This is a genomic window from Mesorhizobium sp. WSM4312 (assembly GCF_002294875.1).
In the GTDB taxonomy this organism is placed as follows: domain Bacteria; phylum Pseudomonadota; class Alphaproteobacteria; order Rhizobiales; family Rhizobiaceae; genus Mesorhizobium.
This window is the reverse complement of record NZ_NSFU01000006.1, coordinates 126,382-347,921: the sequence shown is the minus strand read 5'-3', so window position 1 is coordinate 347,921 and position 221,540 is coordinate 126,382. Positions and strand designations below refer to the sequence as shown.

Genomic DNA, 221,540 nt, shown 5'->3' with positions numbered 1-221,540 from the left:
GGCCACAGTCCGGCAGGCGACGCTGACCAGTGTGGTGCTGGCTTTCCTGTCGGCGCTGCTTTCGGTGATGCTGTCGCTGGCGCTGACCATGGCGCGGCGGGCACTCGCGTTGAACCGCCGCTCCAGTCCAGGAACACTGCTCGAACATGCCACGGATACCGGCGCCGGTTTTGTGCTGGTCGTGCCGCCGATCGTCATCGGAGCCGGCTGGTTCCTCCTGCTGCGCCATGCCGGCGATGTCTTTGCCATCGCCCCGGTCATGGTCGTCACCGTCAACGCGGTCATGGCTATGCCTTTCGCGCTGCGGGCCGTCCGTCCCGCCTATGACGCGGCGAGCGAGCGCCACGAACGGCTCTGCGCGCAGCTCGGCATTTCCGGCTGGGCGAGGCTGCGGCTGGTCGACTGGCCGTCATTGCGGCGGCCGCTCGCCACTGCCTTCGCCTTCGCCATGGCGCTGTCGCTCGGCGATCTCGGCGTCATCGCACTGTTCGGCAGTGATTCCGTGCAGACCTTGCCTTACCTTCTCCTGGCGCGCATGGGCAGCTACCGCACGCAGGACGCCGCCGGCCTGGCGCTGTTGCTTGGCCTCGTTTGCCTCGCCCTGGTGCTGGCGGCGGACTGGCTGGGAAGAGACAAGGTCTGCAATGTCTGACGGGGCGATGAGAGGGAAGGGTGTTCCGGTGCGGCTGGACAAGGTCTCGTTCAGCTATGGCGAGGTGCCGCTCACCTTCGATGTCGCCTTCGCGGCGGCGGAAATCACCGCCATCATGGGGCCGAGCGGTTCGGGCAAGTCGACCCTGCTCAACCTCGTCGCCGGCTTCGAGACGCCGCGGTCAGGCCGTGTGGTGATCGGCGGTGTCGATGTCGGCGCCGATCCTCCGGCTGCGCGGCCGGTGTCGATGGTGTTTCAGGAAAACAACCTTTTTGCGCATCTCTCCGTCGAGCAGAATGTCGGGCTCGGCCGCTCGCCATCGCTGCGGCTGACCGAAGCCGATCGAACCGCCATTGCCGAGGCATTGGAACGCACAGGCCTTGGCGGCAAGGACAAGCGGCTGCCGCGCGAACTCTCCGGCGGCGAGCGCCAGCGCGTCGCCCTGGCGCGCGTGCTGGTGCGCGATCGCCCGGTGCTGCTGCTCGACGAGCCCTTCGCTTCGCTCGGGCCCGCCTTGCGTGACGATATGCTCGACCTGGTTGCCGGTGTGCATGCGGAGCGCTGCATGACGGTGCTGTTCGTCACGCACCAGCCACAGGACGCCCGCCGCATCGGCCAGAATGTGGTGTTTCTGGACGATGGCGCCGTTGCCGCCACCGGCAGCGCGGACGATTTCTTTGCCGGGGCTGGTCCGGAGGCGTTCCGGCGCTATATCGGTGCAGGTGCCGGCAATGCCGTATCACGAGATATTGCCCGGAAGCGGACATAATTTACGGTCAAACCGGTATCAGGCGAAGGGGCGCTTGCTTGCCTTGGCAGAAGTAGTGTGGCTAGGTCCGCCCTACTGGTCCGGCACAGGCCGTGATTTGCCTACTGCATCCGCCGCGCGCCCCAGGGGACGCGCATCGGGTGCCGTAGAAATTTGTATTTGCGCATGACAGGTTCCGAAGATCGCTCCCGATTTTCTTGGTCATGCGCCGGGACCTGAAAGGAAGCCGCTCTGGCGATCGGCGTCGACAAGCTACGAATGAACCCGCTAGCGCGCTTTCTGGCGCTGGCCGGCTTTGCCGTGGCGCTCGCAAGCTGCCAGATGTTCACGCCTCCGGAAGTCCAGGAATCCGGCTTCCAGCCGTCCGACAAGCCGATCACGGTCGACAATGTCAGTGCCAACAACAAGCTCGCCGAACTGGCCAAGGCGCAGCATCCGCGCATCCTGGCGACCTATGGCGGCGAATATTCCGATCCCAAGCTCGAGCGCATGGTCGCCAAGGTCGTCGGCAATCTGACCGTTGTGTCGGCGAACCCGACCCAGACCTACCGCATCACCATCCTCAATTCGCCCAACGTCAACGCCTTCGCGCTGCCGGGCGGCTATCTCTACATCACGCGCGGTCTGCTGGCGCTGGCCAATGATTCGTCCGAACTCGCCGCCGTCATCGCGCATGAGATGGGCCACGTCACCGCCAATCACGGCCTGCAGCGTCAGCAGCTGGAGGCCGAGGAAGGCCTGGCGACCAAAGTGGTTTCCGATGTGCTCGGCGACAGCCCGACCGCCAAGGCGGCTTTGATCCGCGGCAAGCTCCGGCTGGCGCAGTTCTCGCGCAACCAGGAGCTCGAGGCCGACGCCATCGGCATCAAGTCGATCGGCGAAGCTGGCTACGACCCCTATGCCGCCGGCCGCTTCCTGCAGTCGATGTCGGCCTATACCGATTTCCGCTCGATCAGCGGCGCCACCGACGCCAGCCTCGACTTCCTGGCGACGCACCCCAACACGCCGCAGCGCATCGACCTGGCGCAGCGCCATGCCCGCCAGTTCGGCGCGCCCGGCGTCGGCACCCGCGACCGCGATTCCTTCCTCGCCGGCATAGACGGCCTGCTCTATGGCGACACGCCGGAAGAAGGCTATGTGCGTGGCGAGACCTTCCTGCATCCGGGTCTCGGCGTGTCGTTCACGGTGCCGGACGGTTTCATCATCGACAATTCGGCGGCGGCGGTGACGGCGACCGGGCCGGGCGACATTGCGATCCGCTTCGACGGGGTTTCGATCGACAAGAACCGCGCCCTGACCGACTACATCAGAAGCGGCTGGGTGGCCGGTCTCGATGACAGCAGCGTCAAGCAGGAAACCATCAACGGCAACGAGGCCGCGACCGCGCATGCCAGTGCTGAAGGCTGGCAGTTCGACATCGCGGTGATCCGTGCCGGCGGCCAGGTCTACCGGTTGCTGACCGCGGCGCCCTCGGCCAGCACCTCGCTGGAGGCGGTGGCGCGTTCGGTCAGCGGGTCGTTCCGCATCCTGAGTGCCGCTGAAAAAGCGGCTCTGAAGCCGCTGCACATCCGCGTGCTCACCGTGCAGCCGGGGCAGACCATGGGATCGCTCGCCGCGCAGATGGTCGGCGTCGACCGCAAGCTCGATCTGTTCCGCGTGCTCAACGCGCTGTCGCCGGGGGCCGCGGTTTCGGCCGGCGACAAGGTCAAGATCGTCACCGACAAATAGGATCCCGCTACGCGGAATCAGGCGGCTGTCGCCAGAAATTCCGGGTTCTGCTTCACCAGCGCCACTTTGAGCTTTTCCATGGCGCGGGCCTCGATCTGGCGGACGCGTTCCTTGGAAATACCGAGCGTCTCGCCGAGCGCCTCGAGCGTGGCGCCCTCGTCGTTCAGCCGGCGTTCCTCGATGATCCTTAGTTCACGGGCGTTCAGCGCGTGAAGCGCCTCCCGCAGCCAAAGCGAACGGCGCGCGACATCGATCTTGTCGCCGACGATCTCGTCGGGCAGCGGATCGTCGGAAACCAGGAAGTCCATCCGCTCGGTCGCGCCCGCATCGTCGGCAAGCGGCATGTTGAGTGAGGAGTCGGGCGCCGACAGCCGTGAATCCATCATCGCCACGTCAGCCTCGGAGACGCCAAGCGCAACCGACACTTCGCGGTAGAGCGTCGTGTTGGAAAGCGGCTCGGCGCCGTTCGCCAGCCGGGCGCGCAGGCGGCGCAGGTTGAAGAACAGGGCTTTCTGCGCGGAACTGGTGCCGCCGCGCACGATCGACCAGTTGCGCAGGATGTAGTCCTGCATCGAGGCCCGGATCCACCACGTCGCATAGGTGGAAAACCGCACCTCGCGCTCGGGCTCGAAGCGGGCGGCGGCCTCGAGCAGGCCGACATGGCCTTCCTGGATCAGGTCGCCGAGCGGCAGGCCGTAATGGCGGAATTTCGAGGCCATGGAAATGACCAGCCGCATATGCGCCACGGTGATGCTGTGCAGGGCGTTCTGGTCGTTGTCTTGCTTCCAGAGCAAGGCCAACCGATGTTCCTCGTCGCGTTCGAGATAGGGAGCCTTCATCGCCGCGCGGACCATGATCCGTCCTGCCGTATCTTCCATCATGAGGCGCTCCCTGCTCAGGCGATATACCCGATGTTACGAACTTGGCAGGGCACCGGTTGAAATCGCGGCGTCGCGCCCTAGAACAGCCAAAACTGCCATGCGCGAGAAAGGTTCCGCTGGCGCGGGCGGGCGAGTGATGCTGTCCGGGCGATTTCGACGCGGTCTCCGGGGACGTTCAGTCGCTGCACGGACTCGTATTTGGAGAATTTGGTTTCAGGATTTCTTTGTTTTTGAAATCAGGTTCCTTATTCTTTCGGCTCGCATCTGTCATTTTCCAACCCTCACAGCAGGCCAGACATCAGGCCAAGGACGGGATCACAAAAATATGAAATGGCTCAAATCGCTTATCGTCGCCGGAACACTGCAGGCCCTGGCGGCCACATCAGGCCATGCCGGCGCCAATCTCGATCAGATCAAGCAGGTCGGCGTCATCAAGGTCGGCACGGAAGGCACCTACGCGCCCTTCACCTACCATGACGCGTCCGGCGCGTTGGTTGGCTTCGACGTCGAGATCGCCAAGGCGCTCGCCGACAAGCTCGGCGTCAAGGTCGAGTTCCTCGAGGGCAAATGGGACGGGCTGATCGCCGGTCTCGACGTCAAGCGCTACGACGCCGTCATCAACGAGGTCGGCATCACCGACGCCCGCAAGGCCAAGTATGATTTCTCCGATCCCTACATCGCCTCCAAGGCGGTGCTGATCGTGCGCGGCGACAACCCCAACATCAAGACTTTCGCCGATCTCAAGGGCAAGAAGTCGGCGCAGTCGCTGACTTCGAACTTCGGCAAGCTGGCCGAGGCGAACGGCGCCGAACTGGTCGGCACCGACGGCTTCGACCAGTCTATCCAGCTGCTTTTGACCGGCCGCGCCGACGCCACCATCAATGACAGCCTGTCGTTCCTCGACTTCAAGAAGCACAAGCCCGACGCCAATGTGAAGATCGCCGCGCAAGAGGAAAACGCCGACTATTCCGGCGTCATCGTGCGCAAGGGCGATCCGGAATTGGTTGCCGCCATCAACAAGGCGCTGGCCGATATCAAGGCCGACGGCACCTACAAGAAGATCGCCGACACCTATTTCGGCCAGGACGTCTCGAAGTAATTTCGAGTGAGGGCGAGTTGTCGCCCCTGTAATGCACCAGCGGCGGGCCGTCTTTGACGGCTCGCCGCTTTTGTCTAGATATGGCTGACGCATTCGCGCTTCAATGAAGCCATCTCGACCATTCTGGAGGGTCTTTCGTGCCGCACTGGCTGCAACTGATGCTGGAGTCGCTGCCTTCGCTGCTCTGGGCCGCCCTGATTTTCACCGTGCCGCTGACGCTCTTGTCCTTCGTGCTGGGCCTGACCGTTGGCCTCGGGGCAGCCCTCGGCCGACTGTTCGGGCCGAAGCCGCTGGTCATGCTCGTGCGCTTCTATGTCTGGATCTTCCGCGGCACGCCGCTGCTGGTGCAGCTGTTCCTGATCTTCTACGGCCTGCCGTCGGTCGGCATCCTGCTCGATGCTTTTACCGCAGCGCTGATCGGCTTCACGCTGAATATCGGCGCCTACACGTCGGAAATCATCCGCGCGGCCATCGGCTCCGTGCCGAAGGGCCAGTGGGAAGCCGCCTATTCGATCGGCATGACCTGGAGCCAGGCGATGCGGCGCACCATACTGCCGCAAGCCGGCCGCGTCGCGGTGCCGCCGCTCTCCAACACCTTCATCTCGCTGGTCAAGGACACCTCGCTGGCCGCCGCCATCACCGTGCCCGAGATGTTCCAGGCGGCGCAGCGCATCGTCGCCACCACCTATGAGCCGCTGATCCTCTATGTCGAGGCGGCGATCCTCTATCTGGCGATGAGTTCCGTGCTGTCGGCCCTGCAGACGCGGCTGGAGGAACGGCTCAACCGCTATGGCGGCTTCCTGGAGGCGCGCGCATGATCGGCCTCACCAATATCGAAAAGCGCTTCGGCGACAATCTGGTGCTCAAGGGCGTGACGGTCGCGATCGCCGAAGGCAGTGTCACGGCACTGGTCGGCCCTTCGGGCGGGGGGAAGAGCACGCTGTTGCGCTGCATCAACCTCCTGGAGATCCCGACTTCGGGCACGGTGCGCATCGGCGACGAGACGCTCGAGTTTCGCCCGGGCATCAAGGTGCCGGCCGCCGATATCAGGCGGCTGCGCCTGCAGACCGGCATGGTGTTCCAGAATTTCCAGCTGTTCCCGCACCGCACCGCCATCGAGAACGTCATGGAGGGACTGGTGACCGTGCTGAAATGGTCGCCCGGGGAGGCGCGTGAGCGGGCGTTGGCCTTGCTGGAAAAGGTCGGGATGGCGCACAAGGCCGATGCGTGGCCAGCGACGCTGTCAGGCGGCCAGCAGCAGCGCGTGGCGATCGCCCGCGCCTTGGCGCCGTCGCCGAAGGTGCTGCTGTGCGACGAGCCGACTTCGGCGCTCGATCCGGAACTGGCGCAAGAGGTGGTCGACGTGCTCGGCAAGCTCGCCAGCGAAGGCACGACCATGGTGATGGCGACGCACGACCTGCGGCTTGCCTCCAAGATCGCCCAGGAAGCGGTGTTCCTCGATGCGGGCGTCATCGTCGAGCAGGGACCGTCGGCCACATTGTTCGGCAATCCGGAGCGCGAACGGACCAAGCGCTTCATTGCGACGCTGAAGCAGGAGGCCGAGAAGGAAGGCGGCGGTCAAGTGTAGCCCCGACCCCTGCCTTGTCCGAGAAACAAAAAACCCGGCGCGAGGCCGGGTTTTTCGTGAACTTAAAGGCACAAGATCTCAGGCAGCTTCTTCCTGCTCGGCTTCCTCATTGTCGGCCTTGGCGCCGCGCTTAGGGCCCTTATTGAGGTTGACCTCGATCAGGCGCACGGCTTCGGTTTCCGACATGCGGTTGACGGCCGCGATCTCGCGGGCCATGCGGTCGAGTGCCGCCTCGTAAAGCTGACGCTCGGAATAGGACTGCTCCGGCTGGTTGTCGGCGCGGTAGAGGTCGCGCACGACTTCCGAGATGGAGATCAGGTCGCCGGAATTGATCTTGGCATCATATTCCTGGGCGCGGCGCGACCACATGGTGCGCTTGACGCGGGCGCGGCCCTGCACGACCTTCAACGCGCGCTCGACATAATCCTCTTCCGACAGCTTGCGCATGCCAATGGAGGTCGCCTTGGCGACCGGCACCTTCAGGCGCATCTTGTCCTTTTGGAAGTCGATGACGAACAGTTCCAGCTTATGGCCGGCCACTTCCTGCTCGTCGATCGACACGATCTGGCCAACGCCATGCGCCGGATAGACGATGTACTCGCCGGTCTTGAAACCGTGACGCGCACCAGTGGACTTCTTCTGCGGGGTGATCGTTGCCATTACGCCCTGAACTCCTTGTTATGGGCCGGCGGCGGTGCCGGCTGAACTCGTGCGACCGGAGAACCCGATCGTTAGCCGCACAACAGATGAACCCACCGGAAAGGTCGGGACCGGCAAACCGCACGAACTGCGACCGCCTGACCCCAGATCGCTCTGGTCCGGACTGGGATTTTCACCTTTCAGTGATTTGGGGCGTCTGCGCCATAAATCGACGTTGTGTCACCGGCATGTTTCGCTGATGTAGCACAAAAAGTCGGAAGAATCAAGGTTTTGCTGCGTAAGCGAAGGCCACAACCAATCGCCGCCTGTCAAGGCGGTTAATCCGATCTGCCTGTTACCCTGCGTCATACAAGCCTTTACGGCCGCATTGTCAATCGCCTTCGCCGGGCTCGGCGGAGAAGTATTTCTCGAACTTGCCGGCCTCGCCGTCGAAGGTCTTGGCGTCTGCCGGCGGCTCCTTCTTGGCGGTGATGTTGGGCCATTTCTCGGCATATTCGGTGTTGATCTGCAGCCATTTGTCGAGACCTGGCTCGGTGTCGGGCTTGATCGCGTCGGCCGGGCATTCGGGCTCGCAGACGCCGCAGTCGATGCACTCGTCGGGATGGATGACGAGCATGTTCTCGCCTTCATAGAAACAGTCGACCGGACAGACCTCGATGCAGTCCATATATTTGCACTTGATGCAATTGTCGGTCACGACATAGGTCATCGGTCGGCTCCGGGACGTCCCAGCTTAATGGGCCAGTTTTCTTGGGCTTTTTCCGTGAGGTAACGCCTTTGTCTCTCGCTTGCAAGGGTTGCCATGCGCGGCCGCCCCGGCGTTTGCGGAATGGAATTCCAGGCGGCAGGCGCGGCAAGGGCGGCTGATGTCCCGGGAGCATCTTGTTTGCCGGGTTCCGTTCTGCCCTGCGTCCGCCATTGCCCCGGGATCGCGGCCCGCGATCTGGCCGGCAAGCTTCAATCTTCGCCAAGCAGGCGGTCGGTCTGGCGGCGCTCTCTTTTGGTCGGACGGCCGCTGCCGGCCTCGCGCAGCGCCGGCATGGCGTCGGGAAGCGCCTCGCCCTTCGGTGTCGGCGGCGGCGACATATCCTCATAGAGGGTGCGGGCTTCCTCCGCGGGGCCGCGCCGGACACCAGCGCCAAGCACCTTCCAGACGAAAATGCGCCGGTCGAGCGTGATGGTCAGCACATCGCCCGGCTTGACCAGATCGGAGGCCTGCGCTGCTTTGTCGCGATTGATGCGCACGCGCCCGGCGACGACGAGCTTCGCCGCGAGCGAGCGCGATTTCACCGCGCGCGAGAAGAACAGCCATTTGTCGATGCGCTGGCGGCCTTCGGCAACCATCGGACCCTACCGAGCCTACTTCTTCAACTGGTCGCGCAAGGCGGCGAGCTTGGCGAACGGCGAATCCGGATCGAAGCGCACCGGACGTTCCTCGCGCGGCTTCGGCTGGAAAGCAGGCTTTGCGCCCCCCTTGCCGCGATCGGGACCGCCCTTGCCCTCGGGCCGGCCACCCTTCCAGTCGGGTCGGCCTTCGCGACGCTCGCCCTGCGGGCGGCCGTCACGGCGCTGTTCGCCTTCACCCTGTGGTTTGGGCTTGAACTTCGAACGGTCGAAGCGCGGCTTGCCGGCGCCATCGCGACGCCCCTCATGAGCGGGACGTTCGCCGGGCGCGCCGGTGGTTTGAGCAGCGACGGCCTCGGCCGGCGCATTGCCACGGCCGCGCGCTTGTCCGTTGCGCTGGCGGTTGTTGCGGCCTTCGTGATGGCGGGGGCGCTGTTCGAAACGGCCCTGGCGCCACAGCATGATCGGCTTGGGCACTTCGGCTTCGGCGATGGGCTCGCTGGTCTCACCCTCCCCTTCGTGGGGAGGGTCGGCGCGCGGCGCCGGGGTGGGGGGAGCGGCGGTGCCGTCGGCACTGCCTGAATCGTTGGCTTCATCGCCACCACGTGCATCGTCGGCGCTGTCACCCCCACCCGCGTCGCTTCGCGCCGCGACCCCCCCCATCGAGGGGGAGGTAAGGGCGCTATCGCTTTCGGCGACAGCAACGTCAGCAACGGCTTCCGCCACGAGCGGAACTTCTTGCGCGGCTTCTGCCGGAGCTTCTTCCGCGGCAGGCTCTGCCCTCGTTTCCGCGACGACCTCGGCCGGCGCTTCGACGGCGGCCTCGGCGGCTGCCGGCTCCGAACCCTCGACCGCCGCCTCCGCGTCCGCGTCCGTAGCGGCGGCTTCGGCTGCCTTGGCCTGCTCGGCGCGCGCGGCTTCTTCCGCCGCAAGTTTCGCGGCGGCAGCTTCCCGCGCGGCGGTGTCCTGCGCCTCGAGCCGTGCTTTGACCTCCGCCGCCTGCTTCGGCTCGGCGCGGTAGCCGAGGCCCTTGAGGATCTCTTCCATGTCGTCGGCGGTGGCACCGAGGATCGACATCATCGGCGGCGTCACCATGAAGGAATGGCCGTCATAGGCGCCGTCCGGGCGCTGGCCGAGGCCGGGCTTCCAGTTGGTTGCCGGACGGATGAGGTCCGCCAGCCGCTCCAATATGTCGACGCGCACGGCGCGGCGGCCGAGATTGCGATAGCCGGCCAGCTTGTAGAAAGCCTTGTCGAAGGCAGGATCGATGACCACGGAGGTGCGGCCGGACGCCAGCGCGTGGACGACGTCGCCGAAACCAGGCTTGTCCTTGCCGTCGTTCTTCAGCGCCCACAGCAAGGTCACCAGCCCGGCGGGGGCCGGCTTGATCAGTGCCGGCACGAAGACATGGTAGGCGCCGAAGCGCACACCGAGCCGGCGAAGGGCCGCGCGGCCCTCCTGGTCGAGCGACTTCATCTCCTCGGCGATATCGCGGCGGTTGATGAGGCCGAAATTCTCGACCAGCTGGAAAGCGATGCCTCGGCCGATGCCGGAAATCTGCTCGGCGTTCTTCAGGTCGACCAGTGGCTTCAGCAGCGTTTCGATCTGGAAGTTGACGAAGCGTTCGGCGCGCGCGGCGACCTTGTCGCGTGCGGGGCCGGTCAGCTGTTCGTCGGCCAGCAGCACGAGGCGCGGCTTCAGCGCGTCTTCGCCGGAAACCAGCGTGCCGATCGGCGCGCCGATCCAGCGCAGCGTGCCGTCCGAGCCAAGCGCCAGGTCGCCATTGGCGCAGGCGCCGAAGCGTTCGGCGCGCGCCTCGAACTCGGCGGCCAGCGCCTTTTGCGCGGCCGTGCGCACGGCCTTGGCGTCTTCGCCGCCGGCGGTCTGGTCGGCGGTGAAGCGGAACCCTTGCAACTCGCCGACATGGTGGCCTTCGACAAGGACGGTTCCGGTAGGACTGATTTCGGCTTCAGGCATGGTATTTTCTCTAAGGCGCCGCATGAGGACGGAAGTCCTGCGGTCTACGAAGCGTTTCGTCAACCGCTCATGCAGCGCATCCGACAATCTGTCTTCGATTTCGCGCGTCTTTTCCTGCCAGTGTGCCTGATCGGCCAGCCAGCCGGGCCGGTTCGACACGAATGTCCAGGTGCGGATCTGGGCAATACGGTGCGACAGCGTGTCGATGTCGCCCTCGGTGGTGTCGGCGCGGCGCACCTGCTCGGCCATGTAGTTCTCGTCGACATGGCCATGACGGGCAAGGTCCATGTAGATGGAGGCGATCAGGTCGGCGTGCTGGGCAGGCGCGATCTTCCTGTAGTCGGGCAGTGCGCAGGCTTCCCACAGCAGCGCGACGCGCTTTGCATCGGTGGCGAGCGCGCGGATGTCATCGTCGCGGGAGAGATATTCGAGCGCCTGTGCGTCGACCGCCGGCAGGGCGCGCGTCAAGCCCTCGACCGGGGCGTTGGTCTCGATCGAGCGCTTGAGCGTATCGAGGCTGCCGAAGTCGAAATGCGCGGTGCGCCACTGCAGCACCTTCACCGGATCGAAGTCGTGGCCCTCGATCTTCTTGACCAGTTCTTCGTCGAGCGGGTCGACCTGGCCAGTGACGCCGAACGTGCCGTCGCGCAGATGCCGGCCGGCGCGGCCGGCGATCTGGCCAAGCTCGGCCGCCGTCAAGTTGCGGTACTGGTAGCCGTCGAATTTACGGTTCTGGGCGAAGGCGACATGGTCGAGATCGAGATTGAGACCCATGCCGATGGCGTCGGTGGCGACGAGATAGTCGACATCGCCGGACTGGAACAGCGCCACCTGGGCGTTGCGAGTGCGCGGCGATAGCGCGCCGAGCACGACGGCGGCACCGCCCTGCTGGCGGCGGATCAGCTCGGCGATGGCGTAGACCTCGTCGGCGGAAAAGGCGACGATCGCGGTACGGCGCGGCAAGCGGGTCAGTTTCTTCGAACCGGCATAGGCCAGATGCGACAGCCGCGGCCGCGTCACCACCGAGACGCCCTTCAGCAGGCGCTGCAGGATGCCGTGCATGGTGGCGGCACCCAGCAGCAGCGTCTCCTGGCGGCCGCGCAAATGCAGGATGCGGTCGGTGAAGATGTGGCCGCGCTCGAGGTCGCCGGCGAGCTGCACCTCGTCGATGGCGACGAAGGCGGCGTCTGTCTCGCGCGGCATGGCCTCGACGGTGCAGACCGAATATTTCGCGCCGGGCGGCTGGATCTTCTCCTCGCCGGTGATCAGCGCGACCTTGTGGGCGCCGACCTTTTCGCAGACGCGTGTGTAGACTTCGCGGGCCAGCAGCCTGAGCGGCAGGCCGATGACGCCGGTTTCGTGCGCCACCATGCGCTCGATGGCGAGATGGGTCTTGCCGGTGTTGGTCGGCCCAAGCACGGCGGTCACGTCGCGGCCCGACAGGATCAGCGGCTCAGTGTGTTTCGGCTGGATGTTCATCGACCTGGAAATAAGGCTTTCTGGCCTCTGGTTGTCGGGAGCGTGCCTCAACTGGCGCGTATGACAGGCGACACATAGGGATTTCGGGCGCGAAGCGAAAGCGGAATGTTCCACCGGCGGCTCGAATGCAACTCTGTCTGGCGCTAAATTGGCTGCAGCTTAACTGATGGAACGAGTCTGGAACGAATCGGCGACGAATCGGCGACTCGCTCAGATTCAGCTTTTGTTCACGGCTACATATGGATTTTATGAGCCTGAGTCTCACCACATGCTGAATCATCGAACTGGCCCGTTTTATGCTGGCGGGCCTCGTCCTTAACTTTTGCCGGCAAATGAACGAAGCATCTCGATGGCTGTCGCTCAACATTATGAAATTGTTAATCTTTCTGAATTTGTCGTTAATGAAACACGGCTGAATCCCGGGCATTAACGTTAACTTCCGCCCAAAGCCGGAACGAATCGGCGACAAATCAGCGCCGGCGGCATTTTCCCGTTTTGTTCCGTCAATATCTTGTGTTGTGAACAGCTTATCCACCGAGGATTCACAGGCTTGCCCACAGGGTTCGCACAGGCGGCGCTGCCGCCATTAACCTTTGCGTGCCGGATTGGGGCATTGCGCCGCAGCGGGGCGTCCAGGGCTCCAGGCCTCCATTGAAAACGGACCGGTTTCCCGGTCCGTTCGTCGCGGGATGTGAGCCACCGTCAGACGTCTCAGGCGAAGTACTGGCCGCCATTGGCGGTGATGGTCGAGCCGGTGATGAAGCCGGCATCCTGCGAGGCGAGGAAGACGACGCAGCGCGCGATCTCTTCCGGCTCGCCGAGGCGGCCGACAGGGATCTGCGGCAGGATGCGCTCGTTGAGCACCTTCTCGTCGATGGCCTTGACCATTTCGGTGGCGATGTAGCCGGGGCAGATGACGTTGACGGTGATGCCCGCGCGAGCCCCCTCTTGGGCGAGCGCCTTCGAGAAGCCGATGTCGCCGGCCTTGGCGGCGGAATAATTGACCTGGCCGGCCTGGCCCTTCTGGCCGTTGATCGAGGAGATGGTGATGACGCGGCCGAATTTGCGCTCGCGCATGCCGTTCCACAGCGGATGCGTCATGTTGAAAACACCCGACAGGTTGGTGTCGATGACTTCTTTCCACTGGTCGCGGGTGATCTTGTGGAACATGGCATCGCGGGTGATGCCTGCGTTGTTGACCAGCACCGAGACCGGGCCGAGGTCGGCCTCGACCTGTTTGACGCCGGCGGCGCAAGCGTCATACTCGGCGACCGACCATTTGTAGACCGGAATGCCGGTCTCGGCCTTGAATTTCGCCGCCGCTTCGTCGTTGCCGGCGTAGTTCGCGGCAACCGAATAGCCTGCGGTCTTCAAAGCGATCGAGATCGCCGCGCCGATGCCGCGCGATCCGCCCGTGACGATTGCAACCTTGGTCATGCATTTCCCCTTTTGATATCGCCCTGTTTTCGGGCTTGGCAGGCACTGGATATTGAACGGGCGGCTCGCGCCGCCCGGTCATCGTTTTCTCAGAGCGCTTCAACGCACATGGCGACGCCCATGCCGCCGCCGATGCACAGCGTCGCGAGGCCCTTCTTGGCGCCGCGGCGGCGCATCTCGTGGACCAGCGTGTTGAAGACGCGGGCGCCCGAGGCGCCGATCGGATGGCCGATGGCGATGGCGCCGCCATTGACGTTGACGATCGAGGGATCCCAGCCCATGCCCTTGTTGACGGCGCAGGCCTGCGCGGCAAATGCCTCGTTGGCCTCGACCAGCTCGAGATCGCCGACCGACCAGCCGGCCTTCTCCAAAGCCCTGCGCGAGGCGGGGATCGGGCCGGTTCCCATGATCGCCGGATCGACGCCGGCGGTTGCCCAGGACGCGATGCGCGCCAGCGGGGTGATGCCGCGCCTTGCGGCCTCCACTTCGCTCATCAGCAGCGCGCCGGCCGCTCCGTCATTGATGCCGGAGGCGTTGGCGGCGGTCACCGTGCCGTCCTTGTCGAAGGCCGGCTTCAGCTTGGTCATAGCGTCAAGCGTGGCGCCGTGGCGGATGTATTCGTCCTGATCGACAATGGTGTCGCCCTTCTTGCCCTTGATGGTGAAGGCGACGATTTCGTCCTTGAATTTGCCGGCCTTCTGCGCGGCCTCGGCCTTGTTCTGCGAGGCCAGCGCGAACTGGTCCTGATCGTCCCGGGTGATCTGGAACTGGCGGGCGACGTTTTCGGCGGTGTTGCCCATGTGGTAGCCGTTGAAGGCGTCCCACAGGCCGTCCTTGATCATGGTGTCGATCATCTTGTAGTCGCCCATCTTGACGCCGGCGCGCAGGTGCTCGGCGTGCGGCGACAGCGACATCGATTCCTGTCCGCCGGCAACGATCACCTTGGCGTCACCGGTGGCGATCTGCTGCATGCCGAGCGCGATGGCGCGCAGGCCCGAGCCGCAAACCTGGTTGAGGCCCCAGGCGGTGGTCTCCTTGGGCAGGCCGGCAATGATCGAGGCCTGGCGGGCCGGGTTCTGGCCCTGGGCCGCGGTCAGCACCTGGCCGAGGATGACCTCGTCGACCTCGGCTGCCTCGACGCCCGCGCGCGCCAAAAGCTCCTTGATGACGACAGCGCCGAGTTCATGCGCCGGCGTGGCCGCGAAAGCACCGTTGAAGGAGCCGACGGCCGTGCGCGCGGCACTGGCGACAACGATGGAATTGGCAGAGGACATTTTCTTCTCCAGACTTCGAGCTGTCGTGTTTTCAGGCATTGTTGGCAACTTTTCTTGCCCTTTCCATGACCCAAGTCAAACCGGAAATCGGCATGGCGCCCATGCACGCCAAGCAGGTCGCGCGCCGCCGCGCCGGCGGACTGGCCGCTGCTGCGCAGCATATTTCGCCTGCTATGCAGCATTATATGATCCCGCACTGCACAAACTGCTTGGAATTATGAGGCTTTTGCGCATATCCTCAAAAAGGGCGCAATCGTTACCGGCTGCTTACTCAGGCGTGCCGGTGTCCGGGGAGGATGCAGATGGCCGCAAAAGACGACCCGATCATTATCAAGAAATACGCCAATCGCCGCCTCTATAATACGGGGACGAGCACCTATGTGACGCTCGAGGATCTGGCCGACATGGTCAAGAAGGGCGAGGAGTTCACCGTCCAGGACGCCAAGACAGGCGACGACATCACGCATCCGGTGCTGACCCAGATCATTTTCGAGCTAGAGAACAAGGATGGGCAGAACATGCTGCCGATCCCGTTCCTGCGCCAACTGATCGCCTTCTACGGCGACCAGATGCAGATGATCGTGCCGAGCTTCCTTGAACAGTCGATGATCGCCTTCTCCAAGGAGCAGGAGCGCTTTCGCGAGCAGATGAAGGGCGCCATCGGCAAGTCGCCGCTCGATGTGATGAAGATGGCGACGCCGATCAAGGCGCTGGAAGAGCAGACCCGCCGCAATATGGAAATGTTCCAGAACGCGATGCGGCTGTTCACGCCTTTCCCGCCCGCGGGCTCAGCGCCGGCCGCGGCCCCCGCCGAACCGGCCAGGAAGGACGCGCCGCCGGAGAAATCCGACGATCTGCAGCAGCTGAAGGACCAGATCGCGGCCATGCAGCGCAAGCTCGACACGATGTCGTGAGCCGGCCAGCCGGCAAGGCCAAGTCATGCTTGTAGAACGCCAGGCTCCCTGCTCGAGGCGAAAGGAAGCCCTTCGTCCTGCCAGCCTGAAATGCCGCCGATCATGATCTTGACCGGCAGCCCGAGGCTGGCCAGTTTGAAGGCCGCCCGGTCCGCGCCATTGCAATGCGGCCCGGCGCAATAGACCACGAACAGCGTGCCTGCCGGCCACTCTGCCATCCGCTCGGCCGATATTTCGCGGTGCGGCAGGTGCAGCGCGCCCGGCACATGGCGGCGCTCATAGGCATCGGGCGAACCGACCACGTGCAAAAGCACGAAGTCCGGCTCTCCGCCGCGCATTGCCGCGGCAACGTCCGAACAGTCGGTCTCGACAGAAAGCCGGCGCAGGAAATGGTCGCGCGCGATCTCCGGCGAGGCCGCTGGAACGTCTGTCACATAGCTCATCAAGGATCTCCATCGCCGATGGAGCTGGCCTCCATCGTTTACGGATGGAGCTTGTCTCCATCGCTGATGGAGTTGAGGTAGCGCACCGGGCCTGGCGATTGCAGCTGGCAGCTTTGCCATATATCGTCAAGATCATGCCAAACATGCCTCCTGCCAACCCACTGGTCGTTGCCGTCGCCTATGACGGGCTGTGCACGTTCGAGTTCGGCGTGGCGGCCGAGATGTTCGCCTTGCCCAGACCGGAGATGGGCGCGGATTGGTACCGTTTTGCCGTCGCCGGCATCGATGCGGGCGAAATGCGTGCGATGGGCGGCGTGCGCATCGTCGCCGATGGCGGACCCGATCTGATCGGCGAGGCCGGCACGGTGATCGTGCCGGGATGGCGCGGCGTGGACTGTCCGGTGCCGCCATTGCTGATCGAGGCGCTTCGCAAGGCCAGCGAGCGGGGCGCACGCATCCTGTCCATCTGCTCGGGCGTCTTCGTGCTCGCTGCGGCCGGCCTGCTGTCAGGCAAGAAGGCAACCACGCATTGGCGCTACAGCGACAGGTTGAGGGAGATGTATCCCGACATCACCGTGGTCCCTGACGTTTTGTACATCGATGAGGGAAACGTGCTGACATCGGCCGGCAGTGCTGCGGGCATCGACCTTTGCCTGCATCTGGTGCGGCGCGACTTCGGCACCAAGGCGGCCAATATGGTGGCACGCCGCCTGGTCGTGCCGCCGCATCGCGACGGCGGCCAGGCGCAATATGTCGAAAGTTCGGTTCCCGAGCCGCACGAACGCGGCCGGCTTGGACCGTTGATCGACAGAATGCGCGCGGATATTTCCGCCGACTACCCCGTTGCCACCCTGGCCAGTCTTGCCGGGATGAGCGAGCGGACATTTTTGCGCCGGTTCGCGGCCGCGACCGGTGTCACGCCGGCGCGCTGGCTGCTTTCGGAGCGGCTTTCGCGGGCGCGCACTTTGCTGGAAGACACGAGCATGCCGATCGAGCGGATTGCCGAGACCGCCGGCTTTGGCGCGGCGGCGACGCTGCGGCATCATTTCCGCCGGCAATTCGCCACGACGCCCGCTGCGTACCGGACGCGGTTCGGGACCAACTCCGCTTGACGGCTGACAAAGTTGAGCCCGGGTCGAAACCGCATCAGGCAAAACGCTGTCAGGGCAACAGCCCTTCATAGCGGCCGCGTGGCCTGATGATGCTGCCGCTCATGATCTGTTCGACCATATGGGCTGCCCAGCCGACGCTGCGCCCGAGCGCGAACAGATGGAACGGCGCATCGCGCGGCAGCCCGAGGCCGCGCGTCAGCACGGCCAGGGCAAAATCGATATTCGGCTGGGCGCCGGTCGCTGCGATGGCGGCGATCTCCAGCAACCGCAAGGTCTCATCGGTGTTGCCGATGGCTGCCAGGAGCGCCGTGGCCCGCGGATCGCCCTCGGGATAGAGTTGGTGGCCGAACCCCGGCAGCGGCCGGTCGTGGCCGAGCCAGCGCCGGACCGCGGCGTCGGCGCCGTGCCGCGCCGCATCTTCAGCAAGTTGCATCACCGCTTCGCCGGCACCGCCATGGCGCGGTCCCGAGAGTGTTGCCAGGCCCGCCAGCAGGCAAGCGGCGGGCGAGGCGCCGGTGGAGGCCGCGACGCGGGCCGCGAAGGTCGATGCATTCAGCTCGTGATCGGCGAGCAGCACAAGGGCGCGCCGGATCGCATCGGCGCCACCCTCATCGACCGACCAGCCCCGTGCCAATCGCCGGTGCACCGGATCCGGCCCCGCTTCGGCACCGAGGGCGCCGGCCAGCACGCCGATTGCGCGCGCGGCGTCGGCACATAGCGAGGCGGCGCTGCGTCCAAGCGAAGGCCGAGCCTGGCCGGCCAGCAAGGCAAGTTGCGCGAAGGCCGGGGCGCGGCCGGAGTGGCGTGGCGCATCCGGCAGCGGCGCTTCGAAGCGGACCGGTTCAGGCAGAGCCCAAAGCACAGCGGCGGTTTCTTCCAGCGTGGCATGGTCGGACAGCAGGGCGGCGTCCTGGCCCCGATAGATGAGGCGACCGTGCCAGACGGTCGAAATCGCCGTTGCGATCGACGGCTCGCCCCAGGCAATCGCGCTTTCGGCGATGGCCGAGGGGCTGCGTCCGCGCGCCCGGCGTGTTGCCAGCGCCGCGATGTCGTCGGCGCGATACTGGCTGCGGCGTGGATCGGCACGGTCGGGACGCATGCCGATGCGCCCGCGGCTGACATAGGCATAGAGCGTCTGCGGCCTTACCCGCAGCCTTTCCAACGCCTCTTCCCGGGACAGCCATTCCGACATTTTCGGCTCTGATATTGATTCTATTGATCAAGATTGATGCTTGGGTTGACCAGCCTTATCTCCGATCGGCAAAAGCTTCAAGGAGACAAGGTCATGGCGAATGGGCTCGATGATGTGGTGGCGGCCGAAACCGTGCTGTCCGACGTGGATGGTCTGGGCGGCCGACTGACGATCCGTGGTCATTCGCTGGCGGAACTGGCCGGACGATGGAACTTTCCGCAGGTCGTCCGGCTGTTGCTCGACGGCTTCTTCGAGGATCTGCCTGGCGATACCGAACTGGCGGCGCAACTGGGCGAGGCGCGTGTCGAGGTGTTCGAGCGGACCCTTCCTTCGCTGTCGCTGCTGGCACCACTCGAAATCTATAGTGCCATGCGCGCCGGCATGGCTCTGCTGCCAGACGGCGAAACATTGGCGGACGCGCTGCGGCTGATCGCGGCGCCCGCCGTGGTGACGCCTGCCTTGCTGCGCCTGCAGCGCGGCGAGCAGCCAGTCGCGCCGGATGGCAAGGCCGGCCATGCCGCCGACATGTTGCGCATGCTCCGGGGTTCCGCTCCGTCGCCGGCATTGGCAAAAACGCTCGACACCTATCTGGTGACCGTCTGCGACCACGGCCTCAACGCCTCGACCTTCGCCACGCGCGTCGTTGCTTCGACATTGGCCGGCCTGACCTCGTCGGTGCTGGCCGGGCTCGGCGCGCTCAAGGGGCCGCTGCATGGCGGCGCGCCCGGCCCGGTGATCGAGATGCTCGATGCGATCGAGGCACATGGCGACGCGGCCGGCTGGCTGCGCAACGAGATCGCGCATGGCAGGCGGATCATGGGGTTCGGCCATCGCATCTACCGTGTGCGCGATCCGCGCGCCGATGTGCTGAAAGCGGTCGTGCGACAGCTTGGCGGCGAGGGCGAGACCGGCCGCCGGCTGGCTTTCGCCGAGGAGGTCGAAAAGACGGCGCTCGAGGTGTTGCGGATCGCCAAGCCGCAGCGCTCGCTGCAGACCAATGTCGAATTCTACACCGCGCTGGTGCTCGAAGCGGCGGGTTTCCCGCCACAGGCCTTCAGCAATGTCTTCGCCGCCGGTCGCGTTGCCGGCTGGATCGCGCATGCGCGCGAGCAGCAGACGACCGGACGGCTGATCCGTCCGCAATCGCGTTATGTCGGCCCGGTGCCCGATTTGGTCGCCTAGGCATCCCTGACCTGAGGACACAGCCTCTCCGCTTCAAGCGGAGGGGCCTTTCTCTCATGGCGGAAATTTCATGTGATCACGCGACCGTGTTCGTGTTCTTGCCTTGGTCCGTCCTTATATGCTGCACTGCAACATGGGCCGCCGATAGCTGCTTCCTTCCGTGACGTAGAGGCAGGTTGGCGCATAAGGACGACAGGAACGCCATGACGAAGAACGGCAAGGCGGAGGAAAGCAAGAAGATCAACATCGCGCTTCAGGGTGGCGGCTCGCATGGCGCCTTTTCCTGGGGCGTCCTCGACCGGCTGCTGGAGGACGGCAGGCTGGAGATATCGGCGGTTTCCGGCACCAGCGCCGGCGCCATGAACGCGGTGGCGCTGGCCGATGGATTCGTGCGTGGCGGGGTCGAGGGCGCGCGCAAGAAGCTCGACGATTTCTGGCGTGCGGTGGCGGCAAAGGGCCGGTTCAGCCCGGTGCAGCGCATGCCGTGGGACGTCGCCTGGGGCAATTGGTCGATCGAGAACACGCCGGGCTATGTGTTCTTCGACACCATGTCGCGGGTATTCTCGCCCTATGTCGCCAATCCGCTGGGCCTCAATCCGCTGCGCGACGTGGTGGCGCAGGAGATCGACTTCAAAAATGTCCGCGCCTGCAAGTCGATGGAGCTGTTCATCTCGGCCACCAATGTCGAGACCGGGCAGCTGCGGGTCTTTTCCGATGGCGAGATCGACCTCGACACGGTGATGGCCTCGGCCTGCCTGCCGCAATTGTTCCGCGCCGTCGAGATCAAGGGCGTGCCCTATTGGGATGGCGGCTATGGCGGCAACCCGGCGCTCTATCCGTTCTTCAAGACGGCGGCGACCGAGGATGTGCTGCTGGTGCAGATCAATCCGGTGGTGCGCGAAGGAACGCCCAGAAGCGCCAACGAGATCCAGAACCGCATCGACGAAATCACCTTCAATGCCGGGCTGCTGCGCGAATTCCGCTCGATCGCCTTCGTCAAGGAACTGATCGCCGCCGGCCGGCTGCCGCATGGCGAGTATCGCGACATCCGGATGCACCGCATCGATGCCGACGAGGCGTTCAAGGACCTGTCGGCGTCATCGAAGGTCAATGCCGAATGGGCTTTCCTGACCTATCTGCGCGATCTCGGCCGCACCGCCGCCAGCGACTGGCTGGAAGAAAACTACGATGCCGTCGGCAAGCGGCCGACGCTCGATCTCTCCGGTGAACTCGATGACGGCTTCAAGCCGGTGCGCGGCCCCGCACCCGGTCGGCGGGTCAAGGAATTTCTTGCAGCGCGCAAGAACCCCGAGGCGGAGCGCCGCCGGGCCTGAGCGGAACCCCGACACATCTCGGCTTCATCCGGCTTTCAGCGCCAGGTCGATCACCTTGACCAGGGCGGCGGCCGCCTGCCGCTGCCCCTCAGGATCGCTGATCCGCGCTTTCATGCCTTCCAGCCCATCGAGCAGCATGTCGGCAAGCAGTTGCGTCGACAGGCCCCTGGCCGCCAGATCGACGCCGTTCCTGGCCGCCTCGCCATGAATAGCGGCGGCGATATGTTCGACAAGAGCGCCGCGCCAGCAGCCGACCAGATCGCCGAGGCTCGATTTCATGTCCAGCAATTCGGCGCCATGCGGCGAAGCAACGACGGCGCTCATCATCGAGATGAAAGCTTCGTCGATGGCTCGCATGATGCGCTCGGTGAAAACACCATCGCCGGCCAGAGCCATTTTTGCCGCCGCGACCGAGCGCGACAGCACCATCATGGCGATGGCACGGAAAATGTCGGTCTTGTTCTTGAACTGAAGATAAAGCGCCGGACGCGACATGTCGGCGGCGCGGGCGATGTCGTCCATGGTGGTGCGGGTGAAGCCATAGGCCAAAAACACCTTCATTGCGCCATCCAGGATACGGACGCGTTTGGGGTCGGCGGCGGCGATGTCTTCGTTCTGATTCATGCAGCAACACTATCCTGCAAAATCTCAATTGACAAAATGACGTAATTTGTCAATCTGTTTGAAGGGAAAGCGACCCAAGGCTCTTCGCCCTCGGGCCGTGGACGACAACAAAGGGTATCCCCATGCGCCTCACCGTCGACGGGCAGTCATTCGACATCGACGTCGATCCGGACATGCCGCTGTTGTGGGCACTGCGCGATCTCATCGGCAAGACAGGACCGAAGTTCGGCTGCGGCATTGCCGCATGCGGCGCCTGCACCGTGCATGTCGATGGTCAGCCGGTGCGCTCCTGCTCGCTTCCGGTCGGCCAGGTCGACGGCGCTGTCACCACCATCGAAGGCATCGGCACGGCGGACAGGCCGCATCCTGTGCAGCAGGCATGGCTGGAGGAACAAGTCGTGCAATGCGGCTACTGCCAGGCCGGCCAGATCATGAGCGCGGTGGCGCTGCTTGACGAGGTCGCCGACCCGAGCGACGCCGATATCGACAACGCCATGGGTGGCAATCTCTGCCGCTGCGGCACCTATCCCAAGATCCGCTCAGCCATCCGGAAGGCTGCGGCGCTCAAGACGGCGGGGCTCTGACCATGGCCAGTGTCGGAAAGATTGCCCGCCGCACGTTTCTGATCGGCGCGGCCGCTGTCGCGGGCGGCGTTGCCGTCGGCTACTATTATTATCGCAAACCGTTTGCGAATCCGCTCGAGACCGACCTCGGCAAGGGCGAGGCGACCTTCAACCCCTATGTGAAGATCGCCGCCGACAACACCATCACCATCGTCGCGCCGCGCGCCGAGATGGGGCAAGGCATTTCGACGACGCTCGCCATCATGGTCGCCGAAGAACTCGATGTAGGTCTCGACCAGATCAAGGTCGAGCACGGCCCGGCCTCCTACGCCTATTACAACGCGGCGATCCTCGAAGAGGGTGGTCCGTTCGCCTTCTTCGACGAGAGCATGACCGCGCAGGCGGTGCGCTCAGGTCTCGGTGTGGTCGGCAAACTCCTTGCTCTCCAGGTCACCGGCGGCTCGGCTTCGACGCGCGACGGTTTCGACAAGATGCGCCAGGCGGGCGCCGCAGCCCGGCATCTGCTGATCGCGGCGGCTGCGCAGAAACTCGGCGTTGCCGCCGCCGATCTGGAAACGGCCAATGGTTCGATCCTGCACAAGGCATCGGGCAAGTCGCTGACTTATGGCGCGGTTGCGGCCGCTGCCGCAGCAATCGCGCCGCCGACGGAAGTCAAGCTCAAGGACAGAGCCGACTGGAAACTGCTGGGAAAGCCGCAGAAGCGCATCGACATGCTGGCCAAGGTCACCGGGGCGCCGATCTTCGGCATCGATGTCAGGCTGCCGGACATGCTCTACGGCACGGTCAAGATGAGCCCGCGCTTCTGGGCCAAGCCAGTCAAGGTGGATCTCGCCAAAGCCGAGAAAATGCCGGGCGTGATCAAGATCGTGCCGCTCGAGACGAATTACGGCCACGGCTTCGGCATCATCGCGCAAAATACCTGGGCGGCCTTCAAGGCGGCCGACGCCATCGACGCCCAGTGGGCGGATCCCGAATATCCGCTTAGCAGCGCCGCCATTTTGGACGTGCTGAAGCAGGCGCTCGGCACCAAGGGCTCGGCGATGCGCGACAATGGCGATGTCGATACCGCCTTCGCCGACGCGCCGCGCGAAAAGATAGTCGAGGCGGACTATGCGGTGCCCTATTTGGCGCATGCGACCATGGAGCCGATGAATGCCACGGCGCGCTTCAAGGATGGCGCCCTCGACATCTGGTGCGGCAACCAGGCGCCGACGCTGGTGCGCCAGCTCTGCGCCAATGCGGTCGGTATCGAGCAGGACAAGGTCACTGTCCACACCACCTTCATGGGCGGCGGCTTTGGCCGCCGTACCGAGATGGACTTCTCGCTTTGCGCAGCGTTGATGGCGAAGGAGACGGGCGGGCGCCCAATCAAGGTGACCTGGACGCGCGAAGAGGACATGCGTCACGACGCCTACCGGCCTGCTGCGGTCGGCAAGTTCCAGGCACGGCTTGGCGACGACGGCATGCCGGTCGCCGTCGACATGAGAATCGCCTCGCCATCGGTGATCGCCAGCACCTTGCGCAGGCTGTTTCCCTCGATATCGCCGGTCGGTCCCGACAAGTCCATTGTCGATGGTGCCTATGACCAGCCCTACACCATTGCGAACTATCGGGTGAGCGGCGTCGCGGCGCCCGTCTCGATTCCGGTCGGCTTCTGGCGCTCGGTCGGCAGTTCCATCAATGGCTTCTTCCATGAAGGGTTCATGGACGAGATCGCCACCGCCGGCAAAATCGATCCGGTCGAGCTGCGCAAGAAGCTGATGGCCGCCTATCCCGCAGCGGTGAAGGTGGTGGAGAAGGTCGCGGCGATGGCGAAATGGGGCGAGCCGCTGCCCGCCGGCAAGGCCAAGGGCGTGGCCTTCACGCTGTCTTTCGGCAGCTGGGTCGGCGAGATCGTCCAGGTGGCGGACACGCCGGCCGGCATCCGCATCGAGAAGGTATGGATCGCCGCCGATGTCGGCACCGCCCTCGATCCGGGCATCGTCGAGGCACAGCTGACTTCCGCCGCCATCTACGGCCTGTCGGCGGCAATGGGACAGCAGATCACCTTCGCCGACGGCATGGTCGAACAGTCGAACTTCCACGATTTCGACGCCATGCGGATCTTCCAGTGCCCGGTCTTCGAAGTCGCCATCCTGGAAAACTTCCACAAGATGGGCGGCGTCGGCGAGGTTGGCACACCGCCGGCGGCACCGGCGCTGGCCAATGCCATCTTCGCGCTTACCGGCAAGCGCATCCGCACCCTGCCGCTGTCGACAAGGGTGGCCTTCGCATGAAAAAGCTTCTCATCATGCTGACGCCTGCTGCCATCTTGTTTTCGGCGGCGCCTTCCGCAACCGCGCAGGAGAGCCAGACATCACCGAGCCCGACGGTCGGCATTGCCAAGGGTCTGTCCGAATGGGACAAGATCTATGCGGTGTTCTCACATCCGCGCTGCGCCGATTGTCATGTCGCGGACGACCGGCCGCGCTGGTCGGGTGCGCATTATGGAACCACATTTGTGCACGCCTTCAACGTCCAGCGCGGAACCGACGGATCGGGCTTCGGCAATCCGGGCCTGCGCTGCACAACCTGCCATTTCTCCAGTAATTCCAAGGCATTGCACGGACCACCCGGCGCCGAGGGCTGGCATTTGGCGCCGACCGAGATGGCCTGGTTCGGAAAATCCTCGGCCGAAATCTGCGCCCAGATCAAGGATCCGGCGCGCAATGGCGACCGCAAATTGGCCGATATCGCGCTGCATGTCCGCGACGATAAACTTGTCGCCTGGGGCTGGGCGCCGGGCTCGGATCGAGAGCCGGCTCCGGGCTCGGCCGAAGCGACCTATCAAGCAATCGAAAACTGGATGGCGGCGGGTTCACCTTGCCCGATGCCGTAATGGTCTTGCAACTTTAAGGCTATATTGCAGTGCAACTTTGATGTAGAAGCGCGCTCGCCTATCACGGCAATTTGAACACGGTCAGGCGCGCACCCATATCGGCGACGCGCCCGCGTCATGAAGGCGCGGTGCTGGCTGAACCCGCAGTGGAAAAATGACGATGCCTAGAATCAGGTTTCACAAGCTTGCAGCCATTGTTGTGCTCATCGGTTTCGCGGCGTGGATGGCGACAGGCGAATTCTCATCGGTCGGCAGCGTAGCGGCCAACAAGGCCAAGGCGGCCGAAGTCGAACAGGGCAAGGCGCCGGACGCTGGCAAGCCGAAGACGGCGGAAGCCGAACCGAAGGCGCCGCTGCGCACCGTTGCCGTCGTGACGCCACCACGCAAGACCTACGCGCGCGCCATCCGCATCTCCGGCCTGACCGAGGCCGACAAGCGCGCGGTTCTGGCAACCCGCGTCGCCGGCGTCATCGACAAGCTGCCGGTCAAGCAAGGCGATCATGTCAAGACAGGCGACCTGGTGCTGATGCTGGCGGCGGAAGAAAAAATCTCGAGCGTCGACAACGCCAAGCAGTTGCTGGTGCAGCGAAAGGCCGAGCTCGATGCCGCGGAACGGCTCGCCAGGACCGGCAATCTGCCCAAGCTGCAGCTCGACACCGCCCGCTCCAACCTGACCCAGGCGACATCCCAGCTGGATACAGCGCAGGCCGAGCTCGACCGCAACGAGGTCAAGGCACCGTTCGATGGCGTCATCGACCGGGTACCGGTGGAGCTTGGCAGCTCGGTCATGCAGGGCGGCGAGGTGGCCACCATCCTCAAGCTCGATCCGGTGATCGCCCGCGGCGAGATCAGCGAGCGCGACCTCGGCTATCTCAAGATCGGCGACAAGGCCAGCGTCCGGCTGGTCAGCGGCCAGACCGTCGAAGGCACCGTGCGCTACATCAGCCGCGACGCGTCGTCGGCGACCCGCACCTTCCGCGTCGAGGTCGCCATCCCCAATGCCGATGGCTCGGTGCCGGCCGGCATGACGGCGGAAATCCAGCTCAGCGCGCTGCCGACCGACGCGGTCCTGCTGCCGCGCTCGGTGGTGACGCTCGGCGACAAGGGCGATCTGGGCATCCGCGCCGTCGGCAAGGACAACAAGGTTGCGTTCTTCCCGATCGACCTGGTCGACGACACCCCGACCGGCCTCGTGCTTGGCGGCATCCCGGCCGATGCGCGCATCATCGTCGCCGGCCAGGAACTGGTGAAGGAAGGCGATGAGGTCAAGCCGGTCGAGGCCGACCAGGCGACCATCAACAAGCTGATCGGCGAAGCCACCGCCGGGACGCAGTAGCGCAGCGACGCCGGCGCTGGGCCGTGCCCGGCGACGTCGGTCGTTCGCCACTCCCGAAAGCAACAGGCATAAGTCATGGATATCGTCAGACTCGCAATCAACAATGCCCGCCTGACCATCTCGGTCCTGGTCTTCCTGCTGATTGCAGGCTGGGTCGCCTATCAGTCGACGCCGAAGGAAGCGGAACCCGACGTTCCGATTCCGATGATGTATGTCAGCCTGATCTATCAAGGCATCTCGCCGGAGGATTCCGAGCGCCTTCTGCTGCGGCCGATGGAAAGCAAGCTGAAAAGCCTGAAGGGCCTCAAGGAAATGCGCTCTGCCGCCTTCCAGGGCGGCGGCTATGTGCTGGTCGAGTTCCAGCCGCAGACCAATCTCGCGACGGCGCTGCAGGATACACGCTCCAAGGTGCAGGACGGCAAGGCCGATCTGCCGCAAGCGGCCGAGGAACCTGTCGTCACCGAGGTCAACATTTCCGAATTCCCGGTGCTTGTCGTCACACTGTCGGGCGAATTGCCCGAACGCGTGCTGGCCGCCGCGGCGCGCGAACTGCGTGACCGCATCGAGGAAGTGCCCGGCGTTCTGGAAGGCTCGCTGCAGGGCTCCCGCGACGATCTCGTCGAGGTCGTCATCGATCCGATGAAACTGTCATCCTACGGGCTGCAGCTCGACCAGCTGATCGGCGCCGTCGGCGCTTCCAACAGCCTGGTCGCCGCCGGCAATATCGAAGGCTCGCAAGGCAAATACGCCGTCAAGGTGCCGTCGCTGATCGAGACGCCGGAGGATGTGGCGGCGCTGCCGGTGGTCGCCGGCCCCAATGCCGTGGTGCAGGCCAAGGATATCGCGACAATCCGCTCGACCTTCGCCGATGCCACGACGATCACGCGCCTCAACGGCAAGCCGGCCATCGCCATCGAGGTCAAGAAGCGCATCGGCGCCAATCTGATCGACACGCTCACCAAGGTGAGGGCGGTGTCCGATGCCTTCGTCAAGACCATGCCCGAGGGGATGCACGTCACCTACACGCAGGACAAGTCGGTCTTCGTCAACCAGCTGCTGGGTGACCTGCAGAACCACGTGATGATCGCCGTCATCCTGGTGTTCATCGTCATCCTCTACGCGCTGTCCGGCCGTGCGTCGCTGCTGATTGGCCTCGCCATTCCGTCGTCCTTCCTGATCGGCATCCTGCTCCTGGCGATGATGGGCTACACGATCAACATGATCGTGCTGTTCAGCCTTATCCTGGCGGTCGGCATGCTGGTCGACGACGCCATCATCGTCACCGAATTCGCCGAACGGCGGATGAGCGAAGGCATGCCGAAGCAGGAAGCCTTCGCGCTTGCCGCCAAGCGCATGGCCGGTCCGGTCATCGCGGCGACGATGACGCGCATCGCCGCCTTCTCGCCGCTGCTGTTCTGGCCGGGCATCATCGGCGACTTCATGAAGTACATGCCGATCACGCTGATCGTCACGCTGTCGGCCTCGATGCTGTATGCGCTGGTCTTCGCGCCGACGCTTGGCGCGATCTTCGCCAAGGCGCCGGAGCATCACGCCGACGACAATCGCGACGGCTGGTACATGGCGGTCGTCAAGCAGGCGGTGCGCTTCCCCATCACAGTGCTGGTGCTTACAGTGGTCTTGCTGGCCGGCATCTTCGTTGGCTATTCGAAGTACGGCGCCGGCGTCGAGTTCTTCCCGAGCGTCGAGCCCGACTACGGCCTGCTTTATGTGCATGCCCGCGGCAACCTTTCTCTGGCCGAAATGGACACGGCGACCAAGATCGCCGAAAACCGGCTGCTCGGCTGGCCGGGCCTGAAGTCGGTCTATACCCGCGTCGGCAAGTCCGAAGGCGGCGGCCAGGACGTGCCCGAGGATGTCGTCGGCGTCATTCAGTACGAATTCATCGACTGGCGCGAACGCAAATCGGCGAACCAGATCCTGAACGATTTGCGCGGCGTCATGGCCGGTATTCCCGGCGTCGACGTCGAGGTCCGCGTGCCGGAAGCCGGCCCGCCGACCGGCAAGCCGATCCAGATCAGGCTTTCTGCCATCGACCCAAAGGGGTTGGACGAGAAGGCGCGTTCGGTCGCAGCGCGCATCGCCAAGGTGCCCGGCGTCATCGACGTTTCCGACGGCCTGCCGCCGCCCGGCGTCGACTGGGCACTCGAGGTCGACCGCGCCAAGGCTGCGCAGTATGGCATCAGCCCGACCTCGGTCGGCACGGTGGTGCAACTCGTCACCAACGGCCTGAAGCTCTCGGAATACCGGCCTGCCGGCGCCGACAAGGCTGTCGACATCCGGCTGCGCTTGCCGGAGGACCGGCGCACGCTGTCGACGCTCGACGAGCTCAGGGTGCAGACCTCGCAGGGGTCGGTGCCGATTTCGAACTTCGTCGTCCGCAAGGCCAAGCCAAGCGTCGGCATCCTCAACCGCATCGACGGCGCCCGCACCGTTGTGGTGCAGGCCAACGTCGCCGCCGGCAAGCAGGTCGCCGCCGTGCAGCAGGAGGTTACCCAGGCCGTCGCCGACATGAATCTCGGCAGCGGCATCCGCTGGAAGCTGGCCGGCTCGAACGAGGACAGCGCCGAAGCCAGCGCCTTCCTCAGCAAGGCCTTCGGTGCGGCGATCTTCCTGATCTTCCTGGTGCTTTTGGCGCAGTTCAACAAGTTCACCAGCGTCTGGCTGGTGTTGTCCTGCGTGGTCATGGCGACGATCGGCGTGTTCCTGGGACTGCTGATAACAGGCGAGACGTTCGGCATCGTCATGTCGGGTATCGGCGTCATCGCGCTGGCCGGCGTGGTGGTGAACAACAACATCGTGCTGATCGACACCTACGACCGGCTGCGCGAAGAGGGCTGGGACAAGATGGATGCCGTGTTGCAGACCTGCCGCGAGCGCGCGCGACCGGTGGTGCTGACGGCGGTGTCGGCCATCCTCGGCGTGCTGCCGATCGCCTTCGGCCTTGGGCTGGAGATCTTCCATCACGAGACGACGATCAACGCGCCGTCGACGCAATGGTGGATTTCGCTGTCCTCGGCGATCGTCTTCGGCCTGTCCTTCGCGACGGTGCTGACACTGGTGGTGACGCCGTCGATGCTGATGGTGTTCACCCGCGCCAAGGTCAAGCCTGGTGCACGGCGCGGCTTGATCAGCCGGCTGTTCCGGCAGGGCAAGGGCGAGGTATCGTCAGACGCGCCGACGGTGGACGACGGCGCGGAACCCCCGACCGCCTTTCCAAAAGCCGCAGAGTAGGCAGGCTTCCCAATCTGAACGGCAAAGGCCGCCCGGAACAACCGGGCGGCCTTTTGCATTGTTCCCCTGTGGGGGATGCGAAGACATCGTCCTCGAGTGAACTCAATGCGGGGAATTTCCCATGCCGATCAGCACCCTTGTCATCGTCGTCCTGATCCTTGTCCTGATCGGCGCAGTGCCGGCATGGCCGCATTCACGCTCCTGGGGTTACGGACCCTCTGGCATCGTCGGTGTGGTGTTGGTGGTGGTTCTGCTGCTGCTGCTGATGGGGCGGCTCTGAGCCGCCTTTGTTATCCGTGAGCAGGCTTTCGGTGTGAAGAGGCCCGCCGGCTCAATTCAGGCGGCTTTCGTGGCCTTCACGGTGGCGATGCCGATGTCCTCGAGGGCTTGGGCGACGGCCTGATCGAGCGGCGTGTGCGGGATTTCGCCGATGATGCCCTCCAGCCGCGTCGAGGCCAGACGGTGCGGCTCGAAGCGCAGATAGGACATCGAGACGATCTCGCGCCACATCGCCACGAACGGGCTGCCGGCGCGCAGCACCCACCAGGGCATCGAGGTCATCTTGAGCGGTCGGCCAAGCGCCTTCTCCGCAGCGGCCTTGATCTCAATATCGGTGACGGCATGGCCTGGAAAGTTCAGCGCCTCATAGGAGCCGAGCTTGTCGAGATTCTTGGCCAGTGCGACGAAGCCCACGGCAAAGTCCGGCAGGTAGGCCCATTCATGCACGAGGTCGGCAGGACCGGGCGCGGTGTAGACGCCCTTGCTGATCTTGGCGGCGACGACCAGGTCGAACCAGGAGCCGCTACCGGTGCCGCCGAAGAAGTCGCCGGCGCGCAGCAGAATGGTGCGCACCCGGCCGGCCTCTGCCTCGCGGCGGAACAGCTCCTCCATGGCGCAGCGGATGCGGCCCTTCTCGGTCGTCGGATGGAACGGCGTGTCTTCCGTGATCACCGCCGGCATGGGCGAGCCGTAATTGTAGACGGTGCCGGGGAACAGATGCAGCGCGTTGTTGGCATGGCAGGCGGCCATGACGTTCTCGGCCATCGGCAGGCATTTGCCCCAATCGGTGTAGATCGGGTTGAGGCCGTTGAAGATGATATCGACGCCTTCGGTGGCGCGGATCAGCGATTGACGGTCCAGCGCATCGCCGGCAACCGCCGTGGCGCCTTCGAGTTCGGCCGGCACCTTGCCGGTGCGGGTGACGGCGCGGACGTCGAAGCCGACGTCGATGAAGGCCTTGGCAACCACGCGGCCGAGCCGGCCATTGGCGCCGAGGATGGCGATCTTGGTCATTTTGTCGTCTCCATGCGTTTAGGTCCGCTGACGTGATGCCTGCTCCAGCGATGCGCGGCGGGGCCCATCCCTTGTCTGGCGCAGTGAGTTTCCGGTGCAGGGGTTGGTTCAAGCCACCGCGGTCGGATGGCTGTCATCCAGGTTCAAATCGGCGATCGCCTGGCGGATGGCGTCGACGGGATCGGTGGCAGGCAGCTTGCCGACGGTCCGCTCCAGCCTGTCGCCGTTGAGTGAGTGCGGCGTGCGCCAGAGATAGGACATCTTGACGACTTCCCGCATCAACGGGCTGAACAGGGCGGCAGCACGCAGCGCGATCCATGGCACGCGTTTCGACGCCAGTTTGCGACCGCTGGCAGCTTCCGCCGCCGCTTTCATCTGGTGGCCGGTCAGCGTATGGCCGGCGAAATGGAAACGCTCGAAAGGGCCGAGGCTCTCGCGCTTTTCGGCCAGTGCGACGAAGGCCTTCCCGAGATCCGGCAGATAGGCAAAGGCGTGCGGGATATCCATCGGCCCACCCCACGTAAAGACGTTCTTGCGCAGCTTCGACAGGATGATCAGGTCGAGCCAGCTTTCCGGCCGCGCGCCGCCATAGAAGTCGCCGGCTCTGAGCACGATGGTCTGGACGCCGCGCTCCTGCGCCTTCCTGCGGAACAGATCCTCCATCCCGATACGGATCTCGGCCTTCTCCGTTGATGGGACTTCAGGCGCGGTTTCCGCCATGCCAACACCGAGGCCGTAGCCGAAATTGTAGACGTTTCCGGGCAGCATGTGGGTGGCCCCGCTTGCCTCGGCCGCCGCGATGACGTTCTCAGCCATCGGCAAGACCTTCTCGGCCCATTCCGTGTAAAGCGGGTTCAACGCGTTGAGAATCACCTCGGCGCCCTTGCAGGCTTCAATCAGGGCCGCGCGGTCGGTGGCGTCACCCTGGACGACCTCCACGCCCGGCGCCAGCGATGCCGCCTTGGCGTTGCGTGCCAGCCCCTTCACACGCCATCCGGCGGCGACGAATTCTCGCGCCGCGGCCTCGCCGACCCTGCCTGCCGCACCCAGAACAACAATTGTCCGCATCTGTCTTCTCCTGTTTTCCTGTCTCCGATGAGAGAAAGATGGTCTATTTGAGGTTGAATTTAAATTCGCTAGAATTGGAGAATCGATATTCAATTTTAAATGGATTGCATGTCCGATCTCGACTGGAATCTGATCAAGAGCTTCGTCACCGTGGCGGAAACCGGCAGCCTGTCGGCCGCCGCGCGAAAGCTGGCCGCAAGCCAACCGACGCTTGGCCGCCACATCGGTGAACTGGAACAGGTGCTGGGCGTGACGCTGTTCCGGCGCGGGCGGCGCGGCTACGCGCTGACGGAAGCCGGCGCTACGCTGTTCGAGCGCGGTAAGGCGGTCAGCGAGCAGGCGAGCGCGTTTTCACGCCTGGCGCTGGGTTCGGTCGAGGCAATCGAAGGCACGGTGCGCATCGCCGCCAGCGAAGTGGTGGCGGCCTATGTGCTGCCCGAGATGACCGCACGGCTCGGCATCGAGGAACCCGGCATCGAGGTCGAGATCGTTGCCTCGAACCAGGTCGAGAACCTGCTGCGCCGGGACGCCGACATCGCCATCCGCATGGTCAAGCCGGCGCAGAACGAACTGGTGGCGCGCAAGGTCTGTGACATCCCGCTCTGCGCCTGTGCGGCCATTTCCTATCTCGACCGGCGCGGCCGCCCGCTGGGGCCGGCCGACCTTACCGATCATCCCTTGATCGGCTTCGACCGCAGCGAGGAGATGATCCGGGGCTTTACGCAATTCGGCCTCCCGGTCACCCGAAGCAGTTTCCGCTTCAGGGCCGACAACCAGATGGTCCTGTGGGAGGCGGTGCGGACGGGAAACGGCATTGGCCTCGGTCAGGAGCCGCTGGCCGATCGCGACCCGCTGGTGGAGAAGGTGCTGCCCGGCCTGCCGCTGCCAAGCCTGCCGGTATGGCTGGCCATGCATCGCGATGTGCGCAGCAGCGTGCGCATCCGCCGCGTGGCGGATTTTCTCCACGAGGAGTTGAAGCGCTATTCGGCGGGCGCTGGGGCGAATTCGGCGCGGTGAGCGAGGCCCGCCATCAGCAGGACGACGATCAGCAGCACCGACATGGCGATGAAGATCGGTCCGAAGCTGGAATGCTCGGCGACGAAGCCGATCGCCGACGGCGCCACCAGAATGCCGGAATAGCCCATGGTAGTGACGACGCTCATGCCGGTGCCCGATGACATGCCTTCCTGGTTGCCGCCGGCCGAAAAGATGATCGGCACCATGTTGGCGATGCCGAAGCCGCACAGCGCAAAGGCCGCGATGGCGAGCCAGGGCGAGGGCGACAGGCCGGCGACCAGCATGCCCGCGGCGGCGACGACCGCCGAGCCGCGCAGCGTCGTCACCGCGCCGAAGCGGTTGCGCACGCCATCACCGAAGAAGCGCATGATCGCCATGACGCCGGAAAAGGCGGCATAGGCAAGACCGGCGACGGCAAGGTCGGCGCCGAGTTCTTGTCGCAGATACAGCGCCGCCCAATCGAGCACCGCGCCCTCCGAGATCATCGTCAGCAGAGCCATCAGGCCGATCAGGTAGACCAGCGGGTTTGCCGGCAGCGTGAACTTGTGATGCCCGGCCGCCTGTGGCCTGTCCTCGGCGACGAGATAACCGACCGCCATCGCGATCGCCGCGAAGGCAAGCACGGTCACGGCCGCGGCATGGGCGAGGTGGCCATAGTGCTGGATGGCAAAGCCGCCGAGGCCGCCGCCGGCGAAACCACCGAGGCTCCAGAAGCCGTGCGAGGAGGACATGATGGCGCGGGACATCTTTCGCTCCACCACCACCGCATTGGCGTTCATGGCGACGTCCATGCCGCCGATCGAGCCGCCGAAGATGAACATGGCGATGGCCGCCAGCGGCACGTTGGGCGCCAGCGCCACGACCAGCAGGCCGAGGCTGCCGCAAAGACCGAACCAGCGCAGAACGGTGCGCGAGCCATGTTTCGAGATCAGGTGGCCGCACCAGGTCATGGCGGCGACCGCGCCGGCGCCGAACAAAAGGATCAGCAGGCCAAGCGTGAATTTCGAAATGTCGAGCCGGGTCAGGAACACCGGAATCTGCGGCGCCCAGCTGCCGGTCAGGAAGCCATTGGCAAGGAAAATGGCCGCTACGGCCCATCGCCCGCGAATGGCAGTCTGCATGGCGTTCGACGCATTCATAGGCGAATCCGGTCAGAAAATGGCTTTGCGCGGCAAATTAGATCGATTCAATTTTCAGTCAAGCACCGGGTTGGAGGAAGCGTTTGGACCAAAGGCCGAAATGGAACCGACATCGTTCTTGGCGAACTTCCGTACGTCGGAGATTAGCGAAAAACGCCTCTCCCTTCGCAGATACCTTAGCCGGAGGCCGCTCGCCGTCTTCAGTGATCTTTCGGCCGCCTGGCCTCGAATTCAGCCTTCTTGGCGTCCGATGCTTCGGTCTGGTTGAGAGCCTGCCATTCGGCATAGGGCATGCCGTAGACGATCTCGCGCGACTGATCCTTGGAGAGGTCGACGCCCCCGGCATCGGCCGCCTCGCGATACCAGTTCGACAGGCAGTTGCGACAGAAGCCGGCGAGGTTCATCAGGTCGATGTTCTGGACGTCGCTGCGTTCCCTGAGGTGCTCGACCAGCCGGCGAAAGGCGGCGGCTTCGAAATCACGCTTCTGCTCGTCGCTGAGTTCGGTCATCGGAACCTCCGTCATAACGGCCCGGTGCGCGAGCCGAATATCTTTACCGCATGTATATCGGGACGGCGGTCTATCGCGTCAACGATCGGCGCCAGGCGCTCGGCCCAGGCAAGCGCGCCTTTCTGGTCCGCTATCAGGTCCTGGCGGATTTCGATCAGCGCGTGCGCATAGCCGTTGACGATGGCATGCCTGAACATGGTGTCGCCACGCAGCGCGCCGTCATAGGGCTCATTGTCGCCGACGATCAGGTTCTTGTCCTGCGCCAGCATATCGATCAGCGGCCGCGCCACCCGGTCGTCCCGATCCCATAGGATGCCGACATGCCAGGGCCGTTGCCTGCCCTGCATCACCGGCGTGAAGGAATGCACCGAGAAGATGAAGGGCGCCCGGCCGGAAGCCTGCGCGACCGAGGCGATCACCGCGCCGACGGCGTCGTGGTACGGCCGGTAGAAGCGGTCGAGCCGCCTCTCGCGCTCTTGCGGCGCGATGGGATAGTTTCCCGGCACCACCGTGCCGTCATAGAGCTGGCGGATGAGCGTCGGATCGTCCTCGCCGCGATTGGGATCGATCAAGAGCCGCGAAAAATTGGCGATGACCGCCGGCACGTCGAGCAGGCCGGCGAGCTCGCGCGTCACCGCTTCGACGCCAATGTCATAGGCGATGTGCCGATCGAATTCCGCCGCGGGCAGACCGAGGCTGCCATACTCGTCGGGCAGGTCGCGGCGGGCATGATCGGCCAGAAGCACGATGCCCCGCTTGCGGTCGCCCTCGACAATGTCGACAGGCGCGAAAACTGTGGATCGGGTCATTGGCGGGAAATGGTCTGTTCGCTGGCTTCCGGGGAGGGTGCTATCGTCATTCCACGAAGATGACGCGTGCGCAATGCCGTTGTTTGGCCAAGGTTTATCGGGAAATCTGGCAAAGGGCGACGGATAGTGCGCCGGGAGCCTTCCTAAATCGATTGGAATTGATCAAAACGGCGCGTTGACATGCGCCCGGACTTTTCCGAAAAGGGGCGCAGAGAGATGCTGATGTGGTTCTTGAGGGGTTTTCGGATGGGTTCCGCCGGCAGGCAGCGCATGCGCTCTGCCTGTGCCATGCCGCTCCTGACCGTGGCCGTTGGCTTGTCGGCGATGGTCATGGCCTCGCCGGCGCGCGCCGATTTCCGCGTCTGCAACGCCACGCAGAACCTGGTTGGCGTCGGCATCGGCTATCGTGCCAAGGCCGGCTGGATCACCGAAGGCTGGTGGCACATTGAAGGATCGAGCTGCAAGACGTTGATCGAAGGGCCGCTGTCATCAAGGTTTTACTATCTTTATGCAGAAGACGCCGAGCGCGGTGGACGCTGGGACGGCCCGATCAACATGTGCGTGGCTGAAAAAGAGTTCAAGATCGCCGGCGTAAACGACTGCGTCGCCCGGGGCTTCCAGCGCGCCGGATTCCAGGAATATGACACGGGCGAACAGGCAAGCTGGATGGTCCAGCTGACCGATGAACCCGCAACGGGAGGCGCACCAGCCGCCCCGGGAACCAATAGTCAATGAGACGCAGCCGCAAGGTCAAGATTCTAGCCACAATCGGTCCGGCATCCTCCTCCGAGGAGATGCTGCAGAAATTGTTCGAAGCGGGCGCCGACGTGTTCCGCATCAATATGAGCCATACCGACCACGAACTGATGCGCACGCTGGTCGGCCGCATCCGCGCCGTCGAGGAAAAGGTCGGCCGGCCGATCGGCATCCTCGCCGACCTGCAAGGGCCCAAGCTGCGCGTCGGCAAGTTCGCCAATGGCAAGGAAGTGCTGACGCCAGGCCAGAGCTTCACGCTCGACGACAATCCCGAGCCCGGCACCTCGACCAGGGTCTATCTGCCGCATCCGGAGATCCTGAGCTCGGTCGAGCCCGGTCACCGTCTTTTGATCGACGACGGCAAGCTCGAGCTGAAAGCGGTGAAGAGCGACGGCAAGTCGATCGTCTGCACGGTCGTCGCCGGCACCACGATTTCCGACAAGAAGGGCGTCAGCCTGCCCGATACCGACCTGCCGGTCGGCGCGCTGACCGAGAAGGACCGCAAGGACCTCGACGCGGTGCTCGCCACGGGTGTCGACTGGATCGCGCTGTCCTTCGTGCAGCGGCCCGAGGATCTGGCCGAAGCGCGCAAGATCGCGCGCGGCCGCGCGCTGATCATGGCCAAGATCGAAAAGCCGCAGGCCGTCGCCCGGCTGGCCGAGATCATCGAACTGTCCGACGCGCTGATGGTCGCGCGCGGCGATCTCGGCGTCGAGATGCCGCTGGAAGCCGTTCCCGGCATCCAGAAGCAGATCACGCGCGCCGCGCGCCGCGCCGGCAAGCCGGTGGTGGTCGCCACGCAGATGCTGGAATCGATGATCACCGCACCGGTACCGACCCGCGCCGAAGTCTCCGACGTTTCGACCGCCGTGTTCGAGGGCGCCGACGCCATCATGCTGTCGGCGGAATCGGCGGCGGGTGCCTATCCCGTCGAAGCGGTGGCGATGATGAACCGCATCGCCACCAAGGTCGAAACGGACCCGACCTATGCCGGCATCATCAACGCCCAGCGCTCCGAGCCGGAAGCGACCGGCGCCGACGCCATCTCGCTGGCTGCCCGCGAGATCGCCGAGACGCTGAAACTGTCGGCGATCATCACTTACACGGCATCCGGCACCACCGGGCTGCGCGCCGCGCGCGAACGGCCACAAGTGCCGATCATCGCACTGTCGCCGATCCTCAACACCGCGCGGCGGCTGTCGCTTCTGTGGGGCACGCACTGCGTCGTCTCGCCCGATGCCACCGATCTCGACGACATGGTCAACCGCGCCTGCCGCATTGCGCTGGAAGAAGAGTTCGGCAAGCCGGGCGACCGCGTCATCATCACCGCTGGCGTGCCGCTGAGGACGCCCGGCTCGACCAACATGCTGCGCATCGCCTATGTCGGCTCGGAAGCGCAGGGCGGCCGCGGCAGCTGATTCGTGACTGAAGCGTGTCGCGCGGTTTCGTGCGGCTCGCCGTGGCTGGGATACAGCAAAGGCGCGGGACAATGATCTCCGCCTTCATCTAGCCTCCAGCCGTTGCGATCCCAAGCGCTTTTGCGGCAGCCTCCGCGTGGTCCATGCGCTGGAGAAACCGACGCGCACGGAGACCTGCGTCATACAGATACTGATCCGGGCCCAGCATCTTTCGCCGGTTCAATTCTGTTGTGTCGAGCAGGTCGAAATCGACCTTCTCGATCGTGCAGTGCCAACCGGTCCTGTGGGAGGACCAGCCCCTGCGATGGTGCTCCAGGAGGCGCTCGCGGCTGGAGTAGCCGTGGTAATCGAATGCGATGATGCCGTTCGTCACATAAATATGGTTTCCCGAAAAGCCCTCGGCCGGGATGATCCGCTCGGCATGAAATCCTGCAAGCGGGGGATGCTCGAGGAAAGTGCCTGCAAGAATGTGGCACGCGCCGTAGCCGAAGAAGATGCGATCCGGCAGCGCCCATCGCCTTTCCGGGTTTTTCTTGATGCCGTGCTTGAGGACATACATCTCAGGTCGGTGCGAGTTCGGCCCGGGGCTCCTTGATGTCGGCGCACTTGCCCACACCATAGGCATCGCCGGCAATTCGTGCCTCGACCGTTCTGGCCATCGCTTCCAGATCGATATCCTTGCCGGCTACCTTCTCGATCGCGCCGACGACGAGGTCCGAGGCGATCCAGTCCGGCTTGTGGCCGAGATTGTGCACCCAGACGAGCTCGGCGCCCGGGATATCGCGCGCCAGGCCGACGGAGTGGATATGGGCATAGACGACCTTGTCGCGGTCGCCCGAAATGACCACGGTCGGCGCGCTGATCGCTTTGTAGTGCGGTGCGGCGCCAAGCGTATAGCGATAGAGGCCGGCGACGTCGGTGGCGTTGGCGCGAAAGGCCGACGGCCGCAACACCAGCGGGATCGCGGCCGTGCCGAGATAGTCGTCCGGCACCTTGTTGGGCGAGAATACGCAGGTCGTTGCATCGGCCATCTGAAACGTGCCGGCCGGATAGGTGAGTGTTTCGGAGAAGAGCCGGCCGATCACCGGAACGGTGGTCAGGTCGTAATACCAGGATGTCGCGCCGCCCGGCCAAGGATGGGTCGCCGGCGCCAGGAAGACGAGGCCGAGCGTCCTGTCGGCATGCTCGCGGCCGAAAGCCGCCGTCACCACGCCGCCGAAGGAATGGCCGACGATGATTGCCTTCCTGATGCCAAGGCGGTCCATCAGGGCAGCGAGGGTATTGGCCTGCGCCGACGGATCCTCATTGTTGCCGGGCCCGCGTCCCGACCAGCCGTGACCCGGCCGGTCGAAGAACAGCATTTCGGCGCGTCCCGCCAGCAGCGGCCTGAGCGGCAGCATCTGATCCCCGAGATTGGCGCTGGCGCCATGGATGAAGACGATCGGCGGCAACTCCGCATTGGCGGGGGCGGGAATGTGGACATAGTGGATGCGGGCGCCGCCTATATCAGCGAATTCGCCAATGGCCGGATCACGGCGTTCGATCAGCCATGAGCCGACGCGGGTAACGCCGATCAGGACAAAGACGAGTGCAAAGAAGAAGGCGAACGCGGCGTAGATCAGGTTCATGCGGGGATATACGGGGGTGGGGTGGGATAAGTTTGGGTAGGGAATAGGCAGTAGGCAGTAGGTTGGTGTTTGCCGCTCAATCTTTCTCCCTACTGCCTATTCCCTACTGCCTGAACTAAATTCCTTCGCCGGCAAGCTCTTCCGAAAGCGTGGCGACCTGGTCCTGGGCGCTGCGCATCATCGGATAGATGGCCAGCACCTTCTGCCAGGCTTCGAGCGCCGACTGCTTGTGGCCGGTCAGCGCCATGATCTGCGCCAGGCCCGACAACGCGCCGAAATGGCGCGGCTCGAGTTGCAGCGTGTGATCGATGTCGGACATCGACTTGCCGTAGTTTTTCATCATGAAATGCACCGTGGCGCGCCGGTTCCAGCCTTCGGCATAGGTCGGCTGCAAGGTCACAACCTGATCAAGCAAATCGAGCGCGACGTCGAATTTCTGGTTGTCCATCGCCTTTTGCGACCACAGCATCATCAGGTCGATCGAGGCGCTGCCGGACTGGAACCATTCGCTCCAGATGTTGCCGGCGATGCGTTCAGCGGCCTTCTCGTTGCGTTCGCGCTTGAGGTCGGAAAACAGCTTGTCGAGCCGGGCCTGTTTCGTCATCGGCGCAGCCGGAGCCTCCGGGGCAGCCGGCACTGCCGGCTGATCGTCCGCGGCCCTGGTCGGCAAGCTTGTGGCGCCGGAAACAAGCAGAGCTGTCAAAAATGCAAAAAGAATCCGCATCGCCCGATCCTAGTCCCGGGCGGCGGAACAGCAAAGTGATTTTAGCGTGAGAAGGTCGGCAGGCCGACAAGCATCAAGGGGCGGAGGCGAAAAGCCTCCGGCCGAAAGCTCAGCCCTGGCGCGCCTTGTAGCGCGGGGCGGTCTTGTTGATGATGTAAACGCGGCCCTTGCGGCGAACCAGCTGGTTGTCGCGGTGACGCGCCTTCAGCGCCTTGAGCGAATTCTTGATCTTCATGGTCTTGCCTGTCGGTGTGGACCCGGTTCCGGGTCGAAATTTTAAGGCGCGCCAGAAGACGCGCCTTTTCAACGGTGGGTGGCTCATAAACGAGGAGCCTTGCCCATGTCAACCGCAAGCATGCGCCATACCTCCATATCATCAAATATCCGCCATGTCGGCCTTGCGGCATTGCGCGGGCGTCAGCCGGCGGGGATGATGCGGAGTGTTTCAAGTGATTTGGGGACGATCATGCGCCGAATATTGCTGTCCGCCTGCCTTGTCGTCCTGGCGGGAACGTCGATCGTGCGCGCACAGGAATGCGACCGCTCCGACGACAGCCAGCAGATGATGAACATCTGCGCCGGCGAGGACTACCAGGCCGCCGACGCCAAGCTCAATGCGGCCTATCAGGACCTGATCAGCTCCGATGATGCCAACGGTAAAAGATTGCTGCAGGCGGCGCAACGCGCCTGGATCACCTTCCGCGACGCCGAGTGCGCGCACAGCACGGCCGCCAGCGTGGGCGGTTCCATCCACGCGATGGAGGTTTCGCAGTGCCTGGCCAGGCTGACCAATGACCGCATCAAGCAGCTTGCGGCCTCGGCCAATTGCGAGGAAGGCGATGCGAGCTGCGCCAGCCCCAACGAGGACAGCGACGAGCTGCAATAGGTTCGCTTCCGGCTATTGAACGCGACGGCTGACGTGGGTGAAATGGCCCATCTTGCGGCCGGGCCGCGCCTCGGCCTTGCCATAGAGATGCAGCATCAGATCGGGCTCGGCGAGCAGTTGAGGGACGCGAAGCACGTCGTCGCCGATCAGGTTCTCCATCACGCAATCGGAGTGGCGCTCCGGGCTGCCGAGTGGCAGGCCGGCAACGGCGCGGATATGCTGCTCGAACTGCGAAACGATGCAGGCCGCCTCGGTCCAGTGGCCCGAATTGTGGACGCGTGGCGCAATCTCATTGGCCAGCAGCGAACCGTCGGAAAGCACGAAGAACTCGACGCCGATGACGCCGACATACTCGAGCGCCGACAGGATTTTTGCCGCCGCCGTCCGCGCCGCTTCAGCCGTCTCACGTTTGACGCCGGCTGGCACCGTCGAGGTGTGGAGAATGCCGTTGCGGTGAACATTCTCGGCCGGGTCGTAGGCTGCCACTGCGCCATCCAGGCCACGCGCTGCAATCACCGAGATCTCACGCTCGAAGGGCACGAAGCTTTCCAGGATCAGCGGCACATTGCCCATCGCCTCGCAGGTGCCGGCGAAGCCGCCCGCCTCCATGTTGCGAAAGACACGCTGGCCCTTGCCGTCATAGCCCATGCGCCGCGTCTTCAATATGCCGCTGCCGCCGAATGTCTTCAGCGCCGCCGTCAGGTCCTCGTCGGTGTCGACCGGACGAAAATCGGCGGTGGCAATGCCGATGCCGTTGAGGAATGTCTTTTCGCTCACCCGGTCCTGCGCGACGTCGAGCGCGCGCGCCGGCGGATAGACCGCAACCCTGGCGGCAAGCGCTTCTGCCGCGGCAACGGGAACATTCTCGAACTCGTAGGTGACGACGGCACTTGCCGCCGCCAGCTCGGCAAGGGCGGCCGGGTCGTCATAGGCTGACGTAATCTGCCGGTTGGCGACTTGTGCCGCCGGGCAATCCGGCTGCGGCTCCAGCACGATGGTGCGGTAGCCGAGGCGGGCGGCGGCCATCGCCAGCATGCGGCCAAGCTGGCCGCCGCCGATGATGCCGATGGTCGATCCGGCGGGCAGGCTCACGGCGTGTCCGTAGGTTCGTCGGCAACCTTGGCGGTCTGCGAGGCGCGCCAGGCGTCGAGGCGCTGGGCAAGCTTGTCGTCGTTCAGCGCCAGAACGGCGGCTGCCAACAGGGCCGCATTGGCCGCACCCGCCTTGCCGATGGCCAGTGTCCCGACAGGAATGCCGGCCGGCATCTGGACGATGGAGAGCAGCGAATCCTGCCCCGACAGCGCCTTCGATTCCACCGGCACGCCGAACACCGGCAGCGGCGTCATCGCCGCCGTCATGCCGGGCAAGTGCGCCGCGCCGCCGGCGCCGGCGATGATCACCTTGTAGCCGGCGGCCTTGGCACCCTTGGCGAACTCATAGAGCCGGTCGGGCGTGCGATGCGCCGAGATGATCAGGCGTTTGTGCGGGACGCCCAGCGCCTCCAGCGTTTCGGCCGCCTGGCGCATCGTCGCCCAGTCGGACTGGCTGCCCATGATGATGGCGACGTCGGCGCGTTGGTCGTTCAAGCTTGTTGCTCCCCGGCGACAAAGGCGCGCCTTAGCGGAATTCGGCAGCGACGGCAAGGATATCAGGCCACCGGCAAGGCCGGTGGCCATAATCCAGCCTAAACCGCCGCCTTGCGGAAGCGGGCGACGAAGTCGTCAAGCTCGGGGCGCTCCATGTCGGAGATTGCCCAATAGGAGAAGGCGCCGTCGCTCCAGTGCACCATCGAGAAGCCGCCGGAGGAAAGGTCGCCCGGCTGCGTGGTCTTGCCGCCCTGCTGCGGTTCGGCGACCAGCGTGATCAGATGCTCGCGGTGGCGGTAGACCAGGGCCGGCACCGGCCGTCCGGATATCACCTCGACCCGGCCGCCGATCAGCGCGTAGCCGTCCTGGGCAAGGTCGGGGGCCGGCGGCGAGACGCCGATGCGGGCGTCGAGCCAGGGCTTGACCGTATGGCGGTCGGACGAGACGATGTCGATCGGGCTCGCGGCAAGTAGGCTGCGGCGATGGCCGCTGGCGACCGCGGCGGCAAAGCCATCATCGACGCCGCTCTGCATCACCCATTGCGTCGCCCCGCTGGCCAGCACTGCGCTGATCATGATCGACGCGGCCATGGCGCGCCAGTCGAACGAGCCGAAGCGGCGCGCTCTCGGTGATGGCCGCGCCTGGGAAGGACGTGTCCCGGCTTCCCGTCTCTGGCCGCCGCCAGCGCCGGCAATCAACCCCGGCAGCGTCGATGGCGTACCGTGCTGCGGCTCCGCCTCGACCGGCGCCTGCCGTTCGGCGCCGGCCATGCCGATCGACACGATGCGGGCCCGGAATGCATCGCTGACATCGGGGCGCGGCAAGCGGCTGACGGCGCCTTGCAGGGCGACAATGCGGGCATGCTCGGCGGCAAGCCTGGGGTCGGCGGCGATGCGACGCTCCACTGCAAGAGCGGCCGCCGCATCAAGCTCGCCATCGACAAGGGCATGGATCATCAGTCTGATACCTTCGGGATCGTTGGGCAGTCCGTCGTCGTGCGTCATGACGCTCTCCCCAATTCTGACGCGAGCAGGCCACGGGCGCGGGCCAGCCTGGACATCACCGTGCCGATCGGCACGGCAAGCATGGCAGATATCTCGCGATAGCTCAGGCCGTTGATATCACGCAGCACCAATGTCTCGCGAAATGGCTGCGGCAGAGCCGCTATCGCCGCCTCCAGCGCTGCACTATCGGCCTTGGCGATCAGGCTCGCCTCCGGGCCGTCCTCGTCGGGCATGCTGGTGCCGTGCGCCGCCGCCATGTCATCGAGGTCGCCCAGATCGCCGACGGCCATCATGACACGCGGCCGGTTGCGCGCCATCCAGGTGTAGGAGGTGTTGCGCACGATGGTCAGCAGCCAGGCGCGGGCGTTGCCGCCGGCGTAGCCTGATATGCCGGCATGCGCCTTGATGCAGGCGTCCTGCACCACATCCTCGGCATCGGCGGCATTGCCGGTCAGCCATCGGGCCAGCGCCAGCGCGTCGCCGAGATGCGGCAGCACCACTTCGTTGAAGCGTTCTGCCAGGGCCCTCTCGCTCAAAGCGGCACCATGATCCGATACTCCAGGCCGTGCCGCCTCAAGATGCGACAGCGACCTTGCCCTGCTCGCAGGGGCAAAGCCCCCGGAAGCAGGCAGAGCCGCCTGCCTTGCCGAAACTGAATTCATCCGCGTCACCGCTGTCAAGCGCCACGAAGGAGAGCCTGACGATCATCATGCTTGCCAGCGCATCGCCACGGCCGACGCCGTGTTCGCTGTCCTTGCAATGATGGGGCATGCCGGTCTCCTCAACGCCAGTGGTGGCGTATGCCGAGGAGACTTGTCGCGGCGCCGATTTATTCCCACAGCCTGCGCTCCGGCTGTTCACAGTCGCGTGATCGCTGGTGGTTTTGGGATGGTTGGCCTGGCGCTCAATCCGGCCAGCGCAGTGCGCCCGAAGAATCCTTCCGCGCTGCCTTCATCGCATCGGCGGGACGGTCCTTCGCGGTCAGCACTGCACGCAACCGCTCGGCGACGATCTCGGCCTCGCCGGGATGCAGATTGCAGGGGTCGAGGAAGAAGTGGCCGCGCTCGACTTCGTGGTTGCGCACGATGATCGGCGGCGTGCCGGCCGCCAGCGCCGAGGCGAGGCCGGCGGCGCTGAAGCGGCTCTCCGGCGATACGAAGATCTGCAGCCGGTCGAGCGGATTGGCTGTCGGGTCCGGGATGATCTTGGCAAGGATGCCCGACAGTCCCTGCAACGCGTCCTTCCAGAGATTGAGCGCCGCCTCCTCGCGCCGGCGGATGCCGGCGTGATCGCGCTTCTCCCAGGCTTCCAGTGCCGCCATGGTGCCGGCGATGCTTTCCTTGCCGACCTTCATGGCCCGCGCCACGCCGCGGTTCTGCAGATAGGCTGCCCGCACCAGATCCTTGCGACCGGTGACGATGCCGCTGGTCGGACCTGAGAGGAATTTGTGGCCGCTATAGATGACGACGTCGGCGCCGCGGGCGAGAAAACCGCGCAGATCATATTCGGACGCCGCATCGACGATCACCGGCACGCCCTTGGCGTGGCAGATCTCGCAGAATTCCTCCAGCGACAGCATGCCGTACTGCACCGTGTGGTGGGCGACGACATAGAGGCCGGCCGCCGTGTGCTCGTTGATCGCTTCGCGCACATGGTAGTCCTGGGTGACGCTGACCGTGCCGGCGGGCACCACCCTGGCGCCGGCGACGCGGATCGACTGGTCGATCGGGGCGCCGTAATTGACGATGTGGCCAAGCTGGATGACGACCTCCGATTTGAGGTCGCCGGTGTCATCAGGCAGGCGCTCGATGGCGAGCAGGCTGGTTCCTGTCATTGCACCGGCGATCGCCATGGTGATGCCGCTGGCGCAGCAGGCGGTGATGAAGCCGGCCTCGCCACCGGTGAGGCGCGCCACCACCGTGCTCGCGGCGCGCTGCAGATCATCCATCTCCACCCATTGCGAGGCCATCTCCGCCATGGCGCCGATCGCCTCCGGAACGATGATCGATGCGCCGAGCGCGGTCATGGTGCCGGAGACATTGATGATCGGCCGCAAACCCAGCCGTTCGCGAATGGTGGTGTTGGAGCCGGTGTCGGAATAGGTTTTCATGTGAGCGGATCCCGTGAGTAGCAGGTCAGGCGGCGATCTCGACGACCGCCTCGATTTCGACAGTGATGTTTCCAGGCAGCGAGCCGACGCCGATCGCCGAGCGGGCATGGCCGCCGATCTTGTCGAAGACATCGGCGAACAGGTCCGAGCAGCCATTGACCACTTTCGGATGGTCGCTGAAGGTCGGCGTCGCGTTGACGAAGCCGAGCAGCTTGACCACGCGCACGATGCGGCCGAGATCGCCGGCGGCGGCATGCATGACGGCCAGCAGATTGAGCCCGGTCAGGCGCGCATGCTCATAGGCCTGCTCGACGGTCACGTCCTCGCCGACCTTGCCGGTGCAGAGCGTGCCGTCGGCGCGCAGCGGCCCCTGGCCCGACAGGAAGATCAATCGCCCGCTCTCGGCATGGGTAACGAAGTTGGCGATGGGCGTCGGCGGCTCGGGCAGCGTCAGGCCGAGTTCGGCGAGCCGGATGTAAGGCGTCATGGAAGCAGGCTCCTTGGGACGGCACCGGCCGTCCAATGTCAGAAATGCGAGGCGCGGAAGCGCGCCAGGAAGGCGCGGAGGCGCTCATTGCTGGTTTCCGCTGCCAGGATCTCCTTGGGCGGGCCGACGGCGCTGACGCCGCCATCGGCCATGAAGACGATGCGGCTCGAAGCGTCGCGGGCGAAGGCCATTTCATGCGTCACCATCAGCATGGTCATGCCATCTTCGGCCAGGCTGCGCACCACGGCCAGCACCTCGCCGACCAGTTCCGGGTCGAGCGCCGAGGTGATCTCGTCGAGCAAAAGGATTTTCGGCTCCATCGCCACGGCGCGCGCGATGCCGACGCGCTGCTGCTGGCCGCCGGAGAGCTCGGCCGGCAGGCTGTCGGCCTTGTGTGCGAGGCCGACGCGGCCGAGCCAATGCTCGGCGATCTGGCGCGCCTCGGCCTGGCTCTTTCCCCGCACCTTGGTGAGCCCGAGCATGATGTTGCCGGCCGCGGTGAGATGCGGAAACAGGTTGAAGCTCTGGAACACCATGCCGGTCTCGGCGCGCATCGCAGCCAAGTCGCGTTCGCTGCGGCGCTGGCGCGTTCCGGCCTCGCGATAGCCGACCTCCTTGCCGTCGATGCGGATCGAGCCTGAGTCGTAGCTTTCGAGGAAGTTGACGCAGCGCAGCAACGTGGTCTTGCCGCTGCCCGAGGGGCCGATAACGGTGACCACTTCGCCACGTTTCACCTGAAGGCTGACGGAACGCAGCACCTCGACGGCGCCGAAGGCCTTGGAGACATCGCGCACGTCGAGCAGCGCGGGACTGGCGTTTGTGGCGTCGGACATCGTGCTATTCCCGAATGAAGGCAAAGCGCCGCTCGAGCCGCCGGCTGGCGAGCGAGAGCGCATAGTTGACCGCGAAATAGATGAGCGCGCCGAGGATATAGAGCGGCATCGCCTCGTAGGTACGGCCGATGACCTGGTTGATGGCCTGCATCAGATCGGTGATGCCGAGCAGCGAAACCAGCGCGCTGCCCTTGACCGCATCGGTGACGCCGTTGATCCAGGGCGGCAGGAAGCGCCTGAAGGCCTGCGGGAAGATGATGGAGGTGAGCCGCTCGCGGAAGGTCAGCCCGATCGCCATCGCCGCCTCGGACTGGCCTTTCGGGATCGAGGCGACCGCGCCCCTGAGATATTCGATGACCTGCGCGGTCTTGAACAGGGTGAGCGCCAGCACAGCCGCCCAGAAGGACGGCAGATGCAACCCGACCGCCGGCAGGCCGTAATAGACGAAGAACATCAGCACCAGGATCGGAATGCCGCGAATGGTGTCGGAGAAGATGCGCACCGCCCAGCGCAGCGGGGCGGGGCCATAGACCAGGCCAACGCCAAGCAGGACGCCGGCGACGAGCGACAGGGTGACGACCAGGAGCGACACCCAAAGGGTCAAGGCGAAGCCTTTGGCGAGGAAGGGCAGGGCGTAGAGGATCTGGCTCGCCATGTCAGCGCGCCGCCCTGAACCGGCGCTCGACGAGCCTGAGCCCGAAGAGCAGGATGTAGCCGGTCACCAGATACATCGCCGTCGTCACCAGATAGACCTCGACGATGCGGAAGGTGTTGAAGTTGATCCACTGGGCGCCGAAGGTGAGCTCGGGCACCGAGATGACCGAGGCTATCGAGGTGTCCTTGAACAGCGAGATGAAGGTGTTGGACAGCGCCGGCAGCGTGATGCGCAGCATGGTCGGCAGGCGCACATGGATGAGCCTTTGCCAGGGCGTCAGGCCGATCGCCTTGCCGGCATCGAGCTGGCCGCGCGGGACGGCCTCGAGGCCCGAGCGAAACACCTCGACCAGATAGGCGCCGCTATAGACCGACAGCGTCAGGACGAACGAGGTCGGCGCGCTGTAGGCCAGGTCGACCACGGTCGGCACCCCGTAGAAGACGAGATAGACGAGCAGGATCAGCGGCACGTTGCGGATGAATTCGACATAGGCGGCGATGATGGCCCGTACCACGCGTCCGGCCGAGACGTACCAGACCGCGAGCACCAGGCCGATGACGGTGCCGATGGCGATCGAGATCACCGCAAGCTCGAGGCTGAGCAGCAGACCGCCCCACAGCTTGTCGAAATGCCGCCAGATCAGGTTGAAATTGAGGGCATAGCCCATGCGTGCGCCTCGGTGTGAAGGCCGTCGAATGGATCGCGGAAGGGCTGGAATGCCGCCCTTCCGCGATCCGGGATCAGATGACCGGGAAGCCGGGATGGCGTGCCGGCGGTTCCTGACCGAAATAATCCTTGAAGGCGGCGTCGTAGAGTGCCGATTCATGGCCGAACATGGCGATGGTGAAGGTCTGGTTGACGAAGGTCAGCCAGTCGAGGTCGCCCTGCCGCAAGGCCGCGCCGTAGAGCATCGAATACCAACTCTTGCCGGCGTCGAAATATTTGTCCGGATTGCGCGAGGCGAGCCAGCGCACGGTGGACAGGTCGACGGCTGCCGCGTCGGCGCGCTTGGATTCCAGCGCCTGCAGCACGTTGGCCTGGGTGTCGATCTGCAGCACCTGTGCCTGTGGCAAGGCAAAGTGGACGGAGCTTTCGGCATCGACATTCTGCAGGATGGAGATGCGCGTCGCCGAACCGCCGGCAAGCAGCTTGTCGAAGGTCTTGTTCTCGGCGGTGGGCAGCGTCAGCAAGGCGACGCCTTCGACATAGTACGGCCGGGAGAAGTTGATCAGCTGTGAGCGCTGCGCCGTCATCGTCATGAACTGGATGGTGATGTCGACCTTGTTGGTGGTGACGTTGGGAATGCGCTGCGCAGGATCCTGCATGACGAATTCGACCTTGGTCGGATCGTCGAACAGACCCTTGGCCAGGATGCGTCCCATGGTGATGTCCATGCCGACCAGTTCGCCGGCATCGTTCTCGAAATGCCAGGGCGCGTTGGTGCTGCCGGTGCCGACGATAAGCTTGCCGCGGTCGAGCACGGTGCGCAGCAGGCTGTCTGATGCCGCCTGGGCGGCCGCCTTCTGCGCATCGACGGTTGCCAGCACGCCGGTGGCGGCCAGTCCCGCCATTCCCAATTTCAGAAAATCACGTCTTCCGGATGTGTCGTTCACGGCGACCTCCTTTCGTGTTGTGTTCCCCATGCACAGGCAAAGACACACGTCGATGATTTCAAAGCGATTGTCTCTTACAAGAGACGCATGTATCCTGTACAAGACAGATACTAACACCAGGAATCGACAATGCAAGATGGCAATGCCTTGGCCGTTTCGGCCGACGAAAAGACGACGGCCTCCCGCGAGAAGGGCCTCAACCGGGTGCTCGAGATCCTGGACTTCCTGCACACGACGCAGCGGGCGATCGGCATTGGCGACCTTGCCAAGGGGGTGAACGCACCCCGCTCGACGACCTACACGCTGGTGCGGTCGCTGGTGGACGCCGGCCTGCTGGAGATGGCGGGCGACGGCAACCGCGTCTATTTCGGCAAGAAGCTCTATCTCTATGGAATGGATTATGTGCGCGGCAACGACCTGCTGCGGCGCGGGCGCCAGGAGGTCGACCATCTGTCGCGCGAGACCGGCGAGACCTCGGAACTGTGCATGCTGCAGAGCGGCCGCTACACCATCGTCCACTCCAGCCCGGGCACCAGGCCGTTTCGCATCAGCTCCGCCACCGGCCTGCAGATACCGCTGCCCTGGACCGCGTCTGGCCGGCTGCTTCTGGCGGGGCTGGAGCGGGCCGAGGTCGAAGCCATGGTGTCGGAAGACGATCTCGTGCTGCCCGACGGCCGCAAGCTGCGGCTCGACGATTTCATCGACGACATCGCCAAGGCTGGGGTGACCGGCTACTGCGTCACCTCGGGCCTGGTCGATGCCTATACGAAGTGCCTTGCCGTGCCGGTCTTTTCAGCACCGGGCAAGGTCGAGGCGACGATGTGCCTGGTGGTTCCCATCGATACGTCCGACGAGCGCACCGGCAGTCTCATCGGCCTGCTGCGCGATCGCGCGGCCAGGCTTTCGATCGGCGGATAGGGGAAAGCGTTCAGGCGATGATGTCTGGAATGATCTTGTCTTCCAGCTTCATCAGCCGGTCCTTGAGCGCCAGCTTCTTCTTCTTCATGCGCTGGATTTGCAGCGGGTCGCAATTGGTGGCGATCATCGCGTTGATCGCGGCATCGAAATCGGCGTGTTCCTGCTTCAGCCGGGAAAATTCGAGGCGAATATCGGCCTGTTCCTGATCGGACATTCTCTACCGTCTGCACGTCTGCGGCGCCCAAAAACTGGGCCTGATTGGGCGGGGGTGGCAATTTCTGCCACCGGCGCGCAGGCCATATCACATTTCACCTTGTCGTGGAATGCTACCACGCAGCATTCGACATCGCAGTCGGAAGGTGGCAAAGTGTCATTGTGCCGTCACAGAAGCGACCTGCGGTGGACGCGCCGTGACGGCTGCAATCGAGGAAACCATGAAAGGGAGAACCAATCATGTCTCTTGCATCCCATCTTGATGAGTTGCAGCGGAAACACGGCGACATCGAACGCGAAATCGATGACGCGATGAACCACCCGTCGGTGGACGACCTCGAAATCGTGAATCTCAAGCGACGCAAGCTGGCACTCAAGGATGCGATTGAGAAACTGAAAGCGCAACCGACCACGCATTGATGCCCGACTGACATAGCCGCCACTATGCGGTCTTCCTTGCCGGCGGCACCCGCCGCCGGTACAGGTGGTTTGATTTTCAGCACTATGTCATAAGCCGCGGCTAATATCCTTTCCGATCCCTTTTTTCCCCTGGCCACAGCCGGGTCTTGTTCTGTTTCAGCTCGCCGGCCGGGATCAATTGCTGCCAGTGGCGACCTGTCGCCATTGACAAGCCATCTTTGCTCCTCCACCTCATGCCCGAACCTCAGCGCATCGGCCCTGGGGAGTGTTTGTGCGTCCGAGCGGACGCATGGGGCTCCAGAGACAAAAGGCTGCCGGCATGACCGGATATTTTTCCTTTCCCTTCCCCCGCCGCACCTCGGTCGGCGTCGATGTCGGCGGCGTGGTCGTCGGCGGCGGCGCGCCTGTCGTGGTGCAGTCGATGACCAACACCGACACGGCCGACATCGATCAGACCGTCGCGCAGGTCGCGGCACTGCACCGCGCCGGCTCCGAGATCGTGCGCATAACCGTCGACCGCGACGAGAGCGCCGCCGCCGTTCCGCGCATTCACGAACGGCTCCAGCGCCTCGGCATCAATGCGCCGCTGGTCGGCGACTTCCACTATATCGGCCACAAGCTTCTGGCTGATCATCCGGCCTGCGCCGAGGCACTGGCCAAATACCGCATCAATCCGGGCAATGTCGGCTTCAAGGACAAGAAGGACCGGCAGTTCACCGATATCGTCGAAATGGCGATCAAGCACGACAAGCCGGTGCGCATCGGCGTCAATTGGGGTTCGCTCGACCAGGAGCTTCTGACCCGGCTGATGGACGACAACCAGGGCAAGGGTTTTCCGCTGACGGCGCAGGAAGTGATGCGCGAGGCGATCGTGCAGTCGGCGATCCTGTCGGCCGAAATGGCCGAAGAGATCGGCCTTGGCCGCGACAAGATCATCCTGTCGGCCAAGGTCAGCGGCGTGCAGGACCTGGTTGCCGTCTACACCGAGCTTGCCACCCGCTCCGACCATGCGCTGCATCTCGGCCTCACCGAGGCCGGCATGGGCTCGAAAGGCATCGTCGCCTCGTCCGCCGCCATGGGCATCCTCTTGCAGCAAGGCATTGGCGACACCATTCGCATCTCGCTGACGCCGGAGCCGAATGGCGACCGCACGCGTGAGGTGCAGGTGGCGCAGGAACTGCTGCAGACCATGGGGTTCCGCCAGTTCGTGCCGATCGTCGCGGCTTGCCCCGGCTGCGGCCGCACGACCTCCACCGTGTTCCAGGAGCTTGCCCAGAACATCCAGGCCGACCTGCGCAAGAACATGCCGGTGTGGCGCGAAAAATATCCAGGCGTCGAGAACCTGAAGGTCGCGGTGATGGGCTGCATCGTCAACGGCCCGGGCGAATCCAAGCATGCCGATATCGGCATTTCGCTGCCCGGCACCGGCGAGACGCCGACGGCGCCCGTCTTCGTCGACGGCAAGAAGGCGGCGACGCTGCGCGGACCGTCGATCGCGGCGGATTTCGAGAAAATGGTCGCCGACTATATCGAGCAGAGGTTTGGGCGCGGCGGCAAAGCCGCGGCGGAGTAGACGAAATGCAGCGTTTCCTCAGGGTGACGCTGGTTCTGCTTTGCGCCCTGGGGTGCTCGACATCGGTTCAGGCGGATCCGCCGCAATCGGCCAAGCAACGACTGATCGACAAGGTCTGCAACCTGATCCAGGCCCATGCCGACCAGAACGGCCTGCCGCGGGATTTCTTCGCCAGGCTGATCTGGAAGGAAAGCCGTTTCGACCCCAATGCCGTCAGCCCCGTCGGCGCCGAAGGCATCGCCCAGTTCATGCCGGGCACCGCCAAGATGCGCGGGCTCGAAAACTCCTTCGACATCAACCAGGCGATCCCGGCTTCGGCGAAATATCTTGCCGAAATGAAAAGCAGCTACGGCAATCTTGGCCTGGCGGCGGCCGCCTACAATGCCGGCGAAAGCCGGGTTTCGCGCTGGTTGGGCTCGGGCGGCTTCCTGCCGATGGAGACCGAGAGCTATGTCTTCGACGTCATGGGCGAGCCGGTCGACAAGTTCACCGACCCCGCCTATGCCGGAAAAATCGAGCCGCTCGATGCCAAGACGGATTTTGCCGTCGCTTGCCGCAAGCTGCCTGTCATCATGTCGCGGACCGTGGCGATGGCCTCGATCAACGTCAAGCCATGGGGCGTCCAGGTGGCCGGCAATTTCCGCCGCAGTGCTGCCATCAGCCAGTGGCTGAGGGTCAGGAGCCGGTTTCCGGCCTTGCTCGGGGGGCATGATCCGGTGGTGAGCCGGGTGCGCACGCCGATCGGCCGGCGCGGCATCTACGCCGTCAGGATCGGGATCGACGATCGTGCCGCCGCTAATGTCATCTGCCAGAAATTGCAGAGCGTCGGCGGGGCATGCGTGGTGGTACGCAACCGGTAGTTCGCGGCGGTGGGTCGGCCGGGTTGCCCTGCCTGTGATGAACGACGAGGGCAGCGGGATGTTCGACGCCTACATTATCTGCGGCACGTCGAGAACCGGCAGCACGCTGCTGTGTAAGCTCCTGGCCTCCACCGGGACATCAGGCGATCCGCACTCCTTCTATCGGCGGCAGGACCTGTCGGAATGGCCGACGAGTGGAAACTGCCGGCCCGCGATACGATGCGCGAGCTTGAATTCGACGTTGCCTATCTCGATGCGGCAATCACCGCCGGCAAGGGCGGGACAGGCATCTTCGGCCTGCGCCTGATGCGCGAAAACCTGGATGAACTTTCGGCGATCCTCGACCGGATTTTCCCAGGGCTGGCGTCAGACACGACGCGCTTCGAAAAGGCCTTTGGCCGCATTCTCTACATCCACCTGTCGCGTGAGAACAAGCTTGCGCAGGCGATATCGCTGATCAAGGCGCAGCAGACCGGTCTTTGGCATATTGCGCCGGACGGCACCGAGATCGAAAGGGTCACACCGGCGCAAGAACCCCGATATGATTTCGAGCGGATCAAAGAGGAACTCGCCACGCTCGAAGCCTATGACACGGCGTGGAACATCTGGTTCGCGGCGCAAGGCCTGGCGCCGCTGCGCGTCGGCTACGATCGTCTCTCCGCCGATCCCGCGGCGGCCTTGCTGGGCATCTGCGAGGCCCTCGGCGTTCCGCCGCCGAATGCCGGGGACATCCGGCCGGGCGTCGCAAAGCTCGCCGACGAGACAAGCCTCGACTGGATGCGCCGCTATCGTCTGGATGCGGCCGGCTGAGTATGAAGGCCGAGCAAGGTCGCAACCTAATCGACGACGTAGATTGCGCCTGTCGCGCATGGCAAGCATTTGGGCTATAGGCGGCGGCATGACCGATCCGATCTACAATGATCCCGACTTCGTTCAGTTCTACGACATCGAGAATCAGGATGGCCGCGCCGATTTTGACTATTGCGTCGGTCTTGCCCGGGATGGCGGCTCGGTTCTCGATCTTGGTTGCGGCACCGGTCAACTGGCCGCCGAAATGGCCCAAGGGCGCCACGTCACCGGTGTCGATCCCGCATCGGCCATGCTCGATATCGCGCGACGCAGGACCGGCGGTGACAAGGTCGACTGGGTTGTTGCCGACGCGCGAACGGTGCGGCTCGGAAAACGGTTCGATCTGGTGCTGCTGACCGGTCACGTTTTCCAGGTTTTCCTGACCGAACAGGATCAGCGGGCAGTGCTGTGCACCATCGCCGAACATCTCGGTCCTGGTGGGCGCTTTATCTTCGACACGCGAAATCCCGCCGTGGAGGCGTGGCTGGAATGGACCCCGCAGCGCTCGGAAAGGATTGTGGAGCATCCCAGCCTTGGCGCGGTCAGGGCTTGGTATGATGCCGACTGGAATGCCGCCAGTGCGGTGGTCACCTATTCGACCTTCTATGAAATTCCGGGCGGCAGACCAATTCTGGGCGCTGAATCGAAAATAGCGTTTCCGAAGAAGGAAGATATTGCCGGGATGCTGGATGACGCTGGCCTGCTGGTGGAGCAATGGCTCGGCGACTGGCAGGGCGAACCCTATGCGGACACCTCTCCGGAAATCATCCCGGTCGGTCGGCTGCGCTGATCAGCCAGCCCGGCCGGACGTATCTCACGCCGTCTTGGCCACCACCGTCTCGCTGAGCCAGGTGCCGATTTTCGTCCCCAGCCGGTCGGGCGAAACCGGCTTCGGCAGATAGTCGTCCATGCCGGCCTCGATGCACTTGTCGCGGTCGCCCTTCAGCGCATGCGCGGTGACGCCGATGATCGGGATGTGACCGCCCGACGAGGTCTCGATCGCCCGGATGGCCCGGGTTGCCTCGTAGCCGTTCATCTCGGGCATAGAGACATCCATCAGGATCAGTTTCGGATGCAGCGACCGGTACATCTCGACCGCCGTGCGGCCGTTGCCGGCGATGCGGTAACTCAGACCGAGCCCGTTGAGGATCTGGCCGAACACCAGCTGGTTCACCTCATTGTCCTCGGCGATGAGGATGTCGATCGGGCCGTTCGGCGTGGCGGTCGATTCCGGCACCGCCATGACCGGCATGGCCGGGCCACGGATGACGGTGAAGGCGGGCGGAGCCGCCTGCGGCACCGGCTTCGGCTGAACCGGTTCGCGGATGAACTGCGCCTTGCCGACCTGCGAGCGAGCCTTCTGGATGACCGAGATGACGGTGCCGAGCAGGACCGCCGAACGCGCCGGCTTGGTCAGATGCGCCGATATGCCGAAATCGATGATCATCTTGCCGAAATCGACCTGGTCGACCGAGGTCAGGATGACGATCGGGATGGCCGACAGCCGGCTGTCGGCGGCGATGGCCCGGGCGACATCGGCGCCATTCATGCCGGGCATCTGGTAGTCCAGGATGATGCAGTCGACGCTGGCGCCCAGCTGGCAGGCGCGATCGAGGAAGGCCAGCCCCACCGCGCCGCTTTCGGCGGCGGCGCAGTCGAAGCTCCAGCTTCTGAGCTGCTCGAGCAGGATTTCGCGGTTGACCGGATTGTCGTCGATGACCAGCACGCGCGCGCCGGTGACGTCGACAGGCACGATCGCTTCGCGTGCCTCGGCATGATGCACAGGCAGCGGCACCGCGAACCAGAAGACGGAGCCGCGCCCGATCTCGCTCTCGACGCCGATCTTGCCGGCCATCAGGTCGACGAGGCGGGCGGCGATGGCAAGGCCAAGGCCGGTGCCTTCGTGACGCCGGGTCGAGGAGCCGTCGACCTGCGCGAATTTCTCGAACACGTTCTGCAGTTTCTCGGCCGGGATGCCGATGCCGGTGTCCTCGACCCGCAGCCTGAGCTGGACGACATCGTTGACGGTTTCGCCGCCGACATCGATCAGCACATGGCCCTTCTCGGTGAACTTCACCGCATTGCCGACCAGATTGGTGACGATCTGCCGGAAGCGGCCGGCGTCGCCGATGACATGGGCCGGCAGGCGCGGATCGACGCGCACGATCAGTTCGAGGTTCTTTTCGGCGACGCGCGCCGAGACCAGTGTCGCCACGTCCTCGACCGCTTCGGTGAGACGAAAGGGGGCAGGGTCCAGGGTGAGCTGTCCGGCGTTGATCTTGGAGAAATCGAGGATGTCGTTGATGATGGTGAGCAGCGCATTGCCGGATTTGACGATGACGTCGGTGAAGGTCTTCTGGCGTGGGGTGAGTTCGGTCTTGGCCAAGAGTTCGGCCATGCCGAGCACGCCGTTCATCGGCGTGCGGATCTCGTGGCTCATATTGGCCAGGAATTCCGACTTGGCGCGATCGGCGGCCTCTGCCTTGAACAGGGATTCGGCCGACTGGGCAAAGGCGCGGCGGATCGCCTGCTCCATCGGCCGGAAGATCCAGAAGGCGACGATGGCCAGGACGGCGAACAACAGGCCGCTCGCCCACAGCAGCAACCGGTCGCTCGACGCGTCGGCCAGATGGCGCTCTTCGTCCATGGCGGTGCGGACGCGGACCAGCATCGGCTGGACGAACAGGTCGTTCTGGTTGCGGATTTCCCGATAGCTCCATTCATCGGCCTTCTGCGCCACCGACATCAGATTGAAGTTGCGCACCATGTCATGCGCCGACCAGAACAGGTCGCCGTTGACCGAGGCGGTTTCGAGCTCGTTGAGGGTCTTGGCCGACAGGCGCGAGCGCAGCGCGGCGAACTGGGCGGTCAGCGTGTCGATTTCGTTGGTCAGGCGTTCGGAATGGTCGCGGGCCGAGGCGGTCAGCGCGTCGCGTGTTTCGTTGCGCCAGGCGGAACCGGTCGTCTCGGCGAAGCTGGTCGCGTTGCGCAGGTCGCGGGTGAAGACGACGAGGTTGCTGCTCAGCGCGTCAACCTCATGACGGAAGGAATTGACACGGTTGAGCGCAACCATGATGGCCGTGGAAGCCAGCGCGAAAATCAGCAATCCTGAAAGATAGCGAATCCGGACAAACCGGATGAAGGAAGAATATTCCGGCATGCGCAACCCCAACACATACGCACTATTTTAACGACCGGGATTACGCTTCATTTACATTAAGATTTCGTTCGCGCGACCAGCGCGATTGCTGGTCCGCGCGGCGGGGAAGATCAGAGCGATGCGGTGATGCCGCCGTCGACATAGAGGATATGGCCGTTGACGAAGGACGAGGCGTCGGAGGCCAGGAACACGCAGGCTCCGACCAGTTCCTCCACCTTGCCCCAGCGGCCGGCCGGGGTGCGCTTTTCGAGCCAGCCGGTGAAAGCCGGATCGGCGACGAGGGCTGCATTCAGCGGCGTGTCGAAATAGCCGGGGGCGATGGCGTTGCATTGCAGGCCATGTTTGGCCCAGTCGGTTGCCATGCCCTTGGTGAGGTTGCCGACCGCGCCCTTCGTCGCCGTGTAGGGGGCGATGCCAGGGCGGGCCAGGGCGGTCTGCACGGAAGCGATGTTGATGATCTTGCCACGGCCGCGGCTGATCATGTGGCGCGCAACCGCCTGGCCGACATGGAAGACGCTGGCGACATTGGTCTGCAGCAGGCGCTCGAACGCATCGGCGGGAAAATCCTCGAGCGGCGTGCGGAACTGCATGCCGGCATTGTTGACCAATATGTCGATGGGTCCGCCGGACAGCTCGAAATTGTCGATCGCGGCGCGAACCGCGTCATGGTCGGTCGCGTCGAAGATAAGCGTTTGCGCCCCGGGGATCTGCGCCGCCGCGGCGCCGAACTTGGCCGCGTCACGGCCGTTGAGGATCACGCTTGCGCCGGCTTGCGCCAGGCCCTTGGCCAGAGCGAGCCCGATGCCTTGCGACGAGCCGGTTACGAGCGCCCGGCGCCCGCTGAGATCGAACAGATTGGCCGACATCGAAGCTGATCTCCCATTTGTCTCTGAACCCGCACCGACATCGGTGGGCACTCAGCTGTTGCGCGTCGCGATGAAGGTCGCAGCCTCCTTCAGCAGCGCCGCCTTGTCACCAAAGGGATCGAGCAGCGCGTGGGCCTGCCCGACAAGGCCGTGCAACTGGCTGCGCGCCCAATTCGCACCGTGCAGCGCCACCAGCGTTCCCTTGCCGGCGGCGGCGTCCTTGCCGGTCGCCTTGCCCATCTGGCTGGCGTCGGCGGTCAGGTCGAGCAGGTCGTCGGCAAGCTGGAAGGCAAGGCCGATGGCCGAGCCGAACTCAGCCAGTCTTTCGCGGTCCTCGGCCGCAGCGCCGGCGATGATGGCGCCGGCCTCGCAGGCGAAGCGGATCAGCGCGCCGGTCTTCATTGCCTGCAGCGTTATGATGCCCGCCTCGTCGGGCGGCGTCTGCTCGGCTTCGAGGTCGAGCTTCTGGCCACCGACCATGCCGCCGGCTCCGGCCGCACGGGCAAGCGCCAGCACCAAGGCCGCTCGCCGCTCCGCTGGCAGTACGGTCGCCTCGCCGGCGATGATGTCGAAGGCCAGGGTCAGCAATGCGTCGCCGGCCAGGATCGCGGTTGCCTCGTCGAAGGCCCTGTGCACTGTCGGCTGGCCACGGCGCAGATCATCGTCATCCATCGCCGGCAAATCGTCATGGATCAGCGAATAGCAATGCACGCATTCGAGTGCCGCCGCGACGCGCAGTGCTGCTTCGCCGTCGGCGGAGAAAAGGGCGGCACTTTCCATGGCCAGGAAGGGGCGCAGGCGCTTGCCGCCGTTCAGCACGCCATGGCGCATCGCCGCCATCAGCCGATCGGGCCGCGCGATCTCACCCGAAAGCGGGCGATCGTCGAGCAAGCGCCGCAACAGCACCTCGACGGCCGCTGCTCGCCTGATGAGCGCCATTTCGAACGCCATTTCGTCGTCATTCGTCATGGTCGGGACCGGTAGCCGACACTCAGACGTTGCGCAAGAAGGCAAGCGCCATTATGCCGGAGCGAGGAGAAGCACGGGTTGGGCGGCTTGGCGGAACCGATCGTCGATCATGAAACCGAAAAGCTGGACATGGCGACGAGATCGCGCGGCGTGAACCGTCGCGGTCTCAGGCGCCGGGTCCGGCGCGGCCTTGTCGTGGCCGCCGTACTGGCGTTGATCCCGACCGTGCTGACCTTCCTTTACCTGCCGTCCTTCGTGCACCCGGTGTCGACGCTGATGCTGAAGGATCTGGCGACCTTCTCCGGCTATGACCGGCGCTGGGTGTCGATCGACGATGTCGCGCCGGTGCTGGCTCACTCCGTCATCATGTCGGAGGACGGGCAGTTCTGCTTCCACCGTGGCGTCGATCTCGGCGAACTCAGAGGGGTAGTCGACGATGCGCTGGCCGGCGAGGCGACGCGCGGTGCCTCGACCATCACCATGCAGACGGTGAAGAACCTTTTTCTCTGGTCCCGTCCGCTGGGCTCGGTGCGCAAGGTCGTCGAACTGCCGCTGGCCGTCTATTTCGACGCGGTGATGTCGAAACGCCGTATCATGGAGATCTATCTCAACATCGCCGAATGGGGGCCGGGCATCTACGGCATCGAGGCGGCGGCGCAGCACCATTTCGGCATTCCGGCAAAACAGCTGTCGCGCCGGCAGGCCGCACTTCTCGCCGTCGCCTTGCCCAACCCCATCGCCCGCAATCCGGCCAAACCCGGGCCGGGCTTGAGAAGGTTGGCCAATCTGATCGAACGGCGTGCCGGTCGCTCAGGCGCCTATGTCGGCTGTCTGGAGTAACCGACTCAAAAAAATTCATGGCAGTGCTGGCCAAAACGGTGTCAGGCGTGTATAGGCACCCGACTTTCTCAGATTTAGGCCCCGACATGGCCCTTTCACGAGGGCGGGCGGGGCTTTTGACCATGTAATGGAGCATATCCATGGCCGTTCCGAAACGCAAAACCTCTCCGTCCAAGCGCGGCATGCGCCGCTCGGCTGACGCCCTCAAGGCCCCGACCTATGTCGAGGACAAGAATTCCGGCGAAATGCGCCGCCCGCATCACATCGACCTGAAGACCGGCATGTATCGCGGTCGCCAGGTGCTGACCCCCAAGGAAAGCTGAGACCAGCTTTTTTGAAGGGTTGAGTTGCAAAGGACCGGCCTCAGGCCGGTCTTTTTGCGTTTGGCGAACCTGACGGCCGAGGCCCAGACTGCCATCCCACTGGCGGGTAGCGCGCGCGCCGGCTCGTTCAAGCGCAGAACCTCTGTCCTACGCTTGCTCCTTGTCGGCTGACATGGTTGTTGCATCCGGTCTTCGACCGTGTTTGCGGCTTAGCACGAAAAATCTTGACGGCGTGGCTGTGGCGCATTCTACAGAAGGTGCCCCCATATGGAGACGCCAGATGTTCGGTGCCGTCCCGCTTTTGATCGTGCCTTTCATTCTCTACAATCTTGGCCTGCTCGGAATTTTCGGCGGCGGCGATGACCCGTGGGCGAGCGAGATCTTCTCGTTCCGCATGATGTCGGGCGGGGTGTTCTCGATGACGCTCGGCGACCTGATGATACTGATCGGCCTGATCTTCCTGTTCCTCGAAATGGTGAAGTCGGCGCGCACGACCAGCGCCTCGATCATGGACCATCTCCTGTCGACGCTGGTCTTCGTCGCCTTCCTGGTCGAGTTCCTGCTGGTCAAGGGCGCGGCGCATTCCATCTTCTTCACGCTGATGATCATCGCGCTGTTCGATGTGCTGGCCGGGTTCGCCGTGTCGATGCGGTCGGCGAGCCGGGACATCAACCTCAACTAAGTACTCAGCCCGGATCCGCGGTGAAGCCGGCGGCCTCGATGCCGGCGATGGCCGCGGCCTCGTCATTGTCCGACGTGTCGCCTGAAATGCCGACGGCGCCGATGATAGTGCCGGCCTTGTCGCGGATCAGCACGCCGCCGACGACCGGCAGCACACGTCCACCCGACACGTCGGAGATGCCGGCGACCAGATGCGGGCGCTCCTTGGCGAAGGCCTCGACCTTGCGCGAGCCCATGCCAATGGCCAACGCGCCATAGGCCTTGCCCGCCGACATTTGCGGGCGCAGGAACGAGGCGCCGTCCTGGCGCTCGAAGGCAACCAGATGGCCGCCGGCGTCAAGAACCGAGACGCCGAGCGGCTTGAACTTGAGTTCGGCGCCCTTGGCGAAGGCGGCATCGATGATTTGCCGGGCTTTTTCGAGCGGCAGTGCGGTCATGGCAATCTCCTGTTGGGAAAGGGACAATCATCGACGGCCAGCCGGCCGAAGCAATCCCGGTTTCGGTTGAAATTGCTTCTTGTGAAGCGGCGGGATTGGGGGGCCGCTGTCGCCAGGACCGCGTCGGCGAGCGGCTGAATCGACAGGCGAACGGTGCCGCTGGTCAGGCCGGGTTGCCGACGGCCGTGCGGCTATTTCTTCTTGGCGCGGGCAGGCTTCTTGGCGGGCACCGCCGGCGCGTTGGCGAGGTCCTCGGCTTCCTTGGCCAGCCGCAGAGCCCGTAGCTTGTCGGTCTTGGCCTTGCGGGCGTCGCTCTCGGCGGCATACTCCGCCATCGCCTTCTGGCGGACGGTGGCCGCCTCTTCCTGCTTCTTGAAACGCAGATCGGCGCGCGCGCGGGCGGCATCCCGAGAGTTCTCAACCAAGAGCTTATCCAATCCCGTGAATTGTGGTTTCCGCTTGTTCTAGCAGAGCCGGCCTCGAAACGGGGAAAATAGTTGATTAGGCGGCCGGGCTGGCGCCGAGAGCCTTGCCGGCGACCACGGCTTGATAGGCGGCCTGCAGGGTCGCGCGGACAGAAGGACCGGATGCCGTGTCGAGCGGCATGCCCAGATGCTCATGGCGCAACTCGTCCATGAATTTCTCCCACATCGGCGGTCCGCCCTTTTCCAGCAACTCGGCGCGGATCGAGAGTTCCTCGCTTGTCGGCAGCCAGACGCGGCCCCAGGCGCCGAGATGGGCCAGGATCGGCACCAGCGTGATGGCCATCTCGGTCAGGCTGTAGATCGCCTTCTGCTTGTGACTGGGATCGTCGGCCTTGGTCAGCATGCCCAACTCCATCAGCCGCTTCAGCCGGTCGGCAAGGATGTTGGAGGCAATGCCTTCAATCGATCCGTTGAGCAGTTCGCGGAAATGCCGCCTGCCGCCAAAAATCATGTCGCGAAGGATAATCAGGCTCCAACGGTCGCCGAACACTTCCAGCGAAAGGTTGATCGGGCAGCCGGATCGGCGATCGAGGCTCATTCGATTCTCTCCACAAAACCAGTTGCATTATCGTATCAGTTTTATTATGGTGCAACCGATTGCAAAATGCAATCAGAATAGGAAACTGAGTGATGACGACGATCAATCGTCCCGAGATCAAATCCGAAGCCTTCGGTGATCCTGAAAATCCCGCGCTGCTTTTGATCATGGGCGCGATGGCCTCGATGCTGTGGTGGCCGGAGGCGTTTTGCCGGGAGTTGGCGGATGCCGGCCTGTATGTGATCCGCTACGACAATCGCGATACCGGCCGTTCGACCAAATATCCGCCGGGCAAGCCGCCTTACACATTCGACGACATGGCGGACGATGCCATTGGCGTGCTCGACAGCCATGGCATCGGCAAGGCCCATGTCGCCGGCATGTCGATGGGCGGCATGATCGCGCAAATCGTGGCGCTCAAGCATCCCTCCCGCGTCGCGTCGCTGACGGTGATCAGCAGTTCGCCGGTGGGGATGGACACGTCGCATCTGCCGCAGACAACCGGCGCCTATATCGAGCATTCGGCCGCGGGCGCCGATGTCGACTGGTCGGACCGCGGCCAGGCGATCGATTCCGTGGTCAAGGATGCGCGGGCGATCGCCAGCACCACACATCCGTTCGACGAGGTCCAGATGAGAGCTTTCATCGAAAAGGATTACGACCGATCCGGTGGGTTCTTGAGCGCGACCAATCATTTTTCACTCAAGGGTGGCGATACCTGGAAGGGGCGGCTGCCGCAGATGGCGGCGCCACTGCTGGTCATCCATGGCACATCAGATCCGATCTTTCCGGTCGAACATGGCGAGGCGCTGGCCAAAACGGTCGCCGGCGCGAAACTCCTTCGCATCGCGGGCGGAGGCCATGAGCTGCATCCGCAAGACTGGCCGGCGATATCAGCCGGGATCGTCGCGCATATCCGATCCAATTGAGCCTTCGCGAGTGGTCTTGACGGGCAAGGCACGGCGCAATAGTTAAGTAAATGCTTCAGTGTCGATTTCCCGTTGACCGACGATCCCTGAAACGGAAGGGCAAAGAATGTCCCTGACGCTGCATTTCCATCCGCTGGCCTCTTTCTGCTGGAAGCCGCTGATCGCGCTCTACGAGAACGCCACCGCCTTCAACCCGGTCATCGTCGATCTCGGCGACGAGCACTCGCGCGCGGCGTTCCTGAAGATATCGCCGAGCGGCAAGATGCCGGCGCTGCGCGACGATGCGCGCGGCCGCACGGTGCTGGAATCGACCATCGTCGTGGAATATCTGGCTGCGCACTATCCGGGGCCGGTCGAACTCGTTCCCGCCGACATCGACCTGGCGCTGGCGGTCCGCCAGGCCGACCGCTTCTATGATTTCTATGTGCAGGAGCCGATGCAGAAGATCGTCGGCGACCGTTTGCGGCCGCAGGACAAAACCGATCCGCTCGGCGTCGAGCAGGCGCGCGGCCAGCTGCGCAATTCCTACGCCATCGTCGAACAGGAAATGCAGTCGAGGACCTGGGCGGTGGGCGACGCCTTCAGCCTGGCCGATTGCGCGGCCTCTCCAGCACTTTTCTACGCCAACAAGGTCGAGCCGTTCGGCGACAAATATCCCGCCGTGAAGCGCTATCACGACCGCCTGCTGCAGCGCCCTGCCTTTGCCAGGGTGATCGAGGAGGCGCAGCCCTACTTCAAGTTCTTCCCCTACAATAATGGCTGACAGCGATGCTGCACGATCCCGCCCAGCTCGACCTGATGTTCCAGGCGCTTGCCGATCCGGCGCGGCGGCAGATGGTCGACCGGCTGTCGCGCGGTCCGGCCTCGGTCAGCCAGCTGGCCGAGCCGCTGGCAATGTCGCTGTCGGCTGTCGTCCAGCATCTCAATGTGCTGGAGGCAAGCGGTCTGGTGCGCTCGGAAAAACTGGGGCGCGTGCGTACCTGCCAGATCGAGCCGAAGGCGTTGAGAGCAGCCGGACACTGGATCAACGAGCGGCGCCTCTCCTGGGAGCGCCGGCTGGATCGGCTCGGCGATTTTCTGGCGCAGACCGACGACGAAAACTGAAGGAGACCAACATGACCGAACGATCCGTCGTCCATTCCACCTTCATCATCGAGCGTCTCTATCCGGCGACGCCGTCGAAAGTCTTCTTCGCGCTCAGCAACGCGGACGCCAAGCGGCGCTGGTTCACCGATCCCGACAATCCGATGCCCGGCCGTTTTGAAATGGACTTTCGCGTCGGCGGCAAGGAGCTCAATGCGGGTGGATCGAAAGATGGCCCGATCCACGTCTACACAGCCACCTATCAGGACATCGTGCCGGACCAGCGCATCGTCTACAGCTATGACATGCTGTTTGGCGCAACTCGCATCTCCGTGTCGCTGGCCACGATCGAACTGTTTGCCGAGGGCAAGGGCACGCGGCTGGTGCTGACCGAGCAGGGCGCTTTCCTCGATGGCCATGACACATCGTCGTCGCGCGAGCACGGGACGGGGGTGTTGCTCGATTTGCTCGGCGCATTTCTGAACGAGAAGACCTGAAAGGGCTGATCGGTCGCCGGCCAGAAACGGTCAGGCTTCCCAGAATTGATCGAGCCAGATGTTGAGTCTCAGGAAGCCGGAATTGCTTACCGTGTACACACGCCGCGTGCCTTCAGCCTTGGCGTTGACCAATCCGGCGTCGAGCAACACTTTCAGATGCTGTGATACGGCCGGGCGTGAGACTGGAAGCCCGGCCGCCAACTCGTTGACGGTCTTCGGACCGCGTCGAAGTTCTTCCAGAAGGTGGCGCCGATTGGGGTCGGCGATCGCCATGAAGGCGTCGGAAAACATCATGCCTCATTTGTGAGGCAAAGTTTTTCGAATCTCAACTGTCTGCTTCTGCTTTTCTTCTTGGGTCAAGCCGCAATGCTTCCGGCGTCACCGAGCGGTCGGCCGGCTGCGTCTTGAAGGCGTCGCGATCGCCGATCGGCACCGGAGCGCGGCGGCTGATGCGCAGCAGCGTGTAGCCTGCCAATGACAGATGCGCGAAGGCGGTGGCCAGGAACAGGCCCTCCGGGCGCATCCAGCCCATCAGCGCTGCCGCCAGCAAGGGCCCGATCATGGTGCCGAAGCCGTAAAGCAGCAGCAGTCCGCCCGACACCTTGACGAAGTCCTCGGCACGGGCGTGGTCGTTGGCATGCGCCACGGCTATCGAATACAGCGTATAGGCAAAAGCGCCGTAAGCGGCGGTGAAGACGATGACGAAAATGCCGGAGCGCGGTTGGAACAGGAAGATCAGGAGCGCGAACAGGGCCGCGCCGAAAGCGGCGCCGGCCATCACGAAACGCCGGTCGGTCTTGTCGGAGAGACGCCCGGCCGGTAACTGCATGGCAGCGCCCGCGACGACGACGAGGCTCATCATCAAGGCGATCTCCGCGGTGGGAATGCCGATGCGCGCGCCATAGACCGCACCCAGCGTGCCCCAGGCGCCATTGGCGATGCCGATCAAAACGCAGGCGATCGCCGACACCGGCGAGTTGGCGTAGAGCCCCTTGACGTCGAGTTTGACGTCCTGCAGCGGCTTGGGGTGCGACGCCGTCGAAACCGCGGTCGGGATCAGCGACAGGCAGAACAGGATGCCGGTGATCATGAACAGCGACGCCGATTTCACGTCGCCGCCGGCGACAATCATCTGGCCGCCCATGATCGAGGCGTAGGTGACCATCATATAGAGGCCGAAGACGGTGCCGCGGTTCTCGTTGGTGGCCTTCTCGTTCAGCCAGCTTTCGATGACCATGAAGGCGCCGGCCATGGTGAAACCGGTAAAGGCGCGCAGCAGGATCCAGACATATTCATCGATGATCAGGCCGGTGAGCAGGGCCACGATGGCGCCGGACGCGGCGAAGGCGCCGAAGGCGCGCACATGCCCGGCGCGGCGCACGATGCGTGGGGCAAAGAAGCAGCCGGTGACGAAGCCACCGGCCCAGGCCGTGCCCATCAGGCCAAGCGATGCGGTGGAGAACCCTTCCACCTGGCCGCGCAGGGGAAGCAGCAGCCCATGCAGACCGGATGCCGCCAGCAGGAAGGCAGTGCCGCGAAGCAGGGAGAGGATCGGTCTGTAGGATGCGAGCATTTATTGATCCGGCTGGACTCTGGAGGGACAAGGTCTGAAGACAGTCGCATTCGGGCTTTTCGGCGGCGGGCTGTTGCGCCCGTCTGCCTATCCGCGGCGGAACAGTGCCTCGGCGGCCGATTTGGTGTTGTCCTTGGCCTTGAGCTCAGCCTCCAGCCTTGCGATTTCGTCGCGCAGGATGCCGATGCGCTCCGACAGTTCACCGACGGAAAGCAGCGACAGATCCTGCCCGATCTCGTGCGGCCGTGCCTTCTTCTTGGGTTCGTCGTCGAAGATCGCCATCGTTGCTCCTCCTCCGCCACACCAGATTGGCCATTTGCCTGATTTGGCAATCAGCATACATAGGGCAAGGGCGTCGATGCAAACAGCCGGTAAGAATGCGGCGAGGAAGACGGGAAACTCCATGGCGAGCGGACAGAAAATTCCGGCGAGGATGACGGCAATCGCGATCTCGGAACCGGGTGGCCCACGGGTGCTGAAACCGGAAACGCGCGATGTCCCCTTGCCCGGCCCAGGCGAGATCCTGATCAAGGTGCATGCTGCCGGCGTCAACCGGCCCGACGTGCAGCAGCGCAAGGGCGCCTATCCGCCGCCGCCCGGCGCATCGGACCTGCCCGGCCTCGAAGTGTCGGGCGAAGTGGCTGCCCTTGGCGACGAGATATCGCGCTGGCGCATCGGCGACCGGGTGTGCGCGCTGACCCCCGGCGGCGGCTATGCCGAATATGTCAAGGTTCATGCCGGCAGCGTGCTGCCGCTGCCCGCCGGCTTCACCCACACGGAAGCAGCGGCCGTGCCGGAAAACTATTTCACCGTCTGGCACAATGTGTTCGAACGCGGCGGCCTGAAGAAAGGCGAGACGCTGCTGGTGCATGGCGGCTCGTCCGGCATCGGCACGACGGCGATCCAACTGGCTTCGGCCTTCGGCGCCTATGTCATCACCACCGCCGGATCCAGGGAGAAATGCGACGCCTGCCTGAAGCTCGGCGCCGACCGGGCGATCAATTACCGCGAGGAGGATTTCGTCACGGCGGTCAAGGAGGCGACGGATGGCAAGGGGGCCAATGTCATCCTCGACATGGTAGGCGGCGACTATGTCCAGCGAAACTACGAAGCGGCGGCGGTCGAGGGCCGCATCGTCCAGATCGCCGTGCAGGCTGGTGCCGTCGCCAGCGCCGATTTTTCCAAGATCATGGTCAAGCGGCTGACCCATACGGGGTCGACGCTCAGGCCGCGCACCGTCGAGTTCAAGGCGGCGATCGCGGCGGCTCTGGAGGCACAGGTGTGGCCACTGCTCGGCACGCGCAAGGTCGCACCCGTCATGGACATGATCTATCCGCTGACCGATGCCTGGCGCGCGCATGAGCGGATGGAGGAGGGCGAGCATATCGGCAAGATCGTGCTCGACGTCGGCTAGGACGGCGATATTCAGGCAAGGCCGGCCTGCAAATGATGGCTTCCTGCGCTTCCGGCCTTCGCCGGCCGAAGCACTCATGTGGGCGGTCGTGGCAGCCAAGGCTATGGCCGGCGTAGGCCGGTGCTCGCCTACGAAAAGTACGCTCCGCTCCGGTTCTCGGTATCAACCCAGTTTGGTCGCTTCGCGCCCGTCTTCGACTCCGACTCGGCCTGACCGGAATCTCGACACGTCCTGGGACAGCGCCTTTCGTCCCTGCCTACAAGATGAACAGAGGCTTAATGGTGCAATGCAGCATTTGCATCATTGCTATGCAAAATCGGCCGTTCAAGTCCTCATCGATGATCACTATCTGTGCAGCATCGAAACGAACACCCCATTCAGGAGGACTACCATGAACCCGATCCGCGCTTTCCGTAACTGGCGCATGTACAACGAGACCGTGCGCGAACTGAACCGTCTCAACGCACGTCAGCTCAGCGATCTCGGCATCAACCGCGCCGACATCGAACGGATCGCCCGCCAGGCGATCTGATTGCAAGCATGATCCGGCCGCAGGGCCGGGTTCATGTTGAGAAGTAGAGCCGTCGCAGACGTTCCCGTTTCCGGTTCCGAGCCCGCTGGACCTTGTCCAGCGGGTTTTGTCTTTTTGGGGCCAGTGCAATTGGCGATTCCAGGAGCGCGCGCGGCACTTGTGCGGCCTGCTCAAAAGTAGCTGTCTCCTACGCGCTTGCCGGCTCCCGAACCCATCGGGCGGCCGCGCTTCCAAAAACATTGCGAAACGGCAAGGGAACGGTTATACAGGCCGCGAATTTCCCATTTTGGTGGCTCTAAACCACCGCCCGCGCGGGAACGCGGGCGAACGAGAAGGATTTTTCTAATGGCCAATACGCTGTTGATGCCCAAGGCGACCGCCGTCTGGCTGGTCGACAACACCGCGCTCTCCTTCGAGCAGATCGCCCAGTTCTGCGGGCTGCATCCGCTCGAGGTCAAGGCAATCGCGGACGGCGAATCGGCGCAAGGCATCAAGGGCATGGACCCGATCATGACCGGCCAGCTGACCCGCGACGAGATCGCGCGCGCCGAGAAGGACCCGAACCAGCGCCTGAAGCTTTCCGACCCCAAGGTGCGGGTGCCGGAATCCAAGCGCAAGGGCCCGCGCTACACGCCGCTGTCGAAGCGCCAGGACCGGCCGAACGCCATCCTGTGGCTGGTGCGCAACCATCCCGAACTCAAGGACGCGCAGATTTCGCGTCTCGTCGGCACCACCAAGTCGACGATCGAGCAGATCCGCGAACGCAAGCACTGGAATTCGGCCAACCTGCAGCCGATGGATCCGGTGACGCTGGGTCTCGCCTCGCAGATCGACCTCGACATGGAAGTCAACCGCGCCTCGCGCGGCCGCGAACAGGCGCAGCCAGTCGGCGACACGCTGCTGCCGGCGGCCCTGACCGAGCGGCTGGTGCCGGCCCCCGAAAAGCCGAAGGACGAGGATGCCGAACTCGACGCCAACGCCGTGTTCGCCAAGCTCTCGGCGCTGAAGTCGAAGAACGAAGACGCTGACGACGAGTAAGGTCTGCGACAGTTCATGAAAAAAGCCCGCTTCGAGCGGGCTTTTTTATTCCATATGCTATCTCAGCTTCGCGCCACGCGGTCGGGCGCCATGCCGTAATCCTCGCTGCGCTCCACGGCCCGGTAGAAGTCGGCAAGCTGCTTGCCGCGCTCCGGCTTGAAGATGCGGCCGGCAATCACCACCGAGGCGATGCGGTCGATGCGGAAGGCGCGGAAGTCGTCGCGCATCTCGCACCAGGCGACCAGCGTCCACACCTTGCCCCAGAACCACAGGCCGAGAGGCCTGATGTCGCGCGCGGTGCCGCGCCCGGCCTCGTCGCAATAGTCGATGGTCAGCACCTGGCGCTTTTCGACCGCACGCTCGATCAGGTCGATCGCCTCGCGGGCGGCGTCGCTGACCACCCACATGGGCGTGTGGATCTCGGTACGGGCGATGCGGTCCTTCTCGGCATCGGGCAGCACCGCGCCGATCTTGACCAATGCCTCGTCGGCGGCGCGTGCCATTGCGGCGCCGCCAAAGGCGCGTACCATGCGCGCGCCGGCAACCAGCGCCACGATCTCGTCACGCGTGAACATCAGCGGCGGAAGGTCGAAGCCCTCCCTCATCATGTAGCCGACGCCGGCCTCGCCGTCGATCGGCACCCCGGTCGACTGCAGGTCGGCAATGTCGCGATAGATCGTTCGCTCGGAAACCTCGAGCCACGTGCCGAGCTTCTGGGCGGTGACCAGACGGCCACCCCGCAGATGCTGCACGATCTGAAAGAGCCTGTCGGCGCGGCGCATGTTTGCTTCCCCAGTGTTGTTGCTAGGGCGGCTCCTGGACCGGAGCCGCTCCTGACGACATTCATTACGGTTTCAGTCCTTCGCGCTTGCGCTGCGCGGCGATGAATTCCGCGCCAAAGGACAGTTTCTTCGTTGTCGGCGTCCTCGCATCGAGCACGCGCCAGAAGGGCGCGATGTCGCTCGTAGTCATGCCGCGATCGAGGTCTTCCCTGGCGGCTTCGGCGACCGTGCGCAGATGATAGCCAATGGTCACCGGACATGTCACTTCGGCGCCGTGTTCGATGGCGAGCGCCGTGCGCAGCGCACGGACATCCATCTCGACGCCTTCGGGAATCGACCGGATGAAAGCGTCGACCTGGCGCGCGGTCGGCACCAGCATCGGCTGGCCCTCGACCACGTCACCCACCGTGCGCGGCGTTGGTTTCACGCCGTTGGTGCCAGGCGTGTTCAGCCTGTCGTTCCAGCTTTTCATCGGTCGTTCTCTCGGCCGGCCATGCACATTATCTCATCGTTGCACATCCCTCCTGACAGCATACTGTCAGGAGGCTTCAGCATATTCCCTGGCAAACAGCGTCCGCATCCGCGCGAGATCGGCGCCTCGCTCGGGATAGAGCGTCTTCAGAAAGGCAAGGGCAAAGGTGCCGGGCGCCGAACCCGGAGCGGAGACGATTTTGCCATCGGCGACCGCGTGCGGCACGTCCTGATAGTTGTTGTCGCCGGCATAACCGGCTTCGTGTCCGTTGATCCAGTCGCGGCCATTGCTGGTATGTTTGGCTTGTTCGAACATGCCGGCGCGGGCCAGCGCCAGCGTGCCAGCGCAGATGCCGCCGACGACGCCGCCGCGCGTTGCAACGGCATTGAGCAATTGAGCGACATCCGGAGGTGTTTTGCCCGCCCACTGGTCGGAACCGATGACGGCGACTGCGTCAAGATCGGCATTCTCGTCGATGCCGGCCGAGCGGTCGGGCGTCAGCCGAAAGCCGCTTATCCCGGTCACCGGCTTGCCTCCAGGGGTCAATGACACGGCACGAGCACCGAACCACTCAACCGCCGAGGCGGCCAGCAATCCATATTCCCAGTCGGCAAAACCTTCGATGAAGACGAAGCCGATTGTCTTCTGATCAGGCATAAGCTCGCTCCGTCCCCCAGCGCGCCGCAGCTATATCTGGGCATTGGCGCGCCCATGTCCAATATCGATGTCGAAAAATTCGCCTCAATTGCCGCGAGAACGACGTTCCACATACATATCGGGCCAGCCGATATCCTTGCGGATGTCCGCGGGCAGCGCGTTCATGAAACGCTGCGTGCGAATTTCGTTGCGCATGGTGCGAACCTTGCCGACATAGTGCTGCATGCCGCGCAGGATGGTGAAACCGTTCATGGCTATTCTCCTCTCTCTAACTGGAGGCAGTATCGCACACCCCTCCTGACAGCAGTCTGTCAGGAGGATGGCAGGGCGCACGGCCAATGTTCCGGTTGTTGGAAATTGCCCTCGGTCGTGATCTTCGACGCAGCTTTTTCGGCTGAAGGATTGTTCACTGCAGGACTGCCAATGGAGTCGACACTGTTCAATTCACGGCGACGGACCGTCCGGATAGGCGGCCTTCAGCGAGGTGACCGCAGTTCTGATATGACGGGAGATAATTCTTCCCCAAAACCAGGGAGACGACCATGAGCCTGCAACTGACAGGAATCCACCACCTGACCGCCATCACCGCCCACGCACCGGGCAATCTTCATTTCTATACGAAGGTGCTGGGCTTGCGGCTGGTCAAGAAGACGGTGAACCAGGACGACACGTCAGCCTATCACCTTTTCTATGCCGACGGCGAAGCGACGCCGGGCACCGACCTCACCTTCTTCGACTGGCCGGTTGGCCGCGAGCGGCGCGGCACCCACAGCATCGCGCGGACCAGCCTCAGGGTCGGCAGCCCGGAGAGCCTGGCCTGGTGGAAACAGCACCTGGCCGGCGAAAACATCGCGACAGGAGAGATTGCCGACATCGGCGGCTACCCGTCGTTCGATTTCGAGGATCCCGAAGGCCAGCGTCTGCGGCTCGTCAGCGATGGCGGCAAGGGCGGCAGCCATCCCTGGGCGCAAAGCCCGGTGTCGGCCGAGCATCAGATCCGCGGGCTCGGGCCGATCGTCATCAGCGTCCCCGACATCACCAACACCGAGGCGGTGCTGACCAGGGTGATGAACATGCGCAAGGGCCGCGACTATGCTTCGCCGGACGGCGAAGGCCAGGTCCATGTCTTCGAAATGGGCGCTGGCGGGCCGGCGGCGGAGCTTCATGTCGCCGTGCAGCCCGGGCTGGCTCCCGCAAGGCAAGGCGCCGGTGCGGTTCACCATGTTGCCTTCAGGGCGCCGGACCAGGAGACGCTGCATCAATGGACCGCCCGCCTGGCCGAATTCCGCCTGCCGTCGAGCGGCGAGGTCGAGCGCTATTACTTCCGCTCACTCTATTTCCGTGAGCCCAACGGCATCCTATTCGAGATCGCCACGGACGGGCCGGGCTTCACCGCCGACGAGCCGCTGGAGACGCTGGGCGAAAGCCTGGCCCTGCCGCCGTTCCTCGAACCGAAGCGCGCCTCGATCGAAGCCGGCCTCAAGCCGCTGAAGTAGGTCGTCCTCCCAAAACGGCGGGCGCCGCGGTCCGGTTGGGTAACGCGGCGCCCGTTCCTTCTCGGCTTTGACAGCGGGCCGCGTTGCTGGTCAAAGGCGGCATGACGAAACTCCTCGCCCTTGTCATCGTCGGCTTCATGGTCATCCAGCTGATCAAACCGATCGGCTGGCCAGGGCTCAAGCGCCGCGGCGATTTCTGGAAGCTGGCGCTGCTGGCCATGGCCGCGATCTCGCTGGCGGCCGTGCTCGGGCATTTGACATAGGTCTGCGGGCCGCATCGGCCGTCGGTGTTCAGCTGGCGAGCACTAGACCGACGAGATGCGCGGCCCAGGCGCGGTAGCCCGCCTCCGAGGCGTGGAAGCCGTCCGAGGCGAAACCCTGTTCGGGATTGGTGATCGGCAAGCGCGGGGCCGGCACCGCGCCGCGTTCAAGGCAGAGCCGTTCACCCATCCGGTTCATTGCGGTGGCGCGGATCTCGAGGATCTTGCCGAGCAGCGGCGGCATGGCCGGCGCCCGCGTGAACTCCAGCACCGGCGACCACACCACGCGTGCCTCCGGCCATTTGGCGCGCAGGCCGTAGAGCAAGCCGCCGAACTCCTTCTTGAAGCGCGGCACCGAATGAAAATTCTTGGTGTCGTTGGTGCCGATGGCAAGCACGATATGCGTCCACGGATCGGCCGACAGGTTGGGCAGGACATGGTCGCGGATCTGGCCCGATGTCGCCGAATTGAAGCCGGCGGCGCGCCAGCGCACGGCGCGGCCGGTGCGCTGCGAGATCAGCACGGCGAGCTGCGCGGCAAGCCCGTTCTCGGAATTGCCGATGCCGACCGAGGCGGCCGAGGAGTCGCCCAGCACCAGAAGCGAGATACCGGGCGCCTTGCCGGCGAGTTCGTGCATGACCGGTCCCTGTGCCGGCAGCATGCGCGTTGTGCGGCGGCGCACGCCGAGCCCCTGCCAGACATAGACGGGGAAGGCGAGCCAGGTGAGAGAGGCCGGGAAGCGCATGGCGGAACCGTGGAATGATCTGCGGCAGGCTTAGCGCATGTTTGGGCCGAGGTGAACGGATCCTTGCATCGCCGGCCGGTACCCTAAGGGCATTCATCGCCCCGCAGCGACCTGTTCCCATATTCATCGTGCAGTCGCACCCAGTCCATGAAGGTCCCGTAAGGACCGGTCTCGTCACGACCTTTCGGTGCAATGTCGAGATACTGATAGGCGCCGATGAACTGCTCGCTGCCGCGGGCGCGCGACATGAAGGTCAGGAAAATGTCACCGGTTTCGCCCATGTAGAAGACAGTGGTGCCGGGCAGGTCCTTCGACGTCAGCACCGGTGTTTCGAAATTGTAGACCGCTTCGCCGGATGCGATCTGCTTGTCGGTGAAGGACACCTGCATATCGAAGTTGAAGTCCGACGCATAGGAAGAGACCCAGTCGAACGTCCAGCCCATGCGCTGCTTGTAGGGCAGCAGCTCGGCCAGCGGCGCCCGCGATATGGTGACAAGCGACACGTCATGATGCCTGAGATGCCGGTTGGCGCCGTCCATATGGTCGGCGACGAAGGCACAGCTTTCGCAGTGATGGGTGGAGCCCGGCGCGAACACGAAGTGATAGACGATCAACTGGCTGCGGTCGGCGAAAAGATCGGCCAGTTTCTTCGGCCCTTGCTCCGTCTCGAAGACGTAGTCCTTCCTTACTTTCAGCCACGGCAGTTCCCGCCGCTCGGCCGCGACACGCTCGCGCAACCGCGTCAGTTCCTTCTCACGCGCCAGATGCGCCTTGTGCGCCTGGAACCAGTCTTCGCGTGAAACGACCTTGTTGCGATGCATGAACCTCTCCCTGTCTCTCATCCCAAGGACGTTCGGGACGAGCGCAAACCGACACCGCCGGCAACGCCCAGAGGAAATAGGGATGAGGAGGTCTTCCCCCAAATCGCGGATAGGAAAAACCCGGGCGCGTTGGCCCGGGTCTGAACGGGGATGGAAAAGCTGGGCTCAGGCGGCCTGTTCGAGGCCAGGCTTCCATTTTCCGAGCGCAGCCAGATAGTTCATATGGGCGCGATGGGTGAAGGCGGCCTGGCCGGCGGCGACGTTCGACGCCTTGCCGCTCCATGCCTTCTGCGGGGCAGCCTGCAGCGCACGGCCATAGGAGAAGGTCAGCTTCCACGGATGCGGACCGATGGCATTGATGGCGTTGAGGTTGGCGGTTGCCTCCTCGTCCTCCTGGCCGCCGGAGAGGAAGGCGATGCCCGGGACCGCCGCCGGCACCGTCTCGCGGAACAGTTTTATGGTCATCTCGGCGACCATTTCGGGACTGTCCACCGTGCCCGACTTCTTGCCCGACAGGACCATGTTGGGCTTGAGGATCGTGCCTTCGAGCACGACGCGCGCCGCATGGAGTTCATCATAGAGCTTGATCAGCGTCGCCTTCGAGACCTCGTAGCAGGTGCCGATGTCGTGGGCGCCGTCCATCAGCACTTCCGGCTCGACGATCGGCACGATGCCGGCTTCCTGGCAAAGGGCGGCATAGCGGGCGAGCGCATGGGTGTTCGCGCTGATCGAAGTGGCCGAAGGCACGCTCTTGCCGGTATCGATGTCGATCACCGCGCGCCATTTGGCGAAGCGGGCGCCGAGCTTGTAGTAGTCGGCAAGGCGCTCACGCAGGCCGTCGAGGCCCTCGGTAACGGTGTCGCCGGGAAAGCCGGCGAGCGGCTTGGCGCCGGCATCGACCTTGATGCCGGGGATGGCGCCTGACGCCTTGATGATGTCGACCAGAGGCGTGCCATCGGCGGCCTTCTGGCGGATGGTCTCGTCATAGAGGATAACGCCGGAGATGTACTTGGTCATCGCGTCCTTGGCGCGAAACATCATCTCGCGATAGTCGCGGCGGCTGTCGGCGGTCGATTCGACGCCGATGACATCGAAACGCTTCTTGATGGTGCCGGAACTTTCGTCGGCGGCCAGTAGGCCCTTGCCGTTGGCCACAATCGCGGCGGCTATGTCTTCGAGACGTTCGCTCATCATGCTTCTCCTGAGAGGGGTTCGTTCCGCGCTTAACGGAAGTCTACCGCCAAAGGAATGGCATCGGAAAGCTCGAATCGATTGAAAGTCCCGGGCGTCTCTTTGTGTCGATCGCCTTGCTTGTTCCAGCCGCATGTCTGCACCGCCAGGCGTTTCCGCCTGGCTGCAAAATGCGCTTGAGTCTCGACGCAATTCCCAAGGGAAAGCGCTACGCGCTTTTCCCGGGAAAACCGTCTCACGCTTTTGCTGGAATTGCTTAGCGCTTCAGCACGTCGACGCCTGGCAGCGGCTTGCCTTCCATCCATTCCAGGAAGGCGCCGCCGGCGGTCGAGACATAGGTGAAGTCATCGGCGACGCCGGCGTGGTTGAGCGCCGCCACCGTATCGCCGCCACCGGCGACCGAGACCAGCTTGCCGGCCTTGGTGCGCGCGGCCGAGTGTTTTGCCGCCGCCACCGTGGCGTGATCGAACGGCGCGATCTCGAAAGCGCCGAGCGGGCCGTTCCAGACCAGGGTCGCGGCGCGGTCGATCCATTCGCCGATCGTCTTCACGGTCTTTTCGCCGACATCCAGAATCATGCCGTCGGCCGGCACGTCGGCGATGGCAACAGTCTCGCAAGCGGCGCCGGCCTTGAATTCCTTGGCGACGACGCCGTCGACCGGCAGGATGATGGCGCAGCCGGCCTCGGCCGCCTCGATCATGATCTGCTTGGCGGTGGCGGCAAGGTCATGCTCGCACAGCGACTTGCCGACATCGGTGCCGCGCGCGGCAAGGAAGGTGTTGGCCATGCCGCCGCCGATCACCAGCGCGTCGACCTTCTTCACCAGGTTCATCAACAGGTCGATCTTGGTCGAGACCTTGGCGCCGCCGACGATGGCGACGACCGGGCGGACCGGATTGCCCAGCCCCTTCTCCAGCGCTTCGAGCTCGGCCTGCATGGTGCGGCCGGCAAAGGAAGGCAGCAGATGCGCCAGCCCTTCAGTGGAAGAGTGGGCGCGGTGCGCCGCGGAAAAGGCGTCGTTGACGAAAATGTCGCCATTGGCGGCGAGCCGCTCGCTGAAGGCCGGGTCGTTCTTCTCCTCGGCCTTGTAGAAACGGGTGTTTTCGAAGAGCAGCACGTCGCCCTTGTTCATGGCCGCGACGGCACTTCCCGCTATGTCGCCGACGCAATCCGAGGCAAAGCCGACGGGACGGCCGAGCACCTCGGCGGTTGCCCTGGCGATCGGCTCCAGCGAGAATTCCGGCGACGGTCCATCCTTGGGCCGGCCGAAATGGGCGAGCAGGATGACCTTGGCGCCCTTGCCCGACAGTTCGGCGATGGTCGGCGCGATGCGTTCGATGCGGGTGGCGTCGGTGACCTTGCCGTCGGCGACGGGAACGTTGAGGTCGACGCGCACCAGCACGCGCTTGCCGCTGATGTTGCCGATATCGTCCAGTGTCTTGAAGGCGGCCATGCGGGTTCCTTTCCTCGGAAAAATCGCCGGGACCATACCCCGCATCGGTGACGATGCAAGGCTTTGGCCGCGGCGCGGTGCGAAATTTTGAGGCGGGCGCGAACATAGTCCGTGAAGATCGCCCCATGATGCCGGGGCAAGGCAAACGATCGCTCTTTTCAGCTCCCTGTCGTGGCCTTTTCAACCGGCGGCTCGGGCGGCTCATCTTTTTGTGCTGCCGCCTCCTGCGTCTCGGTCGGCTTGCGCCAGTTGCGGATGAAGGCGCTGAGACGGTCGCCCATTTCGCCGGCACTGAGGAACACCGGCACCCGCGCCACCGGCGCGGTCGGCTCGAAGGAAAGACCGAGACCCGTGATCCTGCCCTTGTCGTCGACATCCCTGACGATCAGCTCGATCGAGCCGATCAGCACCCGATCGGCATATTCGGCATGGCCGCCAAGCCGCGCCGTGGCCAGCGCGCCGACAGTGAGCTTCTGCTCCGCCTCGGTCAGGCCCGGCGCGTAGGCTGCCTCAAGCTCGGCGGCGGAGCGCGCCGGGTCGACGGCGAAGGCGCCGAAGAAATCGGCGTCTTCCGGGTCGACCACCGCGCGGCTGGCGAACAGCTTGTCGAGCAGGCGCGGATAGCGGTCCGGCACGAAGATATAGACCTGGTCGCCGGCGGTGAGCCGGCCCATGTCCTGGAAACGCATCGAGCGGCCGTCGCGCAGCACCAGCGAGGGCCGCGCCCAGCGCGGAATGCGCTCGCCGCGCGCCACCGGGCTGCCATGCGCCACGCGATAGGCAAGGAGCTCGTGGTGGGCGGAGCCGGGGAGTTCGAGTTCGACCTTGTCCAGCGGTCCGAGGCGCGCCGGCACGATGAGGCCGAGGCGACGCGCCAGCGGGCCGACCGTCCAGCCCTGGATGACAAGCGACACCAGCACGATGATGAAGGCGGCGTTGAAGATGGTGCGGCCGTTCTCAAGCCCGCCAAGCAATGGGGTGATGGCGAGCAGGATCGAGACGGCGCCGCGCAGGCCGACCCAGGAGACGAAGGCGACTTCGGGGCGCGGCAGGCGGAACGGGATCAGGCAGAGCCAGACAGCGATCGGGCGGGCGACGAACATCAGGAAAAGGCCAAGCGCTATCGCCGGCACCATGATCGCCGGAAATTGCGAAGGGGTGGCGAACAGGCCAAGGATCAGGAACATGATGATCTGCGCCAGCCATGACATGCCGTCCTGGAAACGCTTGAGGATGGTGACGGCGCGGATGTCGGAATTACCGGCAATGAGGCCGGCGATATAGACCGCCAAGAAACCGGAGCCGCCGACGGCGCCGGCGGCGGCGAAGACCATCAGCGACAGCGTCAGCACGAAGATCGGCAGCAGGCCGTGGTCGAGATTGAGCCGGTCGACGAGACGGACGATGGCAAGACCGCCGAGTGCGCCGATGATGGCGCCAAGGCCCATATTGACGAGGAAGCCGAGGATCAGGCTGGTGACCAGGACATTGGTTTCGGGGTTGGCGTGGGCGGCGATGACCTCGACCAGGGTGATGGTCAGGAAGATGGCGATCGGGTCGTTGGTGCCGGATTCCACTTCGAGCGTCGAGCGGACGCGCTCGCGCAGATTGATCTCGCCGGCGCGCAGCAGGAAGAACACCGCCGCGGCGTCGGTCGAAGCGACGGCGGCGCCGAGCAGGAAGGATTCCAGCCAGCTGAGGTCAAGCAGATAGTAGGCGGCCGCGCCGAACAGGCCGGTGGTGAGAAGCACGCCGAAGGTCGCCAGCGAGAGCGCCGGGCCTGCCGCCTGCCGCAAGGCGTTGAGCGGTGTACCGAAGCCGGAATCGAACAGGATGACCGCCAGCGCCAGTGAGCCGGCAAAATAGGCGATGCGGGCATTGTCGAATTCGATGCCGAGGCCGTCGGTTCCGGTGGCGAGCCCGATGCAGAGAAAGAGCAGCAGGAGGGGGGCGCCGAAGCGGAAGGCGATCAGGCTCGAAAACGCGGCGGCGACAACGAGCGCCGTGCCGACCAGCGTGACGAGATAGATCGCATGCTCCATCCGTGACTTGCCCCTCGAATTCCTCTTTCTATCGATTTACGGGAGAGTGGGGCGAAGGCATGGCCAGTGCAAGGCGCGGGGGTGGTTTTTTACCCTATGCCGCTGATTTTCGACGGTTTTGCGATTGCTGCTTCGGCAAACGAAAAACGCCCGGTCAAAGCCGGGCGTTTCGATGTCGCGAGACGGAGCCCCGCGATCAGGCGATGGTCTTGCCGAAGGCGACGGCGGTGTCGCCCATGCGGTTGGAGAAGCCCCACTCATTGTCGTACCACGACAGCACCGAAACGAAGTTGCCGTCCATCACCTTGGTCTGGTCGAGCGCCATGATCGAGGAGTGCGGATCATGGTTGAAGTCGATCGAGACATTCGGGTGATGGGTGACGCCGAGAATGCCCTTCAGCTTGCCGTTGGAGGCGGCGATGACCGCTTCGTTGATTTCCTGCACCGTGGTGGCGCGCTTGGCGATGAACTTGAAGTCGACGACCGAGACGTTCGGGGTCGGCACGCGGATCGAGATGCCGTCGAGCTTGCCCTTGAGGTCGGGGAGCACGAGGCCGATCGCCTTGGCCGCACCGGTCGAGGTCGGGATCTGCGACAGCGCCGCTGCACGGGCGCGGTAGAGATCCTTGTGCATGGTGTCCAGCGTCGGCTGGTCGCCAGTGTAGGAATGGATGGTCGTCATCATGCCTTTTTCGATGCCGACCGTCTCATGCAGCACGGCCGCCAGCGGCGCCAGGCAGTTGGTGGTGCACGACGCGTTCGAGATGACGATGTGGTCCTTGGTCAGCTTGTCGTGGTTGATGCCGTAGACCACGGTCAGGTCAGCGCCATCGGCAGGTGCGGAGACCAGCACGCGCTTGGCGCCGGCGGTCAGGTGCGCGGCGGCCTTGTCACGGGCGGTGAAGATGCCGGTGCATTCGAGCGCGATGTCGACGCCGAGCTCCTTCCACGGCAGCTGCGTCGGGTCCTTGATGGCGGTGACCTTGAACTTTTCCCTGCCGACGGTGATCTGGTCGCCGGACACCGACACTTCATGCGGGAAGCGGCCATGCACGCTGTCGTAGCGCAGCAGGTGCGCATTGGTCTCGACCGGGCCGAGATCGTTGACGGCGACGACGTCGATGTCCTTGCGGCCGGATTCATGGATGGCTCGCAGGATGTTGCGGCCGATGCGGCCGAATCCGTTGATGGCAACTCTGACGGTCATTTTTCTCTCCCTGGGAGCTGGAAGGCTGACGATGGGTCCGCAGCTTCATAGCGGCGGACGGGCAAAGAATCCAGCCAAAGCGATGTAGATTTAAATCGATTAGGTTGGGCCAGTCCGGCGAAATCGCTTTGCGCGGTTTCGCCGGGGCGTTTTTGTTTGGTGCCTGCCGTCATCCCAAACCGCGACACAGTTTTGGGCGGCCTGCACAGCCTTACTTGGCGTGCAGGCGGGCTTCCACCGCCTTGGCCGCTGCCTCGGCGGTGATGCCGAAATGCGGGTAGAGCTGCTCGATCGTGCCGGAGGCGCCGAAGCCGGTCATGCCGACGAAGATGCCGTCCGAGCCGATGAGATGATCCCAGCCCTGGCGGATGCCGGCCTCGATCGCCATCTTGATCGGCGCGTTGCCGATCGTCTTCTTGCGGTAGTCGTCGCTCTGCTTGTCGAACAGCTCGAAGCAAGGCACCGACACGACGCGGGTCGGGTGACCGTGCTTCTCGAGCAGGTCGCGGGCGCCGAGGGCGATCTCGACCTCGGAGCCGGTGGCGAAGATCGTCACCGCCGCCTCGCCGCTGGCCGCGGCCAGTTCGTAAGCGCCCTGGCTGCTCAGGTTCTTGGCCGAATGCTCGGTGCGCACGGTCGGCAGGTTCTGGCGGGTCAGCGCCAGCGTCGACGGCGTCTTTTCGGATTCGAGCGCGATCTGCCAGCATTCCGCGGTTTCCACGGCGTCGGCCGGACGGAAAACATTGTGGTTGGGAATGGCGCGCAGGGCCGCCAGATGCTCGACCGGCTGGTGGGTCGGGCCGTCTTCGCCCAGACCGATGGAATCATGGGTCATGACGAAGATCGAGCGGATGCCCATCAGCGATGACAGCCGCATCGACGGGCGGGCATAGTCGGAGAAGCACATGAAGGTGCCGCCATAGGCGATGAGGCCGCCATGCAGCGTCAGGCCGTTGATGGCCGCCGCCATGCCATGCTCGCGGATGCCGTAGTGGACATAGCGCTGGCCATAATCGTCCGGCGTAATGTTCTTGGTCTGGCTGGTCTTGGTGTTGTTGGAGCCGGTCAGATCGGCGGAGCCGCCGATGGTTTCCGGCACGGCGCCGTTGATGACCTCAAGCGCCATTTCCGACGATTTGCGGGTGGCGACCTTCGGCTTGTCGACCGAGAGCTTCTTCTTGTAGTCGGCGATGACGGCGTCGAAATTGGACGGCAGCTTGCCGGCGAGGCGGCGCTCGAACTCGGCCTTCAGCTTCGGCTCTGCCTTGGCGAGACGGCCCTCCCAGTCAGCCCGCGGCTTGGCGCCGGCCTTGCCGGCGGCGCGCCAGGCATCGAGGATGTCGGCCGGAATCTCGAAGGGCGGCGAGCCCCAGTTGAAGAATTTGCGCGCGCCGGCGATCTCGTCGGCGCCGAGCGGCGAACCGTGCGCCTTGTTGGTACCGGCCTTGGTCGGGGCGCCGAAGCCGATGGTCGTCTTGCAGGCGATCATCGTCGGCTTGTCGGAATGGCGGGCGGCCTCGATGGCATAGGCGATGGCTTCCGGATCGGTGCCGTCGATATGGCTGGCGTTCCAGCCGGAGGCCTGGAAGCGGGCGACCTGGTCGGTGTTGTCGGCGAGCGAAACCGGGCCGTCGATCGAGATGTTGTTGTTGTCCCAGAAGACGATCAGCTTGTTGAGCTTGAGGTGCCCGGCCAGCGCGATGGCCTCCTGGGAAACGCCTTCCATCAGGCAGCCGTCGCCGGCCAGCACATAGGTGTAGTGGCTGACGAGGTCGTTGCCGAAAGCGGCGTTCATGACGCGCTCGCCGAGCGCGAAGCCGACCGAATTGGCAAGGCCCTGGCCGAGCGGGCCGGTCGTCGTCTCGATGCCGGCGGCGTGGCCGTATTCGGGATGGCCGGCGGTCTTGGAGCCGAGCTGGCGGAAATTCTTGATCTGGTCGAGGGTCATGTCCTCGTAGCCGGTCAGATAGAGCAGCGAGTAGAGCAGCATCGAACCATGGCCGGCCGACAGGATGAAGCGGTCGCGGTCGGCCCAGTGCGGGGCCTTGGCGTCAAATTTCAGGAAGCGGGTGAACAGCACCGTGGCAATGTCGGCGCAGCCCATGGGCAGGCCGGGATGGCCGGAATTGGCCTTCTCGACGGCATCCATGGAGAGAAAGCGGATCGCATTGGCCATCCGGTCATGTTGTTCACGCGACGTCATGGTTCCTCCAAAGGTGGGGGTTTGGGGGCTTGGGAGCGCCCTTGAAAAGGTGCGCGACACATAGCAGGCGCGGGCTTTTAGTCAACAAATCGGGCGCAGATTTGCCGGTCTTGTGATGCTGGCGGCGGCCCTACATTAGCGTTAGCAGGGGACAGTCGTGAGAGCTTTGTTGACGTTGCCTTCACCCGGTGCCTAATGTTTCAGGGATAACGCGTTCTGAACGCGAACGATTCGGTGATGGGCAGGGCACAGGACGAAGGCCATGACCGGGGAAACCACACTCAAGGAAGTCATCGCCAGGCTCGGCAAGGCCATCGAGGGGCTGGAAAACGCCGTCGCGGCCAAGCTGGAGCATGAACGCGATTACTCGGAAGCCGAGGCCGAGGTGCAGCGGATGAATGCCGACCGCTCCCGGCTGGCGCAGGAACTCGACAATTCCGAAGCGCGCGCCGAACGGCTGGAGGACGCCAACAAGGAAGTATCGCGACGGCTGGTGACCGCCATGGAAACCATCCGCGCCGTGTTGGACAGATAGGAGCTGGCCCATGGCACAGGTCACGGTTTCAATCGACGGCAAACAGTATCGGATGGCCTGCGACGAAGGCCAGGAAGAGCATCTGATCGACCTCGCCGAACGCTTCGACCGTTATGTCTCGCATCTGAAGGATTCTTTCGGCGAGATCGGCGACCAGCGGCTGACCGTCATGGCCGGCATCATGGTGATGGACGAACTCTCCGAACTGCAGAAGCGCGTCAAGGGCATGGAAAGCGAAGTGCTCACCTTGCGCAAGACGCGCGACGAGGCGCTGACCAAGGCCGACAAGAGCGACAGCGTGCTGACCAACGCGCTTGGCGCGCTGGCGCAGCGGATGGAAGATCTCGCCACGTCGCTGGCGGTGAAATCCTAGACTTTAGCGACGCCGACAGCGAAATTTCTACATTCCCCAGGAAAAGGCGAAAATTTTTCGCGGCCTGCATCACTGGCGGCGACCTGACCGTTTTGAACGTCGCCGATGGAGTGATAAAAGGGTGGCAGCCCGCCAACAGGCGGCATTCACAGGGGTAGGAACCATGAGCCTTCGTATCAACGACATCGCGCCGGATTTCACGGCCGAGACCACGCAGGGGACGATCAGCTTTCACGACTGGATCGGTGACGGCTGGGCGATCCTCTTCAGCCACCCGAAGAATTTCACACCGGTCTGCACCACCGAGCTCGGCACGATGGCCGGGCTGGAAGGCGAGTTCAAGAAACGCAACGTCAAGATCATCGGCATCTCCGTCGATCCGGTTGCCAGCCACGACAAATGGCAGGCCGACATCAAGACGGCGACCGGCCAGACGGTGCACTATCCACTGATCGGCGACAAGGACCTCAAGGTCGCCAAGCTCTACGACATGCTGCCCGCCGGCGCCGGCGAGACCTCGGAAGGCCGCACGCCCGCCGACAACGCCACCGTGCGCTCGGTCTATGTCATAGGGCCGGACAAGAAGATCAAGCTGGTGCTGACCTATCCGATGACCACCGGCCGCAACTTCGACGAGATCCTGCGCGCGGTCGATTCCATGCAGCTCACCGCCAAGCATCAGGTGGCGACGCCGGCAAACTGGAAGCAGGGTGAGGACGTCATCATCACCGCCGCCGTTTCCAACGAGGATGCGATCAAGCGCTTTGGCGCCTTTGACACCATCCTGCCTTATCTCAGGAAGACCAAACAGCCGTCCGCCTGAAACGGGGCGCCGGAACGGTTTTTGCCTTTTCCACCCAGGCGGGCCAAGTCATGCTTGACTGGCTCGCCTGGGTGGACAACCATGCTCTTGTTGGAGCTTGGCGGAGAAAATCGTTCCTGCTGGCTGGGTTGGGGAGTTCGGGTTGGACTTGGCTTTGGCAAAACCTGAGGTCAGGGGCTTTTACGACAAGCCGACCGGGGCCATTCAGTATGTCGTCACCGATCCGGCGACAAGGCGATGCGCCATCATCGACCCGATCCTCGACTTCGATGAGAAATCCGGCGCGACGGGAACGAAGAGCGCGGATGCCCTGCTCGATTTCGTCGGGGAGAACGGGCTGGAGATCGAGTGGATCCTCGATACCCACCCGCATGCCGACCATTTCTCGGCAGCGCATTATCTGAAACGGAAGACCGGTGCGCAGACCGCGATCGGCAACAGGATCGTCGACGTCCAGAACCTGTGGAAGGCGATCTACAACTGGCCGGATTTTCCCGCCGACGGTTCGCAGTGGGACAGGTTGTTCAGGGAAGGCGAGACCTTCCTGGTTGGAACAGTCCCGGTCAAGGTGCTGTTCTCACCCGGACATACGCTGGCCTCGATCACCTATGTGATCGGCAACGCCGCCTTCGTGCACGACACGCTGTTCATGCCCGACAGCGGCACGGCGCGAGCAGATTTCCCCGGCGGCAGTGCCGCGCGGCTGTGGCGCTCGATCCAGGACATACTGGCGCTGCCCGATGAGACGCGCGTCTTCGTCGGCCATGACTATCAGGCCGGTGGCCGCGAGCCCTTGTGGGAGAGCACGGTTGGCCAGCAGAAGGCCAGCAATATCCATCTCGTTGCCGCGCGCAGCGAAGCCGAATTCGTGGCGCTGCGCGAGGCTCGCGACAAGACATTGCCGATGCCACGGCTGATCCTGCACGCGCTGCAGGTCAACATGAATGGCGGCCGGCTGCCGGAACCGGAAGCCAATGGCCGGCGGTATCTGAAATTTCCGCTGGATGCGCTTTGAGGCGATCGTGACACCGGCCGAGGTTCACGAAAAAGGCGGCGCCAGTTTCCTGACGCCGCCTTGATGTTTTGTCGCCGAAGCTGGCTTAAGCCGCCGGCTGTGCCTCGATGGTGCGCAGCGCCTGGGTCTGGCGCTTGGCGGCGGCCTTGACCGCATCCTGCACCTTCTCGAAGGCGCGCACCTCGATCTGACGCACGCGCTCGCGGCTGATGTCGAACTCGGCCGACAGCTCTTCCAGCGTCAGCGGCTCCTCGGCGAGGCGACGGGCCTCGAAGATGCGCCGCTCGCGCTCGTTGAGCACGGCAAGAGCGCCTGACAGCATGCCGCGCCGGTTTTCCAGCTCGTCCTGCTCGATCAGCATCTCTTCCTGGCTTTCGTGGTCATCGACCAGCCAGTCCTGCCATTCGCCGGATTCGCCTTCCGTCGCCCGGATCGGCGCGTTGAGCGAAGCGTCGCCCGACAGGCGGCGGTTCATCGACACCACCTCTGCCTCGGTAACGTTCAGCCGCGTCGCGATCTCGGTGATCTGGTCGGGCTTGAGGTCGCCGTCATCCAGCGCCTGGATCTTGCCCTTCACCTTGCGCAGGTTGAAGAACAGACGCTTCTGGTTGGCGGTCGTGCCCATCTTGACCAGGCTCCACGAGCGCAGGATGTACTCCTGGATCGAGGCCTTGATCCACCACATGGCGTAGGTCGCCAGGCGGAAACCGCGCTCGGGTTCGAATTTCTTGACGGCCTGCATCAGGCCGACATTGCCTTCCGAGATCACCTCGCCGATCGGCAGGCCATAGCCGCGATAGCCCATGGCGATCTTGGCGACGAGCCGCAAATGGCTGGTGACGAGCTTGTGCGCGGCGGACGTGTCTTCATGCTCGGCATAACGCTTGGCGAGCATGTACTCTTCCTGCGGCTGAAGCATGGGAAAGCGGCGGATTTCTTCCAGGTAGCGGCTGAGGCCGCCTTCGCCGGAAACAATGCTAGGTAGTGACTGGGCCATGATAGCGCCCCCTCTCTATTGGAGTGATGCCCCCGAAACGCGGCGGGCATGTGACGCGAACACCAAAAGGCTCGCTCGCGACATAAAGGTCTTATACAGGAACAAAACCAGAAACGACAGGCATTTGTTCAACACGAAACAGTGTGTCACGCTGAAGTGAACAATGCCAGTCAAGTTTTTTGATGGTCGATTTCGAGCTTGTTGATGGCGGGTCAGAGATGGCGAAAGCCGCCGACGAGTTCCTCCATGTCCCTCGGTATCGGCGCCTCGAACCTCATCGTCAGATGGGTATCGGGATGGCGAAATGCAAGGAGCCAGGCATGCAAAGCCTGCCGGGAAAATGCCCTGACCTGACTTTTCAGGGGTTCCGGCAGCCGGTTGGCCTTGGTGCGGAAGGCCTGGCCGTAGTCGGGGTCGCCGATGACCGGGTGGCCGATATGGGCCATATGGACACGGATCTGGTGGGTCCGGCCGGTTTCCAGCCGGCATTCGACCAGGCTGGCGGTGGCGAATTCCTGCTGTCTTTCGCCGAAACGCTCCTGAACGGCAAAGTGGGTGACGGCGTGGCGGGCATCGTCGCGGCCTTCCGGCACCACGGCGCGGCGCACCCGGTCGGCGGCGCGGCCAAGCGGCGCATCGACCGTTCCGGTCGGCCGCTGCGGTATGCCCCAGACCAACGCCAGATAGGCGCGTTCGAGATCGCCGGTCCGGCCGTGATCGGCGAAGGCTTCCGACAGCGCCTTATGGGCGCGGTCGGTCTTGGCCACCACCATGACGCCGCTGGTCTCCTTGTCGAGGCGGTGGACGATTCCCGGCCGGCGCACCCCGCCAATGCCCGACAGGCTGTCACCGCAATGATGGATCAACGCGTTGACCAGCGTGCCGGTCCAGTTGCCGGCGCCGGGATGCACGACCAGTCCCGCCGGCTTGTTGATGACGATCAGCGCGTCGTCCTCATAAAGCACGTCGAGCGCGATGGCCTCGCCCTGCGGCGCGGCCGGCTCCGGTTCCGGCACGGCGACCGACACGCGTTCGCCCGCGATCATCCTGCGCTTGGTCTCGTCGGCCGGCTCGCCGTCGACGCTGACGGCGCCTTGCCTGATCAGCATCTGCACGCGGCTGCGCGACATGTCAGGGCCGAGGCTGGCCGCCAGCCACTGGTCGAGGCGCTGGCCGGCCGCATCCGCGCCCACCACCAGCACCGTCGGCTCGGCCGCGATGAATCGATCCTCTATCAATTCGGGGGCCTGTTCGTTATGAGCGCTCATCGAAAACCGTTCCGGAATATTTGCCATGGCCCGGCCCGATGCCGACGAAGATCAGGAAAAGCCGCTCGACCCCGAGGTCGAAAAGATGCGTGGCAAACTCGTCCGCTTCATGGCCATCAATCTCGGCCTGCTGTTGCTGGCTCTTATGGTGGTGATCGCGGCGATTGTCTACAAAGCCCGCAAGGCACCGCCGGCAAACCCGCCGCTGGCCGGTGACATCCAGGTACCGGCCGGCGAACCGCTCAGCGGCGACATCGTGCTGCCGGTCGGGGCGAAAGTGGTCAGCCAGTCGCTGTCCGGCAATCGCGTCTCAATCGACGCCGAGCTTGCCGACGGCGGCCGTGCGATCTTCGTCTATGATATCGCCGAGCGCCGCCTGATCGGGCAGTTCGCAATTCGCAACAAATGACCGGCAGCAACCAATGAATGGACCTCTGGCATGACAGGCTCCGCCGGACATCGTCGCGTCGCGACCGTGGCGCTGATCGTCGCCAATTATGACGAGGCGATCGCCTGGTATGTCGGGCGGCTGGGTTTCCTGCTCCTCGAGGATGTCGATCTCGGCGGCGGCAAGCGCTGGGTTACGGTCGCGCCGGCCAACGGGCAGGGCGCCCGGCTGCTGCTGGCCGAGGCCGCGGATGAGGCGCAAAGGCAAAGCATTGGCAACCAGACAGGCGGCCGGGTCTTCCTGTTCCTCGAAACCGACGACTTTGCGCGCGACCATGCGGCGATGCTGGAAAAGGGTGTCGAATTCCGCGAGGCGCCGCGTTTCGAACCCTATGGCACGGTCGCGGTTTTCGCCGATCTGCACGGCAATCTCTGGGACCTGATCGAGCCGAAACGCTAGGCTTGCGGCCAGCTTTTCTTGGATGTGGTAAAGCAGGCCAAACCCCAGTTGCTTTTTCCCAGCCATCAGCCTATATCGCCGGTTCTTGAGCGCGCCCATCGTCTAGCGGTCAGGACACCGCCCTCTCACGGCGGGAACAGGGGTTCGATTCCCCTTGGGCGTACCAAGAGACTCAATGATTTAGCTGAATATGGATCAAGACCGTCAAGTAACGGTCAAATATGCTGTCTGGTCGATACCGCTCAGGGGTTGCCCAGGTGGGAACTGCGGGTGGCGGCTAGCGGCCGGCGTCCCCTTCGCCGTAACGGCGCGATGGATTTCCTCGGTCAGGCTGTTGTTGACCTCGACGAGCCGGTGCACCTCATCCTGGATTTTCAAGAGCGCTTCGGCATCCTTGTAGGTCTGCGGCGCCTGCTTGTCTGAGGCGGCGACCGAAGCCTTTTGGCCAACCATGATTACCGACAGCAGCACCAGCCGCAAAAATGCCTGCGCGATCCAGGCGATCAGCGTCGCTACTCCGACCTGGATGGCAGCCGGCAAGCTGATGAGGGCGATCCCCGCAAAGACATAGCTCATGCCCGTGAGGTGAGGTCCGACCTTCTCGCGGCTGATACTGGAAACACAAGTCGGCCACGCGCCTAACCTGGCGCTTAAGCCGGCCGACGGTGAAGCGGGCAGATGCCCAATGGACTACCTCTAATAGTACCTGTGGTGATGGTGGTGGTAATAGTGCCTATGGTGATAGTAGTGTCTATGGTGGTAATAGTACCGTTGCGGGTAGTAGTAGTAGCGGTGGTAGTACCTGTGGTGGTATCGGTAGTATGGGCGATATGGCTCGTAGTACGGGTCATCGTAGTACGGACCGCTATAGCGATAGGGGAAAGGGAACCCTCCGAAACCACCATAATAGCCGCCAAAGGGCGAGAAGAGGAACTGCGCCTGGGTCGGAGAAGCGACGGCTGCTGTGGTAGCAAACGCGAGCACGGATACGAGTATCAGCTTCCTCACGGTTACCTCCATCGGTTCGATCGTAAATAACGCGAACGCCGGTCGAATCGTTCCTTTCCTTATGCTCAGTAGGTTCCAGGTGAAATCGCCTCCATCACGTCGCTCACCTTGCGCGAGGAAGGCACAGGGATGATGATGACAGCCCGCAGCGCTTCCCCGGTCGTATCGATCGAACAAGACCTGGGCCGACTTCCAAGGGCCTGTCAAAATAGATTTTGCCTCCATGATCGACACACCCAAGCGTCAGGATCCCGATGAGACCAACGAGCCGGGTTTCCAGGCGACCGAGGCGCGCAGAGTTCCCTTGCCGGTCGGCTACCGACAGGGTGTGATCTCCGCCATCACCGTATTGCTCGGGTTTTCGCTTCTTTTCCTGCGCTATTGGAATTTCGAAGCTGATGGCGGATGGACGACGGCCTCGATCCTGGCGACGCTCCTGCTCGCCCTGGCCATCGTCCTCCAACTCGTCGCATTGTGGCGTTCGCTGCTCCCGCGCGACGACGACGAGCCGGTCTATCAGGTCACGCTGCGCTGGTTCCTCGCCTCGATCATCGCTCTCCTTGCGGGCGTGCTGCTTGCCGGGCTGACCGCTTCGCACGTCTTCAATCCTTGATCGGGGCTCATTCCGGGCTGCTCGACCATCGGCTTTTGCGCCGCAAGGTCGTGCAGGCGAATGCACGGAAAAGCCCCGCCGACCGGGAGTCAAGCGGGGCCCTTGGAGTAGCCGCAAAAGGGGACTGGCTTCGGACTACTCATAGATCCGTAGGATCATTTTTCAATGTAGTCCTCAAGATGAGATGCCGCATCGGCCGAATAGATGAAGGAAACAGCCTTATCCAAATTTCAAGGCGATATCGCCGTCCTGCAACGATGGGACCTGCGGCTTCTGGCGCGGCGGGGCCGATTGCATTAGCATCACGTCATGGATTTCGAGGGCACGGCTCAGGCGGCGCGCAGAACGCCTGGTGCCAGGCAGATCCTGACGACCAATCGATGCCGCGGGGAGAAGGCCAATGCAGAAACTGCAAGCACAAGGCGTCCACCACATCACCCTTGTCGGCGCCGGGCGCCAGACCTCGATCGATTTCTGGGAAGGCGTGCTCGGCATGCCTTTCGTCTTCGAGCAGCCCAACCTCGACAAGGCCAGCGAGAGCCATCTCTATTTCGATCCGGGCGACGGCCGGCTGATCACCATCTTCACCGATGAAAGCCGCGTGCCGCTGAGGCGGCGCACGCCGACCGATCCGGGCTGCGTCCACCACATCGCGTTCGCGGTGTCGCGGGTCACCTTCCTGCAGGCGGTCGCCCGGCTCGACGAGCGCGGCATCAAGCACAGCGGCGTCAAGGATCGCGGCTTCATGGATTCGATCTATTTCGAGGATCCGCTTGGCCTTTTGATCGAACTCGCGTCCTACCGCTTCGAACCGCCGGCGGGTTTCACTCATGCCGATGTGCTGATGCAGGCGCACAGGCTGCGTGTCGGGCGCGGCGACTACAATATCGCCGAGGTGCATCTTGCGGACGCGATCCAGGCGCTTGTCGAGAGCTCCCGCGCGACCTTGTCGGATGACCGGGCGCCGAAGAATCCATACTGACGGCCAACGAAACAAAGGGAGGACAAAAAATGGCAAAGACAGTGACCAAGAGTGCTGGGAAATCGGCTGCCAAGGCAAAGGCAAAAGCGAAGCCGGCGGTGAAGGCAGCCGCAAAGGCTGCGCCGAAGGTGGCCGCGAAAGCCGCGGCAAAACCGGCGGCGCAAAAGTCGGCGGCCAAGACCGCCAAGGCCAAGTTGGCGAAAAAGCCGGCGTTGAAGCTCAGCATGCTGAAGCCGAGCGTCAACAACATGACGGTGCGGGTGTTTGCTCGCGCGGCCGGCTTCGACGCCGCCGAGACCGACGCCTGGGGCCACACGCGTTCGCCCGAATATCTGGCGCGCAATCCGGCGCATCTGACGCCGATGATCGAGGACAAGGGGTTGCCCAGGGGCGTGCTCTGGGAAAGCTGCGCCATCATGCAGTATCTCGCCAACAAGCACGGGCTGGAGAAATTCTATCCCAAGGCGCCGGCCAGACGGGCGATGATCGACAGCGCCATGTTCTATCTGATCGGCACGCTCTACCCCTATGTGGCCCGCGCCACCTATCCGGCGCTGGGTTTCCCGCAATATGCCGGCGAGGTCGGCCACAGCGATGCCCATCCCGACAAGAAGTCGGAAGCGCAGAAGGCCGCGATGGCGGCGATCGCTGAGCCGCTGGAGGTCTTCCACAGCTTCTTCAGGGACGGCAAGCCGTTCATCGGCGGTACGAACCCGTCGATCGCCGACATAAGGCTGGCGGCGACTCTCGAATTCCTGGCGGTCATCGACTACCCGCTGCCCAAATGGGCGCAGGAGTACATGGCGGCCATCGAGAAGAAGCTCGGCAAGGCCTATGCCGAGCCGGCCGGCGACGTGCGCGGCTATATCGCCTATGTGCGGTCGCAGGCGAAGGCTTCAGCTTAAGGATTCGTTAACCAAAGCCCTGTCTACTGGCGGGAATTCACCGCGCGACCACGGATGTACTGGCGCATTATCGGTGGAAGGAAAGGTCGGCTCCGTGCCGGCCTTTTTTGCTTTTTCGGACCCCATGCCGGGACCTCGCGCGGCGATGATAGGGCCGCGCCGGAACGTCAACTTTTCGCGTCGGGATATTGTCATCGCCGACGTTGCCTCTAACATCCCGTTGAGCGGATCCGGCTTGGAATAAGATGAGGGCTTGCGATGAAATGCGTGGCGGCAATGCTGACGATCGCCGGTGGAATGCTGGCTGGGACGCTCCTGCCTGCACAAGCAGCAGTGCTCAACACAATGGATGATGTCGGGGACGCGATCCAGGCATGCTGGACGCCGCCGGCGGACGCGGGTAATTCCACAGTAACCCTGAGTTTCAGCTTCAAGCGCGACGGCTCGCTGATCGGTCCGCCGCGGCCGACCGCCGCCAAGGTGACCGGCGATGACAAGGCGCGAAAAGCGTTCATCGACGCGGCCATCGCCGCCGTCAAGAATTGCACGCCTCTGAGTTTTTCACCGGCTTTGGCGCAAGGCATTGGTGGCAACGTCTTCACGTTGCAACTGGTTTCCCCAAAGAAATAGCGGCTGGCGCGGCCGCAGCCAATTGCTCAGTGGCTCGGGCGCCGTGCCTTGGCGTGCCGCGCCAGATCCGGGGTCTCGAAGACATAGTCGCTCCAGGCCGATTCCGGGATGTGCCCGGCCAGATAGCACTCAAGCAACAGGTTTTCCTCGGGATTGAGCGGTCGTGGCGCGCGCTCGTGGTCCAGCCCGAGAGAATGAAGAAGGTCTCTTGTCAGTTCCGATACCGTGAAGTGGATCGACATCTGCGTTCTCCCTATGCCTTGAACGCGGCAGTCAGGCAAAGGTTCAGCGTCAAGCTTCGGTAACATCGGATTGATCGTTCGCTCGGGCAGCCCACGGCCCGGCAATTCCGATAGTCGCCGGCCCGGGACAGGCGCTGCAGCGCGCCGTCATGATGAAGCCGGCTATGGGGCCCGTCTGGAACGGAGGGGCGCTCACGGCGTTGTGATCGACATCAGCCGGGAGAAAAGCCATGGCCACGTTCAGGGAAATGCGGGTTCTGGAGATCGTCGAAGACGGCTCCCTGACCCATGACGAGAAGGTCGCCGAACTGCGTAAGATCGAATCCGAGGCGCGCGGCCTGCAACGGGCCGCGTCGGAGAGTTCCATGGGTGATGATGACGGCTGGCAGGACGATTTGCGCCAGGTTCGCCTTGCGCTCGACAAGCTTGGCGCGAAGCAACCGAAGAAGGGCGCGGCATCGCTGTAAGGCTGCGGGGAACTCTCCCCGAATTGCGCCTATTCGCAAACCATGCGAACGCGCTCGCCTGGTGCGCTCACGTTCCTGCATGCCAGTTGTTTTTCCGGGCCCGACGGCGGGGGAGGCGGCGGTGAATATCGCGTCTGATGCCGTCTGTGCCCGGCAGGTTTCGAAACCTTGCGTTCGGCAAATTGTCCGGGCGGCTGTGGCGGCACCGGAAAGGCGCCGTTGTCGGCCGGCGGCGTGTAGTCGACATTGGGTGGCGGCCGGTCCCAGAAGCGCCTGGCGTCGAGCGGCCGCGGGATGATGACCGTGCCGTCATAGCTGCGCGCACAGCCACTGCCGAAAAGCAGCGCCACGCCCAGCAAGAAAGGCCCTATCCGTCGATACATTAGCAACACCCCTGCGCGGCTTATAACGCGGCCTCGGGCCGCCCGACAACCGGACGGAATAACGCAGGAAGAGCGTGCCGGTTGCGCCGTTAAGGTTAGCGGATCGTTAATGCTTCTCGGGCACATTCCGCCGACGAACCGCGGAGGGAGGGTTCGGCCTTGATTTTCGGGGTGGGGACAGGATGGCGGAAGCGGACGAAGTCGGCGCGCGCGGCAAGCGTGGGCCCGAAAAGCCGGTGCATCGCGGCGACGCGCCGCCACGCGCGGACATGGATTCGCCCGACGCGCTTCGCCAACTGCTCGATGCAGGCTCGGACTGGGTCTGGGAGACCGATGCCGAACTGCGGTTCTCCTGGCTTTCACCCACCTACCAGGCGGCCACCGGCATCGATCCGGCTGATGTGCTGGGTCGGTTCCGCTTCGATTTCCTCAACCAGGTCCTGAAGGGTAACCACAGCGCGACGGCGCATCTGGAGGACCTGCAGGCGCGCCGGCCGTTCCGCGACTTCGTCTATGAACTGAAGGGAGGCGGCGCCGCCTGCCGCTGGGTGCTGACGTCAGGCTTCCCACGGTTCGACAACGAAGGAAAATTTGCCGGCTACCGCGGCATAGGCCGCAACGTCACCGCATTGGCCGGCGCCTTCGAGACCATGGAGCAAAACCGGTCGTCGGGCAGCGATCCAGACCGGCATCTTGCCGACCTCGAACGGACGATGGACGCCATGCACATGGGCGTCGTGCTGCTCGATGGCAAGCTCGACACGCTGATCGTCAACAAGGCCTATCGCGACCTGTCCAGCATTCCGGACGGGGTTGTAACCGTTGGCGCTCCCTTCAGCCAGTTGATGGAACTCAACCGCCGCAACGGCATCTATGGCGATATCGACGAACAGCAGTGGCAGCGCTACCTCGCCGGCCGTATCGAGGAGATTCGCGCCGGCTCCGTCGCGCCTCGCGAATTTGTCCATGCCGGCGGCAGGACGATGATGTTCTCGGTGACGGCGCTGTCCGGCGGCAAGCGGCTCTTGACCTACTATGAGGTTACCGAACTCAAGCGTCGCGACGCCGAGATCGAAGGCGCCAACGCCAAAATCGCCGAGACCCTCGTCAATCTCCGCACCATGGTCGATGAGATGCCGATCGGTGTTCTCGTGCTGGATGCCGATATGCGCGCCGAAGTCATCAATCGCGCCTTCTACGACTTCTGGAGGATCGATCCAGGCCGCGCCGGGATCGGCTCGGCCTTTCGCGAACTCATGGAAGCCAGCCGCGCCATTGACCCTTACGGCGCCGATGACGCTGCCTGGCAACGTCATACCGCCGAGCGCGAAGCCGAAATCAGGGCCGGCGTCGCCGGCTCCAGACAATTGCCGCACAATGACGGGCGCACGCTTGTCGCGTCGCTGGCACCGCTGCCCGGCGGCAAGCGGCTCATCTCCTATGTCGACGTCACCGACATGAAGGGGCGTGAGACCGAGGCACAGGAGGCGCGCAAGTACCTAGCCAGCGTGCTGGAATCGCTGCCGGCCGGCGTCATCATCTACGACCGCGACGACAAGTTCGTCTTCGCCAACCGCAAACTGCAGGACACGCTGCCGGCGCTGAAGCCCTTCTGGCAGCCTGGCTGCAGCTTCCGCGAGGCGCTGGAATTCGGCCAGTCGGTCGGCTATTTCCGCTCGAGCGGCGATGCCGGGATCGACAGGCTGTACGGGGTCGAACCCGAACGCTGGCTCGACAGCATACTGGCCCGCTACCACCTGCCGAATTCTTCCTACGAGCGCCTCAATGCCGATGGGCGCTGGTACCAGGTCTACGACATGCGCACCGATGACGGGACGTTCATCGGCGTGCGCGTCGACATCACCGACATCAAGAGCCGCGAGGCGGCGCTGCGCGACTCGATGCGCCAGATCGATCTCTTCCGCCACGTGATGGACGAGTTGCCGGTGGCCGCCTTCATCAAGGCGCAGGACCTGAGCATCGAATTCGTCAACAAGGCTTGGTGCGCGCTGACCGGCATCGCCAAGGAAGACGTCATCGGCCGGACCGACCGTGAGCTGTTCGGCACACAAGACGCGGAAGGCTACAGCCATGACGACACCCAGGTCGTCGTAACCGGCCAGGGCCTCGAGGTCGAAGAACCTGTCACCCATAGCGACGGCACGGTGCGGCAGTTGATGACGCGCAAGAGCCGCCTGGTGGCGACAGACGGATCGGTGCATCTGGTCGGCTCCAGCACCGATATCACCGACGTCAAGGCGCGCGAGAAGGCTCTGGAAGAGAGCATGCGCGAGAACGAGGTGTTCCGCAGCCTGATCGACAATGTACCGGTGTCGATCTACGCCAAGCGCTCCGATCTCAGGCAGTTCTATGTCAACAAGGGCTGGTGCGATCTGACCGGTCTCAGCAGGGAAGATGCGATCGGCAAGACCGACATCGAGATTTTCGGGGAGGACGGCGAGGCTTTCGTGGCCGGCGATCTCGGCGTGCTGCGCACCGGCGACACCCAGGAGGTCGAGGAGACGGTGCGGCTTGCCGACGGCAGCGTCAGGCATCAGTTCGCGCGCAAGGGCGCGATGATCGCGTCGGACGGTTCGCTCTACCTGATCGGATCGACCACCGACATCACAGAACTGAAAATGCGCGAGGCGGAGCTCAGCGAGGCGCGCCAGCGTGCCGTGCTCGCCGACCGCGCCAAGTCGGAATTCCTCGCCAATATGAGCCATGAGATCCGCACGCCGATGAACGGTGTGCTGGGCATGGCTGAACTCCTGGCCAAATCCAATCTCGATCCCAAGCAGAAAACGTTCACCGACATCATCGTCAAGTCGGGCAACGCGCTGTTGACGATCATCAACGACATCCTGGATTTCTCCAAGATCGATGCCGGCCAGATGGTGCTCGATCCGGCGCCCTTCAACCTTGCCGAGGCGATCGAGGACGTGGCGACGCTGGTGTCGACACGCGCCAAGGAAAAGGATCTCGAACTCATCGTGCGTGTCGAGCCGAGGCTCGAAAGCCTGTTCATCGGCGATGTCGGCCGCATCCGGCAGATCGTCACCAATCTGGTCGGCAATGCGGTGAAATTCACCGACGAAGGCCATGTGCTGGTCGACGTGACCGGTGAGAGGGTTCCGACCGGAACCAGGCTGACGATCTCGGTCACCGACACCGGGATCGGCATCCCCGAGGAAAAACTGAAGCTGGTGTTCGAAAAATTCAGCCAGGTCGACACCTCCTCGACACGGCGGCACGAGGGCACCGGGCTTGGCCTTGCCATCACCTCACGGCTGGTCGAACTGATGGGCGGCACCATCGGCGTCGAGAGCGCCGAGGGAAAGGGCTCGACCTTCTGGTTCACCGTGACGCTGCCCAGGGCCGGACAGAGCGGGCAGCGCATCATGCCGGTGGATGTGACGGGCGCACGCGTGCTGATCGTCGACGACAATGCCGTCAACCGGGCCATCCTGACCGAGCAGATGACCTCGTGGACGTTCGATTCCTGCGCGGCCGAAAGCGGCGCGGAGGGCCTCAAGGTGCTGATCGCGGCCGCCGCCTATGGCGTGCGTGTGGATTGCGTCGTGCTCGACTACCAGATGCCCGAGATGAGCGGCGCCGAAATGGCGCGTGTCGTGCGCAGCACCGAAGGCCTAGCCGACACGCCCATCATCATGCTGACCTCGGTCGACCAGTCGCTTGCCAACACCAGCTACCGCGATCTCGGCATCGACGCCCAGCTGATCAAGCCGGCGCGCTCCTCGGTGCTTCTGGAGACGCTGGTGGCGACTATCCAGCGTCATCGCCACGCCACGGACAGCCAGGCCGTCCAGCCGCTCGCAGCCGAAAGGCCCAATGCTCCCCAGCCGCCGCCGCTGGCGCTGTCCGAACAACGCGCGCAATTGCAGCCGCCGCCGGTTCGGCCTCGGCTGCCCGTCACTGGCGGTGATGGACACAGGCTGGATATACTGGTGGCCGAGGACAATGAGGTGAACCAGATGGTCTTCACCCAGATCCTTGGCGAGACCGGCCATGGTTTCGAGATCGTCGGCAATGGCCGCAAGGCGCTCGAGGCTTTCGGCAAGCTCAATCCATGCATGATCCTGATGGATGTCTCGATGCCGGAGATGAGCGGGCTCGAAGCGACCGCCGCGATCCGCCGGCTGGAGCAGGAAACCGGCACGCATGTGCCGATCATCGGCGTGACCGCGCATGCGCTCAAGGGCGATCGCGAACGCTGCCTGGAGGCGGGCATGGACGACTATCTGCCCAAGCCGATCAGCCCCAGGGCCCTGCTGGACAAAGTCGAGCGCTGGCTCGGCGCCGGCCGCCAGGTCCAGCGCAACGCGGGATAGCCCGGCGTCGCCCGGTTCCAAGGATCCGAATCAATCGCGGATGATGCTGCTACCCCTGCGTGCAATGCCTATGGTGCGATCGCACCATACCAAAGCCGGCGCCGAGCCGGGACAATGGCAAAATCGAATTCCGCCCTTGCAGTTACGGGCGGGAGCAGCGACCGCCGGCAACAAACAGCGTCAACCTACCCCAACGGACCTGTTTTTGGCGATGGCCCGGCCATGACACGCTCTGGCCTTGAGCAACGCGCTCCCGTCCGGATTTTCTTCATCCGAGAAAGCCCCGTCGAATCCGGCGGCGGCTCCGGCCGGTGGATGGCTCAAGTCCCTGATTCCGGGCGCAAACCCGGATCAGGCCACGGCCATCCGACGCGACCGCCTTTTGCACAGCCGGCGACGCGTTACCGGGCTGACACGAAACTGTCATGCGACTGTAATAATCCAAGGCTATTGGCCTCAGCGGGCGCTGGTTTGGAATGGCGCCGAGAGACCATCTTCCGAACAGGAGCAGGCCACATGAGACATTTCATCCGCTCGGCGGCCGTTGCGATCGCAATGGCTACAGCGTCTACCTTCACCCTTTCCGCAGCCATCGCAGCTGATCTTTCCGGCGCTGGCTCGACCTTCATCTATCCGGTGTTCGCCAAGTGGGCCGACACCTACAAGAAGGACACCGGCATCGGCCTCAACTATCAGTCGATCGGTTCGGGCGGCGGCATCAAGCAGGTCATCGCCAAGACCGTGACCTTCGGCGCCACCGACAAGCCGATGTCCGACGCCGATCTGGAAAAGAACGGCCTCGTGCAGTTCCCGATGGTGATGGGCGGCATCGTGCCGATCATCAACCTGACCGGCGTCAAGCCGGGCGAACTCGTCCTCGACGGCAAGACGCTCGCCCAGATCTATCTCGGCGCCATCACCACCTGGGACGATGCCGCGATCAAGGCGCTGAACCCCGGTCTCACCCTGCCGTCGACCGCGATCGCCGTCGTGCATCGTTCGGACGGCTCGGGCACCACCTTCAACTTCACCAACTATCTGGTGAAGCTCTCGCCCGACTGGAAGGACAAGGTCGGTTCGGACTCCGCCGTCGAATGGCCGACGGGCGTCGGCGCCAAGGGCAGCGAAGGCGTTGCCAACACCGTCAAGCAGACGGACGGCGGCATCGGCTACGTCGAATACGCCTATGCCAAGCAGAACAACCTGTCCTACTCCAAGATGCTGAACGCAGCCGGCAAGGTCGTCGAGCCGTCGCTCGAATCCTTCGGCGCTGCCGCTTCGAATGCCGACTTCAAGGGCGCCAAGAACTTCAACGTCATCATCACCAACGAGCCCGGCGACACCACCTGGCCGATCGCTGCCTCGACCTGGGTCCTGATCCACAAGGCTCCGGATGATGCCGCTGCCACCGGCGAAGCCCTGAAGTTCTTTGCATGGGCCTACAAGGACGGCAAGGAAACCGCCAAGGCGCTCGACTACGTCTCGATCCCCGACAGCGTCGTCGACCTGGTCAAGGCTTCGTGGAAGGCCGACATCCAGGCCGGCGGCAAGCCCGTCTACGTTGGCGAGTAACATCCTTCAAAGGAGCGCCGCGCCCGCGGCGCTCCTTTTCCTTCAACCGAAAGAGCCGAGCTTGACATGAGCGCTGTCCAGGAAGCCTTGCCAGCCGTTAGAAGTTCGCGCGATGCCACCGTTCGACGGTTCGCACTGACCGACGCAATCTTCCACGCGACAACCCGCGCCGCCGCGATATTGGTGCTGGTCCTGCTCGGCGGCGTTGCGATCTCGCTGTTTGCCGGTTCCTGGCAAGCCCTGTCGACCTTCGGCTTTTCCTTCCTGACCAGCGAAAGCTGGAACCCGGTGACGGAGAAGTTCGGCGCCCTGGCACCGATCTACGGCACCATCATCACCTCGGCCATCGCCATCCTGATCGCCGTGCCGCTCGGCATCGGCATTGCCATCTTCCTCACCGAGCTTTGCCCACGCCCGCTGCGGCGTCCGATCGGCATGGCGGTTGAACTGCTGGCGGGCATCCCTTCGATCATCTACGGCATCTGGGGCCTGTTCGTGCTGGCGCCGTTTCTGCAGACGACGGTGCAGCCCTTCATCATCAGCGTGTTCCACGGCATTCCGGGCCTCAACAGCCTGTTCGCAGGCCCTCCTTACGGCATCGGCCTGCTGACCTCGGCGATGATCCTGGCCATCATGATTCTGCCTTTCATCACCTCGATCACCAAGGACGTCTTCGATACGGTGCCGTCGGTGCTGAAGGAATCGGCCTATGGCATCGGCTGCACGACCTGGGAGGTCACGCGCCGGGTCGTCATTCCCTACACCCGCATCGGCATCATGGGCGGCGTCATGCTCGCCCTCGGCCGCGCCCTCGGTGAAACGATGGCGGTGACCTTCGTCATCGGCAACGCGCACCGCATCTCGACGTCGCTGTTTGCGCCGGCAACGACCATCTCGGCGACCATCGCCAACGAATTCACCGAAGCGGTCGGCGACCTCTACACTTCCTCGCTGGTCGCGCTCGGCCTCATCCTGTTCGTTATCACCTTCCTGATCCTTGCCATCGCCCGCTACATGCTGATGCGCATCGACGCCCGCACGGGAGCCTGACCGATGTCGACAGCCGCATCGCTTCACCAGAGCCGCAAGCGCAAGAATGGCGTGATGATGGCGCTGTGCGTCATCGCCGCCGGCATCGGCCTTGCCTGGCTGGCGCTGATCCTTGGCGCCTTGCTCTACAAGGGCCTGGCCGGCGTCTCCCTCTCGGTCTTCACGGAAATGACGCCGCCGCCCGGCGACGCCGGCGGCCTGCTCAACGCCATCTACGGCAGCATCGTGATGACCATCATCGGCATCATCGTCGGCACGCCGATCGGCGTGCTGGCCGGCACCTATATGGCCGAATATGGTCGCTTCTCGAAGCTCACCACGGTGGTGCGCTTCATCAACGACATCCTTCTGTCGGCGCCGTCGATCATCATCGGCCTGTTCGTCTATGAGCTGATGGTGCGGCCGATGGGGCATTTCTCGGCGATCGCCGGTGCCGTGGCACTCGCCATCCTGGTCATCCCCGTCGTCGTGCGCACCACCGAGGACATGCTCAACCTGGTGCCCAACGCCTTGCGCGAAGCCGGCACCGCGATCGGCGCGCCGCGCTGGGTGGTCATCCGCTCGGTTGCCTATCGTGCCGCGCTTTCGGGCATCGTCACCGGCATATTGCTGGCCATCGCCCGCATCTCCGGCGAAACCGCACCGCTTCTTTTCACGGCGCTGAACAACCAGTTCTGGTCGAGCAATCTCAACGCGCCGATGGCCAGCCTGCCTGTCACCATCTTCCAGTTCGCTCTCAGCCCCTATGAGGAATGGCAGCAGCTGGCCTGGACCGGTGCACTCATAATCACATTGACGGTTCTCGCGCTCAGCATCTTTGCGCGCAGCCTGACCGGACGCAGAGAGGACAAATGAGCCAGATGTTGTCTCCAGACATGACGGTCGCCGCCGAGGCGGTGACCAAGGCCAAGATCGAGGTCAAGAACCTCAATTTCTACTACGGCCAGTCGAAGGCGCTGAAGGACATCACGCTGTCGCTGCCCGAGCGCAGCGTCACCGCCTTCATCGGCCCGTCGGGTTGCGGAAAGTCGACGCTGCTGCGCGTCTTCAACCGCATCTACGAGCTTTACCCCAAGCAGACCGCCGAGGGCCAGGTGCTGCTCGACGGCCAGAACGTTCTCGACCGCTCGCAGGACCTCAACCTGCTGCGCACCAAGATCGGCATGGTGTTCCAGAAGCCGACGCCGTTCCCGATGTCGATCTACGAGAACATCGCTTTCGGCGTCAGGCTCTACGAGAAGATCAGCAAGGCCGAGATGGACGGCCGCGTCGAGCAGGCGCTCAAGCGCGCGGCACTGTGGACCGAGGTCAAGGACAAGCTCAATGCCAGCGGCCTCAGCCTGTCGGGCGGCCAGCAGCAGCGGCTGTGCATCGCCCGCACCGTGGCGGTGAAGCCAGAAGTCATCCTGCTCGACGAGCCTGCCTCGGCGCTCGACCCGCTGTCGACCGCCAAGATCGAGGAGCTGATCGACGAACTGCAGGCCGACTACACGATCGTCATCGTCACCCACAACATGCAGCAGGCGGCGCGCGTCTCGAAGCAGACCGCCTTCATGTATCTGGGCGAACTGGTCGAATTCGACCGCACCGAGAAGATCTTCACGTCGCCCCGCGAGAAGCGCACGCAAGACTACATAACCGGCCGCTTCGGCTGATCGCACGCATACGAGGACCAGGATCATGGCCGAACACACAGTCGCAGCCTTCGACGAGGATCTCGGACAGATCAGCAGGCTGATCAGCGACATGGGCGATCTCGCCGGCTCGATGGTCGGCGGCGCCACCAAGGCGCTGCTGAACTCCGACAATGCGCTCGCCCAGCGCGTCGTCTCCGACGACGCCATCATGGATGCGCGCCAGCGCGAACTCGACGACCGCGCCATCACGCTGATTGCCAAGCGCCAGCCGATGGCCGATGATCTGCGCCATGTCGTCGGCTCGATCCGCATGGCCGGCGACCTCGAACGCATTGGCGACCTTGCCAAGAACATCGCCAAGCGCGTCGGCACTGTCGGCCTCAGCGCCACGCCGCGCGACCTCTCGCATTCCATCGACGCCATGGCGCAGCTGGTGCTGATCCAGGTGCAGGGCGTCATCGAGGAGTATGCGGCGCGCGATGCCGCGGCACTGGCGAAGCTGCGCGCCGACGATGAGCGCATCGACGTCAAATACACCTCCGTCTTCCGCGAACTGCTGACCTATATGATGGAAGATCCGCGCAACATCACGGCTTGCACGCATCTGTTGTTCTGCGCCAAGAATCTCGAACGCATCGGCGACCACGTGACCAACATCGCCGAGAATGCGTACTATGTCCTGACCGGCACGCAGCTGCCCGCCAACCGTCCAAAACAGGACGAGACGGCGATGTCGGCGCCGGCGGCCTGAGCGCAGGGGTACCCAATCGATGATCGCACCACGCATCATGGTGGTGGAGGATGAGGAGCCGCTCGGCGTGCTCCTCCGCTACAATCTGGAATCGGAGGGTTACCAGGTCGAGGTGGTGACACGCGGCGACGAAGCCGAAATCCGCCTGCAGGAGAACGTGCCCGACCTGCTCGTGCTCGACTGGATGGTGCCGGCGGTATCCGGCATCGAGCTCTGCCGGCGACTGCGAATGCGGCCAGAGACCGAGCGGCTGCCGATCATCATGCTGACCGCGCGGGGCGAGGAAAGCGACCGTGTACGCGGGCTTTCCACCGGCGCCGACGACTATCTGGTCAAGCCGTTCTCGACGCCGGAATTCATGGCCCGCATCAAGGCGCTGCTGCGCCGCGCCAAGCCGGAAGTGCTGTCCAGCGTGCTCAAGGTCGGCGATATCGTGCTCGACCGTGAATCGCACCGGGTCTACCGCAAGAAGAGCGAGATCCGGCTCGGGCCGACCGAATTCCGCCTACTCGAATTCATGATGCGCCATCCCGGCCGCGTGTTCTCGCGCAGCCAGCTGCTCGACAATGTCTGGGGCGAGACGATCTACATCGACGAGCGTACCGTGGACGTGCATGTCGGCCGGCTGCGCAAGGCGGTCAACAATGGTCGCATGCCGGATGTCATCCGTACCATTCGTGGGGCGGGCTACGCGATCCGGGAAGACTAGAGCTTGCCTCATCCCGATAAAATCGGGATGAGGCTCCAAGATCGAAACTCCAATCAGCAGGTCGTCGCCAATGCCGTGAAGAGGGTGATCAGCGGACTTCGACTTCTCCCAACAGATGTTGCCGCCTCATCTCCTCTTCGACCCATACAGCAACGCGCTGGAGCTTTGAATGTTTGATGTCTCGAATGATCAGCTGCGTAGTGGCCGCGTCGACCTCGCCGATAATAATTTCGCCCCAGCCGTTGGTTCGCAGGAAGCGGTAGACGTCCTCGCCGAAGTTGCGAACACGATGGACGAGGCCGTAAAACTCGGCCTGATCTATGTTGAAGTTGATCACCAACGAACGGGACATCAGCAGATCATACAGGCAGACACATTGCCAATTGATGTCGCAACGGGCCGAACGCGGTCGTTCAGAATGATCGAGTTTCGCCCTGACCGTCAGGCAACGTTCTTTCCGGCACCCGTTCTTGCCTGCACGCCCGGCGCGAAAATCTCCTGGTCGACGAAGGTCAGCGCGCGCATGGCGCAACCTTCGCGAATCAGCGGCAGTTCGTTCGGTTCGGTGTCGAACGAGATCGATTCCGAGTGCTGGCCACCGGCGGTCTGGGCGATCGCCTCGCGCAATGCCGGCTCGATGAGATCGAAGGCGGCGGCGCTGACGCCGACCATGGCAACGGGCGCCGGATCGATCAGCGCGAACAGGCTGCCGAGGCCGTAACCCAGCGCCTCGCCGGCCTTGCGATAGGCTTCGCGCTCGGGTCCGTCCCGTTCCCGTGCCGTCGCGGCCAGCGCCCGCATCTGCGCGTCGCTGACATCGGCCACCGGCTCGGTGTCCTCGCCGAGCTGCCTGGCATTGCGCCAGATGGCGTAATTGCCTGCATAGGCCTCGACACAGCCGCGCCGCCCGCAGCGGCAGAGCGCGCCGCCGGGCCGATGGATCATGTGGCCGAACTCGCCGCCCGAGGAATGGGTGCCGGTGAACAGCTCGCCCTTCAGCACCAGCCCCATGCCGATGCCGTGCGAAAGCAGGATGGCGATGAAGTCGTCGCGGTAGCGCTCGGGGTCGCGCCTGCGCAGCGCCACCGCCATCATGTTGCAGTCGTTTTCCATGGTGGCGGGGATGCCGAACTCGGCTTCGAGTATGTCGGCGAAGGCGATGTCGGTCTGCGGCGTGATCGGCGACCACAGCATCGCCCGGGCCTCGGTATCGGTGATGCCCTGGATCGCCAGCGCGATGCGGGCGACGCTGCGCACGTCAATGTCGGGATCCTCGAGGCGCCGCCTTACGATGGCCACGCATTCGCCGATCAGCGCCTCGCGCGACATGGTCAGCGTGTCCAGCCGGCGCTGTTCTTCCGATATCACCTGGCCGGCATAGTCGATGACTGCGACCGACAGGAAATTCAGCGACAGCACCACGGTCATCACAGCCGCGGCCTCCGGAGTGAGGCCGAGGCCGACCTGCGGCCTGCCGCGTTTCAGCGCGCCGGCCTCGCTCGGCTTGCCCTCGGCCAGGATGCCTTCGCCGATCAGGTCTGAGGAAATCGCCGATATGGTCGAATGGCTGAGGCCGGTGGTCGCGGCGATCTCGGTGCGTGAGGGCCGGCCAGCCTGGCGCACGGCCGCGATCACCATCGCGCGGTTGCGCCGGCGCAGATCGTCGTGGCGGATTCCGACCGACATGTTTTTTCACATCCTCCCGGTCGCCGCGGTTCTTCCGGCCTCCCTCGAACGCTGCCGGCGACACGGTCAAATACTGGCAGAAGCGGCCGGTGCTGTCATTTATTTATTGCGAAGCTCGAAAAAAATTCAGAGGGACATCAAAATCCATCAGAATCGTTGTTGACAGCGTTCCGGTGTTGGATCAGTGTTTTTTCGGGGCTCGAAAAAATAGGGCCTCTGTGCCGGCCTTAGGGCCAGTTTGGTCGCGCCATACGCGGCGCAGGGAGGAATATCATGAAGAGATTCACGGCCGCCATCCTGGCGGGTGTCGCCATGTCGCTGACGCTTGCGTCGGTCGCGCAGGCGAAAGACAAGGTCATCGGCGTTTCGTGGTCCAACTTCCAGGAAGAGCGCTGGAAGACCGACGAGGCCGCCATGAAGAAGGCGATCGAGGCCGCCGGCGACAAGTACATTTCCGCCGACGCGCAGTCCAATCCCGGCAAGCAGCTTACCGATGTCGAGAGCCTGATCTCGCAGGGCGCCAATTCGCTGATCATCCTGGCCCAGGATGCCTCGGCCATCGGCCCGGCCGTGCAGAAGGCGCTGGACGAAGGCATTCCGGTCGTCGGCTATGACCGCCTGATCGAGAACAAGGACGTCTTCTACCTGACCTTCGACAACAAGGAAGTCGGTCGTTTGCAGGCCAGCGCGGTGTTCAAGGCCAAGCCGGAAGGCAACTATGTCTTCATCAAGGGGTCGGGCGCCGATCCGAATGCCGACTTCCTGTTCGCAGGCTCGATGGAAGTGCTCAAGGCCGCCATCGACAGCGGCAAGATCAAGAATGTCGGCGAGGCCTATACCGACGGCTGGCTGCCTGCCAACGCCCAGAAGAACATGGAGCAGTTCCTGACCGCCAACGACAACAAGGTCGACGCGGTCGTCGCGGCCAATGACGGCACCGCCGGCGGCGTCGTCGCGGCGCTGACGGCGCAGGGGCTTGCCGGCACCGTGCCGGTCTCGGGGCAGGACGGCGACCATGCCGCGCTGAACCGTATCGCGCTCGGCACCCAGACCGTGTCGGTGTGGAAGGACGCGCGCGAACTCGGCAAGAACGCCGCCGAGATCGCCTCGCAGCTGGCCGACGGCAAGAAGATGACCGATATCGCCGGTGTGAAGGACTTCACGACGCCTGGCGGCAACACCGTCAAGTCGCTGTTCCTGACCCCGGTCGCCATCACCAAGGACAATCTCAACGTCGTCATCGATGCCGGCTGGATCAAGAAGGACGAAGTCTGCGCGGGCGTTGCCGCCGGCAGCGTCGCCGCCTGCAACTAAACGGCGCAATACCGTTCGATATCGACGCCGCGGCCCAAAAGCCGCGGCGTTTCTCAAGGGGCTTCCCGCTTCAAATGACCGCGGAAAGCAAATAGCATCCATGTTCGGTACCCGCGCCAGACGGTAAACCGGTGGGAGGACAGCATGACCGACACGACCTCTAATCAACCGGTCGGCAGCACGGCAGCGGACAGGGCGCGTGCATCCGAACTCAGCGCCGTCGGACGGTTCCTCAAGGCTACCGAGCTCGATACGCGCATGCTCGGCATGATCGGCGCGCTGCTGGTCATCTGGGTCGGCATCCACATATTGTCGGGCGGGCTTTTCCTGACGCCGCGCAATCTGTGGAACCTGTCGGTGCAGACCTCGTCGGTCGCGATCATGGCGACAGGCATGGTGCTGGTTATCGTCATGCGCAACATCGACCTCTCGGTCGGATCCGTCGAAGGCGTGATCGGCATGATCATGGGCGTGGCGCAGGCCGAATTCCTGATCCGCGTCGTCGGTTTCCAGCTTGGAAACCCCTGGCTCTGGATCATCGCGCTGGCGGCCGGCGTGGCGCTTGGTCTCCTGATCGGCGCGTTCCAGGGCTTCATCATCGCCTATATGGAGGTCCCGGCCTTCATCGTGACGCTGGGCGGCCTGCTGGTCTGGCGCGGCATGGCATGGCTGATCACCAGCGGGCGCACGGTCGCGCCGCTCGACACGACCTTCCAGCTGATGGGCGGCGGACCACGCGGCTCGATCGGCGCCACCGCCAGCTGGATCGTCGGTGTCGTCGCCTGTGTGGCGGTCGCCTTCATGCTGCTCAACGGCAGGTCGCAGCGCAAGCGGTTCCACTTTCCGCTGCGCCCCGTTTGGGCCGAGACCTTGCTTGGCGTGGTTGCCTGCGCCGCTATCCTTGGCGCCGTCTGGATCGCCAATTCCTATCCATGGCCGATCGGCATCGTGCGCCAGTACGCCCAGCAGAACGGCATTACCGTTCCCGAAGGCGGGCTGTACATCGCGCATGGCATTGCCATACCGGTGCTGATGGCGGTGGCCGTGGGCATCATCATGACCTTCATCACCAAGCGCACGCGTTTCGGCCGTTATGTTTTCGCCATTGGCGGCAATCCGGAGGCGGCCGAACTTGCCGGCATCAACACCCGCTGGGTGACCATGAAGGTGTTCATGATCATGGGCGTGCTGGCCGCGGTCAGCGCGGCGATCTCGTCGGCCCGGCTCAACGCGTCGACCAATGCGCTGGGCACGCTGGACGAGCTTCTGGTCATTGCCGCCGCCGTCATCGGCGGCACCTCGCTCGCCGGCGGCTCCGGCACGGTGATGGGCGCCATGCTGGGCGCGCTTCTGATGCAGTCATTGCAGTCGGGCATGGTGCTGCTCGGCATCGACTCACCGCTGCAGAGCATCGTCGTCGGCGCCGTGCTGGTCATCGCGGTGTGGCTCGACACCGTCTATCGCAAGCGGGTTTAGGGGAGAAACGATCATGGCCGACAAAATCGCTCCCACAACTGCCCCCGCTGGCACGCCGCTGATCGACATGCGCAACATCTCGATCGCCTTTGGCGGCATCCGCGCCGTCGACGATGCTTCGATCGATCTTTTCCCCGGCGAGGTCGTGGCGCTGCTCGGCCATAACGGTGCCGGCAAATCGACGCTGATCAAGATCCTGTCGGGCGCTTACAAGCGCGATGCCGGCCAGATCTTCGTCAATGGCGAGGAGGCTTCGATCTCCAACCCGCGAGACGCCAAGAAATACGGCATCGAGACCATCTACCAGACGCTCGCCTTGGCCGACAATGTCGACGCCGCCGCCAATCTGTTCCTCGGCCGCGAGCTGATGACCGGCTGGGGCACGCTCGACGACGTTGCCATGGAGGCCGAGGCGCGCAAGGTGATGGGCCGGCTCAATCCGCGCTTCCAGCGCTTCAAGGAGCCGGTGATCAAGCTGTCGGGCGGCCAGCGCCAGTCGGTGGCAATCGCGCGCGCGATCTTGTTCAACGCCCGCATCCTGATCATGGACGAGCCGACGGCAGCCCTTGGTCCGCAGGAGACGGCGCAGGTCGGCGAACTGGTCAGGCAGCTCAAATCCGATGGTATCGGCATCTTCCTGATCAGCCACGACATCCACGATGTCTTCGAGCTGGCCGACCGGGTCTGCGTGATGAAGAACGGCCAGGTCGTCGGCACCGCGCGTACCACCGATGTCACCCAGGACGAGGTGCTGGGCATGATCATCCTGGGCAAATGTCCTCCGGGCGCCATCCCCGGGCCGGGTGCGCTGAAGATCGCCGCCTGAGGCCTGCCGACGGCCCGAAATGGGCTGATCGGCATGGCCGGTTGCCGCTCACACGATATGCCAGTGATCGCGATGGCTTGGCCTTGCCATTGTGTTGGCCTGATGACTTGCCCATAAAGGTCCGGTATTGCTCATGGACCGCATCATCCGTTGAAGAAACTCTTTCCAATCGTTGCGTTCATCGCCGTAGCGCTGATCAGCATGACCATGGCGGGGTTCGCCTATTTCGCGACACAGGAAGCCTCCCGCATCAAGTTCGAGGCGGCGGCCGACGACGCCCTCAACCGGATCGAGAGCCGTATCGACCTGCATTTGTCGCTGCTGCGGTCGACACAGGCCCTGTTCGACGCCCGCAATGGGGATATTTCTCAGAGCGAGTTCAAGGCGTTTTTCAACGCGCTGGACATCGACAACAATTTCGCCGGCCTGCGTGGCATCGGATTCCTCAGGCTGGTCAAGACAGGTGACGAGGCGGCGGTCGAACGCGACATCCTGCACGATTTTGGCGCCAGCCATCCGGTCTATCCGGACACGACGCAGCCCTGGCGCGCGCCCATCATGCTCTTCGAGCCGCTGGATCCGTCCAACCAGAGCGGCATCGGCTACGACATGTTCAGCGAAGCGGTGCGGCGCGCGGCGATCGAAAAGGCGATGGCCGACGACCGCCAGCACGCGAGCGGGCTGGTGCAACTGGGCCAGGGCACAGGCGCGAAACAGACCTTCCCCGGCTTCCTGGTTTTCGTGCGGCTCAACGTCGAAACCGCGCCGGAGGTCATCAACGCATCGCGATCCTCGACCGCGGGCTTTCTCTATGCGGCTTTCCGGGCCAGCGACCTGTTCCAGATCGCGCTCAGCCGCGCGCCGCTGCTGCCGGTCAACACCGAGATCTATGACGGCGCGGTGAACGGCGACAATCTCTTGTTCCGGTCGGAGACGCCGCCGGCCTCCGCCTTTGGCGACCGGCTGCTGGTCACCCGCAAGATCACGGTAGCCGGCCGCCCGTGGACTGTACTGTTCCGGCCGACCAGCGCCTTCTCGCAGCCTTCGTCGCGCGCCATCCCGATGATGCTGGGGCTGTTCGGCCTGCTCGCGGCGGGCGCCATCGCGCTGGTGGCGCGCTTTCAGGAGCGCGCCTATGAGGCGGCCTCGCGCCTGCACGAGACGACCGAAAAGAGCCTGCTCGAAAAGGATCTGATGCTGCAGGAGATGAAGCATCGCATCAAGAATTCGATCACCCGGGTGCTGGCGATCGCGCGGCAGACGGCGTCGCGGGCGACCGACGTCAACGAGTTTTCGGCGTCTTTTTCGGCCAGGCTGCAGGCGATGGCAGCCTCCCAGGACATGCTGACGCGCTCGCGCTGGCAGAAGGCCGATCTCGCAGACCTCCTGCGCATCGAGCTTGGCCAGGTGTTCGGCAAGGACCTGCCCGAGGGGTTGTTGTCGGGACCGGAGGTGCTGCTCGACGAGACCACGACGCAGGCGCTTGGCCTGACCTTCCATGAGCTGGCGACCAATGCGCTGAAATATGGCGAAGCCGGCAATTCCGCCAATTCGCTCAGGAGCGACTGGGCGCTCAAGGTCGAGTGGTCGGTGGAAGGGCGCGGGCGGGAGCGGACACTGGTGCTGAACTGGCGGGAGGCCGGGAAGAAAAAAGTCGAGGCGCCGGCCGAGACCGGATTCGGCACCAAGCTGATCGACCTCAACGTCACGCGCGAATTGCGCGGCACGATCAGGCGCGATTTTCAGGCCGACGGTCTGAAGGTGGAAATCAAAATTCCGCTGACAGGCTGAGACGAATATTCAGGGCGATGGCAAACGGCACGCCCATACGTGGAAAATCCGGAGGCCGGCGGACCGGCCTCCGGATCGAAGTTTCGACTGTCGCCGAATCAGTTGCAGCGCGCCGTGTAAATCCGGCCGCGATGATCGCGATACTGGCAATAGCCGTTGCGCAGGTTGCGCACCAGCAGGCCGGAACCGGCACCGACAGCCGCACCGATCAGCGCGCCCTTGCCGCCACCGACCAGACCGCCGACGCCGGCGCCAATCAAGCCGCCGCCAACCACGTCCTGCTCGGTGGTGGTGCAGCCGCTGAGAGCGGCCACCGCAACCATGGCAATAATCATCTTCCGCATTGAGTCACTCCTCACTTGTGTCCACACTTTGGTAAGCTCCAGCAGTCATTTAGCATGAAATGACGGCCTTTGCCGCGCGAATTTATTCTTGGCTAAGATAGTCTTTTTCTGGGCGCACCGCATTCGATGCCATGACAAGGCTGGAAATAGCAAGAGAGGCGTCGAGGCTCCCGTCGGGACGCACCTTCCAGACGACCTGGTCGTAGTCATCCTCAAGTGCTGGATCGACAGCGAGACATCTGGCGACGATGTGCTGCGCCTGCCCCTGCACGTCGCCCATGGCAAACGGTCGTTCGGCAGTGCATTCGTCGGCGGTTTCGAAAATGCTCACCGGCACCTGAAGCTCACGACAATCGGTCATCGAGTTGCTGCAGCCGATGACAAGCAACAATGCAGCGATGTGTTCCATGGCGACATGTCCTCTCGCCACAACAACGGCCCATATCGGCCAAAAGTTCCTGAGCGGGCGGCGTGACATGCGAATAGTGCCCGGCGCTGCAAACGGTTAACAGCGCGCACTGTTGCCAGCAGGGGATTCGGTCAGGTCAGCTGGAACATAGCGATGAGGAGAATTGTCGAGGCTGCCGCCAGGACGATGCCCCACAGCAATGTGTGATGCGGCGTAAGCGGCTCCGCGGACGCTTCGGGATCCTGGAATTCGCCCATCGAAACACGGGCAGCCTGTTCCAGTCTGTTCATGTCGGTGACCGTCAAGCATTCCTCCCATACCGTGCCGCAACCCAGCGGATTGCAGCGGCATCTGGGTAAAACAGCATCCGCCCTTATGGTGAACAGTCGGTTAAGGATCGTTGATTGCGCCGGCCGTTCAGTGCGTCTCGAAATTGCTGTGTGGGACGACAAGACGGTATTCAAGGCGGCCGTCCGCGATGTCGAGCCTTGCGGTTCCGCTCAGGGATGCCGGCACCACCCGCTCCAGCGCGATGCTGCCGAATCGCTTTTGACTCCCCCGGCCGCCATTGGTTCCGATGGCTTCGGCCCATGTCAGCGAGAGTGTAACCTCGCCAGGGGTGATGATGTCGAGATTGGCGGTCACTTCGACGAATCCATCCGGCCGGGAGAGAGCGCCGTAGCTGACCGAGTTTACGGCAAGCTCATGCATCGCCAGGCCGATATGCAGCGCGGCATTGGGATTGAGATAGGGGTTGGCACCCCGGAGGCGAAGGCTGTGCGATGTGTTCGTCCCATAGCGCCCGACCTGGCTCGTCACCAGTTCATGAAGGGCCGCGCCTCGCCAGTTGGAGGATGTCACCAGATCCTGGGAGGAGGAGAGCGACTGCAGCCGGCCGCGAAAGCGCGTGAGGAAGTCGCCGATGCCGTCGGAATAGCGACCGGTCTGCGTCGCGATGCTCTGGATGATCGCCAGCAGGTTCTTCGAGCGATGGCTGACCTCGCGCAGCAGCGTCGTCAGCGTCTGTTCACGCCGCTTCTGCTCGGTCGTCTCGACCATGGTGGTGACGACACCTTGCACGTCGCCGACGTCGCCCCGGTCGGCATCGACCCAAACCTGAAACCAGCGTACGCCGTTTTCGACCGGGACACTGATCTCAAGGCGCTCCGGGTTGCCGGTGGCGACCACGTCGCGCTTGGCGGTGCTGATGCGGTCGGCCTGCGCTATCGGCAGGATGCCATTGCCGTCGGAGCTGTCCGAAATCCAGGGCGCGCGCATATTGCGGGCCCAGACGGTTTTCATGTCGCGGTCCTGATAGAGGACGGAAATGCCGGCATTGTGTAGCGCGTGGAGAAGCGCCCGGCCAAGCTGCATGCCACTTTCGGCCGGATGCATGGCGATGACTTCGTCGCTCCGTGCGCCTTCCGTCTTATCTTCACTCCTGGAACGCATCGGCCGATCTGTCCACTCAACTCACGCTGAACGGCTCACTATGAAATGGGTTCCCAAATGAAGTTTCCGAGAAACCATCCCCCTAAAAACGGTCCGCCGGACGGTCTCCTTTGAAGGATACCGCCCGGCGGTGGCTGGAAACCGTTTGAGGGGTGCGGCTTCCAGTGTTCGCTCGGAGAAGCGTTCGCCTCACGCCCGTCTGAACAGGCCGGCCAGGAGCGAAATGACCAAGAAGGCGAGAAAGATGAAGAACAATATCTGCGCTATGCCGGCGGATGTACCGGCGATGCCGCCGAAACCAAGCGCGCCGGCGATAATCGCCACAACGAGAAATACGAGCGCCCAGTAAAGCATGGTTCATCTCCTTCCGAATGCTGCATGGAAAACGTGGGTGGGTGCGGTTTGTTCCACCCTTTGCCGAAAAAGGCGATGCTTGCAAACCGTTAGAGCAATTCCAGGAAAAATGTGAGCGCTTTCCCTTGGGAATTGCGCCAAAACAACAACTTAGAGCAGCTCGCCGTTTCCGTGAAACCGGTGAACCGCTCGAGGCAAAGCGCCGCGAAATTCGCGACGGATGGGTCCGGTTTGCCAAAAAGGCCGCCCGACGCATCGCATCGGGCGGCCTTTGGGTTGGCTTCCCGGCTGGAAGCGACCTATGCGGCGGCCTTCGCCTGACGGTCGAAGAACAGCGCCTGGCTGATCAGTGCCTTGACCATGTCGGGATTGAACGGCTTGGTCACCAGGAAGGCCGGTTCGGGGCGCTCGCCGGTCAGGAGGCGTTCGGGAAAGGCAGTGATGAAGATCACCGGCACAGAGGTTGACGACAGGATCTCGTTGACCGCCTCGATGCCCGAACTGCCGTCGGCGAGCTGGATGTCGGCCAGCACCATTTTCGGCCGCGTCTTGCCGAACATCGTCACCGCTTCGGCGTGCGTGCGCGCGGTTCCAACGACACGATGACCGAGGCTCTCGACCATCTCCTCTATGTCCATGGCGATCAGCGGTTCGTCCTCGATGATGAGCACATCGGTCGCCACCTGGCGGGAAATCTCGTTGCTTGCCTGGGCAAGCAACTCGGAGAATTGCTGGTCGCCGACGTCAAGGATCTCGGCTGCCTCGTCCTCGCTGAAACCCTCAACGGCAACCAGCAGGAAGGCCTGGCGCGGAAGGGGCGCGATGGCGTTGAGATTGGCGGCGGCGCGCTGTTCCCACGCCGATTGGGCCTGCTCCTGCGGCACGCGGATGGCGACGGACGTGAAGAGTTTTGCGAAGACCTTGTAAAGAGCGATACGGTCGCTCGATGCTTCGGGGAAGATGTCGACATCGGCGATGATGGCCTCAAGCATCGCAGCGACCAGCGCGTCGCCGCTCTCTTGCGATCCCGAGACGGCGCGCGAGAAGCGGCGCAGGAACGGCAGGTGCGGTGCGATGGTGGCGGATAAACTCATGATAAGACGTCTCCCTCAGTATGACGCGATTGCCCGAAATGCAGGCCAAGCTGCAAGCCCCACCAGTACAACGCGGGCTTTCTCAAAAAGTTCCGGCCGGTATGGAACGAAAAGCCGGGAACGGCGTTTGGGGTCGGGATGGGCAACCAGACGAGGGTGCCGCTTGTGTTGAGTTTGAGTATGGGCGGCCTAGTGCTGGGAATATAAGGGCGAAATGAAGGATATGACGAAAGATATTTTGGCTGGCGCCGAGGGCAGGCGCCGGAACGGTGTCGGCGACCCGCTCGGGCCCAACTCCGAAATCGGACGCAAACTCAAACAATATTATGACGAGCTGGTCTCCGACGATGTGCCGGATCGCTTTGCCCAGTTGCTCAGCCAGCTGGAACAAGCCGAACCCGCACAGAAGAAGGACTGAGGCATGGCAGCGGTCTCCCAAGGCTTCAAGACCGATCTGCTTGGGGCAATCCCGAGCTTGCGGGCCTTTGCCGTGTCGCTGACGCAGAATGCGGACAAGGCCGACGACCTCGTTCAGGAAACGCTGGTCAAGGCCTGGGACAAGCATGAGAGCTTCCAGCCCGGCACCAACCTCAAGGCATGGCTTTTCACCATCCTGCGCAATGAATTCTATTCGCAGATGCGCAAACGCGGCCGCGAAGTGCAGGACAGCGACGGCATCATGACGGCCAGGCTCGCGGTGCATCCGGCCCAGCACGGCCAACTCGATCTCAAGGATTTTCGCAGCGCTCTGGAGCAGTTGCCGGAGGACCAGCGCGAGGCCATCATTCTCATTGGCGCATCCGGCTTTTCCTATGAGGAGGCCGCTGAAATCTGCGGTTGCGCGGTCGGAACGATCAAGAGCCGGGTCAGCAGGGCGCGCACGCGCCTGCAGGAGATTCTCAAGATTTCCGGCGAGGACGAATACGGTCCCGATGCGATCTCGGCCCAGGTCACGGGGACTGCGGCGCATTGAGGTGGATCCGGGTCGCGGAACCCGGATCTATCTCACCCTGGAGAGCCGCGCCCATAGGCCAGCGCCACCGCTTCGACGAGATCTTCGCCTGAATAGGGCTTGGTGACCAGCTTCACCCCTGGAAAGGATGCCTTGATCTCGTCCGCATCGGAATAGCCGGAGGCAAACACGAAAGGCACGCCTGTTTCACGCAGGCCGGCGGCGAATTCGAGCGTCGATGTGCCGCCCAGCATCAGATCGACGATGGCCGCGTCGAATTGCGTCGCGACCTTTCGGCCATTGAGCTCGGCCAGGTCGCGGGCAACCACCACCTCGCCGGCGCCGTGGTCGCGGCAGAGCTGCTCGACATCCATGGCGATGAGGAATTCATCCTCCAGGACAAGAATTCGCAATCCGTCAAGCAAGTGGGGCACGGGTAATTCGCTCCTTGAAACGCTGGGGAGTCATGATCGCAATTCGGCGCACTGTCATTTAAAAAAGACATGCCCTTTCGCGGAACTCCGATTCAGGCAAAACGTTTAGGCACACCTGCTGACCGGCAGGCTTTCGAAGAGGGTCGAAATGCCAGGCCAGAATGGGCGTAACTTATCCAGTCGGCAGTATCCTTGCGAGAATTGTCCTTTGCGGCCATTGCCGGTTTTCCGCGAGTTCGAAAAGCAGGAACTGGCCTTCATCAGCAGCTTCAAGAAGGGCGAACTGGCGGTCGACAAGGGCGCCACGGTCCTCGTGGAAGGAAGCCACAGCGCCCATCTCTACACGGTGCTGTCCGGCTGGGCGTTCCGCTACAAGCTGTTGCCGGACGGTCGCCGACAGATCCTCAACTATCTCATGCCCGGCGATCTCATCGGCCTGCAAGGCAGCGTCATGGGGGAAATGCAGCATTCCGTCGAGGCCCTGTCGCCGATGCTGCTTTGCGTCTTCGAGCGCGACAGCCTGCATGAACTCTACCGCAACCATCCGGGTCTCGCCTACGACATCACCTGGATCGCGTCGCGCGAAGAACGCATGCTGGACGAGAACCTGCTCAGTGTCGGCCGCCGCAGCGCGATCGAGCGCGCCGCCTATCTGATTGCCTTCATCGGCAGCCGTGCCAAGGTCGTGGGGCTGAACGGCAAGCAATCCATCCAGATTCCGATCACCCAACAACATATCGCCGACACGCTTGGCCTTTCCCTGGTTCATACCAACAAGACGATCCGAAAACTGATGGATCGCAAGCTGATCCTCTGGCGCGATGGCGGTTGCGAGGTGGTCGATGCGGAAGGGCTCAAGCAGCTCGCCGGCTGGGAAGGGCTGGGCGAGGGGCGTCGCCCCCTGATCTGAGACGCTTCTGGCCATGGATCGACGATTGGTGCGTATGCGCGTGTTTTCGGCTAGTTTGCCACGATGCCGGAACCATGAGACGCAAGGCGCGTTTGAAATCGAGCAATCACAAGGAGTTAAGCAATGGCAACCGCCGCAGGGAAGACCGCCAACGAGGCGCGGGCGAATTCGGACCTCGAAGCCGACATCAGGCAGTTGAAGGCCGATATCGACAAGCTCACCAAGCAGTTGGCCAAGACTGGCGAACACGGCTATGGCACTGCCCGCCGCGCGGCCACCGAGGGCGTCGAGCAATTGCGCGCGCAGGGCGAAGCCGCCTTCGACAGCCTGCGCGGCAGTGCCAAGGACATCGAGGCGCAGTTGCTGGCAAATGTCCGCGAAAAGCCGGTGACGTCGCTGGCGATCGCCGCCGGTGTCGGCTTCCTTTTCGCGCTGCTCGCGCGTCGCTAGTTCCCCAAATGGGACTTCTGGCATCCCTGCTCTCGGGTTTCGCCTCGGGCGAAACCGTGGCCGCCGTGCGTCGCGTACGTACGGCGGCCATCGTCTATGCGCTCGCCGCTTTGGCGGCTTTGTGCGGTCTCGGCTTTCTGATCGGGGCAGCCTATATCTGGGCCGCCGCCCGCTATGGATCGTTCGCCGCGGCGCTTGACTTCGGTGTCGGCTTTCTGGTGATCGCCGGTCTCGTTCTCCTGGTCCATCGTTTGACGTCGGGCGCCCGTGCCCGCCGCGAGGCAAGGCGGCGCAGCGCCGACATGAAGGCGATCGGCATCACCGCCGCACTCGCCGTGCTGCCGACCTTGCTCAAGGGAAAAGGCGGCCTCGGGGTCATTCTAGGCCCGGTCGTGGCGCTCGCCGCCTATGCCATCTACCGCGAGAATGTGAAGCCCGACGATCCGGATGCCGGCGAGGGGAAATAGCGCCGGCACCCCGGCCTGAGATCAAAGATCCCTCACTTGGACAGATCTTCCAGCGGCATCGATATTTCGGCGAACACCCCTTCCGGCCGGAATTCATGGGTCACTTCGCTTGAGATGACCTTGGCCAGGCTGCGGCGGATGAGGATCGAGCCGAAGCCGTGGCGCTCCGGCGGGGCGACTTCAGGGCCGCCGCTTTCGCGCCAGGTCAGCACAAGGCGGCGCTTGCCCTTCCTGCCTTGCGTCTTCCAGTCGAGGGCGACCTTGCCCGATGCAATCGACAGCGATCCATGTTGCAGCGCGTTGCTGGCCAGTTCATGCAGGATAAGCCCGAGCCCGACGGCCTGGTCCGGCGATAGCAAGAGATCGGCGCCGGAGATCGCGATGCGCGGCTGGTCGGCGGTGTCAAACGGCCTGATCTCGATCTGGACGAGTTCGCGGATGCCGATGCCGCGCCACTCGCGGTCGGACAAAAGGTTGTGGGCGATGCCCAGCGCCTGAAGCCGGGCGCCGAAGGCTTCGAGGAATTCGCTTGGCTGGCGGGCATGACGCACGGTCTGCGTCGCCAGCGCCTGGACGGTCGCCAGCGTGTTCTTGACGCGGTGGTTGAGCTCGCGCAGCAGAAGCCGCTGCCGCTCGTCGCCGAGCTTGCGTTCGGAGATGTCGTAGTTGACGCCGAAGATCAGCGTCGGCTTGCCGTCGCCGTCGCGTTCGATGACGCGGCCGCGCGTGGCCACCCAGCGCGGCGGATGAAAACCTTTCACCCGGTATTCGCCGAAATAGTCGTCGCTGCCGGACAGGGCATCGCGAAAGCGGGTTTCGGTCTGGTAGACATCGCGCGGATCGATGGCGGTCAGGATGTCGTGCGCCCGCAGCCGGGTGGAGCGCGGCAGGTTGAACAGTTCCGACAGGCGGACATCGCATTCGATCATGTCGGTGCGGATGTCCCATGCCCAGCTGGCGAGCGAAGCGGCATCGAGCGCGATGGCGCGCCGCTTTTCCTCGCGCGCCAGGGCTGCCTCGGCCATGGCGCCGCTGCGGGTGGCGTGCTTCAAGGTGAACAGGCTGGCGGCGAGGCCGGCCAGCGTCTTCAACTGGTCGAGCTTGGCCCCGGAGGGATAGGCATGCGGTTTGCGGTCGAGCACGCACAGCGTGCCGATCCTGGCGCCTGCCACCACCATCGGCGCGCCGGCATAGAAGCGCACATGATGTTTGCCGGTGACCAGCGGGTTGGTTCTGAAACGCGGGTCCGTCGCTGCGTCCGTCACCACCATGGGCTCGTCGCCGGCGGCGATGGCATGGGCGCAGAAGGAGATGCCGGTCGCGCTTTCGGTTTCGTCGAGACCAAAGCACGACTTGAACCATTGCCGCTCGACATCGACGAGCGTGACAAGGGCGGTGGGCGCCCGCATCACGGCCGCGGCAAGGCCGGTGATGCGGTCGAAATCCGGGTCAGCCGCCGTATCGAGCATGTCCAGCCCGTGCAGCACGTCCAGCCGGTCTTCGGAATTGACCGCGAGCGCCACCTCAGCCGGCAGGCTCGCTCGTATTTCTACCTGGTTATCCACCCCAAACCCCAAATGCCCATGCCGGTCTTCGCCGTCCTGCCGACGCACCGGCCCGTGACAAGCTTGCCCCGGAACCATCCTAGCGAGGAACCGTTACCCGACCGTGATTTGCCGAGTGCGCCAACGGGCGCAAAACGAAACAAGGACCGGCCATGCCCAAGATCATTCCCGAGGACAAAGCGCGGCAGGGGCGGTGGGGCTGGCACGGCCTGCGCATCCTGATCGCCGCGTTGCTTCTGGCCTTTGCAGCCTGGGGCATTGCCGAAATCTATGGCGAGGTGGCCAAGACACCGGCGACGCAGCAAGGAAGTGCGCCGAGCGGCTAGATTTTCGGCCGTCACGGTTGGAGATTTCATCAGGCGGCCTTTGCCGCGGCAATGCTGGCCGGCACCAGGACATTCAGCGCGCCGGGCTGGATTTCGATCGTCGTCTCAGGCTCGAGCCTGACCAGTTCGCCATCCATGACGGCGCGGAACTTTCTGCTGCCGGAATGGATTTTCAGGACGGCGCGGTCAGCCTGGTGGATCTCGACATGTTCATTGTCGCGCCATTTTCCGCGCGCCACGTTGAATAGGAATTTCATCAGTTCGGCGCGCTGTTGCGCCACCGTGACGTAGATGCCGAGCACGCCGCCCGAAGGATTGTCCGCATAGGGCAGATGGCCTTCACCGAACAGATTGTTGGTGACGCCGATGCCTGAGATGCGCGCCGTCATCTCGGCCCTGCCGATAGCGAGCGTGACGTTCATCGCCGGCGGGTTCTTGATTGTCGCCCATGCCGCCTTGGCCGAAGCGCCGATCTTGCCCAGGCGCGAGCCGAATTCCATTCCCTGACGCAGTTGCACCATCTTCGCATGCATGCCGATCGAGAATTGATGAACGAAGGGACGGCCATTGGCGGTGGCCATGTCGACGGCGATGATCTCACCGTCGGCGAAGGATTTCAGCGCGGCATCGAGCGACTGCGGAATGCCGAGGCCACGCGCGAACAGGTTCATGGTGCCGGCCGGCAAGATGGCGAGCGCCTTTTTCTTGCCCATCAGCCTCGCGGCCGCCGCTGAAATGGTTCCGTCACCGCCACCCGCCAGCACGACATCGACGGTGCCGCGCGAGGCGGCGCTGTCGAGGCTCTCCACGACGTCCTTGCCGGCAACCACGTCGATGCTCAGCGAATGGCCTGCCGTTTCCAGCGTCTGGCGCATCCGGTCGGAGAAGGCGGCGAGGTCGGTGGCGCGCAAGGTGCCGCCATCCCGGTTCAGCACCGCTGCAAATTTCATGCCCCGCTCCGTTATGTCAAAACGGGCCAGGACGAACCCAGCCACAGGCTGAAACGTGGCGATACCGGAAAGGTTCCGCTGGAAACGGCGCAATTCAGCGCGTGTTCATCAGCGCCCGCGCAACTGCTGCGTGTTTTTCCGGCGCGAAATCCACGCCAGTTTTGTCGGAACAACGGCATGGTCACGACGTTGTGAACCCGTGGAGATGCCGCGCCCGATCTTCCCAGCGACGGTTCAATCGGGCGCGGCGTGCATGAAGTCAGGCACCAGGAGAGACTACCATGATACGCACCCTTTTTACCACGACCGCACTCGCAACGTTGATCGCGACCGGCGCGTTCGCGCAGAGCACGACGACCCCCGCACCTGCCGCACCGTCCGTTCAGGAGCCGGCCGCGGCCGCTCCGGTGGCGCGCGCCGAAGGCAGCATCGTCACCAACATCATTGGAGAATCCGTCTATAACGGCACCAGCGACGACGCCGAGAACATCGGCAAGGTCACCGATGTCGTCTTCGACAAAGACGGCATGGCCAAATCCGTCGTCATCGGCGTCGGCGGCTTTCTGGGCGTCGGGGCGAAGAATGTCGCCTTCGACTATGACAAGCTGCAATGGGCCGAAAAGAACGGCGACCGCTGGCTGGTGGCCCAGACAAGCAAGGACGAACTGAAGGCGCATGCGGAGTTCGACAGCAAGCCCTACGGGCCTGCGCCGGCTCCTGCCACTTCCACCGACGCGGCAGCACCGAAAGCGCCTGCGACGACGGATACCGCACAGGCTCCCGCAGCCGCTCCGGCCGAGCCGGTGAAGCGCGCCGACGGCAACCTAGCCACCAACATCATTGGTGAGACTGTCTACAACGGCACCGGCGACGACGCGCAGAAGATCGGCAGCGTCAACGACATCGTGCTGTCCAAGGAAGGCAAGGCCGAATCGCTGGTGATCGGCGTGGGCGGCTTCCTTGGCCTCGGCGCCAAGAATGTCACCTATGATTTCAACAAGGCCCAGTGGGCGGAGAAGAACGGCGACCGCTGGCTGGTGGCGCAGACCACCAAGGAAGAGCTGCAGGCGCAGCCGGATTTCAACCGCAAGGCCTATGATCCGGCACCGGCAACGACGGCATCGAATGAGCCGGCGCCAACAGCTCCGGCCGCGACCACCGCTCCCGCCGCCGCCCCAGCGGACAAGACGGCCGCAGCACCAGCGGCTACGACCCCTGATGCCACCGCTCCTGACCAGACGCAGACCGCCGCCATCGACAAGTCCAAACTGACCGCGATGCCGGTCGGCGAAATCAAGGCCGACGATCTGAAGGGCACCACGGTCTACGGCGCCAATGACGCCAAGGTCGGCGAGATCGGCGATGTTGTGTTGACGCCCGACAAGAAGACGGATGCGGTGATCGTCAACGTCGGCGGCTTCCTCGGCATCGGCGAGAAAGAGGTGGCGGTCGGCCTGGATAATCTGAAGTTCATGACCGACAAGAACGGCAAGAAGTACCTCTACACGACCTTCACCAAGGAACAGCTCGAGGCGCAGCCTGCCTATGACAAGGGCAGCTATGCCGAGAAGCGCGACGAGCAGCGGTTGATTGTGAAGTAGGCAGTAGGGCAGTAGGCAGTAGGCGCGCCCTATTGCCTACTGCCTATTCCCTTGCTCACATGTCCCACCACGCCATTTTCCGTCAGCTCCGCCAGCGCCAGCGACTGGTCGAGATGTTCGGCGCGCCAGGCGAGAAGCTGCTCGGCGAATTGCAGACGGGTGGACAGATGCGCAGGGCTGGTGGCGAGGTTGGTCAGTTCGCCAGGGTCTGCCTCGACGTTGAAAAGCAAAGGCGGCAAACCGCCGCCAAAATGCACGTATTTGAATTTTTTGGTGCGGATGACCGCCAGGTTGCACTGGCGCGAGGCAATGCCGAAATGCGCTTCGGCGTCGCCGTCTGCGATCGAGCGAAAATCGAACTCCCAATGCGCGGCGTCGCGCCAGGTGGCGGGGCTTCCGCCGCTCAGGAATGGTTTCAGCGAGCATCCGTCGAGATGCGGTTCAGGGGGCTCGCCAAGTAGGTCCATAAGCGTGGGCAAGATGTCTACCGCTTCGGTGAAGCGATCGACCGTGCTGCCGGCCGCCTTGCGATGCCGCGGGTCGCGAATGATCAGCGGGATGTGGTAGCTGCCGTCGAAGTAGCCGCCCTTGCCCAGCATGAAATGGTCACCCATCATCTCGGCATGGTCCGAGGTGAGAACGATGATGGTGTCGTCCCACGCGCCTGAAAGCTTGAGCGCCTGCCATATCAGGCCAAGCTGGGTGTCGACCTCCGAGATCATGCCGTAATAGATCGCCCGGATGCGGCGGAAATCATCCTCGCTCCAGTCGTGCACCTTGCCAGCGGCGCCGGGGCGGAAATTCGCGCGATACCGCCGGCTGAGATCATAGGCGAGATAGGGATGGCCCTGCGCTTCGGCCCGCCAGCTTTCCGCACGGTGGAAGGCCGGGCCGTCGGCCGGATCGTATAGCGTGTTGTAGGGCTCTGGCACGATGAAGGGCGGGTGCGGGCTGATGAAGGACAGATGCGCGAACCAGGGCGTGGCCTGTTCCTGCTCGCCGAGCCAGCGGATGAACTCACCGGCAAGGAAAGCCGCCGGCGTATGGTCCTTCGAATAGATTGGCGGCGCCTCGGTCACGCTGTCATCGTCTTCCTCGCCGGCAGGACGGTGGATGTCGGGAGAACCGGCGCTGGCATCGATGCCCTGCTGCTTCAGCCAGGAGAGCCACTGCTTTTGATGCTCCGGCAGCAGCTGGCGCACAGTGAATCCGGGCAGCACGCCTTCATAGGTTTTCAGCCTCGGATCACCTGAAGCCAGCAGGCGCGGGTCGAGCGACACGTCGGTGTAGCCGAACAGCGTTGGATCGTAGCCGATGCCGCGCGCGTGCTGCGCGATGTTGCCATGACGGGCGTCGAGCGGTGAGCCGTTGCGGCAGACGCGGTTGTTCATCTGGTAGAGGCCGGTGTAGAGGCAGGCACGCGCTGGCGAGCAAGGGGCCGCGCCGCCATAGTGCTGCTTGAACAGCACGCCCTCGGCGGCCAGCGCGTCGGCATTCGGCGTCTTCACCACGGGATGGCCGGCGGCCGACACGCAGTCACCGCGCCATTGGTCGCAAGTGATCAGGAGAACGTTCGGGCGCCTGGCTTTTCCTGTCACTCGCGATACCTTTCGCTGCATGGTCGAATGCCATTCATGGAACCGATTTCCGCCAAGGGCGCAAGACCGCCCGTGTTAGTCGATTGGTGAACAAAATTCTTTCCATCGTTCACTTTTACAGCACAGTCCATTCTGTGTTTGGCGCCTTTGCCGCAAGCGGTCGCGTCCTCATATTGGCGTGGACAGCGGCGAGGGCCGCACAAACAACAAGGGAAGGAGCAAGACAATGCTCGACCAGATCAAGGGTCTCCATCACGTCACCTCGATGGCCAGGGATGCCCGGCAGAACAATGATTTCTTCACCCACAAGCTCGGCCTGCGCCGCGTCAAGAAGACGGTCAATTTCGACGCGCCCGACGTCTACCATCTTTATTATGGCGACGAGGTTGGCACGCCCGGTTCGGTGATGACCTATTTTCCGTTTCCCAACATCGGCAAGGGCCGTCCCGGCGTCGGCGAAGTCGGCACCACGGTCTACTCAGTGCCGGAAGGCACGCTCGCCTATTGGGAAAAGCGCTTCGGCGACGAAGGCGTGAGCGGTGTTTCCCGCGAGGAGAGTTTTGGTGAGAAGCGCCTCAGATTCGCCGGCCCCGATGGCGACGGTTTCGCGCTTGTCGAGGACAAGGCCGATAGCAGAGCGCCGTGGGCCAAAGGCGGCATCGCGACCGACGAGGCGATCCGCGGCTTTCACTCGGTTTCGCTCAGGCTGAAGGATGGCGGCGCCACCGAGGAGCTGTTGAAATTCATGGGCTACGAGGAAGTCGACAAATCGGGCAATGTCAGACGGCTTGCCGTGAAGAACGGCAACGGCGCCGATGTCGTCGATATCGAATCGCTGCCGACCGCGGCCTTCGCCGACCTTGGCGCCGGCTCGGTGCATCACGTCGCCTTCGCCGTCGAGAACCGCGCCAAGCAGCTCGAAGTGCGCAAGGCGTTGATGGATACGGGCTACGGGGTGACGCCGGTGATCGACCGCGACTATTTCTGGGCGATCTACTTCCGCACGCCGGGCGGCGTGCTGTTCGAAGTCGCCACCAACGAGCCGGGTTTCGACAGGGATGAAGACACCGCGCATCTGGGTGAAGCGCTGAAGCTGCCGACGCAGCATCAGCATTTGCGGCCCTATCTCGAACAGCATCTGCAGAAGCTGGAAGGCTGAGCCATGAGCAAGGACACTTACATCCACAAGGTGCTGCCCGGTTCGCCGGGCGGTCCCATGCTTTTCGTCTTCCACGGCACCGGAGGTGACGAGAGCCAGCTTCTGTCGCCGGGGCGCGATCTCGTGCCCCAGGCCACCATCATCTCGCCGCGCGGCGATGTCTCCGAATACGGTGCGGCGCGCTTCTTTCGTCGCACCGGCGAGGGCGTCTACGACATGAGCGACCTTGCGCGGGCAACGGACAAGATGGCGGCCTTCGTGAGGGCGCATGTCGAGGCTGCGAAGCCCACGGCGGTGCTCGGCCTCGGCTATTCCAACGGCGCCAACATACTGGCGTCCGTGGTGTTCGCCGAGCCCGAACTGTTCGACGCCACCGTGCTGATGCATCCGCTGATCCCGTTCGAACCGCGGGTCAAGGGCAGCCTCGCTGGCCGCCACATGCTGCTGACCGCCGGCAAGCGCGATCCGATCTGCCCGCCGAACCTGACGACGCGGCTCGAGGCCTATTTGCGTGCCGACGGTGCCGATGTCACAGTGGAATGGCACGAAGGCGGGCACGAGGTGCGGCCAAATGAAATCGAAGCGGCCCGGCGGCTCTTTGCCGGTGTCGCTCAAGGAGTTTAGACATGCCCGACCAACTGCCTGAAATCGAACTGGAAGACCGCGGCTCCAAAGGGCGCTATGTGCTGCGTGGCCCCGGCGGCGCCGAGGCCGAGATGACCTTCACCAAGATCGGTGAACACCAGATCATCATCGACCACACCGAAGTGCCGGACGCGTTTCGCGGCCAGGGCGCCGGGCTTCGGCTCGTCACCCGCGCCGTCGAGGATGCGCGCGCGGCGGGCAAGAAGATCATCCCGCTGTGCCCGTTCGCCAACGCCCAGTTCCGCCGCCACGCGGAATGGGCCGACGTGCTGAAACAGTAGGGGAGCGCAGCACGTCATCGATAGGCTGCAGCGGGGATAAGGGGCAGTCCCCGCTGCCGGTTGGCTTTGTCATTTGCCGCGACCGGATATCTTGCCTAGATATGATGTCTCGCCGTGCCGACAAACGAACTGAATGATCCCCCGATGACCGAAACCGACCTCGTCCCCGTCTTCGACGGCCACAACGATACGCTGCTCAGGCTGTATCAATCGAAGGACAGGGACGTCGAAAAGCTGTTCGTCGAAGGCAAGTCGGGCGGCCATATCGACCTGCCGCGCGCCAAGGCGGGCGGCTTCGCCGGCGGCATGTTCGCGATCTTTCCGCCGCCGGTCGAGAAAGCCAGGCGCAGCGCCGTACCCTTGGCGCCGAGCGACAGCGAGCCGCTGCCGCCGGAGGTGCCGCGCGCCGATGCGCTCAACTCGACAATCGCGATGGCCTCGATCCTGTTTCGGCTGGAGCGGGCTGGGGCTCTGGCCGTCTGCCGTACAGCCGGCGACATACACAACGCCATGGCCAAGGGCACGATCGCCGCGGTGTTCCATATCGAGGGCGTCGAGGCGATCGATCCCGAACTGACCATGCTCGACGTGTTGCATGCCGCCGGCCTGCGCTCGCTCGGCATCGTCTGGAGCCGGCCGAATGCTTTCGGTCACGGCGTGCCGTTCCGCTTTCCATCCTCGCCGGATACCGGCCCGGGGCTGACCGATGCCGGCAAGGCGCTGGTCAAGGCCTGCAACGAACTGAAGATCATGATCGATCTTTCGCATCTCAACGAGAAAGGTTTTCGCGATGTCGCTGGTCTCAGCGACGCGCCGCTGGTCGCCACCCACTCCAACGTGCATGCTCTCTGCACCCATTCACGCAACCTCACCGACTGGCAGCTCGGCGCCATACGCGAGTCCGGCGGCATGGTCGGGCTGAACTTCGCCACCGGCTTCCTGCGCGAGGACGGCCGCATGAATGCCGACACCAGCCTCGACATAATGGTGCGTCATGTCGATTCCCTGCTGCAGGCGCTGGGTGAGGACGGCGTCGGCCTGGGCTCCGATTTCGACGGCGCCATGATCCCGGCGGTCATCGGCGACGTCGCCGGCCTGCCGAAGCTGATCGACGCCTTGGCCGCGCGTGGTTTTGGCCGTGCCCTGATCGAGAAGATCGCTTACCGCAACTGGCTGAGCATGCTCGAAAGAACCATTGGGTAGCGCGCTGGCGCTACTCGAAACCGATCCTTTTGAGCCAATCCTTGCCGACGCCGCGGTCGCGGATGATCGGCAGCGGATTCTCCTTATCGAGCCGCGCGCAGATGCGGTAGACCTCGAGCGTCTCGGCGCTCATCTCGCCGCGCTTGTAGAAGAACATGGCGGCGGCATAGCGCGTGCGGCCCGACCATTTTTCGCCGAGCGGCGTGTTGACCAGCTCCCACTGCTCGGCGGCCTCCAGCTCCGCTTCGTCGGTCATGGTCAGAAATCCGCCGGCGGAGTGGCGGTGCGGCGGTCGAGCTTGATGAAGGGCCGCGCCACCATCGTGGCCCGTTTCATCAGCTTCTGATACTGCAGCTCGCGCATGGCGTAGATCTCGACCCAAAGGTCTTCCACGACAGTATCACCATAGGGCCGCGCCAGCGAGGCGATGGCGATGTTGCGCTTGGCCATTGGCGACCACATGGCGGCGCTGACCAGTCCGACCTCCTGATGCTTCCTGTGATAGACGATGGCGTGTTCGGCCGGGATGTTGCCCTCGATCTCCAGCCCGACCAGCACATGGCGCAGCCTGCGTTTGGCGCGCGCCTCGAGGATGGCGCGGCGGCCGTTGAAATGGGCTTTCCGCGGATCGATCATGAAGCCGAGACCGATCTCGTCGGGCCTGCGCAAGCGATCGGCGCGGATGGCGTGCTCGGCGGTGGTGAAGTCGGCATTGGCAACGATCAGCCCGGCCTCGAGTCGCGCGCGATTGAGGGCGGTGTAGCCGATGGCGCGGATCCCGCGCAGCTCGCCCGCCGCCATCACCCGGTCCCAGAGGCCCAGCGCCTTGTCGGCCGGCACGAACAGTTCGTAGCCGAGATCGCCGGTGAAGCCGGTGCGCGAGATGGTGACGGATGTGTGGTCGTGCGGGAAATCCGCAAGGTCGAAAACCCTGAGCTTCTCGACACCAGCGAAGCCGGCATCGCGCAGCACGGCGAAGGAGGTTGGCCCCTGCAATGCCAGCCCGGCGACGGCCTCGGTTTCTTCCTCGACGATGACGTCGAAACCAATGGCGCTGTCGAGCAGCCAGGGCAGATGCCGCTCCTGCGAACACAGGCGGAAACGCGTCGGCGACAGGCGAAACAGCGTGCCGTCGTCGAGGACAAACCCCCCGTCGTCACACCATGCCGTGTAATGGACACGGCCGGGCCTGAGCTTGGTGACATCACGCAAGGTGACACGATCGAGGAAGGCTTCGGCATCCGGCCCCTCGATCCGGTATTTGGTCATCGGCGAGATGTCGAACAGCGCCGCCTGGCTGCGGATCGCGAAATATTCGAGTTCCTCGTCCCACAGCGAATGCGGCGCGCGGTAGCCGGCCCAATTGTACCAGTCCTGGGTCTTGGCCAATGCGTCGAGGCGGGGCTGGAACGGCGTGCCGAGGCGCAGCGTGCGGAAATGCGATTGCGCGGCGATGCGGGCGCAGAGAGCCGCATCGGCCGTCTTTGCAACGGACTTCTTCCTGGTTGCCTGGGCCATGACCTATCCCTTCATCGCAATGATGCGCCGCGCGGCGTTGAGGCCTGGGGCCCCGGAGACGCCGCCACCGGGATGCGAGCCGGCGCCGGCCAGGAACAGCCCTTCGAGCGGCGTGTCGTAGCCCGACCCGCCGGAGACGGGCCGCGAGATCAGCATCTGGTCGGCCTGCAGCTCGCCATGGTGCCAGTGACCGCCGGGCAGGCGGTGGCGCATCTCGATATCGGCCGGTGTCAGAAGCTCGGCGTGAACGACGCTCTTGCCGATGCCGGGCGCGTAAGCCTCGAGCTGCGCCATGATCGCCTCGAGGAATTTCGGCTTGCCGGCAACCCAGCCTTCCTTCAACGCGTAGGGCGCGTATTGCACCACTGCCGACAGCACACAGGCGCCGTCGGGCGCGAGCGACGGGTCGGCGAGGCTGGGCAGCGTGATTTCCAGCACCGGCTCAGGCGAGAATTCGCCATACTTGCATGGGTTGAAGGCGCGCTCGACATGATCGGACGAGGGCGCGATGACCAGGCGGCCCTTTTGAGCGGCGGCATCGGCACCGGTGAATTGCGGCGGCCGGTCGAGCGCCAGATGGAGCTTGGCGGCGTCGCCCTTCATGCGGATGTTTTTCATCTTGCGCACGAAACCGGTGTCGATCTCGCGCGGCCCGACAAGGTCGAGGAAGGTCGTTGCCGGATTGATCGCCGAGACAACAGTCCTGGCGCGCAGTTCCTCGCCACTGTCGAGCGCGACGCCGACGGCATGGCCCTTCTCGACGGTGATTCTTGCCACGGCAACCGACGTGCGGATAGCGACGCCGGCCTTCTCCGCCGCGGCGCGAATGGCGGCGACGACGGCGCCCATGCCGCCTTGCGGCAGCACCTGCGCACCGGCCGTTCCGCCGGTCTCGCCGGCCAGGCGATAGTAGAGGCCGAGCAACGAGGTTGGCGAGCGTGGGCCGAGATGGCTGCCGAGGGTGGCGTCGAAGGCGAGCAGGCCTTTCAGCCTGATATCTTCAAGTTGCTCGTCGAGCAGGTCGGCGACGTTCATCAAGAGCACGCGCAAGAAGTCGCGCATGTCTTCCTTGCCGAGTTTTTTCAGCGCCAACGCGGTCTGGCCAAGCCCTGCGGTCTCCATCAACGACATGCCGGCGAGATCGGGCGGCCGGCGGGAGAGGAAGGGCTTGAGGATGCCGGCATAACGCAGCAGTTGCGCGCGCAAGTCCTTCCAGGCGGACTGTTCGGAGGAACTGGCGCCGGTCAGCACCTCGCCATAGGCGCCATGCAGCATCAGCGCCGGACCGTCCATCGCTAGCGCCACAGACGGCAGGAAGTCGGCGCGGGCGAATTGCAGCCCATGCGTCTCCAGTTCCAGCGTCTTCACCACGTCGGGGTGCAGCCGATTCAGCAGGTGAGCGATCGACGAGACGCGAAAGCCCGAGGCGAATTCCTCGGTGCGCGCGGCGCCGCCGACTTCTCTGCCTGCCTCCAGCACCAGCACCTTGCGGCCGGCCTTGGCCAGCGTGGCGGCGGCGACGAGGCCGTTGTGGCCGCCGCCGATGACGATTGCATCAAATGACGTCATGGGCCGGGCTCATATGCGAGGTGGATTTGGCAAGATCGCGCAGGATTTCGGCTGCCGCATTGCGGCCGGGCGCGCCCATGACACCGCCGCCCGGGTGGGTCGAGGAGCCGCATATATAGAGCCCGCCGACCGGCGAGCGGTATTGCGCGTAGCCCGGCACCGGGCGGTTGAACAGAAGCTGGTCGAAAGTCAGTTCGCCCTGGAAGATATTGCCTTCGGTGAGGCCGACCTCGGCCTCGATTTCGCGCGGCGTGCGCACCTCCATATGGACGATGCGGTCGCGGAAGCCGGGCGAGTACTCGGCGATCTGCGCGATCACGCTTTCGGCGAAACCGTCACGGTCGGCATCGGTCCAGTCGCGGCCGTTCACCTTGGGCGGCGCGTATTGCACGAAGCAGCTCATGAAGTGCTTGCCCGGCGGCGCCATGGTCGGGTCGAGCGTCGTCGGGATGACCATGTCGAGGAAGGGATCGGCCGACCAGCGCCCGGCCTTCCAGTCGTCATAGGCGCGCTCCATGCGCTCCATCGAATCGGTGAAATGCATGTCGCCGCGATAGACCGGCGAATCCTTCGGCAGCGCCGGGAATTCCGGCAGCGAATCCAGCGCGATGTTGACCTTGCCGGAGGAGCCGCGGATCTTGAAGTTCTTCACCCGGCGCAGGAAAATGTCGGGCAGTTCCTTTTCCTCGACGAGCTTCAGGAAGGTGCGCTTCACGTCGGCATTGGAGACGACGAGCTTGCCGTAAACCGCCTCGCCGCCGGCCAGCACCACGCCCCTGGCCTTGCCTCGGCTCACCAGCACATGGTCGACCTCGGCGCTGGTGCGGATGGTGCCGCCCGAGGCCTTGAACGATGCGGCCAATGCCTTGGTGACCGCGCCCATGCCGCCGCGCGCATAGCCCCAGGCGCCGACCGAGCCGTCGACCTCGCCCATATAGTGATGCAAGAGCACGTAGGCCGTGCCGGGCGACATCGGTCCGAGCGCGGTGCCGATGATCCCCGACAAAGCGAAGTTCGCCTTGATGACATCGGTCTCGAAATACTCATCGAGGAAGTCCGAGATCGACATCGTCCAGAAGCGCAGCGTGAGCGCCATTTCTTCCGCCGACAGGCCGGCGAATTTCTTGCCGAGATAGAGCAGTTCGCCAAGGTCGCGCGGCTTGAAACTGGTCGGGTCGGGCGCGGTGCGCATCAGCAGCGGCTGGATGAAGCGGCATTGCCGCGTCACGTCGCGAGCGTAGCGGTCATAGGCCTCGGCGTCGCGCCTGGAGAAGCGGGCGAATTCGCGGCGGTGCGCATCATGGTCGCGGTAGTTGGCGAGATAGTCACCATCCCTCGTGAACACCGCGCCGCCCTCATAGGAAATGACCTGCAGGCCGAAGCGCGGCAGTTCGAGGTCGCGCATGATTTCCGGGCGAAACAGCGAGCAGACATAGGAGCAATTGGAATAGAGGAAGCCCGGCGTCACCTCGCGGCTGGTGGCCGCACCCCCGACCCAGCCGTTCTTCTCCACCACCAGCACGTCGAGCCCGGCGCGCTGCAGGTAGCAGGCATTGACCAGGCCATTGTGTCCGCCGCCGATGACGATCGCGTCCCAAGCTTTCATTGTGGCCCGGCCTGTTTGTTTCCAAGCAGTTCCCCAAGGAAAGCGCTACGCGCTTTTCCCGGGAAAACCGCTCGCACCTTTCCTGGAATTGCCCTGTGCGACCCGCTGTTCATTTTTGCGTGATCTGTTCCCGAATACGCGGAATTTGGCATGGTATCGGCCATTCTGTCCAGTCATTCTGAATGAATGTTCAACAAATGATATTGCGTTTTCCCCGGTATGCGCTACGCTTTGCCGGCGTTCGAAACGAGCATTCATCGATTGGGGATCGAGGGCTGATGATCGAAACGGCAGATGCCGAGTATGACGATACCGCCATCCGCTTCCTCGAGGCGCTGTGGGGCGATGGCTACCTGTCGCCGGGTGGACCTGAAGAAGTCGACCGGGTTGTCGAAGGGCTCTCGCTCAAGGGCAAGACGATTCTCGATATTGGCTGCGGCTCCGGCGGCATCACGCTGCATCTGGTCGAGCGCCATGGTGTCGCCCACGCCACCGGCTTTGATGTCGAACAGCCGGTGATCGAGGCGGCCAGGCGGCGAGCCGCCGCGCGTGGCACCGAGCGTGCCAGCTTCATTCAGGCGCCGCCCGGGCCGCTGCCTTTCGCCGATCGCTGTTTCGACGTCGTCTTCTCCAAGGACGCGCTGCTGCATGTGCCTGACAAGGACGGCCTGTTCGCCGAGATCTTCCGCGTGCTGAAACCGGGCGGCGTCTTTGCCGCCTCCAACTGGATGATCGGTCATGACGGCGAACCGTCGCCCCAGATGAAGGCCTATATCGCGGCGGAAGGGCTGTCCTTCGCCATGGCCTCGCCGGTGCGCTATGCGCAAGCGATGCGGCACGCCGGCTTTGCCAATGTCACCGTCAGGGACCGCAATCCCTGGTACCGCGAGGTGGCGCGTGGCGAGCTGGAAAGGCTGAAAGGACCGCTCTATGCGCCGGTCGCCGCCGTGGTCGGCGCTGCCTATGTCGACAAGAACATCAGAACCTGGGAGGCCATGCAGAAGGTCCTTGACAGTGGCGAGCACCGTCCCACTCATCTTCGCGGGTGGAAGCCGGATGCGATTGGATAGCCGGCGATGCTGGAGACGATCACACCCATGAAAACGGCAGACGCCAAGGATGCCCTCCTTGAACCGGCGGGGAAAGCCGAGACCGAGAAGCGGGGACGCAAGGCTTCGAAGGAGGTCCGTCAGCTGCAGCTGATCGAGGCGACGATCGATTCGCTGGCCAAGCGCGGCTATGCCGAGACGACGATGGCCGATGTCGCCGATGGCGCGGGCCTGTCGCGCGGCATCGTCAACTTCCATTTCGAGAGCAAGGAAAAGCTGCTGATCGCGACGCTGCAGCACATGTATGACGAGTATTCGGCGCATTGGCGCGCCGCCCTGCAGAAGGCAGGCGACGATCCGGCGCGGCAGCTGCAACAGCTGGTGTGGGCCGACTTCGACCGCTCGATCTGCAACAAGCGCAAGCTCGCCGCCTGGCTGGCCTTCTGGGGCGAGGCCAAGTCGCGGCCGACCTATCAGGCGCTGAGCAGCTCGCGCGACGCCTATTACCAGCAGGTCTTCGTCGATCTCTGCACGACGCTCAAGCACAGCGGCCCGTATGCCTATGAGCCGCAGGTGATGGCGCTGGCGCTGTCGGCCATGCTGGAGGGGCTGTGGCTGCGGCTGATGATGGGTACCGAGGACACAACGCGCGAAACTGCCTTGCAGGCCGCCAACGCTTTTTTGGCCGCTGCCTTCCCGAAGCATTACGGTTAGCAACAGCCGGCCGCCAAGACCGGCAAGACCAAAAGAGGATGGAACAGCATGAAGAAGCTTAGCCGACGTCTGACATTGACATTGGCGCTGGGTGGCGCGCTTGCGGCTTCGGCGGCAGCGCTTGCCGTTGCCGCCGACAAGGACCTGATCGTGTTCGACTGGTCCGGCTACGAGGATGCGAGCTTCCATCCGAAATATGTCGAGAAGAACGGCGATTCGCCGACCTTCGCCTTCTTCGGCGACGAGGACGAGGCGTTCGAGAAGGTGCGCTCGGGCTTCAAGGCCGATCTCGGCCACCCCTGCTCGCAGAGCGTGACGAAGTGGCGCGAGGCGGGTCTCCTGCAGCCGCTCGACACCTCGAAGATCACGGGCTGGAAGGACCTCAATCCCGGCATCATGGCGATGAAAAATCTCGCCACCACCGATGACGGCAAGGCGTGGTTCATGCCTTGGGATTGGGGCAACACGCAGCTCACCTACAACTCCTCCAAGATCGACGCCAAGGACGTGCAGTCGCTGAAGGCGTTTGCCGATCCGAAGTTCAAGGGCCGGGTGTCGATCGGTGACAACGTCGACGACGCCTATGCGCTGGCGAGCCTCGCCATCGGCCTGAGGGACTGGACCAAGATGACGGACGACCAGTTCAAGCAGGCTTCCGACTTCCTGCGCCAGGTGCACAAGAACGTCCGCTCCTACTGGACCGACACCACCGATATCGTGCAGTTGTTGAGCGGCGGCGAGGTCGACCTTGCCTGGGCCTGGAACGATGCCACGGTGCAGTCCGTCAAGGCAGGCGTGCCGATCAAGTCGATAAAGGATACGAATGAAGGCATCTCGACCTGGGTCTGTGGTTATGTGCTGTTCAAGGGTGCGCCCGGCAACATCGACAAGGCCTATGATTATCTGAACGCCATCAACGATCCGGAGACCGCCAAGGTGCTGGTCAAGGACTGGGGCTATGGCCAGGCCAACGCCAAGGGCATGGCCGGGGTCGACCAGGCGATCCTCAGGGAAAAGGGCTATGACGACGTGCAGAAATTCGTCGACAAGACGCTGTTCCAGTCGCCGCTGCCGTCCGATCTCAAGCTGAAGATGATCGCCGAATTCGAGAAGATCAAGGCCGGGTACTGAGCATGATCCCGAAAAGCGGAGGCCGGTTTTCTCGGACAAACGGGAGCCCGTTTTGTCCAGAGATCGTGCTCAAACAAGGAATGTAAGCTCTCGTCCCGGCTGCCCGCACGCTGCCGGCACGACGGCGGACGGGCCTCGCCAAAGCGGATGATTTCTCCTAACCTCGCAGAAGCTTTTTCGCGATGGGGGAGTTTGCCATGACGCCGATGCTACGCCGCCTGGCGCTTGCCGCCGCCTGCACGATCGGCGCCGGCGCGGCCTATGCCTGGGCGCAAGGCGGCGGCGATCTCGTGGTGTTCGATTGGTCCGGTTACGAGGACCCGCTGCTGCATCCCGCCTATACCGCCAGACACGGCGCCGAGCCGACCTTTGCCTTCTTCGGCGACGAGGACGAAGCCTTCGAGAAGATGCGGGCGGGCTTCAAGACCGATATCGCGCATCCCTGTTCGCAAAGCGTGGCGAAGTGGCGCGACGCGGGCCTGCTGCAGCCGCTCGACACGTCAAGGATCACGGGCTGGAAAGACCTCAATCCCGGCATCATGGCGATGAAGAACCTCGCCACCACGCCCGACGGCAAGGCCTGGTTCATGCCGTTCGACTGGGGCAACACGGCATTGCTCTACCGCACCGACAATGTAACGGCTGACGAGGCGCAGTCGCTGCGGATCCTGGCCGACCCGAAATTCAAGGGCCGCGTCACCATCGGCGACAATGTCGACGATGCCTACGCGCTGGCGAGCCTGGTCATTGGCCTGAAGGACTGGACCAAGATGACCGACGCGCAGTTCAAGGAGGCGTCTGATTTCCTGCGCCAGGTGCACAAGAACGTGCGTCTCTACTGGACCGACTCGAGCGACATCGACCAGGCTTTTTCCGGCAATGAGGTCGACCTTGCCTGGGGTTGGGGCCAGACACTGATCGCGATGAGCGGGCAAGGTGTTCCCATCGCCATGAACCGCGACACCAGAGAAGGCATGTCCACCTGGGTGTGTGGCTACGTGCTGATGAAGGACGCGCCGGGCAAGCTCGACCAGGCCTATGATTTCCTGAACGCGGTCAATGCGCCCGATATTTCGAAATACATGGTCACGACATTCGGCTACGGCCATGGCAACAGTGCCGGCATGGCCGCGATCGACCACAAGGTGCTGGCCGAGCGCGGTTTCGACGACATCGACAAGTTCCTCGACAAGACGCTGTTCCAGCAGCCGGTCGCGCCCGAACTGAAAAAGCGCATGGTCGACGAATTCGAGAAGATCAAGGCCGGCTATTGACTGACGAACTGGAAAGAACCGACGTCGTCATCGTCGGTGCCGGCTTCACCGGCTTGTCGGCCGCACTTGAGCTGAAGCAGGCTGGCATCGATTTCGTGCTGCTCGAGGCGCGCGATCGTGTCGGCGGGCGGGTGGAAGCCGTTCGGAATGGACTTGGCGAGCGCATCGACAGCGGCGGCCAATTCCTGTGCGAGGACATGCCCGAAGTGATGGCGCTGGCGAAGGCGCGCGGCAAGACATTCGTCGAAACCTATGTCGAGGGCGACTTCACCACACATCCGTCGATGCGGCCCAAGGACGCCAAGCAGACCTATCACGGCGCGATGGCGATCCGCGAGCGCATGAACGGCGTCGAGCCGGACGACCCGTCGATCGCCGGCATGAGCGTCGCGACCTGGCTGGAACAGCAGCCTGATCCGATCGATGCCAAGACGGCTTTCCGCTCGATGATCGAAGGCCTTTGGTGCCTGCCAATGGACAAGGTGCCGCTCTGGCACCTGATCGACAATGACCGGCGCATCACCAATGAAGTGCCGGAGCTGCAGTATTCCCTGCGCGAGACCATGCAATCGCTAGCCGAGGATCTGGCTGGCGATCTCGGCGACCGGGTGCGGCTTGGCGAACCGGTCACGCGTGTCGAACACTGGTCGCAAGGCGTTCGTGTCGTCACTGGCAATGGCGTGATCCAAGCGCGCCAGGTGCTGGTCGCCCTGCCGCCGGCGACGGCCGCGAAGCTCGCTTTCGCGCCGGCCTTGCCGGCGACACTCGCGAAGGCACTTGGCGTCTGGGAGAGCGGCGCGGTGATCAAGATCCTGGTGCGCTATCCCAAGCCATTCTGGCGCGAGCAGGGTTTGAGCGGCATGGTGATGTGGCGCGACCTGCCGGGGCTGTTTGCCTGCGACGCCAGCAGGGACGCGGAGCATGCCGCGCTCGTCGTCTTTGTCGGCGGACCGCTAGCGTTTCGATGGCGTGCACTCAGCGATGCGGCGTTGCGCGCGGAAGTGACGGCAAGGCTGGTGGCTGCTCTTGGTCCGGGCGCGGCCGATAGTGAAGATTTCAGCCAGCGCGACTGGATTCATGACCGCTGGAGCGGCGGCGCTTACAGTGACCTCATCGTCGATGCGACGGCCAGGGATGCCGAGCGGACGATTCTCGCGGGTGCACCGCCGGTGCATTTCGCCGCTTCGGAACTGTCGCCGTCATTCCCCGGCTATGTCGAAGGCGCGATCGTCGCCGGGCGCATCGCAGCGAGAAACATAGTCGCCGAGCTTGTTAGCTGAGCATGATCTTTTCCCAAAACCGGTTTCCACTTTTGGGGATCATGCTTCAATCCCCCATCGCCACCAGCGCCTCGGGATCGTAGGCAAGGCGGATCGGCGTGCCGACCGGAATGTCGTCGGCGCCGAAATCGTTGGTCTCGGTCACCGACAGTGGCTTTTCCAGCCCCGGTATCTCGACGATCAGATGGGTGATCTCGCCGAAATAGTGGCGTTCGACCACCTTGCCGGCAACCTCGAATTTAGCCGTCGCATTGTCCCACAGCACGCGCAGACGCTCGGGGCGGATCCCCAGCGTGGCCGCACCGCCATTGCGCACGAAGGCCTTCGGCTTGTCGGTTTTCACACGGCCGAATCCCAGCGTGTCGACGATCAGCGAGGCGCCGTTCTCCTCGACGATCTCGGCCTTGACGAAGTTCATGCCGCCGAGGAAGTCGGCGACTTGGCGGTTGACCGGGCGCTGGTAGATTTCCTTGGGCGAGGCGACCTGCGCGATCCTGCCGCCGAACATCACCGCGATGCGGTCGGACATTGCGAGCGCCTCATACTGGTCGTGGGTGACCAGCACGAAGGTGATGCCGACGGCCTGCTGCAGGCGGCGCAGCTCGACCTGCATCTGCTCGCGCAATTTCTTGTCGAGCGCCGACAGTGGCTCGTCGAGCAGCAGCACCTTCGGCCGCATGACCAGCGCTCGGGCGAGTGCCACGCGCTGGCGCTGGCCGCCGGACAGTTCGGTGGCCAGCCGCTTGCCAAGCCCGGTCAGCGAGACCTGCGCCAGAGCCTCCTCGACGCGGCGTTTCTCCTCTCCGCCCTGCAGCCTCAGCCGCTTCAGCCCATAGGCGACGTTCTGCTCGACATTGAGGTGCGGGAAGATCGCATAGCTCTGGAACACCATATTGGTCGGCCGGCGGTTGGCCGGAATGCCTTCCATCGGCTGGCCGCCGACCGCGATCGAACCGCTGGTCGGGTTGTCGAAGCCGGCGATCATGCGCAAAAGCGTGGTCTTACCGCAGCCGGACGGGCCGAGCAGCGAAAAGAATTCGCCTTCCTTGATGGTCAGGGACGCGTCGTCGAGCGCCTTGAACGACCCATAGCTGCGGGTGACGTTTCGGATCTCGATCATCGACCGATCAGATTGGGCTGGATCGGATTGGGGGCGCTCGATCGGCGGCTGTTCAGGCATAGAGGCCTCCCTCGTTCTGGATGCGTCTGGCCGCGCGGCGACGCAGGATTTCGGCGACGGTCATCAAAACGAAAGAGGCAACCAGAAGCAGTGTGCCCAGCGCCAGTACGCCGGGCAGTTTCGAGGCGAAGCGCAACTGGCCCCAGATGTAGATCGGCAGCGTCGCTTCGGTGCCGGTCAGGAAGAAGGCGATGATGAACTCGTCGAGCGAGATGGTGAAGCAGACGAGCAGGCTGGAGATGATGGCCGGCGCCACCATCGGCAGCGTCACGCGGCGGAAGGTGCCGAAGGCGCTCTCGCCGAGATCGGCGGAGGCTTCCTCCAGGCTGCGGTCGAAGCCCTCGAAGCCGGAGGTCAGCACCGTCATCGAATAGGGAATGCAGATCAGGACATGGCCGAGCACGACGGTGAACAGGGAGAGGCTCAAGCCCAGCTGCAGCATCACCAGCAGCATCGAGATGGCGACGATCACCTCGGGCAGCACCAGCGGCGCCATGATCAGGCCGTTGATGGCGCGGCGGCCGGGATAGCGGTAGCGGGTGATCGAGCGGGCGGCGAGGATGCCGAGCACGGTGGCGAGAACCGACGCGCAGACCCCGACCTTCAGGCTGTTCCAGGCGGCGTCGAGCAGCGCCGGCGTGTGCGGCAGGTCCGCATACCATTGCAGGGTGAAGCCGGTGAGCGGGAATTTCGGCGTCGGCGCCGTGTTGATCGAGAAGATCGGCAGGAAGATGACGGGCAGATAGAGGAAGACGATATAGAGAAACGCATAGACCGACAGCCAGCCGCCCGACAGGAGGCGCCGCGCCCTCATCGTGCCAGCCTCTGCAGTGCGCGGATGATCAGCACCGTGGCGCCGGCCATCAGGGTGACGATCAGCATGGTGGTGACGGAAAGGGCGGCCCCCAGCGGCCAGTTGGCCGCCTTGCCGAACTGCGCCTGAATGGCGTTGGCGATCATCACGCCGTCCTTGCCGCCGACCAGCTTCGGCGTGACATAGTCGCCGACGGTCGGGATCATGACGATCAGCGCCGCCGAGATGACGCCCGGCGCCGACAGCGGCAAGGTCACGCGAAGGAATGAACGCAAGGGACCATCGCCGAGATCGGTGGCTGCCTCGACCAGCGTGCGGTCGACCTTTTCCAGCGAGACGAAGATCGGCAGGATGGCGAAGGCCGCCCAGGCATGGGTGAGGGTAATGATGACGGCGCTCGAATTGTAGAGCAGCGCCGTCGACGGCTCGTCGATGATGCCGAGACCCATCAGGCCGGAATTGAGCACGCCATTATAACCGAGGATGACCTTCCACGACATGACGCGCAAGAGATAGCTGGTCCAGAACGGGATGGTGATGAGGAACAGCCACAGGCTCTTGTGACGGCCGCCATGGAAGGAAATGAAGTAGGCGATCGGGTAGGCGAGGATGACGGTAAACAGGCTCACCGTCAGCGAGATGTAGAGCGAGCGCCACAACAGATCGCGGTAGATCGGCTCGGTCAGCGCCACGCGGTAGTTTTCCAGCGTGAAGGTGCGGTCGATTGTCAGGTAGTGCTGCGTCCAGAAGGAGTGGGCGATGACCACCAGGATCGGCAGGACCAGCAGGACGAGGGCGTAGAGAAAGGTCGGGCTGATCAGGGCAAAGCCCTGGACGGGTTCGGATTGCAGAAGGGCATTTCGTCTGGCCCGCGTCATGCGCAACGGGGGCGACCCTTCCACGGTCGCCGTCATTGCCAGACTCCGGGGGGCAGGGCTCCGGGCGTGATCGCGGTTGCTGGCCTGGACTGTTCCGCCATGCGCATCCCATTGTGCTGATACCGGCTGTTTGTTCCCACTTATCCTTGGAACGCGATCGAAAACAAAACCGGTGACCACTTTTGCTGGTCGCGTTCCTGGCTTGCCGGCTTTCTTTCATCATGCGCGCATCCGTGGATTGAAATCAAGCGCTATTTCTGAGATATTGATTGAACGGACATTCAAAATTAGGTGAAGAAAGCCGCCATTTCCGGCCTTTGCCGCCGAATTTTAAGCTCAAGAAAAAATCGATAGAGATGTGGAGGCGACAATGGCTGCGGTGAGGGACCTGAAGGCGACCGAAATGGCGGCGTCCGGCGGTGACGATGCCATTGAACTGGGCAAGCGCCATCTCATCCAGCCCTGGCCTTATGCCGGTTCCGTCGGTGCCGAAGCCCGCGCGCTGATCGGCGAGGGCGACGGCATCTACATCACCGACAGCACCGGCAAGCGGCTGATCGACGGGCCTGCCGGCATGTGGTGCGTCAATGTCGGCCACCGCCGCGAGGAACTCGCCAGGGTGATGTACGAGCAGGCGATGGCGCTGTCCTACAACACGCCCTGGTACACGATGAACGCGCCGTCGGCCGAACTTGCCATGCGCGTCGCCGGCCATGCGCCGGGTGATCTCAGCCATGTCTTCTACACCACCGGCGGCTCTTCCGCCGTGGAGACGGCGCTGCGCTTCATGCAGTTCTACAACAATGTGCGCGGCCGACCGGAAAAGAAGCTGATCCTGTCGCGCGGCGGCGCCTATCACGGCTCGACCTATCTGTCGGCCTCGCTCAACGGCCGCCCGCGCGATCGCGACTGGATGGACGGCGCCGACGAGCTGGTGATCAAGCTGTCCTCACCCGATCCGTTCCGCCGCCCGCAAGGCATGGGCCTTGCCGCCTTCACAGACTTTCTCGTCGACCAGTTCCGCGACACGGTCGCCCGTGTCGGCGCCGACAAAATCGGTGCTTTCGTCGGCGAGCCGGTGCAGGCATCGGGGGGCGTCGTGATCCCGCCCGACGGCTATCTCAAGCGCATCCGCGAGATCTGCCGCGACAACGACATCCTCTATGTCTCCGACGAGGTGGTGACGGGCTTCGGTCGGCTCGGCCATGTCTTCGCCTCGGGCGACGTGTTCGGCATCGATCCCGACATGATCACCTTCGCCAAGGGCGTCACCTCGGGCTATTTCCCGCTCGGCGGCGTCATCGTCTCGGAACGGCTGCTGCAGGAGTTGCGCCGTTCGAACCATCCCGACGCGATGTTCGGCCATGGCCTGACCTATACCAGCCACCCCATCGGCTGCGCCGTGGCGTTGAAAAACCTCGACCTGCTGGAAGAGGGCGTGCTTGCTCACACGCGCGCGGTCGCGCCCTATTTCCAGGCGCGGCTGAAGACGCTGGAAGAGCTGCCGCTGGTCGGCGAGGTGCGCGGCGCCGGGCTGATGGGCTGCGTCGAATGCGTCGCCGACCGTGAAAGCAAGAACCCGCTGCAGCTCGACAAGGATGTCGGCAAACGCATCGACGCCCACTGCCATGAGCTCGGCCTGCTGGTGCGGCCGCTGATCAACATGTGCGTGATGTCGCCGCCGCTGATCATCACGCGCGAGCAGATCGACGACATGGTCGGCATCCTGCGCGAGGGCATTTCGCGGACCATGGATGATCTGAGGAAAGAGGGAGTGTGGCGGGGGTAAAGTATCTTCCTTCTCCCGTAGGACAGAGAGAAGGAAGCTACGGCCGCGACCTCAGCGCGTCGTTCAAATTCCACATGTCCTTCTCCTCGGGCGCCGTTTCCAGGCCCAGCACCGGCAGCATCTTGCGCAGATGATCGTGGTGGGTGCGCACGCCATATTCGAGGTCGGAGAGATAAAAGCCTTCGAAGGCTTCGGACAGCATGGATTCGTTCGACCACACCGACAGCTGGACATCTTCCGACATGGTGTCGCGGTCGATGCGGAAGGAGAGGTAGCGGGCGGCGGCCTGCTCGCGGCTTTCGTCGCGGTAGCGGTAGATGGCGCCGCGCAGCAGGGTCTCGCCCGTCGACAGCGGAAACTCCTGATAGAACTGCACGGATTCCGGCATCACCGAAATGACCGCGTTGGGGAAGATGCCGTAATAGACCCAGGCCTTTTTCAGATAGTCCGGCAGATGCGCCGGCTCCGGCGCGATCTTGACGTAGTTCTTGACGCTCCAGCGGCGGCCGGCATGCGGATTGTAGGTGGCGAAGGAGCGCGATACGCCATTGATGAAGGGCTCATCGAAATAGGTCGCGCCATAAAGATCCTGCAGGGCAGGATGCGCCATGGCGACGTGATAGCCCTCATTGTCGACATCGCGCACCGACTTCCAGTTGACCGGCGTCTTCTGGGTCCAGATGCCCCAGGACGGCACCATGTCGGCGGCGTTGTAATGCGCGAATTCGGGCTCGATCGGCTTCATCAGCTCGGCGACCGAAGGCTGCGGTCCGCCATTGCGAAAGCGGATGAAGATAAAACCCATCGAGACTTCGAGGTCGAGCTGCATCAGGCCGAACTCGGTCTTGTCGAGATCGGGGAAGGAGCGCGGGCGCGCGGCGCCGCGCAGCGTGCCGTCGAGATTGTAGACCCAGCCATGGAACGGGCACACTAGCGCGTTCTTGCAATTGCCCTGGCTGTCGGCGACGACACGGCTGCCGCGGTGGCGGCACATATTGTTGAAGCCGCGCACGACGCCGTCCTTGCCGCGCACGATCAAGGCGCGTTCGCCGACCACATCCATGGTCAGATAGTCGCCGGCGTTCGGGATGTCGCTGACATGGCCGACGATCTGCCAATGGTTGCGGAAGACTTGCTCCTTCTCGAGTTCGAGAAGGGCATCGGAATGGTAGCTCCAGCCCGGCAGTCCCCGCCGGTCCCAATCGTTGGGGATCGCCACGTCACGGAGGTGCGGGTTCATAAAACGTCTCTTCTTTTTGTTGAATAATCATTCAATAAAATCATATTTTGCATTGAAATGCAATGGTTTGCGAAAATTCGAATGATTTCGACGCGGCGACTGCCCGGGAAAATCGCGGAGAATCCGGATGTTAGCCCCGGTTCCGAAATGCCGTTGCCACGTCGTTTCACAAGCGCGGAAGCAGACGAACAAGACGCCTTGCCGGTTGCAAAAAGCGCTCGCTGCGCCGCGGTCGATCTGCCGTCCGGCAGGCGTTGGGGTGGCGCTGCCTGGCTGAAGGCGACCTGGGATTACCTTGCCTCGGCGAAGTGTGAGCCGGAATGACCGATTCTGCCCGGTTTTGCCCGATACCGCTGTTTCAATTCCGTTACATTGCCAGAGCCACACCAATTTTGTGCTGTTACAAAGTGCGATTAAGTTCGTTTCATCATCAAAAAGAAACGCAGCGAAGGGGAAGGCAATGCATGCGAAAGTCGAGATCGTCACCAGCGAACACCGCCTCCAGGCTCCAGAGCGCGCTGACCGCCGTCCGAAACTGGCGCTGCGCCAACGCGCCAGCGACCACCCCATGGCCATGTTCATGGGGCTGGCTGCTTGCGCCATCATCGGCATGGCGCTCACGCCGACAGTCGGGCCGGCCTTCGCCTCGCTAAATCCGCCGGCCAATGTGGTCGACGGGGCGCCGACGACAGTCAAGACTGCTCGGCTGCCGATGCCGGCGCTCGACTTTGCCTGCAAGGGGCAGGCATGGGGCGCCGAGAGCGTCGATTGCCTGCGCGCCATCGCCGAACAGTCCGGGATGCACAAGGCCCGCGCGATCCGGATGATCGCCAATGCCGCGCCGCTGACCACCACGCCAAACATTTTCTGATTTCCGTCGAAGCGTGATCCCGGAACCGTTCCCTTTCGGGGTCCTGCTCTGACCTCCCCGAGCGCTCCTCCAGCGCTCCATTCAGCTCCCGCCGCACAGTCGGCCGGGAGCTTCTTTTTTAGCAATTCCAGCAAGAGCGCGAGCGGTTTTCCCGGGAAAAGCGCGTAGCGCTTTCCCTTTGGAATTGCGTCAGAACAAAGGGTTAGAGCCGGTTCGCCATTTCCATGAAACGGTGAACCGCTCTAGCCCTTCAACACGGTCTGCTCGGCAATGGTTGAAAGCACGCTGCGCACATCCAGCGTGCTGAACGGCTTTTCCAGGATCTGCGGCCGCTGCTGCGCCGGCAAGGCTTCTATTTCCGCCTTGGCGCCGATCAGATCGCCGGTGACCAGCACGAAACGCCGTGCCAGTTCGGGCCGCTCGGCAAGCAGCTCGCGGTAGATGGCCATGCCCGATGTGCCGGGCATGCGCAGGTCCGAAAAGACGATGTCAGGCGGCATATGGCCGCTCAAGGTGGCGGTGCCCGATTCCCAGACCGGCGCGATGCGCGACTTGATGCCCATCAATTCGAGAATGTCGGACAAGGAGCCCGCGACATCAGGCTCGTCGTCGATGATCAAGGCATGGCGCAGGCCGCTCGAGCGTGGCTGGCTCTCGCCGGCAGCAGCGATGCCCGCCGAAATGGCTGGCAACTGGACAACGAAACGCGCGCCTCGGGGCTGCACTTCCTCGAACCAGACATTGCCATTGTGCCGCTCGATGATCGATTTCGAGATCGACAGGCCGATGCCGGTGCCCACGCCGACCGGCTTGGTGGTGAAGTAGGATTCGAAGATGCGGTTGCGGATCGCTTCGGGAATGCCGGGCCCGTTGTCCTCGACCGAGAAGCCGGGATTGCCGCGATCGCCGCGGAAGGTCCGTACCTTGATCAGCCGGTCGCCGGCAATGCCGGCCAGGGCGTGCTGGCTGTTGATGAGGAAATTGGCCGCCACCTGCGTCACGTGGTCGGCGTCCGCCATGGCCAGCAGCGGACCCGGCGCGAAATCGGTGTCGATGATGATGCCGCTCGAGCGTGCGCCATAGGCGGTCACCTCGAGGGCAGCGCGGATCACCTGGTTGAGATCGGTCTCGGCCTGGGCCGCGGGATGAAGCCGGACCATCGACAGGAAGCTCTTGACGATGCGGCCGCAGCGCTCGGCCGCGGCGCGCACCTTCTCGGCGCGGACCTTGGTCTGCGGGTCGGAGGCGAATTCGTGCAACAGCGTCGATTGCGCGACCACCACCGCCAGCGGATTGTTGAGCTCGTGCGAAACGCCGGCCAGCAGCGAGCCCATCGCCGCCATCTTCTCGTTCTGGTGCAGCTTCTCGCGCTGCCGGTTGATCTCTTCCTCGGCACGCAGCCTGTCGCGCAGGTCGCGGATCGAGCCGAAGATCAGGCGGCGGTCGGCGACCCGCATCTCGGTCGCCGTCAGCTCGATCGGAAACACCTCGCCGGCGGCATTCTGCGTCACGGTCTCGAGTCGCTGGCCGACCATCGGCGCGCCGCGGCCCGACATGTAGTCGGCGCCCGAGGAATAGCCCTTGCGGTAGTATTCCGGCACGACGGTGTCGAGCAGATCCTTGCCGAGGATGTCGCTGCGCTGGAAGCCGAACATCTTTTCGGCGGCAGGATTGAATTCGATGATCGATCCAGCCTCGTCGATGACGATGATGGCGTCGAGCGAAGCCTGCAGCATGGTGCGGCGGATCACTTCGCTGGCATGGGCGTCGGAGGGCGAGTGCTCGATGGCGTCGCCGATGGCGAGCGCGATGATGTGCAGCGTCGCCTCCTCCTCGTCGGTCCACTCGCGCTCGTCGACGCAGTCATTGACGGCGAGCGTGCCCCACAGATGGCCATGGGCGAAGACCGACACCGACAGGAACGACTTGATGTTCTGCTTTTCGAAATCGGTTCTCAGGAATCCTTCGAGATTGCGCGTGTGCCCGGCAAAGATCTTGCCCTGCCGTTCGTCCTCGGCGACGCGCTCCAGCAGAGGGTCCGAATTGACGATCGACTGCATGATCACGGTCGGCGAGGCCAGTTCGCCGCCAAAGTCGGGGTCGATCCAGTAGGCGGCAACCGACTGGGCAAAACCCTGGCCCGGCAGTTCGCGCAAGCGGAACAGGATGCCACGCTGGCATTCGATGGCCCGGCAAAGGGTTTCCAGTATGCCGTCCATCTCGCGCTGCCAGTCGCCGGCCTCGCGCAGCCGGCGAACGACGCGCACGGCCGCCATCGCAGCACCTTGCCTGAAACCCTGCATATCCCTGCTTGTTGCTTCGCCCGTCATTTTCAGCCGTTATTCCAAAGTATGCCAATCCGGTCGGCCATTCGATCGGCGAGCAACGGCTGTGAACCCGAGACCCTGTGGGCCTGGCGCTCAGTTGCTGTCGCCGGTCGGCAGCGAGAAGATATAGCCTTCGCCGCGCACCGTGCGCAGGAATTTCGGGTTGGCCGGATCCGCCTCGATCTTCTTGCGCAGGCGCATGATGCGGATGTCGACGGCGCGCGATGATTCCGGATCCTCGGTGAAGCCGATCGCCTCCGAGATCGCGGCGCGGGTCAGCAACCGGTTGGCGCGGGTCAGGAAAACCTCCAGCACATCGAATTCGCTCTTGGCCATGTCGATCACGGTACCGTTGGCGCCGGTGACCAGCCTGCCGTCAAGATCGGCCTGGAACGGGCCGAAGGCGACGGAACGGCGGTCCGTCCTGGTCTTCCTGTCGAGCAGCCCCGTCGGCTGCGGAACACGGCGCAGCACGCTGCGCACCCTCGCCAGCACTTCGCGCAGTTCGTATGGCTTGACGATATAGTCGTCGGCGCCGAGCTCCAGCCCGACGATGCGGTCGAGCGCCGTGCCGGCGGCGGTCGCGTAGATGATGCCGATCGGCATTCTCGAGCGCAGCCAGCGGCCCAACGACAGCCCGTCCTCGCCGGGCATGGCGATGTCGAGAATGGCCAGATGAAAGGCTTGGGTCTCGATCAGGCTGCGCGCGGCGGCGGCGGTTTCAGCGGTCGCCACATCATAGCCGGCGGCGCCGAGATACTCGGCAACCGCGTCCCTCAGGTCGGGCTCGTCCTCGACGATCACTATTCTTGCCCGCACGATGCTCTCGCTCCCACTTTCAGTGGAAAGTAGATTGGGTATAAACATCATGTCCAGCACTCATATCCGGTTGCAAGGGAACGGTTGGAAAACATGGCTGCACGAGCCGTCATTGCGCTTGTTTCCGTCGCCGACGTGGTCGCGACCGAACTTGCCGACCATCTCGAGCGACGTGGCCATGATGTGCGCCAGGCGCGACAGCCCTGGGAGGCGGAATCGCTGCTGGCGGGCGGAGGCATCGATGTCGTTGTCGTCGGTGACAGTCTCAGCCAGGCGGAAGGGCGGGATCTGCTCAGGCGTCATGGCGGCCAAGGCGATGGCGGCCGGGACGGGCCCGATTTCATCCTGATCTGCCGGCCGGCCGATCTCGTCGACAAGGTGCTGGCGCTCGAACTGGGTGCGGCCGACGTCGTCGAAAGCCCGCTCAATGTCAGGGAGCTTGCCGCCAGGGTCGGCGGCCTGCTGTCGCGTCGTGGCAGGGGCACGCAGGAACTGATCGTGCTGGAGAACGCGACCGTCGATTTGAGATCCGCCATCGTCATGCACCGGTCCGGTACGGAGGAACAGCTTTCGCCCGGCCAGGTGGCGCTGCTCAGGCTGTTCCTGGCGAGCCCCCGCAAGGTGCTGACGCGTGACGACATCATCGCCGCGGCACCGGCCGAGAACGCCGACGCGTTCGATCGTTCGATCGATTCGCGCATCGTGCGGCTGCGCCGCAAGCTCGACACAGAGACCATCACCACCATACGCGGCGCGGGCTACCGGTTCGATCCGCCGCAGCAATTCACCGACTGACGGCGGCGTATCCGGGCTATCTTGCTGGCTGAGCATCGGATTTTCCTCCTGCCGATGCTCCCGCGGTTCAGCGCACCACCAGCAGCGACGGACCCGATGGCATGTCGCTGCTCACGACGAGTCCGTTTGCGTGGGCACGCTCCTTGAGGAGCACTGTGGCCAGGGCGGCAAAGCCAAGCAGGCCCTGCGCATAGAGCAGTGCGGAAAGCACAGAGGCGGCGAATTTCGTCTTCATCGTTGCAACTCCCCAGAAATGCCAATTCTTCAAAATGAGTATGTCGCGGGTCGCTTCAGGAAACTCCCGAAGTGCCCGCGCCGCTCACGGAGCCCCCCGCTGCGGCGCGGGCCTTCGGTCCTCTCGGCAGCAAGTTGCCGGAGGGGCCGCGCAATGCCAGCAACCGAAGGCCAACCCGCCAGAGGGCCTTGAGCCGGATGATGCGCAGGCTGGAAACAATCCAGACCGAGGCGGAAAACAGGGCGACGTGCAGGGTAGAGATCTCGCTCGAACTCATCGCCGCCAGCCTTGCCACGGGGCCGCCGGCAACCGTGCCGACACCGCCTATGACTGCTGCCGCGATGCTGATCCTGAAGAGCCAGGACCGCGTGTTCGTTTTCGTTCCCATGGTCGTTGCCGTCTGCTTTCGTTGCGTCAACCTTGCGTTCGGCCCGTATCCGGATCATGCCGCCCGAAGCCGCGCTTTGTTGCAGGTTGGTTTCGAGTTTGCCTATGGATCTTTCATATAGAGGCAATTCGAACTTTCGTTTTGCGAGGAATACCTATGTGCTGCACATCGCCGCCATCGTCGGGGTGCGATCGTCGTCGCTGTGGCCGCTTGGCCTGTTAACCAGAGGAAACAGATTCGAAACACAAACGAGGATTTCGCGAAATCGCCCCGAAACATGCCGCAACGATAAGCCGCTCATCGAATTTGGAGCCGGCCTGACCGGCAGAGAGAGGGGACATCATGCACACCACCATTTCCGCCAAGCTCATCAACATCACCGCCGCCGCGCTCACGGGTGCAGCACTTCTGTTCGGCGCCAATGCAGCCCATGCCGCCAACAAGATCGTGGCGCGGGTCTCGCTTTCGCAGCAGATCATGGAAGTTTCGGTCGATGGCCGGCCGACCTTCGCCTGGAAGGTTTCCACCGGTGACAGAGCGCATGTGACGCCGACCGGTTCGTTCAAGCCGACGCGCATGCATGAGATGTGGTACTCGAAAAAGTACGACAATGCGCCGATGCCGCACTCGGTGTTCTTCAGCGGCGGTTTCGCGGTGCACGCCACCTATGCCATCAAGCGCCTCGGCCAGCCGGCTTCGCATGGCTGCGTGCGGCTGCATCCGGACAATGCGGCCGATTTCTATCAGCTGGTCGAGACCTTTGGGCCGGCCAACACCAGCATCGTCATCGTCAAGTAGCAGGCTGTGAGCAGGCCGACGGATCGCCGCGCCTGTTCAGGACTCCTGCCGGAACATTCCGGCGGTATCGAGCGCAGCCAAAAAAAGAGGCCGGATTTTTCCGGCCTCTTTTTTGTTCTTCGGCTTCCATCAGTCCGGCAATGCCGGCATCAGCCTCGGATCCGGCTTTTCCGCGAGATGCGGCAGGTCCTTGCTGGCGATGAAGGTGTAGAACATGGGCACGACGAAGAGCGTGAACATGGTGCCGACCAGGATGCCTGTGAAGATGACCAGGCCCATCGAATAGCGGGCAGCAGCACCGGCGCCGCTCGACGTGATCAGCGGTACGACGCCTAGCGCCATAGCCGCCGTCGTCATCAGGATCGGCCGCAGGCGTACCTTGGCCGAGGCGATGATGGCGTCGCGCCGCCGCAGGCCATGCGCCTCGCGCTGCTGGTTGGCGAATTCGACCAGCAGGATGCCGTGCTTGGTGATCAGGCCGATCAGCGTGATCAGACCCACCTGCGTGTAGATGTTGAGCGTGCCGAGGCCGAGATTGAGCGGCACGATCGCGCCGAAGATCGACAGCGGCACCGCCATCATGATGATCAGCGGGTCGCGGAAGCTTTCAAACTGCGCCGCCAGCACCAGATAGATGACGATGACAGCCGCTGCGAAAGCGATCAGGATGGTGTTGCCCTGTTCCTTCTCCTGCCGGGACTGGCCGGAATAGTCGATGAAGAAGGTGTCGGGCAGGCTCTCCCTGGCAATATCCTCGAGGACCTTCAACCCGTCGCCCGTGGTGACGCCGGGCAGCGGCAGTGCCGAGATGGTCGACGAATTCAGCTGGTTGAACTGTTCGATCGCCGCCGGCGAGGCATTGTTCGAAATCTTCACCACGGCCGACAGCGGCACCATCTCGCCCGTCACGCTGCGCACGAAATACTCGCCGAGCTTTTCGGGGTTGTCGCGGAATTGCTGCGGCACCTGGGGGATGATGTCATAGCTGTTGGAGTCGCGGTCGAACTGCGCCACTTCGGCGCCGCCGACCAGCAGCGTCAACGTCCGGCCGATATCGGCGATCGGCAAGTTCAGCGCGGCGGCTCGGTCGCGGTCGATGGTGACCGTCACCTGCGGCGAATCGTAGGACATCGAGTTCTGCACGACGATGAAACGGCCGGAGGCCTGTGCCTTGTTCTTGATCTGCTCGGCGGCCTTGTACACTTCCGCGGTATCGCCGGTCGAGCGCACGACCAGGGCGATCGGCAGGCCGCCACCGGAGCCCGGCAGCGTCGGCGGGGCGAAGACGAAGGCCTGCACGCCCGCCACCTTGGCGATACGAGCCGTGATGTCGGCCTGCAGTTCCTTCGAATTGCGCTTGCGCTCCGCCCAATCCTTGAAGGCAAAGCCGACGAAGGCGCTGTTTGTCGTGCCGCCGAAGGCGACCGCCGAGAACTGCGCCCGCGTTTCCGGAATATCCCTCACCAGGCCGAGCATCTGGTTCACATAGGTTTCGGTGTAATCCGATGTCGCATAGGTCGGTCCGGTCACGAGCGAGAGCAGGAAGCCCTGATCCTCTTCCGGCGCCAACTCGCTCGAGGTCTTGGTGAACATGAAGCCGGTCACGCCGACGAGCGCGAGCACGATGATCAGCGTCAAAGGACGATAGTTCAGCGAACCGGTGACGGCACGCTCATAGACGTGCTCGACCCGCGCGAAAATGCCGTCGACAATGCGCTGGAAACGGCCTGGTGTGCCGGCCTTCAGGAGGCGCGCCGACATCATCGGGGTGATGGTCACGGCGATGACGCCCGACAGCACCACCGAGCCGGCGAGCGTCACCGCAAATTCGCGGAACAGCGCGCCGGTCAGGCCGCCGGTGAAGGCCAGCGGCGCGAACACGGCGGCCAGCGTCATGGTCATGGCGACGATGGCCGAGGCGATCTCGCGCATGCCGCTGAACGCGGCCTGCATCGGCGTCATGTGGTCCTCTTCCATGTGGCGGTGGATGTTCTCCACCACCACGATGGCGTCATCGACCACAAGACCGATCGCCAGCACCATGGCCAGCAGCGACAGAAGGTTGATCGAATAGCCCACCGCAAACAACAGGAAGCAGACGCCGATCAGCGACAACGGAATGGTGATGATCGGCATCATCACCGAACGGAATGAGCCGAGGAACAGAAGGATGACCAGGACGACGATGGCAACAGCCTCGCCGATGGTCTTGAACACCTCCTCGATCGAGGCGCTGATCTGCCCGGTCGCGTCGTAGACGACCTCGATGGTCATGCCTTTCGGCAGCGTTTCCTGGATCTGCGGCACGAGCTTGGTGAGCGCTGCCGCGGTGGTCAGCGGGTTGGCCGCGGGGGTCGGGAAGATGGCGAGGAAGGTGCCGGGCTTGCCGTTGAAGGAGACCCTGGTGTCGGTATTTTCCGCGCCGAGTTCGACGCGGGCGACGTCGCGCAGCCGCACCACATTGCCGTCGGTCGAGCGCAAGGGCAGTTCGGCGAAGGCTTCCGGCGTCTGCAGCGTCGAGCGCACGGTGATCGACGAGACGACATATTCGTTCTGGGTGTTGCCGGGCGCCGACAGGAAGTTGGAATTGTTGATCGCCGTCAGCACTTCCGCCGCCGTCACACCGCGTGCGGCAAGCCGGACGGGGTCGATCCAGACGCGCATCGAGTATTGCTGGGCGCCGAAGATCTGGACGTCGGCGACGCCTTCGACCGTCGACATGCGGGGCCGGATGACGCGCTCGATATACTCCGTCAGCTGCTCCTTCGTCATGTTCGGATTCTGCATCGAGATGTACATCATCGCGAACTGCTGGCCGGTGCCCTTGACGATGACAGGGTCCTTGGATGCATCCGGCAAGGTGCCGCGCACGCCCTGGACCTTGGACAGCACTTCGGTCAGCGCCACATCGGGGTTGGAGCCGAGCTTCATCTGCACCGTCACGGTGCTGGAGGACGGACGGCTGGACGAAGTGACGTAGTCGATGTTCTCGGTCGAGGCGACGGCGCGCGCGATCGGGGCGGAAATGAAGCCCTGGATCAGGTCGGCGCTGGCGCCCGGATAGGCCGTCGTGATCGTGATCGCGGTTTCGTCAACCTTCGGATACTGGCGGATCGACAGGTTGAAGATGCCCTGGAAACCCAGGAGCAGGATCATGCAGGCAAGGACCGTCGACAGGACGGGCCGGCGAATGAAGAGATCGGAAAAGCTCATTGCTGGTCGGCCTGCTTGTTCGCCGATTTGGTCGGGTCGATGGTGTTGTCGACATTGACGGACATGCCGTTGAAGAGGCGGTTCTGACCTGCGGTGACGACCTCGTCGCCGGCCTTCAGCCCTTCGACGATCTCGACCATGCCCTGATTGCGGCGGCCGGGCTTGACAAAGACCTGCGACAGCACCAGCGCGGGCTTGTCGCCCTCCGCCGCCGGCTTGGCCGGGTCGGTGGCCGGTTTGGTGGCATCGGAAGCGGTCTTGTCCGCCGGCTTTGTGGCATCGGCGGCAGGCTTCATGGCATCGGCTGGCTTGGCATCCGCCGGCTTGTCGGTAGCCGCCGCGGCTGGCTTTTCTTCCGGCTTGGCGGGCTGCGCCGGGGCCGTGCCGGCGGGCTTGGCCGGCTGCACCACGAAGATGTAGTCGCCATAAAGGCTGGTGGTCAGCGCCGTCTGCGGCAGCGTCAGCACGTTCTGCTCCTCGGGCAGTTCGACACGCACCTGGACGAACTGGCCAGGGGTCAGCTTGCCGTCGGGATTGGCGACTTCCGCCCGGATGTTCACCAGCCGGCTGGACGGGTCGATCTTGGGGTCGATGCCCCGGATCTCGCCGGCAAACGGCATGTCCGCGCCGCTCAAGCCCAGCCGAACCGTCTGGCCGATCTTGAGCAGCGGCAGCTGCTGTTCGGGGATCGAGAAATCGACCCGCATCGTGTCAAGATCCTGCAGTGTCACCACGGCGGTGCCGGGCGCCATATACTGCCCGACATCGATCTTCGGAATGCCGACCGTGCCGCCGAAAGGCGCCGTCAGCTGCTTCTGGTCGAGCACGGCCTGCAGCTTGGTGACCTGGGACGCCGAAGCCGAGGCCGCCGCACGTGCCGTGTCCAGCGTCGAGTCGGAACCGACGCCACGCCTGGTCAGTTCGATCGCGCGAGCCAGCGATGTCTGATCGAGCGCGGCCTGCGCCTTCTGTGCGTCGAGATCGGCGCGCTCGACGGCATCGTCGAGCTGCAGCAGCACCGCATTGGCCGCCACTTTCTGGTTGGCATGGAAAAGGATGTCCTTGACGATGCCGGTGGTCTCGACCGTCAGGTCGACGCCGCGCACGGCTCGCACCGTACCGATCGCCTCGACGCCCGGCGTCCAGCTCGACGGCTTGGCGATGGTCGTTGAAACGGTCGCCGCCGGCGGCTTCATCGTGGCGAAAAACTGCTTGATGCCGTTGTCGCGCAGGAAGTTGAACCCGACGATGCCGCCGACCACAACGACCAGAACGGCCAGAACGAGAATGATGACGAAGAAACGGAGTATGCGCTTGAACAAGGAAGTCCCCTCAGTCGAAATCCGGCGCGAAGCGCGGACACCGGGACACATATCGACTGCGGGTCCCGATTTCAAATGGTGGCGGCTTTACTGTACCGTCTGGACGGTCTTGTCAATTGGGCCTAAGCTTGCGAAGGGAGGCGCCATGAGAGCCCAACGACGGAACTCGCGCGAGAAGATACTCGCGGCGGCGGCTGATGTTGCCCGGGAATCCGGGCCCGGCAGCCTGTCGCTGGATGCCGTCGCCAGCCGCGCCGGCGTGTCCAAGGGTGGGTTGCTCTACAATTTCCCAACCAAGGCCAAATTGATGCAGGGGCTGGTCGAAGGCTATCTGCGTGATTTCGAGCAGGCGCTGGAGACCGCCAACAGCAACGACGATGGTAAAAATCCGCTCGCCGTCTACATCAGGCTGTCGGCCGATGATTGCGAGGAAAAGCGACCCTCGGCCTCATGGATCTTTTCGGCGATCGCCGAGGATCCCGATTTCATGACGCCGATAAAGACATTCAAGCGGCAGCTTTTCGAACGGCTGAAGGGCGAAACATCAGATCTCAAATCGCTGCTGGTCTGTTACCTCGCCATCGAGGGGCTGCGCAGCATGAACCTTTTCGATTCCGATGTGCTGTCGAAGGACGAACGGGAACTGCTGGTGGCGTCGCTGCTGGAGATCGCCAGTTCGCCAGATGCCCACCAAGCTTCCGGGACGCAATCTTGACGGCTTTCCGCCGGCAGGCACCGGGTTTTCCGGGGCAGACTCAAAAGGCCTTGCCGGTGTCAGGGTCGAAGAGCCGCAGCGCGTCCTCGCTGAAGGCGAAGCTTGCCGCCTGACCTTTCGCGACGCGGCACGCCGGCGGCAGGCAGGCCGTCAGCCGCTGTGTGCCGATCCGTGCGGTGGTGACCAGTTCGGGACCGGTCAACTCGACGACTTCTATTTCCACCGGCAGTGACGGCGCGGTCGCATCCGCGGCGACCCGCAATGCTTCGGGCCTGATGCCGACCACAACCCGCGCTCCGTCCAACACCGTGTCGCGGAAATGGGCGGGCAAGGGCAGGCTCGCCTTGGCGCCATCGATGGCCAGCATGGTCCCTTGAACCGTCGCCTGCAGCATGTTCATCGACGGCGCGCCGACAAAGCCGGCGACATAGAGCGTTGCCGGCTCGTTGTAGATCTCCTCGGGCGTGCCGAGTTGCTCGATCCTGCCGTCGCGCATCACCGCGATGCGGCTCGCCAGCGTCATTGCCTCGATCTGGTCGTGGGTGACGTAGACGACGGTTGTCTGCAGCATCTGGTGCAGGCGCTTCAGCTCGGTGCGCATCTCCAGGCGCAGCTTGGCGTCGAGATTGGACAAAGGCTCGTCGAAGAGGAAGACCTGCGGCTTGCGCACCAGTGCCCTGCCGATGGCGACGCGCTGGCGCTGGCCGCCGGAAAGCTGGCTCGGCTTGCGGTCGAGCAGGGCTTCGATCTGCAGCAGTCTTGCCGCCTCGGCCACCGCCTTTTCGCGCTCATCGGCGGCGACGCCGCGCATTTCCAGACCAAAGCCGATATTACGGCGCACGGTCAGGTTCGGATACAGCGCGTAGGACTGGAAGACCATGGCGATGTCGCGGTTCTTGGGGTGAACGCCAAGGATCGAGCGGCCGCCGATCAGCACGTCGCCGCTCGTCGCTTCGGCGAGGCCGGCGATGATGTTGAGAAGCGTTGACTTTCCGCAACCCGACGAGCCGAGCAGCACCAGGAATTCGCCGCTCTGCAGCGCGATGTCGATGCCTTTGAGCGTTTCGACGCTGCCGTAATTCTTGCGGACGTTGCGGATTTCAAGCGCGCTCATGCGTGGCTTCCCTTGGATGCACCGGTTCGCCGTAGTTACGGGGCAAGGTTGATATGGCGCGCGACGCCACCTGCGTCGCGGCTGCAAGCGAGGCGGTCAGCGTCTGGTCCTGCGCCAGTGCGGCCAGGAGGGCCGCATTGAAAACATCGCCGGCGCCGATCGTGTCGATGACCTTGACGTCCGGCGCGGTCGCCGTGACCAGCGCTCCGCCGGGCCCGATGGCGACCGCCCCTTCGGGGCCGCGCTTGGCGACGGCGGTCGCGCCCTTCTTCATGCTGGACTGGATTTGCCGCGCGGCCTCGACCGGATCGGGCAGGCCGGCCAGGGTCACGGTCTCCACCTCATTGAACAAAGCAAGGTCGCAACGCGCGAGCCAGGTGCGGGCCGCCTTGCAGTTCGCCGGGGTCCAGCCCTCAATCGGCCAGCCGGTGTCCAGCGCCACAGCTATGTCGTGCCCGCTCGCCCAGTCGAAGAACGCTTCGTAGTCGCGGGTCAGATCATCGGTGAGGAAGGAGCCGCACAGCAACGCATAGCCGCCGGTGAGGCGCTTGCCGTCGAGCACCGAAAATACGTCGGCAAGGCTGAAGCGAGGCAGGTGGCCACGCGTGGTGAAAAACGTCCTTTCGCCGTCAGGATGGGTCATGCCGACCGAAAGCGTCGTGCTCTCCGGGCGCACCGGCCATTTGTCGGCGCGGGCGCCGAACGCCTCACGCAGCCAGCGGCCGAACTGGTCGTCGCCGACATTGGCGGCGATCTCGAAATCAATGCCCAGCGCCTGCCAGGCGAGCCCGGTGTTGCCGGCCTGTCCACCAACGCGCAGATCGTCGTGATCGACGACGGTTTCCGTGCCTGCCTTCGGCCATGGCGCGACCGGGCCGACAATCAGGTCGACATTGACATTGCCGATCACCGCGAGCGGACGCATCACTCGCTCCTGGTGATCTTGGTCGAGCGCACGGGCGTGCCGGCATTGTCGACGCGGCTGTCGGCGAAGGCGATCATCAGGCGCTGTGCCACCGGCAGCATGGCGAAGATCGCGGCGAGACCCGAAGCCGGCTTGAACGAGAGCGTGACAGCGCCCGCGACCGGCGATTGTCCGGAGGCGTCGAAGATGATCAGCGGCGCGCCGGCGTCGGCCACGGAAAGGGCCATCGCCGTCACCAGTTCCGCCGTCGGATCGTTGCCGCGAAACAGGATGACGCCGATTTTTTGGCCGAGCATCTCCATCGGTCCGTGCCGCAACTGGCCGCCTTCGAGCGAGAAGCAGGGCAGCCGGGACAGTTCGGTGAGGCCGAGCGCCAGCGCCTCGGCCACGCCTTGCAGGCGGCGGCCGGAGGTGACGATGGTCGTCACCTCCTCCAGCGCTGCGAGCGCTTGCGCGATGCCATTGTCCTGCTTCTGATCCAGTGCGCCAAGAGCGGCACTTGGGTCCTCACCCAACGCGGCCAGGATGGCCAGATGCAAGGCGAAGGTCACGGTCAGGCTGCGGGTGGCGGCGAAGGCCAGTTCGGTGCCGCCGGCGCCGACCAGGCAAGGCGCGGTGCGGGCGAGAAAGGAGCCGCCCTCGAGCGTCAGACCGAAAATATCAGCAGTGCTTCCAGCTTCCGCAAACCACCTGACGACCTCCGCGCTCTCGCCGGACTGCGAGGTGACGAGCACCGTCCTGTCGTCCAGCGGCACCGGCTGGCCGAGCTGTTCCGAGAGCGGCAGTGCCAGCGCATCGATGCCGAGCGCGCGATAAAGCGGTTCGACGGCGCGCCCGACGGCATGCGAGCCGCCCATGCCGAGCAGCAGCAGCCGGCCGGTCTTCCCGATCGAGGCTGCGACCTGAGCCGCCATCGCAGCGTTGTTCTCGAACGAAGCACGCGCATCCGCATGCTGGCGCGCCATTTCGCGGTCGATGGCGACCAGTCCGGCCGGTCGAATTCTTGTTGCAGTCATCGTCATCCTTTCACACCGCCGCTGGTCAGGCCCGAGATCAGCGCCCGCTGCATGACGAGGCCGATCAGCACCGGCGGCAAAGCGGCCAGCACGCCGGCGGTGGCAATCAGCCCGTAGTCGGAAACACGGCCGCCGGCCAAATCGGCGATGGCGACAGTCAAGGTCTTGGCGCGCTGGTCGGAGGTGAACAGCAGCGCATAGAAGAATTCGTCCCAGGCGAGCAGCACGGCAAACAGCGCCGATGTCGCCATCACTGGTGCCGCCAGCGGCAGCGTGATGATGCGTAGCGTCTGGAACAGGCCGGCGCCGTCGATCATCGCCGCCGCCTCGATCTCGCGCGGGATGGAGTCAAAGCCGGATTTCATCAGCCAGGTGGTGAAGGGCGCCAATATGGTCAAATAGACCAGCGCCAGTCCGAAGACATTGTTGAGCAGGCCGAGATGCGACAGGCCCATATAGAGCGGCACGGCGAGCGCCACCGGCGGCAGCATGTAGGTGGCGATGACCATCGACAGCGACCAGCCGATCGCCGGCGTGCGCGAGACCGCCCAGCCGGCGGGGATGGCCAAGGCGAGCGCGGCCAGCGTCGCCATGCCGGCGATCTCCAGGCTGTTGCGCAGCGACGAGGTGAAGGCGGCGCCGGCGCTGTTTTCGGCGGTCGACAGCAATGTCTGGTAGCGCGAGAAGTCGGCAGCCTGCGGCCACCAGCGCAGCGGCTTGGCGGCGAGATCGGCGGCCGGCGAAATGCTCATGATGAACAGCCAGGCGATCGGCGCCAGGATGATGGCGGCGAGCAGCAGCGCGCAGGCATAGATGAAAAGGGTGAAGGCGGGGCTTCTGCGTTCCATCAGACGGCACTCCCGGCGGTCTTCTTCACCAATGCCGCATAGGCGACGGCGAGCACGGTGACGAGCAAGGTGACGATCAGCGCCAGCGACGCGCCGGAGCCGGCGCGCTGGAAAGAGAAGGCTTCCTGGTAAACGAGGATCGACAGCGTGCGCGTGCTGTTTGCCGGGCCGCCGCGGGTCATCACCCAGATGATGTCGAAGACCTTGAAGGCCTCGATGGTGCGCAGCACCAGCGCCACCATCAGCGGGCCGGCGAGATAGGGCAGGATGACGAAGCGGAAGCGGTTGAACGGTCCCGCGCCATCGACAAGCGAGGCGGCGGTGATGTCGCGCGGCACCGCCTGCAAAGCGGCGAGCGCGATCAGCGCCACCAGCGGAAAGTTCTTCCAGCAGTCGGCGACGATCAGCGCCGTCAGCGCCGTTCCCGGCTCACCCAGCCAGGAGCGGTAGGCGTCGATGAGATTGAGTTGCGTCAGCGCGGCGTTCAGCGCGCCATATTCGGGATTGTAAATCAGCCGCCACAGCGTGGCGTTGACCACGGTCGGCAATGCCCAGGGCAGGATCATCACGGCGCGCAGGACGGCGCGGCCGTGGAACTGCTGATTGAGCAGCAAGGCGGCGAGAACGCCGATCACCATTTCGGCGGCCACCGAAATGACGGCGAACAGCGTCGTGGTGACCAGCGTGCGCGAGAAATTCGAGCTCGACAGCATGTTGGCGTAATTGTCGAAGCCGACGTAATTGCCGCCGGTGCCGACCAGCTTGGCGTCGGTGAAGGAAAGACCGACCGTATCGACCAGCGGCCAGCCGATGACGGCGACCATGACCACGAGCAGCGGCAGCATCAGCAACCAGGCACGGGTCGTCATCCAGGTGCTCGACATCAGAGCAGCCTCTCTTCATTCATGGTGATTTCAGACATAGCACGGGCGGCACTCGCGCATGACCCCGGAAGTCGGAACCGACTTCCGGAAAGGATCATGCGCAAGATCAGAAGCGCTACAGCGTCCTTTGCGCGTCCAAGGGACGGGCGGCCCTGTAGTGCCGCCCGCAACTGGAGAACAATGCCTCAGAGGCCACTGTTTTGCGCGGCGGTCTTCAGGGCGTCTTCCGGCGACGATTGGCCAAGCAGCGATTCCTGGATGGCCTGCTGCAGCGCGGTCGACAGTTCCTGGTATTTCGGCGTGGTCGGACGCGGATACATGGCGGCGAGGCCGAGCTTGGCGGCGGCGATCAGCTCTTCCTGGCCCTTGGTGACGGCCGGGTCGTCATAGGACGAGGCCCAGATCGGCAGCGACAGCTTGGCGTACTGGTTCTGCGTCGCCTGCGAGGTCATGTATTCGATGTATTTCCAGGCTTCGTCCGGATGCTTCGAGACCGCGGTGACGCCGAGGCCCATCGACCCGTTGACGGCCGACACCTCGCTGATGCCGGTGACACCCGGCGCCGGCACCACGCCGACCTTGCCCGCGACCTTCGAGTCCTTCGGATCGTTGGCCATGTTGTACATGTAGGTCCAGTTGAGCGCGAAGGCGGCGTCGCCGTTTTCGAAGACCTTGCGCACGTCCTCTTCCAGGAATTCCTTGGAATTCGGGTTGGTGAGGCCGGACTTGTAGCTGTCGACCATGTATTTCAGCGCCGAGAGGCCGCCGCCATTCTGGAAGTCCGGCTTGCCGTCCTTGAGGAAGTCGCCGCCATAGGCGCTGACCAGCGTGGTGTAGTCGCAGATCGCGGCCTCGGCCTGCGACCAGCTCCAGGCGATCGGCGTCTTCAGCAGGCCCTTGTCCTGGATGATCTTGGCCTGCGCGCCAAGCTCTTCCCAGGTCTTCGGCGGCGTCTTGATGCCGGCCTTTTCCAGGATGTCCTTGTTGTAGAACAGGTATTTGGTGTCGAGAATCCACGGCATGCCATAGTATTTGCCGTCGTACTGGACCGTGGTCCAGGCGCCGGGCAGCACGCCCTTCTTCATGTCGTCGGTGATCTTCGACGAAACGTCGACCAGCACCTTGTTGGTGGCGTATTCGGCCGGCCAGATGACGTCGAACAGCACGACGTCGTAGCCGCCGCCCGAACCCTGGGCCAGCACGGTCTTGTCGTGCAGGCCTTCGTAGGGAACGAATTCGAGATTGACCTTGACGTCAGGATTGGCCTTGGTGAAGGCGTCCGTCATGGCGCGCACATCGGCCTCGCTGTAGGCGGCCTGCGCCATGAACAGCGCATTGAGCGTCGTATCGGCGAAAGCGTGAGGGACGAGCAGTCCTCCGGCGAAGACCGCGCCGACCAGTGTCTTGGTGATTGTCTTAAGCATCTTCTTCTCCCATTTCCGGCGTTGACGGGCCGGCGATGCGGGCGTTTCGCTTCGCCTTCCCGGATCCATGTCGCGTGACCTGATGCTTACCCGGCTGACCGGTGGCGACAGGCGGAAGCCCTTGGCCATCTTGTTCTGGGACATTCAGTTTGCATTAAGTCAACTCGCTTGACTTAATTAGTCGATCAATATTCTAATGGAGTCAAGAGGGGAAAAGCCGGTGGATGACATCAGCGCGATCCGCGCCAAAAGCGGCACCAACCAGGAAGGCACCAGCGCACACAACCGCCGGGTCATGATCGAGGCGCTGCGTCTCAATGGCGCCCTGTCGCGGGCCGACCTGGCGCGGGCGACGCAGCTCACCAAGCAGGCGGTCTCCAACATCATCGAAGATCTCGAAAGCGACGGCCTGGTCGTCGCGCTCGACGCGGTGCGCAAGGGCAGGGGGCAGCCGTCGACGCCCTACAGGCTGGTGCCTGAAGGCGCCTTCGCCATCGGCTTGCATATAGACCGCCATCTGACGCGCGCCGTGGCCGTCGACCTGATGGGCAGCGTGCTGGCGCGGGCCGAGGCGAACCTGCCTTTCGATGAGCCGTCGAAGGGTGTCGAGATCATCCTGAAGCTGATCGTCGGTGTGCGCCGTGACCTGGCCAGCATTTCGGTCCAGTCGGAAAAACGGCTGGTCGGTCTCGGTGTTGCCATGCCCGGTCCTTTCGGACTGAAGGATTCGGACGACAAATGGATGATGCCGGCCTGGCAGAAGTTTCCGCTGCTGGAGGCGCTGGCCAAAGGCACGGGGCTGAATGTCGGCCTGCAGAACGATGCCGCCGCCTGCGCCACTGCCGAACGTATCGTCGGCGCGGCACATGGCGTCGACCACGCGGTCTGTCTCTATGTCGGCTACGGCATCGGCGCCGGGCTGATCCTCAATGGCGAACTCTACAGCGGCGGCCATGGCAATGCCGGCGAAATCGGCATGGCGCTGCTGGCGCCCGCCGGACCGGGCTCGACGCCGCTCGAGCACCGCGCCTCGCTGGCCTCGCTCTACCAGCATCTAGGCCTCAATCCGGCGGACAGTGATATCTACGAACAGATGAACGCCCTGGTGCTGGCCGAGGATGCCAAGATGATGGCCTGGATCGACGGGGCAGCGCATGATCTGCGCTGGAGCGTGCATCTCATCGAGACGATCTTCGATCCGCAGACCGTGATCCTGACCAGTGGCGCGCCGGAAGCGCTGGCGCGCCGGCTTGTCGAGGCAATGCACCCGCTGCTGCCGTCGATCGCCGACCGGCCCGCAAGAATGTTGCCTCGCCTGCAACTCGGCACCACCGACCCCTGGTCGATCGCGCTCGGTGCGGCCGCGGCGCCGATCAGCCGCGCCTTCGATCCGCTGTTCTCGGCGATCCTGAAGACGCGTTCCGCTCCGGCATAGGAGCTCCCAAGGCGGAAACCCTTATTTCGGCGTCACACAGGGTTCATCGTGCGGACATAGCGTCTTTCCCAGTTCTTTGCTGCAATGCAATAGGAGTGGGACATGGTGGACATAGTGTCTAGTGAGGCGGGCATTCCGAGACCGGATCATCCGCTGGACAGTTCGGGCGGCGCGAAGTGGTTCCTGCCGGCCTTCGGCGTGCTGGTTCTGGTCGGCGTGGTCTATGTCGGCTACGCGCTGAGCCAGGACCTGGCGGTGGCCAAGACCGTGCCGTGGATCCTGCTCGGCATCGCCTTGCTGATCGCGCTCGGCTTCGAATTCGTCAACGGCTTCCACGATACCGCCAATGCGGTGGCGACCGTCATCTACACGCGCTCCCTGCCGGCCGAATTCGCCGTCATGTGGTCGGGCGTCTTCAACTTCCTCGGCGTTCTCACCTCCAGCGGCGCGGTGGCCTTCGGCATCCTGTCGCTGCTGCCGGTCGAGCTGATCCTGCAGGTCGGCTCCTCCTCCGGCTTTGCCATGGTGTTCGCGCTGCTCGTCGCCGCGATCCTGTGGAACCTCGGCACCTGGTTCCTCGGCCTGCCGGCATCGAGCTCGCACACGATGGTCGGCTCGATCATCGGCGTAGGCCTCGCCAACCAGTTCATGGCGCCGTCCGGCAGCGCCACCAGCGGCGTCGACTGGTCACAGGCGACCAATGTCGGCGTGACCTTGCTGGTGTCGCCGATCATCGGTTTCTTCGCCGCCGCGATCCTGCTCTATGCGATGAAGCTTCTGGTTCGCAATCCGGCCCTCTACGAAGCCCCGAAAGGCAATGCTCCGCCGCCTTGGTGGATCCGCGGCCTGCTGATCTTCACCTGCACCGGCGTCAGCTTCGCGCATGGCTCCAATGACGGGCAGAAGGGCATGGGCCTGATCATGCTGATCCTGATCGGCGTGGTGCCGACGGCCTATGCGCTGAACCGCACGCCCGACATCAACTATCTCGAAGCCTACAAGTCGGCTTCAGCCAATGTCGAAACGGCGCTGGGCAAATATGCGAAGCCCGGCGTCACCGTCACGGATGCCAAGGATGCCAAGGCAGCCGTTCAGGATGCCGTGCGCACCCGCAGCTGGAGCGACAAGACAACGGTCGCGCTGCAGACCTACATCCACAACACGACGGCGGGACTGCAGCCCTACGCGTCGGTCGACAACGTGCCGACCGATCTGGTCAGCAACGCCCGCAACGACATCTATCTGATCGGCGAGGCGCTCAAGCTGATCGACAAGAAGCAGCTGTTGCCGATGCAGGGCGCCGATCTCAAGGCGGTGACCGACTACCACAAGGCCGTCGACAATGCGACGAAGTTCATCCCTCTCTGGGTGAAGATCGCGGTGGCGCTGGCGCTGGGTCTCGGCACCATGGTCGGCTGGAAACGCATCGTCGTCACGGTCGGCGAGAAGATCGGCAAGAGCCACCTGACCTATGGCCAGGGCGCGGCGGCCGAACTCATCGCCATGGTGACCATCGGCATGGCCGACCGGCTCGGCCTGCCGGTTTCGACCACCCATGTGCTGTCGTCGGGCGTCGCCGGAACGATGGCCGCCAATGGCTCAGGCCTGCAATGGTCGACGGTGCGCAACCTGCTGCTGGCCTGGGTGTTGACCCTGCCGTGCTCGATCGCGCTTGCCTTCGTGCTGTTCATCGTCTTCCGCCAGGTGTTCTGAGCGTCAGACCCTCAAGAGAACGGCGCCACCTGCGGCGCCGTTCTCTTTCTCGGCCTATCCTGCGAAGACCAATGAAGAGTCAGAGCGTGCGTCTTCCCAAGCGGGCGCGCCGCTTCGAACGGTTCAGCTTTCGATGGAATGGTTGGCCGGCTCCAGCCGAGGCTCACCGCCGCACAACGTCCGCCCTGTTACGGCGGCGCAGCTGGCGTAGCGACAACATGTGCAGCAGGATCGAGCTTGGCACCACGAATGCAGGGGTCAGCACACCCGGATAATCGCCTGCGCCGATGCTCTGCACATCAGGGACAATCAACTGCCATGGGCCGGGCGAGGTGATCATGCCCATGGTGATCGCGACAGCGAAGTCGGCAAGCCCGAGGATGTTCCAGAGAGTTGCCGCCCTCCGGCCTTTGTCTGTGCCGGTCGCCACTGCGATCGCAGCCGGCAACGCGAACAATCCGGTCAGCATGTCGCCGATGCCTGCCGGCGCTGCGAAAACGCCAGGCAGCGTGCCACGCAGCCAGGCCGCGATAGCCCAGGTGCCGAACACGCGGTAGAGCTGAAGCATCACGAGCCAGCGCGCTGGCATCGCATCGAGCACCAGCCCGATCCGCTTCGAGAGCAGCAGGAGCGGCGCCCCGATGATCACCGGCAGGAAGATCGCCGATGGCAATACCGGAAAAGACGCGGTGTCCGCGTGGAAGAAGCCGTTGATCGCGGCGCTCCAGGCGAAGGCGAGCCACAGCGTGTCCGGGATCATGATCGCCAGCCAGGTCGTGCGGCGTTGAGCTGGCGTCAGGCTCGTGTGTTCGAGGCCGAGCCACAATCCCAGCGCGATGAGCCCGTGGGCCGCGAGCTGGTGGGCCGTGGTCGGAATGCCGGTGGCCGGGATCGCCGGCCATCTGTAGATCACCAGGAGCCAAAGCAAAGTGAGCGGCGCAAACCAGAGCAGGCCGCGCCAGGCGTCACGTGATGAAACGATAGCGGGGGAAACAGCTTCGACGGTCATCGGCGGCACTCCATTAAGCCCAGGGCAATTCCAGGAAAAGTGTGAGCGGTTTTCCGTCTGGAATTGCGTCAAAACAAAGAGTTAGAGCGGTTCGCCGTTTCCATGAAACGGTGAAACGCGCTAGCGCATTTGCCTGCTCAAATGTACGCCCGCTTTCAGCGAGCCAATATCCGCGACAATCTTGATAGGCTGTGAAGAAGAACTTCACAGTCTGGCTGGGCTTGCTCGAAGGCGTGCCTACGCGGTCGCACCGTAGTTTCGCCGACCTGCCGCGGAACTCATGGTGACGGCCAGGCGGATCGCATCCTTGTCCCGCATGCCTGGCAGCGCTCCTGATAGGCACGATACGCCGCGCCGGTTGATCAACCGGCGAAGGATTCCGTAAGATTGCTCCGCTTGTCCTGGACGCAAATGTCAGGTCGGGTCTTCGCGGTGCAGATCGTGGATGGTGACGCCGTCGGCATTGGTCGGCAGTGTCAGCCATTTGCGATGGCGCAAGGTGCGTTGCGTGTCTTCCAGGCCCGTGTCCCAATGCTCGCGCATCGAGGTGCCGGAGAACTCGTAGTCCTTAGCGTGACCTTCATAGCCCTTGTGCTGGTAGATCAGGTGCACGATGTTGACCAGGCCGGCATCCGAATAGTCCGCGATCAGCGCTTCTTCCGCCGGCGTCAGCTGCTCCTTGGGCACGCGCTTCAGCGCCTCGAGCAGGCGCATCTTCAGGCCATGGATGCGCTTGAAATTGTCGGTGTTCTGGCGCGTGCGGCTGGAATACATGATGTCCTTGTGGCGCGACAGCACGTCCGGCATGCTGCGCGGCAGCACGCCGCGCGCGCTGAACAGGTCGACCTGGAACACCAGCGACGAACGGTCCTCTTCCTGGTCGAGCAGATATTGCAGCGGCGTGTTGGAGACGATGCCGCCGTCCCAATAGTACTCGCCTTCGATGCGGACCGACGGAAAGGCCGGCGGCAGCGCGCCGCTGGCCATGATGTGCTCGGGCCCGATGCGGACCTTGTCGGTATCGAAATAGACGAAGTTGCCGGTCCGCACATTGACCGCGCCGACGCTCAGCCGTTTCTTGCCGTCGTTGAGGATGTCGAAATCGATCAGGCTCTCCAGCGTGTCCTTCAGCTCGGCGGTGTCGTAGAAGCTGGTGGCGCCCTCGGCGCCGGGATGCTCGAACCAGGGGTTGGGATTGCGCGGCTTGAAGAAGCCGGGCTGGCCCATGGTCATGGTCATCCCGACGAGGTACGGTTGCGGATGTCGCGGTAGATGTCGCCTTCCGGCGTATAGGCCCAGATCTTGCGGCCCGAGATGGTCTGCCAGAACTGTTCGAGCCGCTGCAGGCGGCGGCTGGACTCGTTGCCGGCGATGATCGAGGCGTTGATGGCGCCGATCGACACGCCCGACAGCCAGCTCGGCTCGCAGCCGGCATCGGCCAGCGCCTGATAGACGCCGGCCTGGTAGGCGCCGAGCGCGCCGCCGCCCTGGAACACCAAAGCGATGCGGTCATATTGCGCCGAGATCTCCGCGATCGTGGCGGCGGCTTCCTTGTTTCGGTGGCGTTCAAGCACGAATTTTCTCCGGCTGGGTTGTGCTGGTTGCGAGCCGGCTGTGATCGGCAAGATAGTCGTGGACGACCTCGCCCAACCCAAGCGTCAAATCGGCCTTGAAGTGGACGGCGGAGACGATGTCGAGCACCGGCAGCTTCGCCACGTCGGCCATGACGTGGGGCCTGAGATCAAGCGCCGCCGGCGCCGTCCAGGCTTCCTTCAGCGTGATGTCGGTGAGGTAATAGCGCACCAGCTCGCAGATACGCGGGCCGCCGTCGACATGCGGGATGATCTTGATCAGGAAATTGGGCGCGGCGAGCGCGGCGAGCACGGAATCATGGTCGGCTTCCCGGTGTTTGTAGCCCATCGTGCCGGTGGCGCACAGAACGCTGCCATAATGCAGCGTGCCGACGATCACCTCGCCTTCATGGATGATCTTGGGATTGGCCAGTTTCTTCGGAAAGCCCCACAGCTCGCGGCCGCCGGCGATCGGCGCGTCGTCGTCGAGATACATCGAGTGGACGTAGCCGCCATGCTGGCCCTTGTACTTCACCGGAATGACCTGGCCGGTCTCGGTATAGTCGCCGAAGCCGGTGGAGTCGGGCATGCGGATGAATTCATACTTGACCAGCGGTTCGTCGATCTCCAGGGGCGCCGGCACGACGGCCTCCAGCGCCTCGCGTGTCGTGCGATAGGTGATGATGATGTATTCGCGGTCGAAGAACCGGTAGGGACCTGGCGGGAAGGACGGGTTGGTCAGCGGCATCGCATAGCCGCGCTTCACGACATCGGCGATTTCCAAGCTGCACCCCAAGGTTCTGTCGGATGAATTTCGTTCAGGAATGACCGCGCGAATGCGCAACCGATTATGTTGCACGGCACCATGACAGTGCCGTGTCAGCCAAACGACCGTGGTTTCGCGGCGGGGCGAGGCCATGCCGGTGCTGTCGTCTGGCTGTAATCGCACCGACACATGGCTCTGTCATTGTCATGTTGCGACGCACAATTATATGCTGTCATTCCCCTCCCACCTCTCGCGAGATCACCATGGGTTCCCTGTCTTCGAAGAATGCCCTCGTCACCGGCTCGACCAGCGGTATCGGCCTGGCCATTGCCCGCGCCTTCGCCGCCGAGGGCGCCAACGTCACAATCAATGGTCTTGGCGACCCCGCGGCCATCGAGCAGGAGCGCTCGGGCATCGAGAGGGATTTCGGCGTCAAGTGCCGCTACTCCGACGCCAACATGATGGATGGGGGGGCGGTAAGCGCCATGGTGCATGATGCCGAGGCGGCGTTCGGCAGTCTCGACATCCTAGTCAACAATGCCGGCATCCAGCATGTCGCGCCGATCGAGGAGTTTCCCGACGACAAATGGGAAGCCATCATCCGCATCAATCTTCTGGCGGCCTTCTATGCCATCAAGGCTGCGGTGCCGGGCATGAAGGCGCGCAAATGGGGCCGCATCATCAACACGGCTTCGGCGCACGCGCTGGTCGCCTCGCCGTTCAAATCGGCCTATGTGTCGGCCAAGCATGGCATTGCAGGGCTGACCAAGACGGTGGCGCTGGAAGTCGCGCAGGACGGCATCACAGTCAACGCCATCGCGCCCGGCTATGTCTGGACGCCACTGGTCGAAAAGCAGATCCCCGACACGATGAAGGCGCGCGGCATGACCGAGGAACAGGTCAAGCATGACGTGCTGCTCGCCGCACAGCCGACGAAAGAATTCGTCACCGTCGAGGAACTTGCCGCGCTGACGCTGTTCCTGTGCTCGGATGCCGCCAGGCAGATCACCGGCACGACCTTGCCAATGGACGGCGGCTGGACGGCACAGTAGAGGGGCAATCGAGCGTTGCGTGTTCTGGCCGGCGCCACGCGGCACCGGCGGGAAGGGTACGGACAGTTCCATGAAAATCATCCAGCTCTCCGACCCGCATCTGATGACGCCGGGTGGGCTGCTCTACGGTTCCGATCCGCTCGCAAGGCTGGAGGCCTGCCTGGCCGACATCGGCAAGAACCATGGCGATGCCGAACTGGTGGTGATCTCGGGCGACCTGACCAATGACGGCGAGCGTGCGGCCTATGCGGCGTTGCGGGACGGGCTGGCGCAATTTTCGCCGCCCTGCCGGCTGATGCTCGGCAACCATGACGACCGGACGCTCTTCCTCGAAATGTTCCCCGATGCCGCCGCCGAGCAGGGGTTTGTGCAGAGCGTGTTCGATGGCACAGAGGGCCGGCTGATCCTGCTCGACACGCTGGACAGCGGCCATATCGAGGGCAGGCTCTGCCCGGCGCGCCTCGACTGGCTCGACGAACGGCTGCAAGAGGCGGGCAACCGGCCGGTCTTCCTGTTCATGCATCACCCGCCGTTCCGGATACACATGCCGGTGCTCGATGAGGTCAGGCTTGCGGACGCCGATGCCTTCCATGACGTGCTGTCGCGCCACGGCAATGTCCGCCATATCTTCGCCGGCCATGTCCACCGGCAGATCGCCGGCAGCTGGCGAGGAATACCGGTCAGCACGCTGCGCAGCACCAACCACCAGACCGCGCTCGATTTTTCGCAGAGCTGGAGCCTGGGGCACGAGCCGCCCGCCTATGCCGTGATCTTGATCGATGCGGAGGGGGCGATCGTGCATTTTCACGATTTTCCCGTCGGCGCTGCTGACCGGGCTCTGTAAGGCCGTCCATCCCTGGATAGCGGTCCTGACGACACAGTCGCCATGGCCGGTGGACAAGTCCTGTGCCGCCGTCACGGCTGCGGGCTTTTACCCTTGTTCGCAGTCTGCGCAGCGACGTCAAAAAGCATTCGAATTTGGACATTAGTCTTGACAGAAATACAGATGTTCAATACCCGTCAAGCGAATGAACAAGCCTGCAATGTGGGAGGAATGAGCGGTATGGCTTCCAATATTTCGTTGACGGGCCTTGCCCGCGATCTCGATGAGCGCGGCAAATCGGGCAAGCCCATCCGCATCGGCCTGATCGGCTCCGGCGAGATGGGAACCGACATCGTCACCCGCGTCGCCCATATGTCCGGCATCGAGATCGGCGCGATCTCGGAACTGAACCTGCCGGCCGCCAGCAAGGCGGTGGACATCGCCTTCCAGGAAACCGGCCATGCGCGTGAAGTGTCGAACGCTTCGGCGATGACGGCTGCCATGGAGGCCGGCAAGGTGGCGGTCACCAATGACGCCAGCCTGGTCATCAACAATGATCTGATCGACGTGGTGATCGACGCGACCGGCGTTCCCGCCGTCGGCGCCGAGATCGGCCTGCGCGCCATGGAGCATGGCAAGCATCTGGTGATGATGAATGTCGAGGCCGACGTCACCATCGGCGCCTATCTGAAGAGCGAGGCCGACCGGCTGGGCGTCACCTATTCGCTGGGCGCCGGCGACGAGCCGTCCTCCTGCATGGAGCTGATCGAATTCGTCTCGGCCATGGGCCATCCCATCGTCGCGGCCGGCAAGGGCAAGAACAATCCGCTCAACATCGACGCCACGCCGCCCGCCTATGAGGAAGAGGCCAGGCGCCGGCACATGAATGTGCGCATGCTGGTCGAATTCGTCGACGGCTCGAAGACCATGGTCGAGATGGCGGCGATCGCCAATGCCACCGGGCTGGTGCCCGACAAGGCCGGCATGCACGGCCCCGCCGCGACACTCGGCGAGCTCTCGAAAGTACTGGTGCCTGAAAAGGATGGCGGCGTGCTGTCCAGGGTCGGCGTCGTCGACTACTCGATCGGCAAGGGCGTGGCGCCCGGCGTCTTCGTCGTCGCCGACATGTCGCATCCGCGCATTTCGGAGCGCATGGAAGACCTGAAGATGGGCAAGGGCCCGTATTTCACCTTCCACCGCCCCTATCACCTGACCTCGCTCGAAGTGCCGCTGACCTGCGCCCGCGTCGTGCTTTACGGCAAAGCCGACATGGTGCCGCTGGCCAGGCCCGTGGCCGAAGTCGCCGCCGTGGCCAAGAAAGACATGCAGCCCGGCGAGAAGCTCGATGCGATCGGCGAATATTGCTACCGCGCCTGGATCATGACGGCGCCGGAAGCGCATGCCGCCAGGGCCATTCCCTGCGGGCTGCTGCAGGGCGGCTCGGTCACCGCGCCGATCAAGAAGGGCGAGCTTATCACCTATGCCAATGCCGCCCCGGCCCCGGGCTCCAAGATCGCCGAACTGCGCGCCCGCCAGGACAAGCTCGTCTACGGAACCGTGGGAGCCTGATCATGGCCGGAGCCAGCAAAGCCGTCGCGGACAGTCGCGCCAACCTGCCTTTCGTCTATCGCCAGTACAGCGCCGAGCAGCTCAAGCAGGTGCTCTACAAGATGTACCTCATCCGCCGCTTCGAAGAGGGCGCGGAGGAGAGCTACATGCGCGGCCTGATCCACGGCACCATGCACCTGTCGATCGGCCAGGAAGCCAGCGCCATGGGCATCTGCATGCCGCTTGGCGAGGATGACCAGATCACCTCGACGCATCGCGGCCATGGCCACTGCATCGCCAAGGGCGCCGAGGTCAAGCGCATGTTCGCCGAGTTCTTCGGCAAGACCACCGGCTACTGCAAGGGCCGCGGCGGTTCGATGCACATCGCCGATGTCGCCAAGGGCAATCTCGGCGCCAACGGCATCGTCGGCGGCGGCATTCCGATCGCCGTCGGGGCGGCACTCTCCTCCAAGATGATGAAGACCGGCAAGGTCGTCGTCTCCTTCTTCGGCGACGGCGCCAACAATGAAGGCGCCTTCCACGAGGCGCTCAACATGGCGGCGGTCTGGAAGCTGCCGGTCATCTTCGTCTGCGAAAACAATGGCTACGGCATGTCGACTTCGACCGCCCGTTCCACCGCGGTCAAGAACATCGCCGACCGCGCCGCCGCCTATTCGATGCCCGGCGTCATCGTCAACGGCAACATTTTCTCGGAGGTCGCCGAGGCCTCGTATAAGGCCGTCGAGCGCGCCCGCGCCGGCGAGGGGCCGACGCTGATCGAGTCCAAGACCTACCGCCATCGCGGCCATTCCAAGAGCGACCGCAACCGCTACCGCACCAAGGAAGAGATCGAGGACTGGATGTCGAACCGCGACCCGATCACGCTGTTCGAGAACGAACTGCGCGACTTCGGCTTTATCGACGACAAGGGCATCGAAGCCATTCGCAGTGAGGTGGCGCAGGAGATCGCGGACGGCATCGAGTTCGCCAAGGCGAGCCCGTCGCCTGACGTCAGCGAGACCGGAAATTACGTGTATACGGAGCAGGCGTGATGGACGCGATGGTGCGTGAACTGAGCTACGCCCAGGCGATCCAGGAAGCCATGGCGATCGCCATGGACATGGACGAGCGCGTCTTCCTGATGGGCGAGGATATCGGCGTCTATGGCGGCGCCTTCCAAGTGACCGGCGATCTGGTCGAGCGCTATGGCACCGAGCGGGTGATCGACACGCCGATCTCGGAACTGGGCGGCGCGGGCGTTGCGGTGGGTGCGGCGCTCACCGGCATGCGGCCGATCTTCGAGTTCCAGTTTTCCGATTTCGCCACGCTCGCCATGGAGCAGATCGTCAACCAGGCGGCCAAGATGCGCTTCATGCTGGGCGGCGAGGTTTCGGTTCCCGTGGTGATGCGCTTTCCCGCGGGCTCGGGCACAGGGGCGGCCGCTCAGCACAGCCAGAGCCTGGAAGCCTGGCTCGGCCATGTGCCAGGGCTGAAGGTCATCCAGCCGGCGACGCCCTATGATGCCAAGGGCATGCTCCTGGCCGCCGTCGCCGATCCCGATCCGGTGATGATCTTCGAGCACAAGCTGCTCTACAAGATGAAGGGCCCGGTTCCCGAGGGCTATTACACGGTGCCGATCGGCAAGGCCGACATCCGCCGCGAAGGCCGCGACCTCACCATCGTCGCCACCTCGATCATGGTGCAGAAGGCGCTCGACGCCGCCGCCACGCTGGAAGCCGAAGGCATCGACGTCGAAGTCGTCGACCTCCGCACCATCCGGCCGATGGACAAGCAGACCGTCATCGACAGCGTCAAGAAGACGTCGCGGCTGATGTGCGTCTACGAAGCGGTCAAGACGCTGGGCATCGGCGCCGAGGTCAGCGCGATGATCGCCGAGAGCGAGGCGTTCGACTATCTCGATGCGCCGATCGGGCGGCTGGGTGGCGCCGAGACGCCGATCCCCTACAATCCGGAGCTCGAAAAAGCCACGGTGCCACAGGTTCCCGACATCATCAGCGCCGCGCGCGACCTCGTCAAAGGGGTTCGCTGAGACATGCCGACCGAAGTCATTCTTCCCAAGGTCGACATGGACATGGCGACCGGACAGATCTCGCGCTGGTTCGCCGAGGAAGGCGCGCGCGTCAAGAAGGGCGATGTGCTGTTCGAGATCGAGACCGACAAGGCGGCGATGGAGATCGATGCGCCGGCCAGCGGCGTGCTGCGCGACGTCACCGGCAAGGAAGGCGTCGACATTCCGGTCGGCGCGCCGGTTGCGTGGATTTATGCCGACGACGAGGCTTATGGGGCTGATGTCACTGCGGCAAAGCAGGACAAAGGGCCAATCTCCCTACCCGTGGAGGAGATGTCGGCGAAGCCGACAGAAGGGGCCCCGCCAACGTCGCATTCGGTCACGCCCCCCTCTGCCCTGCCGGGCATTTCCCCCACAAGGGGGAAGATTGGCCAATCGCCGTCGGGCGCACGCGCGACACCGCTTGCCCGACGTCTGGCTCGTGAGGCAGGACTTGCTCTTGCCAGCATCATCGGCAGCGGCCCATACGGCCGCGTGGTCAAGGCGGACATTGACGCGGCGATTGCCAAGGGTGGCTTTAAGGAGGCTTCGGCGGTGATTCCTGAGGCTCCCGCCGCTGCTACCGCAGCAGTCCCGTCAGCAAAGCCGATGTCGGACGACCAGGTGCTGAAGTTGTTCGAGCAAGGCTCCTACGAACTCGTCCCGCACGACAACATGCGCAAGACCATTGCGCGTCGCCTGGTCGAGGCCAAGTCCACCATCCCGCATTTTTATCTCACGCTCGACTGCGAACTCGATGCGTTGCTGGCATTGCGCACGCAGATCAATGCCGCGGCCCCGATGAAGAAGACGGAGAAGGGCGAGGTGCCCGCCTACAAGCTGTCGGTCAACGACATGGTCATCAAGGCGATGGCGATGGCGCTGAAGGCGGTGCCGGATGCCAATGCCTCATGGACCGAAAGCGCCATGGTCAAGCACAAGCATGCCGATGTCGGCGTTGCCGTGTCGATCCCCGGCGGCCTGATCACGCCGATCATTCGGCATGCGGATGAAAAGACGCTGTCCACCATCTCCAACGAGATGAAGGACCTGGCCAGCCGCGCCCGCAGCCGCAAGCTGAAGCCGGAAGAGTATCAGGGCGGCACGACGGCCGTCTCCAATCTCGGCATGTTCGGCATCAAGGATTTTGCCGCCGTCATCAACCCGCCGCATGCGACGATCCTGGCGGTCGGTGCCGGCGAGGAGCGGGCGGTGGTCAAGAATGGCGAGATCAAAATCGCCACCGTGATGTCGGTGACCTTGTCGACCGACCATCGCGCGGTTGACGGGGCGCTCGGCGCGGAACTGCTCGTCGCCTTCAAGCGGCTGATCGAGAACCCGATGGGCATGCTGGTCTAGAAGCCTGTCAAAGCAGCCCTGAGGCTCGTGGGACGCCGGTTCCGCGGGCCCGTATCGTCATGCCGTGAGAGCATTCAGCGCCAGGCTGTTGCCTGATCTGTTTGCGCATGCGTAGTGTCATCCACCAGTCATATGCGCCGTGCAGGGAGGAAGAGACGGGGAGCCGGCCAGGGGCCGGACCGGTCATGCACAGACAAGACAGGAGGTCTCATGAAGACGCTACTCATCAAGCTGCTGGCCAGCCAGCTGGCGCTCGCGGCAACTTTGTTTGCCGGCGTGGCAAACGCCGAAACACTGACGCTCTACACATCGCAGCCGGAAGCCGACGCGGCCAAGACCGTGGACGCCTTCAAGAAGGCGCAGCCCGGCATCGACGTGACCATCTATCGTTCCGGGACCAGCGACATCCTCACCAAGATGGCGGCCGAGTTCGCCGCCGGCAACCCGCAGCCCGACGTGCTTTTGATCGCCGACGCGGTCTCGATGGAGCTGTTGAAGAAGGACGACCGGCTGCTGCCTTATCCCGAAGCCAAGCTCGATGGCATCGAAGCCGATGCCTATGACGCCGACAAGACCTATTTCGGCAGCAAGCTGATCACCACCGGCATCGTCTACAACACTGCGGCTGCCGAAAAGCCGCAGCATTGGGCCGATCTCGCCAAACCCGCCTATGCCGATGGCCTGGTCATGCCGAGCCCGCTCTATTCGGGTGCGGCCGCCTATCTGCTTTCCGGCTTTGCCGGCGATAGCAACTATGGCTGGGACTTCTTCCAGAAGCTTAAGACCAACAACACCGTCAGTGTGCGCGGCAACGGTGCCGTGCTGAAGTCGGTGGCATCAGGCGAGAAGCCCTATGGCATCCTCGTCGACTTCATGGCGATGAACGCCAAGAAGAAGGGCTCGCCGGTCGAGTTCGTGTTCCCGAGCGAAGGCGTGCCGGCGGTGACCGAACCGGTCGCCATCATGAAGACCGCGAGGAATGTCGACGGCGCCAAGAAGTTCGTCGATTTCATTCTGTCGGATGAAGGCCAGAAGCTGGCGCTGTCCATGGGCTATCTGCCGGCGCGTGCCTCGGTCGGCCGTCCCGAATGGCTGCCGGACGGCGTCAAGGTCAAGGTGATGCCGTTCGACACCAAGGCGATCGTCGCCAAGACCGACGCCGACAAGGCGAAGTTCCAGGAACTGTTCGGCGGCTGAGCCGGCAATCGGGGCGGGATGTCGTTTCGGCGGCATCCCGGATCTCAGGAAACACAACCATGCCAACACGCATCAGGGAAAGCCGGGGCCAGGAAATGGCCCTGACGGCGGCGGTAGCCGTCGTCATCGTGCTGCTTTCGCTGCTGCCCATGCTGCGCCTGGTCAGGGAGATCGTGGCACCTGGCGGCACGCTGTCGACCGTGGCCATTGCGGCCGGGCTGAGAAGCCCGGCGACCTGGATCGCGACATGGCATACGCTGGTCGTCGGCATCGGCGGCACCTTGCTTGCGGTGCTGTCGGGAACGCTGGTGGCGGTGCTGGTCTCGTTGACCGACATACGCGGCCGCAGCGCACTGGTGCTGTGCTACGTCATGCCGCTGATGATCGCGCCGCAGGTGACGGCGCTGGCCTGGCTGCAGCTGTTCGGCCCGGCAAGCCCATTCCTCAAGCTGTTCGGAGCCGCGCCGCCGCTCGGCACGAAAAACCCGCTTTACTCGACGTCAGGCATCATCCTGCTGTTGGGCGTCCAATATGGCCCGCTGGTGTTCCTGCTGGTGCGTGCCGGCCTGCGCAAGCTGCCGCGCGAACTGGTGGAGGCGGCACGCGCCGGTGGCGCCGACTGGTTCACGGTGCTGGTCACCATCGTGCTGCCGCTGATGACGCCGTCGATCATGGCGGCGGCGGCATTGGCCTTCGTGTCCTGCGTCGGCAATTTCGGCATTCCGGCTTTCCTCGGCATTCCCGCCAACTACCTGGTGCTGCCGACCCTTATCTATCAGAAGCTGGCCGGCGGTGGTCCGGGCATGCTCGGCGAGACCGCGTTCCTATCGGTGCTGATCGGCGTCATCGCCATGGCCGGGATTCTCGCCCAGGAGCTGATGAGCCGCCGCCGCGACTACCGCATCTCTTCGACATCGCTGCCGGCCGAACCCTCCGAACTCGGCCGCTGGCGGGCTATTGTCCAGGCCGGCCTGTGGCTGCTGATCGTGCTGGTGCTGTTCCTGCCGTTGTTCGGGCTGGTGCTGACCTCGCTGGTGCCGGGCTATGGCATCGCGCTCACGGCCAAGACGGCGACGCTCGACAATTACCGTTTCGTGCTGTTCGAGCATGATGCGGCCAACCGCGCCTTCTTCAACAGTTTCTGGCTGTCTGTTGCCGCCGCCTTCTTCGCGGTCATCGTCGCCGTGCCGGTCGCCTATCTCATCGCCTGGGGCAAGCAGCGCTGGGTGCGGCTGCTCAATCTGGCGGTCGAACTGCCCTATGCCTTGCCCGGCGTGGTGCTGGCGATCGCCTCGCTGCTGCTCTTCCTCAGGCCGATCCCACTGACCGGCATCCAACTCTACAACACGGTCTGGATCATCCTCTACGCCTACCTCGCCCGCTTCCTGGTGCTGGCGCTGCGGCCGACCATCAGCGGCTATCACCAGATCGACCGGGCGCTGGAGGAGGCCGCGCAGGTGGCGGGCGCCGGCCTGTTCACGCGCATGCGCACCATCATCTTTCCACTGGTCGCGCCGGCGGCGATCGCCGGTGGTCTGCTGATCTTCATGACGGCGCTCAGCGAACTCACCGTCTCGGCGCTGCTGTGGTCGTCAGGCTCGGAGACGATCGGCGTGGTGATGTTTTCCTTCGAACAGGGCGGCGATTCCAACTATGCGGCGGCGATGTCGGTCATCACGGTCGCGGTCACCTTCGTGCTGATGCTGGTGACCAATCTGCTTGCCCCTTACCTTCCCAGCGGAGTGTTGCCATGGCGCGACTGAGCCTGGACCATGTGACCAAGAGCTTCGCCAACTTCGACGCCGTGAAGGACGTCTCGATCGACGTTGCCGACGGCGAGTTCCTCGCCGTGCTCGGACCTTCCGGCTGCGGCAAGACGACGTTGCTCAGGCTCGTCGCCGGATTCGAGAAAGTGAGCTCGGGCGAAATCCGCATCGGCAGCGATGTCGTGTCGAGCAGCGTCGGCAGCGTCGCGCCGGAAAAGCGGCGCGTCGGCATCGTCTTCCAGAACTATGCGCTGTGGCCGCACATGACGGTGGCCGAGAATATCGGCTATTCGCTGAAGGTGGCGAAGCTCGACAAGACCGTCGCGCGCCAGAAGGTCGAGGACGCGCTGGCTCTGGTCAATTTGCAGGGACTGGGCGAGCGCAGGCCGGCCAATCTTTCCGGCGGTCAGCGCCAGCGCGTGGCGCTGGCGCGCTGTCTTGTCGCCGCACCGTCGCTGGTGCTGTTCGACGAGCCGCTCGCCAATCTCGACGTGCATCTGAGAGCCTCGATGGAAGACGAGTTCGCCGCTTTTCACAAGCGCACAGGCACGACCATCGTCTACATCACCCACGATCAGGCCGAGGCGATGGCGCTGGCCGATCGCATCGCCGTGATGGATCATGGCCGCCTGGCACAGCTGGCGACGCCGCGCGAGCTCTATCATGAGCCGGCAAATGAGATGGTGGCGTCTTTCATCTCGCAAGGCATCCTGCTGCCGGCGGATGTCCTGACGGGCGAAGACGGCGGCCATTGCAAGGTCAGGGTCCTGGGAACCGAGCTGGTGGTCCGCTGCCGCCCCGGCGAACGGCCGCGTGCGGGAGCCAAGATCTGCTGCCGGTCGGCCGATCTCGACGTCTCGCCGGATGGGCCAGGCTTTGATGGTTTCGTCAAACGGGTGATCTACCAGGGTGGCGGTGCGCGCATCGAATTCGCGCCCGCCGCGGGGCCTGACCTCACCTTGCATTTCGAGCAGCCAGACCCGGTTGCGCTCGGGAGCGGAGCCCAGGCAAGGCTGCGCATAAGATCCGGCTGGCTGATCCCGGCGGGGACCGGTTCGTGATGATGCTGGACCTGCTTGGCGGCTTCGGGGAAAAGGGCCGCACCAGCCTTGCCGTCGGCAGCGGCGGCGACCGCATCCTGCTCGATATAGGCATCAAGGTCGGCGCCTCCGGCGCGGAATATTATCCGGCGCTCGACGGTCCGGTCGACGACATAGACGCTCTTCGTCTCGCACGCCCACGAGGATCATGTCGGTGCGCTGAGCTGGCTGTTGTCGCGCGTGAAGAATCCTGAGTTCACCGACGGCGACGACCCATGGCTTGGCGCGCGGATCGCGTCATTGTGGCAATCGCGCGCCAACTGGGCGACAGAAGGCCATTGGTTGAGCGTGAACCTGCCGACCGCGCTGCCGGCGGAAATCCGGCAGCCGCGCATCGGCCGTGACAAGATCGGCCGCACGGCCGAGATCGTGGAAAGCGAAGGCGATCGTACCGTCATCACGGTGCCGCGCGGGCGCGCTCACGCCAGTGAGCCGGGCGACGAGAACGAGGCGATCGATACCGGCTTCGTCAGCGTCAACAGGCTGAACTGGTTTGGCGAAACGCGGCTGGACGAACGGTTTGTGGGCGGGATTCTGGACTGATCTTCGTATGTCCGACCGTCCCGATCACCAAGCTGTCAGCGGCTAAACCGCGCCAATCCGATGCCTGTGCTTGAAGCCGCCGCTATTTCATTCCACATCGGGCGCAATGAACGGCAAGATACGAGAGTGGTTTCGCAATTGGCGATGGGCCATGGCCGCATCGCTGATCCTGCATGCCTTGATCGCAGCGTTCTTGTTCTTTGGCGTGCCGAGATCCGAGCAGCAGCCGGAACAGCAGGAACAGCCCGTCAATGTCGCGATTGTGCCGCCGCCCGAGAAGCCTAAGCCGAAACCTGCTCCAAAGCCACCGGAGCCGAAACCCGAAAACAAGGCTGAAAAGCCGCCTGAACAAAAGCCGCCTCCGGAGCCCCCGAAACCGCCAGACGACCATGTTCTGAAGCGCGTTTTCCAGTACGGCCAGAAAGATACGGGGCCGGAGAAATCGCTCGACGGAAGCAGCGCCAAACCCAACACGCCGTCACCGGACAAGGATGAGGCGGCGAAGCCGCCTATAACACCGACACCCGCGCCGACCCAGCCCGCCCCGGCTGCAACGCCGCAGCAGAAGGCAGAGCCTGGCGAGAAGCCGGCTACCGCCGCGCCGGACGAAAAGCCCGCGCAAGGCGAGGAAAAGCAGGAGGCCGCCTCGCCGGACGCCAATCCCGCGCAAAACGAGGAGAAGCAGGCGACCGAGGACGCTGACAAACAGCAGCCGGACAAACATGGCGTCGCACCGCAGCCCGCCGAAAAGCAAGCGGTTGTGACACCAAAGCCATTGGCGGCCGAGACTGGTAGCAAGCCAGCGCCTCCAGCCTCAACCGGAAAGGCAAAGCCCAAACCGGCCAAGACGTTGACGTTCAAACCCGCAAGGGCCTTCAAAGCGCCGATCGGGAATGCTGGAAGGTCAAATCCCGCCAACGACGATGTTGCAGGATCGCCAATCTATTCCGGCCTTCCGGGTGTCAGAAAGCTTTACTCGCAGGGAGCAACCGGCAATGCCTTCGCCACAAGCTCCATGGAGAATGTGCCGCGCGGTCAGCGCGTGGCCACCCTTTGCGGCAATGTTCTGAGCCAGGAACTGCAAAGCGCCGACTATTCGGTCAAATGGGTGCCAACCATTACGCTGGACAAAGGCAATGTTCTCAACCCTAGCCAAGCGGCCTTCAGCACCAGAAACACCTGGTACAATCTAAATTTCCGATGTGAAGTCGATCCCGATGCGACGAGGGTCCTATCCTTCAACTTTCGTGTGGGGTCATTGGTCCCGCCTGGCGAATGGGCTAGCCGTGGATTCACCAAGTATCCGCTGAATTAGGCCGGCACGCCGAGCCCGGACAATTGCCGGCTAATTCTTGCCAGTCCGCGCAGACGAAATCGGCACCGGCCGCCGTCAGCCGCGCGGTGTGCCCGGCACAGGTGTGCCCGCCGCCGGTATAGCCGATCGCCGTCATGCCGGCGGCGGCGCATTGAGCCGCCCGGGCGCCTTGGCCGGGCCGCCCTGGGTGTGGTGATGCAAATCGACAAGCTGTCGTGGCCATATGCGCAAATCCGGTGCTTATGCTTGAAGCCGCCGCTATTTCATTCCACATCGGTCAGGATGAAGGACGAGGCACGAGAACGGCGCCGGTATCTGTTGTGGGGCATTCCCGCATCGCTGATCCTGCACGTGCTTGCTGCGGCGCTCCTTGTGTATGGCCTGCCCGTGCCTCTCCAACCGCCGCGCGAGGAGCAGCCAGTCAATGTCGCGATCGTGCCTCCGCCCGATCAGCCAAAGCCGAAACCTGTTCCGCCTGCGCCAAAGCCACCGGAACCGAAGGTTGAAAAGCCGCCTGAGCAGAAAATTGAAAAACAACTTCCGTCCGAGAAGCCGCCGCCAGGCGAGGTCCTGAGGCCTGTCTTTCAGTTCGGCGACAAGGATACCGGCCCGAGGAAATCGCTGGACGGGACCAGCGCCCAAGACAGCTCGCCGTCGCCGGCCAAGGATGACGATCCGAAGCCGCCTGTCGGGCCGAAGCCTGCAGACAGCCAACCTGTCACGCCGGCAGACGCCGAGCGGCAGGCAGCTTCAAGCGCGGAGATGGATAAACAACAGGCAGCTAAACAGGAGCCGGACAAGCAGGCGGCGCTCGACGACGCCAAGCAACAGGGCGGGGCACCAGCGCCTTTGGCTGCCGATAGCGGCGGCGAGATCGAGCTTCCCACATCAGCCGAAGCACCAAAGCCCAAACCCGCAAATGCGCCCAAGCCCAGCCCCTCAAGCGTCTCGAAGTCTGCATCTCGCAACGATTCGGGCCTTCCGGGTGTTCGCAGGCTCTACTCGCAGGGCGCCACCGGCGATGCGCTGGCCACGACCTCGATGGGCGGGGTGCCTCGCGGTCAGCGTGTGGCCAAACTCTGCGCCAGCGCGTTGCAGCAGGAGTTGCTGGATGCTTCCTATTTTCCCAAATGGGTACCATCTCTTCCGCTGAAGGTGGGCAATATTCTAGACGCCCCGGATGTCGCTTTCAGCACGACAACCACATGGTACCATCTGGGCTTTCGGTGCGAGGTCGACACCGATGCGACGAGGGTCCTGTCCTTCAACTTCCGCGTGGGGGTACCAATCCCGCCCAGCGACTGGGGCGGTCTTAGATTACCCAGCCCCTACTAGATCAGGCCGGCACGCCGAGCCCGGACAATTGCCGGCTAATTTCTTGCCAGTCCGCGCAGACGAAATCGGCACCGGCCGCCTTCAAGCGTGCGGCGTGCTCGGCATAGGTGTGGCCGCCGCCGGTGTAGCCGATCGCCGTCATGCCGGCGGCAACCGCGCCCTGGATGCCGAAGGGCGAATCCTCGATGACGATGCAGTCGGCCGGATCTGCGCCCATCCTGGCGGCGCCGAACAGGAAGATGTCGGGCGCCGGCTTGCCGTTCTTGACCATTGAGGAGCTGTAGATCGCCTCGCCGAAGAACGGCGCCAGCCCGGTGACGGCGAGGCTGTGGTTGATGCGCTCGACGGAGGACGACGAGGCAACGCAGCGTTCGCCCTCGAGCGTCTCCAGAAACGCCGCGATCCCCGGGGTCGGCTTCAATTCCTCGGTGAACAGGATCTTGGTCTCCGCCCAGATGTCGCCGTCGGCGGCAGCGGGAAACTGATGGCCGGTCAATTCCCTGATCCTGGCGATGATGTCGGACTGCTTCATGCCGACGCATTGGGCGATGATGCCGCCATGGACGCCCGGCATGCCGTGCTTTTCATAGACGCGTTCGTAGGCCCTGGCGGCCAGCGGCTCGCTGTCGACGAGAACACCGTCGCAATCGAAGATGATAGGCCTTGGTCGCGCCACGCGCTTGTCTCCTCACGTCAAATTTCGCACATCGCTATCGGCAAAAAGTCAAATGTTCAATAGTGCGATGTCTTCAGCGCGTTTTGGGGCTGCAACGGCGGGCAGTCAAAGCTGGCGCAGCGCATCGCTTGCGCGGCCGGATCCGAGCGCCCGTTGCATGGCTTGCCGGGATTGTGCGCGGTCGGGCGTGATCCAGTTCGGCTCCGCACCGAGGAAGCGGTCGAGGAACGCCACCGCATAGGCCGGCATCTCGGTCACATTCTCGCGATAGGACCACCAGGTGCGCAGATCGTCGGCGCATTTGTCGATGCTGGGCGCGTTGCCGAACTCCTGCTCATAGATCGCCGAAATCACGGAGACGCAGTAGTTGGTGTAGAGGAAGCCTTCCGGCCAGAAGCGGATGATGTCCAGCGTGCCGGCATTCTGATCCGTTTCAATGAGTTGCGCGAGGCCGGAGATCTCCCTGGCCGGCGCCTGTTTGATCAGCTCGCGCAGCACGAGGCCGGCGGCAAAGACGATGAAATCGGCGCGGTCGATCGCGGCGAAGCGCTTCTGCGCTTCCATGATCTCGACCCAGTCGAGAAAGGCCCGCGTCAGCTTCGCCTCGTCGATCTCGAAACGCACGCCGAACGTCTCCGAGACCACCTTGGCGCTGCCGCGGAAAGTGGCGCGAAACCAGCGCAGCTGCCGCAGCCGGTGGCGCAGGTCGGGCATAAGGGCCAGTTCATCCCTGAAGGGCAGTTCCATTTGATGCATCCCGTTTGACGACAGGCTAGCACAGCCATGCCGCCGCCGAAATCGGCAGACGGCTCTGTGGATGGCGTAGCGGAGACTAATATCTTACATATTGACATTCGCGGAAACAAATGTTCTCACTTTGATGTTGTCGCGTGCCGGTCCAAGGTGCGGTTCAACGGAGGCTTCGGGAGGAGAACCGAATGGCGATTTGGCAGTGGGGACTGCTTCTGCTGGTTATTGTGTGGGCGCTGCAGTCGCTCGGCGTCTGGCTGCAGATGCGGCACTATTCGGATGTCTTCCGGGGCGTCACCGACCAGTACAAGGACGGCTTCGTCGGAGCCGGCAATTTTCGCGGCCGGCTGGCCAAGGGCACCATCGCGCTCGTCGTGGTGACGCCCGACCTGATCGTGCGCCGCCTGATGGTGATGAGCGGCCGGTCCGTCTTCACCAAGTTCAAAAGACATGAAGAATTCGAGGGTGTTCCCCTCGATCGACTCCGGTCCAACCCTGCGATCATGGGGGAGGGGGAACCCGGTGTGGCCGAGGCCGTGAAACGGGCGATCGAACAGATCGACAAAACACGGTCGGAGCCGGGGAAGAAGCCGGGCCTGGCCGGCTTGAACGTAGCAAGGGCTTAGAGGACGCCGCGCACCGACTGGGATAACCGGCGGGCGGCATAAGGAGGAGAAATGTCTGTATTTTCGTTGTTGGCGCAGCATGCCGACATGGCCGTGCACAATCTGCATGTCGCAGGTACCATGGTCTCGCATGCCGCATTGCATGGCAAGCTCGCCGTCGAGCATGCTTCCGACCATCTCGTTGTCCTGGCACAAGCGGACAGCGGACCCATAACCGTCGATCAGTTCAAGGAAAAACTGAAGGAAGTCCAGCAGGAAGAGCAGCTCGGCTGGCTGACCGCCATCGGCAAGTACTTCATCGGCATCTTCCAGAAGGGCGGCGAAGTGTTCGCCGGCTTCGTCACCGGCATCATTCCGACGTTGGTGGTGCTGATGACCGCCTTCTACGCCGTCACCGAACTGGTCGGCGAAGAGCGCGTGCATGGCCTGGCGCGCGGCGCCGGCAGGATTGCCTTGACCCGCTATACGCTGCTGCCGCTGCTGGCGGTGTTCTTCCTCACCAACCCGATGGCCTACACGTTCGGATCGTTCCTGGAGGAAAAGCACAAGCCGGCCTTCTATGACGCGGCCGTGTCCTACGTGCATCCGCCGCTTGGCCTGTTCCCGCACATCAATCCGGGCGAATATTTCGTCTGGGGCGGCATTCTCGTGGCTCTGCTCGAGCTTGAGAAGAAGGGCGTTGTCGTCGCCGGTTACCACGTCAAGGTGGCGATCTGGTACGCCATTGTCGGCCTCGTCGTCATCCTGCTCAAGGGCATGCTCACCGAGCGCATCACCACCATCATGGCACGCCGCCAGGGCGTCGAGCTGTAAGGGCGGGGAGGACATCATGGACAGGACATTCAAAGCCGTAAAGATCTCCCGGGGCAACACAGGCTGGGGCGGCCCGCTCGTCATCGAGCCGACCGCGCAGCGCGACAAGGTCGTCTCCGTCACCGGCGGCGGCATCCATCCCGTCGCCCAACTCATCGCCGACATGACCGGCGCCACGGCGGTCGACGGCTTCAAGGCGCCGCCGATCGAAGGTGAGATGGCAGTGGTCGTCGTCGATTGCGGCGGCACCGCACGCTGCGGCGTCTATCCGCGCAAGCGCATCCCGACCGTCAATCTGACGCCGGTCGGCCAGGCTGGGCCGCTCGCCCAGTTCATCACCGAGGACATCTACGTTTCGGGCGTGAAGCCGGCCAACGTCACAATGGCGGACGGATCCGAGGCGGTCACCACTGCGGGGGGAGCAGCATCGATGAGTTCAGGCAATAACACAGCAGCGGCGGCGCCACAGCCGCTGCCGAGCGAAGGCGGTCTGATCGGCCTGATCAGCTCGATCGGACGCGTCATGGGCCGGGTGGTCGGCATCTTCTTCAATGCCGGCCGCCGCACGATCGACCAGGTGGTGCGCAACGTGCTGCCGTTCATGGCCTTCGTGACCATGCTCATCGGCCTGATCCTCTACACCGGCATCGGTGACGTGCTCGCCCAGCCGATGGGACCGCTGGCCAACAACATCGTCGGCCTGCTGATCATCTCGGCCATTTGCGGCCTGCCGTTCCTGTCTCCCATCCTCGGGCCGGGCGCCGTCATCGCGCAGGTCATCGGCGTGGCCATCATCGGCCCGCAGATCGCCAACGGCACGATTTCGCCGGCGATGGCTCTGCCGGCGCTGTTTGCCTACAATACCCAGGTGGGCTGCGACTTCGTCCCCGTCGGGCTGGCGCTCGGTGAAGCCAAGCCGAAGACGATTGAAATCGGTGTGCCTGCGGTGCTCATCAGCCGCCAGATCATGGGTCCCGTATCCGTGCTGATCGCATGGGTCGTCAGCCTGATCGTATTCTAAAGACATAAGAGAATGAGGTTCGCCACATGACGGTTCTGCTGAGAACACGGGTCACTTCCATCGGGCCCGAAGTGGCGGATCTTGCCGAAGGGGGCGTGGTCATCCTGTTTGCGGATGGCTCGCCGCCGGAGCTTGCCGAGGTTTCGGTGCTCCACAAGACGGAGGTCGGACCGAGCGACGGTGCGCCGCAAAAGGGCGCTTCGATCACCCTTGGTCCGGTTTCCGCGGTCATAACCGCCGTCGGCTCCAGCGCGTGGAGCAAGGTGCTCGAGATGGGCCACGTCGTCATCTCGTTCAACGGCGCCACCGAGGCCGAGAGGCCGGGCGAGATCTGCGCATCGCAGGTCGATGCCCAGGCGCTCGTGTCCGCACTGAAAACGGACGCGATCATCACCATCGCCGCCTGAAGCATTCGCGCCGCGACCCATCTGGTTTTGGCGCTTAAAAAAGCAGAGTATTTGCCATGGAACGCTCGACCATCGTCAGAGTGCATGAAGGTTTGCACGCCCGTCCCGCCACGCGGTTCGTCAAGCTCGCCAAGGGCTTCGAATCCGATGTCGAGCTGGTCAAGGACGGCAAGGCGGTCAGCGCCAAGAGCTCCGTCAAGCTGATGCTGCTGGCGGTCAAGGAAAACCAGGAAGTTACCGTGCGGGCGAACGGCGCCGACGCCATCGAGGCGATCGAAGCGCTGATCGGCTATCTCGAGAATCCCAAGGCGGGTCTCGACGACGAAGCCGAGCCGCAGCGCCCGGCCAATGATGCCGGCCAGGCGGCATCCTTGTCAGCACCCCAATCCGTGCCGGCTGCAACAGGCCAAGCGAACGGCCTGCGCGGGGTCGCGGCAAGCGAGGGCGTCGCCATCGGGCCGGCCTTCGCGCATTTCCCGCCCGAGATCGCCGGACAGGGCCGCATGCTGCAGGCGGAAGAGATCGCCGGCGAGATTGACAGGTTCCGTGCCGCCGTCGCCGCCGTCCAGGCGCGCATGGACCGGACCTTGGCGAACGACAGCCTGTCTGCCGCAGACCGCGGCATCGTCGCGGCACTCAGGGATATCGCCGCCGACGACAGCCTGACCGGCGAGGCCGAAAAGGCGATCAGGGGCGGCAACGACGCGGTGTCTGCCGTCATCACCGCAGCCTCCACGATCGCCGCCGATTTCAGCGCGGTCGACGATCACTACCTCAATGCGCGGGCCGACGATGTCCACGCCGTCGGACGGCAGATCTGCCTGGTGTTGCTGGGCCAGGACGACGTCAGCCTCGAACGCATTCCCGAAGGCGCCATTCTGATCGCCGACGACATCGGCGCCTGGGATCTGGCGCGGGCGCCGCTGAAGCGCATTGGCGGGGTTATTTGCGGCCATGGCGGCGCCACCTCGCACATCGCCATCATCGCGCGCTCGCACGGCATTCCGGCGGTGCTGGGCCTTGGCGACCAGGTCAATGCCTTGCGCACCGCGCGCGACGTGGCGCTCGACGGCAACACCGGCCACGTGATCATCGACCCGGACGCGGCGACGCGCGCAGACTATGCCGGCCGCGTCGAAGCGGCGGCGAAGGAACGCGCCGGCCTGACCGCCTTCAAGACAGTGACGCCGAAACGCCCCGACGGCAAGGTGATCGAGGTTGCGGCCAATATCGGCTCGCTCGAGGAGATCGAGGCGGCGCAGGAGGCGGGCGCCATGGGCGTCGGCCTGTTCCGCACCGAACTCCTGTTCATGCGTCATATGCATCTTCCGTCGGAGGACATGCAGGCCGAGACCTATGCAGCGCTGGCCAAGGCCTTCGCGCCCTATCCGGTCATCGTGCGCACGCTCGACATCGGCGGCGACAAGCCGATCGCCGGCATCGAGTTTCCCGACGAGGAGAACCCCTTTCTCGGCTGGCGCGGCATCCGCATGTGTCTTGACCGGCCCGATATCTTCAAGCGCCAGCTTAGGGCGCTGCTGCGGGCCGCCGTGCACGGCAACATCAAGGTGATGCTGCCGATGGTGTCCGATATTTCCGAAGTCACGCGCACCCGCGCACTGGTCGATGAATGCGCCGCCGAACTCAAGGCCGAAGGCGTGCCTTATGCGACATTCGATCTCGGCGTGATGATCGAAACCCCGGCGGCCGTGCTGATCGCGCCGGCGCTGGCCAGGGAAGTGGCCTTCTTCTCGATCGGCACCAATGACCTGACCCAATACATCATGGCCGCCGACCGGCTCAACCCGACGGTCGCCAGGCTCAACGACGTCACCAATCCGGCGGTCATGTCGGCGATCGAGCTGACGGCCAAAGCCGGCGTCGCCGCCGGCATCATGGTGGGCATGTGTGGTGAGGCGGCCGGACGCCCGGATCTGATCGCGGCCTTCATCGAAATGGGTCTGACCGAGCTTTCGATGAGCCCGGCCTCCATCCAGCGCGCCAAGAAGACGATCACGGCCATGGCGGCCGGGGATTAGCCATTCCAGGAAAAGTGTGAGCGGTTTTCCCGGGAAAGCGCGTAGCGCTTTCCCTTGGGAATTGCGTCAAAACAAAGAGTTAGAGCGGTTCGCCGTTTCCATGAAACAGTGAGACGCTCTGGATTTCCGGAACCGCTGCTGGAGCTTACGGCAAATGCGCAAGCAAGGTGGCGAAGACTGGCGTCAGTTCATCGACCGGGCTTGCCTTGGCGCAGGCCTGTACGATGCGATCGTGACGGATATCGGCAGCCAGGATCGCGATCTCCAGCATGTCGGGTTCAGGCGCGCCGTCACGGCCGGTTGTCGCCAAGCCGCAGGCCAGAACCACAGGCGCCAGGCAGCTTATGTCGAGCGCGCGCTCCCCGGCGATTCCCGGCGCGGCTTCGCCAAAGTGCACCGGACGCTGGCTGAGCAACTCGACCAGCAACGCCGCACAAGTGGCCGCGATTGCCTGCAGCCCGGAGCCCGGCGCGGTCAACGCGGACAGGAAATCACCATGGCGCTTGCGCATCGTGGCATGCGCGGCGGCGAAATCGGCTTCGTGGATGCGGGCGTTGTCGATCTTCAACTCGGCGAGCACCGCCTTCGTCAAATAGTACATGTCGCGCCGGAACAGGCGCTCGGCGCTCAACTGCCGCTCTTCGTTTCCGGCCGGAAAATAGGTGCCGAGGCCTTTCACGGTCGTGCCGTCCACCTTGATCGGGCGCTCGTGCGGGACAAAGGATTCGGCGATCGACAGCGCCTCGTCGACGGCGCTTGCGGCATGGCTGAGCAGGCCTTCGATGCCTTTGCCCGGAAACGGCGGCAGATGGCTGGTCGCTTCGTGCAGCACGCTGGCGTCACCGGTGCCGTCATGGCGGCTTTGCCGGATGATGTCGCGGACCTCCCGCAACCGGTCCTTCAAATTGACGCGGACGTCTTCGGAGATTTGTCGGAGCATCGCGGTCTGCCTCGAAAGTGCCTTGCAGGACGGCCGGCCAGGGCCAGCCACCGACTCTACATTGTTCCTATCGATTGGTAGATCAATAGGCGATACTAGACCAGCATGCAGAATCGGCGACGGCGCGCTCGTCCGTCGCCGCGGGGGAGGGATGATTGGCCAGGCGACGACAAATCGAAGAAGGGCGGGCCGAAGAAGGGCGGACAGGAGCGGAGACGACCGAGCAGGTCGCTGGTGAAAGCCGGACGGACCGCCTCAGGATTCGCGCCGCCTGGATGTATTTCGTCGAGCAGATGACGCAGAACGAAATCGCCGACGTGCTTGGCGTCGGCCGCGTCACCATCGTGCGCATGCTGGCCGAGGCGCGCTCGCGCAACGAAGTGAAGATCACCATCGAGAGCGAATTGTCGGAGATCGTACGGCTGGAGCGCGCTCTGGAGCGGACCTTCGGCCTGCAGCAGGCGCTGGTCGCCCCGCTCACCGCGCCCAATGCCGATCCGATCCCCGCAATCAGCGCCAAGACCGGGGCTTTCCTGTCCGACACGATGAAATCCGGCATGCGCGTCGGCGTCGGCTGGGGCCGGACGCTGTTCTCCAGCCTGCCCTTCATCAGCGCCAAGTCGCTCTCCGATTTCAAGGTCATTTCGCTGCTGGGCGGTGTCGGCGTCGTGCGACGCTACAACCCGGCCGAGTTCGCCTGGCGCTTCGCCCAGATCTTCCAGGGCGACGGCTATCTGATCCCGACGCCGGCCGTTGTCGACAGCGTCGAGACCAAGATCGCGCTGGTCGAGCGCTGCGGCCTGCAGGAGGTCTTTGAGATGGCCAACGTGCTCGATGCGGTTCTGCTGAGCGTCGGCGGCATCGCCTCGGCCACCACCTTCTCTCGCGGCGGTTTTCTCAGGGAAGCGGACCGCGAGGCCCTGCTCGAGCGTGGCGCTGTCGGCGACCTTCTGTTCCATTTCTTCGACCGCAACGGCGATCTGGTCGACCATCCCGTCAACAGCCATGTGATGTCGGTGGAAGTCGACCGTCTGCGCGCGGCGCCAATCCGCATCCTCACCTCCGGCGGCGAGGAGAAGACCGAGGCGCTGCTCGGCGCGATGAACCTGATTGCGCCGACGATCCTGATCACCGACGAGGAAAGCGCCAAGCGCATGCTCGAGGCGGTCAGCGCAAGCTGAAGGATGCCGTGATGTAGTCGGGCCAGGCCTGTTGCTCGTCGAAAACGGCGGCAAGGTCCGGCGTGTCCGCCAAAATGCCGCCGAGCACCAGCGCCGTGGCGACGCCGGCGCCATTGCCGCCAGCTATGTCATGCTCGACGCTGTCGCCGATGCAGACCACGCTGCCGCGGTCAGGTTCGCTGGCCAGCGCCAGGGCCGCGTCGAAGATCGCCGGATAGGGCTTGCCGATGCGGGTGACGCTGCCGCCCAGGCTTTCGTAGAGGTCGGCGATCTCGCCGGCGCCGAAGCGCGGTCCGACCGCCGTCAGCATGATCCTGTCGGGGTTGGTGCAGAAGCACGGCACCTGTCGCGCCGCCGCCGGGGCGAGCAGCCGGCGATAATGGTCGAGGTCGTGGCGGTCGCCCTCGCTGGCCGAAATCAGTACCAGTTCGGCGTCCTCGCCGGCCTCGGTCAGCACAAAGGGCAGGCCCTCGACCGCCGTGCGGTCGTTGTCGCGGCTGATTAGCAGGCATTTTGTCCCCCGACGCAGCTTTCCCGATGCCGCCATCTCGTTGAAGGATCGCCACGCCACCTCGCCGGAGGAGACAAAATGGTCCCAACTGCCGGCGGCGAAGCCGAGTTTCAGCAAGCGGTCCTCATTGGGCCTGGCGCGTTTGCCGGAATTGGAGATCAGCACCACCGTCTTGCCGCCGCGCTTCAGCGCCGACAATGCCTCTACCGCGCCTGGATAAGGAGCCTGGCCGTCATGCAGCACGCCGAACTGGTCGAGCAGGAACACCTGGTAGCGCTCGGCCAGCGGCCCGATACCGTCGAGGCGTTCGATTGCTTTCGCGCTCATGCCAGTCCTGCCTTGCTTGCAGCCTTTAGCGCCAGCCGCGCCGTGCCGGCGGCCGCCTCGTCGGAAAGTGCGGGCAGGAAATCGACGCCGAGCTTGCGTCGCCGAATCGCGGTCCAGGCCGGATTTGCGGCGCCGCCGCCGACGCTCCTGACCGAGGTCAGCGCCGGCGCGCCGAGCTCGGCCAGCCTGCGGTAGCCGAGCGCCTCGATCGCCGCCATGCCCTCGAACATCGCCTTGAGATAGTCGGTGTCGCTTTCCGGTCGCGGCGAAAGACGCGGCGGCAAAGTGGGATCGGCGATCGGAAATCGTTCACCCGTCGTACTAAGCGGATAATAGTCGAGACCGGTTTGCGTCGTAGGATCGATTGCCGCGCTGAGTTCGATGATCCGCGCCAGCGGAAAATGCTGGGCCAGCACCTTGCCGCCCGAATTCGACGCGCCGCCGGCCAGCCAGGTGTCGCCAAGGCGATGGCTGTAGATGCCGAAGCGCGGTGCCGAGATCGGCCGGCTGGACAGGATCTTGATGGTGAGCGAGGATCCCAGCGCCGTGACGCCGTCGCCGGCCGTCGTGGCGCCCGTCGCCAGGAACGAGGCACAGCCATCCGTCGTGCCGGCGACCACGACCACATCGCGCGGCAGGCCGAACAGTTCCGCGGCGCCCACGGTGAACGTGCCGGTGACATCGCCCGGCTCGACCACATGAGGCAGCAAGTCCATGCGCATGCCGGTGGACGCGATCCAGTCCGGCCAGCGGCGCGCCTCGACATCAAAGCCCGTCTTCAGCGCATTGTTCTCGTCACTGACGTCGTAGCGGCCGGAGAAGTTTGCGGCGATCCAGTCGGCCTGGTGCAGCACGGCCGCGATGCCGGGCAGATGCTGGAACCGTAACGCCTTGGCCAGGCCTGAAGTCGCGCCGTGCGCGGCGCTCGCCTCAGGCGCCTCGCGGGCGATGGCTGCCAGGATGCCGGCGTCGTCGACCTTGTCGTTGTACATCAGCGGCTCGGCCAGCGGTTGCCCGGCGGCGTCGACGGGCAGCAGCGTGCCCGACGTGCCGTCGACGGCGATGGCGCGGACAGCAGTGCGGTCGATGCCCGAAAGCAGTTCTGTCAGAGCCGCCCGGACCGCTTGCCACCATGCCGCGGGGGAGCGGGGATTTTGGCCGAATTTGTCGAGCCGGACCGCCGACTGGCCGGCAATGGAAAAATCCGGACGCATGGCGACGGCGCGCGCGCCCGATGTGCCGATGTCGATGCCGATGACAAGAGGCATCATGTCTTCAGTCCTTTGCTAGCCGCCTGTGGCATTGAGCTTCTGGCGATACTGCTCGGCGTCCCAATTGACCAGTTCGTCGTTCTCGGCAGCGGTGAGATAATTCAACCGCGCCGCGACGTCGACGCGAGCCGTCACGTCGGCGAGGCAGCGCTGCATGGCGTCGGCGCCAGCACTGGCGTCGCCGCGCATCAGCACGCCGGCGCCGGGAAACAGGATCGCCACAGGGGCCGTGCCGAGGCGCGCGGCGACGCTAGCCGCGTTCTCGCCTGGCTTGGCCACCACCGAACCTTGGCCGAGGAAGATGACATGGTCGGGATAGAGGCTGCCGGCCTCCGCCATGCGGCGGCTTTGCGCATCGAGCGCAACTGCGTGGGCTTCCAGATCCACCGGCAGCCGGTAGGCGCTATCGGCGGCAAGCGCTGTCAGGGCCGCGATGTCGGGCGCGGCGGTCGCGCGCGCCGGCCGTGCCAACAGCGAGCGGACGCGATGGAGCAGCCGCTCCGCCTCGGCCACGGTTTGCGCGGCGACGACCAACCCATGATTGCCAAGGATCAGCACATCGACACCAGGCCGCGGTTTCTCGGCAATGCCGCGGGCGAGCGGCAGACCCGGCCGGCAATAGGGCACATAGGCACATTCGACGCCGCGGAGCCGCCTGGCGACCTCGGCCTCGCCGTCGGCCTGCACGGCAAGCGAAATCGTGTCGACGCAGTGGACATGCAGAACCACGCGTTGCGGCATCAAGGCATGCACCGTGGTTTCGATCGAGGGGCGCAGGCCGCGCGGATTGAGTTCGTCGATGGCGAAGGCCTGCGGCTTGTCGGCGGCGGGATCGCGCTCTTCGACCGCCTTGAGCAGCGGCGCCATCGCCACCGGAACCATGATGTCGTCGCTGAGCGCATCCTTCAGCCAGGTGCCGGAGGCCTTGATCCACAGCGTGTCGCCGGCCTTGAGCGACGTGTTGCCGCCCGCCGCCTGGGTCATATGCGGGTTGAGCCCGATACGGGCTGAAAGCGTCCGCAAGGCCGCCAGTTCCTGCGCGTCAGCTTGGGTTGCCATGGCGCCTTTCCTTCAACGCTTGCCCGGGATCCGCCGCCGGGACCGGGTGTTGGCGCTGATATCGCAGATGCGAGCGACTTACGTCAACAGTGATCTACTATCATCAAAACCAGCTTGCAATCTGACTAATGTTGAGTAAGTTGCACCAATTGCCGTGGAAAATGGCATTGGGAGGAAAAGAGTTGAGCGACTCCGGCCGCCAGCGTCAGATCGTCGAACTGCTGCGGGACCGCCCGTTCGCCTCGGTGCGCGAGCTGCAGGAGCGGCTTGGCGTTTCGGCGGCGACGGTCAGGCGCGACATCGACCGGATCGACGAGGCCGGCGAGGCGCGCAAGGTCTATGGCGGGATTTCCGCGCTCGACGGCGCATCGCATGCGGGTGTTGCCTATGCCCGGCCCTATGACGAGAACCGTGACCTCGCAGTCGAGGCCAAGCGGCAGATCGCGGCCATCGCGGCGACCATGGTGCGCGACGGCGACGCGGTCATCGTCCATGGCGGCTCGACCTGCTTCCATCTCGGCGTCAAGCTCGCCGAGCGCAACATCCGCCTCTACACCAATTCGATGCCGCTCGCGGCCTATCTGAGCGACCATGGCCATTGCAGCCTGACCGTTGCCGGCGGCGAGCTGCATCGCGAACCCGGCATCATCCATTCGTCGGTCCAGGCGACGCCCTTCTACGCGTCGAAATTCTTTCTCGGCGCGCAAGGCCTCAACCAGGAAGGCGTGCTGGAATCGCATCCGCTGCTGGTGCGCTCCATTGTCGATCTCAGCCTGTGCGCGGACCAGATCGTGGTGCTGGCCGACAGCCGAAAACTGTCGATCCACGCGCGCAATGTCGCTCTGCCGCTGTCGCGCATCGGCACGCTGATCACCGACGACGGTCTTTCGGATGCCGATGCGCGCATGCTGGAGGATGCCGGCGTCATGGTGCGGATCGCGTCCACCACGGGAGCCGTCCCGTGAAAGTGGCGGTGCTCGATTTTGGCAAGACCAATTCGAAGCTGTTCGTCTTCGGCCAGGATGGACGCATCCTCGACGAGCGCCGGACCCAACCGAAATGGATGCGCCAGGACGGCTTCAGCGTGCTCGACGAGGCCGCCCTCCATGACTGGGCGCTCGCTGCCGTCACGGAGGCGGTCGAAAACCATGGCGTGGAAGGGGTGATGGTGTCGGGCCATGGCTGCACCTTCGCCCTCGTGGACGACGCGGCGCTGACGCATCCGATCCTCGACTACGAACAGGAGCCGCCGGCCGAAATCGCTGCCCGGATCGATCGCCGCATTCCGGATTTTGCCGAGACGTTCTCGCCCCGCCTGCCGCTCGGCTTCAACTATGGCCGTCACATGCTGTGGCTGCAGGACGTCGATGCCGATGCGTTCGCGGCGGCGAAATCGATCCTCGGCTACCCCCAGTTCTGGAGCTGGCGCCTCGGTGGCAGGCCGGTCTCGGAGGTATCCTATCTCGGTTGTCATTCGCATTTGTGGGCGCCGCGCAAACGGGACTTTTCCTCATTGGTCGATGCCGAGGGCTGGCGCCGCCAGATGCCGGCCTTCGCGCGCGCCGGCGCGGTCATCGGCGAGCGGCGTCTTGGCCGAGCGGCACGGCCAATCGCCATCCACAATGGCGTCCACGACTCGAATGCGGCGCTCCATGCCTATCGCCGCCAGGAGCTTGGCCCGCTGACCGTGGTGTCGACCGGCACCTGGGTCGTCGTGCTCAATCCCGACTGCCCGCTGGACGTTCTCGACCGTGACCGCGACATGCTGGTCAATGTCGATGTCGACGGCGACCCGGTGCCGACCATCCGCTTCATGGGCGGGCGCGAATTCGCCGCCATCAGCGGCGACTGGCAAGGCGCGATCCCGCATGGCTCGATCCAGCAAGCGATCGATGCCGGCATCATGGCGCTGCCGAGCTTCGCGCCGGGGGGGCCGATGCCGGACCATCCCGGCCGCCTGGTCGGGCGCACGCCCGATGCCGCAGAACGCGCCGCGGCGGCGCTGCTCTATGTGGCGCTGATGGTCGATCTCTGCCTTGACCTCATCCATTCTCAAGACACCGTCATCGTCGATGGCGGGCTGAACGCTGGCGGCCTGCTTGCCGGAGTGTTGGCTGAGCTGCGTCCCGGCCAGGCCTTCCTGCAGGGCGCCACGCTGGAGGGCAGCGCCACGGGCGCGGCAGCACTTGCCTTCGAGGGCGTCGGACGCGACTTCGCCGCCGAGGCGCCGGAGCCGGTGCATGCGGCACGCGTCGCCGGCCTTGCCGGCTATCGCGACGCCTGGCGCGATCGCGTTGGCGGGCAGGGCGACGCCATCAAGGCGGCGGGTGGTGCACGATGAGCGCGGCGGCACAAAAGCGGGCAAGCGGCCATCCGGTGCTGGAGATGCGGCACATCTCCAAGACCTTCGGCGCGATCCGCGCCTTGCAGGATGTTTCGCTCACCGTCCATGCCGGCGAGCTGCATGCCCTGATGGGTGAGAACGGCGCCGGCAAGTCGACGCTGATGAAGGTGCTGTCGGGCGCCTATCGGCCGGATGCCGGCGGCGAGATCCTGATCGATGGCGTGCCCGCCGCGACCGGCGATCCGATCAAGGCTCGCGCCGCTGGCATCGCGGTGATCTATCAGGAGCTGTCTCTGGCGCCCAATCTGACGGTGGCGCAGAACATCTTCCTCGGCAACGAGCCGCGGCGCTTCGGCATTGTCGACCGCGACCAGTGCAACCGGCGGGCGAACGAAATCATCGCGCGGCTCGGCGTCTCCTTCTCGGCGCGTGCGCTGGTCTCCAGCCTGTCGCTCGGCGAGCGCCAGCTGGTCGAGATCGCCCGCGCGCTGTCGACCAATGCGCGCATCATCGTCATGGACGAGCCGACGACGTCGCTGACGTCGCGCGAGACCGACAGCCTGTTCGAGGTGATCGCGACGCTGAAGGCGCATGGCATCGCCATCATCTACATCAGCCATCGCATGGAAGAGGTCTACCAGCTCGCCGACCGTGTCAGCGTGCTGCGCGACAGCGGCTATGTCGGCACACTGGAGCGCGCCGACCTCAACGCCTCGCGGCTGGTGTCGATGATGGTCGGCCGCGATCTCTCCGCCTTTTACAAGAAGGATCATCGTCCGCCGGACGCGAAGCGCGCCATCGCACTCTCGGTGCGCGGCATGTCCGACGGACGTCTGCTGAAGAACTGCTCGTTCGACCTGCACAAGGGCGAGGTGCTGGCTCTGGCAGGTCTTGTCGGCTCCGGCCGCACCGAGCTCGCCCGGCTGATCTTCGGCGCCGACAGGCGCAGCGCCGGCACGCTGGAACTCGACGGCAAACCGATCTCAATCGGCTCGCCGCGCGAAGCGCTCGACGCCGGCATCGCCTACCTGACCGAGGACCGCAAGGAACTCGGCTTGTTCCTCGACATGTCGATTTCCGACAACATCAGCATGGGCGTGCTGGCCAGGGACGCGCGGACCGGCGGATTGCGCGACTTCGGCGCCGCCGACAGGCGCGCGGCTAAAGCCATCGCGGACCTGTCGATCCGCACCCGCTCGGCGCAGGCCAATGCCGGCTCGCTGTCGGGCGGCAACCAGCAGAAAGTGCTGCTCGCCCGGCTGCTTGAGACCGAGCCGAAGGTCGTCATCCTCGATGAGCCGACGCGCGGCGTCGATGTCGGCGCCAAGTCGGAAATCTACCGGCTGATCGACAACCTCGCCAACCGGGGCATCGCCATCCTGATGATCTCCAGCGAATTGCCCGAGGTGATCGGCGTCGCCGACCGCGTGCTGGTGATGCGCGACGGCGCCATAGCAGGCGAGGTGACGGCATCCGGAGGCGAGCCGCTGCGCCAGGAGGCGATCATGGAACTTGCGACGGGAGCGGCCCAGGAATGACCGACAGAACGACGACGAGCGTGGATCAGGCGGCGGTCAGGAGCCGGCGGCTGCGCACAACCTTCGCGGCGCTCGGCATGCTGCCGGTGCTGGTGCTGCTGGCGGCCGGCTTCCAGTTCATCAATCCCCGCTTCCTCACCGAGACCAATCTGCTCATCGTCACGCAGCAATCGTCGATCAACATCGTGCTTGCCGCCGGCATGACCTTCGTCATCCTGACCGGCGGCATCGACCTGTCGGTCGGCTCCATCCTCGCCGCGTCGGCGATGGTGGCGGTGCTGGTGTCGTTGGTGCCCGACTGGGGTCTGCTCGGCGTGCCGGCGGCCATCCTCGTCGGCCTCGGCTTCGGGCTCGTGAACGGGCTGCTCGTCGCCTATATCAGGCTGCCGCCGTTCATCGTCACGCTGGGTTCGCTGACGGCCGTGCGCGGCATCGCCCGCCTGCTCGGGCAGGACACGACGGTGTTCAACTCGGACCTGCCTTTCGACTTCATCGGCAATGGCTCGCTGTTCGGCATTCCCTGGCTGGTCGTCATCGCGCTGTCGGTCGTCGTGCTGTCCTGGCTGGTGCTCAAGCGCACCGTGCTCGGCACCTGGATCTATGCCGTCGGCGGCAATGCCGAGGCGGCGCGGCTGACCGGCATCAAGGTGCCGCTGGTGCTGCTCTTCGTCTATGGCGTGTCCGGCCTGCTCGCCGGGCTCGGTGGCGCCATGTCGGCGGCAAGGCTTTACGCCGCCAACGGCCTGCAGCTCGGCCAGTCCTACGAGCTCGACGCCATCGCCGCCGTCATCCTTGGCGGCACCAGCTTCGTCGGCGGCGTCGGCTCGATCTGGGGCACGCTGATCGGCGGCCTGATCATCGCGGTGCTCTCCAACGGGCTCATCTTGGCCGGTGTCTCGGACATCTGGCAGTACATCATCAAGGGATTGGTCATCATCGTGGCGGTCGCCCTCGACCGCTACCGGCTCCAGGCAGGGGCGAGAACGTGAGTGACCTGGTCGCCGGCATCAAAGACCGGCTTGTGTAACGCACCGTGAGAGGCTCGGTGCATCAGGAGGAAGTAAGCGTAATGAAGACCATCGCCAAACTGCTCTGCGGCGCCGCGTTCGCGGCCGTCGCCATCGCGCCGGCATCGGCCAAGGACCTCAACAAGGTCGGCATCTCGGTCGGCCTGCTCGGCAACCCCTTCTTCGTCGCCACCATCAAGGGCATCGAGGACGCGGCCAAGAAGATCAACCCGAAGGTCGAGGTGACGTCGGTATCGGCCGACTATGATCTCAACAAGCAGGTCTCGCAGGTCGATTCCTTCATCGCCGCGGGCGTCGACGTGATCATGCTCAACGCGGTGGACGCCAAGGCGATCGCGCCGGCGGTGAAGAAGGCACAGGCCGCCGGCATCATCGTCGCCGCCTTCGACGTTTCGGCGCCGGGCGCCGACGTCACCGTGATGACCAACAACGTCAAGGCCGGCGAGGAAGCCTGCCAGTACCTGGTCGATCATACCGGCGGCAAGGGCGACTACGTCATCCTCAACGGTCCGGCATCGTCGTCGATCCTGGAGCGGGTAAAGGGCTGCAAGAACGTGCTCTCGCAGCATGCCGACATCAAGATCCTGTCCGACGACCAGAACGCCGAAGGTTCGCGCGACGGCGGCCTGAAAGTGTTCCAGTCGCTGCTCACCCGCTTCGACAAGATCGACGCGGTGTTCGCCATCAACGATCCGACGGCGATCGGCGCCCAGCTTGCCGCCAAGCAGCTCAACCGCTCGGAATTCATCTTCACCGCGGTCGACGGCGCGCCCGATATCGAAAAGGAACTCTCGTCCGGCTCCTCGATGATCAAGGCCTCGGCCTCGCAGGATCCCTATGTGATGGCCGGCCAGTCGCTGACGATGGCGGCCGAGCTGCTTGCCGGCAAGAAGCCGGCTGAGGCCACAGTGCTTCTCGATCCGAAGCTGATCACAGCCGAGAACCTGAAGGACTACAAGGGCTGGACCGCGGCCCGCTGATCACTCCAACAGGCGCGGCCGGACTTGTCCGGCCGCGCCTTTCTTCATCACCGCGAACCGGAGACGATCATGGCGCGCATCGGAATCCATTCTTTCGTCTGGTCGGCAAGCTCGGAACAGAGCGAGCTTGAACGCACGCTGGCCAACACCAGGGAGGCCGGCTTCGATCTGATCGAGTTCTCCTATCTCGACCCGGCCAATGTCGACATTGGCGGGCTTGCCAAACGCATCGCCGATCTCGGCCTCGGCGTGGCGATTAGCATCGGATTGCCTGTTGACGGCGACATATCGAGCGCCGACAACGCGGTCGCCGCGCGGGGCGTCGAGGTCCTCAACGAGACCATCGCGCTGACGCGCGATCTTGGCGGCCGCAAGGTCGCCGGCATCCTGTCGGCAAGCCACGGCCTGCAGGTCGAAGCGCCGACGCGCGACCAGTGGACCCGCAGCGCCGCAACGCTGGCCAAGGTCGCCGAGACGGCGAAGGCGGCCGGCGTCACGCTCAATCTCGAAATCGTAAACCGCTTCGAAAGCAACCTGCTCAACACCGCCGCGCAAGGTCTCGCCTTCATCGAGGATAGCGGCTCGGACAACATCTTCCTGCACCTCGACACGTTTCACATGAACATCGAGGAAGCCGATGTCGGGCTGGCCATCCGCCACGCCGCGGGCAAGATCGGCTATGTCCATATCGGCGAGAGCCATCGCGGCTTCCTCGGCACCGGCAATATCGATTTTGCAGCGATATTCGATGCGCTGACCGCCATCGGCTATGCCGACGATCTCAGCTTCGAATCCTTCTCGTCGGAGATCGTCGACGAGAACCTGTCGAAGAAGACCGCCATCTGGCGCAATCTGTGGACCGACAATATGGCGCTCGCCAAGCACGCGCGCGCCTTCATCGGCCTCGGGCTGGAGACGGCGCGGCGCAAGGCGGAACTGGTCTCGGCCCGTCACAAGGCGTAGGGCGGCCGCGGGCGGCAGGCCCCCCGCAGGCGTGATGCCTGGATGCGTAAACGCTTTCGTTCCCGGGGTGCATGCATTGCCCCGGTCCCGTGCATCGGCTATCCGACCTCCGCGACACATGAAGCAGAAGGAACCCGGCATGACGAACAAGACGATCCTCAAATTCGGCCCCGTCGAACACGCGGAAGCCGGCGACCTGCCTGGCTGGGTCGTGGTCGAAGGCCACCCGACCATGCAAACCGCTGTCCAGCACACGACGGAGGACGGCAAGGTGATGTCGGGAACCTGGCGGGCGTCGCCCGGCACCTATCACGCGACCTACACCGACTATGAGTTCGTGCACATGATCGCCGGCCGCATCATCATCACCCCCGACGGCGGCACACCGGTCGAAGTCGGCCCCGGCGACGCTTTCGTGGTGGAACCCGATTTCAAGGGAACCTGGAAGATCATCGAGCCGGTGACCAAGCATTTCGTCGTCCGGGTGGCCTGAGCCGGCCGCCTCGGTTGTGCCAAGCTGGCAGGTCGGCAATGGGCCGACCTGCAAGTGGCGGGGACCATGCGGTTCGATTTACAACGCCGTGGCTTTATTTGTATCTGATCTGCTGATACATAACCCGTGTGACCAGTGCGGGGCCATATGTCGAATGAAATCATGGTTGTCGATCCGCTTGAGCGGCTCGACCTGTTGAAGAGCCTGGCGAGCGAGGTTCGGGTCCGGATTCTCGAACTGCTGCACCGCAAGGGGCCGAAAAACGTCAATCAGGTGGCCGAAGAACTGGGTCTTCCGCAATCGACGATTTCGGCAAACATCCAGGTTCTTGTCGATGTCGGTTTGATCGAGACGAAATCACAGAAGGCGCGCAAGGGAAGCCAGAAGGTCTGCTATTCGACCTTCTCCGAGCTGGTTGTCGTCTTCAAGGACCGCACCCCGGCGCAGGATCTCGGCGTCATAGAAGTGGCGATGCCGCTTGGGCTCTATACAAGATGCGAAGTTTCCGCTCCCTGCGGCCTGTGTTCAAAGGACGGCGTCATCGGACTTCTCGATGTGCCCGACACCTTCCTTGATCCCGACCGTATGCGGGCCGGGCTGCTGTGGTTCACGCGCGGCTTCGTCGAATACCAGTTTCCCAACAATGCGACGCTTGCCAATGCCAAAGTCGGCGGGCTGGAACTGGCGATGGAGCTTTCGTCCGAGGTGCCAGGCACATCGAAGGATTGGCCGTCGGACATCACGGTCGCGATCAACGGACACGAGATAGATACCTGGACGGCGCCGGCCGACTATGGCGACAAGCGCGGCAAGCATACGCCCGGCTGGTGGAAGCTGGCCGGATCACAGTATGGCGACCTCGCACACTGGCGCGTCACGAACAACGGCACCTATCGCAACAACACCAAGGTTTCCAAATGCTCGCTGGCTGATCTGGAGCTCGAGCGGCACCGCTCGATCCGGATACGAATCGGCGTGAAGGATGATGCCCGTCACCCCGGCGGCATAAACATCTTCGGCAGCGGCTTCGGCAATTACAGCAACGACATCGTCCTGCGCCTGCTGAAGGCTTGAGAGCATATTTGGCCCTTGACGCGCGGACGAACTCGACCCTTAACTGATCCACGACCCGGATATAGATCGGAAAGTCGGATTGATAGTCCGCAGTGGGAGGGATCATGAAGGCCAGAGTCACGGCGAACGCGGCCTATGCCGTCGCGGATATCGACAAACGCCTTTACGGCTCGTTTCTCGAGCATCTTGGCCGGGCGGTCTACACGGGCATCTACGAGCCCGGACACCCGCAAGCGGACGCGGAGGGGATGCGCAAGGACGTGATCGAGCTGGTGCGTGCGCTCGACACTCCGATTTGCCGCTACCCAGGGGGCAACTTCGTGTCCGCCTATAATTGGGAAGACGGCATAGGCCCAAAGGAGAACCGCCCGCGGCGGCTCGATCTTGCGTGGCGCACCACGGAGCCGAACCTGGTCGGCATCCACGAATTCGCCGACTGGGCCGAAAAAGCCGGCACCGAGATGATGCTTGCGGTCAATCTCGGATCCCGCGGCCTCGACGAGGCGCGGGCCTTCGTTGAATACGTCAACCACCCGGGCGGCAGCTACTGGTCCGACCTCAGGGCCAAGAACGGACGCGCGCAACCCTGGAACTGCCGCCTCTGGTGTCTCGGCAATGAAATGGACGGCCCCTGGCAGGTCGGCCACAAATCGGCGAGCGAATACGGCCATCTCGCCAACGAGACCGCCAAGGCGCTGCGCGGCCTCGACCCGACGGTGGAACTGGTCGTGTGCGGCTCGTCGCATTCCAATATGCCGACCTATCCGCAGTGGGAAGCGACGGTGCTGGAGGCGACCTACGAACAGGTCGACTACATCTCTCTCCACATGTATTTCGAGAACTACGAGAAGAATACGGCCGAGTATCTCGCTCTTCCGGCCAAGCTCGACCGCTACATTGGCACGGTCGCGGGCATCATCGACTATGTGAAGGCCAAGACCCGCTCGAAGCGGGACGTGAAGATCTCCTTCGACGAGTGGAACGTCTGGTACCATCAGCGCAAGCAGGACGCCGCGCGCATGCGCAGTTGGGACTGGCCGGAAGCACCCAGGCTTCTGGAGGACATCTACAATTTCGAGGACGTGCTGCAGGTCGGTTGCATCCTCAACACCTTCATCCGCCGGTCGGATGTTGTTCGCATCGCCTGCATTGCGCAGCTGGTCAACGTTATCGCGCCGATCATGACCGATCCCGGCGGCAGCGCCTGGAGGCAGACGATCTACTGGCCTTTCATGCTGGCCTCCAGGCACGGCCGCGGCACCGCGCTGCAACTCGCGGTCGAGGTCCCTACCTATGACGCGGCCGCGGCCGACAAGGTGCCATGGCTCGACATAGCAGGCGTGCACGATTCGAACGCCGGCACGCTGACCTTCTTCGCAATCAACCGGCATGGGTCCGAGACGATAGAGGCCGACGTCGCCCTCGAGCGGTTCGCCGCCAAGTCCATCGAGCATACGATCATCCGTCATGACGATCTCGAGGCCTGCAACACGAAGGAGGCGCCGGACAACGTATCACCGGTCAAAGGCAATGGGGCAACGCTCAGCAGCAAGGGAATGACGCTGAACTTGCCGCCGCACTCCTATTCGATGGTGCGCGTGACGCTCTGAGTTAATATCCGACCATCAGATACATACCGTAAAATCCGTTGCAGGCGGATTGGTTTGGTGTAGCATTGAAACGTTCAAGGCGGATCTAACCGCCGTACTCGGGAGGAAGCTGAGATGAACTTTCGCAGGATGATGGCCATAGCGGTGGTTGCGGCCGGAGGAATTTGGGCCGTCGCGGCCCAGGCCGAAGAAACCGTCATGTGGTGGGATTTCCTCGGCGGCGGCGACGGTGTGCGCATGAAGCAGATGATCGCCGACTTCAACACTGCTCACGCCGGCAAGATCAAGATCGACGCCACGACGCTGGAGTGGGGCACGCCCTTCTACGCGAAGGTGCAGACCTCGGCGGCGGTCGGTGAGGCGCCAGACGTCATGACCTACCACGCCAGCCGCATCCCCCTGGCGGTGAGCCAGGACATTCTACAAGAAATCACCGCCGACGACATGAGCAAGATGGGCCTCTCGGCCTCGGACTTCGCCCAGACGACGATGGGCGCCGTGACGGTCGACGGCAAGCAATACGCAGTGCCGCTCGATACCCATCCGATCGTCCTGTATTACAATCGCGCCCTTCTGAAGAAGGCAGGCGTGCTCGGCGACGACGGCCGTCCCATGGGCATGAAAAACAAGGAGGAATTCACCGCGACACTGCAGAAGCTGAAGGATGCCGGCGTCGAGTTCCCGCTGGGCAGCGTCACCGCCGACGGCAACTTCATGTACCGCACCATTTACTCGCTGGTGTGCCAGCAAGGCGGCGAGCTTCTGACGGGCAACGAGTTCCTCGCCGGCGACAACGGCAAGAAGCTGGCGAACGCATTGACAGTCCTGCAAGGGTGGACGAAGGCCGGGCTGCAGTCGACCTACACGGACTATCCCGCGACCGTCGCTCTGTTCACCTCGGGCAAGGCCGCAATGATGATCAACGGCGTCTGGGAAGTTCCCACGATGACCGACCTCGCCAAGCAAGGCAAGCTGTTCGACTGGGGCGCCGTCGAGATCCCGGTGATCTTCGACAAGCCATGCACGTATGCGGACAGCCATTCGTTCGCAATCCCGAAGAACAAGGGCAAGGAGATCGGCCCGGAAAAGCGTGCCGCCGTTCTCGAGGTGATCTCATGGATGGACAAGCACTCGCTGTTCTGGGCGACGGCAGGCCACATCCCGGCATACAAGCCAGTCACCGAGACGGCCGAATACAAGGCAATGCAGCCCAATGCGACCTACTCGACGCTGACGGCCAACATGATCTTCGATCCTAAGTCGCCCAAGGCCGGTGTCGCCGGACCGATCTTCGACATCATGTCCAATTACTTCGTGCCGACCCTCAACGGCGAGATGGACCCGGGCGAGGCGGTGAAATCCATCAAGGAAGAGCTGAACAGCATGTAGGGCTCAAAGGCTGGGACCCCTGCCCAGGGTGGTCCCAGCCATCTCCAAGGAAGAGCCATGCTTCGCAACTCCCGCACTGAACGTCTTGTCGCGCTGGTGCTGATCGCTCCTTTTCTGGCGATCTACCTGCTGGCGTTCGTCTATCCGACGGTCCAGATGTTTCGCATCTCCTTCACCGATGCGCCGCTGATCGGCACGGGGCGGTGGGTCGGTCTCGACAACTACCTGCGGCTTGACAACGACCCGATGTTCCGGCGCGCGCTCTGGAATACCGCCTACTTCGTGGTGATGACGGTCGTCCCCGGGACACTCATCGCCCTGCTGATCGCGCTTGGCGTTTCACGTCTCAAGGGCCGGTTCCAGGCGATCGTGCTGGCGCTGTTCTTCCTGCCCTACATACTGCCGGTGTCCGTCGTCTATCTGATCTGGGACTGGACGCTGAATTTCCAGTTCGGGATCGCGATGCATGTGCTGGACTGGCTGGGAATCCCGCGCGTGCCGGTCTTCAAGTCGCGCGTCTGGTTCTTGCCTGCGGTGGCCGGGGTGACGATCTGGTGGACCGCGGGCTTCTCGATCCTCCTCTTCCTCGCCGGATTGCGGTCCATACCAATGGAGATCTACGAAGCCGCCGCACTCGACAACTCGACGCGATGGACGACCTTCCGGCGTATCACCTGGCCCCTGCTGTGGCCGATCACCTCGCTGGTATTCACCATTCAGCTCATCCTGCAGCTCAAGATCTTCGATCAGGTCTATCTGTTCTCGATAGGCGGCCGACCGAACGACAATATGGTGCTTGTCTACTACGTCTTCCAGAAGGCCTTCCAGCAGAACCAGGGAGGCAGGGCGGCGGCTGTCGCCGTCACCCTCTTCGTGCTCGTGGTGGTCGTCTCGGTCCTGCAATTCCAACTGCTCCGGTTTGCCGAAAGGCGGCGCCGATGAACGCCATGGCAGCGAAACGCTGGAACGTCTGGGGCGGGATTATCACGGCGCTGACGCTCGTCTGGGCCATCCTGTGGGCGTTCCCGCTCTATTGGGGCGTGATCTCATCGCTCAAACCGGACGACGAGGTCATCCGGCCTTACATCGAACTCTGGCCCGAGACGCCGACGCTGGAGAACTACATTGACGCCCTGACCACCACCCAGATCGGCGCCTGGTACGTCAATTCGGTGGCGGTCGCTGTCGGCGTGACGATGATCACCATCTTCATCTCGATGCTGTGCGGCTACGCGATCTCGCAGTTGCGGTTCCCGGGGCGGATCGCGCTGTGGTGGCTGATCCTCGCCTCCTTCATGGTGCCGACTTCGGCGCTGATCATCAATCATTTCGTGCTGGTCGCCAACCTTGGCCTGCTCAACAGCTGGGCCGGGATCATGTTGCCGCAGCTCATCCACCCCGTCATCATCATCGTGTACAAGCAGTTCTTCGACCAGGTCCCGAAGGACTTCCGCGAGGCCGCGGTCATGGACAATGCGTCTGAATTCGGGATCCTCTTCAAGATCTACATGCCGATGAACTGGGGGGTAACGACGGCGCTGTCGATCGTCTGCTTCATCTGGACGTGGAATGCGTTCTTATGGCCGTTCCTCTCGGTGACCCGCACCGAGATGATGACGATCACCGTCGGCATCACGCAGGTCAATGACGCCTTCGGTGTCTATTACGCGCGCCAGCTGTCGGCAGCCGTACTGGCCGGCCTTCCGGTGGCACTGGCCTACCTCTTCTTCCAGCGCCGGGTAACCGAAGCGATAACGCTCTCGGCAGGCATCAAGGGCTAAAGCGCGTCGCGTGGAACCGGATTTAGGCTCGGCAGGTTCAGGCCCCGTCAGCGCCCGCGTGCCAGGCCGATCCGTCCGCGGCGAAGAGATGCAAGGCCGTGGTGTCGAGCTTCAGCCGAACGGCGTCGCCCGGTTTGACGCTCGAAAGCCCACGGTCCTGTGCCGTGACCTGCGTCCCATCCGCAAGCCGCGCATAGACCAGCGTTCGCTCGCCAAGGCGCTCGACGACGGTGGCCGTGGCCGATGTTTCACCGCCTTCGGCGACGACAGTCAGCGATTCCGGCCGCACGCCGAGTTCGCGCCAGTCCATGTTGACCTGCGCGCCGCGAAGTTCGACCAGCGATCCGTCAGTCAAGCGCGCATTGAGCCTGTCGCCCGAGCCCGAAACCGTGACAGGCAGAATGTTCATCGCCGGAGACCCGACGAAGGTCGCGACGAATCGCGACGCCGGACGTGCATAGACATCGACGGGTCTGCCCATCTGCTCTATCCGGCAATTGTTGAGGATGACAATGCGGTCGGCGAGCGTCATCGCTTCCACCTGGTCGTGGGTGACGTAGATCATCGTCGACTTCAAACGCTGATGCAGTTCGGCAAGCTCGACACGCGTGCGGGCTCTAAGCGCCGCGTCCAGATTGGAGAGCGGCTCGTCGAACAGGAATGCCTTGGGCTCCTTGACGATCGCACGCCCGATGGCCACGCGCTGGCGCTGCCCGCCAGAGAGCTGCGACGGCCGCCGCTGAAGCAGCCCTTCGATCTCCAGGATACGCGCAGCCTCAGCGATCCGTTGGCGTATGACATCCGGCGCGACCCGAATGTTCCTCAGCCCAAAGGCCATGTTCTCCGCGACCGTCATATGCGGGTAAAGCGCATAGTTCTGGAAGACCATCGCAACGTTGCGCCTGCCCGGCGCAAGGTTCTCCGAGCGCACCCCGTCGATCGTCAGCGTGCCTTCGTCAATGCTTTCGAGGCCGGCGATCATCCGTAGCAGCGTCGTCTTGCCGGAACCGGACGGACCGAGAAACACGACCAGCTCTCCTGGCTCTATGTCCAAGCTCACGTCGCGGATCACCTCGACTGTGCCAAAGTGCTTTGATACGCCCGAAAGCGCGATTCCGGCCATGCCTGCGATCCTTCTTTCCTACATAATTTCGGATAAATACCCGATGTCAAGGAACTATGGGCGCCGTGTCGATCAGGCGGCCCAAACGCCGCATTGACGTGGCCAGGCATCGGCAGTCTCCTAGGACCCTTGGGTGTTCAACGACTGGTCGAGGAAACGAAAGATGCATCGGCGAGGTTTTCTGGCGGCAGGTCTTGCGACGGTTCTTGTGAGCAAGCGTGCCGTCGCGCAGATGAAGATGGACGACATGCCCGGCATGGATATGGGCGTTCAAGCAGGCCACGACATGGCCGCCGTGCCACAAGGCACGGTGGTTCTGCCCGAGGGCGAGGCGCTGCGCGAATTATCCCTGCTGGCGAACCAAGCCAGCAGGCCGGGCCTGTTCAAGGCGACGCTGACGGCCGGGTCCGCCACGGCACGTTTTGCGGAGGGATTGGACACGCCGATCCTCGCTTACAACGGCACCAGCCCCGGACCGCTGATTGAGGCAGTCGAGGGCGACCGCGTCGAGATCACCTTCGCCAACCGGATCGCGAACGAGGCAAGCACCATTCATTGGCACGGCATGCCGGTGCCGGCCGATCAGGACGGCAACCCGATGGACCCGGTCGTCGCCGGCACCGACCGCACCTACAGTTTCGATCTGCCGGAAGGCAGCGCCGGCTCCTATTGGTATCACCCGCATCCGCACGGCAAGACCGCCGAGCAGGTCTACCGCGGCCTTGCCGGCGCGTTCGTGGTCAAGCCGAAGGCCGATCCGATCCCGGCCGCCTATGGCGATACCGTGCTGGTGTTCACCGACCTGCGCCTTGCGGCCGATGGCAGCTTGCCCGACAACACGATGACGGACCTGATGAACGGGCGCGTCGGCGACCATGTGCTGGTCAACGGCCAGAAGAATCCCACACTGACGGTGCCCTTTGGTGCGAAGCGGCGCTTCCGGCTTTACAATGCGACCAACGCGCGCTTTCTGCGGCTCTCCTTTGACGGCGCGGCGATGACAATCATCGGAACCGACGGCGGTCTGCTGGAGACCCCGGTCGCGGCCGGCGACATCCTGCTCAGCCCGGCGGAACGGCTCGAACTGGTCGTCTCTTTCGACAAGCCCGGCGCGGCCGCGCTTACCACGCAAGATTATGACCGCGGCTGGATGGGTCCCGGGCGACCAGCCGATGCCGGACTGACGTTGCTGACGGTCAATGTCTCGCAGACCGAGGCGGACCCAGTTCCGCCACTTCCCGACAGGCTGCGGCCGATCGCGCAACTCGGCGCTCCGGCTGTCAGCCGCCGGTTCGTCTTCACCGAAACCATGGCCATGAACGCCAGCGGCATGGAGATGGGCTTCCTGATCAACGGCGCCGCTTTCGACATGAAGCGCATCGACGTCGTCGCCAAGGCCGGTCAGGTCGAACTCTGGGAGATCGTCAACGAGGCGGACATGGATCATCCATTCCATGTGCATGGGACGCAGTTCCAGGTGATCGAACACGAACGCGGCGGCAACGTATCAAAGCCGGCCTATCGCGCCTGGAAAGACACCGTCAATGTCGCGCGCGGGGAGACGGTAAGGCTGCTGCTGCGGCAGGACCGGCCGGGGCCGAGGATGTATCACTGCCATATCCTCGAGCATGAGCAGCTCGGCATGATGGGCGTAGTCGACGTGCAGGCATAGTCCAGCGTGGCGGCGCTCTATGGCGCACTGTTCCTCAGCGCCTTCCTCGCCGCAACCGTCCTGCCGGTTTCGTCGGAGGCGGTGCTCGCCGGCCTTGTCGTCTCGGGCCGCGGTGACCCCTGGCTGCTCCTTATGGTGGCAACGATCGGCAACACGCTCGGCTCCGTGTTGAACTGGGTTCTGGGGCGTGGCATTGACGGGCTGCGCAACAGGCGCTGGTTTCCGGTCACCGCCGATCGCTACGAGCAGGCGTCTCGAACGTTCCGGCGCTTTGGCGAATGGACACTGTTGTTTGCCTGGCTGCCGGTTGTCGGAGATGCTCTCACCCTTGCCGCGGGCGCTGCGCGTACGAACCTCGGTGTGTTCGTCGCTCTTGTCGCGACAGGCAAGGCTGCACGCTATGCGGTGATCGTCGCGGGAGGGTTGTGGGCGACGGCGTGAGCCATCTCCACATCATCGACCGCAAGCAGCATTGTCATCCGTGCGAGGCCGTTTTCGGCCGGCCGAAGACCATGCTTCGCATGACGCCATCGCTCAACAGCCCCAAATGCACCGTGGCAGCCAGGACGTGAATGCCGACAAGTCCAAGCATTATCCAGACCAGCTTCTGATGCACGAACGCGAAACCCCTTGCCGACAGCGCGCCAACCGATGGTGCCAGCGGCACGGGCAAGGTTCCAAAAAGCCGTGCGGGGGGCATGAAAGGCATTGGCCGGTAGCCCAGCCATCCCGTTATCAGGACGGCGAGGATGGTGACGTAGAGTAACATGTGGAAGAAAGCCGTCGCGAACCGCACGAACCGTGAGGTTGGCCTGGCCGGGGCCCGGGTGAAGCTGCGCCAGCAAAGCCTGAGGACGATGATGGCCAGGATCGTCGCGCCGATCGACATGTGAAGCGGCAGCCAGTTCATCATCGCCATGCCCGGCCCCCGCATCGGCCCGAAGGCAATGGCGATTTGCGCCGCGAGCGCCGCCACGGTCAGCCAGTGCAGCAGACGAATGCCGAAATGCCAATGCAAGCGAGGTTTCCCGCTCACCTTCGCGGTCCGACATCTATCAAGGGGGCGCATGAGGGCGTGATGTCTTCGTCCTCTTCAACGGACCTGATTTCGCAAAGAGGTACAGGGCCTCTTCGCCAAGCACTTGAAAATACATGGTGATCCCGACAGGAATCGAACCTGTGACCTACAGATTAGGAATCTGCCGCTCTATCCTACTGAGCTACGGGACCACGCGGCCCGACACATAACCGCTTCGGGCCGTTTCGCCAAGAGGCCGGCCGCATGCAATCGGCCGGCCTCTTGTGCAGTGCTCATCACGCGGCCAGCGCGGTTTCCGCCAGCTTCACCCAGTAGCTCATGCCGTGCGGGATGGCCTCGTCGTTGAAATCGTAGGCCGGGTTGTGAAGACCGGCGGTGTCGCCATTGCCGATGAAGATGAAGGCGCCGGGGCGGGCTTCCAGCATGTAGGAGAAATCCTCGCCGCCCATCACCGGCTGGATGCCGCGGTGGACATGGGCGTCGCCGGCGACATCGGCCGCTATATCGCTGGCAAACACCGTCTCATCGGCATGGTTGAAGGTCACGGGGTAGTTTGCCTGGTAGTCGATCTCGATCTTGGCGCCGAAAGCGGTCGCCAGGCCGTCACAGATGGTGCGGATGCGCTCTTCGGATTTCTTGGCGATCTCCTTGCGCAAGGTGCGCACGGTGCCGGCGATCTCCGCCGATTCCGGGATGATGTTGTAGGCGTCGCCGGCATGGAACTTGGTCACCGACACCACCACGGCCTCGACCGGATCGGTGCTGCGCGAGGCGATCGTCTGCAGCGCGCCGACCAGCTGGCTGGTGATGACGATCGGGTCGATCGTGCCGTGCGGCATCGCGGCGTGACCGCCCTTGCCTTTCACGGTGATGGTGAATTCGGCCGTCGCCGCCATGATGGGGCCAGGACGGATGGCGAACTGGCCGACGGGCAGGCCCGGCATGTTGTGCATTCCGAACACCTTGGAGATGTCGAATCGCTCCATCATGCCGTCCTTGACCATCTCGTTGCCGCCGCCGCCGCCTTCTTCCGCCGGCTGGAAGATCACCGCCACGGAGCCGGCGAAGTTGCGCGTCTCGGCGAGGTATTTCGCGGCACCCAAAAGCATCGCCGTGTGGCCGTCATGGCCGCAGGCGTGCATCTTGCCGGGAACGGTCGAGGCATAGGGCTTGCCGGTGATTTCGTTGAGCGGCAGCGCATCCATGTCGGCGCGCAGGCCGATGGTGGCGCCTTCGCCTTGGCGGCCGCGTATGATGCCGACGACGCCGGTCTTGCCGAGACCGCTGACCACATCGTCGCAGCCGAACTCTTTCAGCTTTTCGGTGACGAAAGCCGCCGTCTTGAAGACATCGAAGTTCAGCTCCGGCGTCTGGTGCAGATGCCGGCGCCAGCCGGCGACTTCGTCCTGCATTTCAGCGGCGCGGTTCAGGATTGGCATGATGGTTCCATTCGTTGTTGGAGCAGCCGGCTTCAGCCTGGTCTTCTGCAATTGTGCCCGGGGTTTTGCAATTGTGCCGGGGCTTTGGAATTGTGATTGTCAGGCACTTTGCCATGTTGGCGTCACATAGGGTAAATAGCACCGCACCGATGTGGTCCGTTTTTGAGGGTCGGACTCATTGTGCTGGCGGTCGCGTAACGAAATCTTACGGAGCCAGGGGCAATCAGGGCAAGAGGCGATTTCGGATTAGATCATGCGGCACAGGCATTTCCTCAAACTATTCTCGGCTGGCGCGATCATGCTGTCGGTCCTGGCCGGACCGGCGCTGGCCAATCCGGTGGTTGTCTTCGATTTGAAGAACGGCCAGATCCTGCAGCACCAGGATGCCTTCAAACGCTGGTATCCGGCCTCGCTGAGCAAGCTGATGACCGCCTATGTGACCTTCCGGGCGATCGCGGCCGGCGAGGTCCAGCTTGATTCGCCGATCAAGGTGACCAAGCACTCGGCCGGTGAGCCGCCAAGCAAGATGGGTTTCAAGCCGGGCTCGGTGATGCGGCTCGACAATGCGCTGAAGATGATGCTGGTCAAATCGGCCAATGACATCGCCATGGCTGTCGGCGAGAATGTCGGCGGCTCGCAGGCCGCCTTCGCCGAAAGGATGAATGCTGAAGCCGCACGGCTCGGCATGAACGGCACCCATTTCGTCAATCCGAACGGCCTCTATTCGCCCGACCAGTACACGACGGCGCGCGACCTCGCCGTGCTGGTGATGGCGATCCGCCGCGAGTTCCCGCAATATGCGCCGTGGTTCTCGATCGAAGGTCTTGCGGTCGGCAAGAAGGCCATTTCGAACTACAATCTGCTGATCGGCCGCTATCCCGGCGCCGACGGCATGAAGACGGGCTTCGTCTGCCCTTCCGGCTTCAACATGATCGGTTCGGCGACGCGCAACGGCCGCACGCTGGTCGCGGTTGTGCTGGGCGAGAAGTCGGCGGTCAGCCGCGCCGAAACCGCGGCAAAACTGCTCGACCAGGGGTTTGACACGCCCACGGCCGGTTCGGCCACCGTCGCCACGCTGGCGCCCTATGGCGACACGGTTTCGCCCAACGACATGCATGACGAGGTCTGCAAGAAGAAGACGAAGGAGGAGCAGTCCGAGGCGCCGCCGGCGGCCGCTGCCAAGGACGCGCCGAAATCGCCCTATCAGGAAAAGCTCGACCATGTGCCGACGCTGGTCGCCGTTGGCCTCGGCGGCGCCACCGGCCCGGCGCCGAAGGCGATGCTCGACCAGGGCGGCCAGGAATATGCCGACGTGCCGATCCCGAGCTGGCGGCCCGATCGGCCGACGCCGACGGGCTCCGGTCCGGCCGTTGCCGGTTCCGCCGCGCAGGGCGACCAGCCGGTCAAGGTCGCGAACTAGAGCATGATCCCGAACAGTGGAATCCGGTTTTCGGAAAAGATCATGCTCAAACAAAGAGACAGAGCCTGATGAATGGGTTTCCGATCCCCGTCTCGGTGCTGACCGGCTTCCTCGGCGCCGGCAAGACGACACTGCTCAACCGGCTGCTGAAGGACCCGGCGCTGGCCGACACCGCGGTCATCATCAACGAGTATGGCGAGGTGGCGATCGACCATTTGCTGGTCGAGCAGGCTTCCGACGGGATCATCCAGCTTTCCGACGGCTGCCTGTGCTGCACCGTGCGCGGCGAACTGGTCGATACGCTGGCCGATTTGGTCGACCGGCTGCAGACCGGCCGTATCGCCCGGCTTGCCCGCGTCATCGTCGAGACCACGGGTCTGGCCGACCCGGCGCCGGTGCTGCAGTCGATCATGGCGCATCCTGCGCTCGTCCAGGCTTTCCGGCTCGACGGCGTCATCACCCTGGTCGATGCGGTCAATGGCAATGCCACGCTCGACGCCCATGTCGAGGCGGTCAAGCAGGTCGCCGTCGCCGACCGCATCGTGCTCAGCAAGGCCGACTTGGTGACGGATGCCGGCGATCTCGACACGCTGCGGGCGCGCCTGCGGCAGATCAATCCGGGTGCCGAACTGCTTGATGCCGGCCATTCAACGACCGGCGTGGCGGCGCTGTTTGATTGCGGCCTCTACAATCCCGCCACCAAATCCGCCGATGTGCGCCGCTGGCTCGGCGAGGAAGCGGCGCATGACCACGACCATCACCACGATGGTCATGACCATGATCACAGTCATGGGCATGGCCATCGCCACGATTCCCGCGTGCGCTCCTATTCGCTCGTCCATGACGGTCCGGTGCCGTTTTCAGCGATAGAAATGTTCCTCGACCTGTTGCGTTCGACGCATGGCGAGAAGCTGCTGCGCATGAAGGGCGTGATCGAACTCAGCGAAGATCCGTCACGCCCGCTGGTCATCCACGGCGTGCAGAAGATCCTGCATCCGCCGGCAAGGTTGCCCGCCTGGCCGGACGGCCAGCGCGGCACGCGGCTGGTGCTGATCACGCTCGACATGCCGGAAGACTATGTGCGCAGGCTGTTCGCCGCCTTCACCAACCGGCCGTCGATCGACACGCCCGACCGGGCGGCGCTGGAAAACAATCCGCTGGCGATCGCCGGAAGATAGCGCTTCACACTGAAATTCAGATGGTCCCGCCGCGCTCGACCAGGAACCGATGGCCGCCTGATACCGCCGCTGTTTCAATCAGCTGGTGGCCGGCATCCGAGCAAAAGGCGGGAATATCGATGACGGCGAGCGGGTCGGTGGTCTCGAGCCAGAGCCGGCTGCCCGGCTGCATTCCCGCCAGCCGCTTCTTTGCCTTCAGTACCGGCAAAGGGCAGTTCAGCCCTTTCAGGTCGTAGACAGCGGTCCCCCCGGCCAAGACCAAGCTCAGCCGCCGAACATGCCGAGCAGCTTGTTCTTCAGCTTGGTCACCCGGCTCTCATCGGCGCTCGCTGCCTGCGTTTCGGCTTCCGGCGCGGCCTCCGTCGGGGCGGCTATGGTGGCGGTGGCGACCGGGGCTTGCTTAGCGGCCTTGGCCGCTTCCTTTGCCGCCACGGCTTGCGCCTTGGCCGCTTCCTTTTCGGCCAGCGCCTGTGCCTTTGCGGCCTCCTTGGCTTGCTTGGCGGCCTCTATGGCGGCCAGCCTCTGCTCCTCGGCCTTCTGCTTGGCGGCCTTTTCGGCGTCGAGTGCCGCCATCTTGCGACCGGCCGGCGAATCGATGCGGCCCATGCGCGCCGTTTCGGTCACCGTACCGTCATTGTTGAGCGAAGGCGGATCGATCGGCACGCGCTCGCCGCGCGCCCGGCGCTTCGACCAGTCGGAGACGATGCTGGCTTCCTTGATGCCGGCGATGGTCGGCTTCGGTGGCGGCACGCTTGCCTTGAGCGCGCTGTTGAAGGCCGCGTCATAGGTGCTCTGATAGGCGTTGTAGGCGCTCTTCAGCGAGTCCGGCTGGGTGGTTGCCGGGCATGGTCCGGTCGGATCGAATGTCTGGCCATCGGCGGCGACCTGGTTGAAGACGTAGCGCTTCTCGCAGACATCGACCTTCGGCGGTACCTTGGTGACCTCGAAATTGTCGTAGCCGACCTTCAGCATCTTCCAGAACTCGTAGTTCGGGTCGCTGCGATAGCGGGCCATGTTGGCGGCGGTCATGCGGAATGGGAAGGCCTGGACCTGGAACTCGGTCTGGCCGCCCTGGAAAGCGTCGCGGCCGAAGGCATAGATCTGCTCGATCTGCGCGTCGGTCATCGAATAGCAACCCGAGGATGAACAGGCGCCATGCACCATCAGGTTCTGGCCGGTGCGGCCGTTGGCGCGGTCATAGGCGTTGGGAAAGCCGATGTTGAAGGACAGATGGTAGTTCGAGCGCGGATTCATCTGCGACGGGCGGACCGTGTAGAAGCCTTCAGGCGCCTGGCGGTCGCCTTCGGTGTATTTGGGACCGAGCTTGCCCGACCATTTGCAGATGTCGTAGCTCGCCACCATGTCGTAGCGGCCATTGGTCTTGGCCTTCCAGATCTCGAGCTTGCCCTCTTCCTTGAAGATGCGCGCCATCACCGAGGAGGTGCGCACCATGCCCTTGGCCTTCATGTCGGCAAGGATCTTGTCCGGCAGCGGCTTGTTGGCTTCCGGGGCAAAGTCCTTCATCGACGAATCATTGCAGCCGGCGATGGCTATCGAGGCGGCGAGGACTCCGGTGCGGGCGAGCTTGGCAAACATGGATACGGCTATGTCTTTTCCCTCGGGCCAATGGCTGCGAAACTGCCGAGCCCATATGCTGAACACCGACGGACCGTAAGCCCGTTAACCTTGAAAATTCCTTACCGCAAGCTTCGACCAACCCCTCACGGCAATTTCATTGAACCGAATCCGGCGGCATTTTTGTGGCGAAATTGCACATTGCCGCCACATTGCCCCGCGCGCGGGGCTTCCAATGGCCTTGTCCGGATGCCGTCAGAGGCTGCGGCCCATCGCCAGATATTTCTCGCGGCGCTGTTCGCGGAAATCGGTGTTGGCGCCGGCAAATTCCTTCATCGTCCTGGCAATGAGGTCGCCGGTCGCGGCAATGACCGTTTCGGGCGCGCGCTGGGCGCCGCCCATCGGCTCGGGGATGATGGCGTCGATGATCTTCAGTTCCAGAAGATCCTGCGCGGTGATCTTCATGTTGGTCGCCGCGTCCTTGGAGCGTGTGGTGTCGCGCCAAAGGATCGAGGCCGCCCCTTCCGGCGAAATCACCGAATAAATGGCGTGTTCGAGCATGTAGACACGGTTGGCGGTGGCGATGGCGATGGCGCCGCCCGAACCGCCTTCGCCGATCACCACCGAGATCGACGGCACCTTCAGCGCAAGGCAGGCCGAGGTCGAGCGGGCAATGGCTTCGGCCTGGCCACGCTCCTCGGCTCCGACGCCGGGATAGGCGCCTGCCGTGTCGACCAGCGTCAACAGAGGGATCTTGAAGCGGTCGGCCAGTTCCATCAGCCGCACCGCCTTGCGGTAGCCTTCCGGGCGCACCGAACCGAAATTGTGCCTCAGGCGGCTGGTCGTGTCCGAGCCCTTCTCCTGGCCGATGATCGCGACGGGCTCGCCGCGAAAGCGGGCAAAACCGCCAACGATCGCCTGGTCCTCGCCGAAATTGCGGTCGCCGGCGAGCGGCGTGAAGTCGCTGAACAGGCCCTTGATGTAGTCGACGCAGTGCGGCCTGTCGGAATGGCGGGCCACCTGCACTTTCTGCCAGGGCGTCAGCGCCTTGTAGAGATCGCGCAGCGCGTCGCGCGAACGCTTCTCCAGCCGGGTGATCTCATCGGCGACATCGACCGCTTCGCCATTCTCGGCAAGCTTCTTGAGCTCGAGGATCTTGAGCTCGAGATCCTGCACCGGCTTTTCGAAATCGAGGTAATTGTACATGCTTGAGCGGACCGATACGTCGGAAGGCAAGGACTGCGGAACCCTTGAAACCAAGGCCCCCGGCGGTGAAATGTCGTCCTCACATAGCGATATGAGGCCTAGTCGGCAAGCGGATGATGATCGTTGACCAGCCGCACCAGCCGCTCCTCCAGCACATGGGTGTAAATCTGTGTCGTCGATATGTCGGCATGGCCAAGCAGCTGCTGCACCGCCCTGAGATCGGCGCCGTTCTGCAGGAGATGGCTGGCGAAAGCATGGCGCAGCACATGCGGCGATATCTTCGCCGAGGCGATGCCCGCCCGCGCCGCCAGCCGTTTCAGGTCGCGGGCAAAGACCTGGCGCGAGAGGTAGCCGCTGTCGGACGCTGCCGGAAACAGGAACGGGCTTTCGGCGAAAGCGGCCACGTCGGCCCGGGCGGCAAGCCAGGCGCGCATCGCCACCCGCGCCTTGGCCGACAGCGGCACCATGCGTTCCTTGTCGCCCTTGCCGCGCACCATGAAGAAACGGTCGTCGCGCTGCGCCACCGTCGCCGGCAGGCCGACCAGCTCGGAAACGCGCAGGCCGGTGGCGTAGAGCACCTCGACCAGCGCATGCAGGCGCAGCGCGGCCAGCCTGTCACTGTAGCCGAGCCCGGCGTCGCCGGCTTCCACCGCGGCGCGGTCGATCAGCCGGCCGGTCTCGGCCTCGCTCATCGTCTTGGGCAGCGGACGGCCTTTTTTCGGGCTGTCCAGCGTGCCGGTCGGGTCGTCGATGCGCAGGCCCTCGGCGTAGAGGAATTTGAAGAACTGGCGTATCGCCGACAGTTTGCGCGCCTGCGACGTCGGCGCGAAGCCGCGCGCCGCGATATCGTCGAGATAGGCACGGATATCGGCGGCGGCAGCACCGGCAAGCCCGCCATCGATCCCGCTCGAAGCGTCTTCGAGGTCACGTCGGTAGGAGGACAGCGTGTTTTCGGCGGCGCCGCGCTCGGCGCTCATCATTTCCAGGAAGGCCTCGATGCGGGCGGCGCTGTTCATCCTCGGGGATCAGCTTTTCTTCTGTCAGTTTTTCTTGGGGTTCAGCTTTTCCGGCGGGATGCGCACGCTCATCTCCGCTTTTTTGGGCTCGACGAACATTACCAATGCGAACATCGTACCATAGGCAATGCCGGCCAGAATCGCGAGGATCACGACAAAGCGAAACAGTGTCGGCATCAATTTTCGCCCGTCTTCTTGTTCTGCGTTTCCAAACCCTGTGCCCTTATGGGACGCCAATCCGACCAATTCAAGGAAGAAGCGGAGGCCTGTCGGCAACTTCTGATGCAGGCATCCTCCGCCCGATATAAGCTTGCCTATACTCGGCACGCTTGACGCAAACCGGCTTTTCATGTCGATACGCCGGCAAAGAGGGCCCAAGAAACAACTGATGAACGCGCACCAGGCAAATCCTCCAGGCGAGAGCCACGCCGCGCTGCTTGGCCGGCTGGGCAGCCGGTCCATCGTCTTTGTCGGCCTGATGGGCGCCGGCAAGACGGCGATCGGGCGCAAGGTGGCCACGATGCTTTCGCTGCCTTTCATCGACAGCGACCAGGAGATCGAAAGCGTCTCGCGCATGACCGTGCCGGAGCTGTTCGAACGCTATGGCGAGACCGAGTTCAGGGCCCTGGAACAGCGCGTCATCCTGCGCGTGCTTGAGAATGGCCCGCAGGTGCTTTCGACCGGCGGCGGCGCCTTCATGAACGCGCAGACGCGCGAGGCCATCGCCGGCCATGGCGTCTCGGTGTGGCTGAAGGCCGAGCTCGATCTTCTGATGGACCGGGTTTCGAAGAAGCAGAACCGGCCGCTGTTGAAAAGCGCCGATCCCCGCGCCGTGCTGGAGCGACTGATGGGCGAGCGCTATCCGGTCTACGCGACATCAGATGTTACGGTGCCGACCCGCGACGACCGCAAGGAGGTCATCGCTGCCGAGGTGCTGAACGCGCTGTGCCGGCATTTCGGCATCGATGAAATTGCAGCGACGGGCGAGATCGAATCGTGAGCGTGGACCAGCCAGTCACCGTCGAAGTCGGCCTTGGCGACCGCGCCTACGACATATTGATCGGCTCCGGCCTTCTGTCGCGCGCCGGCGAGGAGATTGCGCGCCGGCTGCCGGGTACGCATGCGGCTGTCGTCACCGACGAGAATGTCGCCGCCGCGCATCTCGATACGCTGAAGGCAGGGCTCGAGAAGGGTGGCATCCAACCCACCGTCATCACGATGCCGCCTGGCGAGAAGACCAAGAGCTTTGCCCATCTCGAAGAGGTGGTCGACGGCGTTCTGGCCGCCAGGCTGGAGCGTGGCGACGTCGTCGTCGCGCTGGGCGGCGGCGTCATCGGCGATCTCACCGGTTTTGCCGCCGGCATCGTGCGGCGCGGCATGAATTTCGTGCAGATCCCGACCTCGCTGCTGGCGCAGGTCGATTCCTCTGTCGGCGGCAAGACCGGCATCAACAGCCCGCGCGGCAAGAACCTTGTCGGCGTCTTCCTGCAGCCGAAACTGGTGCTGGCCGACACGGAAGTGCTCGACACGCTGCCGATCCGCGAATTCCGCGCCGGCTACGCCGAACTCGCAAAGTACGGGCTGATCGACCGGCCGGAACTTTTCGCCTGGCTTGAGGCGAACTGGCAAAAAGTGTTCGCCGGCGGGCCGGAGAGGGCGCAGGCGATTGCCGAAGCCTGCCGTGCCAAGGCCGATGTCGTCGCCCGCGACGAATTCGAGACCGGCGACCGGGCGCTGCTCAATCTCGGCCACACATTCGGCCATGCGCTCGAAGCCGCCACGCAGTATGACGGCGCCCGGCTCGTCCATGGCGAGGGGGTCGCCATCGGCATGGCGCTGGCGCATCGCTTCTCCTCGCGGCTCAATCTGGCCAGCCCCGACGACGCGGCACGCGTCGAGACGCATCTGCGCGCGGTCGGTCTGCCGTGGCGGATGGCCGATATTCCGGGTGAATTGCCCGATGCCGAGGCGCTGCTTTCCTTCATCACCCAGGACAAGAAGGTGTCGCGCGGCGCGCTGACCTTCATACTGACGCGTGGCATCGGCCAGGCTTTTATCGCCAAGGACGTTCCGGCTTCGGAAGTGCTGTCGTTCCTGCGGGAAAACCACCCAGCCAGCCGGAAAGCCGGCTGAAATGGACAATGGCTGGATCGTCGTCGCCGTTCTTGCCATCCTCATCCTGCTGGTCGCTGCCGTGCGCACACGCCTTCTCGCCATGTTCGGCTATGAGCTGTCGCGCATCGAGCCGCAGCGCTCGAGCCAGGATGAGTTGCGCGGTGCTGTCGACGATTTCCGCCGCGACGGCCAGGTGGTGCGCGAGGACCGCGACCGTATCGGCGGCCTGTTCGACCTCGAAGAGCTCGAAGTCTCCGATATCATGGTCCACCGCACCAACATGCGCTCGGTCAATGCCGACAACGCCCCGGAAGCGGTGGTGCGCGAGATCCTGCAGAGCCCGCACACCCGCATGCCGCTGTGGAAGGGCTCGCTCGACAACATTGTCGGCGTGCTGCATGCCAAGGATCTGCTGCGCGCGCTGAACGAAGTCGGCAACGACTTTTCCAAGATCGACGTGATGAAGATCGCCTCGAAGCCCTGGTTCGTGCCCGATACCACAACCTTGCAGGAACAGCTCAACGCCTTCCTGCGCCGCAAGGCGCATTTCGCCGTCGTCGTCGACGAATATGGCGAGGTCGAAGGGCTGGTGACGCTGGAGGACATCATCGAGGAGATCGTCGGCGAGATCGCCGACGAGCACGATGTCGATATCCAGGGCGTCAAGCAGGAGGCCGACGGCTCCGTTGTCGTCGACGGCAATGTGCCGATCCGCGACCTGAACCGGGCGCTCGACTGGAACCTGCCGGACGAGGAGGCGACCACGATTGCCGGCCTCGTCATCCACGAGGCGCAGTCGATCCCCGAGGAGAAGCAGGCTTTCACCTTCCACGGCAAGCGCTTCATCGTCATGAAGCGCGACAAAAACCGGATTGCCCGGTTGAGGATCAGGCCGATCGCGTAGCGCCACTTTGGCCACCTTACTGATCCTTCATTGGAACTTCGCGGCGTCCCGGTGCATTTTGCGCCGGGCGGTCAGGAGAAGATGATGATCGATCGGCGAACCTTGCTTCTGGCTTCGATGGCGGCTTTCCTGCCGGCCACGACGCTCGCGCGCCAATCCTCACCATCTCCCAAAACCTTCGACTACGGACCGGCCAAGCTCGACATCTATGCGCCCGACGGCGCAAGCGGGTTGCCTGTCGTCTTCTTCGCCCATGGCGGGGCCTGGGAGTTCGGCAAGCGCAGCCAGGTCGGCGCCAAGCCGGCCTTCCTGCTCGCCAACGGCTTCTGCTTCGTCTCCATCGACTACCGCATGCTGCCCGAGGCCGATGTCACCACGCAGGCCAGTGACGTCGAAAAGGCCTATGCCTATGTCAGCGCAAATATCGCCAAGCATGGTGGCGACCCCAA

Annotated in this window: 226 protein-coding genes, 2 tRNA genes and 4 pseudogenes (2 of these 232 only partly in view); 125 read left to right on the top strand and 107 right to left on the bottom strand. The window is 63.9% G+C overall.

Features of this window, described 5'->3' with window-relative positions; translation table 11 throughout:
- From thiP to CK228_RS12455, 3 genes are all read left to right on the top strand, one after another.
- Positions 1–652, top strand: the final stretch of a protein-coding gene (gene thiP / locus CK228_RS12465; RefSeq protein WP_179295883.1) for a thiamine/thiamine pyrophosphate ABC transporter permease. The gene continues 965 nt to the left of window position 1, outside the view; only the last 652 of its 1,617 coding nucleotides appear in the window; the start codon falls outside the window, past its left edge; its stop codon occupies positions 650–652.
- Positions 645–1,421, top strand: coding sequence for a thiamine ABC transporter ATP-binding protein (thiQ, locus tag CK228_RS12460; protein WP_095788028.1), 777 nt, complete (start codon positions 645–647; stop codon positions 1,419–1,421). The genes thiP and thiQ overlap by 8 nt, the downstream gene beginning before the upstream one ends.
- Positions 1,422–1,679: 258 nt before the next feature.
- On the top strand, positions 1,680–3,149 hold the full coding sequence (locus CK228_RS12455) for a M48 family metalloprotease (RefSeq protein ID WP_095788027.1): 1,470 nt from the start codon (positions 1,680–1,682) through the stop codon (positions 3,147–3,149).
- 17 nt (positions 3,150–3,166) lie between these two features.
- Here the strand turns inward: CK228_RS12455 and CK228_RS12450 are convergent, their stop codons facing one another.
- Entirely contained in the window at positions 3,167–4,030 is an 864-nt protein-coding gene (locus CK228_RS12450) for an RNA polymerase factor sigma-32 (protein WP_095772074.1), read from the bottom strand.
- A gap of 325 nt (positions 4,031–4,355) precedes the next feature.
- Between CK228_RS12450 and CK228_RS12445 the strand changes: the two genes are divergently transcribed.
- The 3 genes from CK228_RS12445 to CK228_RS12435 all read left to right on the top strand — a co-directional run bounded on the left by CK228_RS12445 (position 4,356) and on the right by CK228_RS12435 (position 6,717).
- On the top strand, positions 4,356–5,129 hold the full coding sequence (locus tag CK228_RS12445; protein ID WP_095788026.1) for an amino acid ABC transporter substrate-binding protein: 774 nt from the start codon (positions 4,356–4,358) through the stop codon (positions 5,127–5,129).
- Positions 5,130–5,266: 137 nt separating this feature from the next.
- On the top strand, positions 5,267–5,947 hold the full coding sequence (locus tag CK228_RS12440) for an amino acid ABC transporter permease (RefSeq protein ID WP_095772076.1): 681 nt from the start codon (positions 5,267–5,269) through the stop codon (positions 5,945–5,947).
- The gene (locus CK228_RS12435; protein WP_095772077.1) at positions 5,944–6,717 is read left to right on the top strand and encodes an amino acid ABC transporter ATP-binding protein; all 774 of its coding nucleotides are present in this window, start codon (positions 5,944–5,946) and stop codon (positions 6,715–6,717) included. Before CK228_RS12440 ends, CK228_RS12435 begins: the two co-directional genes overlap by 4 nt.
- A gap of 78 nt (positions 6,718–6,795) precedes the next feature.
- On the opposite strand, the gene CK228_RS12430 is transcribed toward CK228_RS12435, so the two are convergent.
- The 6 genes from CK228_RS12430 to CK228_RS12405 form a co-directional block, all read right to left on the bottom strand.
- Positions 6,796–7,377 carry a CarD family transcriptional regulator gene (locus CK228_RS12430; RefSeq protein ID WP_010911999.1) on the bottom strand — a complete coding sequence of 194 codons (582 nt, stop codon included), beginning with the start codon at positions 7,375–7,377 and terminating at the stop codon, positions 6,796–6,798.
- A gap of 370 nt (positions 7,378–7,747) precedes the next feature.
- The gene (fdxA, locus tag CK228_RS12425) at positions 7,748–8,086 is read right to left on the bottom strand and encodes a ferredoxin FdxA (RefSeq protein WP_008873823.1); all 339 of its coding nucleotides are present in this window, start codon (positions 8,084–8,086) and stop codon (positions 7,748–7,750) included.
- Positions 8,087–8,334: 248 nt separating this feature from the next.
- Positions 8,335–8,721 carry an RNA-binding S4 domain-containing protein gene (locus CK228_RS12420; protein WP_095772078.1) on the bottom strand — a complete coding sequence of 129 codons (387 nt, stop codon included), beginning with the start codon at positions 8,719–8,721 and terminating at the stop codon, positions 8,335–8,337.
- A 15-nt stretch (positions 8,722–8,736) separates the two neighbouring features.
- Positions 8,737–12,177, bottom strand: coding sequence for a helicase-related protein (locus tag CK228_RS12415; protein ID WP_095788025.1), 3,441 nt, complete (start codon positions 12,175–12,177; stop codon positions 8,737–8,739).
- Between the two features lie 711 nt (positions 12,178–12,888).
- Positions 12,889–13,614: an acetoacetyl-CoA reductase gene (phbB, locus tag CK228_RS12410; RefSeq protein WP_095788024.1), complete on the bottom strand. Its 726-nt coding sequence runs from the start codon at positions 13,612–13,614 to the stop codon at positions 12,889–12,891.
- Between the two features lie 89 nt (positions 13,615–13,703).
- On the bottom strand, positions 13,704–14,888 hold the full coding sequence (locus tag CK228_RS12405; protein WP_095788060.1) for an acetyl-CoA C-acetyltransferase: 1,185 nt from the start codon (positions 14,886–14,888) through the stop codon (positions 13,704–13,706).
- A 302-nt stretch (positions 14,889–15,190) separates the two neighbouring features.
- Here CK228_RS12405 and phaR point away from each other — a divergent pair, with 302 nt between their 5' ends.
- The gene (gene phaR / locus CK228_RS12395; protein WP_095788022.1) at positions 15,191–15,802 is read left to right on the top strand and encodes a polyhydroxyalkanoate synthesis repressor PhaR; all 612 of its coding nucleotides are present in this window, start codon (positions 15,191–15,193) and stop codon (positions 15,800–15,802) included.
- A gap of 23 nt (positions 15,803–15,825) precedes the next feature.
- Here phaR and CK228_RS12390 read toward each other — a convergent pair whose 3' ends face one another.
- Positions 15,826–16,245 (bottom strand): rhodanese-like domain-containing protein, encoded by a 420-nt coding sequence (locus CK228_RS12390; RefSeq protein ID WP_095788021.1) that lies wholly within the window; start codon positions 16,243–16,245, stop codon positions 15,826–15,828.
- Positions 16,246–16,379: 134 nt separating this feature from the next.
- Between CK228_RS12390 and ftrA the strand changes: the two genes are divergently transcribed.
- Entirely contained in the window at positions 16,380–17,357 is a 978-nt protein-coding gene (gene ftrA / locus CK228_RS12385) for a transcriptional regulator FtrA (protein ID WP_095788059.1), read from the top strand.
- Between the two features lie 49 nt (positions 17,358–17,406).
- On the opposite strand, the gene CK228_RS12380 is transcribed toward ftrA, so the two are convergent.
- Entirely contained in the window at positions 17,407–18,549 is a 1,143-nt protein-coding gene (locus CK228_RS12380) for a citrate synthase (RefSeq protein ID WP_095788020.1), read from the bottom strand.
- A 93-nt stretch (positions 18,550–18,642) separates the two neighbouring features.
- Here CK228_RS12380 and CK228_RS12375 point away from each other — a divergent pair, with 93 nt between their 5' ends.
- Together CK228_RS12375 and CK228_RS12370 are read left to right on the top strand one after the other, a co-directional pair.
- Positions 18,643–19,731 carry a citrate synthase/methylcitrate synthase gene (locus tag CK228_RS12375; RefSeq protein WP_095788058.1) on the top strand — a complete coding sequence of 363 codons (1,089 nt, stop codon included), beginning with the start codon at positions 18,643–18,645 and terminating at the stop codon, positions 19,729–19,731.
- A gap of 203 nt (positions 19,732–19,934) precedes the next feature.
- On the top strand, positions 19,935–21,065 hold the full coding sequence (locus CK228_RS12370; protein ID WP_095788057.1) for a patatin-like phospholipase family protein: 1,131 nt from the start codon (positions 19,935–19,937) through the stop codon (positions 21,063–21,065).
- Between the two features lie 24 nt (positions 21,066–21,089).
- On the opposite strand, the gene CK228_RS12365 is transcribed toward CK228_RS12370, so the two are convergent.
- Complete coding sequence (locus CK228_RS12365) at positions 21,090–21,689, bottom strand: TetR/AcrR family transcriptional regulator (protein WP_095772086.1); 600 nt, start codon at positions 21,687–21,689, stop codon at positions 21,090–21,092.
- A 122-nt stretch (positions 21,690–21,811) separates the two neighbouring features.
- On the opposite strand from CK228_RS12365, the gene CK228_RS12360 reads away from it, so the two are divergent.
- From CK228_RS12360 to CK228_RS12335, 6 genes are all read left to right on the top strand, one after another.
- On the top strand, positions 21,812–22,273 hold the full coding sequence (locus CK228_RS12360) for a (2Fe-2S)-binding protein (RefSeq protein WP_095788019.1): 462 nt from the start codon (positions 21,812–21,814) through the stop codon (positions 22,271–22,273).
- A 2-nt stretch (positions 22,274–22,275) separates the two neighbouring features.
- Positions 22,276–24,549: a xanthine dehydrogenase family protein molybdopterin-binding subunit gene (locus CK228_RS12355; RefSeq protein ID WP_095788018.1), complete on the top strand. Its 2,274-nt coding sequence runs from the start codon at positions 22,276–22,278 to the stop codon at positions 24,547–24,549.
- Positions 24,546–25,151 carry a hypothetical protein gene (locus CK228_RS12350; RefSeq protein WP_095788017.1) on the top strand — a complete coding sequence of 202 codons (606 nt, stop codon included), beginning with the start codon at positions 24,546–24,548 and terminating at the stop codon, positions 25,149–25,151. The genes CK228_RS12355 and CK228_RS12350 overlap by 4 nt, the downstream gene beginning before the upstream one ends.
- Positions 25,152–25,311: 160 nt before the next feature.
- A complete protein-coding gene (locus tag CK228_RS12345; protein ID WP_095788056.1) occupies positions 25,312–26,487 on the top strand; it encodes an efflux RND transporter periplasmic adaptor subunit in 1,176 nt (391 codons plus the stop codon).
- Positions 26,488–26,562: 75 nt separating this feature from the next.
- Positions 26,563–29,739, top strand: a complete 3,177-nt coding sequence (locus tag CK228_RS12340; protein ID WP_095788016.1) for an efflux RND transporter permease subunit — start codon at positions 26,563–26,565, stop codon at positions 29,737–29,739.
- A 121-nt stretch (positions 29,740–29,860) separates the two neighbouring features.
- Positions 29,861–30,019: a DUF3309 family protein gene (locus CK228_RS12335; protein ID WP_095772091.1), complete on the top strand. Its 159-nt coding sequence runs from the start codon at positions 29,861–29,863 to the stop codon at positions 30,017–30,019.
- A gap of 56 nt (positions 30,020–30,075) precedes the next feature.
- Here CK228_RS12335 and CK228_RS12330 read toward each other — a convergent pair whose 3' ends face one another.
- Positions 30,076–31,032 carry an SDR family oxidoreductase gene (locus tag CK228_RS12330; protein ID WP_095788015.1) on the bottom strand — a complete coding sequence of 319 codons (957 nt, stop codon included), beginning with the start codon at positions 31,030–31,032 and terminating at the stop codon, positions 30,076–30,078.
- Positions 31,033–31,140: 108 nt separating this feature from the next.
- The gene (locus CK228_RS12325) at positions 31,141–32,100 is read right to left on the bottom strand and encodes an NmrA family NAD(P)-binding protein (RefSeq protein ID WP_095788014.1); all 960 of its coding nucleotides are present in this window, start codon (positions 32,098–32,100) and stop codon (positions 31,141–31,143) included.
- Between the two features lie 108 nt (positions 32,101–32,208).
- Here CK228_RS12325 and CK228_RS12320 point away from each other — a divergent pair, with 108 nt between their 5' ends.
- Positions 32,209–33,117 carry a LysR family transcriptional regulator gene (locus CK228_RS12320; protein ID WP_095772339.1) on the top strand — a complete coding sequence of 303 codons (909 nt, stop codon included), beginning with the start codon at positions 32,209–32,211 and terminating at the stop codon, positions 33,115–33,117.
- Here CK228_RS12320 and CK228_RS12315 read toward each other — a convergent pair.
- The 4 genes from CK228_RS12315 to CK228_RS35250 all read right to left on the bottom strand — a co-directional run bounded on the left by CK228_RS12315 (position 33,081) and on the right by CK228_RS35250 (position 35,906).
- Positions 33,081–34,256: an MFS transporter gene (locus CK228_RS12315; protein WP_095772094.1), complete on the bottom strand. Its 1,176-nt coding sequence runs from the start codon at positions 34,254–34,256 to the stop codon at positions 33,081–33,083. The genes CK228_RS12320 and CK228_RS12315 overlap by 37 nt on opposite strands.
- A gap of 200 nt (positions 34,257–34,456) precedes the next feature.
- Entirely contained in the window at positions 34,457–34,765 is a 309-nt protein-coding gene (locus CK228_RS12310; protein WP_095772340.1) for a DUF1244 domain-containing protein, read from the bottom strand.
- Positions 34,766–34,776: 11 nt separating this feature from the next.
- Positions 34,777–35,574 (bottom strand): N-formylglutamate amidohydrolase, encoded by a 798-nt coding sequence (locus tag CK228_RS12305; protein ID WP_095788013.1) that lies wholly within the window; start codon positions 35,572–35,574, stop codon positions 34,777–34,779.
- A 143-nt stretch (positions 35,575–35,717) separates the two neighbouring features.
- Complete coding sequence (locus tag CK228_RS35250; RefSeq protein ID WP_179295875.1) at positions 35,718–35,906, bottom strand: hypothetical protein; 189 nt, start codon at positions 35,904–35,906, stop codon at positions 35,718–35,720.
- Here CK228_RS35250 and CK228_RS12300 point away from each other — a divergent pair.
- Positions 35,845–36,309, top strand: a complete 465-nt coding sequence (locus CK228_RS12300; RefSeq protein WP_179295888.1) for a DUF1036 domain-containing protein — start codon at positions 35,845–35,847, stop codon at positions 36,307–36,309. The two genes, CK228_RS35250 and CK228_RS12300, sit on opposite strands and share 62 nt — an antisense overlap.
- Entirely contained in the window at positions 36,306–37,748 is a 1,443-nt protein-coding gene (gene pyk / locus CK228_RS12295) for a pyruvate kinase (protein WP_095788011.1), read from the top strand. The genes CK228_RS12300 and pyk overlap by 4 nt, the downstream gene beginning before the upstream one ends.
- An 88-nt stretch (positions 37,749–37,836) precedes the next feature.
- Here pyk and CK228_RS12290 read toward each other — a convergent pair whose 3' ends face one another.
- The 4 genes from CK228_RS12290 to ykgO form a co-directional block, all read right to left on the bottom strand.
- Positions 37,837–38,307, bottom strand: coding sequence for a hypothetical protein (locus CK228_RS12290; RefSeq protein WP_095772097.1), 471 nt, complete (start codon positions 38,305–38,307; stop codon positions 37,837–37,839).
- 1 nt (position 38,308) lies between these two features.
- On the bottom strand, positions 38,309–39,376 hold the full coding sequence (locus CK228_RS12285; RefSeq protein ID WP_095788010.1) for an alpha/beta hydrolase: 1,068 nt from the start codon (positions 39,374–39,376) through the stop codon (positions 38,309–38,311).
- A gap of 115 nt (positions 39,377–39,491) precedes the next feature.
- A complete protein-coding gene (locus CK228_RS12280; RefSeq protein WP_095788009.1) occupies positions 39,492–40,100 on the bottom strand; it encodes a hypothetical protein in 609 nt (202 codons plus the stop codon).
- A gap of 109 nt (positions 40,101–40,209) precedes the next feature.
- The gene (gene ykgO / locus CK228_RS12275; protein WP_006327841.1) at positions 40,210–40,335 is read right to left on the bottom strand and encodes a type B 50S ribosomal protein L36; all 126 of its coding nucleotides are present in this window, start codon (positions 40,333–40,335) and stop codon (positions 40,210–40,212) included.
- Between the two features lie 231 nt (positions 40,336–40,566).
- Here ykgO and CK228_RS12270 point away from each other — a divergent pair, with 231 nt between their 5' ends.
- Positions 40,567–40,986, top strand: a complete 420-nt coding sequence (locus CK228_RS12270) for a lysozyme inhibitor LprI family protein (RefSeq protein WP_095788008.1) — start codon at positions 40,567–40,569, stop codon at positions 40,984–40,986.
- Positions 40,987–40,998: 12 nt separating this feature from the next.
- On the opposite strand, the gene CK228_RS12265 is transcribed toward CK228_RS12270, so the two are convergent.
- The 11 genes from CK228_RS12265 to CK228_RS12215 all read right to left on the bottom strand — a co-directional run bounded on the left by CK228_RS12265 (position 40,999) and on the right by CK228_RS12215 (position 49,232).
- A complete protein-coding gene (locus CK228_RS12265; protein ID WP_095788007.1) occupies positions 40,999–42,078 on the bottom strand; it encodes a 5-(carboxyamino)imidazole ribonucleotide synthase in 1,080 nt (359 codons plus the stop codon).
- Positions 42,075–42,572 (bottom strand): 5-(carboxyamino)imidazole ribonucleotide mutase, encoded by a 498-nt coding sequence (purE, locus tag CK228_RS12260; protein WP_010911966.1) that lies wholly within the window; start codon positions 42,570–42,572, stop codon positions 42,075–42,077. Before purE ends, CK228_RS12265 begins: the two co-directional genes overlap by 4 nt.
- A 98-nt stretch (positions 42,573–42,670) precedes the next feature.
- Positions 42,671–43,576, bottom strand: coding sequence for an anti-sigma factor (locus CK228_RS12255; RefSeq protein ID WP_095788006.1), 906 nt, complete (start codon positions 43,574–43,576; stop codon positions 42,671–42,673).
- A complete protein-coding gene (locus tag CK228_RS12250) occupies positions 43,573–44,112 on the bottom strand; it encodes a sigma-70 family RNA polymerase sigma factor (RefSeq protein WP_095772104.1) in 540 nt (179 codons plus the stop codon). Before CK228_RS12250 ends, CK228_RS12255 begins: the two co-directional genes overlap by 4 nt.
- Positions 44,113–44,149: 37 nt before the next feature.
- Positions 44,150–44,347, bottom strand: coding sequence for a hypothetical protein (locus tag CK228_RS12245; RefSeq protein ID WP_095788005.1), 198 nt, complete (start codon positions 44,345–44,347; stop codon positions 44,150–44,152).
- A gap of 133 nt (positions 44,348–44,480) precedes the next feature.
- Complete coding sequence (locus CK228_RS12240) at positions 44,481–45,686, bottom strand: aminotransferase class V-fold PLP-dependent enzyme (protein ID WP_095788004.1); 1,206 nt, start codon at positions 45,684–45,686, stop codon at positions 44,481–44,483.
- Positions 45,687–45,711: 25 nt separating this feature from the next.
- Positions 45,712–46,173 (bottom strand): RidA family protein, encoded by a 462-nt coding sequence (locus CK228_RS12235; protein WP_010911960.1) that lies wholly within the window; start codon positions 46,171–46,173, stop codon positions 45,712–45,714.
- Positions 46,174–46,211: 38 nt separating this feature from the next.
- Complete coding sequence (locus CK228_RS12230) at positions 46,212–47,006, bottom strand: amino acid ABC transporter ATP-binding protein (RefSeq protein WP_095788003.1); 795 nt, start codon at positions 47,004–47,006, stop codon at positions 46,212–46,214.
- 4 nt (positions 47,007–47,010) lie between these two features.
- Positions 47,011–47,661: an amino acid ABC transporter permease gene (locus CK228_RS12225; protein WP_095788002.1), complete on the bottom strand. Its 651-nt coding sequence runs from the start codon at positions 47,659–47,661 to the stop codon at positions 47,011–47,013.
- Position 47,662: 1 nt separating this feature from the next.
- A complete protein-coding gene (locus CK228_RS12220; RefSeq protein ID WP_095772109.1) occupies positions 47,663–48,328 on the bottom strand; it encodes an amino acid ABC transporter permease in 666 nt (221 codons plus the stop codon).
- A gap of 73 nt (positions 48,329–48,401) precedes the next feature.
- A complete protein-coding gene (locus CK228_RS12215; protein WP_179295887.1) occupies positions 48,402–49,232 on the bottom strand; it encodes a transporter substrate-binding domain-containing protein in 831 nt (276 codons plus the stop codon).
- Between the two features lie 171 nt (positions 49,233–49,403).
- On the opposite strand from CK228_RS12215, the gene CK228_RS12210 reads away from it, so the two are divergent.
- On the top strand, positions 49,404–50,192 hold the full coding sequence (locus CK228_RS12210; RefSeq protein ID WP_095772110.1) for an IclR family transcriptional regulator: 789 nt from the start codon (positions 49,404–49,406) through the stop codon (positions 50,190–50,192).
- 10 nt (positions 50,193–50,202) lie between these two features.
- On the opposite strand, the gene CK228_RS12205 is transcribed toward CK228_RS12210, so the two are convergent.
- On the bottom strand, positions 50,203–50,406 hold the full coding sequence (locus tag CK228_RS12205) for a YdcH family protein (protein WP_010911954.1): 204 nt from the start codon (positions 50,404–50,406) through the stop codon (positions 50,203–50,205).
- Positions 50,407–50,645: 239 nt separating this feature from the next.
- Between CK228_RS12205 and CK228_RS12200 the strand changes: the two genes are divergently transcribed.
- From CK228_RS12200 to CK228_RS12180, 6 genes and pseudogenes are all read left to right on the top strand, one after another.
- Positions 50,646–50,825, top strand: a complete 180-nt coding sequence (locus tag CK228_RS12200) for a YdcH family protein (RefSeq protein WP_010911953.1) — start codon at positions 50,646–50,648, stop codon at positions 50,823–50,825.
- 319 nt (positions 50,826–51,144) lie between these two features.
- The gene (gene ispG, locus CK228_RS12195) at positions 51,145–52,398 is read left to right on the top strand and encodes a flavodoxin-dependent (E)-4-hydroxy-3-methylbut-2-enyl-diphosphate synthase (RefSeq protein WP_095788054.1); all 1,254 of its coding nucleotides are present in this window, start codon (positions 51,145–51,147) and stop codon (positions 52,396–52,398) included.
- A gap of 5 nt (positions 52,399–52,403) precedes the next feature.
- Positions 52,404–53,258 (top strand): lytic transglycosylase domain-containing protein, encoded by an 855-nt coding sequence (locus CK228_RS12190; protein ID WP_095788001.1) that lies wholly within the window; start codon positions 52,404–52,406, stop codon positions 53,256–53,258.
- A pseudogene (locus CK228_RS36450) lies at positions 53,197–53,394 on the top strand (Stf0 family sulfotransferase); the annotation flags it as partial. The gene CK228_RS12190 and the pseudogene CK228_RS36450, both read left to right, overlap by 62 nt.
- Positions 53,395–53,441: 47 nt before the next feature.
- The gene (locus tag CK228_RS12185; RefSeq protein WP_245438013.1) at positions 53,442–54,068 is read left to right on the top strand and encodes a Stf0 family sulfotransferase; all 627 of its coding nucleotides are present in this window, start codon (positions 53,442–53,444) and stop codon (positions 54,066–54,068) included.
- 88 nt (positions 54,069–54,156) lie between these two features.
- On the top strand, positions 54,157–54,897 hold the full coding sequence (locus CK228_RS12180) for a class I SAM-dependent methyltransferase (RefSeq protein ID WP_095772343.1): 741 nt from the start codon (positions 54,157–54,159) through the stop codon (positions 54,895–54,897).
- A gap of 24 nt (positions 54,898–54,921) precedes the next feature.
- Here the strand turns inward: CK228_RS12180 and CK228_RS12175 are convergent, their stop codons facing one another.
- The 3 genes from CK228_RS12175 to CK228_RS12165 all read right to left on the bottom strand — a co-directional run bounded on the left by CK228_RS12175 (position 54,922) and on the right by CK228_RS12165 (position 59,102).
- Positions 54,922–57,267, bottom strand: a complete 2,346-nt coding sequence (locus tag CK228_RS12175; protein WP_095788000.1) for a response regulator — start codon at positions 57,265–57,267, stop codon at positions 54,922–54,924.
- A gap of 110 nt (positions 57,268–57,377) precedes the next feature.
- Complete coding sequence (locus CK228_RS12170) at positions 57,378–58,133, bottom strand: SDR family oxidoreductase (protein ID WP_095787999.1); 756 nt, start codon at positions 58,131–58,133, stop codon at positions 57,378–57,380.
- 51 nt (positions 58,134–58,184) lie between these two features.
- Positions 58,185–59,102, bottom strand: coding sequence for a polyprenyl synthetase family protein (locus CK228_RS12165; RefSeq protein WP_095787998.1), 918 nt, complete (start codon positions 59,100–59,102; stop codon positions 58,185–58,187).
- A gap of 78 nt (positions 59,103–59,180) precedes the next feature.
- On the opposite strand from CK228_RS12165, the gene CK228_RS12160 reads away from it, so the two are divergent.
- The 3 genes from CK228_RS12160 (at position 59,181) to CK228_RS12150 (ending at position 60,947) form a co-directional block, all read left to right on the top strand.
- The gene (locus tag CK228_RS12160) at positions 59,181–59,942 is read left to right on the top strand and encodes a transglycosylase domain-containing protein (RefSeq protein WP_095772116.1); all 762 of its coding nucleotides are present in this window, start codon (positions 59,181–59,183) and stop codon (positions 59,940–59,942) included.
- Positions 59,943–60,082: 140 nt separating this feature from the next.
- Positions 60,083–60,265 carry a 50S ribosomal protein L32 gene (gene rpmF, locus CK228_RS12155; RefSeq protein ID WP_008834724.1) on the top strand — a complete coding sequence of 61 codons (183 nt, stop codon included), beginning with the start codon at positions 60,083–60,085 and terminating at the stop codon, positions 60,263–60,265.
- Positions 60,266–60,545: 280 nt separating this feature from the next.
- Entirely contained in the window at positions 60,546–60,947 is a 402-nt protein-coding gene (locus tag CK228_RS12150; RefSeq protein WP_095787997.1) for a hypothetical protein, read from the top strand.
- 4 nt (positions 60,948–60,951) lie between these two features.
- Here CK228_RS12150 and CK228_RS12145 read toward each other — a convergent pair whose 3' ends face one another.
- From CK228_RS12145 to CK228_RS12135, 3 genes are all read right to left on the bottom strand, one after another.
- A complete protein-coding gene (locus CK228_RS12145; RefSeq protein ID WP_095787996.1) occupies positions 60,952–61,383 on the bottom strand; it encodes a heme-binding protein in 432 nt (143 codons plus the stop codon).
- A 191-nt stretch (positions 61,384–61,574) separates the two neighbouring features.
- The gene (locus CK228_RS12140) at positions 61,575–61,808 is read right to left on the bottom strand and encodes a hypothetical protein (RefSeq protein WP_056576497.1); all 234 of its coding nucleotides are present in this window, start codon (positions 61,806–61,808) and stop codon (positions 61,575–61,577) included.
- Between the two features lie 76 nt (positions 61,809–61,884).
- Positions 61,885–62,406: a helix-turn-helix domain-containing protein gene (locus CK228_RS12135; RefSeq protein WP_095787995.1), complete on the bottom strand. Its 522-nt coding sequence runs from the start codon at positions 62,404–62,406 to the stop codon at positions 61,885–61,887.
- Between the two features lie 92 nt (positions 62,407–62,498).
- Between CK228_RS12135 and CK228_RS12130 the strand changes: the two genes are divergently transcribed.
- The 4 genes from CK228_RS12130 to CK228_RS12115 all read left to right on the top strand — a co-directional run bounded on the left by CK228_RS12130 (position 62,499) and on the right by CK228_RS12115 (position 64,915).
- A complete protein-coding gene (locus CK228_RS12130) occupies positions 62,499–63,335 on the top strand; it encodes an alpha/beta hydrolase (protein ID WP_095787994.1) in 837 nt (278 codons plus the stop codon).
- 106 nt (positions 63,336–63,441) lie between these two features.
- Positions 63,442–64,098 (top strand): glutathione S-transferase family protein, encoded by a 657-nt coding sequence (locus CK228_RS12125; protein WP_095787993.1) that lies wholly within the window; start codon positions 63,442–63,444, stop codon positions 64,096–64,098.
- Between the two features lie 5 nt (positions 64,099–64,103).
- Complete coding sequence (locus CK228_RS12120) at positions 64,104–64,439, top strand: metalloregulator ArsR/SmtB family transcription factor (protein WP_095787992.1); 336 nt, start codon at positions 64,104–64,106, stop codon at positions 64,437–64,439.
- An 11-nt stretch (positions 64,440–64,450) separates the two neighbouring features.
- The gene (locus CK228_RS12115; RefSeq protein WP_095787991.1) at positions 64,451–64,915 is read left to right on the top strand and encodes an SRPBCC family protein; all 465 of its coding nucleotides are present in this window, start codon (positions 64,451–64,453) and stop codon (positions 64,913–64,915) included.
- Positions 64,916–64,945: 30 nt separating this feature from the next.
- Here the strand turns inward: CK228_RS12115 and CK228_RS12110 are convergent, their stop codons facing one another.
- The 3 genes from CK228_RS12110 to CK228_RS12100 all read right to left on the bottom strand — a co-directional run bounded on the left by CK228_RS12110 (position 64,946) and on the right by CK228_RS12100 (position 66,770).
- Positions 64,946–65,209 carry a metalloregulator ArsR/SmtB family transcription factor gene (locus CK228_RS12110; protein WP_027053942.1) on the bottom strand — a complete coding sequence of 88 codons (264 nt, stop codon included), beginning with the start codon at positions 65,207–65,209 and terminating at the stop codon, positions 64,946–64,948.
- Between the two features lie 31 nt (positions 65,210–65,240).
- The gene (locus CK228_RS12105) at positions 65,241–66,488 is read right to left on the bottom strand and encodes an MFS transporter (RefSeq protein ID WP_095787990.1); all 1,248 of its coding nucleotides are present in this window, start codon (positions 66,486–66,488) and stop codon (positions 65,241–65,243) included.
- Positions 66,489–66,575: 87 nt separating this feature from the next.
- On the bottom strand, positions 66,576–66,770 hold the full coding sequence (locus tag CK228_RS12100) for a DUF1192 domain-containing protein (protein WP_027047479.1): 195 nt from the start codon (positions 66,768–66,770) through the stop codon (positions 66,576–66,578).
- Positions 66,771–66,891: 121 nt separating this feature from the next.
- Between CK228_RS12100 and CK228_RS12095 the strand changes: the two genes are divergently transcribed.
- The 3 genes from CK228_RS12095 (at position 66,892) to CK228_RS12085 (ending at position 69,472) form a co-directional block, all read left to right on the top strand.
- Positions 66,892–67,902: an NAD(P)H-quinone oxidoreductase gene (locus CK228_RS12095; protein ID WP_095787989.1), complete on the top strand. Its 1,011-nt coding sequence runs from the start codon at positions 66,892–66,894 to the stop codon at positions 67,900–67,902.
- A gap of 391 nt (positions 67,903–68,293) precedes the next feature.
- Entirely contained in the window at positions 68,294–68,434 is a 141-nt protein-coding gene (locus CK228_RS12090) for a DUF1127 domain-containing protein (RefSeq protein ID WP_064987068.1), read from the top strand.
- 345 nt (positions 68,435–68,779) lie between these two features.
- Entirely contained in the window at positions 68,780–69,472 is a 693-nt protein-coding gene (locus CK228_RS12085; protein ID WP_044548374.1) for a DUF1013 domain-containing protein, read from the top strand.
- Between the two features lie 62 nt (positions 69,473–69,534).
- Here the strand turns inward: CK228_RS12085 and CK228_RS12080 are convergent, their stop codons facing one another.
- The 4 genes from CK228_RS12080 to CK228_RS12065 form a co-directional block, all read right to left on the bottom strand.
- Positions 69,535–70,254 carry a YafY family protein gene (locus tag CK228_RS12080; RefSeq protein ID WP_095201249.1) on the bottom strand — a complete coding sequence of 240 codons (720 nt, stop codon included), beginning with the start codon at positions 70,252–70,254 and terminating at the stop codon, positions 69,535–69,537.
- A gap of 64 nt (positions 70,255–70,318) precedes the next feature.
- Complete coding sequence (locus CK228_RS12075) at positions 70,319–70,726, bottom strand: hypothetical protein (protein WP_095787988.1); 408 nt, start codon at positions 70,724–70,726, stop codon at positions 70,319–70,321.
- Positions 70,727–70,792: 66 nt separating this feature from the next.
- The gene (locus tag CK228_RS12070) at positions 70,793–71,383 is read right to left on the bottom strand and encodes a type 1 glutamine amidotransferase family protein (RefSeq protein WP_095772128.1); all 591 of its coding nucleotides are present in this window, start codon (positions 71,381–71,383) and stop codon (positions 70,793–70,795) included.
- Positions 71,384–71,467: 84 nt separating this feature from the next.
- Positions 71,468–71,635, bottom strand: coding sequence for a hypothetical protein (locus tag CK228_RS12065; protein ID WP_095787987.1), 168 nt, complete (start codon positions 71,633–71,635; stop codon positions 71,468–71,470).
- Between the two features lie 290 nt (positions 71,636–71,925).
- Between CK228_RS12065 and CK228_RS12060 the strand changes: the two genes are divergently transcribed.
- Positions 71,926–72,879 (top strand): ring-cleaving dioxygenase, encoded by a 954-nt coding sequence (locus CK228_RS12060; RefSeq protein ID WP_095787986.1) that lies wholly within the window; start codon positions 71,926–71,928, stop codon positions 72,877–72,879.
- A gap of 101 nt (positions 72,880–72,980) precedes the next feature.
- On the top strand, positions 72,981–73,142 hold the full coding sequence (locus CK228_RS12055; RefSeq protein ID WP_080512074.1) for a hypothetical protein: 162 nt from the start codon (positions 72,981–72,983) through the stop codon (positions 73,140–73,142).
- A 28-nt stretch (positions 73,143–73,170) separates the two neighbouring features.
- Here CK228_RS12055 and CK228_RS12050 read toward each other — a convergent pair whose 3' ends face one another.
- The 7 genes from CK228_RS12050 to tkt all read right to left on the bottom strand — a co-directional run bounded on the left by CK228_RS12050 (position 73,171) and on the right by tkt (position 82,801).
- Positions 73,171–73,884, bottom strand: coding sequence for an SGNH/GDSL hydrolase family protein (locus tag CK228_RS12050; protein WP_095772131.1), 714 nt, complete (start codon positions 73,882–73,884; stop codon positions 73,171–73,173).
- Between the two features lie 83 nt (positions 73,885–73,967).
- Positions 73,968–74,705: a thioredoxin family protein gene (locus CK228_RS12045; RefSeq protein ID WP_095787985.1), complete on the bottom strand. Its 738-nt coding sequence runs from the start codon at positions 74,703–74,705 to the stop codon at positions 73,968–73,970.
- 165 nt (positions 74,706–74,870) lie between these two features.
- Complete coding sequence (locus tag CK228_RS12040; RefSeq protein WP_095787984.1) at positions 74,871–75,896, bottom strand: class I fructose-bisphosphate aldolase; 1,026 nt, start codon at positions 75,894–75,896, stop codon at positions 74,871–74,873.
- Between the two features lie 256 nt (positions 75,897–76,152).
- Positions 76,153–77,349 carry a phosphoglycerate kinase gene (locus tag CK228_RS12035; RefSeq protein WP_095787983.1) on the bottom strand — a complete coding sequence of 399 codons (1,197 nt, stop codon included), beginning with the start codon at positions 77,347–77,349 and terminating at the stop codon, positions 76,153–76,155.
- A gap of 158 nt (positions 77,350–77,507) precedes the next feature.
- Positions 77,508–79,391 (bottom strand): potassium/proton antiporter, encoded by a 1,884-nt coding sequence (locus CK228_RS12030; RefSeq protein WP_095787982.1) that lies wholly within the window; start codon positions 79,389–79,391, stop codon positions 77,508–77,510.
- A gap of 196 nt (positions 79,392–79,587) precedes the next feature.
- Positions 79,588–80,598 (bottom strand): type I glyceraldehyde-3-phosphate dehydrogenase, encoded by a 1,011-nt coding sequence (gene gap / locus CK228_RS12025; protein ID WP_095772134.1) that lies wholly within the window; start codon positions 80,596–80,598, stop codon positions 79,588–79,590.
- Between the two features lie 211 nt (positions 80,599–80,809).
- Positions 80,810–82,801, bottom strand: a complete 1,992-nt coding sequence (gene tkt / locus CK228_RS12020) for a transketolase (protein WP_095787981.1) — start codon at positions 82,799–82,801, stop codon at positions 80,810–80,812.
- Positions 82,802–83,063: 262 nt separating this feature from the next.
- Between tkt and CK228_RS12015 the strand changes: the two genes are divergently transcribed.
- From CK228_RS12015 to CK228_RS12000, 4 genes are all read left to right on the top strand, one after another.
- Positions 83,064–83,336, top strand: a complete 273-nt coding sequence (locus CK228_RS12015; protein WP_006200774.1) for a DUF4164 domain-containing protein — start codon at positions 83,064–83,066, stop codon at positions 83,334–83,336.
- 10 nt (positions 83,337–83,346) lie between these two features.
- Positions 83,347–83,709: a cell division protein ZapA gene (locus tag CK228_RS12010; protein WP_010911917.1), complete on the top strand. Its 363-nt coding sequence runs from the start codon at positions 83,347–83,349 to the stop codon at positions 83,707–83,709.
- Between the two features lie 163 nt (positions 83,710–83,872).
- Positions 83,873–84,532 (top strand): peroxiredoxin, encoded by a 660-nt coding sequence (locus CK228_RS12005; RefSeq protein ID WP_010911916.1) that lies wholly within the window; start codon positions 83,873–83,875, stop codon positions 84,530–84,532.
- Between the two features lie 154 nt (positions 84,533–84,686).
- Positions 84,687–85,547, top strand: coding sequence for an MBL fold metallo-hydrolase (locus tag CK228_RS12000; RefSeq protein WP_245438012.1), 861 nt, complete (start codon positions 84,687–84,689; stop codon positions 85,545–85,547).
- An 85-nt stretch (positions 85,548–85,632) separates the two neighbouring features.
- Here the strand turns inward: CK228_RS12000 and rpoH are convergent, their stop codons facing one another.
- Together rpoH and CK228_RS11990 are read right to left on the bottom strand one after the other, a co-directional pair.
- Positions 85,633–86,544, bottom strand: a complete 912-nt coding sequence (rpoH, locus tag CK228_RS11995) for an RNA polymerase sigma factor RpoH (RefSeq protein ID WP_095772137.1) — start codon at positions 86,542–86,544, stop codon at positions 85,633–85,635.
- 212 nt (positions 86,545–86,756) lie between these two features.
- A complete protein-coding gene (locus CK228_RS11990) occupies positions 86,757–87,812 on the bottom strand; it encodes an RluA family pseudouridine synthase (protein WP_095788053.1) in 1,056 nt (351 codons plus the stop codon).
- A gap of 25 nt (positions 87,813–87,837) precedes the next feature.
- Between CK228_RS11990 and CK228_RS11985 the strand changes: the two genes are divergently transcribed.
- From CK228_RS11985 to CK228_RS11975, 3 genes are all read left to right on the top strand, one after another.
- Positions 87,838–88,221, top strand: coding sequence for a fimbrial protein (locus tag CK228_RS11985; RefSeq protein ID WP_095772138.1), 384 nt, complete (start codon positions 87,838–87,840; stop codon positions 88,219–88,221).
- 30 nt (positions 88,222–88,251) lie between these two features.
- Positions 88,252–88,659 carry a VOC family protein gene (locus CK228_RS11980; RefSeq protein WP_095772139.1) on the top strand — a complete coding sequence of 136 codons (408 nt, stop codon included), beginning with the start codon at positions 88,252–88,254 and terminating at the stop codon, positions 88,657–88,659.
- A gap of 91 nt (positions 88,660–88,750) precedes the next feature.
- Positions 88,751–88,825, top strand: a tRNA-Glu gene (locus tag CK228_RS11975).
- 38 nt (positions 88,826–88,863) lie between these two features.
- Here the strand turns inward: CK228_RS11975 and CK228_RS11970 are convergent.
- Positions 88,864–89,235, bottom strand: coding sequence for a hypothetical protein (locus tag CK228_RS11970; protein WP_095787979.1), 372 nt, complete (start codon positions 89,233–89,235; stop codon positions 88,864–88,866).
- 655 nt (positions 89,236–89,890) lie between these two features.
- On the opposite strand from CK228_RS11970, the gene CK228_RS11960 reads away from it, so the two are divergent.
- The 4 genes from CK228_RS11960 (at position 89,891) to CK228_RS11945 (ending at position 92,797) form a co-directional block, all read left to right on the top strand.
- Positions 89,891–90,280: a hypothetical protein gene (locus CK228_RS11960; RefSeq protein ID WP_210202252.1), complete on the top strand. Its 390-nt coding sequence runs from the start codon at positions 89,891–89,893 to the stop codon at positions 90,278–90,280.
- A gap of 400 nt (positions 90,281–90,680) precedes the next feature.
- A complete protein-coding gene (locus CK228_RS11955; protein WP_095787978.1) occupies positions 90,681–91,262 on the top strand; it encodes a VOC family protein in 582 nt (193 codons plus the stop codon).
- A 29-nt stretch (positions 91,263–91,291) separates the two neighbouring features.
- Positions 91,292–92,167, top strand: coding sequence for a glutathione S-transferase family protein (locus CK228_RS11950; protein WP_095772142.1), 876 nt, complete (start codon positions 91,292–91,294; stop codon positions 92,165–92,167).
- A 258-nt stretch (positions 92,168–92,425) separates the two neighbouring features.
- Positions 92,426–92,797: a hypothetical protein gene (locus tag CK228_RS11945; RefSeq protein ID WP_095772143.1), complete on the top strand. Its 372-nt coding sequence runs from the start codon at positions 92,426–92,428 to the stop codon at positions 92,795–92,797.
- A gap of 26 nt (positions 92,798–92,823) precedes the next feature.
- On the opposite strand, the gene CK228_RS11940 is transcribed toward CK228_RS11945, so the two are convergent.
- A complete protein-coding gene (locus tag CK228_RS11940; RefSeq protein ID WP_095787977.1) occupies positions 92,824–93,039 on the bottom strand; it encodes a hypothetical protein in 216 nt (71 codons plus the stop codon).
- Positions 93,040–93,269: 230 nt separating this feature from the next.
- Here CK228_RS11940 and CK228_RS11930 point away from each other — a divergent pair, with 230 nt between their 5' ends.
- On the top strand, positions 93,270–93,506 hold the full coding sequence (locus tag CK228_RS11930; protein ID WP_095772144.1) for a hypothetical protein: 237 nt from the start codon (positions 93,270–93,272) through the stop codon (positions 93,504–93,506).
- A 29-nt stretch (positions 93,507–93,535) separates the two neighbouring features.
- Here CK228_RS11930 and CK228_RS11925 read toward each other — a convergent pair whose 3' ends face one another.
- A complete protein-coding gene (locus CK228_RS11925) occupies positions 93,536–93,889 on the bottom strand; it encodes a hypothetical protein (protein WP_245318089.1) in 354 nt (117 codons plus the stop codon).
- A 182-nt stretch (positions 93,890–94,071) separates the two neighbouring features.
- Here CK228_RS11925 and CK228_RS11920 point away from each other — a divergent pair, with 182 nt between their 5' ends.
- The 7 genes from CK228_RS11920 (at position 94,072) to phoB (ending at position 103,960) form a co-directional block, all read left to right on the top strand.
- Positions 94,072–98,241: a PAS domain-containing protein gene (locus tag CK228_RS11920; RefSeq protein WP_095787975.1), complete on the top strand. Its 4,170-nt coding sequence runs from the start codon at positions 94,072–94,074 to the stop codon at positions 98,239–98,241.
- Between the two features lie 516 nt (positions 98,242–98,757).
- The gene (gene pstS / locus CK228_RS11915) at positions 98,758–99,813 is read left to right on the top strand and encodes a phosphate ABC transporter substrate-binding protein PstS (protein ID WP_095772147.1); all 1,056 of its coding nucleotides are present in this window, start codon (positions 98,758–98,760) and stop codon (positions 99,811–99,813) included.
- Positions 99,814–99,879: 66 nt separating this feature from the next.
- Complete coding sequence (pstC, locus tag CK228_RS11910) at positions 99,880–100,863, top strand: phosphate ABC transporter permease subunit PstC (RefSeq protein WP_095772148.1); 984 nt, start codon at positions 99,880–99,882, stop codon at positions 100,861–100,863.
- 3 nt (positions 100,864–100,866) lie between these two features.
- On the top strand, positions 100,867–101,718 hold the full coding sequence (pstA, locus tag CK228_RS11905; protein ID WP_095787974.1) for a phosphate ABC transporter permease PstA: 852 nt from the start codon (positions 100,867–100,869) through the stop codon (positions 101,716–101,718).
- A complete protein-coding gene (pstB, locus tag CK228_RS11900) occupies positions 101,715–102,518 on the top strand; it encodes a phosphate ABC transporter ATP-binding protein PstB (protein WP_095787973.1) in 804 nt (267 codons plus the stop codon). The genes pstA and pstB overlap by 4 nt, the downstream gene beginning before the upstream one ends.
- Before the next feature lie 25 nt (positions 102,519–102,543).
- Positions 102,544–103,251, top strand: coding sequence for a phosphate signaling complex protein PhoU (gene phoU, locus CK228_RS11895; protein ID WP_010911897.1), 708 nt, complete (start codon positions 102,544–102,546; stop codon positions 103,249–103,251).
- A 19-nt stretch (positions 103,252–103,270) separates the two neighbouring features.
- A complete protein-coding gene (gene phoB / locus CK228_RS11890; protein WP_006328038.1) occupies positions 103,271–103,960 on the top strand; it encodes a phosphate regulon transcriptional regulator PhoB in 690 nt (229 codons plus the stop codon).
- An 88-nt stretch (positions 103,961–104,048) separates the two neighbouring features.
- Here the strand turns inward: phoB and CK228_RS11885 are convergent, their stop codons facing one another.
- Both CK228_RS11885 and CK228_RS11880 read right to left on the bottom strand, forming a co-directional pair.
- Positions 104,049–104,312 (bottom strand): hypothetical protein, encoded by a 264-nt coding sequence (locus tag CK228_RS11885; protein ID WP_095772151.1) that lies wholly within the window; start codon positions 104,310–104,312, stop codon positions 104,049–104,051.
- An 89-nt stretch (positions 104,313–104,401) separates the two neighbouring features.
- Positions 104,402–105,646: an ROK family protein gene (locus CK228_RS11880; RefSeq protein WP_095772152.1), complete on the bottom strand. Its 1,245-nt coding sequence runs from the start codon at positions 105,644–105,646 to the stop codon at positions 104,402–104,404.
- Positions 105,647–105,919: 273 nt separating this feature from the next.
- On the opposite strand from CK228_RS11880, the gene xylF reads away from it, so the two are divergent.
- From xylF to CK228_RS11860, 4 genes are all read left to right on the top strand, one after another.
- Positions 105,920–106,960 carry a D-xylose ABC transporter substrate-binding protein gene (xylF, locus tag CK228_RS11875; protein WP_019861602.1) on the top strand — a complete coding sequence of 347 codons (1,041 nt, stop codon included), beginning with the start codon at positions 105,920–105,922 and terminating at the stop codon, positions 106,958–106,960.
- Between the two features lie 144 nt (positions 106,961–107,104).
- Positions 107,105–108,436, top strand: coding sequence for a sugar ABC transporter permease (locus CK228_RS11870; protein ID WP_095787972.1), 1,332 nt, complete (start codon positions 107,105–107,107; stop codon positions 108,434–108,436).
- A gap of 13 nt (positions 108,437–108,449) precedes the next feature.
- Positions 108,450–109,262 carry an ATP-binding cassette domain-containing protein gene (locus CK228_RS11865; RefSeq protein ID WP_095787971.1) on the top strand — a complete coding sequence of 271 codons (813 nt, stop codon included), beginning with the start codon at positions 108,450–108,452 and terminating at the stop codon, positions 109,260–109,262.
- A 150-nt stretch (positions 109,263–109,412) separates the two neighbouring features.
- Positions 109,413–111,053: a CHASE domain-containing protein gene (locus CK228_RS11860; RefSeq protein WP_095772155.1), complete on the top strand. Its 1,641-nt coding sequence runs from the start codon at positions 109,413–109,415 to the stop codon at positions 111,051–111,053.
- A gap of 98 nt (positions 111,054–111,151) precedes the next feature.
- Here the strand turns inward: CK228_RS11860 and CK228_RS11855 are convergent, their stop codons facing one another.
- From CK228_RS11855 to CK228_RS11830, 6 genes are all read right to left on the bottom strand, one after another.
- Positions 111,152–111,397: a YMGG-like glycine zipper-containing protein gene (locus CK228_RS11855; protein WP_095772156.1), complete on the bottom strand. Its 246-nt coding sequence runs from the start codon at positions 111,395–111,397 to the stop codon at positions 111,152–111,154.
- 82 nt (positions 111,398–111,479) lie between these two features.
- A complete protein-coding gene (locus CK228_RS11850; protein ID WP_095787970.1) occupies positions 111,480–111,806 on the bottom strand; it encodes a hypothetical protein in 327 nt (108 codons plus the stop codon).
- Positions 111,807–111,937: 131 nt separating this feature from the next.
- Positions 111,938–112,111, bottom strand: a complete 174-nt coding sequence (locus tag CK228_RS35245; protein WP_179295874.1) for a hypothetical protein — start codon at positions 112,109–112,111, stop codon at positions 111,938–111,940.
- Between the two features lie 112 nt (positions 112,112–112,223).
- Positions 112,224–113,258: a sensor histidine kinase gene (locus tag CK228_RS11840; protein WP_095787969.1), complete on the bottom strand. Its 1,035-nt coding sequence runs from the start codon at positions 113,256–113,258 to the stop codon at positions 112,224–112,226.
- A 189-nt stretch (positions 113,259–113,447) separates the two neighbouring features.
- Positions 113,448–113,612 carry a DUF1328 domain-containing protein gene (locus tag CK228_RS11835; protein ID WP_010911886.1) on the bottom strand — a complete coding sequence of 55 codons (165 nt, stop codon included), beginning with the start codon at positions 113,610–113,612 and terminating at the stop codon, positions 113,448–113,450.
- Positions 113,613–113,911: 299 nt separating this feature from the next.
- Positions 113,912–114,706, bottom strand: a complete 795-nt coding sequence (locus CK228_RS11830; protein ID WP_064990804.1) for a response regulator — start codon at positions 114,704–114,706, stop codon at positions 113,912–113,914.
- A 214-nt stretch (positions 114,707–114,920) separates the two neighbouring features.
- Between CK228_RS11830 and CK228_RS11825 the strand changes: the two genes are divergently transcribed.
- The gene (locus tag CK228_RS11825; protein WP_010911884.1) at positions 114,921–115,124 is read left to right on the top strand and encodes a NepR family anti-sigma factor; all 204 of its coding nucleotides are present in this window, start codon (positions 114,921–114,923) and stop codon (positions 115,122–115,124) included.
- A gap of 3 nt (positions 115,125–115,127) precedes the next feature.
- A complete protein-coding gene (locus tag CK228_RS11820; protein WP_095772158.1) occupies positions 115,128–115,679 on the top strand; it encodes an RNA polymerase sigma factor in 552 nt (183 codons plus the stop codon).
- 32 nt (positions 115,680–115,711) lie between these two features.
- Here the strand turns inward: CK228_RS11820 and CK228_RS11815 are convergent, their stop codons facing one another.
- Positions 115,712–116,092 (bottom strand): response regulator, encoded by a 381-nt coding sequence (locus CK228_RS11815; RefSeq protein WP_245438011.1) that lies wholly within the window; start codon positions 116,090–116,092, stop codon positions 115,712–115,714.
- 148 nt (positions 116,093–116,240) lie between these two features.
- Between CK228_RS11815 and CK228_RS11810 the strand changes: the two genes are divergently transcribed.
- The 3 genes from CK228_RS11810 (at position 116,241) to CK228_RS11800 (ending at position 117,919) form a co-directional block, all read left to right on the top strand.
- Positions 116,241–117,002, top strand: coding sequence for a Crp/Fnr family transcriptional regulator (locus CK228_RS11810; protein WP_095787968.1), 762 nt, complete (start codon positions 116,241–116,243; stop codon positions 117,000–117,002).
- 123 nt (positions 117,003–117,125) lie between these two features.
- Positions 117,126–117,452, top strand: a complete 327-nt coding sequence (locus CK228_RS11805) for a DUF883 family protein (RefSeq protein WP_069090305.1) — start codon at positions 117,126–117,128, stop codon at positions 117,450–117,452.
- An 8-nt stretch (positions 117,453–117,460) separates the two neighbouring features.
- Positions 117,461–117,919, top strand: coding sequence for a hypothetical protein (locus CK228_RS11800; protein ID WP_095787967.1), 459 nt, complete (start codon positions 117,461–117,463; stop codon positions 117,917–117,919).
- Between the two features lie 32 nt (positions 117,920–117,951).
- Here the strand turns inward: CK228_RS11800 and CK228_RS11795 are convergent, their stop codons facing one another.
- A complete protein-coding gene (locus CK228_RS11795) occupies positions 117,952–119,484 on the bottom strand; it encodes an HWE histidine kinase domain-containing protein (RefSeq protein ID WP_095787966.1) in 1,533 nt (510 codons plus the stop codon).
- 152 nt (positions 119,485–119,636) lie between these two features.
- Between CK228_RS11795 and CK228_RS35240 the strand changes: the two genes are divergently transcribed.
- A complete protein-coding gene (locus tag CK228_RS35240) occupies positions 119,637–119,810 on the top strand; it encodes a hypothetical protein (protein ID WP_095772162.1) in 174 nt (57 codons plus the stop codon).
- A 29-nt stretch (positions 119,811–119,839) separates the two neighbouring features.
- Here the strand turns inward: CK228_RS35240 and CK228_RS11785 are convergent, their stop codons facing one another.
- Positions 119,840–120,760 carry a diacylglycerol kinase family protein gene (locus tag CK228_RS11785; protein ID WP_095787965.1) on the bottom strand — a complete coding sequence of 307 codons (921 nt, stop codon included), beginning with the start codon at positions 120,758–120,760 and terminating at the stop codon, positions 119,840–119,842.
- Between the two features lie 281 nt (positions 120,761–121,041).
- Between CK228_RS11785 and CK228_RS11780 the strand changes: the two genes are divergently transcribed.
- Positions 121,042–122,361 carry a PRC-barrel domain-containing protein gene (locus tag CK228_RS11780; protein ID WP_095787964.1) on the top strand — a complete coding sequence of 440 codons (1,320 nt, stop codon included), beginning with the start codon at positions 121,042–121,044 and terminating at the stop codon, positions 122,359–122,361.
- Between the two features lie 29 nt (positions 122,362–122,390).
- Here the strand turns inward: CK228_RS11780 and CK228_RS11775 are convergent, their stop codons facing one another.
- Positions 122,391–123,959: an alkaline phosphatase family protein gene (locus CK228_RS11775; RefSeq protein WP_095787963.1), complete on the bottom strand. Its 1,569-nt coding sequence runs from the start codon at positions 123,957–123,959 to the stop codon at positions 122,391–122,393.
- Between the two features lie 226 nt (positions 123,960–124,185).
- On the opposite strand from CK228_RS11775, the gene CK228_RS11770 reads away from it, so the two are divergent.
- The 4 genes from CK228_RS11770 to CK228_RS11755 all read left to right on the top strand — a co-directional run bounded on the left by CK228_RS11770 (position 124,186) and on the right by CK228_RS11755 (position 127,247).
- Entirely contained in the window at positions 124,186–125,118 is a 933-nt protein-coding gene (locus CK228_RS11770) for a VOC family protein (RefSeq protein ID WP_095788049.1), read from the top strand.
- A gap of 3 nt (positions 125,119–125,121) precedes the next feature.
- The gene (locus CK228_RS11765; protein WP_095772166.1) at positions 125,122–125,742 is read left to right on the top strand and encodes an alpha/beta hydrolase; all 621 of its coding nucleotides are present in this window, start codon (positions 125,122–125,124) and stop codon (positions 125,740–125,742) included.
- Between the two features lie 2 nt (positions 125,743–125,744).
- On the top strand, positions 125,745–126,044 hold the full coding sequence (locus tag CK228_RS11760) for a GNAT family N-acetyltransferase (RefSeq protein WP_095772167.1): 300 nt from the start codon (positions 125,745–125,747) through the stop codon (positions 126,042–126,044).
- Between the two features lie 144 nt (positions 126,045–126,188).
- Complete coding sequence (locus CK228_RS11755) at positions 126,189–127,247, top strand: dipeptidase (RefSeq protein ID WP_095772168.1); 1,059 nt, start codon at positions 126,189–126,191, stop codon at positions 127,245–127,247.
- A gap of 10 nt (positions 127,248–127,257) precedes the next feature.
- Here CK228_RS11755 and CK228_RS11750 read toward each other — a convergent pair whose 3' ends face one another.
- Genes CK228_RS11750 through CK228_RS11735 form a run of 4 tightly spaced genes read right to left on the bottom strand, consistent with a single transcriptional unit; the run spans position 127,258 to position 131,940 of the window.
- The gene (locus CK228_RS11750; RefSeq protein WP_095772169.1) at positions 127,258–127,503 is read right to left on the bottom strand and encodes a hypothetical protein; all 246 of its coding nucleotides are present in this window, start codon (positions 127,501–127,503) and stop codon (positions 127,258–127,260) included.
- A 2-nt stretch (positions 127,504–127,505) separates the two neighbouring features.
- Positions 127,506–128,765 (bottom strand): aminomethyltransferase family protein, encoded by a 1,260-nt coding sequence (locus CK228_RS11745; protein ID WP_095787962.1) that lies wholly within the window; start codon positions 128,763–128,765, stop codon positions 127,506–127,508.
- 3 nt (positions 128,766–128,768) lie between these two features.
- Positions 128,769–130,334, bottom strand: coding sequence for an NAD(P)/FAD-dependent oxidoreductase (locus CK228_RS11740; protein ID WP_095787961.1), 1,566 nt, complete (start codon positions 130,332–130,334; stop codon positions 128,769–128,771).
- On the bottom strand, positions 130,321–131,940 hold the full coding sequence (locus CK228_RS11735) for an NAD(P)/FAD-dependent oxidoreductase (protein WP_095787960.1): 1,620 nt from the start codon (positions 131,938–131,940) through the stop codon (positions 130,321–130,323). The genes CK228_RS11740 and CK228_RS11735 overlap by 14 nt, the downstream gene beginning before the upstream one ends.
- Before the next feature lie 278 nt (positions 131,941–132,218).
- Between CK228_RS11735 and CK228_RS11730 the strand changes: the two genes are divergently transcribed.
- The 5 genes from CK228_RS11730 (at position 132,219) to CK228_RS11710 (ending at position 137,388) form a co-directional block, all read left to right on the top strand.
- Positions 132,219–133,010, top strand: a complete 792-nt coding sequence (locus CK228_RS11730) for a methyltransferase domain-containing protein (protein WP_095772173.1) — start codon at positions 132,219–132,221, stop codon at positions 133,008–133,010.
- 27 nt (positions 133,011–133,037) lie between these two features.
- Positions 133,038–133,703, top strand: coding sequence for a transcriptional regulator BetI (gene betI, locus CK228_RS11725; RefSeq protein WP_245318091.1), 666 nt, complete (start codon positions 133,038–133,040; stop codon positions 133,701–133,703).
- Between the two features lie 48 nt (positions 133,704–133,751).
- A complete protein-coding gene (locus tag CK228_RS11720) occupies positions 133,752–134,834 on the top strand; it encodes an ABC transporter substrate-binding protein (protein WP_095787959.1) in 1,083 nt (360 codons plus the stop codon).
- A 197-nt stretch (positions 134,835–135,031) separates the two neighbouring features.
- The gene (locus CK228_RS11715; protein ID WP_095788048.1) at positions 135,032–136,108 is read left to right on the top strand and encodes an extracellular solute-binding protein; all 1,077 of its coding nucleotides are present in this window, start codon (positions 135,032–135,034) and stop codon (positions 136,106–136,108) included.
- Positions 136,105–137,388 carry a flavin monoamine oxidase family protein gene (locus CK228_RS11710; RefSeq protein ID WP_095787958.1) on the top strand — a complete coding sequence of 428 codons (1,284 nt, stop codon included), beginning with the start codon at positions 136,105–136,107 and terminating at the stop codon, positions 137,386–137,388. The genes CK228_RS11715 and CK228_RS11710 overlap by 4 nt, the downstream gene beginning before the upstream one ends.
- Before the next feature lie 46 nt (positions 137,389–137,434).
- On the opposite strand, the gene CK228_RS11705 is transcribed toward CK228_RS11710, so the two are convergent.
- Genes CK228_RS11705 through CK228_RS11695 form a run of 3 tightly spaced genes read right to left on the bottom strand, consistent with a single transcriptional unit; the run spans position 137,435 to position 140,296 of the window.
- Positions 137,435–138,508 carry an ABC transporter ATP-binding protein gene (locus CK228_RS11705; RefSeq protein ID WP_095772177.1) on the bottom strand — a complete coding sequence of 358 codons (1,074 nt, stop codon included), beginning with the start codon at positions 138,506–138,508 and terminating at the stop codon, positions 137,435–137,437.
- Between the two features lie 52 nt (positions 138,509–138,560).
- Entirely contained in the window at positions 138,561–139,382 is an 822-nt protein-coding gene (locus CK228_RS11700; protein ID WP_095772178.1) for an ABC transporter permease, read from the bottom strand.
- On the bottom strand, positions 139,379–140,296 hold the full coding sequence (locus tag CK228_RS11695; RefSeq protein ID WP_095772179.1) for an ABC transporter permease: 918 nt from the start codon (positions 140,294–140,296) through the stop codon (positions 139,379–139,381). Before CK228_RS11695 ends, CK228_RS11700 begins: the two co-directional genes overlap by 4 nt.
- 334 nt (positions 140,297–140,630) lie before the next feature.
- Between CK228_RS11695 and CK228_RS11690 the strand changes: the two genes are divergently transcribed.
- Positions 140,631–142,049 (top strand): aminotransferase, encoded by a 1,419-nt coding sequence (locus tag CK228_RS11690; RefSeq protein ID WP_095772180.1) that lies wholly within the window; start codon positions 140,631–140,633, stop codon positions 142,047–142,049.
- 37 nt (positions 142,050–142,086) lie between these two features.
- Here the strand turns inward: CK228_RS11690 and CK228_RS11685 are convergent, their stop codons facing one another.
- Positions 142,087–143,289, bottom strand: a complete 1,203-nt coding sequence (locus CK228_RS11685; protein WP_095787957.1) for an aromatic ring-hydroxylating dioxygenase subunit alpha — start codon at positions 143,287–143,289, stop codon at positions 142,087–142,089.
- Between the two features lie 27 nt (positions 143,290–143,316).
- Positions 143,317–143,775, bottom strand: a complete 459-nt coding sequence (locus CK228_RS34665; RefSeq protein WP_142885682.1) for a hypothetical protein — start codon at positions 143,773–143,775, stop codon at positions 143,317–143,319.
- Between CK228_RS34665 and CK228_RS11680 the strand changes: the two genes are divergently transcribed.
- A complete protein-coding gene (locus tag CK228_RS11680) occupies positions 143,750–144,160 on the top strand; it encodes a hypothetical protein (protein WP_095772182.1) in 411 nt (136 codons plus the stop codon). The two genes, CK228_RS34665 and CK228_RS11680, sit on opposite strands and share 26 nt — an antisense overlap.
- 242 nt (positions 144,161–144,402) lie before the next feature.
- On the opposite strand, the gene CK228_RS11675 is transcribed toward CK228_RS11680, so the two are convergent.
- Positions 144,403–146,490 carry a PAS domain S-box protein gene (locus CK228_RS11675; RefSeq protein WP_179295882.1) on the bottom strand — a complete coding sequence of 696 codons (2,088 nt, stop codon included), beginning with the start codon at positions 146,488–146,490 and terminating at the stop codon, positions 144,403–144,405.
- A 90-nt stretch (positions 146,491–146,580) separates the two neighbouring features.
- Entirely contained in the window at positions 146,581–147,354 is a 774-nt protein-coding gene (locus CK228_RS11670) for a response regulator transcription factor (RefSeq protein ID WP_179295886.1), read from the bottom strand.
- Between the two features lie 45 nt (positions 147,355–147,399).
- Between CK228_RS11670 and CK228_RS11665 the strand changes: the two genes are divergently transcribed.
- Entirely contained in the window at positions 147,400–148,101 is a 702-nt protein-coding gene (locus CK228_RS11665) for a response regulator transcription factor (RefSeq protein ID WP_095787954.1), read from the top strand.
- A 67-nt stretch (positions 148,102–148,168) separates the two neighbouring features.
- On the opposite strand, the gene CK228_RS11660 is transcribed toward CK228_RS11665, so the two are convergent.
- Positions 148,169–148,336 carry a hypothetical protein gene (locus tag CK228_RS11660; protein WP_019861555.1) on the bottom strand — a complete coding sequence of 56 codons (168 nt, stop codon included), beginning with the start codon at positions 148,334–148,336 and terminating at the stop codon, positions 148,169–148,171.
- Between the two features lie 200 nt (positions 148,337–148,536).
- On the opposite strand from CK228_RS11660, the gene CK228_RS35235 reads away from it, so the two are divergent.
- Both CK228_RS35235 and CK228_RS11650 read left to right on the top strand, forming a co-directional pair.
- Positions 148,537–148,845: a hypothetical protein gene (locus CK228_RS35235; RefSeq protein WP_179295881.1), complete on the top strand. Its 309-nt coding sequence runs from the start codon at positions 148,537–148,539 to the stop codon at positions 148,843–148,845.
- A gap of 221 nt (positions 148,846–149,066) precedes the next feature.
- Positions 149,067–149,522 carry a L,D-transpeptidase gene (locus tag CK228_RS11650; RefSeq protein WP_095787952.1) on the top strand — a complete coding sequence of 152 codons (456 nt, stop codon included), beginning with the start codon at positions 149,067–149,069 and terminating at the stop codon, positions 149,520–149,522.
- A 129-nt stretch (positions 149,523–149,651) separates the two neighbouring features.
- On the opposite strand, the gene CK228_RS11645 is transcribed toward CK228_RS11650, so the two are convergent.
- A complete protein-coding gene (locus CK228_RS11645) occupies positions 149,652–152,735 on the bottom strand; it encodes an efflux RND transporter permease subunit (RefSeq protein WP_095787951.1) in 3,084 nt (1,027 codons plus the stop codon).
- The gene (locus CK228_RS11640; protein WP_095787950.1) at positions 152,732–154,057 is read right to left on the bottom strand and encodes an efflux RND transporter periplasmic adaptor subunit; all 1,326 of its coding nucleotides are present in this window, start codon (positions 154,055–154,057) and stop codon (positions 152,732–152,734) included. The genes CK228_RS11645 and CK228_RS11640 overlap by 4 nt, the downstream gene beginning before the upstream one ends.
- Before the next feature lie 145 nt (positions 154,058–154,202).
- On the opposite strand from CK228_RS11640, the gene CK228_RS11635 reads away from it, so the two are divergent.
- Positions 154,203–154,772, top strand: a complete 570-nt coding sequence (locus CK228_RS11635; protein WP_095772185.1) for a TetR/AcrR family transcriptional regulator — start codon at positions 154,203–154,205, stop codon at positions 154,770–154,772.
- 40 nt (positions 154,773–154,812) lie between these two features.
- Here the strand turns inward: CK228_RS11635 and ugpC are convergent, their stop codons facing one another.
- The 6 genes from ugpC to CK228_RS11605 form a co-directional block, all read right to left on the bottom strand.
- Positions 154,813–155,886, bottom strand: coding sequence for a sn-glycerol-3-phosphate ABC transporter ATP-binding protein UgpC (ugpC, locus tag CK228_RS11630; RefSeq protein ID WP_095787949.1), 1,074 nt, complete (start codon positions 155,884–155,886; stop codon positions 154,813–154,815).
- A complete protein-coding gene (locus CK228_RS11625) occupies positions 155,873–156,811 on the bottom strand; it encodes a PfkB family carbohydrate kinase (protein ID WP_095787948.1) in 939 nt (312 codons plus the stop codon). The genes ugpC and CK228_RS11625 overlap by 14 nt, the downstream gene beginning before the upstream one ends.
- Positions 156,811–157,833 carry an SIS domain-containing protein gene (locus CK228_RS11620; RefSeq protein WP_095787947.1) on the bottom strand — a complete coding sequence of 341 codons (1,023 nt, stop codon included), beginning with the start codon at positions 157,831–157,833 and terminating at the stop codon, positions 156,811–156,813. Before CK228_RS11620 ends, CK228_RS11625 begins: the two co-directional genes overlap by 1 nt.
- A complete protein-coding gene (locus CK228_RS11615) occupies positions 157,830–158,675 on the bottom strand; it encodes a carbohydrate ABC transporter permease (RefSeq protein ID WP_095787946.1) in 846 nt (281 codons plus the stop codon). The genes CK228_RS11620 and CK228_RS11615 overlap by 4 nt, the downstream gene beginning before the upstream one ends.
- Positions 158,675–159,559: a sugar ABC transporter permease gene (locus CK228_RS11610; RefSeq protein WP_095787945.1), complete on the bottom strand. Its 885-nt coding sequence runs from the start codon at positions 159,557–159,559 to the stop codon at positions 158,675–158,677. The genes CK228_RS11615 and CK228_RS11610 overlap by 1 nt, the downstream gene beginning before the upstream one ends.
- Positions 159,560–159,744: 185 nt before the next feature.
- Positions 159,745–160,983, bottom strand: a complete 1,239-nt coding sequence (locus CK228_RS11605) for an extracellular solute-binding protein (protein WP_095788047.1) — start codon at positions 160,981–160,983, stop codon at positions 159,745–159,747.
- A 220-nt stretch (positions 160,984–161,203) separates the two neighbouring features.
- Between CK228_RS11605 and CK228_RS11600 the strand changes: the two genes are divergently transcribed.
- Together CK228_RS11600 and CK228_RS11595 are read left to right on the top strand one after the other, a co-directional pair.
- Positions 161,204–162,418 carry an ROK family transcriptional regulator gene (locus CK228_RS11600; protein WP_095787944.1) on the top strand — a complete coding sequence of 405 codons (1,215 nt, stop codon included), beginning with the start codon at positions 161,204–161,206 and terminating at the stop codon, positions 162,416–162,418.
- Positions 162,419–162,520: 102 nt separating this feature from the next.
- Positions 162,521–164,131: an inorganic phosphate transporter gene (locus CK228_RS11595; protein WP_095787943.1), complete on the top strand. Its 1,611-nt coding sequence runs from the start codon at positions 162,521–162,523 to the stop codon at positions 164,129–164,131.
- A gap of 163 nt (positions 164,132–164,294) precedes the next feature.
- Here CK228_RS11595 and CK228_RS11590 read toward each other — a convergent pair whose 3' ends face one another.
- The 3 genes and pseudogenes from CK228_RS11590 to CK228_RS11580 all read right to left on the bottom strand — a co-directional run bounded on the left by CK228_RS11590 (position 164,295) and on the right by CK228_RS11580 (position 167,495).
- On the bottom strand, positions 164,295–165,140 hold the full coding sequence (locus CK228_RS11590) for an MFS transporter (protein WP_095772193.1): 846 nt from the start codon (positions 165,138–165,140) through the stop codon (positions 164,295–164,297).
- Between the two features lie 414 nt (positions 165,141–165,554).
- Positions 165,555–166,714: pseudogene (locus CK228_RS11585) on the bottom strand (patatin-like phospholipase family protein).
- Positions 166,707–167,495 carry an acetoacetate decarboxylase gene (locus CK228_RS11580; RefSeq protein WP_095787942.1) on the bottom strand — a complete coding sequence of 263 codons (789 nt, stop codon included), beginning with the start codon at positions 167,493–167,495 and terminating at the stop codon, positions 166,707–166,709. The pseudogene CK228_RS11585 and the gene CK228_RS11580 overlap by 8 nt, the downstream one beginning before the upstream one ends.
- Before the next feature lie 245 nt (positions 167,496–167,740).
- Here CK228_RS11580 and CK228_RS11575 point away from each other — a divergent pair, with 245 nt between their 5' ends.
- The 13 genes and pseudogenes from CK228_RS11575 (at position 167,741) to CK228_RS11515 (ending at position 181,583) form a co-directional block, all read left to right on the top strand.
- Entirely contained in the window at positions 167,741–168,529 is a 789-nt protein-coding gene (locus CK228_RS11575; RefSeq protein WP_095787941.1) for a 3-hydroxybutyrate dehydrogenase, read from the top strand.
- Between the two features lie 70 nt (positions 168,530–168,599).
- A complete protein-coding gene (locus CK228_RS11570; RefSeq protein ID WP_095788046.1) occupies positions 168,600–169,373 on the top strand; it encodes a phosphodiesterase in 774 nt (257 codons plus the stop codon).
- A 219-nt stretch (positions 169,374–169,592) separates the two neighbouring features.
- Positions 169,593–170,921, top strand: a complete 1,329-nt coding sequence (locus CK228_RS11565; protein WP_095787940.1) for an NAD(P)H-dependent oxidoreductase — start codon at positions 169,593–169,595, stop codon at positions 170,919–170,921.
- Positions 170,922–170,923: 2 nt separating this feature from the next.
- Positions 170,924–171,952 (top strand): thiamine pyrophosphate-dependent dehydrogenase E1 component subunit alpha, encoded by a 1,029-nt coding sequence (locus tag CK228_RS11560; protein ID WP_095787939.1) that lies wholly within the window; start codon positions 170,924–170,926, stop codon positions 171,950–171,952.
- Complete coding sequence (locus CK228_RS11555; protein ID WP_095787938.1) at positions 171,952–172,950, top strand: alpha-ketoacid dehydrogenase subunit beta; 999 nt, start codon at positions 171,952–171,954, stop codon at positions 172,948–172,950. The genes CK228_RS11560 and CK228_RS11555 overlap by 1 nt, the downstream gene beginning before the upstream one ends.
- A 3-nt stretch (positions 172,951–172,953) precedes the next feature.
- Complete coding sequence (locus CK228_RS11550) at positions 172,954–174,327, top strand: pyruvate dehydrogenase complex dihydrolipoamide acetyltransferase (RefSeq protein ID WP_095787937.1); 1,374 nt, start codon at positions 172,954–172,956, stop codon at positions 174,325–174,327.
- A gap of 210 nt (positions 174,328–174,537) precedes the next feature.
- Positions 174,538–175,524, top strand: a complete 987-nt coding sequence (locus tag CK228_RS11545) for an ABC transporter substrate-binding protein (protein WP_095787936.1) — start codon at positions 174,538–174,540, stop codon at positions 175,522–175,524.
- A gap of 59 nt (positions 175,525–175,583) precedes the next feature.
- On the top strand, positions 175,584–177,287 hold the full coding sequence (locus CK228_RS11540) for an iron ABC transporter permease (protein ID WP_095787935.1): 1,704 nt from the start codon (positions 175,584–175,586) through the stop codon (positions 177,285–177,287).
- Positions 177,275–178,351 carry an ABC transporter ATP-binding protein gene (locus tag CK228_RS11535; RefSeq protein ID WP_095787934.1) on the top strand — a complete coding sequence of 359 codons (1,077 nt, stop codon included), beginning with the start codon at positions 177,275–177,277 and terminating at the stop codon, positions 178,349–178,351. The genes CK228_RS11540 and CK228_RS11535 overlap by 13 nt, the downstream gene beginning before the upstream one ends.
- Positions 178,351–178,570: pseudogene (locus CK228_RS35230) on the top strand (MBL fold metallo-hydrolase); the annotation flags it as partial. The gene CK228_RS11535 and the pseudogene CK228_RS35230, both read left to right, overlap by 1 nt.
- Positions 178,565–178,933: pseudogene (locus CK228_RS35225) on the top strand (5'/3'-nucleotidase SurE); the annotation flags it as partial. The pseudogenes CK228_RS35230 and CK228_RS35225, both read left to right, overlap by 6 nt.
- A gap of 106 nt (positions 178,934–179,039) precedes the next feature.
- Positions 179,040–180,248: a DUF930 domain-containing protein gene (locus CK228_RS11525; protein WP_095787933.1), complete on the top strand. Its 1,209-nt coding sequence runs from the start codon at positions 179,040–179,042 to the stop codon at positions 180,246–180,248.
- A gap of 282 nt (positions 180,249–180,530) precedes the next feature.
- Positions 180,531–181,583, top strand: coding sequence for a DUF930 domain-containing protein (locus tag CK228_RS11515; RefSeq protein WP_095787932.1), 1,053 nt, complete (start codon positions 180,531–180,533; stop codon positions 181,581–181,583).
- Between the two features lies 1 nt (position 181,584).
- On the opposite strand, the gene CK228_RS11510 is transcribed toward CK228_RS11515, so the two are convergent.
- Positions 181,585–182,259, bottom strand: coding sequence for an HAD family phosphatase (locus CK228_RS11510; RefSeq protein ID WP_095787931.1), 675 nt, complete (start codon positions 182,257–182,259; stop codon positions 181,585–181,587).
- A gap of 105 nt (positions 182,260–182,364) precedes the next feature.
- A complete protein-coding gene (locus tag CK228_RS11505) occupies positions 182,365–183,006 on the bottom strand; it encodes a hypothetical protein (protein WP_095772359.1) in 642 nt (213 codons plus the stop codon).
- 191 nt (positions 183,007–183,197) lie between these two features.
- On the opposite strand from CK228_RS11505, the gene CK228_RS11500 reads away from it, so the two are divergent.
- The 5 genes from CK228_RS11500 to ptsP are packed head-to-tail and all read left to right on the top strand — an operon-like array spanning position 183,198 to position 187,915.
- On the top strand, positions 183,198–183,635 hold the full coding sequence (locus CK228_RS11500; RefSeq protein ID WP_095787930.1) for a transcriptional regulator GutM: 438 nt from the start codon (positions 183,198–183,200) through the stop codon (positions 183,633–183,635).
- Between the two features lie 51 nt (positions 183,636–183,686).
- Positions 183,687–184,448 (top strand): PTS glucitol/sorbitol transporter subunit IIC, encoded by a 762-nt coding sequence (locus CK228_RS11495; RefSeq protein WP_095787929.1) that lies wholly within the window; start codon positions 183,687–183,689, stop codon positions 184,446–184,448.
- A 16-nt stretch (positions 184,449–184,464) separates the two neighbouring features.
- Positions 184,465–185,469 (top strand): PTS glucitol/sorbitol transporter subunit IIB, encoded by a 1,005-nt coding sequence (locus CK228_RS11490; RefSeq protein WP_010911816.1) that lies wholly within the window; start codon positions 184,465–184,467, stop codon positions 185,467–185,469.
- Positions 185,470–185,495: 26 nt separating this feature from the next.
- The gene (locus CK228_RS11485; RefSeq protein ID WP_095787928.1) at positions 185,496–185,876 is read left to right on the top strand and encodes a PTS glucitol/sorbitol transporter subunit IIA; all 381 of its coding nucleotides are present in this window, start codon (positions 185,496–185,498) and stop codon (positions 185,874–185,876) included.
- Between the two features lie 56 nt (positions 185,877–185,932).
- Positions 185,933–187,915, top strand: a complete 1,983-nt coding sequence (ptsP, locus tag CK228_RS11480) for a phosphoenolpyruvate--protein phosphotransferase (protein WP_095787927.1) — start codon at positions 185,933–185,935, stop codon at positions 187,913–187,915.
- 145 nt (positions 187,916–188,060) lie between these two features.
- Here ptsP and CK228_RS11475 read toward each other — a convergent pair whose 3' ends face one another.
- Positions 188,061–188,855: a hypothetical protein gene (locus tag CK228_RS11475; RefSeq protein ID WP_095787926.1), complete on the bottom strand. Its 795-nt coding sequence runs from the start codon at positions 188,853–188,855 to the stop codon at positions 188,061–188,063.
- Positions 188,856–189,010: 155 nt separating this feature from the next.
- On the opposite strand from CK228_RS11475, the gene CK228_RS11470 reads away from it, so the two are divergent.
- Positions 189,011–190,036 carry a sugar-binding transcriptional regulator gene (locus CK228_RS11470; protein WP_095787925.1) on the top strand — a complete coding sequence of 342 codons (1,026 nt, stop codon included), beginning with the start codon at positions 189,011–189,013 and terminating at the stop codon, positions 190,034–190,036.
- Here the strand turns inward: CK228_RS11470 and CK228_RS11465 are convergent.
- From CK228_RS11465 to CK228_RS11455, 3 genes are read right to left on the bottom strand one after another with little or no spacing between them, the layout of a single operon-like run.
- Positions 190,023–190,874 carry a TIGR01459 family HAD-type hydrolase gene (locus CK228_RS11465; protein ID WP_095787924.1) on the bottom strand — a complete coding sequence of 284 codons (852 nt, stop codon included), beginning with the start codon at positions 190,872–190,874 and terminating at the stop codon, positions 190,023–190,025. The two genes, CK228_RS11470 and CK228_RS11465, sit on opposite strands and share 14 nt — an antisense overlap.
- Positions 190,871–192,145 carry an FGGY-family carbohydrate kinase gene (locus CK228_RS11460; RefSeq protein ID WP_095787923.1) on the bottom strand — a complete coding sequence of 425 codons (1,275 nt, stop codon included), beginning with the start codon at positions 192,143–192,145 and terminating at the stop codon, positions 190,871–190,873. Before CK228_RS11460 ends, CK228_RS11465 begins: the two co-directional genes overlap by 4 nt.
- Before the next feature lie 15 nt (positions 192,146–192,160).
- Positions 192,161–193,204, bottom strand: coding sequence for a class II aldolase/adducin family protein (locus CK228_RS11455; RefSeq protein WP_095787922.1), 1,044 nt, complete (start codon positions 193,202–193,204; stop codon positions 192,161–192,163).
- A 182-nt stretch (positions 193,205–193,386) separates the two neighbouring features.
- Here CK228_RS11455 and CK228_RS11450 point away from each other — a divergent pair, with 182 nt between their 5' ends.
- The 12 genes from CK228_RS11450 to CK228_RS11395 all read left to right on the top strand — a co-directional run bounded on the left by CK228_RS11450 (position 193,387) and on the right by CK228_RS11395 (position 206,404).
- Positions 193,387–194,169 (top strand): DeoR/GlpR family DNA-binding transcription regulator, encoded by a 783-nt coding sequence (locus CK228_RS11450; RefSeq protein WP_095772216.1) that lies wholly within the window; start codon positions 193,387–193,389, stop codon positions 194,167–194,169.
- Positions 194,166–195,545, top strand: coding sequence for a carbohydrate kinase (locus tag CK228_RS11445; protein ID WP_095787921.1), 1,380 nt, complete (start codon positions 194,166–194,168; stop codon positions 195,543–195,545). The genes CK228_RS11450 and CK228_RS11445 overlap by 4 nt, the downstream gene beginning before the upstream one ends.
- On the top strand, positions 195,542–197,086 hold the full coding sequence (locus CK228_RS11440) for a sugar ABC transporter ATP-binding protein (RefSeq protein ID WP_095787920.1): 1,545 nt from the start codon (positions 195,542–195,544) through the stop codon (positions 197,084–197,086). Before CK228_RS11445 ends, CK228_RS11440 begins: the two co-directional genes overlap by 4 nt.
- Positions 197,083–198,075 (top strand): ribose ABC transporter permease, encoded by a 993-nt coding sequence (locus CK228_RS11435; RefSeq protein WP_095787919.1) that lies wholly within the window; start codon positions 197,083–197,085, stop codon positions 198,073–198,075. Before CK228_RS11440 ends, CK228_RS11435 begins: the two co-directional genes overlap by 4 nt.
- An 80-nt stretch (positions 198,076–198,155) precedes the next feature.
- The gene (locus CK228_RS11430) at positions 198,156–199,094 is read left to right on the top strand and encodes an ABC transporter substrate-binding protein (RefSeq protein WP_032931897.1); all 939 of its coding nucleotides are present in this window, start codon (positions 198,156–198,158) and stop codon (positions 199,092–199,094) included.
- A gap of 69 nt (positions 199,095–199,163) precedes the next feature.
- On the top strand, positions 199,164–200,057 hold the full coding sequence (locus tag CK228_RS11425) for a sugar phosphate isomerase/epimerase (RefSeq protein ID WP_095788045.1): 894 nt from the start codon (positions 199,164–199,166) through the stop codon (positions 200,055–200,057).
- A gap of 139 nt (positions 200,058–200,196) precedes the next feature.
- Positions 200,197–200,550 carry a cupin domain-containing protein gene (locus tag CK228_RS11420; RefSeq protein WP_095788044.1) on the top strand — a complete coding sequence of 118 codons (354 nt, stop codon included), beginning with the start codon at positions 200,197–200,199 and terminating at the stop codon, positions 200,548–200,550.
- A 147-nt stretch (positions 200,551–200,697) separates the two neighbouring features.
- Entirely contained in the window at positions 200,698–201,624 is a 927-nt protein-coding gene (locus tag CK228_RS11415) for a transcriptional regulator (protein ID WP_095772221.1), read from the top strand.
- 104 nt (positions 201,625–201,728) lie between these two features.
- Positions 201,729–203,234 (top strand): alpha-N-arabinofuranosidase, encoded by a 1,506-nt coding sequence (locus tag CK228_RS11410; protein WP_095787918.1) that lies wholly within the window; start codon positions 201,729–201,731, stop codon positions 203,232–203,234.
- A 114-nt stretch (positions 203,235–203,348) separates the two neighbouring features.
- The gene (locus tag CK228_RS11405; protein WP_095787917.1) at positions 203,349–204,623 is read left to right on the top strand and encodes an extracellular solute-binding protein; all 1,275 of its coding nucleotides are present in this window, start codon (positions 203,349–203,351) and stop codon (positions 204,621–204,623) included.
- 57 nt (positions 204,624–204,680) lie between these two features.
- A complete protein-coding gene (locus CK228_RS11400; RefSeq protein ID WP_095772224.1) occupies positions 204,681–205,565 on the top strand; it encodes a sugar ABC transporter permease in 885 nt (294 codons plus the stop codon).
- Positions 205,562–206,404, top strand: a complete 843-nt coding sequence (locus CK228_RS11395; protein WP_095787916.1) for a carbohydrate ABC transporter permease — start codon at positions 205,562–205,564, stop codon at positions 206,402–206,404. Before CK228_RS11400 ends, CK228_RS11395 begins: the two co-directional genes overlap by 4 nt.
- Positions 206,405–206,441: 37 nt before the next feature.
- Here the strand turns inward: CK228_RS11395 and CK228_RS11390 are convergent, their stop codons facing one another.
- Complete coding sequence (locus tag CK228_RS11390; protein ID WP_095787915.1) at positions 206,442–207,527, bottom strand: ABC transporter ATP-binding protein; 1,086 nt, start codon at positions 207,525–207,527, stop codon at positions 206,442–206,444.
- 163 nt (positions 207,528–207,690) lie between these two features.
- On the opposite strand from CK228_RS11390, the gene CK228_RS11385 reads away from it, so the two are divergent.
- The gene (locus CK228_RS11385; RefSeq protein WP_095787914.1) at positions 207,691–209,199 is read left to right on the top strand and encodes a multicopper oxidase family protein; all 1,509 of its coding nucleotides are present in this window, start codon (positions 207,691–207,693) and stop codon (positions 209,197–209,199) included.
- Positions 209,200–209,205: 6 nt separating this feature from the next.
- The gene (locus CK228_RS11380) at positions 209,206–209,640 is read left to right on the top strand and encodes a YqaA family protein (RefSeq protein WP_095787913.1); all 435 of its coding nucleotides are present in this window, start codon (positions 209,206–209,208) and stop codon (positions 209,638–209,640) included.
- Between the two features lie 34 nt (positions 209,641–209,674).
- Here CK228_RS11380 and CK228_RS11375 read toward each other — a convergent pair whose 3' ends face one another.
- From CK228_RS11375 to CK228_RS11365, 3 genes are all read right to left on the bottom strand, one after another.
- Positions 209,675–210,217 carry a cytochrome b/b6 domain-containing protein gene (locus CK228_RS11375; protein ID WP_245438010.1) on the bottom strand — a complete coding sequence of 181 codons (543 nt, stop codon included), beginning with the start codon at positions 210,215–210,217 and terminating at the stop codon, positions 209,675–209,677.
- Between the two features lie 135 nt (positions 210,218–210,352).
- A tRNA-Arg gene (locus CK228_RS11370) sits at positions 210,353–210,429 on the bottom strand.
- An 84-nt stretch (positions 210,430–210,513) separates the two neighbouring features.
- The gene (locus CK228_RS11365; RefSeq protein ID WP_095772362.1) at positions 210,514–211,677 is read right to left on the bottom strand and encodes a M20 aminoacylase family protein; all 1,164 of its coding nucleotides are present in this window, start codon (positions 211,675–211,677) and stop codon (positions 210,514–210,516) included.
- A 253-nt stretch (positions 211,678–211,930) separates the two neighbouring features.
- Between CK228_RS11365 and CK228_RS11360 the strand changes: the two genes are divergently transcribed.
- Both CK228_RS11360 and CK228_RS11355 read left to right on the top strand, forming a co-directional pair.
- Positions 211,931–213,097, top strand: coding sequence for a D-alanyl-D-alanine carboxypeptidase family protein (locus tag CK228_RS11360; RefSeq protein ID WP_095787911.1), 1,167 nt, complete (start codon positions 211,931–211,933; stop codon positions 213,095–213,097).
- 68 nt (positions 213,098–213,165) lie between these two features.
- On the top strand, positions 213,166–214,275 hold the full coding sequence (locus tag CK228_RS11355) for a GTP-binding protein (RefSeq protein ID WP_179295880.1): 1,110 nt from the start codon (positions 213,166–213,168) through the stop codon (positions 214,273–214,275).
- 16 nt (positions 214,276–214,291) lie between these two features.
- Here CK228_RS11355 and CK228_RS11350 read toward each other — a convergent pair whose 3' ends face one another.
- The 5 genes from CK228_RS11350 to CK228_RS11330 form a co-directional block, all read right to left on the bottom strand.
- Positions 214,292–214,531: a sulfurtransferase TusA family protein gene (locus CK228_RS11350; RefSeq protein ID WP_179295879.1), complete on the bottom strand. Its 240-nt coding sequence runs from the start codon at positions 214,529–214,531 to the stop codon at positions 214,292–214,294.
- An 8-nt stretch (positions 214,532–214,539) separates the two neighbouring features.
- Positions 214,540–215,871, bottom strand: coding sequence for a murein L,D-transpeptidase family protein (locus tag CK228_RS11345; protein ID WP_095787909.1), 1,332 nt, complete (start codon positions 215,869–215,871; stop codon positions 214,540–214,542).
- Between the two features lie 234 nt (positions 215,872–216,105).
- Positions 216,106–217,056, bottom strand: coding sequence for an acetyl-CoA carboxylase carboxyltransferase subunit alpha (locus CK228_RS11340; RefSeq protein WP_095772234.1), 951 nt, complete (start codon positions 217,054–217,056; stop codon positions 216,106–216,108).
- Between the two features lie 98 nt (positions 217,057–217,154).
- A complete protein-coding gene (locus CK228_RS11335) occupies positions 217,155–218,072 on the bottom strand; it encodes a site-specific tyrosine recombinase XerD (RefSeq protein ID WP_095787908.1) in 918 nt (305 codons plus the stop codon).
- A 24-nt stretch (positions 218,073–218,096) separates the two neighbouring features.
- The gene (locus CK228_RS11330) at positions 218,097–218,249 is read right to left on the bottom strand and encodes a hypothetical protein (RefSeq protein ID WP_019861463.1); all 153 of its coding nucleotides are present in this window, start codon (positions 218,247–218,249) and stop codon (positions 218,097–218,099) included.
- 211 nt (positions 218,250–218,460) lie between these two features.
- On the opposite strand from CK228_RS11330, the gene CK228_RS11325 reads away from it, so the two are divergent.
- The 4 genes from CK228_RS11325 to CK228_RS11310 form a co-directional block, all read left to right on the top strand.
- Positions 218,461–219,072, top strand: coding sequence for a shikimate kinase (locus CK228_RS11325; protein ID WP_095772363.1), 612 nt, complete (start codon positions 218,461–218,463; stop codon positions 219,070–219,072).
- The gene (gene aroB, locus CK228_RS11320; RefSeq protein WP_095787907.1) at positions 219,069–220,205 is read left to right on the top strand and encodes a 3-dehydroquinate synthase; all 1,137 of its coding nucleotides are present in this window, start codon (positions 219,069–219,071) and stop codon (positions 220,203–220,205) included. Before CK228_RS11325 ends, aroB begins: the two co-directional genes overlap by 4 nt.
- A 1-nt stretch (position 220,206) precedes the next feature.
- Complete coding sequence (locus CK228_RS11315) at positions 220,207–221,091, top strand: HlyC/CorC family transporter (RefSeq protein WP_095787906.1); 885 nt, start codon at positions 220,207–220,209, stop codon at positions 221,089–221,091.
- Positions 221,092–221,175: 84 nt separating this feature from the next.
- A protein-coding gene (locus CK228_RS11310) for an alpha/beta hydrolase (protein ID WP_095788043.1) crosses the window boundary here: on the top strand, positions 221,176–221,540 show its beginning. It continues 436 nt past the right edge of the window; the window shows 365 of its 801 coding nt (coding positions 1–365); the start codon lies at positions 221,176–221,178; its stop codon lies beyond the right edge, outside the window.

What these genes read in the sequence shown, in the direction of transcription:
- thiQ (WP_095788028.1), top strand. Translation starts at nt 645, where the DNA reads ATGTCTGACGGGGCGATGAGAGGGAAGGGTGTTCCGGTGCGGCTGGAC.
- CK228_RS12455 (WP_095788027.1), top strand. Translation starts at nt 1,680, where the DNA reads ATGAACCCGCTAGCGCGCTTTCTGGCGCTGGCCGGCTTTGCCGTGGCG.
- CK228_RS12450 (WP_095772074.1), bottom strand. Translation starts at nt 4,030, where the DNA reads ATGATGGAAGATACGGCAGGACGGATCATGGTCCGCGCGGCGATGAAG.
- CK228_RS12445 (WP_095788026.1), top strand. Translation starts at nt 4,356, where the DNA reads ATGAAATGGCTCAAATCGCTTATCGTCGCCGGAACACTGCAGGCCCTG.
- CK228_RS12435 (WP_095772077.1), top strand. Translation starts at nt 5,944, where the DNA reads ATGATCGGCCTCACCAATATCGAAAAGCGCTTCGGCGACAATCTGGTG.
- CK228_RS12430 (WP_010911999.1), bottom strand. Translation starts at nt 7,377, where the DNA reads ATGGCAACGATCACCCCGCAGAAGAAGTCCACTGGTGCGCGTCACGGT.
- fdxA (WP_008873823.1), bottom strand. Translation starts at nt 8,086, where the DNA reads ATGACCTATGTCGTGACCGACAATTGCATCAAGTGCAAATATATGGAC.
- CK228_RS12420 (WP_095772078.1), bottom strand. Translation starts at nt 8,721, where the DNA reads ATGGTTGCCGAAGGCCGCCAGCGCATCGACAAATGGCTGTTCTTCTCG.
- CK228_RS12415 (WP_095788025.1), bottom strand. Translation starts at nt 12,177, where the DNA reads ATGAACATCCAGCCGAAACACACTGAGCCGCTGATCCTGTCGGGCCGC.
- phbB (WP_095788024.1), bottom strand. Translation starts at nt 13,614, where the DNA reads ATGACCAAGGTTGCAATCGTCACGGGCGGATCGCGCGGCATCGGCGCG.
- CK228_RS12405 (WP_095788060.1), bottom strand. Translation starts at nt 14,888, where the DNA reads ATGTCCTCTGCCAATTCCATCGTTGTCGCCAGTGCCGCGCGCACGGCC.
- phaR (WP_095788022.1), top strand. Translation starts at nt 15,191, where the DNA reads ATGGCCGCAAAAGACGACCCGATCATTATCAAGAAATACGCCAATCGC.
- CK228_RS12390 (WP_095788021.1), bottom strand. Translation starts at nt 16,245, where the DNA reads ATGAGCTATGTGACAGACGTTCCAGCGGCCTCGCCGGAGATCGCGCGC.
- ftrA (WP_095788059.1), top strand. Translation starts at nt 16,380, where the DNA reads ATGCCAAACATGCCTCCTGCCAACCCACTGGTCGTTGCCGTCGCCTAT.
- CK228_RS12380 (WP_095788020.1), bottom strand. Translation starts at nt 18,549, where the DNA reads ATGTCGGAATGGCTGTCCCGGGAAGAGGCGTTGGAAAGGCTGCGGGTA.
- CK228_RS12375 (WP_095788058.1), top strand. Translation starts at nt 18,643, where the DNA reads ATGGCGAATGGGCTCGATGATGTGGTGGCGGCCGAAACCGTGCTGTCC.
- CK228_RS12370 (WP_095788057.1), top strand. Translation starts at nt 19,935, where the DNA reads ATGACGAAGAACGGCAAGGCGGAGGAAAGCAAGAAGATCAACATCGCG.
- CK228_RS12365 (WP_095772086.1), bottom strand. Translation starts at nt 21,689, where the DNA reads ATGAATCAGAACGAAGACATCGCCGCCGCCGACCCCAAACGCGTCCGT.
- CK228_RS12360 (WP_095788019.1), top strand. Translation starts at nt 21,812, where the DNA reads ATGCGCCTCACCGTCGACGGGCAGTCATTCGACATCGACGTCGATCCG.
- CK228_RS12355 (WP_095788018.1), top strand. Translation starts at nt 22,276, where the DNA reads ATGGCCAGTGTCGGAAAGATTGCCCGCCGCACGTTTCTGATCGGCGCG.
- CK228_RS12350 (WP_095788017.1), top strand. Translation starts at nt 24,546, where the DNA reads ATGAAAAAGCTTCTCATCATGCTGACGCCTGCTGCCATCTTGTTTTCG.
- CK228_RS12345 (WP_095788056.1), top strand. Translation starts at nt 25,312, where the DNA reads ATGCCTAGAATCAGGTTTCACAAGCTTGCAGCCATTGTTGTGCTCATC.
- CK228_RS12340 (WP_095788016.1), top strand. Translation starts at nt 26,563, where the DNA reads ATGGATATCGTCAGACTCGCAATCAACAATGCCCGCCTGACCATCTCG.
- CK228_RS12335 (WP_095772091.1), top strand. Translation starts at nt 29,861, where the DNA reads ATGCCGATCAGCACCCTTGTCATCGTCGTCCTGATCCTTGTCCTGATC.
- CK228_RS12330 (WP_095788015.1), bottom strand. Translation starts at nt 31,032, where the DNA reads ATGACCAAGATCGCCATCCTCGGCGCCAATGGCCGGCTCGGCCGCGTG.
- CK228_RS12325 (WP_095788014.1), bottom strand. Translation starts at nt 32,100, where the DNA reads ATGCGGACAATTGTTGTTCTGGGTGCGGCAGGCAGGGTCGGCGAGGCC.
- CK228_RS12320 (WP_095772339.1), top strand. Translation starts at nt 32,209, where the DNA reads ATGTCCGATCTCGACTGGAATCTGATCAAGAGCTTCGTCACCGTGGCG.
- CK228_RS12315 (WP_095772094.1), bottom strand. Translation starts at nt 34,256, where the DNA reads ATGAATGCGTCGAACGCCATGCAGACTGCCATTCGCGGGCGATGGGCC.
- CK228_RS12310 (WP_095772340.1), bottom strand. Translation starts at nt 34,765, where the DNA reads ATGACCGAACTCAGCGACGAGCAGAAGCGTGATTTCGAAGCCGCCGCC.
- CK228_RS12305 (WP_095788013.1), bottom strand. Translation starts at nt 35,574, where the DNA reads ATGACCCGATCCACAGTTTTCGCGCCTGTCGACATTGTCGAGGGCGAC.
- CK228_RS12300 (WP_179295888.1), top strand. Translation starts at nt 35,845, where the DNA reads ATGCGCTCTGCCTGTGCCATGCCGCTCCTGACCGTGGCCGTTGGCTTG.
- CK228_RS35250 (WP_179295875.1), bottom strand. Translation starts at nt 35,906, where the DNA reads ATGACCATCGCCGACAAGCCAACGGCCACGGTCAGGAGCGGCATGGCA.
- pyk (WP_095788011.1), top strand. Translation starts at nt 36,306, where the DNA reads ATGAGACGCAGCCGCAAGGTCAAGATTCTAGCCACAATCGGTCCGGCA.
- CK228_RS12290 (WP_095772097.1), bottom strand. Translation starts at nt 38,307, where the DNA reads ATGTATGTCCTCAAGCACGGCATCAAGAAAAACCCGGAAAGGCGATGG.
- CK228_RS12285 (WP_095788010.1), bottom strand. Translation starts at nt 39,376, where the DNA reads ATGAACCTGATCTACGCCGCGTTCGCCTTCTTCTTTGCACTCGTCTTT.
- CK228_RS12280 (WP_095788009.1), bottom strand. Translation starts at nt 40,100, where the DNA reads ATGCGGATTCTTTTTGCATTTTTGACAGCTCTGCTTGTTTCCGGCGCC.
- ykgO (WP_006327841.1), bottom strand. Translation starts at nt 40,335, where the DNA reads ATGAAGATCAAGAATTCGCTCAAGGCGCTGAAGGCGCGTCACCGCGAC.
- CK228_RS12270 (WP_095788008.1), top strand. Translation starts at nt 40,567, where the DNA reads ATGCGCCGAATATTGCTGTCCGCCTGCCTTGTCGTCCTGGCGGGAACG.
- CK228_RS12255 (WP_095788006.1), bottom strand. Translation starts at nt 43,576, where the DNA reads ATGACGCACGACGACGGACTGCCCAACGATCCCGAAGGTATCAGACTG.
- CK228_RS12245 (WP_095788005.1), bottom strand. Translation starts at nt 44,347, where the DNA reads ATGCCCCATCATTGCAAGGACAGCGAACACGGCGTCGGCCGTGGCGAT.
- CK228_RS12240 (WP_095788004.1), bottom strand. Translation starts at nt 45,686, where the DNA reads ATGAAAACCTATTCCGACACCGGCTCCAACACCACCATTCGCGAACGG.
- CK228_RS12235 (WP_010911960.1), bottom strand. Translation starts at nt 46,173, where the DNA reads ATGACGCCTTACATCCGGCTCGCCGAACTCGGCCTGACGCTGCCCGAG.
- CK228_RS12230 (WP_095788003.1), bottom strand. Translation starts at nt 47,006, where the DNA reads ATGTCCGACGCCACAAACGCCAGTCCCGCGCTGCTCGACGTGCGCGAT.
- CK228_RS12225 (WP_095788002.1), bottom strand. Translation starts at nt 47,661, where the DNA reads ATGGCGAGCCAGATCCTCTACGCCCTGCCCTTCCTCGCCAAAGGCTTC.
- CK228_RS12220 (WP_095772109.1), bottom strand. Translation starts at nt 48,328, where the DNA reads ATGGGCTATGCCCTCAATTTCAACCTGATCTGGCGGCATTTCGACAAG.
- CK228_RS12215 (WP_179295887.1), bottom strand. Translation starts at nt 49,232, where the DNA reads ATGGCGGGACTGGCCGCCACCGGCGTGCTGGCAACCGTCGATGCGCAG.
- CK228_RS12210 (WP_095772110.1), top strand. Translation starts at nt 49,404, where the DNA reads ATGCAAGATGGCAATGCCTTGGCCGTTTCGGCCGACGAAAAGACGACG.
- CK228_RS12205 (WP_010911954.1), bottom strand. Translation starts at nt 50,406, where the DNA reads ATGTCCGATCAGGAACAGGCCGATATTCGCCTCGAATTTTCCCGGCTG.
- CK228_RS12200 (WP_010911953.1), top strand. Translation starts at nt 50,646, where the DNA reads ATGTCTCTTGCATCCCATCTTGATGAGTTGCAGCGGAAACACGGCGAC.
- ispG (WP_095788054.1), top strand. Translation starts at nt 51,145, where the DNA reads ATGACCGGATATTTTTCCTTTCCCTTCCCCCGCCGCACCTCGGTCGGC.
- CK228_RS12190 (WP_095788001.1), top strand. Translation starts at nt 52,404, where the DNA reads ATGCAGCGTTTCCTCAGGGTGACGCTGGTTCTGCTTTGCGCCCTGGGG.
- CK228_RS12185 (WP_245438013.1), top strand. Translation starts at nt 53,442, where the DNA reads ATGGCCGACGAGTGGAAACTGCCGGCCCGCGATACGATGCGCGAGCTT.
- CK228_RS12180 (WP_095772343.1), top strand. Translation starts at nt 54,157, where the DNA reads ATGACCGATCCGATCTACAATGATCCCGACTTCGTTCAGTTCTACGAC.
- CK228_RS12175 (WP_095788000.1), bottom strand. Translation starts at nt 57,267, where the DNA reads ATGCCGGAATATTCTTCCTTCATCCGGTTTGTCCGGATTCGCTATCTT.
- CK228_RS12170 (WP_095787999.1), bottom strand. Translation starts at nt 58,133, where the DNA reads ATGTCGGCCAATCTGTTCGATCTCAGCGGGCGCCGGGCGCTCGTAACC.
- CK228_RS12165 (WP_095787998.1), bottom strand. Translation starts at nt 59,102, where the DNA reads ATGACGAATGACGACGAAATGGCGTTCGAAATGGCGCTCATCAGGCGA.
- rpmF (WP_008834724.1), top strand. Translation starts at nt 60,083, where the DNA reads ATGGCCGTTCCGAAACGCAAAACCTCTCCGTCCAAGCGCGGCATGCGC.
- CK228_RS12150 (WP_095787997.1), top strand. Translation starts at nt 60,546, where the DNA reads ATGTTCGGTGCCGTCCCGCTTTTGATCGTGCCTTTCATTCTCTACAAT.
- CK228_RS12145 (WP_095787996.1), bottom strand. Translation starts at nt 61,383, where the DNA reads ATGACCGCACTGCCGCTCGAAAAAGCCCGGCAAATCATCGATGCCGCC.
- CK228_RS12135 (WP_095787995.1), bottom strand. Translation starts at nt 62,406, where the DNA reads ATGAGCCTCGATCGCCGATCCGGCTGCCCGATCAACCTTTCGCTGGAA.
- CK228_RS12130 (WP_095787994.1), top strand. Translation starts at nt 62,499, where the DNA reads ATGACGACGATCAATCGTCCCGAGATCAAATCCGAAGCCTTCGGTGAT.
- CK228_RS12125 (WP_095787993.1), top strand. Translation starts at nt 63,442, where the DNA reads ATGTCCCTGACGCTGCATTTCCATCCGCTGGCCTCTTTCTGCTGGAAG.
- CK228_RS12120 (WP_095787992.1), top strand. Translation starts at nt 64,104, where the DNA reads ATGCTGCACGATCCCGCCCAGCTCGACCTGATGTTCCAGGCGCTTGCC.
- CK228_RS12115 (WP_095787991.1), top strand. Translation starts at nt 64,451, where the DNA reads ATGACCGAACGATCCGTCGTCCATTCCACCTTCATCATCGAGCGTCTC.
- CK228_RS12110 (WP_027053942.1), bottom strand. Translation starts at nt 65,209, where the DNA reads ATGATGTTTTCCGACGCCTTCATGGCGATCGCCGACCCCAATCGGCGC.
- CK228_RS12105 (WP_095787990.1), bottom strand. Translation starts at nt 66,488, where the DNA reads ATGCTCGCATCCTACAGACCGATCCTCTCCCTGCTTCGCGGCACTGCC.
- CK228_RS12100 (WP_027047479.1), bottom strand. Translation starts at nt 66,770, where the DNA reads ATGGCGATCTTCGACGACGAACCCAAGAAGAAGGCACGGCCGCACGAG.
- CK228_RS12095 (WP_095787989.1), top strand. Translation starts at nt 66,892, where the DNA reads ATGGCGAGCGGACAGAAAATTCCGGCGAGGATGACGGCAATCGCGATC.
- CK228_RS12090 (WP_064987068.1), top strand. Translation starts at nt 68,294, where the DNA reads ATGAACCCGATCCGCGCTTTCCGTAACTGGCGCATGTACAACGAGACC.
- CK228_RS12085 (WP_044548374.1), top strand. Translation starts at nt 68,780, where the DNA reads ATGGCCAATACGCTGTTGATGCCCAAGGCGACCGCCGTCTGGCTGGTC.
- CK228_RS12080 (WP_095201249.1), bottom strand. Translation starts at nt 70,254, where the DNA reads ATGCGCCGCGCCGACAGGCTCTTTCAGATCGTGCAGCATCTGCGGGGT.
- CK228_RS12075 (WP_095787988.1), bottom strand. Translation starts at nt 70,726, where the DNA reads ATGAAAAGCTGGAACGACAGGCTGAACACGCCTGGCACCAACGGCGTG.
- CK228_RS12070 (WP_095772128.1), bottom strand. Translation starts at nt 71,383, where the DNA reads ATGCCTGATCAGAAGACAATCGGCTTCGTCTTCATCGAAGGTTTTGCC.
- CK228_RS12065 (WP_095787987.1), bottom strand. Translation starts at nt 71,635, where the DNA reads ATGAACGGTTTCACCATCCTGCGCGGCATGCAGCACTATGTCGGCAAG.
- CK228_RS12060 (WP_095787986.1), top strand. Translation starts at nt 71,926, where the DNA reads ATGAGCCTGCAACTGACAGGAATCCACCACCTGACCGCCATCACCGCC.
- CK228_RS12055 (WP_080512074.1), top strand. Translation starts at nt 72,981, where the DNA reads ATGACGAAACTCCTCGCCCTTGTCATCGTCGGCTTCATGGTCATCCAG.
- CK228_RS12050 (WP_095772131.1), bottom strand. Translation starts at nt 73,884, where the DNA reads ATGCGCTTCCCGGCCTCTCTCACCTGGCTCGCCTTCCCCGTCTATGTC.
- CK228_RS12045 (WP_095787985.1), bottom strand. Translation starts at nt 74,705, where the DNA reads ATGCATCGCAACAAGGTCGTTTCACGCGAAGACTGGTTCCAGGCGCAC.
- CK228_RS12040 (WP_095787984.1), bottom strand. Translation starts at nt 75,896, where the DNA reads ATGAGCGAACGTCTCGAAGACATAGCCGCCGCGATTGTGGCCAACGGC.
- CK228_RS12035 (WP_095787983.1), bottom strand. Translation starts at nt 77,349, where the DNA reads ATGGCCGCCTTCAAGACACTGGACGATATCGGCAACATCAGCGGCAAG.
- CK228_RS12030 (WP_095787982.1), bottom strand. Translation starts at nt 79,391, where the DNA reads ATGGAGCATGCGATCTATCTCGTCACGCTGGTCGGCACGGCGCTCGTT.
- gap (WP_095772134.1), bottom strand. Translation starts at nt 80,598, where the DNA reads ATGACCGTCAGAGTTGCCATCAACGGATTCGGCCGCATCGGCCGCAAC.
- tkt (WP_095787981.1), bottom strand. Translation starts at nt 82,801, where the DNA reads ATGACGTCGCGTGAACAACATGACCGGATGGCCAATGCGATCCGCTTT.
- CK228_RS12015 (WP_006200774.1), top strand. Translation starts at nt 83,064, where the DNA reads ATGACCGGGGAAACCACACTCAAGGAAGTCATCGCCAGGCTCGGCAAG.
- CK228_RS12010 (WP_010911917.1), top strand. Translation starts at nt 83,347, where the DNA reads ATGGCACAGGTCACGGTTTCAATCGACGGCAAACAGTATCGGATGGCC.
- CK228_RS12005 (WP_010911916.1), top strand. Translation starts at nt 83,873, where the DNA reads ATGAGCCTTCGTATCAACGACATCGCGCCGGATTTCACGGCCGAGACC.
- rpoH (WP_095772137.1), bottom strand. Translation starts at nt 86,544, where the DNA reads ATGGCCCAGTCACTACCTAGCATTGTTTCCGGCGAAGGCGGCCTCAGC.
- CK228_RS11990 (WP_095788053.1), bottom strand. Translation starts at nt 87,812, where the DNA reads ATGAGCGCTCATAACGAACAGGCCCCCGAATTGATAGAGGATCGATTC.
- CK228_RS11985 (WP_095772138.1), top strand. Translation starts at nt 87,838, where the DNA reads ATGGCCCGGCCCGATGCCGACGAAGATCAGGAAAAGCCGCTCGACCCC.
- CK228_RS11980 (WP_095772139.1), top strand. Translation starts at nt 88,252, where the DNA reads ATGACAGGCTCCGCCGGACATCGTCGCGTCGCGACCGTGGCGCTGATC.
- CK228_RS11970 (WP_095787979.1), bottom strand. Translation starts at nt 89,235, where the DNA reads ATGAGCTATGTCTTTGCGGGGATCGCCCTCATCAGCTTGCCGGCTGCC.
- CK228_RS11960 (WP_210202252.1), top strand. Translation starts at nt 89,891, where the DNA reads ATGATCGACACACCCAAGCGTCAGGATCCCGATGAGACCAACGAGCCG.
- CK228_RS11955 (WP_095787978.1), top strand. Translation starts at nt 90,681, where the DNA reads ATGCAGAAACTGCAAGCACAAGGCGTCCACCACATCACCCTTGTCGGC.
- CK228_RS11950 (WP_095772142.1), top strand. Translation starts at nt 91,292, where the DNA reads ATGGCAAAGACAGTGACCAAGAGTGCTGGGAAATCGGCTGCCAAGGCA.
- CK228_RS11945 (WP_095772143.1), top strand. Translation starts at nt 92,426, where the DNA reads ATGAAATGCGTGGCGGCAATGCTGACGATCGCCGGTGGAATGCTGGCT.
- CK228_RS11940 (WP_095787977.1), bottom strand. Translation starts at nt 93,039, where the DNA reads ATGTCGATCCACTTCACGGTATCGGAACTGACAAGAGACCTTCTTCAT.
- CK228_RS11930 (WP_095772144.1), top strand. Translation starts at nt 93,270, where the DNA reads ATGGCCACGTTCAGGGAAATGCGGGTTCTGGAGATCGTCGAAGACGGC.
- CK228_RS11925 (WP_245318089.1), bottom strand. Translation starts at nt 93,889, where the DNA reads ATGTATCGACGGATAGGGCCTTTCTTGCTGGGCGTGGCGCTGCTTTTC.
- CK228_RS11920 (WP_095787975.1), top strand. Translation starts at nt 94,072, where the DNA reads ATGGCGGAAGCGGACGAAGTCGGCGCGCGCGGCAAGCGTGGGCCCGAA.
- pstS (WP_095772147.1), top strand. Translation starts at nt 98,758, where the DNA reads ATGAGACATTTCATCCGCTCGGCGGCCGTTGCGATCGCAATGGCTACA.
- pstC (WP_095772148.1), top strand. Translation starts at nt 99,880, where the DNA reads ATGAGCGCTGTCCAGGAAGCCTTGCCAGCCGTTAGAAGTTCGCGCGAT.
- pstA (WP_095787974.1), top strand. Translation starts at nt 100,867, where the DNA reads ATGTCGACAGCCGCATCGCTTCACCAGAGCCGCAAGCGCAAGAATGGC.
- pstB (WP_095787973.1), top strand. Translation starts at nt 101,715, where the DNA reads ATGAGCCAGATGTTGTCTCCAGACATGACGGTCGCCGCCGAGGCGGTG.
- phoU (WP_010911897.1), top strand. Translation starts at nt 102,544, where the DNA reads ATGGCCGAACACACAGTCGCAGCCTTCGACGAGGATCTCGGACAGATC.
- phoB (WP_006328038.1), top strand. Translation starts at nt 103,271, where the DNA reads ATGATCGCACCACGCATCATGGTGGTGGAGGATGAGGAGCCGCTCGGC.
- CK228_RS11885 (WP_095772151.1), bottom strand. Translation starts at nt 104,312, where the DNA reads ATGTCCCGTTCGTTGGTGATCAACTTCAACATAGATCAGGCCGAGTTT.
- CK228_RS11880 (WP_095772152.1), bottom strand. Translation starts at nt 105,646, where the DNA reads ATGTCGGTCGGAATCCGCCACGACGATCTGCGCCGGCGCAACCGCGCG.
- xylF (WP_019861602.1), top strand. Translation starts at nt 105,920, where the DNA reads ATGAAGAGATTCACGGCCGCCATCCTGGCGGGTGTCGCCATGTCGCTG.
- CK228_RS11870 (WP_095787972.1), top strand. Translation starts at nt 107,105, where the DNA reads ATGACCGACACGACCTCTAATCAACCGGTCGGCAGCACGGCAGCGGAC.
- CK228_RS11865 (WP_095787971.1), top strand. Translation starts at nt 108,450, where the DNA reads ATGGCCGACAAAATCGCTCCCACAACTGCCCCCGCTGGCACGCCGCTG.
- CK228_RS11855 (WP_095772156.1), bottom strand. Translation starts at nt 111,397, where the DNA reads ATGCGGAAGATGATTATTGCCATGGTTGCGGTGGCCGCTCTCAGCGGC.
- CK228_RS11850 (WP_095787970.1), bottom strand. Translation starts at nt 111,806, where the DNA reads ATGGAACACATCGCTGCATTGTTGCTTGTCATCGGCTGCAGCAACTCG.
- CK228_RS11840 (WP_095787969.1), bottom strand. Translation starts at nt 113,258, where the DNA reads ATGCGTTCCAGGAGTGAAGATAAGACGGAAGGCGCACGGAGCGACGAA.
- CK228_RS11835 (WP_010911886.1), bottom strand. Translation starts at nt 113,612, where the DNA reads ATGCTTTACTGGGCGCTCGTATTTCTCGTTGTGGCGATTATCGCCGGC.
- CK228_RS11830 (WP_064990804.1), bottom strand. Translation starts at nt 114,706, where the DNA reads ATGAGTTTATCCGCCACCATCGCACCGCACCTGCCGTTCCTGCGCCGC.
- CK228_RS11825 (WP_010911884.1), top strand. Translation starts at nt 114,921, where the DNA reads ATGAAGGATATGACGAAAGATATTTTGGCTGGCGCCGAGGGCAGGCGC.
- CK228_RS11820 (WP_095772158.1), top strand. Translation starts at nt 115,128, where the DNA reads ATGGCAGCGGTCTCCCAAGGCTTCAAGACCGATCTGCTTGGGGCAATC.
- CK228_RS11810 (WP_095787968.1), top strand. Translation starts at nt 116,241, where the DNA reads ATGCCAGGCCAGAATGGGCGTAACTTATCCAGTCGGCAGTATCCTTGC.
- CK228_RS11805 (WP_069090305.1), top strand. Translation starts at nt 117,126, where the DNA reads ATGGCAACCGCCGCAGGGAAGACCGCCAACGAGGCGCGGGCGAATTCG.
- CK228_RS11800 (WP_095787967.1), top strand. Translation starts at nt 117,461, where the DNA reads ATGGGACTTCTGGCATCCCTGCTCTCGGGTTTCGCCTCGGGCGAAACC.
- CK228_RS35240 (WP_095772162.1), top strand. Translation starts at nt 119,637, where the DNA reads ATGCCCAAGATCATTCCCGAGGACAAAGCGCGGCAGGGGCGGTGGGGC.
- CK228_RS11785 (WP_095787965.1), bottom strand. Translation starts at nt 120,760, where the DNA reads ATGAAATTTGCAGCGGTGCTGAACCGGGATGGCGGCACCTTGCGCGCC.
- CK228_RS11780 (WP_095787964.1), top strand. Translation starts at nt 121,042, where the DNA reads ATGATACGCACCCTTTTTACCACGACCGCACTCGCAACGTTGATCGCG.
- CK228_RS11770 (WP_095788049.1), top strand. Translation starts at nt 124,186, where the DNA reads ATGCTCGACCAGATCAAGGGTCTCCATCACGTCACCTCGATGGCCAGG.
- CK228_RS11765 (WP_095772166.1), top strand. Translation starts at nt 125,122, where the DNA reads ATGAGCAAGGACACTTACATCCACAAGGTGCTGCCCGGTTCGCCGGGC.
- CK228_RS11760 (WP_095772167.1), top strand. Translation starts at nt 125,745, where the DNA reads ATGCCCGACCAACTGCCTGAAATCGAACTGGAAGACCGCGGCTCCAAA.
- CK228_RS11755 (WP_095772168.1), top strand. Translation starts at nt 126,189, where the DNA reads ATGACCGAAACCGACCTCGTCCCCGTCTTCGACGGCCACAACGATACG.
- CK228_RS11750 (WP_095772169.1), bottom strand. Translation starts at nt 127,503, where the DNA reads ATGACCGACGAAGCGGAGCTGGAGGCCGCCGAGCAGTGGGAGCTGGTC.
- CK228_RS11745 (WP_095787962.1), bottom strand. Translation starts at nt 128,765, where the DNA reads ATGGCCCAGGCAACCAGGAAGAAGTCCGTTGCAAAGACGGCCGATGCG.
- CK228_RS11740 (WP_095787961.1), bottom strand. Translation starts at nt 130,334, where the DNA reads ATGACGTCATTTGATGCAATCGTCATCGGCGGCGGCCACAACGGCCTC.
- CK228_RS11735 (WP_095787960.1), bottom strand. Translation starts at nt 131,940, where the DNA reads ATGAAAGCTTGGGACGCGATCGTCATCGGCGGCGGACACAATGGCCTG.
- CK228_RS11730 (WP_095772173.1), top strand. Translation starts at nt 132,219, where the DNA reads ATGATCGAAACGGCAGATGCCGAGTATGACGATACCGCCATCCGCTTC.
- betI (WP_245318091.1), top strand. Translation starts at nt 133,038, where the DNA reads ATGAAAACGGCAGACGCCAAGGATGCCCTCCTTGAACCGGCGGGGAAA.
- CK228_RS11720 (WP_095787959.1), top strand. Translation starts at nt 133,752, where the DNA reads ATGAAGAAGCTTAGCCGACGTCTGACATTGACATTGGCGCTGGGTGGC.
- CK228_RS11715 (WP_095788048.1), top strand. Translation starts at nt 135,032, where the DNA reads ATGACGCCGATGCTACGCCGCCTGGCGCTTGCCGCCGCCTGCACGATC.
- CK228_RS11705 (WP_095772177.1), bottom strand. Translation starts at nt 138,508, where the DNA reads ATGATCGAGATCCGAAACGTCACCCGCAGCTATGGGTCGTTCAAGGCG.
- CK228_RS11700 (WP_095772178.1), bottom strand. Translation starts at nt 139,382, where the DNA reads ATGAGGGCGCGGCGCCTCCTGTCGGGCGGCTGGCTGTCGGTCTATGCG.
- CK228_RS11695 (WP_095772179.1), bottom strand. Translation starts at nt 140,296, where the DNA reads ATGACGGCGACCGTGGAAGGGTCGCCCCCGTTGCGCATGACGCGGGCC.
- CK228_RS11690 (WP_095772180.1), top strand. Translation starts at nt 140,631, where the DNA reads ATGGCTGCGGTGAGGGACCTGAAGGCGACCGAAATGGCGGCGTCCGGC.
- CK228_RS11685 (WP_095787957.1), bottom strand. Translation starts at nt 143,289, where the DNA reads ATGAACCCGCACCTCCGTGACGTGGCGATCCCCAACGATTGGGACCGG.
- CK228_RS11680 (WP_095772182.1), top strand. Translation starts at nt 143,750, where the DNA reads ATGCATGCGAAAGTCGAGATCGTCACCAGCGAACACCGCCTCCAGGCT.
- CK228_RS11675 (WP_179295882.1), bottom strand. Translation starts at nt 146,490, where the DNA reads ATGACGGGCGAAGCAACAAGCAGGGATATGCAGGGTTTCAGGCAAGGT.
- CK228_RS11670 (WP_179295886.1), bottom strand. Translation starts at nt 147,354, where the DNA reads ATGTTTATACCCAATCTACTTTCCACTGAAAGTGGGAGCGAGAGCATC.
- CK228_RS11665 (WP_095787954.1), top strand. Translation starts at nt 147,400, where the DNA reads ATGGCTGCACGAGCCGTCATTGCGCTTGTTTCCGTCGCCGACGTGGTC.
- CK228_RS11660 (WP_019861555.1), bottom strand. Translation starts at nt 148,336, where the DNA reads ATGAAGACGAAATTCGCCGCCTCTGTGCTTTCCGCACTGCTCTATGCG.
- CK228_RS35235 (WP_179295881.1), top strand. Translation starts at nt 148,537, where the DNA reads ATGCGCAGGCTGGAAACAATCCAGACCGAGGCGGAAAACAGGGCGACG.
- CK228_RS11650 (WP_095787952.1), top strand. Translation starts at nt 149,067, where the DNA reads ATGCACACCACCATTTCCGCCAAGCTCATCAACATCACCGCCGCCGCG.
- CK228_RS11645 (WP_095787951.1), bottom strand. Translation starts at nt 152,735, where the DNA reads ATGAGCTTTTCCGATCTCTTCATTCGCCGGCCCGTCCTGTCGACGGTC.
- CK228_RS11635 (WP_095772185.1), top strand. Translation starts at nt 154,203, where the DNA reads ATGAGAGCCCAACGACGGAACTCGCGCGAGAAGATACTCGCGGCGGCG.
- ugpC (WP_095787949.1), bottom strand. Translation starts at nt 155,886, where the DNA reads ATGAGCGCGCTTGAAATCCGCAACGTCCGCAAGAATTACGGCAGCGTC.
- CK228_RS11625 (WP_095787948.1), bottom strand. Translation starts at nt 156,811, where the DNA reads ATGCGTCCGCTCGCGGTGATCGGCAATGTCAATGTCGACCTGATTGTC.
- CK228_RS11620 (WP_095787947.1), bottom strand. Translation starts at nt 157,833, where the DNA reads ATGACGATGACTGCAACAAGAATTCGACCGGCCGGACTGGTCGCCATC.
- CK228_RS11615 (WP_095787946.1), bottom strand. Translation starts at nt 158,675, where the DNA reads ATGGAACGCAGAAGCCCCGCCTTCACCCTTTTCATCTATGCCTGCGCG.
- CK228_RS11610 (WP_095787945.1), bottom strand. Translation starts at nt 159,559, where the DNA reads ATGTCGAGCACCTGGATGACGACCCGTGCCTGGTTGCTGATGCTGCCG.
- CK228_RS11605 (WP_095788047.1), bottom strand. Translation starts at nt 160,983, where the DNA reads ATGCTTAAGACAATCACCAAGACACTGGTCGGCGCGGTCTTCGCCGGA.
- CK228_RS11595 (WP_095787943.1), top strand. Translation starts at nt 162,521, where the DNA reads ATGGTGGACATAGTGTCTAGTGAGGCGGGCATTCCGAGACCGGATCAT.
- CK228_RS11590 (WP_095772193.1), bottom strand. Translation starts at nt 165,140, where the DNA reads ATGACCGTCGAAGCTGTTTCCCCCGCTATCGTTTCATCACGTGACGCC.
- CK228_RS11575 (WP_095787941.1), top strand. Translation starts at nt 167,741, where the DNA reads ATGGGTTCCCTGTCTTCGAAGAATGCCCTCGTCACCGGCTCGACCAGC.
- CK228_RS11570 (WP_095788046.1), top strand. Translation starts at nt 168,600, where the DNA reads ATGAAAATCATCCAGCTCTCCGACCCGCATCTGATGACGCCGGGTGGG.
- CK228_RS11565 (WP_095787940.1), top strand. Translation starts at nt 169,593, where the DNA reads ATGGCTTCCAATATTTCGTTGACGGGCCTTGCCCGCGATCTCGATGAG.
- CK228_RS11560 (WP_095787939.1), top strand. Translation starts at nt 170,924, where the DNA reads ATGGCCGGAGCCAGCAAAGCCGTCGCGGACAGTCGCGCCAACCTGCCT.
- CK228_RS11555 (WP_095787938.1), top strand. Translation starts at nt 171,952, where the DNA reads ATGGACGCGATGGTGCGTGAACTGAGCTACGCCCAGGCGATCCAGGAA.
- CK228_RS11550 (WP_095787937.1), top strand. Translation starts at nt 172,954, where the DNA reads ATGCCGACCGAAGTCATTCTTCCCAAGGTCGACATGGACATGGCGACC.
- CK228_RS11545 (WP_095787936.1), top strand. Translation starts at nt 174,538, where the DNA reads ATGAAGACGCTACTCATCAAGCTGCTGGCCAGCCAGCTGGCGCTCGCG.
- CK228_RS11540 (WP_095787935.1), top strand. Translation starts at nt 175,584, where the DNA reads ATGCCAACACGCATCAGGGAAAGCCGGGGCCAGGAAATGGCCCTGACG.
- CK228_RS11535 (WP_095787934.1), top strand. Translation starts at nt 177,275, where the DNA reads ATGGCGCGACTGAGCCTGGACCATGTGACCAAGAGCTTCGCCAACTTC.
- CK228_RS11525 (WP_095787933.1), top strand. Translation starts at nt 179,040, where the DNA reads ATGAACGGCAAGATACGAGAGTGGTTTCGCAATTGGCGATGGGCCATG.
- CK228_RS11515 (WP_095787932.1), top strand. Translation starts at nt 180,531, where the DNA reads ATGAAGGACGAGGCACGAGAACGGCGCCGGTATCTGTTGTGGGGCATT.
- CK228_RS11505 (WP_095772359.1), bottom strand. Translation starts at nt 183,006, where the DNA reads ATGGAACTGCCCTTCAGGGATGAACTGGCCCTTATGCCCGACCTGCGC.
- CK228_RS11500 (WP_095787930.1), top strand. Translation starts at nt 183,198, where the DNA reads ATGGCGATTTGGCAGTGGGGACTGCTTCTGCTGGTTATTGTGTGGGCG.
- CK228_RS11495 (WP_095787929.1), top strand. Translation starts at nt 183,687, where the DNA reads ATGTCTGTATTTTCGTTGTTGGCGCAGCATGCCGACATGGCCGTGCAC.
- CK228_RS11490 (WP_010911816.1), top strand. Translation starts at nt 184,465, where the DNA reads ATGGACAGGACATTCAAAGCCGTAAAGATCTCCCGGGGCAACACAGGC.
- CK228_RS11485 (WP_095787928.1), top strand. Translation starts at nt 185,496, where the DNA reads ATGACGGTTCTGCTGAGAACACGGGTCACTTCCATCGGGCCCGAAGTG.
- ptsP (WP_095787927.1), top strand. Translation starts at nt 185,933, where the DNA reads ATGGAACGCTCGACCATCGTCAGAGTGCATGAAGGTTTGCACGCCCGT.
- CK228_RS11475 (WP_095787926.1), bottom strand. Translation starts at nt 188,855, where the DNA reads ATGCTCCGACAAATCTCCGAAGACGTCCGCGTCAATTTGAAGGACCGG.
- CK228_RS11465 (WP_095787924.1), bottom strand. Translation starts at nt 190,874, where the DNA reads ATGAGCGCGAAAGCAATCGAACGCCTCGACGGTATCGGGCCGCTGGCC.
- CK228_RS11460 (WP_095787923.1), bottom strand. Translation starts at nt 192,145, where the DNA reads ATGATGCCTCTTGTCATCGGCATCGACATCGGCACATCGGGCGCGCGC.
- CK228_RS11455 (WP_095787922.1), bottom strand. Translation starts at nt 193,204, where the DNA reads ATGGCAACCCAAGCTGACGCGCAGGAACTGGCGGCCTTGCGGACGCTT.
- CK228_RS11440 (WP_095787920.1), top strand. Translation starts at nt 195,542, where the DNA reads ATGAGCGCGGCGGCACAAAAGCGGGCAAGCGGCCATCCGGTGCTGGAG.
- CK228_RS11435 (WP_095787919.1), top strand. Translation starts at nt 197,083, where the DNA reads ATGACCGACAGAACGACGACGAGCGTGGATCAGGCGGCGGTCAGGAGC.
- CK228_RS11430 (WP_032931897.1), top strand. Translation starts at nt 198,156, where the DNA reads ATGAAGACCATCGCCAAACTGCTCTGCGGCGCCGCGTTCGCGGCCGTC.
- CK228_RS11425 (WP_095788045.1), top strand. Translation starts at nt 199,164, where the DNA reads ATGGCGCGCATCGGAATCCATTCTTTCGTCTGGTCGGCAAGCTCGGAA.
- CK228_RS11420 (WP_095788044.1), top strand. Translation starts at nt 200,197, where the DNA reads ATGACGAACAAGACGATCCTCAAATTCGGCCCCGTCGAACACGCGGAA.
- CK228_RS11415 (WP_095772221.1), top strand. Translation starts at nt 200,698, where the DNA reads ATGTCGAATGAAATCATGGTTGTCGATCCGCTTGAGCGGCTCGACCTG.
- CK228_RS11410 (WP_095787918.1), top strand. Translation starts at nt 201,729, where the DNA reads ATGAAGGCCAGAGTCACGGCGAACGCGGCCTATGCCGTCGCGGATATC.
- CK228_RS11405 (WP_095787917.1), top strand. Translation starts at nt 203,349, where the DNA reads ATGAACTTTCGCAGGATGATGGCCATAGCGGTGGTTGCGGCCGGAGGA.
- CK228_RS11400 (WP_095772224.1), top strand. Translation starts at nt 204,681, where the DNA reads ATGCTTCGCAACTCCCGCACTGAACGTCTTGTCGCGCTGGTGCTGATC.
- CK228_RS11395 (WP_095787916.1), top strand. Translation starts at nt 205,562, where the DNA reads ATGAACGCCATGGCAGCGAAACGCTGGAACGTCTGGGGCGGGATTATC.
- CK228_RS11390 (WP_095787915.1), bottom strand. Translation starts at nt 207,527, where the DNA reads ATGGCCGGAATCGCGCTTTCGGGCGTATCAAAGCACTTTGGCACAGTC.
- CK228_RS11385 (WP_095787914.1), top strand. Translation starts at nt 207,691, where the DNA reads ATGCATCGGCGAGGTTTTCTGGCGGCAGGTCTTGCGACGGTTCTTGTG.
- CK228_RS11365 (WP_095772362.1), bottom strand. Translation starts at nt 211,677, where the DNA reads ATGCCAATCCTGAACCGCGCCGCTGAAATGCAGGACGAAGTCGCCGGC.
- CK228_RS11360 (WP_095787911.1), top strand. Translation starts at nt 211,931, where the DNA reads ATGCGGCACAGGCATTTCCTCAAACTATTCTCGGCTGGCGCGATCATG.
- CK228_RS11355 (WP_179295880.1), top strand. Translation starts at nt 213,166, where the DNA reads ATGAATGGGTTTCCGATCCCCGTCTCGGTGCTGACCGGCTTCCTCGGC.
- CK228_RS11345 (WP_095787909.1), bottom strand. Translation starts at nt 215,871, where the DNA reads ATGTTTGCCAAGCTCGCCCGCACCGGAGTCCTCGCCGCCTCGATAGCC.
- CK228_RS11340 (WP_095772234.1), bottom strand. Translation starts at nt 217,056, where the DNA reads ATGTACAATTACCTCGATTTCGAAAAGCCGGTGCAGGATCTCGAGCTC.
- CK228_RS11335 (WP_095787908.1), bottom strand. Translation starts at nt 218,072, where the DNA reads ATGAACAGCGCCGCCCGCATCGAGGCCTTCCTGGAAATGATGAGCGCC.
- CK228_RS11330 (WP_019861463.1), bottom strand. Translation starts at nt 218,249, where the DNA reads ATGCCGACACTGTTTCGCTTTGTCGTGATCCTCGCGATTCTGGCCGGC.
- CK228_RS11325 (WP_095772363.1), top strand. Translation starts at nt 218,461, where the DNA reads ATGAACGCGCACCAGGCAAATCCTCCAGGCGAGAGCCACGCCGCGCTG.
- CK228_RS11315 (WP_095787906.1), top strand. Translation starts at nt 220,207, where the DNA reads ATGGACAATGGCTGGATCGTCGTCGCCGTTCTTGCCATCCTCATCCTG.